The sequence below is a fragment of the Falsiroseomonas stagni DSM 19981 genome (genome assembly GCF_900114315.1).
Lineage (GTDB): Bacteria > Pseudomonadota > Alphaproteobacteria > Acetobacterales > Acetobacteraceae > Falsiroseomonas > Falsiroseomonas stagni.
Genome location: NZ_FOSQ01000011.1, coordinates 1 through 183,428 on the forward strand (window position 1 = coordinate 1; position 183,428 = coordinate 183,428).

Annotated in this window: 169 protein-coding genes and 1 pseudogene; 81 read left to right on the forward strand and 89 right to left on the reverse strand. The window is 71.0% G+C overall.

Annotated elements, in window-relative coordinates; all coding sequences use genetic code 11:
• Window positions 1-213: helix-turn-helix domain-containing protein (locus BM041_RS31525; protein ID WP_245762224.1), on the reverse strand; the 213-nt coding region annotated here is incomplete at its 3' end.
• Window positions 214-512: 299 nt separating this feature from the next.
• Between BM041_RS31525 and BM041_RS22180 the strand changes: the two genes are divergently transcribed.
• The 3 genes from BM041_RS22180 to BM041_RS22190 all read left to right on the forward strand — a co-directional run bounded on the left by BM041_RS22180 (window position 513) and on the right by BM041_RS22190 (window position 2,806).
• The gene (locus BM041_RS22180) at window positions 513-1,760 is read left to right on the forward strand and encodes an NAD(P)/FAD-dependent oxidoreductase (RefSeq protein WP_175534088.1); all 1,248 of its coding nucleotides are present in this window, start codon (window positions 513-515) and stop codon (window positions 1,758-1,760) included.
• A 60-nt stretch (window positions 1,761-1,820) separates the two neighbouring features.
• Entirely contained in the window at window positions 1,821-2,219 is a 399-nt protein-coding gene (locus BM041_RS22185; RefSeq protein ID WP_217648806.1) for a DUF2188 domain-containing protein, read from the forward strand.
• A gap of 167 nt (window positions 2,220-2,386) precedes the next feature.
• Complete coding sequence (locus tag BM041_RS22190) at window positions 2,387-2,806, forward strand: Fic/DOC family protein (protein ID WP_217648807.1); 420 nt, start codon at window positions 2,387-2,389, stop codon at window positions 2,804-2,806.
• 177 nt (window positions 2,807-2,983) lie between these two features.
• Here BM041_RS22190 and BM041_RS22195 read toward each other — a convergent pair whose 3' ends face one another.
• The 15 genes from BM041_RS22195 to ptsP form a co-directional block, all read right to left on the reverse strand.
• On the reverse strand, window positions 2,984-4,285 hold the full coding sequence (locus BM041_RS22195) for a glycosyltransferase family 4 protein (RefSeq protein WP_217648808.1): 1,302 nt from the start codon (window positions 4,283-4,285) through the stop codon (window positions 2,984-2,986).
• Between the two features lie 178 nt (window positions 4,286-4,463).
• Window positions 4,464-5,480 (reverse strand): family 16 glycosylhydrolase, encoded by a 1,017-nt coding sequence (locus BM041_RS22200; protein WP_175534090.1) that lies wholly within the window; start codon window positions 5,478-5,480, stop codon window positions 4,464-4,466.
• Between the two features lie 118 nt (window positions 5,481-5,598).
• Window positions 5,599-6,738: a 2-aminoethylphosphonate--pyruvate transaminase gene (locus BM041_RS22205; protein ID WP_092962104.1), complete on the reverse strand. Its 1,140-nt coding sequence runs from the start codon at window positions 6,736-6,738 to the stop codon at window positions 5,599-5,601.
• 56 nt (window positions 6,739-6,794) lie between these two features.
• A complete protein-coding gene (locus BM041_RS22210) occupies window positions 6,795-8,132 on the reverse strand; it encodes a GDSL-type esterase/lipase family protein (protein ID WP_217648809.1) in 1,338 nt (445 codons plus the stop codon).
• A gap of 78 nt (window positions 8,133-8,210) precedes the next feature.
• The gene (locus tag BM041_RS22215; protein WP_092962252.1) at window positions 8,211-9,212 is read right to left on the reverse strand and encodes an LLM class flavin-dependent oxidoreductase; all 1,002 of its coding nucleotides are present in this window, start codon (window positions 9,210-9,212) and stop codon (window positions 8,211-8,213) included.
• Between the two features lie 20 nt (window positions 9,213-9,232).
• Window positions 9,233-10,135: a polysaccharide deacetylase family protein gene (locus BM041_RS22220; RefSeq protein ID WP_217648810.1), complete on the reverse strand. Its 903-nt coding sequence runs from the start codon at window positions 10,133-10,135 to the stop codon at window positions 9,233-9,235.
• Window positions 10,136-10,168: 33 nt separating this feature from the next.
• Window positions 10,169-11,872, reverse strand: a complete 1,704-nt coding sequence (locus BM041_RS22225; protein ID WP_092962105.1) for a gamma-glutamyltransferase family protein — start codon at window positions 11,870-11,872, stop codon at window positions 10,169-10,171.
• 13 nt (window positions 11,873-11,885) lie between these two features.
• Window positions 11,886-12,866 carry a Bug family tripartite tricarboxylate transporter substrate binding protein gene (locus BM041_RS22230; RefSeq protein ID WP_175534091.1) on the reverse strand — a complete coding sequence of 327 codons (981 nt, stop codon included), beginning with the start codon at window positions 12,864-12,866 and terminating at the stop codon, window positions 11,886-11,888.
• A gap of 365 nt (window positions 12,867-13,231) precedes the next feature.
• The gene (locus tag BM041_RS22235) at window positions 13,232-14,095 is read right to left on the reverse strand and encodes an HpcH/HpaI aldolase/citrate lyase family protein (protein ID WP_092962107.1); all 864 of its coding nucleotides are present in this window, start codon (window positions 14,093-14,095) and stop codon (window positions 13,232-13,234) included.
• The gene (locus tag BM041_RS22240) at window positions 14,092-15,297 is read right to left on the reverse strand and encodes a CaiB/BaiF CoA transferase family protein (protein WP_092962108.1); all 1,206 of its coding nucleotides are present in this window, start codon (window positions 15,295-15,297) and stop codon (window positions 14,092-14,094) included. The genes BM041_RS22235 and BM041_RS22240 overlap by 4 nt, the downstream gene beginning before the upstream one ends.
• A complete protein-coding gene (locus BM041_RS22245) occupies window positions 15,294-16,166 on the reverse strand; it encodes an FAS1-like dehydratase domain-containing protein (RefSeq protein WP_092962109.1) in 873 nt (290 codons plus the stop codon). Before BM041_RS22245 ends, BM041_RS22240 begins: the two co-directional genes overlap by 4 nt.
• Entirely contained in the window at window positions 16,163-17,137 is a 975-nt protein-coding gene (locus BM041_RS22250) for a Bug family tripartite tricarboxylate transporter substrate binding protein (RefSeq protein ID WP_092962110.1), read from the reverse strand. The genes BM041_RS22245 and BM041_RS22250 overlap by 4 nt, the downstream gene beginning before the upstream one ends.
• Before the next feature lie 229 nt (window positions 17,138-17,366).
• Window positions 17,367-19,052: a PTS fructose transporter subunit IIC gene (locus tag BM041_RS22255; protein WP_092962111.1), complete on the reverse strand. Its 1,686-nt coding sequence runs from the start codon at window positions 19,050-19,052 to the stop codon at window positions 17,367-17,369.
• 13 nt (window positions 19,053-19,065) lie between these two features.
• Window positions 19,066-19,992 carry a 1-phosphofructokinase gene (gene pfkB / locus BM041_RS22260; protein WP_092962112.1) on the reverse strand — a complete coding sequence of 309 codons (927 nt, stop codon included), beginning with the start codon at window positions 19,990-19,992 and terminating at the stop codon, window positions 19,066-19,068.
• Complete coding sequence (ptsP, locus tag BM041_RS22265; RefSeq protein ID WP_092962113.1) at window positions 19,992-22,532, reverse strand: phosphoenolpyruvate--protein phosphotransferase; 2,541 nt, start codon at window positions 22,530-22,532, stop codon at window positions 19,992-19,994. The genes pfkB and ptsP overlap by 1 nt, the downstream gene beginning before the upstream one ends.
• Before the next feature lie 144 nt (window positions 22,533-22,676).
• On the opposite strand from ptsP, the gene BM041_RS22270 reads away from it, so the two are divergent.
• Window positions 22,677-23,678 carry a LacI family DNA-binding transcriptional regulator gene (locus tag BM041_RS22270; protein ID WP_092962114.1) on the forward strand — a complete coding sequence of 334 codons (1,002 nt, stop codon included), beginning with the start codon at window positions 22,677-22,679 and terminating at the stop codon, window positions 23,676-23,678.
• Between the two features lie 3 nt (window positions 23,679-23,681).
• Here BM041_RS22270 and BM041_RS22275 read toward each other — a convergent pair whose 3' ends face one another.
• The 9 genes from BM041_RS22275 to BM041_RS22315 all read right to left on the reverse strand — a co-directional run bounded on the left by BM041_RS22275 (window position 23,682) and on the right by BM041_RS22315 (window position 31,470).
• Complete coding sequence (locus BM041_RS22275; protein WP_139226145.1) at window positions 23,682-24,146, reverse strand: DUF6525 family protein; 465 nt, start codon at window positions 24,144-24,146, stop codon at window positions 23,682-23,684.
• A gap of 121 nt (window positions 24,147-24,267) precedes the next feature.
• Window positions 24,268-24,447 carry a hypothetical protein gene (locus BM041_RS22280; RefSeq protein ID WP_092962116.1) on the reverse strand — a complete coding sequence of 60 codons (180 nt, stop codon included), beginning with the start codon at window positions 24,445-24,447 and terminating at the stop codon, window positions 24,268-24,270.
• A gap of 21 nt (window positions 24,448-24,468) precedes the next feature.
• The gene (locus BM041_RS22285) at window positions 24,469-25,233 is read right to left on the reverse strand and encodes an SDR family NAD(P)-dependent oxidoreductase (RefSeq protein WP_092962117.1); all 765 of its coding nucleotides are present in this window, start codon (window positions 25,231-25,233) and stop codon (window positions 24,469-24,471) included.
• Window positions 25,230-26,195: a 3-hydroxyacyl-CoA dehydrogenase family protein gene (locus BM041_RS22290; RefSeq protein WP_092962118.1), complete on the reverse strand. Its 966-nt coding sequence runs from the start codon at window positions 26,193-26,195 to the stop codon at window positions 25,230-25,232. The genes BM041_RS22285 and BM041_RS22290 overlap by 4 nt, the downstream gene beginning before the upstream one ends.
• An 8-nt stretch (window positions 26,196-26,203) precedes the next feature.
• Window positions 26,204-27,883, reverse strand: a complete 1,680-nt coding sequence (locus BM041_RS22295) for a thiamine pyrophosphate-binding protein (RefSeq protein ID WP_092962119.1) — start codon at window positions 27,881-27,883, stop codon at window positions 26,204-26,206.
• Between the two features lie 42 nt (window positions 27,884-27,925).
• Window positions 27,926-28,264, reverse strand: a complete 339-nt coding sequence (gene uraH, locus BM041_RS22300) for a hydroxyisourate hydrolase (protein ID WP_092962120.1) — start codon at window positions 28,262-28,264, stop codon at window positions 27,926-27,928.
• A gap of 1 nt (window position 28,265) precedes the next feature.
• The gene (locus tag BM041_RS22305; RefSeq protein ID WP_092962121.1) at window positions 28,266-29,453 is read right to left on the reverse strand and encodes a urate hydroxylase PuuD; all 1,188 of its coding nucleotides are present in this window, start codon (window positions 29,451-29,453) and stop codon (window positions 28,266-28,268) included.
• Window positions 29,454-29,554: 101 nt separating this feature from the next.
• Window positions 29,555-30,262 carry a class I SAM-dependent methyltransferase gene (locus BM041_RS22310; protein WP_092962122.1) on the reverse strand — a complete coding sequence of 236 codons (708 nt, stop codon included), beginning with the start codon at window positions 30,260-30,262 and terminating at the stop codon, window positions 29,555-29,557.
• Window positions 30,263-30,336: 74 nt separating this feature from the next.
• A complete protein-coding gene (locus tag BM041_RS22315; RefSeq protein ID WP_092962123.1) occupies window positions 30,337-31,470 on the reverse strand; it encodes a hypothetical protein in 1,134 nt (377 codons plus the stop codon).
• A gap of 144 nt (window positions 31,471-31,614) precedes the next feature.
• Between BM041_RS22315 and BM041_RS22320 the strand changes: the two genes are divergently transcribed.
• From BM041_RS22320 to BM041_RS22330, 3 genes are all read left to right on the forward strand, one after another.
• The gene (locus BM041_RS22320) at window positions 31,615-33,330 is read left to right on the forward strand and encodes a hypothetical protein (protein ID WP_092962124.1); all 1,716 of its coding nucleotides are present in this window, start codon (window positions 31,615-31,617) and stop codon (window positions 33,328-33,330) included.
• Between the two features lie 163 nt (window positions 33,331-33,493).
• The gene (locus BM041_RS22325) at window positions 33,494-34,792 is read left to right on the forward strand and encodes a Zn-dependent hydrolase (RefSeq protein WP_092962125.1); all 1,299 of its coding nucleotides are present in this window, start codon (window positions 33,494-33,496) and stop codon (window positions 34,790-34,792) included.
• A 142-nt stretch (window positions 34,793-34,934) separates the two neighbouring features.
• A complete protein-coding gene (locus BM041_RS22330; RefSeq protein ID WP_175534093.1) occupies window positions 34,935-36,380 on the forward strand; it encodes a sensor histidine kinase in 1,446 nt (481 codons plus the stop codon).
• Window positions 36,381-36,389: 9 nt separating this feature from the next.
• On the opposite strand, the gene BM041_RS22335 is transcribed toward BM041_RS22330, so the two are convergent.
• The 3 genes from BM041_RS22335 to BM041_RS22350 all read right to left on the reverse strand — a co-directional run bounded on the left by BM041_RS22335 (window position 36,390) and on the right by BM041_RS22350 (window position 39,392).
• Window positions 36,390-38,090, reverse strand: coding sequence for a calcium-binding protein (locus BM041_RS22335; protein WP_092962127.1), 1,701 nt, complete (start codon window positions 38,088-38,090; stop codon window positions 36,390-36,392).
• A gap of 406 nt (window positions 38,091-38,496) precedes the next feature.
• On the reverse strand, window positions 38,497-39,105 hold the full coding sequence (locus BM041_RS22345) for an HAD family hydrolase (protein ID WP_092962129.1): 609 nt from the start codon (window positions 39,103-39,105) through the stop codon (window positions 38,497-38,499).
• A 14-nt stretch (window positions 39,106-39,119) separates the two neighbouring features.
• A complete protein-coding gene (locus BM041_RS22350) occupies window positions 39,120-39,392 on the reverse strand; it encodes a hypothetical protein (protein ID WP_092962130.1) in 273 nt (90 codons plus the stop codon).
• 243 nt (window positions 39,393-39,635) lie between these two features.
• Between BM041_RS22350 and serA the strand changes: the two genes are divergently transcribed.
• Window positions 39,636-40,883 (forward strand): phosphoglycerate dehydrogenase, encoded by a 1,248-nt coding sequence (gene serA / locus BM041_RS22355; RefSeq protein WP_092962131.1) that lies wholly within the window; start codon window positions 39,636-39,638, stop codon window positions 40,881-40,883.
• 222 nt (window positions 40,884-41,105) lie between these two features.
• On the opposite strand, the gene BM041_RS22360 is transcribed toward serA, so the two are convergent.
• Genes BM041_RS22360 through BM041_RS22370 form a run of 3 tightly spaced genes read right to left on the reverse strand, consistent with a single transcriptional unit; the run spans window position 41,106 to window position 45,077 of the window.
• Window positions 41,106-42,137, reverse strand: coding sequence for an amino acid ABC transporter substrate-binding protein (locus BM041_RS22360; RefSeq protein WP_092962132.1), 1,032 nt, complete (start codon window positions 42,135-42,137; stop codon window positions 41,106-41,108).
• Window positions 42,134-44,047: a TRAP transporter permease gene (locus BM041_RS22365; protein ID WP_092962133.1), complete on the reverse strand. Its 1,914-nt coding sequence runs from the start codon at window positions 44,045-44,047 to the stop codon at window positions 42,134-42,136. The genes BM041_RS22360 and BM041_RS22365 overlap by 4 nt, the downstream gene beginning before the upstream one ends.
• Window positions 44,048-44,075: 28 nt before the next feature.
• Window positions 44,076-45,077, reverse strand: a complete 1,002-nt coding sequence (locus BM041_RS22370; protein WP_175534094.1) for a TAXI family TRAP transporter solute-binding subunit — start codon at window positions 45,075-45,077, stop codon at window positions 44,076-44,078.
• A gap of 105 nt (window positions 45,078-45,182) precedes the next feature.
• On the opposite strand from BM041_RS22370, the gene BM041_RS22375 reads away from it, so the two are divergent.
• Together BM041_RS22375 and BM041_RS22380 are read left to right on the forward strand one after the other, a co-directional pair.
• Window positions 45,183-46,769, forward strand: a complete 1,587-nt coding sequence (locus BM041_RS22375) for an ABC transporter substrate-binding protein (RefSeq protein WP_092962135.1) — start codon at window positions 45,183-45,185, stop codon at window positions 46,767-46,769.
• A 191-nt stretch (window positions 46,770-46,960) separates the two neighbouring features.
• Window positions 46,961-48,682, forward strand: a complete 1,722-nt coding sequence (locus BM041_RS22380) for an ABC transporter ATP-binding protein (protein ID WP_092962254.1) — start codon at window positions 46,961-46,963, stop codon at window positions 48,680-48,682.
• 77 nt (window positions 48,683-48,759) lie between these two features.
• Here BM041_RS22380 and BM041_RS22385 read toward each other — a convergent pair whose 3' ends face one another.
• Window positions 48,760-49,371: a TetR/AcrR family transcriptional regulator gene (locus BM041_RS22385; protein ID WP_217648811.1), complete on the reverse strand. Its 612-nt coding sequence runs from the start codon at window positions 49,369-49,371 to the stop codon at window positions 48,760-48,762.
• 96 nt (window positions 49,372-49,467) lie between these two features.
• Here BM041_RS22385 and BM041_RS22390 point away from each other — a divergent pair, with 96 nt between their 5' ends.
• From BM041_RS22390 to BM041_RS22410, 5 genes are all read left to right on the forward strand, one after another.
• Window positions 49,468-50,610 (forward strand): hypothetical protein, encoded by a 1,143-nt coding sequence (locus tag BM041_RS22390; protein ID WP_092962136.1) that lies wholly within the window; start codon window positions 49,468-49,470, stop codon window positions 50,608-50,610.
• Between the two features lie 50 nt (window positions 50,611-50,660).
• Entirely contained in the window at window positions 50,661-51,479 is an 819-nt protein-coding gene (locus BM041_RS22395; protein ID WP_175534095.1) for a transporter substrate-binding domain-containing protein, read from the forward strand.
• 105 nt (window positions 51,480-51,584) lie between these two features.
• A complete protein-coding gene (locus tag BM041_RS22400) occupies window positions 51,585-52,019 on the forward strand; it encodes a CBS domain-containing protein (RefSeq protein WP_175534096.1) in 435 nt (144 codons plus the stop codon).
• Between the two features lie 126 nt (window positions 52,020-52,145).
• Window positions 52,146-52,589, forward strand: a complete 444-nt coding sequence (locus BM041_RS22405; protein ID WP_092962139.1) for a CBS domain-containing protein — start codon at window positions 52,146-52,148, stop codon at window positions 52,587-52,589.
• Window positions 52,590-52,662: 73 nt separating this feature from the next.
• Window positions 52,663-53,643, forward strand: coding sequence for a Bug family tripartite tricarboxylate transporter substrate binding protein (locus BM041_RS22410; RefSeq protein WP_092962140.1), 981 nt, complete (start codon window positions 52,663-52,665; stop codon window positions 53,641-53,643).
• Window positions 53,644-53,746: 103 nt separating this feature from the next.
• Here BM041_RS22410 and BM041_RS22415 read toward each other — a convergent pair whose 3' ends face one another.
• The 3 genes from BM041_RS22415 to pdxY all read right to left on the reverse strand — a co-directional run bounded on the left by BM041_RS22415 (window position 53,747) and on the right by pdxY (window position 58,469).
• A complete protein-coding gene (locus BM041_RS22415) occupies window positions 53,747-54,310 on the reverse strand; it encodes a DedA family protein (protein WP_092962141.1) in 564 nt (187 codons plus the stop codon).
• 106 nt (window positions 54,311-54,416) lie between these two features.
• Window positions 54,417-57,479 (reverse strand): autotransporter outer membrane beta-barrel domain-containing protein, encoded by a 3,063-nt coding sequence (locus tag BM041_RS22420; RefSeq protein WP_092962142.1) that lies wholly within the window; start codon window positions 57,477-57,479, stop codon window positions 54,417-54,419.
• Window positions 57,480-57,581: 102 nt separating this feature from the next.
• On the reverse strand, window positions 57,582-58,469 hold the full coding sequence (gene pdxY, locus BM041_RS22425) for a pyridoxal kinase PdxY (RefSeq protein WP_456303968.1): 888 nt from the start codon (window positions 58,467-58,469) through the stop codon (window positions 57,582-57,584).
• Window positions 58,470-58,673: 204 nt separating this feature from the next.
• Between pdxY and rpmE the strand changes: the two genes are divergently transcribed.
• Both rpmE and BM041_RS22435 read left to right on the forward strand, forming a co-directional pair.
• Window positions 58,674-58,904, forward strand: a complete 231-nt coding sequence (gene rpmE / locus BM041_RS22430) for a 50S ribosomal protein L31 (RefSeq protein ID WP_092962143.1) — start codon at window positions 58,674-58,676, stop codon at window positions 58,902-58,904.
• A gap of 255 nt (window positions 58,905-59,159) precedes the next feature.
• A complete protein-coding gene (locus BM041_RS22435; RefSeq protein ID WP_092962144.1) occupies window positions 59,160-59,633 on the forward strand; it encodes an Hsp20 family protein in 474 nt (157 codons plus the stop codon).
• A 42-nt stretch (window positions 59,634-59,675) separates the two neighbouring features.
• On the opposite strand, the gene BM041_RS30745 is transcribed toward BM041_RS22435, so the two are convergent.
• Window positions 59,676-59,870 carry a DUF1192 family protein gene (locus BM041_RS30745; protein ID WP_175534097.1) on the reverse strand — a complete coding sequence of 65 codons (195 nt, stop codon included), beginning with the start codon at window positions 59,868-59,870 and terminating at the stop codon, window positions 59,676-59,678.
• Window positions 59,871-60,002: 132 nt separating this feature from the next.
• Here BM041_RS30745 and BM041_RS22445 point away from each other — a divergent pair, with 132 nt between their 5' ends.
• Window positions 60,003-60,575: a cell cycle transcriptional regulator TrcR gene (locus tag BM041_RS22445; RefSeq protein ID WP_092962145.1), complete on the forward strand. Its 573-nt coding sequence runs from the start codon at window positions 60,003-60,005 to the stop codon at window positions 60,573-60,575.
• Window positions 60,576-60,620: 45 nt separating this feature from the next.
• Here BM041_RS22445 and BM041_RS22450 read toward each other — a convergent pair whose 3' ends face one another.
• Window positions 60,621-60,794, reverse strand: a complete 174-nt coding sequence (locus BM041_RS22450; RefSeq protein WP_092962146.1) for a YdcH family protein — start codon at window positions 60,792-60,794, stop codon at window positions 60,621-60,623.
• Between the two features lie 292 nt (window positions 60,795-61,086).
• On the opposite strand from BM041_RS22450, the gene BM041_RS22455 reads away from it, so the two are divergent.
• From BM041_RS22455 to BM041_RS22480, 6 genes are all read left to right on the forward strand, one after another.
• Window positions 61,087-61,287 carry a YdcH family protein gene (locus tag BM041_RS22455; protein WP_092962147.1) on the forward strand — a complete coding sequence of 67 codons (201 nt, stop codon included), beginning with the start codon at window positions 61,087-61,089 and terminating at the stop codon, window positions 61,285-61,287.
• 10 nt (window positions 61,288-61,297) lie between these two features.
• Complete coding sequence (gene purE, locus BM041_RS22460; RefSeq protein ID WP_092962148.1) at window positions 61,298-61,801, forward strand: 5-(carboxyamino)imidazole ribonucleotide mutase; 504 nt, start codon at window positions 61,298-61,300, stop codon at window positions 61,799-61,801.
• The gene (locus tag BM041_RS22465; RefSeq protein ID WP_092962149.1) at window positions 61,798-62,931 is read left to right on the forward strand and encodes a 5-(carboxyamino)imidazole ribonucleotide synthase; all 1,134 of its coding nucleotides are present in this window, start codon (window positions 61,798-61,800) and stop codon (window positions 62,929-62,931) included. The genes purE and BM041_RS22465 overlap by 4 nt, the downstream gene beginning before the upstream one ends.
• Window positions 62,932-63,135: 204 nt before the next feature.
• Window positions 63,136-64,221 (forward strand): OmpA family protein, encoded by a 1,086-nt coding sequence (locus tag BM041_RS22470; RefSeq protein ID WP_092962150.1) that lies wholly within the window; start codon window positions 63,136-63,138, stop codon window positions 64,219-64,221.
• A gap of 104 nt (window positions 64,222-64,325) precedes the next feature.
• Window positions 64,326-64,937 carry a glutathione S-transferase family protein gene (locus BM041_RS22475; RefSeq protein WP_092962151.1) on the forward strand — a complete coding sequence of 204 codons (612 nt, stop codon included), beginning with the start codon at window positions 64,326-64,328 and terminating at the stop codon, window positions 64,935-64,937.
• 183 nt (window positions 64,938-65,120) lie between these two features.
• Window positions 65,121-65,876 (forward strand): DUF1194 domain-containing protein, encoded by a 756-nt coding sequence (locus BM041_RS22480; RefSeq protein WP_245762225.1) that lies wholly within the window; start codon window positions 65,121-65,123, stop codon window positions 65,874-65,876.
• 101 nt (window positions 65,877-65,977) lie between these two features.
• Here BM041_RS22480 and BM041_RS30995 read toward each other — a convergent pair whose 3' ends face one another.
• Genes BM041_RS30995 through BM041_RS22500 form a run of 4 tightly spaced genes read right to left on the reverse strand, consistent with a single transcriptional unit; the run spans window position 65,978 to window position 69,106 of the window.
• Window positions 65,978-66,103 (reverse strand): DUF3072 domain-containing protein, encoded by a 126-nt coding sequence (locus tag BM041_RS30995; protein WP_092962152.1) that lies wholly within the window; start codon window positions 66,101-66,103, stop codon window positions 65,978-65,980.
• Window positions 66,104-66,127: 24 nt separating this feature from the next.
• The gene (locus tag BM041_RS22490) at window positions 66,128-66,760 is read right to left on the reverse strand and encodes an MSMEG_1061 family FMN-dependent PPOX-type flavoprotein (protein ID WP_092962153.1); all 633 of its coding nucleotides are present in this window, start codon (window positions 66,758-66,760) and stop codon (window positions 66,128-66,130) included.
• A gap of 28 nt (window positions 66,761-66,788) precedes the next feature.
• Window positions 66,789-67,517 carry a GntR family transcriptional regulator gene (locus tag BM041_RS22495; RefSeq protein WP_092962154.1) on the reverse strand — a complete coding sequence of 243 codons (729 nt, stop codon included), beginning with the start codon at window positions 67,515-67,517 and terminating at the stop codon, window positions 66,789-66,791.
• Window positions 67,514-69,106 (reverse strand): thiamine pyrophosphate-binding protein, encoded by a 1,593-nt coding sequence (locus tag BM041_RS22500; protein WP_092962155.1) that lies wholly within the window; start codon window positions 69,104-69,106, stop codon window positions 67,514-67,516. The genes BM041_RS22495 and BM041_RS22500 overlap by 4 nt, the downstream gene beginning before the upstream one ends.
• 79 nt (window positions 69,107-69,185) lie before the next feature.
• Here BM041_RS22500 and BM041_RS22505 point away from each other — a divergent pair, with 79 nt between their 5' ends.
• The 10 genes from BM041_RS22505 to chrA all read left to right on the forward strand — a co-directional run bounded on the left by BM041_RS22505 (window position 69,186) and on the right by chrA (window position 77,723).
• The gene (locus tag BM041_RS22505) at window positions 69,186-69,944 is read left to right on the forward strand and encodes a succinate dehydrogenase/fumarate reductase iron-sulfur subunit (RefSeq protein WP_092962156.1); all 759 of its coding nucleotides are present in this window, start codon (window positions 69,186-69,188) and stop codon (window positions 69,942-69,944) included.
• Window positions 69,941-70,273: a succinate dehydrogenase gene (locus BM041_RS22510; RefSeq protein ID WP_092962157.1), complete on the forward strand. Its 333-nt coding sequence runs from the start codon at window positions 69,941-69,943 to the stop codon at window positions 70,271-70,273. Before BM041_RS22505 ends, BM041_RS22510 begins: the two co-directional genes overlap by 4 nt.
• Complete coding sequence (locus tag BM041_RS22515) at window positions 70,270-70,617, forward strand: succinate dehydrogenase (RefSeq protein ID WP_092962158.1); 348 nt, start codon at window positions 70,270-70,272, stop codon at window positions 70,615-70,617. Before BM041_RS22510 ends, BM041_RS22515 begins: the two co-directional genes overlap by 4 nt.
• On the forward strand, window positions 70,614-71,345 hold the full coding sequence (locus BM041_RS22520; RefSeq protein WP_092962159.1) for a sulfite exporter TauE/SafE family protein: 732 nt from the start codon (window positions 70,614-70,616) through the stop codon (window positions 71,343-71,345). Before BM041_RS22515 ends, BM041_RS22520 begins: the two co-directional genes overlap by 4 nt.
• Window positions 71,346-71,358: 13 nt before the next feature.
• Complete coding sequence (locus BM041_RS22525) at window positions 71,359-72,267, forward strand: fumarate hydratase (RefSeq protein WP_245762226.1); 909 nt, start codon at window positions 71,359-71,361, stop codon at window positions 72,265-72,267.
• A 4-nt stretch (window positions 72,268-72,271) separates the two neighbouring features.
• Window positions 72,272-72,880: a fumarate hydratase C-terminal domain-containing protein gene (locus BM041_RS22530; RefSeq protein ID WP_092962160.1), complete on the forward strand. Its 609-nt coding sequence runs from the start codon at window positions 72,272-72,274 to the stop codon at window positions 72,878-72,880.
• A gap of 160 nt (window positions 72,881-73,040) precedes the next feature.
• A complete protein-coding gene (locus tag BM041_RS22535) occupies window positions 73,041-74,777 on the forward strand; it encodes an L-aspartate oxidase (RefSeq protein ID WP_092962161.1) in 1,737 nt (578 codons plus the stop codon).
• Between the two features lie 92 nt (window positions 74,778-74,869).
• Window positions 74,870-75,427 carry a YciE/YciF ferroxidase family protein gene (locus BM041_RS22540; protein WP_092962162.1) on the forward strand — a complete coding sequence of 186 codons (558 nt, stop codon included), beginning with the start codon at window positions 74,870-74,872 and terminating at the stop codon, window positions 75,425-75,427.
• A gap of 149 nt (window positions 75,428-75,576) precedes the next feature.
• Complete coding sequence (locus BM041_RS31530) at window positions 75,577-76,392, forward strand: chromate resistance protein ChrB domain-containing protein (protein WP_092962163.1); 816 nt, start codon at window positions 75,577-75,579, stop codon at window positions 76,390-76,392.
• A complete protein-coding gene (chrA, locus tag BM041_RS22550) occupies window positions 76,392-77,723 on the forward strand; it encodes a chromate efflux transporter (protein WP_139226146.1) in 1,332 nt (443 codons plus the stop codon). The genes BM041_RS31530 and chrA overlap by 1 nt, the downstream gene beginning before the upstream one ends.
• A 6-nt stretch (window positions 77,724-77,729) precedes the next feature.
• On the opposite strand, the gene BM041_RS22555 is transcribed toward chrA, so the two are convergent.
• On the reverse strand, window positions 77,730-78,341 hold the full coding sequence (locus BM041_RS22555) for a histidine phosphatase family protein (protein WP_092962164.1): 612 nt from the start codon (window positions 78,339-78,341) through the stop codon (window positions 77,730-77,732).
• Window positions 78,341-79,453 (reverse strand): Kelch repeat-containing protein, encoded by a 1,113-nt coding sequence (locus BM041_RS22560; protein WP_092962165.1) that lies wholly within the window; start codon window positions 79,451-79,453, stop codon window positions 78,341-78,343. The genes BM041_RS22555 and BM041_RS22560 overlap by 1 nt, the downstream gene beginning before the upstream one ends.
• Window positions 79,454-79,662: 209 nt before the next feature.
• Between BM041_RS22560 and BM041_RS22565 the strand changes: the two genes are divergently transcribed.
• From BM041_RS22565 to BM041_RS22575, 3 genes are all read left to right on the forward strand, one after another.
• A complete protein-coding gene (locus BM041_RS22565; RefSeq protein WP_092962166.1) occupies window positions 79,663-80,001 on the forward strand; it encodes a YMGG-like glycine zipper-containing protein in 339 nt (112 codons plus the stop codon).
• A gap of 99 nt (window positions 80,002-80,100) precedes the next feature.
• Complete coding sequence (locus tag BM041_RS22570) at window positions 80,101-80,928, forward strand: PstS family phosphate ABC transporter substrate-binding protein (RefSeq protein WP_092962167.1); 828 nt, start codon at window positions 80,101-80,103, stop codon at window positions 80,926-80,928.
• Window positions 80,925-82,268, forward strand: coding sequence for a sensor histidine kinase (locus tag BM041_RS22575; RefSeq protein ID WP_092962168.1), 1,344 nt, complete (start codon window positions 80,925-80,927; stop codon window positions 82,266-82,268). The genes BM041_RS22570 and BM041_RS22575 overlap by 4 nt, the downstream gene beginning before the upstream one ends.
• A gap of 6 nt (window positions 82,269-82,274) precedes the next feature.
• Here the strand turns inward: BM041_RS22575 and BM041_RS22580 are convergent, their stop codons facing one another.
• From BM041_RS22580 to msrA, 5 genes are all read right to left on the reverse strand, one after another.
• A complete protein-coding gene (locus BM041_RS22580) occupies window positions 82,275-83,225 on the reverse strand; it encodes a sterol desaturase family protein (RefSeq protein ID WP_092962169.1) in 951 nt (316 codons plus the stop codon).
• Window positions 83,225-84,007, reverse strand: coding sequence for a polysaccharide deacetylase family protein (locus BM041_RS22585; RefSeq protein WP_092962170.1), 783 nt, complete (start codon window positions 84,005-84,007; stop codon window positions 83,225-83,227). Before BM041_RS22585 ends, BM041_RS22580 begins: the two co-directional genes overlap by 1 nt.
• Window positions 84,004-85,113 carry a YncE family protein gene (locus BM041_RS22590; RefSeq protein ID WP_245762227.1) on the reverse strand — a complete coding sequence of 370 codons (1,110 nt, stop codon included), beginning with the start codon at window positions 85,111-85,113 and terminating at the stop codon, window positions 84,004-84,006. Before BM041_RS22590 ends, BM041_RS22585 begins: the two co-directional genes overlap by 4 nt.
• 86 nt (window positions 85,114-85,199) lie before the next feature.
• Window positions 85,200-85,640 carry a peptide-methionine (R)-S-oxide reductase MsrB gene (msrB, locus tag BM041_RS22595; RefSeq protein WP_092962171.1) on the reverse strand — a complete coding sequence of 147 codons (441 nt, stop codon included), beginning with the start codon at window positions 85,638-85,640 and terminating at the stop codon, window positions 85,200-85,202.
• A gap of 113 nt (window positions 85,641-85,753) precedes the next feature.
• Window positions 85,754-86,299 (reverse strand): peptide-methionine (S)-S-oxide reductase MsrA, encoded by a 546-nt coding sequence (gene msrA / locus BM041_RS22600; RefSeq protein WP_092962172.1) that lies wholly within the window; start codon window positions 86,297-86,299, stop codon window positions 85,754-85,756.
• A gap of 93 nt (window positions 86,300-86,392) precedes the next feature.
• On the opposite strand from msrA, the gene BM041_RS22605 reads away from it, so the two are divergent.
• Window positions 86,393-87,433 (forward strand): serine hydrolase domain-containing protein, encoded by a 1,041-nt coding sequence (locus BM041_RS22605; RefSeq protein WP_092962173.1) that lies wholly within the window; start codon window positions 86,393-86,395, stop codon window positions 87,431-87,433.
• A gap of 103 nt (window positions 87,434-87,536) precedes the next feature.
• Here BM041_RS22605 and BM041_RS22610 read toward each other — a convergent pair whose 3' ends face one another.
• From BM041_RS22610 to BM041_RS22620, 3 genes are all read right to left on the reverse strand, one after another.
• Window positions 87,537-88,208, reverse strand: coding sequence for a lipid-binding SYLF domain-containing protein (locus tag BM041_RS22610; RefSeq protein WP_092962174.1), 672 nt, complete (start codon window positions 88,206-88,208; stop codon window positions 87,537-87,539).
• A gap of 74 nt (window positions 88,209-88,282) precedes the next feature.
• Entirely contained in the window at window positions 88,283-89,617 is a 1,335-nt protein-coding gene (locus BM041_RS22615; RefSeq protein ID WP_092962175.1) for an acetyl-CoA hydrolase/transferase family protein, read from the reverse strand.
• 83 nt (window positions 89,618-89,700) lie between these two features.
• The gene (locus BM041_RS22620) at window positions 89,701-91,047 is read right to left on the reverse strand and encodes an RtcB family protein (protein WP_217648812.1); all 1,347 of its coding nucleotides are present in this window, start codon (window positions 91,045-91,047) and stop codon (window positions 89,701-89,703) included.
• 180 nt (window positions 91,048-91,227) lie between these two features.
• Between BM041_RS22620 and BM041_RS22625 the strand changes: the two genes are divergently transcribed.
• From BM041_RS22625 to BM041_RS22635, 3 genes are read left to right on the forward strand one after another with little or no spacing between them, the layout of a single operon-like run.
• Window positions 91,228-92,292 carry an isocitrate/isopropylmalate dehydrogenase family protein gene (locus tag BM041_RS22625; protein ID WP_092962177.1) on the forward strand — a complete coding sequence of 355 codons (1,065 nt, stop codon included), beginning with the start codon at window positions 91,228-91,230 and terminating at the stop codon, window positions 92,290-92,292.
• 1 nt (window position 92,293) lies between these two features.
• Window positions 92,294-93,550 carry a serine hydrolase domain-containing protein gene (locus BM041_RS22630; protein ID WP_139226147.1) on the forward strand — a complete coding sequence of 419 codons (1,257 nt, stop codon included), beginning with the start codon at window positions 92,294-92,296 and terminating at the stop codon, window positions 93,548-93,550.
• 7 nt (window positions 93,551-93,557) lie between these two features.
• Window positions 93,558-93,950: a VOC family protein gene (locus tag BM041_RS22635; protein WP_175534098.1), complete on the forward strand. Its 393-nt coding sequence runs from the start codon at window positions 93,558-93,560 to the stop codon at window positions 93,948-93,950.
• 8 nt (window positions 93,951-93,958) lie between these two features.
• Here BM041_RS22635 and BM041_RS22640 read toward each other — a convergent pair whose 3' ends face one another.
• Entirely contained in the window at window positions 93,959-94,438 is a 480-nt protein-coding gene (locus tag BM041_RS22640) for a GNAT family N-acetyltransferase (RefSeq protein ID WP_175534099.1), read from the reverse strand.
• Window positions 94,435-95,406 carry a transcriptional regulator FtrA gene (gene ftrA, locus BM041_RS22645; protein WP_217648813.1) on the reverse strand — a complete coding sequence of 324 codons (972 nt, stop codon included), beginning with the start codon at window positions 95,404-95,406 and terminating at the stop codon, window positions 94,435-94,437. Before ftrA ends, BM041_RS22640 begins: the two co-directional genes overlap by 4 nt.
• Before the next feature lie 84 nt (window positions 95,407-95,490).
• Between ftrA and BM041_RS22650 the strand changes: the two genes are divergently transcribed.
• The 4 genes from BM041_RS22650 to BM041_RS22665 all read left to right on the forward strand — a co-directional run bounded on the left by BM041_RS22650 (window position 95,491) and on the right by BM041_RS22665 (window position 99,062).
• On the forward strand, window positions 95,491-95,883 hold the full coding sequence (locus tag BM041_RS22650; protein ID WP_092962182.1) for a rhodanese-like domain-containing protein: 393 nt from the start codon (window positions 95,491-95,493) through the stop codon (window positions 95,881-95,883).
• A 61-nt stretch (window positions 95,884-95,944) separates the two neighbouring features.
• Window positions 95,945-96,907 (forward strand): Bug family tripartite tricarboxylate transporter substrate binding protein, encoded by a 963-nt coding sequence (locus BM041_RS22655; protein ID WP_175534100.1) that lies wholly within the window; start codon window positions 95,945-95,947, stop codon window positions 96,905-96,907.
• 42 nt (window positions 96,908-96,949) lie between these two features.
• Window positions 96,950-97,885, forward strand: coding sequence for an N-carbamoyl-D-amino-acid hydrolase (locus tag BM041_RS22660; RefSeq protein ID WP_092962184.1), 936 nt, complete (start codon window positions 96,950-96,952; stop codon window positions 97,883-97,885).
• A gap of 97 nt (window positions 97,886-97,982) precedes the next feature.
• Window positions 97,983-99,062: an asparaginase gene (locus tag BM041_RS22665; RefSeq protein WP_092962185.1), complete on the forward strand. Its 1,080-nt coding sequence runs from the start codon at window positions 97,983-97,985 to the stop codon at window positions 99,060-99,062.
• A gap of 296 nt (window positions 99,063-99,358) precedes the next feature.
• Here the strand turns inward: BM041_RS22665 and cydC are convergent, their stop codons facing one another.
• Together cydC and cydD are read right to left on the reverse strand one after the other, a co-directional pair.
• Window positions 99,359-101,014 carry a thiol reductant ABC exporter subunit CydC gene (cydC, locus tag BM041_RS22670; protein ID WP_092962186.1) on the reverse strand — a complete coding sequence of 552 codons (1,656 nt, stop codon included), beginning with the start codon at window positions 101,012-101,014 and terminating at the stop codon, window positions 99,359-99,361.
• Window positions 101,011-102,687, reverse strand: coding sequence for a thiol reductant ABC exporter subunit CydD (gene cydD, locus BM041_RS22675; protein ID WP_092962187.1), 1,677 nt, complete (start codon window positions 102,685-102,687; stop codon window positions 101,011-101,013). The genes cydC and cydD overlap by 4 nt, the downstream gene beginning before the upstream one ends.
• Before the next feature lie 120 nt (window positions 102,688-102,807).
• On the opposite strand from cydD, the gene BM041_RS22680 reads away from it, so the two are divergent.
• Both BM041_RS22680 and BM041_RS22685 read left to right on the forward strand, forming a co-directional pair.
• Window positions 102,808-103,731 (forward strand): polysaccharide deacetylase family protein, encoded by a 924-nt coding sequence (locus BM041_RS22680; protein WP_092962188.1) that lies wholly within the window; start codon window positions 102,808-102,810, stop codon window positions 103,729-103,731.
• 4 nt (window positions 103,732-103,735) lie between these two features.
• Complete coding sequence (locus BM041_RS22685; protein WP_217648814.1) at window positions 103,736-104,269, forward strand: lipocalin family protein; 534 nt, start codon at window positions 103,736-103,738, stop codon at window positions 104,267-104,269.
• A gap of 10 nt (window positions 104,270-104,279) precedes the next feature.
• Here BM041_RS22685 and BM041_RS22690 read toward each other — a convergent pair whose 3' ends face one another.
• Window positions 104,280-105,281, reverse strand: coding sequence for a class I SAM-dependent methyltransferase (locus BM041_RS22690; RefSeq protein ID WP_217648815.1), 1,002 nt, complete (start codon window positions 105,279-105,281; stop codon window positions 104,280-104,282).
• 182 nt (window positions 105,282-105,463) lie between these two features.
• Between BM041_RS22690 and BM041_RS22695 the strand changes: the two genes are divergently transcribed.
• Both BM041_RS22695 and BM041_RS22700 read left to right on the forward strand, forming a co-directional pair.
• On the forward strand, window positions 105,464-106,126 hold the full coding sequence (locus BM041_RS22695) for a response regulator transcription factor (protein WP_092962191.1): 663 nt from the start codon (window positions 105,464-105,466) through the stop codon (window positions 106,124-106,126).
• Entirely contained in the window at window positions 106,123-107,475 is a 1,353-nt protein-coding gene (locus BM041_RS22700; RefSeq protein ID WP_092962192.1) for a sensor histidine kinase, read from the forward strand. The genes BM041_RS22695 and BM041_RS22700 overlap by 4 nt, the downstream gene beginning before the upstream one ends.
• On the opposite strand, the gene BM041_RS22705 is transcribed toward BM041_RS22700, so the two are convergent.
• From BM041_RS22705 to BM041_RS22720, 4 genes are read right to left on the reverse strand one after another with little or no spacing between them, the layout of a single operon-like run.
• Window positions 107,472-108,311, reverse strand: coding sequence for a GNAT family N-acetyltransferase (locus BM041_RS22705; protein WP_092962193.1), 840 nt, complete (start codon window positions 108,309-108,311; stop codon window positions 107,472-107,474). The two genes, BM041_RS22700 and BM041_RS22705, sit on opposite strands and share 4 nt — an antisense overlap.
• Window positions 108,308-109,063, reverse strand: a complete 756-nt coding sequence (locus tag BM041_RS22710; RefSeq protein WP_092962194.1) for an SDR family NAD(P)-dependent oxidoreductase — start codon at window positions 109,061-109,063, stop codon at window positions 108,308-108,310. Before BM041_RS22710 ends, BM041_RS22705 begins: the two co-directional genes overlap by 4 nt.
• The gene (locus BM041_RS22715; protein ID WP_342713816.1) at window positions 109,060-110,430 is read right to left on the reverse strand and encodes a formimidoylglutamate deiminase; all 1,371 of its coding nucleotides are present in this window, start codon (window positions 110,428-110,430) and stop codon (window positions 109,060-109,062) included. The genes BM041_RS22710 and BM041_RS22715 overlap by 4 nt, the downstream gene beginning before the upstream one ends.
• Window positions 110,431-110,472: 42 nt before the next feature.
• A complete protein-coding gene (locus tag BM041_RS22720) occupies window positions 110,473-111,180 on the reverse strand; it encodes a UTRA domain-containing protein (protein WP_092962195.1) in 708 nt (235 codons plus the stop codon).
• Between the two features lie 67 nt (window positions 111,181-111,247).
• On the opposite strand from BM041_RS22720, the gene hutU reads away from it, so the two are divergent.
• The 5 genes from hutU (at window position 111,248) to BM041_RS22745 (ending at window position 116,493) form a co-directional block, all read left to right on the forward strand.
• Window positions 111,248-112,918, forward strand: coding sequence for a urocanate hydratase (gene hutU / locus BM041_RS22725; RefSeq protein WP_092962196.1), 1,671 nt, complete (start codon window positions 111,248-111,250; stop codon window positions 112,916-112,918).
• Window positions 112,915-114,405 carry a histidine ammonia-lyase gene (gene hutH / locus BM041_RS22730; RefSeq protein WP_092962197.1) on the forward strand — a complete coding sequence of 497 codons (1,491 nt, stop codon included), beginning with the start codon at window positions 112,915-112,917 and terminating at the stop codon, window positions 114,403-114,405. Before hutU ends, hutH begins: the two co-directional genes overlap by 4 nt.
• Window positions 114,402-115,607, forward strand: coding sequence for an imidazolonepropionase (hutI, locus tag BM041_RS22735; protein WP_092962198.1), 1,206 nt, complete (start codon window positions 114,402-114,404; stop codon window positions 115,605-115,607). Before hutH ends, hutI begins: the two co-directional genes overlap by 4 nt.
• Window positions 115,604-116,026 carry a PaaI family thioesterase gene (locus BM041_RS30755; protein WP_092962199.1) on the forward strand — a complete coding sequence of 141 codons (423 nt, stop codon included), beginning with the start codon at window positions 115,604-115,606 and terminating at the stop codon, window positions 116,024-116,026. Before hutI ends, BM041_RS30755 begins: the two co-directional genes overlap by 4 nt.
• 281 nt (window positions 116,027-116,307) lie before the next feature.
• The gene (locus tag BM041_RS22745; protein WP_175534101.1) at window positions 116,308-116,493 is read left to right on the forward strand and encodes a DUF465 domain-containing protein; all 186 of its coding nucleotides are present in this window, start codon (window positions 116,308-116,310) and stop codon (window positions 116,491-116,493) included.
• A 293-nt stretch (window positions 116,494-116,786) separates the two neighbouring features.
• Here BM041_RS22745 and BM041_RS22750 read toward each other — a convergent pair whose 3' ends face one another.
• From BM041_RS22750 to BM041_RS22760, 3 genes are read right to left on the reverse strand one after another with little or no spacing between them, the layout of a single operon-like run.
• A complete protein-coding gene (locus tag BM041_RS22750) occupies window positions 116,787-117,689 on the reverse strand; it encodes a DMT family transporter (RefSeq protein WP_092962201.1) in 903 nt (300 codons plus the stop codon).
• A 40-nt stretch (window positions 117,690-117,729) separates the two neighbouring features.
• Window positions 117,730-118,437: an MOSC domain-containing protein gene (locus tag BM041_RS22755; RefSeq protein ID WP_092962202.1), complete on the reverse strand. Its 708-nt coding sequence runs from the start codon at window positions 118,435-118,437 to the stop codon at window positions 117,730-117,732.
• Window positions 118,434-119,408: a Bug family tripartite tricarboxylate transporter substrate binding protein gene (locus BM041_RS22760; RefSeq protein WP_175534103.1), complete on the reverse strand. Its 975-nt coding sequence runs from the start codon at window positions 119,406-119,408 to the stop codon at window positions 118,434-118,436. The genes BM041_RS22755 and BM041_RS22760 overlap by 4 nt, the downstream gene beginning before the upstream one ends.
• A gap of 84 nt (window positions 119,409-119,492) precedes the next feature.
• On the opposite strand from BM041_RS22760, the gene BM041_RS22765 reads away from it, so the two are divergent.
• From BM041_RS22765 to BM041_RS22785, 5 genes are all read left to right on the forward strand, one after another.
• The gene (locus tag BM041_RS22765; RefSeq protein WP_092962262.1) at window positions 119,493-120,008 is read left to right on the forward strand and encodes an RrF2 family transcriptional regulator; all 516 of its coding nucleotides are present in this window, start codon (window positions 119,493-119,495) and stop codon (window positions 120,006-120,008) included.
• Window positions 120,009-120,179: 171 nt separating this feature from the next.
• Window positions 120,180-121,199: a sulfate ABC transporter substrate-binding protein gene (locus BM041_RS22770; protein ID WP_092962204.1), complete on the forward strand. Its 1,020-nt coding sequence runs from the start codon at window positions 120,180-120,182 to the stop codon at window positions 121,197-121,199.
• Window positions 121,196-122,014, forward strand: coding sequence for a sulfate ABC transporter permease subunit CysT (gene cysT, locus BM041_RS22775; protein ID WP_092962205.1), 819 nt, complete (start codon window positions 121,196-121,198; stop codon window positions 122,012-122,014). The genes BM041_RS22770 and cysT overlap by 4 nt, the downstream gene beginning before the upstream one ends.
• Window positions 122,011-122,841 carry a sulfate ABC transporter permease subunit CysW gene (gene cysW, locus BM041_RS22780; protein ID WP_092962206.1) on the forward strand — a complete coding sequence of 277 codons (831 nt, stop codon included), beginning with the start codon at window positions 122,011-122,013 and terminating at the stop codon, window positions 122,839-122,841. Before cysT ends, cysW begins: the two co-directional genes overlap by 4 nt.
• Window positions 122,838-123,866 (forward strand): sulfate/molybdate ABC transporter ATP-binding protein, encoded by a 1,029-nt coding sequence (locus BM041_RS22785; RefSeq protein WP_092962207.1) that lies wholly within the window; start codon window positions 122,838-122,840, stop codon window positions 123,864-123,866. Before cysW ends, BM041_RS22785 begins: the two co-directional genes overlap by 4 nt.
• Window positions 123,867-123,870: 4 nt before the next feature.
• Here the strand turns inward: BM041_RS22785 and BM041_RS22790 are convergent, their stop codons facing one another.
• The gene (locus BM041_RS22790; RefSeq protein ID WP_092962208.1) at window positions 123,871-124,200 is read right to left on the reverse strand and encodes a hypothetical protein; all 330 of its coding nucleotides are present in this window, start codon (window positions 124,198-124,200) and stop codon (window positions 123,871-123,873) included.
• Window positions 124,201-124,399: 199 nt separating this feature from the next.
• Between BM041_RS22790 and BM041_RS22795 the strand changes: the two genes are divergently transcribed.
• From BM041_RS22795 to BM041_RS22815, 5 genes are all read left to right on the forward strand, one after another.
• Window positions 124,400-125,755: a CmpA/NrtA family ABC transporter substrate-binding protein gene (locus BM041_RS22795; protein ID WP_092962209.1), complete on the forward strand. Its 1,356-nt coding sequence runs from the start codon at window positions 124,400-124,402 to the stop codon at window positions 125,753-125,755.
• Between the two features lie 4 nt (window positions 125,756-125,759).
• Window positions 125,760-126,611, forward strand: coding sequence for a nitrate ABC transporter permease (ntrB, locus tag BM041_RS22800; protein WP_092962210.1), 852 nt, complete (start codon window positions 125,760-125,762; stop codon window positions 126,609-126,611).
• Window positions 126,612-126,628: 17 nt separating this feature from the next.
• The gene (locus tag BM041_RS22805; protein WP_092962211.1) at window positions 126,629-127,468 is read left to right on the forward strand and encodes an ABC transporter ATP-binding protein; all 840 of its coding nucleotides are present in this window, start codon (window positions 126,629-126,631) and stop codon (window positions 127,466-127,468) included.
• 15 nt (window positions 127,469-127,483) lie between these two features.
• Window positions 127,484-127,930 (forward strand): cyanase, encoded by a 447-nt coding sequence (gene cynS, locus BM041_RS22810; protein WP_092962212.1) that lies wholly within the window; start codon window positions 127,484-127,486, stop codon window positions 127,928-127,930.
• A gap of 73 nt (window positions 127,931-128,003) precedes the next feature.
• Complete coding sequence (locus BM041_RS22815; RefSeq protein WP_092962213.1) at window positions 128,004-128,702, forward strand: hypothetical protein; 699 nt, start codon at window positions 128,004-128,006, stop codon at window positions 128,700-128,702.
• Here BM041_RS22815 and glpD read toward each other — a convergent pair whose 3' ends face one another.
• From glpD to BM041_RS22850, 7 genes are all read right to left on the reverse strand, one after another.
• A complete protein-coding gene (glpD, locus tag BM041_RS22820) occupies window positions 128,703-130,181 on the reverse strand; it encodes a glycerol-3-phosphate dehydrogenase (protein ID WP_092962214.1) in 1,479 nt (492 codons plus the stop codon).
• Between the two features lie 5 nt (window positions 130,182-130,186).
• Window positions 130,187-130,984 (reverse strand): phosphonate ABC transporter, permease protein PhnE, encoded by a 798-nt coding sequence (phnE, locus tag BM041_RS22825; RefSeq protein ID WP_245762228.1) that lies wholly within the window; start codon window positions 130,982-130,984, stop codon window positions 130,187-130,189.
• 20 nt (window positions 130,985-131,004) lie between these two features.
• Entirely contained in the window at window positions 131,005-131,790 is a 786-nt protein-coding gene (gene phnE, locus BM041_RS22830) for a phosphonate ABC transporter, permease protein PhnE (RefSeq protein WP_092962216.1), read from the reverse strand.
• Entirely contained in the window at window positions 131,787-132,548 is a 762-nt protein-coding gene (gene phnC, locus BM041_RS22835) for a phosphonate ABC transporter ATP-binding protein (RefSeq protein ID WP_092962217.1), read from the reverse strand. The genes phnE (BM041_RS22830) and phnC overlap by 4 nt, the downstream gene beginning before the upstream one ends.
• 2 nt (window positions 132,549-132,550) lie before the next feature.
• Entirely contained in the window at window positions 132,551-133,636 is a 1,086-nt protein-coding gene (gene phnD, locus BM041_RS22840) for a phosphate/phosphite/phosphonate ABC transporter substrate-binding protein (RefSeq protein ID WP_092962218.1), read from the reverse strand.
• Window positions 133,633-134,490 carry an HAD family hydrolase gene (locus BM041_RS22845; protein ID WP_139226150.1) on the reverse strand — a complete coding sequence of 286 codons (858 nt, stop codon included), beginning with the start codon at window positions 134,488-134,490 and terminating at the stop codon, window positions 133,633-133,635. Before BM041_RS22845 ends, phnD begins: the two co-directional genes overlap by 4 nt.
• 63 nt (window positions 134,491-134,553) lie before the next feature.
• Window positions 134,554-135,336: a DeoR/GlpR family DNA-binding transcription regulator gene (locus tag BM041_RS22850; RefSeq protein WP_092962219.1), complete on the reverse strand. Its 783-nt coding sequence runs from the start codon at window positions 135,334-135,336 to the stop codon at window positions 134,554-134,556.
• Window positions 135,337-135,412: 76 nt separating this feature from the next.
• Here BM041_RS22850 and BM041_RS22855 point away from each other — a divergent pair, with 76 nt between their 5' ends.
• Window positions 135,413-136,306 carry a PfkB family carbohydrate kinase gene (locus tag BM041_RS22855; protein ID WP_092962220.1) on the forward strand — a complete coding sequence of 298 codons (894 nt, stop codon included), beginning with the start codon at window positions 135,413-135,415 and terminating at the stop codon, window positions 136,304-136,306.
• A gap of 48 nt (window positions 136,307-136,354) precedes the next feature.
• Here BM041_RS22855 and BM041_RS22860 read toward each other — a convergent pair whose 3' ends face one another.
• Window positions 136,355-137,329: a Bug family tripartite tricarboxylate transporter substrate binding protein gene (locus BM041_RS22860; RefSeq protein WP_092962221.1), complete on the reverse strand. Its 975-nt coding sequence runs from the start codon at window positions 137,327-137,329 to the stop codon at window positions 136,355-136,357.
• 111 nt (window positions 137,330-137,440) lie between these two features.
• Here BM041_RS22860 and BM041_RS22865 point away from each other — a divergent pair, with 111 nt between their 5' ends.
• Genes BM041_RS22865 through BM041_RS22875 form a run of 3 tightly spaced genes read left to right on the forward strand, consistent with a single transcriptional unit; the run spans window position 137,441 to window position 140,314 of the window.
• On the forward strand, window positions 137,441-138,574 hold the full coding sequence (locus BM041_RS22865) for an NAD(P)/FAD-dependent oxidoreductase (protein WP_245762229.1): 1,134 nt from the start codon (window positions 137,441-137,443) through the stop codon (window positions 138,572-138,574).
• Window positions 138,555-138,854, forward strand: a complete 300-nt coding sequence (locus tag BM041_RS22870; protein WP_092962223.1) for a (2Fe-2S)-binding protein — start codon at window positions 138,555-138,557, stop codon at window positions 138,852-138,854. Before BM041_RS22865 ends, BM041_RS22870 begins: the two co-directional genes overlap by 20 nt.
• Window positions 138,851-140,314 (forward strand): FAD/NAD(P)-dependent oxidoreductase, encoded by a 1,464-nt coding sequence (locus BM041_RS22875; RefSeq protein WP_092962224.1) that lies wholly within the window; start codon window positions 138,851-138,853, stop codon window positions 140,312-140,314. The genes BM041_RS22870 and BM041_RS22875 overlap by 4 nt, the downstream gene beginning before the upstream one ends.
• 7 nt (window positions 140,315-140,321) lie before the next feature.
• Here BM041_RS22875 and BM041_RS22880 read toward each other — a convergent pair whose 3' ends face one another.
• A complete protein-coding gene (locus BM041_RS22880; RefSeq protein WP_092962225.1) occupies window positions 140,322-141,908 on the reverse strand; it encodes an MBL fold metallo-hydrolase RNA specificity domain-containing protein in 1,587 nt (528 codons plus the stop codon).
• Window positions 141,909-141,985: 77 nt separating this feature from the next.
• Here BM041_RS22880 and BM041_RS22885 point away from each other — a divergent pair, with 77 nt between their 5' ends.
• Window positions 141,986-142,747: an LOG family protein gene (locus tag BM041_RS22885; RefSeq protein ID WP_092962226.1), complete on the forward strand. Its 762-nt coding sequence runs from the start codon at window positions 141,986-141,988 to the stop codon at window positions 142,745-142,747.
• Window positions 142,748-142,856: 109 nt separating this feature from the next.
• Here BM041_RS22885 and BM041_RS22890 read toward each other — a convergent pair whose 3' ends face one another.
• From BM041_RS22890 to BM041_RS22900, 3 genes are all read right to left on the reverse strand, one after another.
• The gene (locus BM041_RS22890) at window positions 142,857-143,069 is read right to left on the reverse strand and encodes a hypothetical protein (protein ID WP_092962227.1); all 213 of its coding nucleotides are present in this window, start codon (window positions 143,067-143,069) and stop codon (window positions 142,857-142,859) included.
• Window positions 143,070-143,363: 294 nt separating this feature from the next.
• Window positions 143,364-143,570, reverse strand: coding sequence for a cold-shock protein (locus tag BM041_RS22895; protein ID WP_092962228.1), 207 nt, complete (start codon window positions 143,568-143,570; stop codon window positions 143,364-143,366).
• Window positions 143,571-143,841: 271 nt separating this feature from the next.
• Entirely contained in the window at window positions 143,842-145,050 is a 1,209-nt protein-coding gene (locus BM041_RS22900; RefSeq protein WP_139226151.1) for a hypothetical protein, read from the reverse strand.
• 289 nt (window positions 145,051-145,339) lie between these two features.
• Between BM041_RS22900 and BM041_RS22905 the strand changes: the two genes are divergently transcribed.
• The 10 genes from BM041_RS22905 (at window position 145,340) to BM041_RS22950 (ending at window position 162,925) form a co-directional block, all read left to right on the forward strand.
• Complete coding sequence (locus BM041_RS22905; RefSeq protein WP_092962230.1) at window positions 145,340-150,862, forward strand: glycosyltransferase family 2 protein; 5,523 nt, start codon at window positions 145,340-145,342, stop codon at window positions 150,860-150,862.
• A 417-nt stretch (window positions 150,863-151,279) separates the two neighbouring features.
• A complete protein-coding gene (locus BM041_RS22910; protein WP_139226153.1) occupies window positions 151,280-153,181 on the forward strand; it encodes a DUF6212 domain-containing protein in 1,902 nt (633 codons plus the stop codon).
• A gap of 147 nt (window positions 153,182-153,328) precedes the next feature.
• The gene (locus BM041_RS22915) at window positions 153,329-155,860 is read left to right on the forward strand and encodes a glycosyltransferase (RefSeq protein WP_175534105.1); all 2,532 of its coding nucleotides are present in this window, start codon (window positions 153,329-153,331) and stop codon (window positions 155,858-155,860) included.
• Between the two features lie 63 nt (window positions 155,861-155,923).
• Window positions 155,924-157,528: an ABC transporter substrate-binding protein gene (locus BM041_RS22920; RefSeq protein WP_092962233.1), complete on the forward strand. Its 1,605-nt coding sequence runs from the start codon at window positions 155,924-155,926 to the stop codon at window positions 157,526-157,528.
• Window positions 157,525-158,532 carry an ABC transporter permease gene (locus tag BM041_RS22925; RefSeq protein WP_092962234.1) on the forward strand — a complete coding sequence of 336 codons (1,008 nt, stop codon included), beginning with the start codon at window positions 157,525-157,527 and terminating at the stop codon, window positions 158,530-158,532. The genes BM041_RS22920 and BM041_RS22925 overlap by 4 nt, the downstream gene beginning before the upstream one ends.
• Window positions 158,529-159,377: an ABC transporter permease gene (locus BM041_RS22930; protein ID WP_092962235.1), complete on the forward strand. Its 849-nt coding sequence runs from the start codon at window positions 158,529-158,531 to the stop codon at window positions 159,375-159,377. Before BM041_RS22925 ends, BM041_RS22930 begins: the two co-directional genes overlap by 4 nt.
• Entirely contained in the window at window positions 159,374-160,336 is a 963-nt protein-coding gene (locus tag BM041_RS22935; RefSeq protein WP_092962236.1) for an ABC transporter ATP-binding protein, read from the forward strand. The genes BM041_RS22930 and BM041_RS22935 overlap by 4 nt, the downstream gene beginning before the upstream one ends.
• Window positions 160,333-161,355: an ABC transporter ATP-binding protein gene (locus tag BM041_RS22940; protein ID WP_092962264.1), complete on the forward strand. Its 1,023-nt coding sequence runs from the start codon at window positions 160,333-160,335 to the stop codon at window positions 161,353-161,355. Before BM041_RS22935 ends, BM041_RS22940 begins: the two co-directional genes overlap by 4 nt.
• Window positions 161,352-161,534, forward strand: a complete 183-nt coding sequence (locus tag BM041_RS22945) for a DUF4089 domain-containing protein (RefSeq protein WP_175534106.1) — start codon at window positions 161,352-161,354, stop codon at window positions 161,532-161,534. Before BM041_RS22940 ends, BM041_RS22945 begins: the two co-directional genes overlap by 4 nt.
• Window positions 161,531-162,925 carry an AtzE family amidohydrolase gene (locus tag BM041_RS22950; protein WP_092962238.1) on the forward strand — a complete coding sequence of 465 codons (1,395 nt, stop codon included), beginning with the start codon at window positions 161,531-161,533 and terminating at the stop codon, window positions 162,923-162,925. Before BM041_RS22945 ends, BM041_RS22950 begins: the two co-directional genes overlap by 4 nt.
• Here BM041_RS22950 and BM041_RS22955 read toward each other — a convergent pair.
• The 11 genes from BM041_RS22955 to BM041_RS23005 form a co-directional block, all read right to left on the reverse strand.
• Window positions 162,915-163,778: an NAD-dependent epimerase/dehydratase family protein gene (locus BM041_RS22955; RefSeq protein ID WP_092962239.1), complete on the reverse strand. Its 864-nt coding sequence runs from the start codon at window positions 163,776-163,778 to the stop codon at window positions 162,915-162,917. The two genes, BM041_RS22950 and BM041_RS22955, sit on opposite strands and share 11 nt — an antisense overlap.
• On the reverse strand, window positions 163,771-164,292 hold the full coding sequence (locus BM041_RS22960; protein ID WP_092962240.1) for a dTDP-4-dehydrorhamnose 3,5-epimerase family protein: 522 nt from the start codon (window positions 164,290-164,292) through the stop codon (window positions 163,771-163,773). Before BM041_RS22960 ends, BM041_RS22955 begins: the two co-directional genes overlap by 8 nt.
• Window positions 164,289-165,518, reverse strand: a complete 1,230-nt coding sequence (locus BM041_RS22965) for a class I SAM-dependent methyltransferase (RefSeq protein WP_217648818.1) — start codon at window positions 165,516-165,518, stop codon at window positions 164,289-164,291. The genes BM041_RS22960 and BM041_RS22965 overlap by 4 nt, the downstream gene beginning before the upstream one ends.
• Window positions 165,515-166,555 carry a CDP-glucose 4,6-dehydratase gene (rfbG, locus tag BM041_RS22970; RefSeq protein ID WP_245762230.1) on the reverse strand — a complete coding sequence of 347 codons (1,041 nt, stop codon included), beginning with the start codon at window positions 166,553-166,555 and terminating at the stop codon, window positions 165,515-165,517. The genes BM041_RS22965 and rfbG overlap by 4 nt, the downstream gene beginning before the upstream one ends.
• Window positions 166,552-167,322, reverse strand: coding sequence for a glucose-1-phosphate cytidylyltransferase (rfbF, locus tag BM041_RS22975; protein WP_092962242.1), 771 nt, complete (start codon window positions 167,320-167,322; stop codon window positions 166,552-166,554). Before rfbF ends, rfbG begins: the two co-directional genes overlap by 4 nt.
• On the reverse strand, window positions 167,319-169,664 hold the full coding sequence (locus tag BM041_RS22980; protein WP_175534107.1) for an O-linked N-acetylglucosamine transferase family protein: 2,346 nt from the start codon (window positions 169,662-169,664) through the stop codon (window positions 167,319-167,321). Before BM041_RS22980 ends, rfbF begins: the two co-directional genes overlap by 4 nt.
• 129 nt (window positions 169,665-169,793) lie before the next feature.
• Window positions 169,794-171,383: an ABC transporter ATP-binding protein gene (locus BM041_RS22985; RefSeq protein WP_092962244.1), complete on the reverse strand. Its 1,590-nt coding sequence runs from the start codon at window positions 171,381-171,383 to the stop codon at window positions 169,794-169,796.
• On the reverse strand, window positions 171,380-172,210 hold the full coding sequence (locus BM041_RS22990) for an ABC transporter permease (protein ID WP_092962245.1): 831 nt from the start codon (window positions 172,208-172,210) through the stop codon (window positions 171,380-171,382). Before BM041_RS22990 ends, BM041_RS22985 begins: the two co-directional genes overlap by 4 nt.
• 4 nt (window positions 172,211-172,214) lie before the next feature.
• On the reverse strand, window positions 172,215-173,192 hold the full coding sequence (locus tag BM041_RS22995; RefSeq protein WP_092962246.1) for an ABC transporter permease: 978 nt from the start codon (window positions 173,190-173,192) through the stop codon (window positions 172,215-172,217).
• Window position 173,193: 1 nt separating this feature from the next.
• On the reverse strand, window positions 173,194-174,786 hold the full coding sequence (locus tag BM041_RS23000; protein WP_092962247.1) for an ABC transporter substrate-binding protein: 1,593 nt from the start codon (window positions 174,784-174,786) through the stop codon (window positions 173,194-173,196).
• Between the two features lie 12 nt (window positions 174,787-174,798).
• Window positions 174,799-176,136, reverse strand: coding sequence for an NtaA/DmoA family FMN-dependent monooxygenase (locus tag BM041_RS23005; protein WP_092962248.1), 1,338 nt, complete (start codon window positions 176,134-176,136; stop codon window positions 174,799-174,801).
• 532 nt (window positions 176,137-176,668) lie between these two features.
• Here BM041_RS23005 and BM041_RS23010 point away from each other — a divergent pair.
• On the forward strand, window positions 176,669-177,652 hold the full coding sequence (locus tag BM041_RS23010; protein ID WP_245762231.1) for a tripartite tricarboxylate transporter substrate-binding protein: 984 nt from the start codon (window positions 176,669-176,671) through the stop codon (window positions 177,650-177,652).
• Here the strand turns inward: BM041_RS23010 and BM041_RS32090 are convergent.
• A pseudogene (locus BM041_RS32090) lies at window positions 177,618-177,902 on the reverse strand (IS481 family transposase); the annotation flags it as partial. The gene BM041_RS23010 and the pseudogene BM041_RS32090 sit on opposite strands and share 35 nt — an antisense overlap.
• 5 nt (window positions 177,903-177,907) lie before the next feature.
• Window positions 177,908-178,996 (reverse strand): TIGR03032 family protein, encoded by a 1,089-nt coding sequence (locus BM041_RS23020; RefSeq protein WP_092962249.1) that lies wholly within the window; start codon window positions 178,994-178,996, stop codon window positions 177,908-177,910.
• A gap of 296 nt (window positions 178,997-179,292) precedes the next feature.
• Here BM041_RS23020 and BM041_RS23025 point away from each other — a divergent pair.
• Window positions 179,293-183,428: beta strand repeat-containing protein (locus tag BM041_RS23025; protein ID WP_175534108.1), on the forward strand; the 4,136-nt coding region annotated here is incomplete at its 3' end.

Below are 183,428 nucleotides of genomic sequence, written 5' to 3' on the forward strand. Positions count from 1 at the left end.
ACCGGAAACGCCTTCGGCATTGTAGCGATGAACCCAGTCCCGCAGCGTCTGCCGATCCATCCCGCAGGTCTCTGCCGCAACCGCTCGCGGCACGCCCTCCAGCACCAGTGCCAGGGCCAGCATGCGGCGCGCCGCCGAGGCGTCACGGCTTCCCGCCGCCAGGCGTCGCAACTCCGACGCCGTATGGTCCTTCCGGTCTACCGACACCGCCATGATCCGCCCCTTCCGCCCTCAGGCGCAGCGAATCACACATCGACAGCGCACCAACATCACCATCGAGTCAGCCATTCAGGGCGCTGGTATAAGCCGATTATGCCGATTAGCCGTCTTTAGCACCGTTTTTCGCGAGCCCTTCCGGGCGTGCCGGGCCGGACAGGGGCTGTCCGGGCATAGCTGTGGCAATGGCGGCGAGGAACATACCAGAAACACCAGCCGCGATGCCAGGGAATTCCGGGGGCTTTGCCCCTGCCCTGCCCGGCCCTACCGTCCCGGCATCGCGTGGGGGTGGGTGCATGGCGGGCAAGCGGGTTCTGGTGGTGGGCGCGGGGATCGTGGGGCTGGCGCTCGCCTGGCGGCTGCAACGGCTCGGCGCCGATGTCGCGATCGTGGACCCGGAACCCCCTGGCGAGGGCGGGGCCAGCTTCGGCAATGCGGGGGCGATCTCCACCAGTTCGGTCGTGCCGCTGGCGACACCCGGCGTACTGAAGACGGTGCCGCGGATGCTGCTGGACCCGGCGGCGCCGCTGCACATCCCCGCGGGCTATTGGCTGCGCGCCGCGCCCTGGCTGGCCCGCTTCGTCGCCGCCGCCACGCCGGCCACCGTGACGCGCGTCGGCCAGGCGCTGGACCAGCTGCTGCGCCTGGCCACCGAACAGCACCAGGCCCTGGCGCGGGAGGTGGGGGTGCCGGAGGTGCTGGTCGCCAACGGGCAGCTCTATGTCTACCGGGACGAGAAGCAGCTTTCGAAGGATGCCGGCAGCTGGGCGATGCGCCGCGCCCATGGGGCCGATGTGCGGCAGATCGACCGCCGCGCGATCGAGGCGCTGGAGCCCTCGATCGGCCCCGCCTACCAGATCGGCATCTTCCTGCCGGACCACACGCATTGCGCCTCCCCCGCCCGCTACGCGCGGGCGGTGGCGGAGGCCTTCCGGGAGGCGGGCGGCGAGATCCGGCAGGATCGGGTGCTGGCGCTGACGACGGAGGATGGCCGGGTGACGGGCGCCCAGGGCGAAGTCATGCACCACCGGGCGGAGGAGGTGGTCGTGGCCGCCGGCGCCTGGTCCGCGCGCCTGGTTGCGCCGCTGGGCTACCGCATCCCGCTGGAAACCCAGCGCGGCTACCACGTGAACCTGCCCGACACCGGGCTTGCCCTGCAACGGCCGGTGATCCCGGCGGACCGGAAGGTGTTCATCACGCCGATGGAAGGTGCGCTGCGCGTCGCCGGCACCGTCGAATTCGGCGGGCTGGAGCGGCCGCCGAACGAGGAACGGGCGCGGCTGCTCTATGGCGACCTGGCCGCGGTCTTCCCGCAGGCGCGGCTGGAGGAAGCGGAAGACTTCTGGATGGGCCACCGGCCGTGCCTGCCGGACAGCGTGCCGGTGATCGGGCCGGCGCAGCGGGTGAAGGGGCTGTGGTTCGCGTTTGGCCACGGGCATCTGGGGCTGACCGGATCGGCGCCGACGGCGGAGATGCTGGCCCCGCAGATCATGGGACGGCCGGGGAATCTGGACATGGCGGGGTATGCGGCGGAGAGGTTTTGAGGGGGCGCCGTTTCGGATTTTGCGATGTAATGAACAGGCTTCGCGCGTCAGGCGGGATGGATGGTCGTGATGGAAAATGGCAACAGGGACAGCGTGAGGCGCGGCTATGTGGTGGAGCGCGCCGCCTATGCGCAGGTCGCGGCTGTCGAGGGATTGAGCCTCGGTCAGCCGGCGCGCGACAGGTTCGCGGCGTTTGATGCCAGCGGCGCATCCCCGGCCGAGCACCTGGTGGCCATCATCGCCGCGCACAGCGCGCCAGGCGCCGTTCACGTGGTGCCGCATGCCGGCGGCTGGGCGGTGCGCCCGGCGGAAGGTGGCAGCGGTATCGGCACCTACGGAACCCAGGCAGAGGCGATCGCCCGTGGCCGCCAGGCCGCCGAGGCGCGACGCGGAGAGTTGCTGGTGCATGGCCGCGACGGGCGGTTGCTGCGGCGGACGGTCTTCGGCGCGGGCGCATAGGCCCGGGCCGGGCGATGTATGCGGGGGACGACGCCCTCTATTGCTATCCCGGGACCGCGATCCTGCGGAATCGCCTGGGCTTGACCGATCCAGACCGGCTCCAGGCCTTCGAGACCGAAGCAACGACCTTCCGCGCGGAACAGGGCCTGCCATGAGGCCGCTTCGGCGTGCGGCACTACTGCGCGGTCCATCGGCACCTGTTCCAGGATGTCTACGCCTGGGCCGGCAAGGTGCGCCGCATCCGCACCGGCAAGGACGGCGCCTGGTTCTGCTACCCCGAACACATCCCCGGGCAACTCACCACCACCTTCGGGAAGCTCAAGGCAACGGGCTTCCTGCGCGGGCTTGCGGCGGGGGCGTTTGCCTGCGCCGGCGCGAGCTTCCTGGCGGAGCTCAATGCCATCCATGCATTCCGGGAGGGCAATGGGCGCACGCAGACGCTGTTCTTCGCGATGCTGGCGGAGGCGGCGGGGCATCCCATGGATTTGCGGCGCTTGCAGCCGGACGCGATGCTGGATGCGATGATCCGGAGTTTCTCGGGGGATGAAGCGGCATTGCGGAAGGTGATCGAAGGTCTGATGGCGTGAGGGCGTGCCTGGCCTGGCGACCCCGGCTTTCGTGCCCTACGCGGCAAAGGGCACCGATCTGCCCTGGCCCCGATCAGAGACTGTTCGAGGATGCCGGCGACCGAGGGTCCGCAGGGGATTTCTTGGCCCTGCCATCCGCCGCGCGGCGGATGGCGCAAGAAGACTGAGCACCTTCCCTCATCCGCCCACCCCTTCCCGCACCACCCTGCCCGACCGCGCGCGGCGTGCCGCGCCGATCTCCTCCAGCATCGCCGACAGCCTCCGCACCTTGCTGTCCCAGGAGAAATGGCGCGCCAGGTGCTGCTGGGCGGCCTCGGCCAGGCGCGTCGCCAGGGCGTCCGAACCGCTGACGCGCACCACCGATGCGGCGAAGGAGGCAGCGTCGATGGCGACCTCCATCTCCACCCCCGGCGTCACGCCCAGCCCCTCCGCCCCGATCGGCGTCGCCACCACGGGACAGAAGCGCGCCATGGCGTCCAGCGCCTTGATCTTGGTGCCGCCGCCGAAGCGGTAGGGCACCAGCGCCACCCGCGCATCCCCGTAGAAATCATCGAGGCTCTCGACGAAGCCGCGCACCACCACGCCCGCCGCCACATGCTCCGCGGCGAAGGCCGGGATGCCGGGGCCTGCGATGTGGAGTTCCATCTCCGGCAATTCGCGCCGCACCGCCGGCCAGATGGCGGCCAGCAGCCATTCCAGCGCGTCCCGGTTCGGCGCGTGGTCGAAATTGCCGATGAAGGCGGCGTAGCCGTCCCGGCCGCGGCCCGGCGCGCGGGGGCGGATCTCCGCCGCCACTGGGCTCAGCAGGCAAGGCGTGTCGGGGAAGAAGGACCGCAGCACGCCCTGGTCATTGTCGCTCAGCGCCAGCAGGCCATCGGCGCGGGCGTACCAATGCAGTTCGTAGCGCAGCCAGGCCAGCCAGGCGACGAGGCGCGCCAGGCGCCGCCCCCGCCCCGTCGCGCAGCGCCATTCCCGGAAGCGGGAGACCAGGGCGACGTCCTGCGTATCGATCACCACGGGCAGGTCGCCGCAATCGCCGGCGTATTGCGCCATCTGCGGGAATTGCAGCAGCACGGCGTCGGCATCGGTGGTCGCCGCACGCTCGGCGATGGCGCGGGCCATGGCGGGGCTGGCCATGCCGCGGACCTCCCGCGGCTGGCGCAGCAGCACCTGGGTGAACTGCCCCCCTTTGTCGGCCAGGCCACCGGAGGCCGCCGGCACCGGCAGCAGCGTGACGCTGGCGCAGAGGCGTGACAGCGCGCGCCGCCCGCCCTCCGCATCATGGGGCACCTGGTCGAAGGCGATGAAATGGATCGCGTAGCGCGCCGCCAGGCGTTCGAGCAGTTGGAAGCACAGCACGCCGCCGCCGATGCCGCAGCCCGGGTGATAGGGCCAGGGTGCCGCGATGATGAGCGACCGGCGCGGCGGTGGCGCCGCAGTCGGAACAGGCGCAGGCCGCGCCGTGGTGGTATCGAGCATGGGGTCCACTTTCGTCATGTGCCGGGCCCGGACGATCCCGGCACATCCCGCCGGGCGGCCCCGCCGGATGGCGGGGCTGGACCGGGCCGCCGGCGCAGGCATCGCGCCGGCGCCGCCCGCCTCAACCGGCGGGACAGGGCTGTAAACGCAGCGCAGGGCCGGGGTTCCCCGGCGGGGATCAGACGATCCAGGCGCCCGTCATGTCGGGGGTCACCGGGGTGACGCGGGTGCCATCGGCGTTCCAGCCTTCCGGGATGTACCAATGGCCGGTGACGGCGTGGTTCGCCTCCATCTCGGCGGCCAGGCCCTCCCAATCCACGACGGCGTTGGCCACCGGGGCGGGGGGCGGCACCGAAGTCGGGTCGGGCGTCGTGCCGGATGGCGGCGGGGGTGTCGTGCCGGATGGCGGCGGGGGCGTCGCGGTCGTGGTGCTGCGCGTGCCGTCGGCGTTCCAGCCCTCCGGGATGTACCACTGGCCGGTCAGCAGGTAGTTCGCCTCCACCGCGGCGGCGAGGCCGTTCCAATCCACCACGCCGGCTGCCGGCGCGGGGTCCGTCGGCGCAGGCGGCGGCGGCGCCGTGGCGGGGGTGCTGGAGCCGAGCGGTTCGTACTTCACGTCATGGACGGTCAGCGACGTCTCGGGCTTGTTGTTGTAGAAGGCGAAGACGTGGTTCCAGCCGCCATCGGCAAAGTCCTTCGGCACCGCGACGGTGAAGACCGCCTGCGTCACGCCATCCACCTTCATCGTGATGCGGTCGGGTTCCCAGACCGCCTGGTAGGTATGCGCGACACCAGGGCGGATCGCCGGGTCGTACCAAAGCTGGGAGAAGCGGTCCTGGCCGTTGTCGTCCCAGTGCAGCGCCGCGTATTGCTGGCCGTCGCCGGCCTCCGAGGTCTCCGCGATATCGATCTCCGACAGCGGCCATTCATTCGGCGCGTTCCAGAGCATGATGGCGGAGCCGGGATAGATGCCCTCCAGCATCGCGTTGATCGTGTAGGTGCCGTAGCCATGGCCCATATCGGCCCGCCCCGTCGCCTCCATCATGCCGGAGGTCAGGTAGTATTCCGGCGAATGGAGCGTCACCTGGCCGGGGATGGAGGTGTCCACGTTCCAGGTATCGGGGAAGTTGACGCTGCCCGCATCGAAACTGTCGAAGAAGGGCTGGTAGTAGGCGGGGGTCGTGGTGGCGGACATGGGTGGTCTCCCTGGCTCACGCACAGGAACGGCCAGCGACGCCAAGGTTTCCCCGCCGCCACGCCCGCCGCGCGAATACGGCGCGCTCGCGTCGCTTCGCGCGGGAACCGGTCCGCCGTCAGATCCTTCCCATGCCGGCGACGCCCATCTCCCGCATCGTCGCCTCCAGCGCATCCAGCGCGCGGCCGATATCGTCTTCCGTCACCACGCCGATGCAGGCGATGCGGAAGGTGTTCGCCGCGGCCAGGCGGCCGGGGAAGATGATGAAGCCGCGGCGCTTCATGCCTTCGTACAGCGCCTTGAAGGAATAGGCGGGGTCGAGCGGTTCGTGGAAGGTCGTGACGATGGGGGATGCGACCTCATCCTCCAGCAGCGTGCGAAACCCCATCTGGCGCATGCCATCCACCAGGCGGCGCCAGCTGCGGCGGTAGCGGTCATGCCGGCCGGCGATGCCGCCCTCCCCGGCGTGTTCGCGCAGCGCCTCCGCGAAGCCCAGCAGCAGATGGGTCGCGGGGGTGAAGCGGAACATGCCCGTGCGGTCCATGTGCTGGTTCTGGTCCCAGAGGTCGAGCGTGAGGCTGTGGGCATTGCCCTTCGCCTCCTCCAGCGCGGATTTCTTCGCGATGATCCAGGCGAGGCCCGGCGGCGCCTGGAGCCCCTTGTTGGCGGAACAGATGACGGCATCGAAGGACAGCGCCTTCGCGTCCAGCATGAAGGCGCCGAAGCTCGCCACCGCATCGATCAGCAGGCCCTTGCCGGCGCGGCGGCACACCGCGGCGATGGACTCGATCGGGTTCAGGATGCCGGTCGAGGTCTCGCAATGCACGACCATCACATGGGTGATGCCCGGGTCGGCGGCGATCGCGGCCGCGAACTGCTCGGCCGTCGGCGGCGTGTAGGGGGCGGTGCGGAAGCTGGTGTAGGGGGTGCGGATGCGGCGCGCGATCTCCACCAGGCGGTCGCCATAGACGCCGTTGGTGTGGATCAGCAGCTTGCCGTTGGGGGGCACGAAGGTGCCGATGGCGGCCTCCGTGCCCGAGGTTCCGCTGCCCACCAGCGGAATCGCGGTGTGGGTCCCCTGCGCGTTGCACAGGTCCAGCAGGTATCGCCGCGACCAGGCGATGGTCTCCTGCATCACGGCCTCGCCGGAGGCGTAGTCATGCAGCATGGCGCGCTTGACGCGGGCCGAGAGCGTGACGGGACCGGGGGTGAGCAGCAGGGGCTCGTCCTCGATCCGCGCCTGGTCGATCTGGTCCATGGATGCCCCTTCCGCCGCCCGCGCATGGTGCCATGCCGGGCGGCGGGGGCAACGGGTTACAGGCGCAACGCCGCGATATCGATGTTGCCCGCCATCGCGACATAGCCGGCGCGGTTCGGGTGCAGCTTGTCGCCGGGGCCGCCCGTCGTGCTGTCCGGCACGAATTCCACCTTCATCTGGCCGGTGGCGGAATCGAGGGTCGGGCCATCGAAATCGACGAAGCCGTCGAACACGCCTGACGTCCGGATGAAGCTGTTGAGGGCGCGCCGCTTCTCATCCTGCTCCGCGAAGCCATGCGCGGCGCTGGTGCTGCCGAGGGCGGAAGTGAGGGTGGCGCCGATCACGCGGATGCCGGGCAGCTTCTCCTTCAGCGTCGCCACGCCGCGGCGCATGCCGTCCATCACCGCCTGGGCGGAGGCATTGCCGTTGCGGGAGAAGTCGTTGGTGCCCTCCAGCCAGATCAGATGCGTGACGCCCGACAGGGTGATGACATCGCGATCCAGCCGCGCCAGCGCGGAGGGGCCGCCCGGGAAAGGTGTGGCGGGCGTGTATTGCGCGGGGCCGACCACCTGGTTGCCGCCGATGCCGGCATTCACCACGGCGACGCGGTTCGGCTGGGCGGCGTGCAGGCGGCGCTGCAGCACATCCGGCCAGCGGTCATCGCCATTCATCGTGCTGGCGGTGCCATCCGTGATGCTGTCGCCGAAGCAGACGATCACGGGCGTCGCCGCCGGCATCATCATGTCCACGGCATCGAGGAAGAACCAGGAGGCGGTCGGATGCGGGAAGGCCGCATCCGTCTCCTCCGCGCCGCGCGCGCCGGCGCCCGGCGCGGTGGCGTAGGAGGTCTGGAGCGCCTTGGCGTGCCAGGTCATCGGCCCGCTGCTGCCCGCGACATGGAAGGACACAGCCAGCTTCCGGCCCGCCAGAAGGGGGGATGCCGGATCGGATGCGAAGGGCAGCGCGACGGCGTCGCTCCAGGCATCGTGGCCGGGGGCGATGGTGATGGAAGCCTGGCCGCCGAAGCGCACGGCCTGGCTGGTACCGGGCATCACGGCGGCGCCGCCATGCTGCAACCCCACGAAGACGCCATCCAGCGTCAGCGGCCTGGTGCCGAGCGCGTTGGAGAAGCGGAAGCGCGCCTGCGGCCCCCAGACGGTGGGACGGACGATCATGCGCAGCGACTGGTCGCGCGCGCCCTCGGCCGGCGTCGGGAAGGCGAAGGACTGGTTGGGCTGGGCCGAGGGATTGCCCACGGGATAGGGCCCCTGGACGGAGGCCGCCCAGCTGGTCGCCCAGCGGCCCGGCGCGGCGGTCTGCGCCAGGGCCGGGGTCGCCGCGGCGGCGGCCATCAGGGCGCCCACCGCGCGGCGCGGCATGCGGAATTCAACCATGGTGCTTCCTCCAACGCCGCCAATTTGGCCCCGGCGGCTGGAGAAAGGCTGGCACGCGCTGCCAGCCTGTTCAACGCATCACGCGGCCAGGGAATGAGGCATTTCGCGCGCCACCTCCGCCAGGATGGCGAAGGATCGCAGCCGCGCCTGGTGGTCATGGATCTGCGCCGTCACCATCAACTCATCCGCGCCGGTGCGGGCGATGAACTCGGCCAGGCCGCGTTTCACCGTGTCCGGCCCGCCGACGATGGAGCAGGAGAGCGAATGCGACAGCATCGCCTGCGCCTGTGGGTCCAGCATCAGATCGGCCTTCGGCGGCGGCAGCTTGCCCGGCGTGCCGCGGCGGAGATTGAGGAAAGCCTGCTGCAAGGAGGTGAACAGCAGCCGCGCCTCCGCATCCGTCTCCGCCGCGAAGACGTTCACGCCGAGCATGACATGCGGCTTCGCGAGCCGGTCGGAGGGGCGGAAGCGATCGCGATAGATCGCCACCGCATCCATCATCTGCCCGGGCGCGAAATGGGAGGCGAAGGCGTAGGGAAGGCCGAGCATGGCCGCCAATTGCGCGCCATAGGTGGAGGAGCCGAGGATCCAGGCCTCCACGGCCTCCCCCTCCCCGGGCACGGCGACCAGGCGCTGGCCGGGCTCGGCCGGCTTGAAGTAGTTCAGCAATTCGATGACGTCGCGTGGAAAATCCTCGACATCGCCATCGAGGTTGCGGCGCAGCGCGCGGGCCGCCAACTGGCCCGACCCAGGCGCGCGGCCGAGGCCGAGGTCGATGCGGCCGGGATGCAGCGCGGCCAGCGTGCCGAATTGTTCCGCCACCATCAGCGGCGCGTGGTTCGGCAGCATGATGCCGCCCGCGCCGATGCGGATCGTGCGCGTCGCCGCGCCGACATGGGCCAGCGCCACCGCCGTCGCGGCGCTGGCGATGCCCACCATGTTGTGGTGCTCCGCCATCCAGTAGCGGGTGTAGCCGTGGCGTTCGGCGTGCTGGGCGAGCGAGGCGGAATTGCGCAGCGCATCACCGGCGCGAGCGCCTTCGGGGATCGGGGAGAGGTCGAGGACGGAAAGCTGTGCCATGCGCGGCATATGGGGTGTCGTCAGGCCTCGGGGAAGCGGGAGAGCCAGTGGCGGGCGATGCTGTCGCGCCGCGCGAACCAGGCGCCGCCCTTGTCCCGCATGTGGCGCAGCAGCCGGTCCAGCCCCGCGATGCGGCCGGCGCGGCCGATCATGCGCAGATGCAGCCCGATGGAGAGCATCCGCGGATGCTCCGCGCCTTCCGCCCACAAGGCATCATAGGCATCGACGCAATATTCCGTGAAATGCGCGGCGGTGGTGAAGCGCTGGCTGCCCTGGTGGAAATGCATGTCGTTGGTGTCGAAGCTGTAGGGCAGCACCAGATGCCGCGTGGTGCCGACCCGCGTGAAGAAGGGCAGGTCGTCGCTATAGGCATCGCTGTCATAGAGGAACCCGCCATGGTCCAGCAGCAGGCGGCGGGTATTGGCCGATGGCGCTGACCTGGTGTGCCAGCCCAGCGGCGCCGTGCCGCAGGCGTCGCGGATGGCGGCGACGGCGCGGGCGATGGTGGCGCGCTCATGCGCTTCCTCCATCCCGGCGTGGCGTTCCCAGCGCCAGCCATGGCAGGCGACCTCATGCCCCCGCGCCACGGCATCCTGGGCGAGCCAGGGCGAACGCTCGATCGCGCGGCCGCAGGCATTCAGGGTGGAGGGCGCGCCATGCGCGTCCAGCACCCGCATGATGCGGTGGTAGCCCACGCGCGTGCCGTATTCGAAATGGGTGTCGCGGCAGGGATCGGGGCCGCCCTTCACCTCATCCGTCACCTCATAGACCGCCTCGTTCCGCTCATCGCCATCGATGATGGAGAGTTCCGCCCCTTCCTCGACATTCACGACGAAGGAGACGGCGACACGCGCACCCCCCGGCCAGCGCGGATCCGGCGGGTTGGGGCCATAGCCGAGGAAGTCGCGGGGGTCGGTCAGCAAGGTTCGGGCTCCGGCGAGTCGGGAGGCCCCATCCTATATCGCCATGGCGTAGGCGGGGCGGCGGGGATCGGCGGCGGCGGCGATCAGCCCGCTGGCGGGGTCGGTGCGGATCACCTCCACGCAGCCCGCCAGCGCGGTCCATTCGGGCCAGTCGGCGATGACATGGCCGCGTGCGGCCAGGGCGTCGCGCACCTCCGCCGGGATGCGGGCTTCGAGGGACAGGCGGCCCGGGAAGTAGTCATGCGGGGAGGAGGAGGATGGGAAGGCATAGGTCGCGATGCGCGGTGCCTCCACCGCGGCCTGGGGTTCCATGCCGAAATGCAGGATGTTCAGCAGCACCTGGAGCATGGCCTGCGGCTGCACGTCATTGCCCGGCGACCCGAAGGGCATGATCCCGCCATCCGCCAACTCGACCATCGCCGGATTGGGCGTGAGGCGCGGCCGCTTGCCCGGCGCATAGCCCGCGGGATGGGTCGGGTCCGGCCGGTTCTGGGAGCCTCGGCCGGAGACCATCAGCCCCGTCCCCGGCACCAGCGGCCCGGTCCAGGACCCATCGGACGGCGTAGCGGAAACCGCGTTGCCCCAGCGATCCACGACGCAGACATAGGACGTGCCCGCCTCCACCGGCGGCTCCTCCTCCGCCGAGACCGGCGGGTTGGCATTGGCGCCGACACCGATCAGCCGTTCCGGCATGCCGGGATGCGCGCGGGCCGGATCGATGGCGGCGGCGCGGCGGGCGACATGCGGCGCCGACAGCATCTCGGCGATCGGCACATCGACGAAGCTCGGGTCGCCCACATGATATTCGCGATCCGCGAAGGCGCCCTTCAGCGCCTCCGCGACCACATGCAGATACTCGGGCGAGTTATGCGCCAGGCCGTCCAGCCCGTGGCGTTCCGCGATCAGCAGCGCCTCCAGCAGCGCCGGGCCCTGGCACCATGGGCCGCAGCCCAGCACGCGGTGGCCACGCCAATCGACCGCGAGCGCGGGTTCGATCGGGCTGCGGTAGCGGGCCATGTCCTCCATGGTCAGGAACCCGCCCTCCCGCGCCTGGAAGGTGGTGATCTCCCGCGCCAGGTCGCCCTCGTAGAAGGCGGCGCGGGCGGCTTCCAGCCCGGCATCGCGCCCCCTGCCGATGGCGGCCTTCTCCTCCTCCATCATGTAGGCGATGGAGCGCGCGAGGTCGGCCTGGACGAATTTCTCCCCCACGCGCGGCGCGCGGCCGCCGGGGTGGAAGATCGCGGCATTGTAGTCCCAGCGCGCATAATCGGCCTGGCGCTTGGACAGGCTGGTGGCGAGCAATTCGTAGACGGCGAAGCCTTCCGACGCGAAGCGCCAGGCGAAGCCCGCGATGTCGGAAAAGGACATCGTGCCATGCCGCCGCAGCGCGGTGATCCAGGCATCCGGCGCGGCCGGCACCACCGTCCGCAACACGCCGGGCGGCATCTTCCCGCCATGCTTCTCCCGAAACAGGTCGGGCGGGATGGAGGCCGGCCAGGGGCCGAGGCCCACGATGGTTTCCGTCCGGCCATTCGCCATGCGGATCATGATGGGCGCGACACCCGCGACGCTCACGATATCCGGCTGCAGCACGCCCAGCGCGAAGCCCGCCGCACAGGCGGCATCCACCGCATTGCCGCCATTCTCCAGCACCGAGAAGGCCGCCGCGGTGGCGAGGTAGTGGCCCGCGGAGACGGCATGGCGCGTCCCGGTGATGGTCGGCCTGGTCAACGGCATGGAGGCGGGTCCTTCAATCGGGGCGCGCGCCGGACCGCTTCACCACATCCGTCCAGCGCGCGATCTCCACGGGCAGGAAGGCGGCGAATTCGGGCGCGGAGAGGGAACGCGGGCGCATGCCCGCATGGGTCATGATGTCGCGGAAGCGCGGGGTTTCGGTGATGCGGCGGATCGCCTCCGCCGCTATCGCCAGAACCTCCGGCGGCGTGCCCGCGGGCATGGCGAAGCCGAGCCAGCCGCTGGCCTCGTAGGCGGGGTAGCCGACCTCCGCAAAGGTCGGCACATCGGGCAGCAGCGGGTCCCTGCCCTGCCCCGTCGTCGCCAGCGCGCGGATGGTGCCCGCGCGGATGCCGGGCAGCAGCGCGTTGATGGTGTTGAAGGTCAACTCCACCTGGCCGCCAAGCAGATCCGTGATGGCCTGCGGGCTGCCGCGATAGGGCACATGCGTGATGTCCACCTCCGCCACCAGGCGGAACAACTCGCCCGCCATGTGGGTGGAGGACCCGCTGCCGGCGGAGGCCCAGTTCAAGGCACCCGGCCTGGCCCGCGCCGCCGCCACCACATCCGCCACGCTGCGAAACCGGCTGTCCGCCCGCACGGCCAGCGCGCAATCATTGCTGGCCCCCAGGCCGAGCGGCGCGAAGCTCGTCAGCGGATTGTACTGCACATCCGGGATGATCGCCGGCGCGATGGCCAGCGACGACGAATTCACCACCCCCATCGTGTAGCCATCGCGCGGCGCCTTCGCGAGCGCCTCCGTCCCGATCGTGCCGCCGGCGCCGAAGCGGTTCTCCACCACCACCGGCTGGCCCCAGGCCTCCGACAGCCCCTGCGCGACGGCGCGGCCGAGGATGTCCATCCCCGCCCCCGCCGCCGCCGGCACGATCATGCGCACGGGGCGCGTGGGCCAGGATGGCTGCGCGCGGGCGATGCCCGGCAGGAAAACCGCCGCGAGGATCGCCCGGCGCGATGCGATGGCCCCGATCCGCTGCATGGGCACTGCCTCATCCCTCGACACAACAACCCTAGTCCCGCACCTCCGGCAGCGGCAACCATCGCTGCCGGCATCATGGTGATGCCGGGGTGTGCGCCGGGGTTGCGCCGGTTGCCTCGGGGAAAGGGCTCCGCCCCTTCCCCGAACCCCTTCCCCGCCGAGGGGCAGCGGCCCCTCGGAACCCATAAGATTGGTCGGTGAAGGGAGGGGCACCGAGCGCGCGTCGGACATGAACGCGCGCGATGCCCCTCCCTTCACCTACCAATAACCTCGCGGTCCAGGGTCCCGCTGGACCCTGGCGGGGAGAGGTGCGGAGAGGGGCAGCGCCCCTCTCCGCGGCAACGAGCGCGACCCGCGCCCCGCCTTCACCCCCGCGTCGCGCGGGCCAGCAATCGCTTCGCGCGTTCCACGATGGGCAGGTCGATCATGGCGCCTTCGAAGGCGACGGCGCCGAGGCCCTTTGACAGCGCGTCGTCGAAGGCGGCGATGAGGCGGCGGGCGCGGTCGAGTTCGGCGGGGGTTGCGCCGTAGATCTCGTTGATGATCGGCACATGCGCGGGGTGGATGCAGGAGGCGGTGGCGAAGCCGAGGTTTTTCGCGCGGGTGAGCGCGGCGCGGTAGGCGTCGAGGTCGTCGATCTGGGCGAGGGCGCCGAGGGAGCCCATGGGCAGGATGTTGGCGCTGCGGGCGGCGGCGATGCAGTGCATGGCCCAGACATACATGCTGTCGGCGGAGGGGATGCCGCCGAATTCGGTGGCCAAATCCTCGGCGCCGACGGCGAGGGCCGCCATGCGCGGATCGGCGGCAGCGATGGCGTAGAGGTGGGGAAGCGAGGCGGCGGTCTCGGCCAGCGCCAGGAAACGCGTGCGGCCGATCGGGATGTTGTGGGCGGCTTCGCGCGTGGCGACGACTTCCGACAGCAGGCGGATATGTTCCGGCCCCATCACCTTGGGCAGGATCAGGCCCGTGGCGCCGGCGGCGATGGCGGCGGCGATGTCGGGCAGGGCGAGTTCCAGCGGCCGGTTGATGCGGACGATGACGTCGGCGCCGGATTGGGAGACGCGCGGCGCGGCGGCGGCGAGGGCGTTGCGGGCGGCGTCCTTGGAATCGGGCGGGATGCTGTCTTCCAGGTCGAGGATGATCGCGTCGGCGCCGCGGGTATGCGCCTTGGCGATGAAGCGTTCGGCGGTGGCGGGGACGAAGAGAAGGGAGCGCCAGTTGGGGGTCATGGTGTCGGTGCTTTCGCGGCGCCGGCTTCCATCATCCGGGCGATCTGGGTCGTGTCGTAGCCGAGTTGCGCGAGGAGTTCCCGCGTCTGGGCGCCGAGCTGGGGGGCGGGCAGCTTGTCGTCGCGCATGCCGCCGCTGAAGCGGTTGGGGATGCGGGTGCGGCGGAGTGCGCCTTCGGTCGGGTGGGTTTCGGATTCGAAGAAACCCACATCGGCCAGATGCGGGTCGGCCATCAGGTCCTCGAAGGTGTTGTAGCGGGCGCAGGGGATGTCGCGGGGGCCGAGGATGGCGAGCCATTCATCGGTGGTGCGCTGCGCCATGGCCGCCTTGCGGATGGAGAAGTAGTAGGGCGCGTTGGCGGTGCGGGCGCTGGCGCTGGACAGGCGCGGGTCCTGCTTGAGTTCGGGCTGGCCGATGGCGTCGAAGAATCCGAAGGCCTGGGCATCGGTGTTCGGGCCGATGGTGATGAAGCCGTCCTTCGTCGGCAGGGGGCGGTAGTCCGGGCTCAGCAGGCGGTTGTCGCCGGAGGGGCCGGTGGGCGGGTCGAAGGTGGCGGCGCCCATGTGCTCGCTCATGACGAAGCTTGCCATGTTCTCGAACATCGGCACCTCGATCGCCTCTCCCTTGCCGGTGCGCTCGCGGCGGAACAGGGCGAAGCCGATGCATTGCGCGGCGATCAGGCCGGTGACGTGGTCCGTCATCACCATGGGCACGAAGCGGGGCTCGCCCGTGGCGCGGTGGAAGGTGGCGGCGACGCCGGAGAGCGACTGGATCACCGGGTCATAGGCCGGGCGGTTGGCGTAGCGACCCTCGCTGCCGAAGGCGAGGATGCCAACATGGATGAGGCGCGGGTTGAGCGCGGCGAGCGTCGCGGGATCGAGGCCGAGGCGTTCCAGCGCGTTGGGGCGGACATTGCTGACGAAGACATCCGCCGTCTCCAGCAGCTTCCGCATCGCCGCCATGCCGTCTTCCTGCTTCAGGTCCAGGCAGATGGAGCGCTTGTTGCGGTTGAACTGGATGAACTTGCCGGACATGCCGGGGTTGCGGCTGCCCTGCGCCAGGCGGCGGAGGATGTCACCCTCCGGCGGTTCCACCTTGATGACGTCGGCGCCCTGGTCGGCCAGCATCCGCGTGCAGATCGGCCCCACGACGACGGAGGTGAGGTCGATGACTCGGATGCCCTCCAGCGGCCCGCCGCTCATGCGTCGCACTCCACGACCATCTCGGCGGCCTGGTGGCCATCCTTGTCGGCGACCCAGGCGCGAATGGTGGTGCCCTCGACCGCGCCTTCGAAGCGCGCGGTGTCGCCGACGAACAAGGGGCGCATGAGGCGGGCGGAGAAGGACCGGAGGGGACCGGGCGCGCGCTTCAGCGCGGAATCCAGCAGCAGGTGCATGGTCAACCCGCCATTCATCACCACGCCGGGATAGCCCTCCGCGCTGCGCGTGTAGTCGGCGTCGTAGTGGATGCGATGGGCGTTCCAGGTGATGGCGCCGTAGCGGAAGACCTGCACGGGATCGAGCAGCGTGGAATCCGACCAGGCGGCGCCGGGCGGCGCGGGCATGGGTGCGGTGGTGGTGCTCGCGGCGCCGGGCGGGACGGCTTCCCGGTAGATCGCGTCGAACTCATCCACGACCAGGATCGCGCCGCGCGCCGTGATGGTGTGGCGCATGGTCAGGACCACGATGGTGCCGCTGCGCGCCGCCTTGGGCGCGATGGCGGCGACCTCCACCGTCTTGCTCGCATCATCGCCGACGCGGAGCGCGCCATGGATGCGCACGCGCCGCCCGGCACCCATGCGGCGAGGCAGCGGGATGGGCGGCAGGAACTCGCCCTTCCGCGGATGGCCGTCCGGGCCGATGGCGGAATGCCGCGCCACGTCGCTGAAGAACAGGTTGAACCAGTGGGAGGGGATTTCGCTGCCCTCCTGGAACGCATCCGGGTCCAGGTCGAAGGTGCCGGCGATGCGGCGCACGGCGGCCAGCGCGATGCGCTCCTCCACCACGCGCTTGCGGCCGATCCAGCCGGTCAGTTCCGGCATCGCGGCGGCGACATCCTCGGCGGCGCTCATTCCGCGACGAGCCTCAGGCGGCGGACCAGCGCGGACCAGATTTCGCCCCGCTGGCGCAGGAAGGCGCCGAATTCCTCCGGCGTGTTGGGCGCGGCGGGATCGGCGCCGACGCGGAGGAAACTCTCCCGCACCGAGTCGGTGCGCAGCGCGTCGTTCAGCGCGGCGTTCATGCGGGTGACGACCTCCGGCGGCGTGCGGGCGGGGACGGCGAGGCCGAAGGCGTTCACGGCCTCGTAGCCCGGCAGGGTCTCGGCCACCGTCGGCACATCGGGCCATTGCGGGTTGCGCTGCGTGCCGGTGACGGCCAGCGCGCGGATGGCGGCGTTGCCCTTCACGGGTTCGGCTTCCGGCAGGCCGAGGCTGCGCGCCTGCACGCGGCCTGCCAGCAAGTCCGTCATGCCCTGGGTGGATTGCCGGTAGGGGACGTGCACCATCTCGATCCCCGCCTTCTCCGACAGCAATTCCATGGAGAGATGCGTGGTCGCGCCGACGCCGGAGGAGGCGTAGTTGATCCGGCCGGGATTGGCCTTCGCATAGGCGATGAACTCCGCCAGGTTCCGCACGGGCAGGCTGTTGTGCACCAGGATCACGTTCTGCGCGGTGGTGAAGAGCCCGATCGGCGCGAAGTCGCGCTGCCAGTCATAGCTCAGCGTGCGATAGAGCACCGCGTTCACGCCGCCGAGCGGGCCGGTCGAGCCCACCATCATCGTGTAGCCATCGGCGGGGGCGCGGCTGACGATCTCGGCGGCGAAATTGCCGGCCGCCCCCGGGCGGTTGTCGGCCAGGACGGGGGTGCCGAGGCGCTGGGCGATCGCCTCCCCGATCAGGCGGGAGACGACGTCGGTCTGCCCGCCGCCGCCATAGGGGATGACCAGGCGGATGGGCCGCTCCGGCCAGGCGGCGAGCGCCAGGCGCGGCGCGGCCATTGTGATCGCGGCGCCGAGCGCGGCGCGCCGTCCGATCAGGACCATGCTTCGCTTCCTCCTGTCTTGTTGGAGGAAGCCTAGGCCCAGGACGGCGCGCCGCGCACCCCCCCTGGCGACCGTTTGACGATACCGGACGGGTCGGCTCCGCGGTGCTTTTCCGTCCCTGCCGCGTTGGTCGGCTTGCCGATGCAACCAGCATCGGCCGCGCCGCCCGCCTTGCAGGAACGAAAAATCCCCTACGGATCCTCAGCCGCCGGCATCGTCAAACGGTCGGTCATGCGATCGCAGGCTTCTTCAGAATGCGGAGCATCAGCGCCGTGACGACCGTGCCCGCCACCAGCGCCACGATGTAGCCCAGCAGATGGGACACCGCGTTCGGGATGGGCAGCACGAAGATGCCGCCATGCGGCACGCGAAGCTCCGCGCCCACCATCATGGACAGCGCGCCCGCCACCGCGGAGCCCACGACGAGGGAGGGGATCACCCGCAGCGGGTCCTTGGCGGCGAAGGGGATCGCGCCCTCGCTGATGAAGGCCAGGCCCAGCACGCCGGCGGCCGGCGCGGCTTCCCGTTCCTCCGTGGTGAAACGGTCGCGGAAGAGATACGCGGCCAAGGCGAGGCCGAGCGGCGGCGTCATGCCAGCCGCCATGGCGGCGGCCATGGGCGCATAGACCTCGCTGGCGATGAGGCCCGTGGAGAAGGCGTAGGCCGCCTTGTTCACCGGCCCGCCCATGTCGAAGGCCATCATGGCGCCAATGATGAGGCCGAGCGCGATGGCGCCGCTGCCCTGCATGCCGCGGAGGAATTCCGTCAGCGCGGCCAGCGCGGTGGCCACCGGCCCGCCGGCCACGTAGATCATGAACAGCCCCGTCACCAGCGCGCCGGCGACGGGCAGGATGAGGACGGGCTTCAGCCCCTCCAGCGTCCGGGGCAGTTTCAGGTTGCTGTTGAGCCAGGCGACGAAGTAGCCGGCCACGAAGCCCGCCACGATGCCGCCGAGGAAGCCGGCATTGAGGTGCCCCGCGATCATGCCGCCGATCATGCCGGGCGCGATGCCGGGCCGATCCGCGATGGAATAGGCGATGTAGCCCGCCAGCGCCGGCACCATCAGGGCCAGCGCCGCGCGCCCGCCGATCTGGAACAGCGCGCCGGCGAAGGTGCCCTTGTGCGCGTCGTCGAAGGCGTAGATGCCGCCGAAGGCAAAGGCCAGCGCCACCAGCAGCCCGCCCGCCACCACGAAGGGCAGCATGAAGGACACGCCCGTCATCAGATGCTTGTAGGGGCCGGTCAGCTGCTTCTTGCCGGGCGCGGGGGCGGCCGCGCTGCCGGCCTGGACCGTCGCCTCCGCGAAGGCGCGCGTCACCAGCGCCTTGCCGTCATTGATCGCGGGCTTGGTGCCGGACAGGAACACGCGCTTGCCCCCGAAGCGCGCCAGATCCACCTGCGTATCGGCCGCGATCAGCACGAGGTCGGCCGCCGCGATATCCTCGGCCGTCAGGGTGTTCTGCGCGCCGACGGAGCCCTGCGTCTCCACCTTGATGCCGTGGCCGAGTGCCTTCGCCGCGCCTTCCAGCCCCTCCGCCGCCATGAAGGTGTGGGCGATGCCGGTGGGGCAGGAGGTGATGGCGACGATGCGCTTCGCACCCGACGTGGCGGGCGCGGCAATCGTCGGCGCCAGGGTGCGGTCCAGCACGGCCATGGCGTCGGCCAGCACGTCCTCCACCTTCGCGCGGATCGGCGTCAGCGCGGCCAGCGCCCCGGGCGGCTCGGCATCGCCGACCAGCAGCAGGGCATCGGCCTCCGGCTGCGCCGGCAGCGGGTGCAGCACGCCGCGGGGGGTGCGGATTTCCACCGTCAATTCACGGCCACCCTTCCGGGCGGCCTGGCGCAGCGCTTCCGCCGCCAGCATGGCCTGGACGGGGTTGTCGCCCCCCTCCACCACCGCGATCACGCCGGACATGTCGTTTCCTCCGTCATTCGATGGGTTCGGGGCGGAGCGTGGCGGCAATCGCCTCCACCGCCGCGCGGCCGGGAATCTGGGCGCCGGTCTTCTGCAACTTGCCCGCGGCGAAGGCGGTGGCGCGGCAGGCCAGCGCCGGCAGCGGCAGATTGTCGGCGAGGCCGGCGACGATCCCCGCCACCATCGCATCCCCCGCGCCGACGCTGCTGGTGACGGGCACCGCGGGCGGATGTACGCGCAGCGCGGCATCGGCGGTGACGAACAAGGCGCCCTCCCCGCCCATGGAGACGACGACCAGGCCCACGCCCCGCGCCACCAGGCGGCGCGCGGCGCCGAGCAGCGCGGCGGCGTCGGGCAGCGCATGGCCGACCAGGCCTTCCAACTCGTGCCGGTTCGGCTTGATGGCGTGCGGCATCACGGCGCCGTCCAGCAGCGCCTTCAAGGCCGCGCCGCTGGCATCCGCCACCACGCGCACGCCGCGCGCCACCAGCGTCGCGGTCAGGCGGGCATAGATGTCGGACTGCACCCCACGGGGCAGGCTGCCGCACAGCACGGCGATATCCCGCGCCTGTTCCGCCGCTGCGATGCAGGCGTCCAGCGCGGCGCCATCGGGCGCCAGGCCGGGCAGGTTGATGTCCGTGGTCTCGCCGCTCGACCGGTCCAGCAGCTTGATGTTGGTCCGCGTCTCGCCGGGGATGCGCGTGCAATGGTCCGCGATGCGTTTTTCCGTGAACAGCGCGCGGAAGATCGCGTCATTGTCGGCGCCGAGCAGCCCGGTGGCGGTGACCGCCGCGCCCCAATCCGCCAGGCAGGAGGCGACGTTGATCCCCTTCCCCGCGGCATGGCGTTCCTGGCCCACGGCCGGGTTCACCTGGCCCGGCAGCAATGCCTCCAGCGCCACCGTCACATCGATGGCGGGATTGAGCGTGAGGGTGAGCATCACGCCGCTTCCTGTTCCGCCGGGGCAAGCGTGGCTTCCAGCGCGCGGACCTCATCCGCCGTCGCGCAATCCAGCGCCTGCGCCGACAGCGCCTGCAACTGCGACAGGGTCGCGCCGCGCAGCGCCGACTTCACCGCGGGGATGTCGCGCGGCGTCATGGACAATTCGCGCACGCCGAGGCCCGCCAGCAGCGCGGCGCCGAAGGGGTCGCCGGCCAGGCCGCCGCAGACGCCGGTCCATTTCCCCGCGCGGTCGGCCGCCTGCACCGTCATCGCGATCATGCGCAGCACGGCGGGGTGCAGGCTGTCGGCCTCCGCCGCCAAATCGGGGTTCTGGCGATCCATGGCGAGGACGTATTGCGTCAGGTCGTTGGTCCCGATGGAGAAGAAATCCACGTGCCGCGCCAGCGCATCCGCCTGCACCGCGGCGGCCGGGACTTCCACCATGATGCCGATGGGGATCTCCGGCGCGCCGATCGCGGCGCGGATGCGGTCGCAGGCCGCGCGCAGCGCGATCACCTCCTGCACCGAGGTCACCATGGGGAACATGATGGACAGCGCGCCGCCTTCCTTCGCGGCGCGATACAAGGCGCGCAATTGCGGCTCCATCAGGTCCGGCCGGCGCAGCAGCAGGCGCGCGCCGCGCACGCCGAGGAAGGGGTTCGCCTCCACCGGCAGGCGCAGATGCGGCACCTGCTTGTCGCCGCCGATATCCAGCGCGCGCACGATCAGCGGCTTGCCCTGCACAGCCTCGATCATCGCGCGGTAGGTGGCGAACTGGCTGTCCTCATCCGGCGTCACGCCGGACTCAAGAAACAGGAACTCCGTCCGCATCAGGCCGACGCCCTCCGCGCCCTGCGCCAGGGCGAAGGCGGCCTGGTCCGGCAGGTTGATGTTGGCGGCGACCTCGATCCGCGTGCCGTCGCGCGTCGTCGCGGGTTCCGCGCGGAGCGCCTCCTGGCGCGCGCGGCGTTCGGCCTGGCGGGCGATGAAGGCGCGGGCGGCGGCGAGGTCGGCCTCGGTCGGGTCCAGGTGCAGCCGGCCGCCGGTGCCATCGATGATGGCCTCCGTCCCCGGCTTCAGGTCGAGCAGCCCCGCCCCGCCCGCGACCAGCGCGGGCACGCCGAGCGTGCGCGCCAGGATGGCGGTGTGGGAGGTGGGGCCGCCCGTCGCGGTGGCCAGGCCCACCACCCGATCGGGGTCAAGGCCCGCCGTGTCCGACGGCGAGAGATCCTCCGCCACCAGGATCACCTTCCCCTCCGGCAGGTCGGCAAGGCTGCCGCCGGCGAGCGAGGGGTCGATCTGGCCGAGCACGCGGCGCCCGACATCGCGCAGATCCGCGGCGCGCCCGGCCAGCACGGGGTTGCCGAGGGCCGAGAGGGAGGCGGCGACGCGCCCCACCGCCTGGTGCCAGGACCAGGCGAGGCCATGGCCCTCCACCATCAACTGGCAGGTGGTGGTGATGAGGTCGGGATCGTCGTCCAGCAGCCCGGCCTGGGCCGTGAAGATGGCGGCATCCGCCGCGCCGAGGCGCCGGGCCGTGTCATCCTCCAGCGCCTTCAACTGGGCGCGGGTGGCGCGGATGGCGTGTTCCAGCCGGGCGCCGCCTTCCGCCAGCGACAAAGGCTGGTCGGGGATGGCGGCATCCTGCGCCGCCAGCAGGTGGATGCGGCCGATGGCGAGACCGGGGCTGGCGCCGATGCCGGCCAGGGTGATGACCCGCCCGGTCGGCTCGAACCCCCGCGCGGTGGTGGTGGCGCGGCGGGCGGCCAGGGCGGCGTCGGCCTTCTCCTGCGCGGAGAGGCCCGCGATGGTGGCGCGGAAGCGCGCCAGCGCGGCGGCGGCGTCCCGGCCCTCGGCGGAGATGGTGAGGGCGTCGCCGGGGCGCAGCCCCAGTTGCAGCAGGGCGATCAGGGCGGAAGCATCGGCGGCCCGGACGCCGTGGCGCACCTGGATGCGCGCGCCGGTGGCCCGCGCCGTCTCCACCCAGCGCGTGGCGGGGCGGGCATGAAGGCCCGAGGGGTAGTCCAGCACCCAGTCGACGCGCTCCGCGAAATCCGTCGCGGCGGCGGCGGGGGCTTCCGGCGCCTCGGCACCGAGGGCGGCGATGATGGCGGCCGGGTCCTCCACCGTGAACAGGCGGGCGAGTGCGGCTTCGTCCTGCATCAGCCGCGTCAGCCGGCGGAGGATGGCGATGTGTTCGTCCGACGTCGCGGCGATGCCGACGATCAGATGCGCGCGCTGGCCGGGATTCCATTCGATGCCGTCGCGGACCTGGAGGATGGCGAGGCCGTTGCGGCGGACCAGGTGGCGGTCGGCCGCCAGGCCATGGGGGATGGCGACGCCATGGCCGAGGAAGGTGTTCGCCGCCCTCTCCCGCCCTTCCATGCTGGCGGCATAGCCGGGGTCCACGCAGCCGGCGGCGGCGAGGAGCTGCCCCAGCTGCTGGATGGCGGCGTGCTTGTCGGCGGGGTGGGCATCGAGGCGCACGAGTTCCGGCGCGATGGCCATGGAGGGGCTGACGGACGCGGTCTGGGCCATCTGGACGTTCCTGCCTGACGCTTCGCTGTCGTGAATGAAAACGTTTCCACACCCCCTGTCAAAGGGTTTTTCAAGCCCGGCAACGACGAGGCGGCGGAAAGGCGTTGATGGGCTGGCAGCGTGGCGCCATGCTGGGGCAGGCTCATGAAATCGATCACACCCCCCCCTGCCCCCGTCGGCATCAAGGATGTCGCCCGCGCCGCCGGCGTGGCGCCCGCCACCGTATCCCGTGCGCTCGGCAAGGGGCCGATCAGCGACGCGCTTCGCGAACAGGTGATGCAGGCCGTGCGCGCCACGGGCTACCGCCCCAACCTGGCCGCGCGTCGCCTGCGGTCCCAGGAAACCGGGACGATCGGGCTGATGGTGGCGGACATCGCCAACCCCTTCTTCACCGGTGTCGCCCGCGCCGTGGAACACGCGGCCTTCGAGGCGGGGCTGCGCGTCATCCTCTGCGACTCGGATCGCGATCCGGCGCGGGAGGCCAGCTACCTCCAGCTGATGCAGGCGGAGCGGGTGACAGGCCTCATCATGGCGCCGACGCGCGCCACGGCGCATCGGCTGGCGGGGCTGGACCTGTCCCTGCCCACGGTGCTGATCGACCGCGCCGGCCCGCCCGGCCTGTTCGACAGCGTGCTGCTGGATAATGGGGAGGCCGCTTCCGGCCTGGTGGACCATCTGGTCGCCAACGGCCACCGCCGCATCACCGGCCTGTTCGGGGAGACGAGCGACACCGGCCGCGCGCGGGCGGAGGGCTACGCCACCGCCATGGCCCGCCACGGCCTGGCGCCCGATGCCCGCTTCATCCCGCCCGCGACCCCGCCGGCGGAGGCCGCGCTGGCGGTGCTGCGGGATGGCCCGCCGGGCGCGCTGCTGGCGGCCAATTCACTGCTGCTGCTGGGCGCGCTGCGCGCCACGCGCCAGGCGGGGCTGCGCGTGCCGGGGGACCTCGCGCTCTGCGGCTTCGACAATGAACCCTGGACGGAGCTGGTGGAGCCCGGCCTGACCGTGGTGGAGCAGCCGCTGGAGGAAATCGGCCGCGGCGCCATGCGCCTGCTGTTCGACCGGCTGCGGGACCCGGATGCGCCCGTTCGGAAGCTGATGCTCAGCGGGCGGCAGGTGGTGCGGGGATCGACGGCGGCGCGATAGGCCTCAACGGCGGGACCGGCGGGCGGGAGCGCGCTTGGACTTCGCCTTCGCCTTCGGCCGGGGCCGGGGTGCGGGCTTCGCCTTGCGCGGGGGCGCGGCAGGCTTCGGGCTGGCAACCGGCTTCGCGATGACAACCGGCTTCGGCACCGGGATGCCGTCCGGGCCTTCATAGCGCTGCAAGGTCGCCTCCGCCGCCAGATGCGGATAGGCCCGCGCGCCCTTGGGCCAGGTGCGGGCGAAGGCCGCGACCTCCGCCTGGTCATGCCCGCGGATCGCCTGGACCAGCGCCTCCGCCGCCTGGGCGGGCTTCAGGCGCTGCTGCTTAAGCAGCCGCACATGCCATTCCCGAGCACGCAGCGGACACCAATCCACCAGCGATTCCTGCAGCGCGCGGCGCACCGCCGGGGGCAGTTCCTCATAGGCGCGATAGGCATCGCCCTTCAGCGTGCTGCGGGGCCGGGTGGCCATGCTGTTGTCCATCGGCGCCTTCTAGCGAGGGCGCGCGCGCGGGCAAACCGAAACCCTCGCCCCCCCGCCGCATGGCGGGTGCGACCAGGGATCGGGGCTGGCGGCCTGCCTTGTCCGCCGGTCAGCCCCGCGGCAGCCCGAATTCGATGAGCAGGAGCAGGAACCCGCCAGCGAACAGGATGGCGGCCAGCGTGAGGACCGCCGCCAGGGTGAGCCACCGCCCCTCCCGCCGCAGCCTGGACGCCCAGGTCAGCAGCAGGAAGACCGGATCGCCGCCGGTCTCGCGAAACCAGCGCAGCATGGGGCGGCCGCTACCCGCCGGTCACACCGTCAGCCCGCCATCCACCACCACGGTCTGGCCCGTGACCATCGCGGCACCCGCCAGCAGGAAGACCATCACCTCCGCCAGGTCTTCCGGCGTGCAGCGGCGCTTCAGCAGGGCGTTGTCGATGGACGACGCGCGCTGTTCGTTCGTCCATTCGATCATCCAGGTGCTGTCCACCGCACCCGGCGCCACCGCATTCACCCGGACCTCCGGCGCCAGGCCGCGCGCCAGGTTCTTCGTCAGGCTGATGACGCCGGCCTTGGTGGCGCCATAGGCCATGGAGGAGCCGGGCGAATTGATCCCGGCGATGGAGGCGGTGTTGACGATGGCGCCGCGCGACGCCCGCAGCGCCGGCGCCGCCGCCTTGGCGCAGCGGAAGACGCCGAGCAGGTTCACCTCGATCACGGCCTGCCAGAGTTCCTCCGTCAGCCGGTCCAGCTCCTGCGGCGCGACGGAGGTGCGGGTGCCGGGGGTGCCGGCATTGTTGGCGAGGTAGTCGAGCCGCCCGAGATCGGCGACCGCCTTTTCCACCATCGCCGCCGCGCCCGCCGCATCGGCGACGGAACCGGGGGCGGAGATCACCCGCGCGCCGGTCTCGGCAGCGAGCTTCGCCACCGCCTCCGGCCCGCGCGGGTCATCGGCCAGGTGGTTGATCGCAACCGCGCAGCCGCTGCGCGCCAGCAGAGTCGCGGTGGCGAGCCCGATGCCGGAGGCACCGCCCGTGACCAGCGCGGCGCGGCCCTTGAGGTCGTAGGTGATCATGCGCTTCGTCCCTGTCCCGCCATGGTGCCGATGCGCCGGATGGCGCGCTTGAGTTCCATCAACCGCCGGTCGCGCGCCTCGAACAACGCGGCCGGGTCCTGTCCTCCCCAGTCGTAGAAGCCGGCGCCGGCCATGACGCCGGTCCTGCCTTCCGCGACCAGCGCATCCACCGCCTCGCACTTCCCCCGCACCGGCGGCGGTTCGTACATGCGGTTGGAGAGGCTGGCCTGCATGAAGGGCAGGCCGGTGAAATCGGCCTTGGCCAGCATGCCGAGGATGGGGAGGCGGAGCGCGATGCCCTCGATGATCGCCGTGTCGATCTCCTCCGCCGTCGCGACGCCGTCATCCAGCAGCTTCTGGATCTCCAGCCCGATCGCGGATTGCACGCGGTTGGCGATGTAGCCGGGGACGAATCTGCGCATGACGACGGGCGCCTTGCCCATGGCCAGGCAGAGTTCGCGGGCGAAGGCCACGCAGGCGGGGTCGCATTCGGGCCCGCCGACGATGTCCACCAGATCCACCAGGTAGGGCGGCGTGTACCAGTGCATGATGATCGCGCGCTGCTGGCGCCGCGCGGGGATCAGCGGGAAGGGATCGAGGTAGCTGGTGTTGCTGGCGATGATCGCGTCCATCGGCGCCACCGCGTCGATCTGGTCGAACAGCACGCGCTTGGCGTCCGGCTTCTCGATGATCGCCTCCACGATCAGGTCGGCGCCCTCCACCGTCTCCGCCAGCGTCGGCAGGCGCGTGACCTTGGCGTGCAGCCATTCGGCGTCGCGCTCCGCCGGTGCCTCCCCCGCCTGCACCAGCGTGGCCAGCGCCGTCTCCATCAGCGGGCCCGCCTTGTCGAGCGTCGCCATGGCGCTGTCGGTCAGCCGCACCTCATGCCCGCCCAGCGCATAGACCAGCGCGAGGGCATGCCCCATCGTGCCGGCGCCGATCACCGCGACCTTGATGCCCATGCCGCTTGTCACTCCGTGGGTGTGTAGGGTTCGGGGGCACGCGCCTCGATATCCGTGCGGACGTCGATGACAACCGTCTCCTTCGCCGCCAGGGCGTCGCGCAGGGCGGGGGCGATGTCTTCCGGGCGCTCCACGACGATGCCGCGCAGGCCGAAGCCGCGCGCGATGGCGGCGAAATCGGCGTGGTCGCCGAAGCGCAGCAGCTCCGCCGCCGCCGCCGGGTCGTTCCCCGCGGCGCGGCGGAGATTGGGCCAGCCCTGGCCGAATCCCTGGTTGTTGTTGACGACGCAGACCACCGCGATGCCGAGGCGCTTCGCCGTCTCCAGCTCCGCCAGATGGTAGTGGAAGGCGCCGTCGCCGGACCAGCAGAGCACGGGGCGGTCGGGCGCCGCGCATTTCGCGCCGAGTGCGGCGGGGAAGGCCCAGCCGAGCGAGCCCGCCGCGCGCTGGTAGCCCTGCGTGGTCAGGTCGATCAGCGTGCCGGTCCAGATGCCGGAATAGCCGGTATCGGCGACGAGGATGCCGTCCGCCGGCAGCGCGGCACTGATCTCCGCGCAGAGGCGCGCGGGGTCGATGGGCGTGGCGTCGCTGGATAGCCGCGGCGCGACGGAGGCGCGCCATTCGGCAACCAGCGCCGCCGCTTCCCGCGCGAAGGCATCGTCCCGCGCTTGCCTGCCAAGCTGGTCCAGCAGTTCCACCAGCACCGCGCGCGGGTCGCCCAGCAGCGCGACCGTCGCGGGCAGGCTGCGGTCGAATTCCAGCGGGTCGGCATCGACCTGGATGATCGGCACGCCAGGGCGCGGCAGGCGCCAGCCATGCGTCATCTGGTCGCCGGTATCGCAGCCCACCAGCAGCACCAGGCCCGCCTGTTCCAGCACCTTGTTGGCCGGCGGCGCGGAATAGGACCCGACGACACCCGCCACCCGCGGATGCGCCGTCGGCACCAGCGCCCGCGCGCCGAGCGTCGTCAGCACCGGCGCCTCCAGCGCCTCCGCCAATCCCAGCACTTCCGCCCCGCAGCCCGAGAGCATGGCGCCATCGCCGGCCACGATCACGATGCGGCGCGCGGCCCCCAGGGCGGCGACGGCGGCGGCCACCGCATCGGGGTCCGGCGCGCCGCGGAAGCGCGGCGCGACCAGGGCGGAGAGGTCGGCGGGCGGTTCGGCCACACGTCCCTGTTCCACCACCTCCGCCATCAGCCCGTGCAGGTCGAGATGGACGGGGCGGACGGGCACGGACACCGCCGCCGCCCAGGCCTGGCGCAGCAGCCGCGGCAGATGCGCGGCCTCCGCCACCTCCGCCGAGAATTTCGTGACCGCCTGGAACAGCGGCGCATGCGCCACTTCCTGGTAGGCGTTGCGATGCTGGGCCGCGTGGGGCTTGCGGCCCGTCAGCGCGATGACCGGGCTGCGGGCGAGCCAGGCATCCTGCAACCCCGCCGCCAGATTGGCCGCGCCCACCGACTGCGCCGCCACCACGCCCGGCCGGCCGCTGACGCGGCCATAGGCATCCGCCATGTAGACGGCGGCCTTTTCCGTATGCGCCAGCACCGGCTTCACGCCGAGCCGCGACAGCGCCAGCAGCGTCGGGCGCAGCACGGCATCGACGAAGAAGACATGGCTCTGCCCGGAAGCCGCGAGGCTCCCCGCCAGCCATTCGGCGCCGGTCATCATCGGTCGTTCCCCCATGGCGGCAGCCTGCCCGCCCGGGGCGGGTGGGGCAAGACGGCGTCAGGAACCCCGATAGGTCGCGTAGCTCCAGGGCGTGCAGAGCAGCGGCACGTGGTAGTGCCCCTCCCCCGCCCGCAGCGTCACCACGATCGGCAGCTCGTCGAGAAAACCCTCACCGCCGAAATGCGCGCCGATGTGGAAGCGCAGTTCGTAGGTCCCGGCGACGAAATCAGCGGCATTCATCAGCGGCGAATCGGTGCGGCCATCGGCGTTGGTCAGCGCCTCCGTCACCTTCTCGCGGGCCTCGCCCTGCAGCCGGAACAATTCGACGCGCACGCCCTGGGCTGGCCTGCCGGAGGCGGTATCGAGGATATGGGTCGTCAGCGCGCTGGCCTTCATCTCAGTCGGCTTTCGCGCCGGCGGCGACCCAGGCGAGGATCTTCTGCCGTTCCTCCGTCGTCATCTCCGTCATGTTGCCCGGCGGCATCGCCTCCGTCGCCACCTGCTGGCGCATGGCCTGGGCCCAGCGGCGGATCTGGGCGGGGTCGTCGAAGCGCACGCCCTTGGGCGCAGCGGCAATGCCCTCGAAGGTCGGGCGGGCGGCGTGGCAGGAGGCGCAGTGGGATGCGGTGATGGCCTGGACCTCCGCGAAGCTGGGCACCTCCATGCCCGCGATGTCCGGCCCGCGCTTCGGCATCAGCATGATCGCCAGCACCACGATCACGGCAATGGCCATGGCGGGCAGCATCACCTGGTTCTTGCCGATCTGCCGCAGCACGAAGAACTGGCGCACCAGCGCGCCGGCGAGCGTGATGGCCAGCAGCACCACCCAGTTCCAGTCGCTGCTCCAGGTCATGGGGTAGTGCGGGCTGATCATCAGGAACAGCACGGGCAGCGTCAGGTAGGTGTTGTGGACGCTGCGCTGCTTGCCCCAGCGGCCGTATTTCGGATCGGGCTCCTGCCCCGCCTGCATGGCGGCGACCATCTTCCGCTGCCCGGGGATGATGACCATGGCGACATTCGCCACCATGATCGTTCCCGTCATCGCGCCGATCTGGAGGAAGGCGCCGCGCCCGCTGAAGATGTGGCAGGCGACGAAGGCGGAGACGACCAGCAGCGCGACGCCGAAGATCGACAGGTTGCGCTCATTCTCCGCGAACTTCGACTTGCAGACGAGGTCATAGACCACCCAGCCGCCCACCAGCATCGCCGCGGAGATCGCGACCGCGACGCCGGGCGAGAGGTTCATCACCGCCGGATCGACCAGGTAGGTGGAGGCCTGGCCCCAATAGATCAGCATGAACAGCGAGAAGCCGCTGATCCAGGTCCAGTAGGCTTCCCATTTGAACCAGTGCAGCTTTTCCGGCAACTGGGCCGGGGCGTTCAGGTACTTCTCCTTCCGGTAGAAGCCGCCGCCATGGATGGCCCACTGCTCCCCCTTCACGCGGGGGTTGCCGTCCCGCGGCGGGTCCAACTGGTTGTCGAGGCCGATGAAGTAGAAGCTGGTGCCGATCCAGGCGATGCCGGTGATCAGGTGCAGCCACCGGATGAGCAGGCTGGCCCAGTCGGAGAGGTAGGCGAGGTCCATCGGCATCCCTGGGGCGCGTCGCGGCGCCGTTTTGCCCCCGGCGCGGGTCGGCGCCGTTTTGCGCTGCAACAATCGCGAAACGGGGCCCTGGGGGCAAGGGGCTACCGCACCTCGTGCCAGGGCTCCGCGCGTTCGCCGCGGCGGAACAGGATCATGCTGTCGAAGAAGCTCACGCTTTCCGTCGTGCGGCACAACTCGCTGACCGCATCGCCCGGCCCCCGTTCCGCGGGCGGGATGCCGAGCCGGTCCATGGAGCCCACGCGCCCCGTCCATTCATGCAGGCGCTGGCAGACTCCGAACGCGACGTCGTAGATGGACCTTCCCTGCGGGTCATCGGCGAAGGGCCCGCCCCAGAAGGCGGTGTGGGTGTCCTCGATCAGGTAGGCGCCGGGCAGGCGCATGGCGGGGTAGAGGACATCGAAGGTGTTGATCTGCTGGCGGGCGGTGTGGCCGCCATCATCCAGCACGATGTCGGGCGGCCCCATTTCCGCCAGCGCGGCGCGGAGGAAATCGGGGTCCGCCTGGTCCCCCACGAAGACCTTCGCGCCGGGCAGGCCATGGGCTTCCGTCGCCGGGTCGATATCCATCCCGAAGATGCGCGCCTGCGGGCCGAGGTAGTCCTGCCACATGCGAAGCGACCCGCCGCGCTGCACGCCGATCTCCAGCATCGTCACCGGCCTGCCGCGGAAAGGCGCGAACGCCTGGTGATAGACCTCGAAGTAATGGTGCCATTTGTGGATCGGCGGCTGATCCTGCCTTCCCTGCAGGAACCGCAGATACAGGGGATTGTCGGGCGCGCTGTGGTGCATCCTGCGGGGCCTCCACTCGCCGGCCTGCTGCCGGGGGTCCCGCCCGGCATAGCGGCGGCCCCGCCAACAACAGGTTAAGCCGTGGCCGCGATCAGGTCGGCGGTGGGAACGATGGCGACCGAGGTCCGCCCCTCCACCAGCGTGGTGTAGGTCACGGCCTGGTCCCGGGCGCAGAAGCGGGGATGGGGGTGGCGGTGCAGCTCATCCTCCACCGGTGGCGTCATGCGCGCGAATTCGATGGACCGGCCGGTGTCCCGGTTCAGGAAGCGCAGCAGCCAGGCGGGGCCGCCCTTGTTCTCGCCGATCCGGTGGTCGGCCACGACATAGCGTTCGCAGGCGCTGGCATGGGTGTGCCAGCCGGTGCCGCGCCAGACCAGCTCCGCCGCCCCGCTGGCGATGTCGAAGCGCATCACCCCCTGGCGGAAATCGACGAACCACACGCCGCGCCCATCCGCGCCCCACACCTCATGCCCCGCCTTCCGCCCGGGCGGGCCGACCGGCCCGAAGCTGCCGGACCGGCGGTAGAAGAACATGCGGTGCTCATAGGGCTCGCTGGCGCCGGAGGTCATGTCCACCTCATCCTCCCGCGCCAACAGCACCAGCTCCGGATCGGTGGGCGAGAACTGGCCGTGGTTGAAGTGGAACGGGCTGCAGAACCAGGGCTCATACCCGCCATCGGCCAGGTCGAGCGCGCCGATGAAGCAGCGCGTGCCGATCCGCGAATCGAGCAGCAGCCGCGACCCGTCCGCGCTGATGCTGGGCTGCGTGACCAGGCGCTGGAGGAGGCGGCGATGCGTCATCTCGAAGGGCAGGCAGCCGAGGTGGCGCGGCACCGCTTCGGGATCGGGGCCGCGGCGCCAGAGGTCCCGGTTGTTCGCCCAGACCAGATCCCCCGTCGCCGGGTCCACCGCCGCCCCGCCATCGCTGAACTGGTGGTCCGGCAGCCGCGTGACCGTGCCGCGTTCCAGGTCCACGACGCCCAGCATCCGCCCCGCCTTGGCCGACCCGGCCCAGGGCGTGAACCAGGCGAACCACAGGAAGCGCAGCCCGTCATCGCAGGACGGCTTGCCGAAATAGAGCGTTTGCGAGGAGACCGAGGGCGGCATCCGCAGCAGCCAGCTGTCGATGCCGCTGGCCGGATGGGTCGACCGCGCGAAGATGCCGGGCGCCGCGGCGCGCAGCCGGTCCACTGCCGAAACCATCGTCATGCCGGCCCGCCTCCCCCATCCCCCGGGCTTTCCCGCCCGCGCAGCCCGGGGGCCATTCACCTTGCCGTGCCCGCTTCGCCGCCACTTCGTAACCCCCACGGATTATCCTAGGCTACGCGGCACGTCCAAGCCGGGAGTCCGCCGATGCGCCGCCGCCTCGTCATCATCGCCGTCGCCGGCGCCATCGCCCTGCCGGTCGCGGGTGCCCTCGCCCAGGCGGAGGCGGAGCGCCGCGTGGACCGGGCGATCGAGGTGCTGCGCCAGTCCATCGGGCCCGAGGCGCGCATCACCTGGGGGCTGCGCCAGGTGGATCCCGTCACCGGCCGCACCCGGCTGGGCGATGTCACCATCACCAGCGGACCCCGCCAGGTCACGGTGGCGGAAGTGCTGCTCTCCGACGTCTCCGACACACGGCTCGGCCGCGCGGAGATGCGCGCCCTGCTGATGACGGAGGGCAAGGGGGAGCGGACGGAACTCGCCCGCCTGGTGCTGGGGGGCATCCCCCTTCCCGCCGCGGGGCAGCGGGTGGAGCTGGCACGGCTGGAGATCGGCGTGCTGGAGGCCGATTCGCTGTCGATCCAGAGCGCGGCGGGGAATGTCCGGCTCGGCCGCCTGGCGGTGGAGGGCTATGCCCCCGGCGCGCTCGGCCAGGCGACGGCGGAGGGCTTCGAGTATCTAGACACCAGCCGCGGCGGCCGCAACGGCGCCCGCATCGGCCGCCTGGCCCTGGCCGGCGTGACCATGCCCGCACCCGGCCAGGATTTCGACATCAAGGATGTCACGCTGCGCGGCGCCAGCCTCGAAGGCGCGACGCTGGTGGATGAGGAGAAGAAGATCGACCTCGCCCTCGGCCGGGTCGCGCTGCGGGACTGGGTGCCGGGACGCCTCACCGATCTGGCGGTGGAGGGCGTGACTCTCGGCACGGAATTCGGCGCGATGGGGCCGGGCGTGTTCCGGCTCGGCCGCATCGTGATGCAGGGGATCGATGGCGCGGGGCTCGCCACCGCCTGGTCCACCAACATCCAGCCGCCGGACCCGGCGCCGGGCGTGCCGCAGCTGATCCTGATCGAAGGCATCACGGCGGAGGCCAATGGCGCGCCGCTGGTCAGCCTGGGCCGCATCCAGGCGGATGGCAGCGTGGCGGCCGATGGCGTCGTCGGCGGGTCGCTCGTGGTCGACGGGCTGCGCGTGACCCTGCCACGCGGCAGCGCGCCGCCGCTGGAACAGCTGGGCTACACGGAGATCGCGGGCGGACTGGAGATGCGCGCCACCCTGGCCCGGGCCGGCGGCGTCCTCGCCCTGAGCCCCTGGCGGACCCGGTGGAACGAGGCCGGCACGCTGACGCTCGCCGGTCGCTTCCTCGACATGCCCGCCCCCCTTCCCGGCACGGTGCTCGACCCCGATGCGCAGGCGGCGGCACTGATGAATGCCCGGATGGAGGCGGTGACGCTGTCCTGGCGGGACCAGGGGCTGCTGGGCCGCGCCATCGCCTGGCAGGCCCGCCAGCAGCGGGTGCCGGAAGCGCGGATCCGCGACCAATGGGCGCAGATGGTGATGGCGATGCCGCTGCCGGGTGAGGCGCCGCAACAGCGCCGCCGCGCCGCGCCGCCTTCCCCCGCCAGCAAGGGCGCCCAGGCACCCGCCGCCGGCGGCAAGGCCGGCCCGGCGCCGGCGGCCGATGCGCCCGACCCCTTCGTCGCGGTGCGGGAAGCCGTCGCGCAGTTCATCCGCCAGCCGCGGGAGATCGAATTCACCCTCCGCCCGCCCCGCCCCATGGCGTTCGGGGAGATGGCGGGGCTGATGGCCGCGGGACCGTCGGAGGGCGCGCGGCAGCTGGGGCTGACGGTAAGGCTGCCGTGAGGCGGCCGGACATCGCCCAGCCGGCGTCGAGCCAGGACTGAACCGCCGCGACCGCCGGCGGGCACGCCCCGCTGCCAGGATGCTCCCGCGGCGCCTCACCCCGTTGATCTGACGCCTGTTCCCCGCCAAACAGGGGCGCGCAGGGACAGGGGAGACGCGACGCATGGCCGCATCGGACAGCACATCGGTCGAAGCCGCGCCCAACCTCGTCGCCGCCGTCTCCGAATCCCGGCAATGGGACCGCATCGCGCAGATGGCGCGGCTCGGCGGCTTCACCGATGCCGATGGCCATCACGGCGTGAACCGCGCCGCGCTCACGAAGCTGGACCGCGATTCCCGGCGCCTCCTGCTCTCCTGGGCGCTGCCGCTCGGCCTCAAGCCCTCCGTCGACGTGCTGGGCAACCTGTTCCTGCGGCATGAGGGGACGGAACCCGGCGCCGCCGCGGTCATGGCCGGCAGCCACATGGACAGCCAGCCCAATGGCGGCCGCTTCGACGGCATCTGGGGCGTGCTGGCGGCGCTGGAGGCCGTGCAGGCGATCCGCGAGGCGGGCATGGCGACCAAGCGCCCGATCGAGATCGTGGCCTGGACGAATGAGGAAGGCGGCCGCTTCGCGCCGGGCTGCATGGGCAGCATGGCCTGGTCCGGCCACCGCCCGCCCGATACCTGGAACGACACCAGGGATGGCGACGGCATCCGCTTCGGCGACGAACTCGCCGCGCTGTTGGCCGCGGAAGCGGACATCCCGCGCCGCCCGCTCGGCATCGTGGAGGGGCCGCGCCCCTTCGCCTATGTCGAGCCGCATATCGAACAGGGCCCGCTGCTGGAATCGGAAGGGCTCGATATCGGCGTCGTCACCGGCATCCAGGGCAGCCGCTGGTTCCTGGTGGAGATCGAGGGCAAGACGGACCATGCGGGCACCGCGCCGCTCTCGCTTCGCCGCGACGCGGTGCAGGACATGGTGCGGGTCATCAATGCGCTGAACGCGCTAATGGCGGACCCGACCGACGTGCTGCGCTTCACGGTGGGGCGGATCGAGGTCGGCCCCAATTCCAGCAACACCGTCGCCGACCGCGCGCGCTTCACCATCGATTTCCGCCACCCGGACCCCGCCGTGCTGCTGCCGAAGGGCGACGCGATCGAGGCGACGGTGCAGGCCGCGCTGACCACCTGCCGCGCCACCGTGACGGAACGCTTCCACGCCCTGCCCGCCCGCTTCGACGCCATGGTTCAGGACACGATCGAGGCCGCCGCCCGGTCCCAGGGCCTGACGACGCGGCGCATGCCCTCCGGCGCCTTCCACGATGCGCAGTTCCTGGTGCCGGTCTGCCCGACCGGGATGATCTTCATCCCGAGCCGGGGCGGCGTCAGCCACCACCCCGCCGAATACAGCACGCCCGCCCAGGTCGCGAATGGCGCGCGGGTGCTGGCCCAGGTGCTGGCGACGCTGGCGAACCGCTGAGGTTGCACGGCCGGGGGATCACGCTCCGGCTAAGTTGAATCGTCGCCGCCGGTACCGCCCGTTAAGGATTGCCCCGGGGCCGCCCACGCCCGTGGCCCCGGCCACGCCGGGCGGCGCCGCCGGCAGCCGAGAGAAACCGTGCATGGGCGTTGATGGCAGGGGCGGCACGCCGCCTGGATCGGGCGTGCTGGACCCCGTGGCGGGCGCCGGCGCGCTCGATACGACGCTCCGGCTGATGCGCCACTCCCGCCAGCCGATGTTCGTCGCCTGGGGCCCGGCGCTGACCTTCTTCTACAATGACGCCTATGCGGTCATCCTCGGCCGGCGGCACCCCGAGGCCTATGGCAGGCCCTTCCGGGATGTCTGGCCGGAGATCTGGGACGCCATCCTGCCGCTGATCCGCCAGGCGCTGGCCGGCCAGGCGACCTGGAGCGAGAACCTCCACCTCGTCATGGAACGGCATGGCTACCGGGAGGACACCTGGTGGACCTTCTCCTACAGCCCCGCGCATGACGAGGCCGGCGCGGTCGCCGGCATGTTCTGTTCCTGCATGGAAACCACCGGCCAGGTGCTGGCCGAACGCCGCCTGCGGGAGAATGAGGGGCGCTTCCGCGCCCTGCTGGATGCCGCGCCCGCCATGATGTGGGTGACGGACAGCAGCGGCTACTGCACGCATCTCAGCCGCAGCTGGTACGACTTCACCGGCCAGACGCCGGCCACGGGCCTCGGCACCGGCTGGCTCGACGCGGTGCATGCCGAGGATCGGGGCCCCGCCCGGGCGCATTTCATGCAGGGCATCCGCGACCACGCCTCCTTCCGGCTGGACTACCGGCTGAAGCGCGCCGACGGCGCCTGGCGCTGGGCCATCGATGCCGCGGAACCGCGCCTGGCCGCCAGCGGCGACTATCTCGGCCATGTCGGATCGGTGCTCGACATCACGGAGCGGCGGGAAGCGGAGGAGCGCCAGGCGCTGCTGGCGCGGGAAGTGGACCACCGCGCCAAGAACGTGCTGGCGGTGGTGCAGGCGGTGCTGCGCCTGACCCGCGCGCCGGACCTGCCGAGCTTCGCGCGCGCGGTGGAAGGCCGCGTCGCCGCGCTGGCGCGGGCGCAGACGCTGCTGGCCAAGGATCGCTGGGCGGGTGCCGACCTGCGATCCATGGTGGAGGGCGAGATCGCCCCCTTCCTGGTCGAGCATGGCGAGCGCGAAAGCCGCGCCACGCTGCGCGGCCCCGCCGTGGTGCTGCCCGCCGCGGCCGCGCAGCCGCTGACCATGCTGGTCCACGAACTCGCCACCAACGCCATGAAGCATGGCGCCCTGTCGGTGGAGACCGGGCGCCTGCTGGTAGCCTGGCGGGTGGAGGGGCAGGCGCTGCACCTCGACTGGCTGGAGAGCGGCGGCCCCGCCATCACCGCCCCGCCGCCGCGCAGCGGCTTCGGCACGCGGGTGCTGGACGGGACCGCGCGCGGGCAACTCGGCGGGTCGATCGCGATGGATTGGCGGCCGGAGGGGCTGGCCTGCCACCTGGCCATCCCGCTGGACCGCATCCCCGCCGGCCCGGATGACACGATCCCGGGCCTGGCGGGGTAGCGGCCGCGATCAGAACAGCGCGTCGCCACCGTACCAATACTGGAAGTCGGCATTGGTCAGGGGGGCCACGCCGCCGGTGGCGAAGTTCACCATCACGTCGATATCCGCCGCCGCATCGCCATCCGTATCGGCCAGGATGCGCAGCCCCGCATCCGTGACCACCTGCCAGGCCATGTTGGCGGCGGGCCCGCCAGCCAGGAACTGCACCGTCCCGTCCGGCTGGATCGTGCCGGCTTCGATGACGATGTGATCGGCGCCGCGCTGGAAATCAGTGATGACGCTCTGCGATCCCTTGGCCGAATGGTCGAACTGGAAGAGGTCCGCGCCGATGCCGCCCGTCATCTGGTCCGCGCCCGAGAAGCCGAAGAGGATGTCGTCGCCGGCATTGCCGTGCAGCTGGTCATTGCCCTCGCCGCCATGCAGGTAGTCATTGCCGGCGCCGCCGCCGAGCACGTCGTCGCCCTTCCCGCCGCGAAGCTGATCATCCCCGGCATCACCCAGCAGCGTGTCGTTGCCCGCGCCGCCGAAGACCACGTCGTTGCCGCCGCTTGCGTGGATCTGGTCGTTCCCCTCCTCCCCGTACAGCAGATCGCGCCCGGCACCGCCGAAGACCGTGTCGTTGCCGCCGCCCGCGCGCAGCATCTGGCGGAGTTGCGCGTGGTCGCCGCCGGTGATGACGTTGTCGAGGTCATTGCCCGCGGCGATGATGGGCATGTCCCCGGCATAGACGTCGGCCGGGGTCTCGATCCGCAGGTTCTCGACATTGGCGTAGAGGTCGGCCAGCGTGCCGGCGACACTGCCCTCCTGCATCCAGCTGGGCACGAAGGAGTCGGCGATCTGCACGTTGGTGCTGGCCGTCACGTTGGCGTTGCTGAAATCGACATTGGTGAGGTCGAAGAAGCCGGTGCCCAGCACCACCGTGTCCGTGCCTTCGGCCCTGGCTTCGACCACCTTCTCGACGAAGGCCATGCGGCCCAGCACGGGGGCGCCCCCATTGGCCTCGTAGGATGCAGCTTCGACATAGGCGGAGGCGCCACCGGTGATGTAGTAGGTGTCGTCGCCGGCCCCGCCGACCAGCGTATCCTCCGCCTGGGAGAAGCTGAACCGCGGCGCCGCGTTCAGCGTGTCGTTGCCGGCGCCGCCGACCAGCAGGTCCGCCCAGTGGCCGCCGCTGCCCACCAGCACGTCATCGCCCAGCCCGCCCTTCAGCGTATCGCCGCCAAGCCCGCCACCCACCAGCGTATCGTCGCCGATGCCGCCGGTGATCTGGTTGCGCTCCGCATTGCCGGTGCCGGCGAAGTCGCCGAGGCCGGTATAGACCATGTTCTCCGCATTGTTGTGCAGCGCATAGCTGGAGATGGAGACACGGACGGTGTCGATGCCCTCGTTCTTCGCCTCGATCACCAGGTCACCGGCATTGTCGACGACATAGGTATCGTCGTTGATGCCGCCGGCCATGTTGTCGGCACCCGTGCCGCCATCCAGCCAGTCATTGCCCTCGTCGCCGCGCAGGGTGTCGTTGCCCGCATCGCCGTAGAGCTGGTCGTTCCCTTCATTGCCCTGCACCCAGTCATTGCCGGCACCGCCATACAGCGTGTCCTGGCCCAGGCCGCCGCCCATCGTATCGTCGCCGGCGCCGCCATCCATGTAGTCGGCGAAACCCGTGCCGATCAGGTGGTTCTTCAGCGCATTGCCATTGATGAAAGCCATCGTCGTTCTCCGCTTCGCGATGCCGGACGCTTGCCGGCGATGGCGCGACAATAGGGGAGGCCGGCCGCGGGCCGATGGCGCGGGTGCTGTAACGTGGTTTCAATCCTGTCGCGTCGCGGGCCACCGGCGAAACGCAGAAACAATACTGCGCGGGATCAGGGATCCTTCGCGATCGCCGGCGGCAGAGCCGCGGCGTTCCGTGTCGATCCGGCGATCGACAGCGGGGCGCGCCTTCTGCAGCGCCTCGACCAGCCGGGTGATGCTGGGCCGGGCCCGCGACCTGCCGGTCCGCCAGCGCAGGGTGCCGGTGAATTTGCTGCGCCGGCACCTGGCCCGATGCCCGGGACGCAGGCGGCGGAACCGGAGGCGGCGATCCTGGCCCGCATCGGCGAGATCGCCATGCGATTCAGGCCGGCAGGCCCTCCGCCCGCAAGGCTGCCGCCAGCCCCGCCGCATCCCGGAAGTGATGCGCCCGCATCCCCACCGCGCGCGCGCCGGTCACATTCTTCTCGCTGTCATCGATGAACAGGCAATCGGCCGCCGCCAGGCCGTTGCGGTCGAGCAGCCGGCGATAGATCGCGGGGTCGGGCTTCAGCAGCCGCTCCTCCGCCGACACCACCACATCGATGAAGCGGGCGAGGAAGGGGAAGCGGGCCTGCTCCTCCGCGAATTTCTCGCTGGAGAAATTCGTGATGGCGTAGAGCGGCACGCCCGCCGCGCGCAGCCCCTCCAGGATCGCGACCGTGCCAGGCACCTCTCCCGGCACCATCTCATGCCAGCGGTCGCTATAGGCGGCGATCAGGTCGGCCTGGTCGGGGAACAGGGCGGTGCGCTCCGCCACCGCCTCCGCCCATCGCCGGCCGCGATCCTGTTCCAGGTTCCAGTCCATGGTGCAGATGCGGGACAGGAAATCCGCCCGCGCGGCGGCATCCGGGATCAGCTTGCGATAGAGATGCTCCGGGTCCCACTCGATCAGCACATTGCCGACATCGAAGACCACCACGGACGCCGCCATCACCGGACTCCCTGCTATGCCTGGGGCAGGGTAGTCCCGAAGGGCTCCTCGATCCCAGCCCGGGCGAGGTCCGCCGCCAGCCGGCCTGCGGGGTCATCGCCGCGCCGCACCGCCTCCGCCGCCGACAGCGCATAGAGCAGCAGCGCCGGACCCGCGAGCCCGATGCGCAGCCCGACGCGGCCGGCGCGCGCCAGCGCGTCCCGCGCCCGGGGATCGTCCCCCGCCATCTCGGCCAATGCCTCCAGCCCATCCCCCGCCAGGGGACCCGGCCTGCCGGAATCAACCATGCCGCGACGCGGCCATCACACCACCCCTCCCGTCATCCGCGCCGCCTGGCGGCGCATGAACATCCTGTCAGCCCACGCGAACCCATAGCCGCCGGAATCGGCGGAACCGAGTGACGTAAGGTTACAGGAAATTCACGCGGACCGCACCCCCCCTCCCCGACCCTCCCATGCAACCCTTGCCCCGGCCGGGCATCGGGGGCAGAGAAGCGCCCCCTCTCATCCTCCCCGGATGCCCAGCACGCCATGAACGACCGCATCTCCCTCCCCAAGGACCGCATCCGCATCCTGCTGCTGGAAGGCATCGCGGACAGCGCCGTCGACCTGTTCGGCTCCGCCGACTACGTGACCATCACGCGGGAGAAGAAGGCGCTGGAAGGCCAGGCGCTGATCGAGGCGGTGAAGGGGGTGCATATCCTCGGCATCCGGTCCCGCACCGAGGTGACGGAGGAAGTGCTGGCCGCCGCCGACCGGCTGATCGCCATCGGCTGCTTCTGCATCGGCACCAACCAGGTGGACCTGGCCGCCGCCGCCCGCCGGGGCGTGGCCGTGTTCAACGCCCCCTTCAGCAACACCCGCAGCGTCGCCGAACTCACCTTGGCGGAAGCCGTGATGCTGATGCGCGGAATCGTCGAGAAGTCGAACAGCGCCCACACCGGCGGCTGGGACAAGTCGGCCGCCAATAGCTGGGAGATGCGGGGCAAGACCCTCGGCATCGTCGGCTACGGCAATATCGGCAGCCAGCTTTCCGTCCTGGCGGAAGCCTTCGGCATGCGGGTTCTCTACCACGACCACACCGGCAAGCTGCCGCATGGCAACGCCAGCCCGGCCGCGTCGCTGAAGGACCTGATGACGCAGTCGGACGTGGTGACCATCCATGTGCCGGAAACGCCCGACACCGTCGGCATGATCGGCGCGCGCGAACTGGGCTGGATGAAGCCCAGCGCCATCTTCATCAACAACGCCCGCGGCACGGTCGTGGATGTGGACGCGCTGGCCGATGCGCTGCGGGAAAAGCGCATCCTCGGCGCCGCCGTGGACGTCTTCCCGGTGGAGCCCAAGCGCAACGGCGACCCCTTCACCAGCCCGCTCCAGGGCCTGCCCAACGTGATCCTGACGCCCCATATCGGCGGCAGCACGGCGGAAGCGCAGGACCGGATCGGCCAGGAAGTGGCCCGCAAGCTGGTGGACTACAGCGACACCGGCGCGACCATGGGCTCCGTCAACCTGCCGCAGGTGCAACTGCCCGTCCGCCCCGCCGGCGCCCGCTGGACCCACCTGCACCGGGACGCACCCGGCATGCTGTCCCGCATCAACGAAAGCTTCGGCCGCCGCGGCCTGAACATCACCGCCCAGTACTACCAGACGGATTCCGAACTCGGCTACATCGTGGTCGAAAGCGTCGAAGCCCGTGCGGAAGCGGAAGCGATCCTGGCCGAGCTGCGCGAACTGCCGGGCACCGTGCGGGCGCGCCTGATCTACGAGCGGCGCTGAGGGTGGCCTGCAGGGCGGGCTCCGCCCCCCTGCACCCCCCGCCAGGAGCCAGCGGGCTCCTGGACCTCATGCTTTGCATCGATGGGTGATGGGAGGGGCACGGAACGCCCGCCTGTCCGGCGGCACCGCCATGCCCCTCCCATCACCCATCGATTGAAGGGGGTTCAAAGGGGCCGCTGCCCCTTTGCGGGGGTGCAGGGGGCAGAGCCCCCTGCAAGGCCATCACCTGATCGGCGGCGCGTACATCAGGCCGCCGCGCGTCCACAAATCGTTCACGCCGCGCGGCAGGCCCACGGGCGATCCGGCGCCAAGGTGGCGGTCGAAGATCTCGCCGTAGTTCCCCACGGCCTTGATGGCGTTGTAGGCCCAGCGCCGGTCGAGGCCCATGAAGGGGCCGTGGTCGCCGGAGACGCCGAGCAGGCGGCGCACATCGGGGCGTTCGCTGCGCAGCATCTCGTCCACATTGGCTTGCGTGACGCCGAGTTCCTCGGCCTCGATCAGCGCGAAGATGGTCCAGCGGACGATGTCGAACCACTGGTCGTCGCCCTGGCGGACCGCGACGCCGAGGGGTTCCTTCGAGATGAGCTCGGGCAGGACCATGTGCTCCGCGGGGTTGCGGAGTGCGGTGCGCGTGCCGGCGAGCTGGGAGGCATCGGTGGTGAAGACGTCGCAGCGGCCGGACTGGTAGGCGACGCGGGTTTCGTCGTTGTTCTCGAAGACCAGGGGGCGGACGGTCAGACGGTTGGCGCGCGCCCAGTCCGCCAGGTTGAGTTCGCTGGTGGTGCCGGCGGTGACGCAGAAGGTCGCGCCGTCGAGCTGCGTGGCGCGCGTGACGCCGAGGCTGCGGCGGATCAGGAAGCCCTGCCCGTCGTAGAAGTTCACCGCGGTGAAGTTGAGGCCGTTGGCGGTGTCGCGCGAATGGGTCCAGGTGGTGGTGCGCGGCAGGACATCGATCTGCCCGGCCTGGAGCGCCGTCATGCGGGTGGAGGAGGTGAGCGTGGTGAAGCGCACCTTGTTGCCGTCGCCGAGCACCGCGGCGGCGACCGCGCGGCAGGTATCGGCATCGAGCCCGGCATAGGTGCCGCGGCTGTCCATGACGCCGAAGCCCGGCGCGCCGGGATGGCCGCCGCAATCGACCACGCCCTTGGCGCGTACGGCGGTCAGCGTCGGCCCGGCGGAGACGACGCTTTGCGCGAGGGCCGGCAGCGCCGTGACGGCAAGCAAGCCCAGCGCCGCGACTGTGCTGCGGATCATCCTGTTCCCCCCTGGTTGAGGCGCGCGGTGCGTGCCGCCGCCCATTGGAATCCCGCGATCCCGCCCAGCACGCAGGCCGCGATCAGGAAGCGCGTCGTGTCGTCCAGCACATGGGCGAAGGCGGCGACCAGCCCCGTCGCGGCCATGAGCAGGCGGACCGGCCAGCCCACCGGCGCCAGCAGGAAGCCGGCATAGCTGGCGGTGATCAGCGTCAGCGCCACCACCTGGTTCGATGTCGCCAGGATGATGTCGAAGGCCGATCCGCGGAACATGATGCCGGGGTCGTAGATGAAGGCGAAGCCCACGGTGAAGCCGGCGATGCCGAAGCGGGTCGCGTGCACGCTGGTGATGGTGGGGCTGGCCTTGGCGATCGCCGCCGCCGCGAAGGCCGCCGCCGCCACGGGTGGCGTCGCATCCGCGATCACCGCGAAGTAGAAGACGAAGAGGTGCGCCGCCAGCGGGTCCACGCCGATGCTGCGGCCCAGTTCCAGCACCTGCGGCACGCCGATCGCGGCGGCGATGATGTAGGACGGCGTCGTCGGGATGCCGAGGCCGAGCACCAGCACCGTCAGCGCCAGCAGCACCAGCAGCAGGCCGAGATTGCCATCCGCCAGCCCCTTGATGATGCCGCCGAAGGCCACGACCATCCCCGTCGCCGTCAGGGCGGAGACGACGATGCCCGCGCCGGCGATGGAGACCGCCAGCGGTGCCATGGTCAGCCCCGCCTGGGCCAGGCTCTCCACGATGTCCCGCAGGCTCATCCGCGTGCGCTTCTTCAGCATGGCGACGACGACCATGGCGACGGTGGCGCAGAAGGCGGCGTAGTTGCCCGACCAGCGCTCCATCATCATCCAGACCAGCACGGCGATGGGCAGCACCAGGTGGACATCGGCCAGGACTTCCCGCCAGGCGGGGATGTCCTTCAGCGGCATGCCGGTCATGCCCTGCTTCTTCGCCTCGAAATGCACGGCGGCGAGGATGGCGAAGTAATAGAGAACTGCACCAATAGCCGCGGCGATGACGATATCGCCATAGGGGATGTTGGTGATCTCCGCCATCACGAAGGCGGCCGCGCCCATCACCGGCGGCATCAGCGCGCCGCCGACGGAAGCCGCACTCTCGATCCCGCCCGCGACGGCGGGCTTGTAGCCGATGCGCGTCATCAGCGGGATCGTCATCGCGCCCGTGGTGATGACGTTGGAGACGGAGGACCCGCTCATCGTCCCGAAAAGGCCGGAGGTGATGACGGCGACCTTGGCCGGCCCGCCGGTGTAGCGCCCGGCGGCGGCGGCGCCGAGGTTGCTGAACAGCCGCCCCGTGCCGCTGCCCTGCATGAAGCTGCCGAACAGGATGAAGACGGCGATGGTGGTGGCGACGATGCCGGTCAGCGGGCCATAGACGCCGCCCGCGGTCGGCACCAGCCAGGCGGCTTCGACGATCTCCTGCGGCGTGAAGGGGCGGGCGTTGAAGATGCCCGGCACCAGGTAGCCCCACTGCATGTAGGCGAGGCTGCCCGCCACCATCCAGGCCAGGCCCGGTTCCACCGCGCGCCGCGTCGCTTCCAGCAGCGTGACGATGCAGGTGATGCCGAGCACCATCATCATGGGCGTGAAGGGATCGACGTATTCCATGCGGTCCGCGACCGCCATCCAGTTCCACATCACCCAGGCATGCGGCGCCGCGGCCGCGACCGCCCAGGCCCAGTCGAGCACCGAGGGTCGCCGCGCCGGGGATTTCCCGGGCCGCGCGGGATAGAGCAGGAACAGGATCGGCACGAAGACGAGCAGGTGGAACCCGCGCATCTGGATGGGTTCAGGGAATCCCACCGCGCCGAAATAGAGATGGACCGCGGCAGCCGCCGCGGCCCATGCCCAGCACACCCACTTCAGCGGGCCCGAAAGATCACGCATCCCGGCGTGCGAGGATACCGGCGGCCGTTCAGGCCGCCGGCATCACGCCCGCTTCGCGGAAGGCACGCGCGGCGCCGGGGTGCAGCGGCAGGCCGTTGTACTTCCAGGCCTCCCGCGGGTTGAAGGCGGCGCAGGACGCATGGATCTGCGTCAGCCGCGGCCCGGCATGCTTGATGAGGGTGCGGGTGATGCCATAGGCCACGGGCTCCGGCAGCGAATTATGGACCATGATGACGGTGTCCATCGTCGTCACCATCATGTCCTGCGTCTGGCCAAGGCTCGGATAGGTGTTCGCCGGCAGCAGGCCCTGGTTGTAGGCGAAGGTGTCCTGCAGGTGCTTCCGCACATCCTCCGGCCACGCCACCATCCGCGTGGCGCGGCGGCCCTGGCCGATCTCGGTCAGGATCGCGGCCGGCTTGGCGAGCGCGCAGTACAGGTAGTCCACCTGGCCGTCATTGTAGGCCGCCGCGATATCGGCATAGGACCCGTTGAGGTAGCGGCCACCGGAGTTCCGGATCGCGTCCGGGCTGGTGCCGAGGAAGCGCAGGATGCGCTGCAGCGTCATCTCATCCGTGCTGGAGCGCTGCGGGCAGGCGATCCGCAGGCCGCGCTGGGTCAGGATCTCCCGCATCCCCTCCGGCCCCGCATCGGCGCGGCGGATCAGATTGTGCTCGGTCGGGCTGTAGCCGACGCCCAGTGAGGAGATGTTCTCGTGCTTGGCCGTGTAGGGTTCCTCGCCCCGCGCGGCGGCGGCGGCGAAGGCATCGATGCCGAAGCCGACCTGGGACTGGTTGTTGTTCACGCGGGTGGAATTGGCGAGGCCACCGCCCGGCACGACGCGCAGCCGGATCTGCGGATTCTCCTCCGCGATCAGGGAGGAGAAGCCAGCGGCGATGGTGTACCATCCGCCGCCGACCGACCCCGCCACGAATTCGAAGGTCTGCTGCGCCTGCGCCGTGCGCATGAAGGGGGATGCCAGCGCGGCGGCGGCACCCAGCAGCGCGGCGCGCCGCGGAACGAACAGGGCCATGTCTTGTCTCTCCCAACCTCGACCTGAGGCGGCGATCATGCGCGGCATTGCGCGGGCTGGGCAAGGCCCGGCATCCTTGCGTCTCCGTAAGCTGGGAGTCCCTCCATGCGCCGCCGTACGCTACTGACCACCCTCGCCGCCGCCCCCCTCGCCGCCCGCGCCGCCCCCGCCCTCGCCCAGGGCAGCGCGGCCACCACGCTGCGCTACATGCCGCAGGCGGACGTCACCTCCATCGACCCCATGAGCACGACGAGCTACGGCGTCCGCAACCACGGCCATATGTGCTGGGACACGCTCTACGGCCCGGACGAGAATTTCGTCATCCGCCCGCAGCTGGCCGCCGGCCACACGGTGGAGGATGACGGGCTGCGCTGGACCTTCACGCTGCGGCCCGGCGTGCGCTTCCACGACAACGAACCGGTCCGCGCGCGCGACGCCGTCGCCTCCATCCAGCGCTGGTGGGCGCGGGACACGCTGGGCCAGACGCTGCGGGACCGGACGGACGCGATCACGGCGCTGGACGACCGGCGCTTCGAGATCCGCCTGAAGCAGCGCTTCGGCCCGATGCTGGAAGCACTCGGCAAGCCCAGCTCCTACCCCTGCTTCATCTTCCCCGAACGCTTCGCCACCGTCGATCCGGCCCGCCCCTTCACGGAAGTCGTGGGATCGGGCCCCTATCGCTGGGTGGCCGCCGAACGCCTCTCCGGCGCCCGCGCCGTCTACCAGCGGTTCGAGGGCTATGTCCCGAACCCCGCCGCGCCCAGCCTGCTCGGCGGCGCCAAGATGGCGCATTTCGAACGCGTGGTCTTCAACTGGATCCCCGATGCCGGCACCGCCGCCGCCGCGCTGCAATCCGGCGAGATCGACATGTACGAACAGGTGGCGCCCGATTTGCGCGGCCTGCTGGCACGCCACCGCGACGTGGTGCTGGACCGCGTGGATACCGGCGGCCTGGTCGCGCATCTCCGCTTCAACCAGCTGCACGCGCCCTTCGACGATCCGGCCGTGCGCCGTGCCCTGCTGCATTCCATCAACCAGTCCGACTTCATGACCTCCATCATGGGCAATGACAGGCGCCTCTGGTCCGATGGCATCGGGGCCTTCCCCACCGCATCGCCGCTCGCGAATGACGAGGGGATCGCGGCCATGACATCCCCCCGCAGCGTGGACCGCGCGCGGGAAGCGCTCCGCGCCACGGGCTACGCCAATACGCCCGTCACCGTCCTGCACCCCACCGACGTCACCAACAACAACACCCTGACCACGCTGCTGACGGACGTGATGAAGCGCAGCGGCCTGAACGCCGACAGCGCGACCAGCGACTGGGCCACCGTCCTGCAACGCCGCGCCAACCAGAACCCGCCCGGCCAGGGCGGGTGGAATGCCCTCATCGTCCTGTTCGGCGGCGTGGATTTGGCCAACCCCGGCGTCCACCCGCTGCTGCGCGGCAATGGCCGCCAGGCCTGGTTCGGCTGGCCCACCAGCCCGACCCTCGAAACACTCCGCGACGAATGGCTGGCGGCACCGGACCTCAATGCGCAAAGGCCCATCGCCCGCCGCGTCCAGGCCGCGCTGTGGCAGGACGCGCCCTACATCCCGCTCGGCCAATACTACACCGACGCCGCCTGGCGCCGCGGGCTGACGGGAATCCAGAAGGGGATGACACTGCCGCTGAACATCCGCCGGGGGTGAACGCGCTGTGCGAGAGGGACGCTGTCCCTCTCGCGCTCTCCCTGCCAGGGTCCAGCGGTGCCCCTCCCTCGATCGACCAATCTCAAGGGTGCCAAGGGGCCGCTGCCCCTTGGTGGGTGGGGCTCGGGGAGGGCGACGCCCTCCCCGAAACGCGTTTGCAGACGGCGCACCTCCGGGTGTATCGCCCCCTCATGATCCGACAGTTCGCGCAGTTCTACCGGCCGCATCTGCGGCTGGTCTTCATCGCCTTCGGTTGTGCCGCGGCCTCGGGGTTGCTGGAGCTTGGCTTCCCGATGGCCGTGCGGGCCTTCATCGACCATCTGCTGCCGCGGCAGGACATGCAGGTGGTGGTGCTGGCGATCGCGGGGCTGCTTGCGGTCTATCTGCTCAACGCCGTGCTGATGGCGATCGTCACCTATTGGGGCCATGTGCTCGGCATCGCGATCGAGACGGAGTTGCGCGCCCGCGCCTTCGACCATCTGCTGCGCCTGTCGCACCGTTTCTACGATGAGGAAAAGACCGGCCACCTGGTGGGCCGCGTGACCAAGAACCTGGAGGATATCGGGGAGGTCGCGCATCACGGGCCGGAGGATCTGCTGATCGCCTTGCTGACCTTCGCCGGCGCCTTCGCGCTGATGGTGATGGTCAGCCCGCAGCTCGCCTTGCTGACGGCGCTGATCGTCCCCATCGTCGGCTGGGCCGTCGCGCATTTCGGCGGGCGGATGACGGGCAACTGGCAGGCGCAGTTCCGGCGCGTCGGCGCCTTCAATGCGCGGATCGAGGAAGCGGTCGGCGGCATCCGCGTGGTGAAGGCCTTCGCGAATGAGGCGCATGAGAGGCGCCTGTTTGCCGCGGACAATGCGGGCTACCAGCGCACCAAGCTCGATGCCTATCGCATCATGGCCATCGGCACGACCTTCAACTACCTCGGCATGCGGCTGGTGCAGTTGGTGGTGATGCTCGCGGGCGCGGTGTTCATCGTGGGCGGCAGCCTCACCATCGGCGATTTCGTCGCCTTCCTGCTGCTGGTCGGCGTCTTCTACCGGCCGCTCGAGAAGATCAACGCGGTGATCGAGACCTATCCCAAGGGCATCGCCGGTTTCCGCAGCTACCTCGACCTGATGGCGACGAAGCCGGAGATCGAGGACGCGCTCGATGCCCGTCCCGCCCCCGCGCTTCGCGGCGCGGTGCGGTTCGAGGGTGTGACCTTCGGCTACGACCCTGCGCGCCCCGTGCTGCGCGGCATCGATCTGGCGGTGGAGCCGGGGCAAACCATCGCCCTCGTCGGCCCCTCCGGCGCGGGCAAGACCACGCTGTGTTCCCTGCTGCCGCGCTTCTACGATGTGCAGGGCGGCCGCATCACCATCGACGGCATCGACATCCGGCACATGACGCTGGCCTCGCTCCGCGCGCAGATCGGCCTGGTGCAGCAGGATGTGTTCCTGTTTGCCGGCACGATGCGGGAGAACATCGCCTATGGCCGGCTCGGCGCCTCGGATGAGGAGATCATGCAGGCCGCGCGGCGCGCGCGGCTGGATGCGCTGATCGCGGAGATGCCGGCGGGGCTCGACACGCTGATCGGGGAGCGCGGCGTGAAGCTCTCCGGCGGGCAGAAGCAGCGCATGGCGATCGCGCGCATCTTCCTCATGAACCCGCCGATCCTGATATTGGATGAGGCGACGAGCGCGCTGGATACGGAGACGGAGCGCGCCATCCAGCAGGCGCTGGCGGAGCTGGCGCAGGGCCGCACGACGCTGGTCATCGCCCACCGCCTGGCGACGATCCGTGACGCCGACCGCATCGTCGTCGTCACCACCGACGGCATCGCCGAACAGGGCACGCACCAGGACCTGCTGGCCCGCCCCGGGCCGTATCGGCGCCTGCACGAGGCACAGTTCACCGAAGCGTCCTAGGGTCCAAACCCAGCCATCTGCCGGGCGCCTGGCCGGTCTCTCGCGGCATCCGCCTCGGGTCTGACTGGGTTTGGACCCTAGCCCGGCGCCGCGAGGCCCCGCGCCAGGGCCAGCACCACGGCGGCAAGCTGCGCCCGCAGCGCCGGCAGGGGCGTCGTCTCCAGCTTCTCATCGAGGCCGAGGGAGACGATGCCGTGGACGGCGGCGAAGATGGATCGCGCCATCGCCTCCCGCTCCGCCGGCGTCGCCTGCGGCAGAAGGGCGGTGAGCGGCGCCTCCACATGGCGGAACAGCCGGGCGCGCTGGGCGCGATAATCCGGCGGGACCTCGGCATCCGCGGCCAGCCGGTGTTCGAACAGCGCGGCCCAGCGCGGGCGGTTCGCGGCCGCCCAGTCGAGATAGGCGAGCGAGAGCGCGAGGATGCGCGGGGCCGGCGCCGCCCCCTCCCCGGCCGCCGCCGAGACCGCCGCGTCCAGCAGGTCCAGCGTCCGCGCCTGCACGGCGAAGACCAGCGCATCGAGGTCCGGAAAATGCAGGTAGATCGCGCCGAGGGAGCACCCGGCCTCCTTCGCCAGGTCGCGCGCCTTCAGCGCGGCCAGGCCCCCCTCGGCGATCCGGTGCTCGGCGATATCGGTCAGGGCGGCGCGCAGCGCGGCGTGGCGGTCGGCGGTGGATATGGGGGGGGACATGGGGGGCAGCATAGCGGTTGAACGCCGTTCAGAAAACGATTGAACAACGTTCACGACGATGGCATAGCGAATTGAACGTTGTTCAAGGAACCCGCCATGCACCCGATCCTCACCCCGCCCACCCCCACCCCAAGCGCGAAGCCGGACCTGCTGGACGGGCTGAAGAACCTCGTGACGGCCGTCGCCGGCGTGATCCTGGCCTTCCTGATCCTGGCCCAGGCCGAGTGGTTCGGCCTGCCCTGGCAGGTCGCGCAGGTCATCGGGCTGGGGCTGCTGGCCATCATTCCCGCCACGCTCATGGTCGCGCTGCCGCTGAAGACATTGAAGCTGGGGGCTGGGCGGGATGCGCTGATGCCCTTCGCCATCGTCCATGCGGTGGCGATCATCGTCTCCGTGCCGGCCCTCCTCGGCCCGGGCCTGCCGACGGTGCTGATGACCTTCATGCCGGCCATCGGCGCGCTCCTGCTGGTGGCGCTGAACGCGGCGCTGGCCCTGACGGTCTGGTGGCCCGCCTTCCTGGTGGCGCGGGCCACGGGGCGGCGGCATCCCGCGCTGCTTCTGGCCGCGGCGATCTTCGCAGCCCTGACCATCCCGCCGGGCCTCGCCTCCCGCCTGATGGCGGAGCGGGAGGCCGCGCCACTCCGCGCGGAGGATGTCGCCGGCCGGCTGGAGGGCGAGGCGCCGCGGCGGCTGGAGATCGCCGTGGCGTCGGTGGCGGAGCGGGGCTCGCCGCAGCCCTTCCGGGATGCGCGCTGCGACACGCTGTGCGAGGGCCTGCTGCGCTCCGGCCAGGTGGACCGGCTGCGCATCACCTGGCAGGCGCCGGATGCGCCGCCGCGCAGCGTCACCTATGCCGCCGCCGCGCCCGATACCTGCCGCGCGGGGCGCCCCTGCGTCGCCACGGTGGAGGAGGCGGATTGGGCGCCCTCCCCCCGGCTGTCGGTGACGGAAACCACCCTGCCGGGGCCGCGCGCCGGGGACCGCCGCGGCAGCCGCCTGGTGACGCGCTTCGAGGTCACGCTGCCCGATGCCGGGGGCGACCGGCTGCTGGCGCGTTCCACCATGGTGCGAGCGGCCGTCGTGACCGTGCCGGTGCTGGTGGACTACAACTGGACGGACCACCAGACGGCGGTGGTCGGTGTCTCCCGCATTCATCGGCTGATGAACCCCATCGGGATGCGCGACATCCTCCTCGACACGCTGGGCTACGCCATGCCGCAAGATGAACGGCCTTCCTGACCGCGGCGCGCAGGACCATGCTGCGCGCAACACCACCGGGAGGAACCGCCATGCTCCGACGCAGCCTGCTGGCCGCCGCCGCGCTTCTCGCCACGCGGCCCGCCCTGGCGCAGCCCGCCGATGCCGCGGCGCGGGCGCAGCTTCTCCCCACCGGGCGGCTCCGCGTCGGCATCGGCGTGGGCCCCGCGGCCTCCGCCTTCTGGGCCATGCGCCAGCCCGATGGCACGGCGCGCGGCGTGACGGTGGCGCTGGCACAGGAAGCCGCCAGCCGGCTCGGCGTGCCGCTCGACCTGCTGCTGCTGAATTCTTCCGGTGAGGTGGTGGAGGCCGGCGCCACGGCGACGCCCTCCTGGGACCTCTCCTTCATGCCGGTCGATGCGGAACGGGTGGCCAGGCTCGATTTCGGGCCGGACTACTACCTCTCCACCAGCACCTATCTGGCGCCGGCGGGCAGTCCGCTGACCAGCGTGGAGCAGGCGAACACGCCGGGCATGCGGATCTGGGGTGTCGCCAACACCACGACCATCCGCGCCAGCCAGCGCACCGCGCCGCGCGCCACCATCACCGCCGCCGCCAGCCTGGACCAGGTGATGGCGGCGATCGCGCGGGGGGAGGTCGATGGCGTGGCGCTGGGGCGCGAATCGCTGGACAGCCTGCTGCCCCGCCTGCCCGGCGCGCGCATCCTGGATGGACATTTCCACGCGCTGGGCACCGCCATCGTCGTGCCGCGGGGCCGCCCCCTTGCCCATGCCTGGGCCACCGCCTTCATCGAAAGCGCCAAGGCCGATGGCACGGTGCGGCGCGCGCTGGATGCGATGTCCATCACGGGCCCGGTGGCGCCGGCGGGCAGCCGCACCGCGGGGGCCTGACCGCACGGGGGGGCGGAATCGTGTTGCAACGGGATGACGCGCGGGGATACACCGCGCGCGGTTGAGCAAGGCGACAGCATCGTTCGAAGGGAAGGACCCCGGACCATGTCGATCGCCCATGTTTTGCGTCACAAGGGAAATGCGGTCATCACCGTCCGGCCGGACACACCGGCCGGCGATGCCGCGCGGCTGCTCGCCGGCCACGGGATCGGCGTGCTGCTGGTGCGCGATGATGGCGGCACCATCCTCGGCCTGCTGTCGGAATCCGATATCGTCCGCGCGGTTGCCGCGCGGCCGCGCGGCGTCGCGGGCCTCGACGTCGCCGCGCTGATGCTGCGCGACCCGCTGCTGGTGGGGCCCGAGACCTCGATCCCCGTCGCCATCGACCTGCTGGCGGAAGGCATCCAGCGACACCTGCCGGTGGTGGATGATGGCGGCGTGCTGGTCGGCATCCTCGGCCTGGCGGATCTGGTGCGGCACCGCGCCCCCGCCGATGGCGGCGCCCGGGCGGACCGGCCACCGCGCAGCCGCCTGCACTGAAAGCCGCCTGCCGGGATTTCTTCAGAAATCGACGGCCCCCAACATTGCGAATGCGTGAACCCTACCGATATGCGCCAGGCGGAGGGGAACGCACACTAAGGACCGGCGCAGGGAGCGCTCATCACCATGAACATCGAAGCCGTATTGCGGCTGACGAGCCATGGGGTCATCGCGGTGACGCCGGAAAGTCCGGTGGCGGAAGCAGCGAGGTTGATCGCGGCACACCGCATCGGCGCGGTGGTGGTGCAGGACCGCGGCGGCAACGCCATCGGCCTGCTCTCCGAATTCGACATCGTCCGCATCGTGGCCGAACGCCGTGCCGGCATCCGCGGCCTGGCGGCGGAGGATGCGATGCGCCGCACGCCCATCTCCGTCCTGCCCGATACCAGCGTGGCGGATGCCATCGCGCTGATGGCGGATGGCGATCTGCGCCACCTGCCCGTCTGCACCCCCGAAGGCCGGCTGCTCGGCCTGGTGGGCCTGCGCGACCTGCTGCGCCACCGCCCGGATCCCGCCGCCCATCCCGGTGCCGCCGAGGGTCAGGACAACAGCCGCGCCTATGTGAACTGAACGCGGCGCCACTTTTGCCTGCCCCCGGCGCGCAGCCCGCGCTGGCGGGCCCGCGCTTCCTGGAGACTTCGCGATGATTCAACGCCGCCTGCTGCTCGGCACCCTTGCCGCGCCCTTGCTGGTTCCTGCCCTGGCGCGGGCACAGGGCTCGCCCTGGGTGCCCGACCGCCCGCTGCGGCTGCTGATCGGCTTCCCGCCCGGCGGTGCCTCCGATGCCGCCGTTCGCATCATCCAGCCCAGGCTTTCGGCATTGCTCGGCCAGACCGTCGTGGTGGACAACCGCGCGGGCGCCGGCGGCAACCTGGCGGCGGAAGCCGCTTCCCGCAGCGCGCCGGATGGCACCACCCTCGTCTCCGCCAATATCGGCACCCTGGCGGTGAACCCGGCGCTGGTGCGGCACATGCCCTTCCATCCCGTGAATGATTTGGCGCCGCTGTCGCTGATCTTCAACGCGACCAATGTCCTCGTCGTCCCCGCCTCCCGCCCCTGGCGGAGCGTGGCGGAGCTGGTGGCGGCGGCGAAGGCGCGGCCGGACACGATCACCTACGGCACCGGCGGCGTCGGCTCCCCGGGCCATCTCTGCGGCATCCTGCTGGACAAGATCGCGGGCACGCGCACCGTCTCCGTCCCCTATCGCGGCGGCGGGCCGCAGATGCTCGGGCTGGTGGCCGGGGAGCATGACTTCTCCTTCTCCCCCATGGGCACCGTCACCACCCACATCGCCGCCGGCACCATCCGGGCGCTGGGGGTTTCCACCCGCACCCGCGCGCCCGAACTCCCCGACGTGCCGACGATGATCGAGACCGGCCTGCCGGACTACGAGGTGCTGAACTGGGACGGCATCCTGGTGCCGCGCGCGACGCCGGCGCCGATCCGCCAGCGGCTGGGCGACGTGATCCGCCAGGTGCTGGCGGAGCCGGAGATCGTGTCCGAATTCGCCAAGCGCGGCCTGACGCCCCGCCCGACCAGCGAAGCCGCCTTCGCCGCGCAGCTCGCCTCGGACAGCGAAACCTGGCAGGGCCTGATCCGCGCGGCGGGGATCGAACCGAGCTGAAACGTGAAGGCCCGGGCGTTCATCCCGCCCGGGCCTTCTGTCGTCACCGTCATCATTCCGTCACAACCCGGGATTGCCGCTACTCGCGCCCCGGTTGCGAGTGTCAGGTCGGCTGGACAGCGGCGCGGCGTCGGCGCCACCACCAGCGCGCCAGGAAGAAGCCGACCACCGAGAAGGCGATGCCGCCGATCGCCCAGAAGATGTTCTCCGCCCCCAGCCAGGCGCCGAGGAACCAGCCCGCGGCCACGAAGCTCGCGGCCCAGACGCCGGCACCGATGAAGTTGAGGATCGCGAAGCGGCGATAGGACAGGCCCGCCATGCCGCAGGCCGCCGCCGCGACGTTGCGGATGCCGTAGAGGAAGCGGAAGCTCAGGATGAAGTAGGCGCCGTATCTGTGCAGCAGGACGGAGGCGCGTTCGAAATGCTTGCGCGCCTTGGGCATCCGCTCCAGCAGCCGCGGGCCGAATTTCCAGCCGAGATAGAACCAGCACTGGTCGCCGCAGAAGGATCCGAACCAGGCGGAGAGCATCAGGAGCCAGGGGTCGATGAGCCCGGTCGCCGAACCGACGGCCGCCGCGGCAATGACGAAGGTCTCGCCTTCGAGGAACGCCCAGAGGAACACGCCGAGATAGGCGAGTGAGCCCCAATCCTCCCAGATTTCTGCCAAACCTGCTCTCCCGCTCGTGATGAGCATGACTGATATGCAGGATGATGAAAAGACATCCAGGGACCATTAATGCGGTGTCACATTTAAGACAGGTCGGCGAAGAAGCTCAGAATTCGTAACGCAGCCGCGCCGTTCCGCCGACGCTGGTCACATTGCCGCTGAACTCACCCTCCATCCGGCTGTGCAGGGTGATGCGGTCGGCCAGCGTCACCTCCAGCCCCGCCCCGACCAGCGCCGCGTTCCGGTCCGGCCGCGCGCCATTCGTCACGAAGCCGGTGCTGCGCTCCCCCGCGAAGTTGGACAGCATGCCCGCTTCCCGGTCGAGGTAATGCGCCCAGGCCAGGCGCCCCACCAGCCGCAGGTTCAGCCCCAGCGACCGGCCGAGCAGGTCGCTCCGCCCGACCTCGTATTCGCCCCCCAGCCCGATCTCGGTCCGGGTCGTGGCCTGGGTGGTGGGCTGCACCGTCAGCGCCGCGGCGGTCGCGCCGCCCGAGGCGGTCTCCGAATAGCCCTCGCTCCGTGTCCAATGGCCCTGGTAGGCGAAGGCCGGGATCGGGGTGAAGCCGCCGATCTTCGCCATCTCGTAGGCCGCCTCGATCCGCGTGGACCAGGTCTGCGGCACCGTCTCCGCCCGCGCGGCCCCGTTGAGGTAGCTCATCGACCGGCTGGTATCGGCTTCCATCCGCGTATGGCTGCCGGCGAAGCCCAGGAAGAGCGGCCCGAACCAGTGGGAGCCGAAGAGGCCGCCTTGGAACACCTCCCCGCTCGCCCGCCCCTGCCCGCCATCCAGCGTCGCCTCCCCCTGCCCGCCCGCGAAGGCGAAGCCGAAGGTGGTCCCGGCGCCGAGCCGCATGTCGGTGCCGGCCACGCTGCCGGCATGGCGGGTCTGGCGCGTGGCGGAGCCGGTCGCGCCCTCTCCGGCGGTGCGGCCATAGCCGCCGGTCGCCGCCACCCAGACGGAATAGGGCTGGTCGGAGGACCTTTCCCCCCGCCGCAGCCGGGATCCGTCCAGCATCGCCGCCAGGAATTGCGACGCCGCCTGCTGGGTGATCGCGGCCGGCGCGGTGCCGACTTCCCCGGTCAATTGCCGGGCCGCGGCACGGGTCTCGCCAGCCGGCGCGTTCAGCACGCCGAAAAAGGGGTCGGCCGAGCCGCTCCGCGCATCCAGCGCGTTGGTGACGTTGACGACATTGGTGGGCGTGTCGGGCGCCAGGGTCGGCGTCAGCGACTGGGGTTGCAGCACCAGCGACACGCCATTCGGCGTCAGCGCGATCAGCGGGTTCACGCCCGCGCCGAAGCTGCCGGTGGTGGAGACCGCATCGAAGGCACCCGTCCGCCCGCCCGCGGCATTCACCAGCACGAAGGGCGTGTTGAAGGTGAAGCTGGTCCCGATCGGCACCAGGCGCAGCGTGCCCGCCAGCGCCGCGGTGCCGGAGACGTTGATGCGATCCGCCGCGCCGCCCTGCACCTCCATCACCGTCACCGATCCCGGCTGCAGGACGAGGTTGCCGGCGACGGTCAGCGTGCCGATGGAATTGCCCGGCGCGATGGTGCCCGCCACGGCCGTGGACCCCACCGTCCCCGTGCCGCCCAGCAGCCCGCCCGCCTCCACGCTGACGGGGGAGGCCAGGCTGCCATTCACCACCAGCGTGCCGGACCGGACGGTGGTGGTGCCGGTGTAGGTGCTCGTCCCCGTCAGGGTCAGTTGCGCGCCGCCGGTCAGCAGCAAGCCGCCGCCGGTCCCGTCCTCCGCCCCGCCATCGGTGATGGCGCCGGACAGGGTGCCGCCGCCGCCGATGGTCAGCAGGTTGCCGCCCAGCCGGACGGTGCCCGCGCCGGACAGTCCGGCGACGCTCGTGCCGGGCAGGTTCGCGCCGGAGATGTCGAAGGTCGTGCCCGCGCCGACAGAGACCGCGCTGCCCGCCAGCGACCCGGCGCCGGACAGCAGCAGGGAACCGGCCTGGATCGTGGTCGCGCCGGTGAAGCTGTGCGCCCCGGTCAGCGTCAGCGCGCCGCTGCCCTGTTTCACCAGCCCGCCCGTGCCGCTGACCACGCCGCCATAGGTCACGGCATCGGACCGGTTGAAGCCGAGCGTCGTACCCGCCCCCAGCGCGACATTGCCCGCGATGCTGCCGGTGGTGCCGCCATTCCCGACCGTGAGCGACCCGCCCTGCACCGCGATGCTGCCCGAGGTGGTGCTGGCGCCCGTCAGCACCCGCGCCTCACTGCCCGCGAAGGTCACGTTGCCGCTGCCGGTGATGTCCACCGGCAGCGCGCCGCCCGCGACGGACAGGATGGTCAGCGTGCCGGTGCCGAAGGTCTCGATCGTGCCGCCGGTCGCGGACAGCGTGCCGAGGGTGAAGGCCGCCATGGGGGCCGAATCGCTGCCCATCCGCAGCGCGCTGCCCGCCACCAGGTTCAGCCGGGCGCCATTGCCCGTGGCGCTGTCGAAGACCTGCAACGCGCTGCCGCCCCCGCCCAGCGTGATCGTCGCCGTGCCGAGCGAGCCGTTGGAGCCCACGCTCACCACGCCGCCCGCCGCCATGCCGATGCTGGCATTGCCGAGGCTCGCCGTGCCGGCCGGCCCGGTCATGTTGACGTCGATCGAGGCCGCGTTGGTGACGGTGGCATTGCCGAGGATGGAGGCGCCCAGCAGCACGATCGGCACGCCATTGATGGTCGCGCTGCCGCCGCTGGCGGTGCCGGAGAACTGCACCACCGTCGGCCCGCCCGTGCCGCCGCTGACCGCCGCATTGCCGAGGCTCGCCCCGTTCTGGAGCAGCAGCCGCACCGCGCCGCTGGGATCGGCCGGGCTCAGCAGGATGGTCGGCGCGAAGTCGGAGGCATTGGCGATGCCGGCGCCGTCCAGGGTCAGCGCGACGTCATTGCCGAAGCCGCCATTCAGGGTGATGGCATAGGCCGGCGCACCGGCCTCGAAGGACAGGGTGCCGAAGGCCCGTGAATTGTCGAGGAAGACGCTGGTCGTGCCGGTGGCGCCGAAGGTCGCGGTGCCGGTCGGCACCGAATCGGGGATCCAGTTCCCGCCCGATCCGAGGTCGCCGCTGCCGAAGCCGTTCCAGGTGCCGTCCTGGGCCGCGGCCTCGGCCGCGACAAGGGCGAGGCAGCCCAGCAGTGGCGCGATTCCGCCACCCACGCGCAGCCCTGCCATGATCCGTCCCGCCCCCGATTGCCCGCGCGTTGCTCAAGAATCTTGCGCAAAGGAGAGCTTAATCGTCGCGGCGGCCCGGCGTTAACCAGATTCGACGGGCGGTCAGCAGGCCTCGGCGCGGAAGACCCGGCTCGGCGTCACGAATTCCTCCTGCGCGGCGACCGTCAGGATCTCCCGGCTGCCGGCCTCCGCCGTGCGGCGCAGCAGCCCGTAGATGGAGGAGGCGGCGGCCGACAGCGCGACGGAGGCCTGGCCCCAGCGCAGGCGGTGGAACAGGAACAGCGCCGCGATGGCATCGCCCGCGCCATTGACGTTCACCGGCAGCAGCGGCGTGCGGACGCGCCAGAACTGCCCGCCATCGGCGGCCAGCAGGTCCATGGCGTCGGCGGGCGTATCATCCACCCGCAGGGAGGTCACCAGCACGCAGCGCGGGCCGCGGGCCTGGAGGGCGGCGACCGCCGCCTTCGCCTGGCCGAGCGTGGTGACGCTGGTGCCGGCCATCCATTCCAGCTCGAACTGGTTGGGGGTGATGATGTCGGCCGCCGGGATGGCGCGGTCGCGCATGAATTCGGGGATGCCGGGGCGGACGAAGATGCCGCGCCCGACATCGCCGATCACCGGGTCGCAGCAATACATCGCATCGGGGTTGGCGGCCTTCACGCGGGCGGTGGCGTCCAGGATCGCCTCCCCGATCCCGGCGGCGCCCATGTAGCCGGACAGCACCGCGTCGCAGCGCGGCAGGGCGCCGCGTTCGGCGATTCCCTCCACCAGTTCCTGGATCAGCTCCGCCCCGAAGACGCTGCCGCGCCAGGCGCCGTAGCCCGTGTGGTTGGAGAACTGGACCGTGTTCACCGCCCAGACCTCCGCCCCCAGCCGCTGCAGGGGGAAGACGGCGGAGGCATTGCCGACATGGCCATAGGCCACCCAGGACTGGATGGAGAGGATGTTCAGCGGGCGCCCCGAATCGGAGGGGGAGGTGGCCTGGTTCATGCGCTTCGTCCTGCTTCGCGCCCCCGCTATGGCGTCGCGGGGCGGGCAGGATCAACCCCAACCGCCGCGCAGCGGCGCGCATCGATCCCGGCGGGGCGCCGCCGCGCGCGGAAGGTTGCGCGTCGGCGCGCCCTCCCCTATAGCGCGCCTTCCCTGTGCCTGCCGGTCACCGTCGGCGGGACCTTCTGTATGAGCGGCGGACCGATGAAGCCCGACATCCATCCCGAGTACCACACCATCAACATCATCATGACGGATGGTACGACCTTCACCACCCGGTCGTGCTACGGGAAGGAAGGGGACACGATGCGCCTCGACATCGACCCGAAGTCCCACCCGGCCTGGACCGGCCAGCAGCGCGTGATGGACACGGGCGGCCAGATCGCCAAGTTCAACAAGAAGTTCGCCGGCCTCGGCGTCCGCAAGACGGCCTGAGCAATAGACGGCGGGCCAACCCGCCGTCCTGCCCGCGCATGATGAAGCGCGCTTCCGGCACCGCCGGGGGCGCGTTTTTTCACGTCCGCGCCCCCTCTTGAACGGCGCCAGGCCGTTGCTTAACTCCTGCATCGCTGGCGGTGCCCGATAGGGGCCGACAGCGCGGACCAGGGGTCCAGGTCGCCCGGTATCGGGGACCGTCACGACCCCTCGGATTCGCCGTGCAACGACCTTGCTCCCGCAGGAGGTCTTTCTATGAACACGCTCGATTTCGCTCCCCTCTTCCGCACCGCCATCGGCTTCGACCGCATGGCCCGCCTGGCGGAGACCGCGCGCGCCGCGGCCGAGGGATCCAGCTACCCCCCCTACAACATCGAGAAGACGGGCGAGGACAGCTACGTGCTGACCATGGCCGTCGCCGGCTTCGGGCCGGAGGACATCGATGTGGTGGCGCATGAGAACACGCTCACCGTCTCCGGCAAGGCGCCCCAGGCGCAGGCCGAGAATGGTCGCGTGCTCTATCGCGGCATCGCCGGCCGCGCCTTCGAACGCCGCTTCGTCCTGGCCGACCACATCGTGGTCGAGGGCGCGGATCTGCAGCACGGCCTGCTGCATGTCGCGCTGCGGCGGGAGGTGCCGGAAGCCCTGAAGCCGCGCCGCATCGCGATCCAGGCCGGCGCGCCGAAGGTCATCCAGAACGAGGCCCAGGCGGTCCAGCAGGCCGCCTGACGTCAGCGACCGGGCCGGCGGGACAACCCGCCGGCCTTTCCGCTACCCCTGCGGCCCCAGCTTGAAGAACGCCGAAGCCGCCGCCCTGCTGGCCTCCCGCTTGCCGATCTCGCGCTCCGCGCGGCCGATCTCCTCCCGCAGCGCCTCGATATAGGCGCGCAACTCCTCCACCCCCCAGGCATCGATCACCGGCGGCGTGAAGCGGTTCCGGGGCCGCGGCCCCTCCTCCTCCATCATTCCTGCTCCCCCGTTTCCTCGGGCTTTGACCCGGCCCGGCCCCCTCTCTATATCCGATGCTGACGAGGCGCGGGCGCCCCGGCGCGCGGTTCCGCGTGCCCAGGCGGCGGCCCGACCACCAAAGGGTAGAACATGAAGACGCCCCTGATGCCGAAGGCCACCGCGGTGTGGCTGATCGAGAAGACGTCGCTCTCCTTCGAGCAGATCGCCGATTTCGTCGGCATGCATCCGCTCGAGGTCCAGGCCATCGCCGATGGCGAGGTGGCGCAGGGCATCGTCGGCTACGATCCCGTGGCGAATGACCAGCTGACGCGGGAGGAGATCGTGCGCTGCGAGGCCTCCCCCGGCGCGCGCCTCCAGCTCACGGAACGGTCGATGCCGCTGCCGAAGCAGCGCGGCAAGGGTGCGCGCTACATCCCCGTCGCCAAGCGGACGGAGCGCCCGGACGCCATCGCCTGGCTGCTGCGCAACTATCCCCAGCTCTCGGACCCGCAGATCGTCAAGCTCCTCGCCACCACGAAGGAGACGATCGCGAAGGTGCGGGACAAGACCCATCCCAACACGCCGAACATCAAGCCGCGGGATCCCGTGACGCTCGGCCTCTGCACCCAGACCGCGCTGAACGAGGCGGTGGGCATCGCGATGGAACGCCATGGCGGCGGCCCGATCCCGCCGCCCCTGCCGATGGACGACCAGGCGGCCTGACCAGTAACCCTCCCCCGGTCGTCCGGGGGAGGGTGACGCCCTGCCTTAGTGCAGGCGCGTTCGCAGCTTCTCCATCTCCTCCTTCAGCCGGAGCTTTTCCCGCTTCAGCCGGACGAGCTCGAGGTCGTTCGGCTTCGGCCGACATCCCTCCTCGGCAATCCGTGCCTCCAGCGTCGCGTGCCGCTCCTCGAGGGATCGGATGCGTGCTGCTTCAGCCATGCGCAAGGTTCCTTGTCCGTTGCCACGCGGGGCAAAGGCAGGACGATCCGCGCCACGGTGGGCGCCACGATCCCAAGGATCGAAACCGGGAAGGCGGCACCCAGGCACCGGGGGCGCGCATCCGTCCCTTCTGCGCCCGCGCCTCCCATGTTATGCCGAGCCCCGGCAGGGTCCAGCACTATGTTTGCGATCCGCCGGGTCGAGCGGCACGTTTTTTCGAGGGGCCTTAACCCTTGATCAACCGTTGTTTCGCGGCCCCGATCTGCCTCTTCAACCGGCACCCAGGGGGCGCATGCAGGCCGACCGCGACAGCCTTCTCCGACGCCTGCATGAGCTGCGGAGCGAGCACCGGGACCTCGACACCGTCATCGCCCGGCTCAGCGAGGCCGGGACCGATGCCCTGCAGCTCCAGCGCCTCAAGAAGCGCAAGCTGAAGCTGAAGGACGAGATCGCCTGGCTCGAAGGCCGCCTCGTCCCCGACATCATTGCCTGAGGGTTCGCCCATGACCGAAGCCGTTGCCGACGGGGCCCCGCCCCGTGTCGGCGTCATCATGGGTTCGACCTCGGATTGGGAGACGATGCGCCAGGCGGCGGAGGTGCTCGCCGCGCTCGGCGTCGCGCACGAGACGCGCGTCGTCTCCGCCCATCGCACGCCGTACCGCATGGTGGCCTATGCCAAGGAAGCGGCCGGGCGGGGCATCCAGGTCATCATCGCCGGCGCCGGCGGTGCCGCGCATCTGCCGGGTATGGTCGCGGCCTTCACCACCCTGCCCGTCCTCGGCGTGCCGGTCGAAAGCCACGCGCTGAAGGGCATGGACAGCCTGATGTCCATCGTCCAGATGCCCGGCGGCATCCCGGTCGGCACGCTCGCCATCGGCAAGGCCGGCGCGCTGAATGCCGGGCTGCTGGCCGCCGCCATCCTGGCGCTCGGCGATCCCGCGCTCGGCGCGCGCCTGGCCGCCTGGCGCGCCGCGCGCACCGATGCGGTGCCGGACAGCCCGGCATGACCCGGCCCGTACCAGCCCCCTTGGCCCCCGGCTCCACCATCGGCATCCTGGGTGGCGGGCAATTGGGCCGCATGTCGGCGCTGGCCGCCGCGGCGCTCGGCTATCGCTGCCATGTCTTCGCCCCCGAAGCCGACAGCCCGGGCATGCAGGTCGCCGCCGCCCGCACCGTCGGCGGCTATGACGATGCCGTCGCCCTGGCCGCCTTCGCCGCCGCCGTCGATGTCGTGACCTTCGAATTCGAGAATGTCCCGGCCGCGACGCTCGACGCCCTGGCCCCCCTGGTTCCCTGCCGGCCCGGAGTCGCCGCGCTGCGCATCGGCCAGGACCGGGTGGCGGAGAAGCGCTTTTTCGAGTCGGCCGGCATTCCGGTCGGCCCCTGGCGGGAAATCACCACGCGCGAATCGCTGCATGCCGCGATCGCCGAACTCGGCCTGCCCGCCGTGCTGAAGACCACCCGGCTTGGCTATGATGGCCGCGGCCAGGCGGTGCTGCGGGCGCCCGGGGATGCCGATGCGGCCTTCGACCGGCTGGCGCCGCATCCGCTGATCCTCGAAGCCTTCATCCCCTTCGCCAAGGAGGTCTCCGCCATCGCCGCGCGCGGCGCGGATGGCCAGGTCGTGACCTTCGACGCGGTGGAGAACCGGCACGCCCACCACATCCTCGACCTCTCCTTCGCCCCGGCCCTGGTGCCGGCGGGAGTCGCCGCGGCTGCCCGCGCCCATGTCGCGGCCGTCGCCACGGCGCTGGACCTGATCGGCATCCTGGCGCTGGAGCTGTTCCTGCAGGCCGACGGCACGTTGTTGGCCAATGAGATGGCGCCCCGCCCCCACAATTCCGGCCACTGGACCATGGATGCCTGCGCCCATGGGCAGTTCGAGCTGCATATCCGCGCCGTGGCTGGCCTGCCCCTGCCCGATCCCGGCCGGCACCACGATGCCGTGATGAAGAACCTGGTCGGCCCCGATTCCTTCGCCGCCTGGCCGGCCCTGGCCGCCATGCCGGACGTGGCGCTGCACCTCTATGGCAAGGCGGAGGCCCGGCCGGGCCGCAAGCTCGGCCACGCCAACCGCCTGTTGCCGATCGGCAGCCTCGCCGAGGCGCAGGATCCCGCCGATCTCTCGCCCCTGTGACCGTTTTGCCATAATGGCGTGTGGCCGATCTGCCACACACCCGCCCGGCACACCAAGGAATATGCTGCATCCGCGCTGACATCGCCGATCAGGCAATGTTAGTCTGGTTCCCATGCAGCCGCCTTGGACGGGGGCATCGGCGGTCACACGTCGATGAGGTGGTCCGGTCGGGTGCGACGCACCTGTGATCAAGGAGTTGATCGAATGACCTTCCGCAAGGCCCTGCTGGCCGCCACCATGCTGGCGCTGCCGCTCGCCGCCCAGGCGCAGCCTGTGACCGGCTTCTACATCGGTGCCGGCGCCGGCGTGAACCTGCTCCAGGAATCCGACGTCGCCATCAAGGGCCCGGCCGCAACCGGCCTGACCAGCCCGCAGCGCAGCGGCTCGGTCGAATTCAACTACGGCTATGTCGGCGTCCTGAGCCTCGGCTACGGCTACGGCAACGGCCTCCGCGCCGAACTCGAAGGCAGCTACCGCGAGAACGAGGTCGACGGCGCCAGCGGCTTCCGCGTGCTCGGCACGCCGCTCCGCAGCGACGGCAAGGCCCGCTCCTACGGCGTGATGGCCAATGTCTTCTACGATTTCGACCTGGGCGCCGGTTCCTTCATCCAGCCCTATGTCGGCGCGGGCCTCGGCTTCCAGTGGCATGAGTATTCGGGCGTTCGCGCCCGCAACACCGCCGGCACCGGCTTCACCATCGATGGCGACCAGGGCCGCTTCGCCTACCAGGCGATCGTGGGCGCCGCCTTCCCGGTGAACGCGAATCTGTCCATCACGGCGGAATACCGCTTCATGGCCACGCAGCCCGCCGAGATCGACGTGCGCAGCAGCGCCGGCGCCCGCGGCACGGCCGATGTGGACAACATGAACCACAGCCTGCTGATCGGCCTGCGCTACGCCTTCGGCGCCGCCCCGGCCCCGGCCCCTGTTGTCGCGCCGACCCCGGCCGCCGCCCCGGCCCCGGCCCGCACCTTCCTGGTGTTCTTCGACTTCGACCGCGCCGACCTGACGGACCGCGCCCGCCAGATCATCGGTGAGGCCGCGACCAACAGCCGCACCGGCACGACGCGGATCGAGGTTTCCGGCCACGCCGACCGTTCCGGCACGCCGCAGTACAACCAGCGCCTGTCCGAGCGCCGCGCCGCCGCCGTGGCCGCGGAGCTGGAGCGCCGTGGCGTGGCGCGCTCCGCCATGACCATCCAGGCCTTCGGCGAGAGCCGCCCGCTGGTCCCGACGGCCGACGGTGTGCGCGAGCCGCAGAACCGCCGCGTCGAGATCGTCCTGCGCTGATCCAGCGCCGGACCTTCACGGCCCGACACGGAAAGGGGGTGCCGCAGGGCGCCCCCTTTTTCGTTGCACCACACTACCAAGAAATCACCTGAGGAAACCGCCGCATGATCCTGATCGGCCGCAATCTTTCCCCCTTCGTCCGCCGCGTCGGCGCCAGCCTGGCCGTCCTCGGCATCCCCTATGAGCAGCGCCACTACGGCACGGTGGACCAGCGGGCGGAGATCCTCTCCCTCAACCCGCTCGGCCGCGTGCCGGCCCTGGTGATGGATGACGGGGAGGTGCTGGTGGACAGCATCGCCATCCTGGACGCGATCGACGATCTGGTCGGGTCCGATCGCGCTTTGGTGCCCGCCACCGGCGCGCCCCGCCGCGCGGCCATGCGGGCGCTGGCGCTGGCCGTCGGCGCGACGGAAAAGCTGGTCGCCGCTTACCAGGAGACGAAGCGCCGCCCGGCGGAGTTCGTCTGGGCGGATGCCGCGGCGAAGCTGCTGGATCAGGCGGCGGGTGGCTTCACCGCGCTCGACATGCTGGCGCAGGGCCAGCCATGGCTGTGCGGGGAAGCGATGACCCAGGCCGACATCACCGTGACCGCCGCGCTGGATTTCGCGGATGCGGTGATGCCGGACTTCACCGCCGGCCGATTCCCCGCCCTCTCGGCGCTGCGGGATCGCGCCAATGCCGTCCCGGCCATCGGCGATACGCGCTGGAAAGGGTAAGGTTTTCTGCCATTGCCCATGCGGTGTGCAGGCCCGTTCGCCATCGCGCCCCGCATGGGCAATATCCCGGCATGTGATGAAAAACGCCGCAAATACGATGTTGCGGTGCAGCAAATTCGTCCCTAATTAACGGGCGGAGGGTACGTGCAAGACCGGCCACCACGATGGTGAAGGAAACCGCACGTGAGCACCTCCCCGCTCCTGAGCAGAAGACTTGTCCTGGGCAGCGCCCTGGCAGCCCCGCTCATCCTCCGCACCGGCGCCGCCCGCGCGCAGGAACCCGTCGATGTCGAACTGGTCCTCGCCGTCGATGTCAGCCGTTCGGTCGATGAGGTCGAACAGGAACTCCAGTTCAACGGCTACGCCGCCGCCTTCCGCGACCCCAAGCTGCTGGAAGGCATCGCCGGCGGGCCCCTCGGCCAGATCGCGGTGACCATGTTCACCTGGTCCGACTGGCACATCCAGGAGATGATGGTCCCCTGGATGAAGATCGATGGCCCCGCCGCCGGCGAACGCTTCGCCGCCGCGGTGGACGCCGCCCCCCGCCGCACCTGGCTCTACACCTCCATCTCCGGCGCCATGGACTACGCCGCCAACCTCTTCGGCCGCGGCTATGAAGGCACGCGCAAGGTCGTGGACATCTCCGGCGACGGCGTGAACAATTCCGGCCGGCCAGTCGCCGATGCGCGCGCCGACGCGCTGGAGAAGGGCATCGTCCTGAACGGCCTGGCCGTGCTGGACCGCACCCCCACCCCCTGGGCCGCCGGCCTGCCCCCGCTCGATGACTACTACCGCACGGAAGTCATCGGGGGCCCTGGCGCCTTCCTGATGGTGGCGGAGGGCTTCGACGCCTTCGAGACGGCGGTGAAGCGCAAGATCATCCGGGAGATCGCCAGCGCACCGCCGCCAGGGCCGCTGGTGGAGCGCGCCTTCGCGTGAGGAACGCCGGCTATCCCATTGTTCGTACGGTAAATCAGGGGGAGCGCTGCTCCCCCTGAAACCCCCTCGCCAGGGTCCAACGGGACCCTGGACCGCGAGGGTTAACGGCCACGGCCGGTCTTTTCCTGCAACGCATCGATGCGCCTGGAGGCATCAGCCTTGCTGAGGCCGGGGTCGGCTGCCGCGCCATGGGGTGGTCCTCCGTCCTGTGTTGCCAGAACCTTCACCCCACCAGCCGGTTCCCACCGCCCTCAGTACAGGCTGCCCGTCAGGCGCCCCGGCGCTTCCGCGTCATAGACCTTCCCATCCACCGCGCCTCCCGTCGCCGATTCCAGCAACTCACCCGCCGTCGGCAGGCTCGCCGGGCGCCTCGTCTCGCCCCAGAGCTTCGACCGCAGCAAGGCACGGGCGCACTGGAAGAACACCTCCTCGACCATCACGCGCAGCACCGTCGCCGGCTCCTTCCCCTGATGCGCCAGGCGCGCCCGCAGCGCCGGGTCGGTGCTGATGACCGCCTTGCCACCGACGCGCAGCGTCTCCCCCGACCCCGGCACCAGGAACAGCAGCGCCACATTCGGGTCGCTGACGATGTCGCGCAGCGCGTCGAGGCGGTTGTTGCCGCGGCGATCGGGCAGGAGGAGTTCGGTCGGCGACGCCACCTGCACGAAGCCCGGCCCATCGCCCCGCGGCGTGCCATGCACCCGCCCATCGGCGTTGCGGGTGGAGAGGATGCAGAAGGGGCTGCCCGCGATGAAGGCGGCGCTCGGCGCATCCAGGTCGCGGCGCACCTTGATGACGGAGTTGTGGTTCGGCGGCCCGTAGAGCGCTTCCAGCGCCTCCAGGCTCGTCACGGCGTGCGGATCGGTCAGGGGCGCTTCGGGCATGGGCGCCATCCTGCCCCCGCCCGGCGCCTCAGTCGAGATTGGCGATGTAGCGATGCGCCGCCGTGTCCAGCAGCGTGACGCGGCGCTCCACCGGGCGGTCCTGCAGGTCGAAGGCGATGCGGGCGATCTCCAGCAGGGGCGCGCCCTCCTCCAGCCCCAGCAGCCCGGCATCGTCCGGCGCGGCGGCGATGGCGGCCAGGCGTTCCTCCGCCCGCGCGATCGTCACGCCATGGTCGCGCTGGTACAGGACGTAGAGTTCATCCGTCATCTCCCGGCCCACCGGCAGGGCGAAGCCCGGGAAGCGCGCTTCGGGCAGCCAGATTCGTTCCAGGATGCAGGCGGCGCCGGCGATCAGCCGTGCGCGCTTCACGCGATGCAGGGCCGCGCCCGCCGCCAGGCCGAGTGGCTGGGCTTCCTCCGCGCTGGCCGCGACCGTCGCGCATTCCAGCACATGGCTGGTCGGCGCGCGGCGCTGCCCGTCCAGCGCGGTGATGCGGAAGAAATGGAACAGCGCGCGTTCGGAGGTATGGGCGGCGACGAAGGTGCCCCTGCCCTGCCGCCGCTCGATCAGCCGCCGCCGTTCCAGCCCCCCCAGCGCCTTCCGCACCGTGCCCGGGGAGACGCCGAGTTCCGCGGCCAGATCGGGCTCCGGCGGGATCATGCTGCCCGGCGCCCAGAATCCCTCCGCGATCCGGCGCATCAGGATCGCTTCCGTCTGCGCGTAGAGGGGGCGGGAATCAGGGCGCAGCGCGTTCATCGCTTCAGCGTCGGCGCCGGCTGCCCGTCCAGCACCACATTCACCACGGCCGGCTTGCCGGAGGCGATGGCCCGGTCGATGGCCGGCCCGATCTCCGCCACTTCCGTCACCTGTTCCCCATGCCCGCCGAGGGCCACCGCCACCAGATCGTAGCGGGTGCCAGGGGCAAGTTCGCAGCCATGGGCGCGGTTGGCGCCATAGTCCCGGATCTGGATCTGGTGTTCGGCATTCCAGCGGCTGTCATTGCCGACCACGGCGACGAAGGGCAGGCCGTGGCGGGCGGCCGTGTCGATCTCCGCCATGTGGAAGCCGAAGGACCCATCGCCCATCAGCGCGATGACGGGTGCGGGGCGCGCGGCGCGGGCGCCAATCCCAAACGGAATCCCGACGCCGATGGCGCCGGCCACGCCGTTCACGGCGCGGGTCGCGGCCTTCACCATCGCCATGCCCCACTGCCCGATCTCGCCCCCGTCGCAGATGAAGGTGGCGCCGTGGCGGGCGACCGCGTCGTTCACGGCGGCGCAGAGCGTCGCGGACCGGATCGGCCCAGCCGCCTGCGGCGTGGACCACTCGGCGGGCCGCCAGGTGATCGCTTCCCGCACCGTGGCCGCCCATTCCGCATGGCCGGGCTTCACGGCGGCCGTCAGCGCGGTGATGGCGCTGGTCGGGTCGGCGATGGCGGCCAGGACCAGCCTCTCCCCCAGCAGCGCCTGGGCGCGGCCGACCAGCGCGGCCTCCGGCTCCAGCAGGATGAAGCGGCAATCCGCCGGCATCGGCTTGCCGAAGCCCAGCGTGAAGTCGAGCGGCTTGCCGATCAGCACCACCAGATCCGCCTGGCCCAGAACCTCCCGCAGCAGGCCGAGCGTCGGGTCCGCCAGGCCGCGCGGCGATTGCATGGGCAGGACCGGCAGGCCGGATGCCGCCTCCAGCGCCCGCTGCAGCGCGAAGCCGGCGGGGGTGCAGAGGGCGGGCGGCGCCACCAGCACCGGCCTGGCCGCCCCCGCGATGGCCTGCGCGACCAGCCCCGCCGTGGTGGGCGACAGCTTCATCGGCGTGATGGCGGGGGTGGGCACGGGCGCATCCACCGCCTCCGCCTCCAGCACATCGGTGGGCAGGGACAAATGCACGGGGCCGGGGCGCCCGGACATCGCGAGGGAGACGGCCTTGGCCACATCCGCCGCCATGCCGGCGGCCGTCTGCGCCGCCCAGGCCGCCTTGGCCGCCGGCGCCGCCATCGCCACCTGGTCCAGTTCCTGGAAGGCGCCGAGGCCGATCTGGTTCAGCGGCGCATGGCCCGACAGCAGCAGAACCGGGACCTCCCCCTGCCAGGCGGTGCAGAGCGCGGCGGCGGCATTGGCATGGCCCTGCCCCCCCGTCACCAGCGCGACACCCACCTGCCCCGTCAGCCGCGCCCAAGCATCGGCCATGTGCACCGCGGCCGCTTCGTGGCGGGTGTGCACGATCTCGATCCCCGATCCCACCAGCGCGTCATAGACCGGCATGATGTGGTTGCCGGAGAGGGAGAAGATCCGCCCCACCCCCGCCGCCTGGAGGCCCTTCACCAGGATGTCGGCGCCGCGCAATGTCATGGATGATACGCTCCGGATCAGGGTCTTGTGTCTGATACAAGACCATGCAAGCCTCTGATCATGCAAGGGGAGGACGGCGTTGAGCGAGGCATCGCCCAGACTTCGCGTCCGCGTCTGGCGCGGTAACGCCGAAGGCGGCGCGCTGGCGGAATACGCGGTGCCGGCGCGGGCCAACCAGACGGTGCTGGACGTCGTCACCCACATCCAGCGGGAGGTCGATCCCACCCTCGCCTATCGCTTCGCCTGCCGCGTCGGCATGTGCGGGTCCTGCGCCATGGTGGTGAATGGCCGCCCGCGCTGGACCTGCCGCACCCATGTCAGCCGTGTCGCGAAGGATGGCGCGCTGGAATTGCGGCCGCTGGCCAACCTGCCGGTGATCCGCGACCTGGCCACCGACATGGCCCCCTTCTTCGACAAATGGGCCAAGGCCCGCGGCAGCTTCCAGCCCAAGGACGCGCCCGATGGCGCGGTGCCGGAGGAATTCGCCCCGGGGGATTTCGCCGTGGGGGATTTCGCCGTGGTCCCCCCGGCTTCGAAGCAGCGGGAGGCCGCGGATGCCGGGATCGAGTGCATCGGCTGCGGCGTCTGCTACGCCGGCTGCGACATCGTCGCCTGGAACCCGGACTACCTCGGCCCCGCCGCGCTGAACCGGGCCTGGACGCTGGTGAATGATGTGCGGGACGGCGGGAAGAAGGACCGGCTGGCGGCGGTGGCCGGCGATGCGGGCTGCCATGCCTGCCATTCCACCCAATCCTGCACCGCCCATTGCCCGAAGGGCATCGACCCTTCCGGCGCCATCGCCGGGCTCAAGCGGGGCATCTTCTGGGGCGTGCGATGAACGGCGTGCAGCTCTGGGCCGTGCAGCGCGGCACGGCGATGATCCTGGCGGTGGCGGTGGTCGTGCACCTCGTCACCATCCTGGTCGCGGTGCGGGGCGGGCTTTCGGCGGCCGAGATCATCGGCCGCACGCAAGGCAGCTGGGCCTGGCTCGGCTTCTACAGCGTCTTCGCGCTGGCGGCGGGGCTGCATGGCGCGATCGGGCTGCGCGCCATCGCGGCGGAATGGGCGGGCTGGCGCGGGCGGGGCTTCGACCTGGCCTGGGTGGCGATCGGCCTGCTGACGGCGGCCTTCGGCATCCGCGCCGCCTTCGGGCTGTTTGGCGCATGAGTCGCTGGCGCGGCCGCGGCCACCCCGCCTGGATCGCCTTCCTGGTCCATCGCCTGTCCGGCCTGGCGCTGGCGCTGTTCCTGCCCCTGCATTTCTGGGCGCTGGGCCATGCCATCCGGGGGGAGGCCGCGCTGGACGGCTTTCTCCGATGGACCGACAACCCGGTGCTGAAGGCCGCCGAGACGGTCCTTGTGGTGCTGCTGGCCGCGCATCTCGCGGGCGGGCTCAGGGTGCTGGCGCTGGAATTCCTGGGCTGGCGGGCGCAGCAGAAGACGATGGTCGCGGCCTCCGCCGGCATCGCCTTCGCCACGGGGCTGCTGTTCCTGCTGAACCTCGGCGCATGAACACGGCGATGCTGGTGATGGTGGGCGCCTGCTTCGTGGCGGCCTTCGCCTCCGGCATGGCCGGCTTCGCCTTCAACCTGATCGCCGCCGGTATCCTGTTCCACTGGCTGCCGCCGCAGGAGACGGCGCCGGTGCTGGTGGTGGGGTCCTTCCTGATCCAACTCGGCACCATCCGCGCCGTGCTGCCCGCCATGCGCTGGGCGGTGCTGCGGCCCTATGTCGTGGGCGGCGTGCTGGGCACGCCACTCGGCATCCTGGTGCTGAAGGTGACCAGCGCGCAGGCCATCACGGCGGGCGTCGGCGCGCTGCTGGTAGTCTATGCCGGCTACACCCTGGCCCGCATCGCCCTGAAGCGCGCGCCGCATGCCTTCACCACCGGCCCCCTGCCCGATGCCGGCATCGGCTTCGCCGGCGGCGTGCTGGGCGGCATCGGCGGCTTCTCCGGCGCGCTGCCGGCGATGTGGGGGGACCTCAAGGGGCTCCGGAAGGATGAGGCCCGCGCCATCTTCCAGCCCTTCATCATCGCCATGCAGGCGCTGGCCACGATCGGCCTTCTGGCCGGTGGCTTCTTCACCGCCGACAGCGCCATCATGCTGCTGGCCTGCCTGCCCGCGCTGGCCGCCGGCGCCTGGCTCGGCGTCCGTGCCTATGGCCTGATCCCGCCGGAGGGGTTTCGCCTGGTGTTGCTGGTGCTGCTGCTGCTCTCCGGCCTGTCGCTGGTGGTGTGAGGGAGGAAGAACGATGACGCTGATGACGAGGCAGGGTGTGGAACCGCTCCGCATCGCGCCGGAGGCGATCGAGGAAGCGGCCAAGCTGCTCTACATCCGCGCGCTGAAGATCCTCCCCGACGACATCAAGGCGGGCTTCTCCACCCTGGTCGCGACGGAGACGGACGGGACCGCGCAATCCATCCTGGCCACGATGGTCGAGAATATCGGCGTGGCGGAGCGGACGGAGAACCTGCTCTGCCAGGACACCGGCATCCCCATCTTCAATGTCGAGATCGGCCGCAACGTCGAACTCGATGGCTGGGCGCTGAAGCAGGCGATCCGCCGCGGGACGGAACGCGCCACGCGCGAACACCCGCTGCGCAGCTCCGTCGTCCACCCCATCACCCGCCAGAACGAGCATACGAGCTGCGGCACGCATGTTCCCGTGATCAACATCGACTTCGTGGAGGAGGAGCGCGTGCTGCGCCTGGCCATGATCCCGAAGGGATCGGGCAGCGAGAACGGCTCCTTCCTCCAGATGCTGATCCCGGCGGATGGGCTCGCCGGCGTGAAGCGCTTCGTCATCGATGCCGCGATGAAGGCCGGCGGCAAGGTCTGCCCGCCGACCATCATGGGCATCGGCATCGGCGGCACCAGCGATCTCTGCATGCACCTGGCCAAGGTCGCCGCGACGCGGCCGCTCGGTTCGCGCTGCGCGGATGAGCAGGGCGCGGCGCTGGAGGTTTCGCTGGCCGATGCGGTGAACAGCCTCGGCATCGGCCCCCAGGGCCTGGGCGGCGACAGCACCGCCTTCGCCGTGCATGTGGAGGTCGCGGCGACCCACATCACGATGAACCCCGTCGCCGTCAACATCCAGTGCCACAGCGCGCGCCGCGCCTCCGCCACCTTCACGCCGGATGGCGTGAGCATCGGGTTCTGACGCCATGGCGCATCACACGCTGCACATGCCCTGCACCGAGGCCGATATCCGCAAGCTGCGGATCGGCGACCACGTCACGCTTCAGGACACGCTGTTCGGCATCCGCGACGCCACGCAGATCCACATGTTCGACCATGGCCGCCGCACGCGCTTCGACCTGCGCGGCCATGCCGTGATCCACACGGCGCCCAATGTCCGCAAGGTGGACAAGCGCGCCACGAATGACAGCGGCTATGAGGCCGTCTGCATCGGCACCACCACGTCGGACCGCATGGAACGCTTCACCCGCCCCCTGATGGAGCGCGAGGGCGTGCGCATCATCATCGGCAAGGGCGGCCTGCGTGAATCGTCACAACAGGCTTTCGCCGATCTCGGCGGCGTCTACCTCGCCATCATCGGCGGCACCGCGGCGCTGGAGACAACCTGGATCGAGGCGATCGAGGATGTTGACCTCGACGATCTGAACCCTGAAAGCCTCTGGCGCTTCCGAATCCGTGACTTCGGCCCCCTGCTGGTGGCCATGGACAGCCATGGCGGAAGCCTCTTCGCTGAGGTCCAGCAGAAGGTCCAGGACCGGCGCGCCGCCGCGCTGGCCCGATTGGGGGTTACATGATCGCCATCGTCGTCGTTGCCGTGGGTGTCCTGATCGCCGTTCTCGTCGGCGCGTCCGACGGAAGTTCCCAGCCCCTGCCGCAGAACCCGCCCGTGACGCAGGAGGCCCCCGTTCAAACTGATTGCGGCTGCGGCGTGCCGTCATCCCCGAGAGGGCCGCGATGACGCGCATCCGCCACCACACCACGGACATCCTCGTCCTCGGCTCCGGCGGCGCCGGCCTGCTGGGCGCGCTGCACGCCAAGGCGGGCGCGCCGGACCTCAAGGTGACGGTCGCGGTGAAGGGGCTTCTGGGAAAGTCCGGCTGCACCCGCATGGTCCAGGGTGGCTACAACGTCGCCCTCGCCGCGGCGGACTCGGCCGAGCGTCATTTCATGGACACGCTCGATGGCGGCAAATGGCTGAATGACCAGGACCTCGCCTGGACTCTGGTCACGGTCGCGCAACAGCGTATCCGCGAACTCGAAAACCGCTGGGGCTGCTTCTTCGATCGCAACGCGGACGGCACGATCCACCAGAAGGCCTTCGCCGGCCAGACCTTCGACCGCACCGTCCACAAGGGCGATTTGACCGGCATCGAGATCATCAACCGCCTGGCCGAACAGACCTGGGCGCGCGGGATCGAGCGGCTGGAGGAACACCGCGCCCTCGCCCTGATCCCGTCCAAGGACGGCGCCCGTATCAGCGGCGTGCTGCTGCTGGATATCCGTTCCGGTGACTATGTTTTCGCGAAGGCCAAGGCCGTGCTGCTCGGCACCGGCGGCGGCCCGACCATGTACACCTACCACACCCCCTCCGGCGACAAATCCTGCGACGGCATGGCGATGGCGCTGCGCGCCGGCCTCAGGCTGCGGGACATGGAGATGGTGCAGTTCCATCCGACCGGCGTCCTCGCCGGCCCCGGCACGCGCATGACCGGCACGATCATCGAGGAAGGGCTGCGCGGCTCCGGCGGTTTTCTGCTCGGCGGTGACGGCAGCCGCTTCATGCACAAGTATGACCCGCGTGGCGAACGAGCCACCCGCGACATCGTGAGCCGCGCGATGTACCGGGAGATGCTCTCGAAAAACACGAACGAGCATGGTGGCCTCTACATCGCCATGGCGCATCTCGGCCCCGATCGCGTGCGGCGCGAATTCAAGGGCATGGTGGAACGCTGCGCCGATATGGGGTTCGACCTGGCCGGCGGGCAGGTGCCGGTGGTGCCGACCGCGCATTACATGATGGGCGGCCTCATCTTCCGCCCCGATGGCAGCACGGATCTCCCGGGCCTCTTCGCGGCCGGGGAGGATACCGGCGGCGTCCACGGCGCGAACCGCCTGGGTGGCAATGGCGTCGCCAACTCCACCGTCTTCGGCGGCATCGCCGGCGACAGCATGGCGCGCTTTGTGCCCCGCCACGGCGCCTTCGAAGACCCCTGCCCCACCGCGCTCGATGCCGCCATCGCGCTCGCCGAAGCCCCCTTCGCCAGGCCCGCCCGCAGCCTCACGCCGCTGCGCGACGCGCTGCACAAGCTGATGTGGGACAAGGCCGGCATCCTCCGCGACGAAGCCGGGCTGAACGAAGCCGCCAGCGGCCTCGATGCGCTCGAAGCCGATCTCGACACGACCGGCATCGCCGATGGCGCGCGGGGCTTCGACCTGGCCTGGCAGGAATGGCTCAACCTCCGCTCTCTGCTGCTGGTCAGCCGCGCCATCGTCACCGCGGCGCAGGCCCGCCGGGAAAGCCGCGGCGCCCATTTCCGGGAGGATTTCCCGCAGACCGACAGCGACAGCGCCGGCCTCAGCGCCACCATCACGACGCTGCGCGCGGATAACCGCATCGCGCTGGACTGGCAGCCCGTCTCCTTCAGCCGCATCCGCCCCGGGGAGAGCCTGCTGCCCGCCGCCGCCGAATAGTCACGCCCGTCACGGCAACCGGCGCGGACCCCGCCCCGTTCCTCTGCCACGGCCGCCAATTGGGCGGCGCGGGTGACGGAGGAATTCAAGCCATGGACGACATTTCCAAGCTGATGATCGACCAGCTCAAGGACGCCTACAGCGCCGAACGTCAGGCGCTGCGGGCCATGCCGAAGATGCTGAAGAACGCGACGCACCCCGCACTCAAGCAGTGCATCCAGATGCATATGGAACAGACCGAGGGCCAGGTGGAGCGCATCGAGCAGGCGCTCGAGATGATCGGCGGCAAGCCCGGCCGGAAGGTGTGCGAGGCGATGCGCGGCCTGGTCGAGGAAGCGACCCATGAGATGGAGGAGAATGACCGCGGGGAGATGATGGACGTCCTCATCATCGCCGCCGGCCAGCGGATCGAGCATTACGAGATCGCGGCCTATGGGACGATGGTCTCCCTCGCCAAGGCCGCCGGGCAGCCGAAGCTGGCCGAGCTTCTCGCCCAGACCCTGGCGGAGGAGAAGGCGACCGACGAGAAGCTGACGCAGGTCGCGGAAGCCGAGGTCAACCCCGCCTTCATCCAATCCGCCAAGGGCGAGCCGGCGGAGGACACGACCGCGAACGAGAACCGCCGCGGCGGCCGTCGCAAGGCGTCCTGATGAAACCCCCGCCGGGTGCGCCCGGCGGGGCCTTCCGCCGCTTGACAGGCTCGCCCCGCCGTCGCCAACAATGGCGCATGGGGGCCGTCGCGATCGCCTCGTGAGGCGCCAGCCCAAGCATCGCGTCCACTCACCCCGGATGGACGCCCATGCCTTCCCACACTTCGATCACGGTGCAGCAACTCGCCCGGCAGGTCGGGCTGCCCGGCGCGCCGGTCATCCTCGATGTCCGGACGCCGGATGACGTGGCCGATGACCCGCGCCTGCTGCCCGCCAGCGACCGGCGATCCCATGCCGACGTCGCCAACTGGGCCGCGGCATTCGATGACCACGACGTGGTCGTGGTCTGCCAGCGCGGCCTTAAGCTCAGCGAGGGTGTCGCCGCCTGGCTGCGGCATGAGGGCGCGCGGGCGGAGGTGCTGGAAGGCGGCTTCGTCGCCTGGCGCGACGCCCGCATGCCCCTGGTGGAACCCGCCGCCATCCCGCCGCGGGATGCACAGGGCCGCACGGTCTGGGTGACGCGCGCGCGCCCCAAGGTGGACCGCATCGCCTGCCCCTGGCTGATCCGCCGCTTCGTCGATCCCTCCGCCGTCTTCCTCTTCGTCGCGGCATCGCAGGTGGAGGCGGTGGCGGAACGCTTCGGCGCCACCCCCTTCGACATCGAGGGCGTCTTCTGGACCCATCGCGGCGATGGCTGCACCTTCGACACGATGCTGGAGGAGTTCGGCCTGCGCACGCCCACGCTCGAACGGCTCGCGCTGCTGGTGCGCGGCGCCGATACGTCGCGCCCCGACCTCGCGCCCCAGGCGGCCGGGCTGCTCGCCGCCTCGCTCGGCCTGTCGCGCCTGCACCGGGACGATTTGGCGCAGCTGGACGCCGGCATCGCGCTCTACGACGCCTTCCACCTCTGGTGCCGCGACGCGACGGAGGAGGTGCATGACTGGTCCGCACCGGGGCCCCGCTGATGGACACGCAACAGAGCCCCGCCTTCCCCACGCTGAAGGAAGCCGCCCCCGTCTGGTGGCGCATCGGGCTGCTCAGCTTCGGCGGCCCCGCCGCGCAGATCGCGCTGATGCACCGGGAGGTGGTGGAACAGCGCCACTGGATCTCCGATGCGCGGTTCCTGCACGCGCTGAATTTCTGCATGCTGCTGCCGGGGCCGGAGGCGCAGCAGCTTGCCACCTATCTCGGCTGGCTGATGCATGGCGTGAAGGGCGGGCTGCTGGCCGGCCTCGCCTTCATCCTGCCCGGTGTGGCGGTGATGCTGGCGCTGACCATCCTCTACGCCACGCTGGGCGATGTGCCGCTCGTGGGCGCGCTGTTCTTCGGCCTGAAATGCGCCGTGCTGGTGCTGGTGGTGGAAGCCCTGATCCGCGTCGCGCGGCGCGCGCTGAAGGGGGGCATCGCCTGGGGCATGGCGCTGGCGGCCTTCGTCGCGTTGTTCGCCTTCGATGTCCCCTTCCCCGCGGTCGTGCTGGTGGCGGCCCTCGTCGGCTATGCGCTGCCGCAGGCTTTCGCCGGCGGTGGCCATGGCGCGGCCAAGGCGGGGCCGCCGGCGCTGCTGGATGCGCTGATCGCGGCCGATCCCGGCCGCATCCCGGCCATGACGGCCGCCGCCCGCCGCGCCGGGCTGGTGGCGCTGGCGCTCTGGGTCTGGCCGGTGGCGATGCTGATGGGCGCCGGCACCTTCGGCGACATCGCCTGGTTCTTCTCCAAGATGGCGGTGGTCACCTTCGGCGGCGCCTATGCCGTGCTGGCCTATGTCGCGCAGGAAGCGGTGGAGTTCCATGGCTGGCTGTCCGCCGCCGACATGCTGGCCGGCCTCGGCCTGGCGGAGACGACGCCCGGGCCGCTGATCCTGGTCCTGCAATTCGTGGGCTTCCTGGCGGCCTTCCGGGATGGCGGCATCCTGGGCGGCACGCTGGGCGCCCTTCTCACGGTCTGGGTCACCTTCACCCCCTGCTTCGCCTTCATCTTCCTCGGCGCCCCCTTCGTGGAGACGCTGCACGCCAATCCACGCCTCAAGGGCGCGCTGGCGGGGGTGACGGCGGCGGTGGTGGGCGTGATCGCCAACCTGGCGCTCTGGTTCTCGCTGCGCGTCATCTTCGCGCAGGTGGAGAAGCTGGCGATCGGCCCGATGGTGCTGGACGTGCCGGACCCGCTGTCGCTGGTGCCCGATGCGGCGGCGCTGAGCGCGCTGGCGGCGGTGTGCCTGTTCGTCCTGAAGCTCGGCGTGGTGCGGACGCTGGCGGTGACCGCCGCGGCGGGCTTCGCGGCCCGCACGCTACTGGGCTGAACGCCGTCAGGCGGCGGGAAGGCTTTCCGCCGCCAGGATGCCCATCAGCCGCCCGGCATCCTGGCCCGGCGCGAAGACCGCCAGGCTGCCCTCGGGATACTCGGCCTGCGCCAGCCCGCGGCCGAGCACCATGCCGAGCGGCACGATATGCCCCACCAGGATGTCCGTGGCACCAGCGGCGGAGGGCCTGCCCGTCCGCGCCCTGAGCCAGGCGATCTGGCGGGCGAGTTGCGCGGCATCGGGCGTGTAGTCATCCGCGGTCAGCAGCGGCTCCACCACCGCGGCCGCACCGAAGGCGAGTTCCGCCGTATCCCGCGCCCGGAAGACCGGGCTCGTCAGCACCTGCCCCAGCGGCACGCCGAGGGCGGCCAGCGCGCGCCCGGTGCGGCGCGACTGTTCCCGCCCCGCCTCGTTGAGGTTCCGCTGCCCGGCGCGGTTGGAGAGGTCCCCCGTGTCCACCTGGCTGCGATCCGTGATGCCGTGCCGCATGACGACAACGACACCCCCGGCGCGCAGCGCCGCGATCAGCGCGCGCGCGGCCTCCCCCTGCGCGGTGGCGGCGAAGCCGGGCCGCGCCAGCAGGAGGGCGGGCGCGGCGAGGAGGAAACGGCGGCGCATCAGCCCAGCGTGAAGGCTTCGTGCACCGCCGTCTTGATGCCGCCGCCGACGATCGGGCCGCCGCCGGCGACGTAGATGAAGTCCCCGATCGTCACCGCGCCCATGCCGTGGCGGGGCGTCGGCATCGGGGCGTGGTGCTGCCAGGTGTCGGAGGCCGGGTCGTAGCTTTCCATCTGGCCATGCACCTGGCCGGTCAGCTCCCGGTTCACGAAGACGCCGCTTTCGCCGCCCATGGCGAAGAAGCGGCCGCGATAGACCACCAGGCCATGGCCGGAACGCGGCGTCGGCAGGGGTGACCGCGTGGTCCACTGGTCCGCCGCCGGGTCGTACACATGGTGCAGGCCGGTATTGTATTCGAAGGTGTTGAAGCGGCCGCCGACGATGTGGATCAGGCCGTTATGGACGACGACGCCCGCATGGTCCCGCGCGCCGGGCAGGGCCTTGCGGCGCTCCCAGCGATCCGCCTGCGGGTCATAGACCTCATGCCAGCCGACCGAGGCGCGTTCCGTGTCGGGGTTCGACGCGCCACCGATGTGGTGGATCTTCCCCCCCACCGCCGCCAGCGCGCCGGCGCCGCGCGGGCGCGGCATGTCCGCGATGCGGTCCCAGCGATCGGCGGCCACGTCATAGGCGAAGGCCAGCACATCCGCCTGGCGGTTCTGCGCGGTGAAGCCGCCGAAGGCGTAGATCTTCCCCGCGCTGGCGACGACGCCGACATGGTTGGCGCCGCGCGGCAGGCGGGCCTTCTCCACCCAGCTGTTCGCCGCCGGGTCGAAGACGTGGTGGTAGCTGTTGTCCACCCGCTGCTCGGCATAGCCGCCGATGACATGCAGCTTGTTGTCCCATTCCGCGGCCCAGGCCATTTCCGTGCGCGGCAGCGGCAGCGTCGCGCGCTCCACCCAGCGGCCGGGGGGGCCGACGGGGGCGGGGCTGTCCACGAAGCGCTGCGCATATTGCGCGGGGGTCAGCGTGACGGGGCCGGCGCCCCGCAGCGGCGCCATCCGGTCCGACGGGATGGGCAGGCCGTGATGCGGCGCCGCCTGCTGCGCCCGCGCGGCCCCCGCACCCCCCAGAAGCGCCGCCGCGCCGCCCAGAATCGTCCTGCGGTTCATGTCCCGATCCCCCTGATAATGAATCCCAGATAGCGAAAGGGTGACATCCCTGAAAGGGGGAAATCCGGCCTGCCGGCGCGAGTCCTGGTGGCGCCCGCCGGGGCGAACAGCCGGGCATGGAACCATCGCCCGCGGCGAACGATAGGTCCCGTTGGATGGCCCGGCCCCGGCGACCGGGCGGCGGGCCGCCCCGTACCAGGAGCCGATGAATGCCTCGCCTTGCCCTGATCCTCGCGCCGCTGTTGGCGCTGGCCGCCTGTTCCGATCCCGATGACCGCGACCAGCGGGCGCTGGCGGGTGCCGCCATCGGCACCGGCGCCGGTGCGCTGATCGGCTCCGTCACCGGCAGCGCCGGGCGCGGCGCGCTGATCGGCGGCGCCCTCGGCACCCTGGCCGGGGCGCTCACCCCGCCGCCGCAGCCCGAGGCCATCCCCGGGGAGCCGCGCCTCGCCCAGCCCTACGATCCTCGCCATGGCGGCTGGCATGACCAATACGGCCAATGGCACTATGGACAGCCGCCGCAGGGCTACCAGCCGAACTACAAGTAGCGTCCCGGCCAGCAGCCACATCACCGATCCTTTCACCGCCGTGCTAACTGGGCGGCTACCGTTGCGCGCTCTATTGTGTGGCGGAGGATCCCGGTTCCCATGCGCCTGCCTCGTCGTGCCGTGCCGGGCCTGGTGGCCAGCGCCCTGGCCACGCCCATCCTTGCCCCGCGGGCGGAGGAAGCGGTCCTGCGCGCGGGCGGCACCGGCATGGTGCTCGCCGCCATGCGCCGCCTCGGCGCGCTCTACGCGGCGCTGCATCCCGGGCGCGGGTTGGACCTCCTGCCCAGCCTCGGCACCGGCGGCGGCATCCGCGCCCTGCTGGCCCGCGCCATCGACCTCGGCCTTCTCGCCCGCCCCCTGCTGCCGGAGGAAGCGGCCCGTGGCCTGCGCGCGCGCGCCTTTGCCCGGACCGCGATCGCCATCGTCACCGGCGGCGGCACGGCCAGCGCGACCATCACCCAGGACCAGTTCGCCGCCATCCTGCGCGGGGAGGTGACGAACTGGCCGGAGGGCAACCGCCTCCGCCTGGTGCGGCGGGAGGCGTCGGACGCGGACTGGCAGTTGCTGACGGCCCTGTCGCCGGAGATGGCGCGCAGTGTCGCCATCGCGCATCGGCGCCCCGGCCTCGTCACCGTCGGCACGGACCAGGAGAATGCGGAAGCGCTGCAGGCCATGGCCGGCTCGATCGGTATGATGTCCATCGGCCAGCTGCGGGCGGAGGCGCTGCGCCTGCGCCCCCTGGCGCTGGATGGCGTGGTGCCCGACCTGGCGGCGGTGGAAGCGGGGCGCTACCCGCTCTCCCGCACATTGCACATCGCCTGGGCCGCGGACGCAGCCCCGGGCGTGGCCCCCTTTCTCGATTTCCTCGCCGGGGATGATGCGCGCACGACGCTGATGAACCTCGGCTACGGTCCGCCGCCGCCGTGACCGGCCTGGATACCGGGCGGATCGACCCGCGCATCGTGCGGGTCATCACGGCGCTCGCCCTCACCGTCTCCATCCTCATCATGGTGGCGCTGCCGGCGGCCTATTTCATCGCCGCGCGCGTCTCCATCACCGCCACCCTCCAGGCACGCGCCGGGTCGGCGGCGAATGTCATGACCGAATTCGTCACCCGCAATCCGGACCACTGGGTCTATGAGAATGCGCGGATCACCGGACGCCTGGTCCCCTTCACCGAGGCCGTCGCCCCGAAGCACTGGCGCATCCTGGACCGGACGGGCGCGCAGGTCGCCACCCTCGGGACGCCCGCCACGAAGCCGGCCATCACGGTCAGCCAGCCCATCTACGATTCCGGCGTGGTCGCCGGGGCGGTGGAGGTCTCCCGTTCCATCAGCGATGTCCTGGCCTGGACCGTCTTCCTGGCCGTGATCGGCACCGCCCTGGCCGGCGGCTCCTTCCTGCTGCTGCGGACGCTGCCCCTGCGGCTGCTGGCGGAATCGATGGAGCGCCTGGAACGGCTGCAGGCGCTGGAACGGGAACGGGTGGCGCAGCTGGCCCAGGCCTCCAAGCTCGCCCAGCTCGGCGAACTGGCAACCGGCATGGCGCATGAGCTGAACCAGCCGCTGACCGCCATCACCCTGGCCGCCCAGAACGCCATGAAGCAGCTGGAACGCGGGGCGCTGGACGCGCCCAGCCTGGCCGCCCGGCTGGACCGCATCCTGCAGATGGCGCGGCGCGCCTCCACCGTCATCGACCACATGCGCATCTTCGGCCGCATGGATGGCGAGGCGAGCGCCCCCATCACCCTGGCCGCGGCGGTGCGGGGCGCGCGGGACCTGCTGGCCTTCAAGCTGGAACGCCACCGCGTGCGGGTGGTGGACACCCTGCCGCCGGACCTGCCGCCGGTGGTCGGCCAGGCGGTACCGCTGGAACAGGTGCTGGTGAACCTCATCGCCAATGCCTGCGACGCCTATGGGGAGCCTCCGGCGGATGCCGATGCGCCGCCCCGCCTCATCGCCATCGCCGCCGCCGCCACCGAGGGATGGGTCTGCCTGACGGTGCGCGACGAAGCCGGCGGCATCCCGCCCGACATCCTGCCGCGCATCTTCGCGCCCTTCTTCACCACCAAGCCGGTGGGACAGGGCACGGGGCTCGGCCTGTCGATCAGCTACGGCATCATCAACGACATGGGCGGCACGCTGGCGGCCGAGTCCGCCAACGGCAGCACCACCTTTGTCATCACCCTGCCGGCTGGGCCGCGGGACAACCGGCCGGCGGGGCCGGTGAGTGACTTGCCGGCTCCGCCGGCGGGGCCGGCGGGCTGACCCGCCTCAGGCGTCCCGCCCCCGCAGCGCGCGCAGCAGGCGCTTCGTCCCGTCCACCTGCTGCCGCAGCCAGCCGCCGGAGGCCAGGCTTTCGGGCGCCGTCGGATCGCCCGTGCTCGGATAGCGCCCACGGTCGAAATCCGCCGTCCCGAAGATCCAGTCCCAGACGGGCAGCAACACCGCGTAGTTCTTCCCCGTCGCGCCGGCGGACAGCAGCCCGTGATGCAGCCGGTGGAAGCGTGGCGAGACCAGCAGCCTTTCCCCCACCCGCCCGAAATCAAGCCGCACATTGGCGTGGGACAGGCTCTCCCCCAGCCGCAGCACCAGCAGGATGATGGGGAACTGGCCCGGCGGCACGCCGATCGCCACCGCGATCACGCCGAACCAGGCGGCGGCGATGACATCGTCGATCACGTGGTTCCGGTCATCCGTCCAGAAGGTCATCTGCTTCTGCGCGTGGTGCACGGAATGCAGCGCCCACCACCAGCCGAAGGTATGCTGGAAGCGGTGGCGCCAGTATTCGCCGAAATCCAGGATGACGATGTAGATCAGCAGCGCCAGCAGCGGATATTCGCGCAGCGTCGGGAAGGTGCTTTCCAGCGTCGGCGGCACCCAGCCGCTATCAGCGATCAGGCCCTCGATCCGCACCTGCACGGCGGCGAACAGCACGAAGGCCAGCAGCGGCAGGATGCCGAGCCGCGCCAGCAGCGTGTAGACGACGTCGGTCCAGACCGCGCTGCCATCCTCCCACCGCTCCACCGGCCGCCAGGCCTCCAGCGGCCGGCAGACCAGGTAGACCACGCCGATGCCGAGCAGCCCGAAGACGAAGAAATCCAGCCAGTGGAAGGCTTCCTCCGCCCAGTCCATCAGGCCGAGCGCATACATCGCGGGCTGCACCGCTTCCTCGAACAGCCAGCCCGTGAACAGGCCGTAGGTATCGGCCATCCAGTCGAACATCACGCTCTTCCCTCGGCCGGCAGCGCCTCGAAGCAGAGGCCGCGTGCCATCAGGCCGGTGATCAATTCTTCCAGGATGCCGGCGAAGGGTTCCCGCCGGCTGCGCACGCCCCAATGCATCACCAGCACCTCCCCCGGCTGCACCGCGGCCAGGTTGCGGCGCAGCAGGGCGGCGTTGGGGTGGGCGGCGCTGTCCAACTCATCGCCGAGGAAGCCGTTCCGCGTCCAGCCCTGGTGGCGCAGCCCGCAGGCGGCGGCCATGCGCACCGCATTGGGCGTGGTGATGCCGCCCGGCGCGCGCCACAGCGGCAGCACGCGGGCTTCCGGCGCGAAGCGACGCAGCGCCTCGATCGGCCGGGCGAGTTCGGCGCAGAGACCCTGCTGGTCCAGCACCTCCTGCCCCTCGTTCCGCCGGGACCGGAAGGTGGTGCGCCCCGGCCCGGGGTCGCCCGCGAAGTACCAGTGCCGCCAGGTATGGCTGGCGAAGGCATGGCCTTCCGCGACGCGGGCCCGCCAGAAGGGCGCCCAGGCATCGGACAGCGTGGTGTCGCCGCGGAAGGTCGGTTCGTTGGCGATGAACAGCGTGGTGGTCACGGCGTGGCGGCGGAGGATGGCGGCGATCGCCTCCGCCTCCCGGCTCCAGCCCGTATCGATGGTCAGGTAGACCGGCCCGCGGCAGCCCTGCGGCGCGCGCTGCGCCAGGGCCGGCGCGGCCAGCAGCAACCCGCCGCCCGCCAGGAATGCCCGTCGCGCGAAGGCGCGTTGCGACGCATCGGGCGTCACGGCGTGCGGCGCAGCGCCGCGGGGATGGCCGGCGCCGGCGGGATGCTGCCGGGCATGATGCCGGCGGGCGGCGGCGCCCCGGCATGGGGGCGGCGCGGCAGCGGCGCCGCCAGCGGACGGGTGCCGGAGGTCGCGCCCGCCATGCTCAGCGCGAAATCGCCGCCGATCCCGTCCCGCCGCGGCTTGAAGAAGATGCCATGCGGGGACCGGCCGACGCGCACCGTCTCCCAGGTCTCGCCCCGCGGATCGAGCACGGCGACCCGGCCGATCCAGCGCAGCGTCATCCAGACCCGGCCCTCGGGATCGAAGGTCAGGCAGTCCGGCCCGCCGGGGATCGCCCAGGTCCGGCGCACCGCCAGCGTCTCGGGATCGATTTCCGCCAGGCGGCTGTCCACGCGGCTGGTGGCGTAGAGGCTGCGGCCATCGGGCGAGGGGAAGATGGTGTGAGCGCCGCGGCCGAGCGTGAAGGCGTGCCGCACCTCCCGCGTCACCGGGTCGAGCGTCACGAAATGGTCGCTGCCCATGATGCCGATGATCAGCCTGCCGCGGTGCCAGATGATGCCCGCGGGCTCCGGCCCCACTTCCTGGGTCCAGAGATGGGTGCGCGTGCCCATGTCGAAGGCCGCGACCGCGCGGTCCCCCTGCATGGTCACGAAGACGGTGCGGCTGTCCGGGGTGAAGGCCACATGGCTCGGCTTGTCGCCCGGGCGGAAGCGATGGACCAGTTCGAGCGTCGCGGCGTCCAGGATATCCACCTGGTCACGCCGCAGGCTGGCGACCACCAGGTACTTCCCGTCCGGGCTGTATTCCAGGTGGTAGGGGTTGGAGATGCGGGCGCGGCGCAGGACCTCCCCCGTCTCCGGCTTCACGAAGAAGACCTCGTTCCCCCCGCTATCCGCGATGACGAGTTCGGACCCGTCCGGCGTCAGCACCAGGTGGTGCGGTTCGCGCAGCACGGGAATCCGCCGCACTTCCTGCCGCGTCACGGCATCGAGCACGGTGATCGAGGCCTCCCCGGAATTGAGGACATAGACCAGGTCGGCCCGCGCCGCCGGCGCCAGGGCCAGCAGGATCGGCAGAACCAGGGAAGGAAGGCGCCAGCGCAATGGAAGGGACTTTCGGGTGGCCGTGTACGCCCCCAAAATCGGGGCCGGCCACCCGAATGTCCAGCGGGCGTGAGGCTAAACTAAGGTCATTCCGCCGCGGGGTTTCCGGCCGGCACGAAGGCCAGGCTGACGCCGTTCATGCAGTAGCGTTCCCCGGTGGGCGGCGGCCCGTCCGGGAAGACATGGCCGAGATGCCCGCCGCAATTGGCGCAATGCACCTCCGTCCGCGTCATGAAAAAGCTGCGGTCGGTCGTGGTGGCGATGCCGCCGGGCAGTGGGCGGAAAAAGCTCGGCCAGCCCGTGCCCGATTCGAACTTGGTGCCGGCATCGAACAATTCATGCCCGCAGGCGGCGCAGGCGAAGATGCCGGGCCGCTTCTCCCCGTTCAGCGGGCTGGTGCCGGGCCGTTCCGTGCCATGGCCGCGCAGCACGCGGAACGCCTCCGGGGAGAGGATTTCCCGCCATTCGGCATCGGTCTTCTCCACCGGGAAGGACCCGGCCGGCTTGGTCTTGCCGAAGATGGACATGCTTCTTCTCCCTCAGAGCCTGTGAAAAAATCGAGCTTGAGCATTGATTCCCGTTGAAATCATTGGGATTTTTCCTCGGATTCCGGCGCTTTCGGGCATTAATTCACAAGCTCTCAGGCGGCCGCGGATTTCAGGCGGTCGGCGAAGGTCTTGCGGAACTTCGCGACCTTCGGCGCCACCACCACCCGGCAATAGCCGGACCAGGGGTTGCGCGCGAAGTAGTCCTGGTGCTCGGCCTCGCCGGGCCAGTAGTGCTGGAAGGGCACCACCTCCGTCACCACCGGGCCGGGATAGAGCTTCGCGGCCTCGATCTCCGCGATCACCGTGCGCGCCGTCGCCTCCTGCTCGGGCGAATGGAACAGGATGATGCTGCGGTATTGCGGGCCGACGTCGTTGCCCTGGCGGTCCTTGGTGGTGGGGTCGTGCAGGGTGAAGAACATCCGCAGCAGGTCGGCGTAGGAGATGACGGCCGGGTCGAAGACGACCTGCACCACCTCCGCATGGCCGGTCTTCTTGCCGCAGACTTCCTCGTATGTCGGGTTGGCGACATGGCCGCCCGAATAGCCGGAATGGACGCTGGCGACGCCGGTGAGGTGCCGCAGCGCCCCCTCGATGCACCAGAAGCAGCCGCCACCGAGCGTCGCGGTTTCCGTGGGCATGGTCTCTCTCCTCATGTTGCGGGCGGATGTGGGCACTTCGCCGCGCCATGTCAGGGGGTTCCGCTATGCGTCGCGCGGGGGCACCCTGCGCGGATGACCGAACCGTCCCTGTCCGATGCCGTCGCTTTCGCCGAGGCCCACGAATCCCCCTTTCCCCGCGATCTGCTCGCGCATCTGGAGGGCAGCCATTTCGACCCGCCGCCGCACAACGCCGTCATCGGCCCCGTCTTCCCCCGCGGCGCCCCCAACGGCCTGATCGAGCAGGGCGGCCGCCGCCTGGCCACCTGGGGCGATCCCCGCCAGGCGGACATGACCTTCAGCGTGGCGAAATCCTATCTCAGCCTGCTGGCCGGCATCGCCCATGGCGACGGCCTGCTGCCCGACCTGGATGAGCCGGTGCGCCGCCGCGTCCATGATGGCGGCTTCGAGAGCGACCAGAACGCGAACATCACCTGGCGGCATCTGCTGACCAATACCTCGGAATGGGAGGGCGAGCTGTTCGGCAAATCCGACCAGATCGACCGTGGCCGCGACCTGGCGCGGGAGGGTGCCGGGCCGAAGGGCATCGCGCGCCCCTTGCAGGCGCCGGGCAGCTACTGGGAATACAACGACGTCCGCGTGAACCGCCTGTCCCTGTGCCTGCTGCACCTGTTCCGCCGCCCACTCCCGGAGATTTTCGCGGAGCGCATCATGGACCCGATCGGCGGCAGCCGGGACTGGGTGTGGTACCCCTATGACAATGCCTGGGTGGAGATCGATGGCCGCCGCCTCCCCTCCGTCCCCGGCGGCACGCATTGGGGCGGCGGCATGCGGATCGGCGCCGAGGACCAGGCCCTGGTCGGCCGCCTGGTGCTGAATGACGGGGTCTGGGGTGGGCGCCGCATCCTGCCGGAGGGCTGGGTGAAGCAGTCGCTCGCCCCCTGCCCCCTCAACCCCAGCTACGGCTTCCTCTGGTGGCTGAACGGCGCGGGGCGCTGGCCCGGCGCGCCGGCGGACAGCGTCTTCGCCATGGGTGCCGGCGGCAACGTCACCTGGATGTGGCCCGGCGCCGATGTGGTCGCCGTGCTGCGCTGGGTGAACCCGGAGAAGGTGGGCGCTTTCTGCGCGATGGTGGCGAGGGCCCTGGCCCGCTGAGCGAACTCCCTCCCCCGCGCTTGCGGGGGCTTGCGGCAATGCCGCAAGGCCGAAGGCTGGTAGGGGTGGGGGATTTCGCGCCGACAGCCGGTGCGAACCGCTCCTAATCAGGCCTGATGCGCGTGATCTTGGTCCCTTCCAGGCTCAGCGTCGCCATCAGCCCCTGCTGCCCGAAGGTCACGGAATAGACGGACTGGCTCATGGTGGAGGAGGTCAGGCTCCCCGCCATGCCGGCATCCAGCGCGACCACGGAGGGTCCGGTCCCGATCTCCCACCCCTCCGTCCGGCGGAAGAAGCTGAAGGCGGCGTCCGTCATGAAGAACATCGCCAGCCCATAGGCCTGCGCGCCGATCTGCAGGCCGAAGCTGGCGCCCGCGAAATTGTAGTAGCCGAGATGGGACCAGGGCTCCGGCGCCGGAGTCTCCACCCGCGTCGGCGGCGGCACCGGCACGGGCGGCGCTAGTGGCGTGCCCGGCGGCTGCGGTCGCGGCAGCGGCGCGGGCACGCGTTCGACCCGCCCATGCGGCGTGCCGCCGGCATAGAGCACGCCATTGCCGTATTGCCCGCCGATCGCGAAGCCCGCCCGGATGATGCGCGGGAAGACCAGGATCGCCCGCGCATTCTCCGACAGCACCCGCGTCGCCTCCCCCTCCCGCATCCGCCGCAGCGCGGGGGCGGCCAGGTCATCGATCTCCCGCCGCGTCACCGCATGGGCAGGCAGCGGCGCGAAGGGCAGCGCGGCGAGGGGCAGGAGGTGACGGCGGCGGATGGGCACGGGCTGGTATCCTTGCGGCTGGCGTCCATTCTCGTGCCGAAGCTTGGCGGTGCCGTGGCGCGTTTCCTCACGAATCAGAGATAGTGTGGGGGCACCAGCCCCTTCGCCCGCGCCTCCCGCGCCAGCCCCTCCCGGTAATCCGGATGCGCCAGGCCGATGATTGCCTTCGCCCGCTCCGCCACCGACCGCCCCTTGAGGTTCGCGATCCCGTATTCCGTCACGACATACATCATGTCCGACCGCGGCGTGGTGACGACGTTCCCCGCCGTCAGTTCCAGCACGATGCGGCTCCGCCGCTCGCCCCGCTTCTCATAGGTCGAGGCCAGGCAGATGAAGGACTTCCCGCCCTTCGAGGCATAGGCCCCGCGGACGAACTGCAACTGTCCGCCGGTGCCGCTGATGTGCCGGTGGCCATCGCTTTCGGAACTGGCCTGGCCCTGGAGGTCGATCTGCGTGGTGTTGTTGATGGCGATCGCCCGCGGGTTGCGCGCGATCACATCCGGCATGTTGGTGAAGTCCACGGGATGGCAGATGAATTCAGCATTGTCCGTGATGGTGTCGTAGAGCTTCTTCGTCCCCAGCGCGAAGCTGTAGGCGATGCGGCCGGGGTCCGTGACCTTCCGCGCGCCTGTCACCAGCCCCGCGCGATACAGATCCACCAGGCCATCGTTCAGCATCTCGCTATGGATGCCGAGGTTGCGCACATTCGCTTCCAGCAGCAGCGAACACACGGCATTGGGCATGCCCCCGATGCCGATCTGGAGGCAGGCGCCATCCTCCACTTCCTGCGCGATCAGCCGCGCCACGGCGCGGTCCACATCGGTGGGCGTCGTGCTCGGCAGTTCCGGCGTCGGCGTCGCATCGCCCTCGATCAGGTAGTCCACCTCCGTCGCATGCACCCGCACGTCGCTGCCATGCACGCGGGGCAGGCTCGGCGTGATCTCCAGCACGATGATCCTCGCGCGCTCCATCACCGCGCAATGCCACAGGCTGGTCGGGCCGAGGTTGTAGAACCCATCGGCATCCGGCGGCGTCGCCTTGATGACGGCGATGTCCACCCGGTCGATGAACCGCCGGTAGTAGTCCGGGATTTCCCCCAGATTGCAGGGGATGTAGTGCGTCCGCCCCGCATCATGCTGGCGGCGGTCATAGCCGGAGAAATGCCAGTTGAAGATGGTGAAGACCCGGCCCTCGGGATCGGCCTCCAGCACCGCGCGCGGGCGCATCGACAGGCAGTTGCGGATGGTGATGTCGCGGAGTTCGCCGACGCGCTGCGCCAGCGCCCGGTCGAAGGCATCGGGCTGGCTGAAGGTGATGCCGTAATCCAGCACGTCGCCGGGCTTCACCAGCAGGGCGGCATCCTCGGCGGTGATCATCCGGGCGCCGCCCGGGTTGCGCGATTGCGGCATCGTGGTCCTCCTGATGCCGAAACTACGCCGTGCCTTCGCGTCACGCCAAGGGCGGCGGGGTCTCCCCCGCCGCCCCGCGCGCCTCAGTCCTTGAAGGGGTCGAACTCCCCCTCCCCGGCCATGGCCACCGCGAAGGGCCGCAGGCGATGGCGCACCACCACCGTGCCCTCGTGATGCGCCAGCACCTCGGGCAGGCGGCGATAGGCCATCGGGCTTTCGTCCAGCTCCCCGCCGGAGAGCAGCACGCCGCGATCCTTCAACCAGGTTTCCATCTGCGCCTGGGTGAAGCGCCGCTTCGCCTCCTTCCGGCCGAAAAGCCGCCCCGCGCCGTGGATGGTGGAATAGAGCGCGCGGCGCGATGCCTCGCTCTCCACCCCCTCCACGATCACGGCGTCATCGCCCATGGACCCGCCGACGAAGCCCCGCTGGCCCGGGAAGGCCGGCGTCGCGCCCTTCCGCACCACCCAGAGCGACCGGCCGCCATGCTCCTCCCGCCAGGCGTAGTTGTGGTGGTTGTGGACGCTGTCCGTGACCGCGCCGCCGATGATCCGGCGCACGCGTTCCACCACCCATTCCCGCCCGGCATAGGCATAGCGCCCGGCCAGCTCCATCGCGGCGAGGTAGCGGACGCCAAGCTCCCCATCCTCCGCCACCACGGTCGGCGGCACATGGATGCCATCCTTCCCGCCGGCGAGCTTGAGGTAATGCGTCGCGCTGGTATGGCCGAGGCCGCGGCTGCCGAAATGCACCCCGATCCAGACGAAGCCCTCCTCGTCCCGCATCAGGTCCACATAATGGTTGCCGCCGCCCACGGTGCCGAGCTGCGCGGCCGCCTTCTGGCGATAGTCGCGCATGCCCGATGCCTCCCACGCCGCGTCATCGTCCAGCAGGGCGTGCTCCACCCGCTCCCCATTCGCGCGGCCGACGCCGAAGCTGATGGCGCCGCGGATGTCGGACAGGATCTGCGGCACGCGCTGCTCGATCGCCGCGAAGGGCGTGTCGAGCCGCACGGCCATGTTGCCGCAGCCGATGTCGAAGCCGACGCCGGAGATGCTGACCTGCCCTTCATAGGCGATCACGCCGCCCACGGGCTGCGCGTAGCCGAGATGCCCATCCGCGCAGAGCACGCCCGCCACCGCATGGCCAACACGCAGGCAGTTGCGCATCTGTCCGATGGTCGCCTCCTCATGATCCCCGAAGATCGACAGCGGAGAATCGCGGAAGCGCGCCGGCTGCTCGGCGATGTTCAGCGCGGCTTCGGCGATGCGCGCCTGGTTCAGGCGCGCGCGCGCGGCGTCGCGGAACAGCGTCCAGGCCGGCATGGTCTTGCCGGGCTTCAGCGGGTTCTCCACGCGGGCTTCGGGGTCCTGCCCGGCTTCGAGAGCCAGGGCGCGGGCGCGTTCCTCCAACGGATCGGGACGGCGGGTCACGTTACTCATTCCTTCGAGGTGATCGCAGGCCAGACCGTTCCGGCCTGCTGCTGCCGCACCAGCGGTGCGGGGCGCGCGCTCTACACGCGATGCGTCGCCCGATGCAACGAAAATCCGCGCCTGCATTCACAGCGCCGCGGAACCGCCCTAGCCTTGTCGTAACCACCACAGGGAAACGCCATGCCCCGCTTCATCGTGCTGCCCGGCGACGGCATCGGGCCGGAGATCACGGACGCCACCCTCCATGTGCTCCGCGCCGCCGATGCGCGCTTCGGCCTAGGCCTGACCTACGACTTCCACGAGATCGGCCTGAAGACGCTGGCGAGCCAGGGCACCACGCTGCCCGCTTCCGTCATGGAGGCCGCGAAGACCTGCGATGGCGTGATCCTCGGCCCCATCAGCCATCTCGACTACCCCACGAAGGACAAGGGTGGCGTCAACGTCTCCGCCGCCTTCCGTGTCGGCATGGACCTCTACGCCAATGTCCGCCCCGCGCGCACGCGCCCGGGCCTCGGCCGCGGCCACCAGCCGCTGGACCTCGTCATCATGCGGGAGGCGACGGAAGGCTTCTACCCCGACCGCAACATGTTCCAGGGCAGCGGCGAATTCATGCCGACGCCGGATGTCGCGATCTCCATGCGCAAGCTGACGCGCCACGCCTGCATCCGCATCGCGGAACGCGCCTTCGAACTGGCCCGCATCCGCCGCCGCAAGGTGACCGCGGTGCACAAGGCCAATACCTTCATCGTGACGGACGGCTTCTGGCTGCGCTGCGTGCGGGAGGTCGCGGCGCGCTTCCCTGATGTGGTGCTGGACGAGATCATCGTCGATGCCTGCGCCGCCATCCTGGTGCGCGACCCCCAGCGCTTCGACGTGCTGGTGGCCACCAACTTCCACGCCGACATCCTCTCCGACCTCGCCTCCGAATTGTCGGGGGGCCTCGGCCTCGCGGGTTCCACCAACGAGAATGAGGTCCTCTGTTGCGCCCAGGCCCAGCATGGCAGCGCGCCGGACATCGCCGGGCAGGACAAGGCCAACCCCGTCTCCCTGATCCTCTCCGCCGCGATGCTCCTCGAATGGCATGAGAAGCGGCGCGGCAACGCGGCCGCCGGCGCCGCCGCGCGCGCGATCAACGATGCGGTGGATGCGCTGCTGGCGGACCCCGCCACGCGCACGGTGGACCTCGGCGGCCCGATGGGCACGCGGGCCTTCGGCCAGGCGCTGGCCGCCAGGCTGGAGGGCTGAGATGCGGCGCCGCGCCCTCCTCGCTTTGCCCGCGCTGCTCCTCACGCGCTGCACCGGCGCGGCGAATGGCGGCACGCCCTTCACCTTCGCCAACGGCATCGGCACGCGCGCCGGCGGGCCGAACCTGGCCTTCTACGCCCAGGCCGATGGCGGCTTCACCCGCGCCACCGCCCGCAACTGGGTGCAGCCTGCGACCGTGGTGGATGGCCTGTCGCGCAACGACGACATCTTCCCCGCCACCCCGATCCCCGCCGGCACGCCCGCGCCCTGGCGCCGCGCCGCATCGGAGCCCGCCATCGGCTATGAAGGCGCCGCCGTGCTGGGCGGCGGGCGCTACGACATCGACGGCTACCTCGACCGCAATCCCGCCACCGGCCTGCTGATCGCGAAGGGCGACACGATCCTGGTGGAGCGCTACCAGTATGCCCGCACACCCTCGCATCGCTTCGCCAGCTTCTCCATGGCCAAGACGGTGACGGCGCTGCTGGTCGGCATCGCGCAGGCGGAAGGCGCGATCGGCAGCCTGGATGCGCCGGCCTCCGCCCATGTGCCGGGCCTGGCGGGCACCGAATACGGCGCGACGCCGCTCCGCCACCTGCTGACCATGTCGTCGGGCGTGCAGTTCCGGGAGGAGTATGACGGCAACGACGACAACGCGATCCTCGGCCGCAACACGCTGTTCCGCGCCAGCGCCGGCGGCCCCGCCGCGCTCGCCCCCTTCAACACCCGCATCGCCGCGCCCGGCGCGCGCTTCTACTACGCCTCCTCCGAGACCTATGTGCTGGCCCTCGTCCTCCGCGCCGCCCTCGGAAGGGCGCTATCCGCCGTGCTGGCGGAGCGCGTCTGGGCGCCGATGGGCGCGGAGGCGACTGCGAGCTGGCTGACCGACGCCGCCGGCACGGAGCTCGGCTACATGGGGGTGAATGCCGTGCTGCGGGACTATGCGCGGCTCGGCCTGCTGATGGCCCGCGGCGGCGCCACGCCATCCGGCCGCCAGGCGGTGCCGGAGGCCTGGGTCGCCGCCATGACCCGCGCCCATGTGGCGCAGGCCACGCGCTTCTACGGCTATGGCTACCAGACCTGGATCTTCCCGGACCGCGAGAGCTTCGCCCTCCAGGGCGTGCGCGGCCAAGTGATCTTCGTGCATCCCCGCAGCCAGTTGGTCATGGCGCATACCGCGGTGCGACCCTCATCGCGCGACCAGGGCGGCGCGGATGCGGTGGCGTTGTGGAACGGGGTGCGGCGGGCGGTGGGGTGAGAATGCGATGAGTCCAGGCGGCATCGCCAAGCTGGACTACGCCGTCATCCCTTGCAGCCGCATGGAGCAGACGCGCGCCTTCTATACCGACATCATGGGTTTAGAGGTGGCGGAGGACCGGCAGGACTGGGTGAGCTTCCGCCTCGGCTCCACGCTGCTCACGCTGAGGCCGCGCGGCGCCTGGTCCGTCTGTGACGATGGCCCCCTGCCCCGCGGAACGGCGGCGGTGCAATTGGCCTTCCGCGTGCCGCTCGATGCCATCGACGCCTGGCACATGACGTTGGTCGAACGCGGCGTGCCGATCCTGCGTCCACCGACGGACCTGCCGCATTGGCGCCACCGCACGCTGTTCCTGCGCGATCCCGAGGACAACATCATCGAACTCTACGCGGAGTACTGAGGCGCCGGTCATCGCCGCTTGCCCAGTGGACGGGTCAGCACCTGGCGACCATCGCCAAGGAAGCCCTGCCGCGCATAGAAGGCGTGCAGCCCGTGCCGCGCTTCCCCGTCCCGCGTCACCACGACGGAGAGCGACGAACAGCCAAGCCCGGCACAGCGGCGCTCCGCGGCATCGAGGAGCGCCTGCGCGACGCCGCGCCGCCGGCTCTCCGGCGCGACATAGAGATCACCGATCTCGCCCAGCCGGCCCCATTCGACATAGAGCGCGGTGGTGACGGTGACGACGCCAACGGGCGCCGCGTCGAGAGTCGCGAGACCGATCCAGTGATGCTGATCGGCGGCAATCAGCGCGGCATTCTGCCGCACCCGATCGGGCGGCGTGGCGAAGCCTTCTTCGCGGAAGAAGCGCACGAGCAAGGCCACCGCCGCGTCCAGCGTTGCCGGCGTCACACTTGCGACGTGAAGGCCGGAATTGGCTTCCTCCCTCACGCGGCCCGCCTTCCAAACCGCCCCCGCCACGCCGTCGGGCTCGTTCCCGTCCTGGCCCGGAAATGCAGCCGCAGCGTCGCCGCCGTGCCGAAGCCAGCCTGCATCGCCACATCCTCCATCGGCAGGTCGCTCGTCTCCAGCAATTCCTGCGCGCGCGCCACGCGTTCCGCCAGCAGCCAGGCGCCGGGCGCCATCCCCGTCGCCTCCACGAAGCGGCGATGCAGGCTGCGGAGGCTCAGCGCGCCTTCCGCCGCCATCCGCTCCAGCGGCCAGTCCTGCCCGATCGTCGCGCGCATCGCATCCAGCAGCGGCGCCAGCCTTGTGCCAGGGCGCGGCGGCACCGGGCGGGGGATGAACTGCGCCTGCCCGCCCTCCCGCTGCGGTGGCACCACAAGCCGCCGCGCCACGCTGTTCGCGGCCTCCGCGCCGAAATCGCGGCGCACGAGATGCAGGCACAGGTCGAGCCCCGCCGCGCTGCCCGCCGCCGTCAGCACCTGGCCGCCATCGACATAGAGCACCGCGGGATCGACGCGCAGCGCCGGAAACCGCGCCGCCAGCGCTTCCGCGTAGCGCCAATGGGTGGTGCAGCGCTGGCCATCCAGCAGCCCCGCCGCGGCCAGCACGACGATCCCCGAACACAGCGACATCACCCGCGCGCCGGCCGCATGCGCCCCGCGCAGCGCGTCGCAGACCGCGTCGGGCACCGGCGCCTCGATCCCCCGCCAGCCCGGCACCACCACGGTCCCCGCCTGCGCCAGCAGGTCGAGCCCCGCCTCCGCCGTCACGGTCACGCCGCCCGCCGCCCGCAGCGGCCCGGCGCGCTCCCCCGCCACGGTGAAGCGGTACCAGCCCGGCCCCATCTCCGGCCGGTCCAGGCCGAAGACCTCCACCGCCAGGCCGAATTCGAAGGTGCAGAGCCCGTCATAGGCCAGCGCGACGACGAGCCTGTTGTGCAGACCACTTGGCATGATCCTGACGATACATGGCATCCAGGCCAGTCGTCACCCGGACCGTGCAGCGCCACCCTGCCGCCGCCAACCCCGGAGGCCCCGATGCCCAACCCCGTCACCGAAACCCCCGCCGCCCCCAGCGCGGAGGCAGCCCGCCACTTCGCCGCCAAGCTGGGCTTCGAGACCGATTGCGACGATGTCCACACCGCGATGAAGGCCGCCGATCCCGGCTTCGTCCTGCTCGATGTCCGCGGCCCCAACGCCTTCGCCCGCGGCCATGTTCCCGGCGCGCTGAACCTGCCGCGGCGGGAGATGACGGCCGAACGGATGCAAGCCTGGCCCGCCGACACCCTCTTCGTCGTCTATTGCGCCGGCCCGCACTGCAACGGCGCGGACAAGGCGGCGGCGGCGCTGGCCGCGCTCGGCCGGCCGGTGAAGATGATGATCGGCGGCTGGACGGGCTGGCTGGATGAGGGGTTCGCGGCCGCGCGCTGACCGCTGGCGCGCGGCGTCCCGAAAGGTTATGCGCGGCCCCAACAACCCACGGAGGCCGTCCATGCTGCGCCGCGCGCTGCTCGCCACCCCCCTGCTGCTGCCCGCCATCGCGCAGGCGCAGGACAATTGGCCGAACCGCCCCATCACCCTGGTCGTCCCCTGGGCGCCGGGCGGGTCCAACGACGTCACCGCGCGGCTCGTCGCGCCGATGCTGGCGGAACGGCTCGGCCAGTCCGTGGTGGTGGAAAACCGCGCCGGCGGCGGCGGCTCCATCGGCATGGGCCAGGTCGTGCGCGCGCGGCCGGATGGCTACACGCTGCTGATCTCCTCCGCCTCCAACCACGTCTTCCACCCCCTCGTCTCCCCGGACCTGGGCTATGATGTGCGGCAGGTGCTGACCGGCATCGCCATGATGGTGGATGTGCCGAACGTGCTGGCGGTGAACCCCGCCACCGGCATCACCACGGTCGCCGAACTGCTCGCGCGCATCCGTGCGACGCCCGGCGGCCTGTCCTTCGGCTCCTCCGGCACCGCCTCCTCCAACCACCTGGCGGGGGAGCTGTTCAGGATGCTCAACAACGTCGAGATGGTCCATGTGCCCTATCGCGGAGGCGGGCCCGTCGCGACCGACCTCATCGCCGGCACCATCCCCATGGCCTTCATGAATCTGCCGACCGTGATCGGCCCGGCGCAGTCCGGGCGCCTTCGCATCATCGGCGTCGGCACCAGCGAAAGGGTGCGCTTCCGCCCGGACATCCCGACCATCGCGGAACAGGGCGTGCCGGGCTATGCGGTGCGGAGCTGGACCGGCCTGTTCGGCCCGCGCGGCCTGCCGCGCCCCATCGTGGACCGCCTGGCGGAGGAGATGCGCCGCATCCTCGACGCCGATGCCATGAAGCAGCGCCTGGTGGATCTGGCCAGCGAGCCGATCTGGATGGATCCCGCCCGCACCGATGCCTTCGTGCGGGAGGAATTCGACCGCTGGGGCCCCGTCGTCCGCGCCGCCAAGGTGACGGCCGACTGAACCCGGTGCAGGCTGGCGCATCCGCATCGGAGAGCGCCAGCCTTGCCCCGCATCGTGACCATGGCCGCCGCGCAGCTCGGCCCCATTCCCCGCAGCGAAACCCGCGCGCAGGTCGTCGAACGCCTGCTGGTGCTGATGCGCGACGCCGCCGCGCGCGGCGCCGACATCATCGTCTATCCCGAAGCCGCGCTGACCGCCTTCTTCCCGCATTGGTGGATCGAGGATGAGGCGGAGCTCGATTCATGGTTCGAGACGGCGATGCCGTCCAACGAGACCGCGCCCCTCTTCGCCGAGGCGAAGCGCCTGAAGATCGGCTTCCACCTCGGCTACTGCGAACTCGCGCACGAACAGGGCCGCAAGCGCCGCTTCAACACGGCGATCCTGGTCGACAAATCCGGCGCCATCATCGGCAAGTATCGAAAAATCCACCTGCCCGGGCATGCCGGGCACGAACCCTGGCGCCCCTTCCAGAACCTGGAGAAGCGCTATTTCGAGATCGGCGACCTCGGCTGGCGCGCCTGGCGCACCATGGGCGGCGTGATGGGCCTGATGATCTGCAACGACCGCCGCTGGCCCGAAGCCTGGCGCGTGCTCGGCCTGCAAGGGACGGAGATGGTGATGCTGGGCTACAACACGCCCCAGCACGACCCCGCCATGCCGCAGACGGACCCGCTGCAGGATTTCCACAACCACCTCTCCATGCAGGCGGGCTGCTACGCCAACGGCACCTGGGCGGTCTGCGTGGCCAAGGCCGGCGTGGAGGAAGGCATCATGCAGATCGGCGGGTCCTGCATCATCGCCCCCTCCGGCCAGATCGTCGCGCAGGCGCTGGGCCGGGGGGATGAGCTGGTGATGGCGGCCTGCGACCTCGATGCCTGCACGCCCTACAAGGAAACGATGTTCAACTTCGCCCGCCACCGGCGACCCGAACATTATGGGATGATCGTCGAAAGAACGGGTTCCTTGCCGCCAGACTGAAAATCATCCTGTTCGGCGTGCCCGGTTTTGTGGCACTCCTGCCGTCGCGGTGGACGTTCCGCCGCCGGTGCATGCCGACTCAAGGAAACCTCCCCCAATGACAGATGCAACGGACTTCGTTGAGCTTGCGCGGATATGGCGCGGGCCGGCGGTTGAAAGCGTGCACAGCGGCGCGGTTGTCGTCACCAACATCGACGGCCGCCTGGTCGGCTGCTGGGGCGATGCCGGGACCGTCACCTTCCCGCGCTCCTCGCTCAAGCCCTTCCAGGCCATCGGCCTGATCGAAAGCGGCGCGGCGGATGCGCTGGGTCTCAGCGACGAACACATCGCCATGGCCTGCGCCTCCCACGGCGCGGAACCCTTCCAGGTGGCGCTGGTCGAGGATTGGCTGGGCCGCCTCGGGCTGGATGAATCCGCCCTCGTCTGCGATCCGGCGCTGCCGCGCGCGCAGGGCGACATCGTCGCCGCCTGCCAGGCCGGCGGCCCCCGCCGCATCTTCCACAACTGCTCCGGCAAGCATTGCGGCTTCCTGTCGGTGGCCAGGCAGCTCGGCGCCGGGCTGGACTACGCCAACCCCGCCAACCCCGCGCAGCTTCTCTACATGGACGTGCTGAGCGAATATCTCGGCCGGGACGCCCGCAAGCTGCCGATGGGCTACGACCATTGCGGCCTGCCCGCCGCCGCCGTGCCGATGCGGGACATGGCGACCGCCATGGCGCGCCTGGCCGTCGGCTGGTCCGCCAACAGCGCCCGCCGCGCCGCCGCCAAGCGCGTGGTCCGCGCCATGACGAACCACCCCGACCACCTCTCCGGCATGGATGCCGCCACCTCCCGCCTCGTCCGCGCCGCCAAGGGCAAGGTCGTGCTGAAGGGCGGGGCGGAGGGCTACCTGCTCGCCGCCGCGCCGGAACGCGGCCTCGGCTTCGCGATCAAGGTCGCGGACGGCGGCAGCCGCGTGAAGTGGGGCGTCCTGGCCCGCATGCTCGGCCATTTCGGCGTGATGCCGGAAGCGGAGGCCGAGGCGCTGATCCAGCTGGTGGAACCGCCGGTTCCCAACAGCAACGGCGCCGGCGGCAACCGCACGGAAATCGTTCTGGAAACCCCCGTGCCGACCACCCCCACCGAAGCCAGCCTGGCCTTCTGGATGGGCGGCGTGAAGGAAGCGCTCTTCCCGTAAGGGACAGGGCGCGAGGCCCGCACCCCCCCGGCCGTCCCCGTTGGGGAGCGAGGGCCGGACGGCGGGGGCGCGGGCCGTGTCGCGCTGGTGGCTCGCCAGGGGGCGTTGCCCCCCGGCACCCCCCACCAGAGGCCAGCGGGCCTCTGGACTCCAAGTTGATGGGAATAGGGGAGAGGGGCTTGCGCCACCGCTGAACAGGCGGGCGTTCCGGCCCCTCTCCCCTATTCCCATGAAGGGGGTTCAAAGGGGCCGCTGCCCCTTTGCGGGGAGCGCGAGGGGCAGCGCCCCTCGCCGGGCTACCCCATCGCCGGCAGCGCACGCCCCGCCGCCAGCCTCAGAATCCGGTGCGGGCGTTCGACGCCGATCAGGCGGTGTACGATCAGGATCACGCTGCGGCCCTGGGTGGCTTCGCCCAGTGTTTCCAGGAAGGCGCGTTCGGTTTCCGCGTCGAGTCCCGCGGCCGGTTCGTCCAGGATCAGCACGGGCGCGTCGGTGAGCAACGCGCGGGCAAGCGCCAGGCGCCGCGCCTGCCCGCCGGAGAAGCGGGCACCAGCTTCCCCGCAGCGCGTGGCGAGTCCCTCGGGCAGGCCGCGCACCATCTCCCCGATCCCGGCGCGGTCCAGCGCCTGCCAGAGGTCCGCTTCCGGCGCGTCCGGGCGGGCGAGGCGGAGGTTGTCCTCGATGCTGTCGTCGAACAGCCGCGCATCCTGCGTCAGGCAGGCGATGCGGGACCGGACACTGTCGGCGGATAGCGTCGCGATATCCACGCCCCCCAGCGTGATCCGCCCGCCCTGCGGCGCGGCGAGCTTCAGCAGGAGCGAGGTCAGGGTCGACTTGCCGATGCCGGAGGGCCCGAGCAGCGCCACCCGCGCGCCTTCCGGCACATCGAGGTCGAGGCCGTCGAAGACCGGCGGCCGGTCCGGCGCCCAGGCGAAGGACAGGCCCTCCACCTTGATGGCATGGCCCTTGGGGAGGGCGGCGGGTGACGTGGGTTCGGCGACGGGCGCCGCCTGGTCCGCGGCCTCGAACAGCCGTCGCGCGCTGGCGCCGGCCGCGGCCAGGGCGGCGCCGGCGCGGGGCAGCAGGCCGAAGGCTTCCGCCGCGGCGGTGGCGAGGAACAGGCCCAGCACCGCCGCCGCCACGCCCGTATCCCCCGCCGCCAGGCCATAGGCCAGCGCGCCGAGCATCGCGGCCTGGGTCAGCAGCATCCCCGCAGCCCCGCCATAGGCCGCGCGGCGGGACAGGGCGCGCTGCGCCGCGGCCAGGGCCGTGCCTTCCTGGTGGGCGCGGGCCGCGGCGCGCCCTTCGGCGCCGGCGGCCAGCGTATCCTCGATGCCGGTCAGGGGATCGACCACGGCGGCGCGCAGCGATCCCTGCGCCACCGCCACCCGTTCCCCGGCCGCGGCCGCGCCGGGCGCCAGCAGCGGCGGCAGCAGCAAGGCGAGGGCGAGTGGCACGCAGACCAGCGCCGCCAGCGGCAGCGACACCGCCCCCAGCACCACGGTGATGGCCAGCACCGCCGCCAGCGCCGCCACGCCCGGCACGATGGCGCCGAGATAGACGCGGTCCAGCGCATCGATGTCGGAGACCAGCCGCCCCAGCAGATCCCCGGCCCGCCGGAAGCCGAGCCCCGCCGGCAGGCGTTCCGCCAGGCGCCGGAAGAACCACACCCGCGTATCCGCCAGCGCCCGGAAGGTCGCGGCATGGGTGACGAGGCGTTCGAGATAGCGGAACACCGGCCGCAGGATCACCACGGGCCGCAGCCAGAAGAAGGCCGCCGCGCTGCCGGCGAAGATCGCGGCGGGCGTCACGCCTTCCGCCACGCCGCGCCCCGCCAGCGCCAGCAGCGCCAGCCCCGCCAGCGACGCCGCGCAGGCCATGGACAGCCCAGCCACCAGCCACCAGCCGCGGCTGCGCCACAGCCCGAGCACCCGCAACAGATCGGCGTTCATTCGCCCGCCATCCTCGTGCCCACGGCGCGCCCGGCCTCGATCTCCAGCACCCGTCCCAGCGTGCGCTGCGCGACGCGGGAATGGGTGGCGATGATGGCGGTGCGCCCGGCACACAGGCGCCGGATGCTGTCCAGCACCTCGGCCTCCGTCCCCGGGTCCAGATGCGCCGTCGGTTCATCCAGCAGCACCAGCGGCGTGTCGCGCAGGAAGGCGCGGGCGACGGCCACGCGCTGCGCCTGCCCGCCGGAGAGGCCGAAGCCGCCCTCCCCCACCATCGTATCCAGCCCCTGCGTCAGGCCGCGGGCGAAATCCATCACCCGCGCCGCCTCCGCCGCCGCCTCCACCTCCGCCGGCGTGGCATCGGGGCGGGCCAAGGCGATGTTCTCCCGCAGCGTGCCGCGGAACAGATGCGCGCGCTGGCCGACATAGGCGCAGAGCCGCCGCAATTCGGCGGGGGCGAGCAGCGTCGCATCCTGCCCGTTGAAGGCGATGCGCCCGGAATCCGGCCGCCGGAAGCCCATCAGCAGCCGCAGGACGGAGGATTTGCCCGCGCCCGACGGCCCGGCCAGCACCAGCGTCTCCCCGGGCATCACGCGGAAACTGAGCCCGTCCAGCGCCGGCGGGCGGGCGGGGTCGTAGGTCAGCTTCACATCCTGGAAGGTGACGACCAGCTTGTTCGGCACTTCCTCCAGCCGGTAGCCGGGCGACGCGCCATCGTCTTCCAGCAGCGGCGCCAGTTCGGCGGCGGCACCGCGCGCCGCCAGGCGTTCGTGATAGGCCTGGGAGAAGGCGCGCAAAGGCGCGAAGAAGGCCGGCACCAGCAGCAGGCAGAAGATCGCCCCGGCGGGGTCCGGATGCGTCAGGCCGAGCACCGCCCCGTGCCGGATCGCCAGGCACGCGATCGCCGCCGCGGCCAGCGCCTCCAGCGACGCGGAGGACAGGAACGCCACCCGCAGCACCCGCATGGTCCGCCCGCGGAGTTCATCCGCTGCGACGCGCAGCGAAGTCGCCTCCGCCTCCTGCTGCCGGAACAGCACCAGCGTCGGCAGCCCGCGCATCCGGTCGAGGAAGCGGCCCGAAAGCCGGTCCAGCGCGGAGAACTGCTTCCGGCTGGCCTGCGCCGCGCCGATGCCCGTGACCGCCATCGCGACCGGCACCAGGAGCCCCGCCACCAGCAGGATCGCGCCCGATGTCGCATCGACGGAAAAGGCGGCGGCCGCCACCAGCGCCGGCCCCGCCATGGCGAGCATCGCCGCCGGCAGCCAGCGCGTGAGAAAACCTTCCAGCGCCTCGATCCGGTCCACCACCAGGGCGGCGCGTTCGCCGACCGGGCGCTGGTCCTCCGCCCCCGTCGCCAGCAGCCGCGCGAAGGCCTGGTTGCGCAGGCGGGTCTTGGCAGCTTCCCCCGCCGCGATCAGGGCGCGTTCCTGGGCGATGCCGATCGCGGCCGAGAGCAGCGCCAGCGCGCCGGCCGCCGCCAGTTCGGCCCAGCCCGCATCGCCGATTCCCAGTAGCCGCGCGATCAGCAGCGCGATCAGCCAGGCCTGGCCGATCCCCACCGCGACCTGGCCGATGCCCAGCACCAGCGGCACCGCGAGATGCGACCGCGCCGCGCGCGCTTCCCGCCGCAGCAGCGCCCCGGCCGCCCCCTCACCCTGTCTGACCCGTCCCATTGTCGCGGACCATAGGCCAGTCGCGGGAAACGGTCATCCCACCCGCGCCCGCGTTTTCTCGGGGTTGCCGGTTCCGGCGAAATGACCCACCTCCGCGGCGACCGATCGCCGGAGTGCCCGATGCTGCCCCCCCCGCCGCTGCCGACGCATGGACGCTACGACTATGCCGCCTGGCGCGGCCGCACCCCCTATGCCTGGCCGAATGGCGGGAAGCTGGCGGTCTATCTCGGCGTCAACCTGGAGCATTTCGCCTTCGGGGAGGGCCTGGGCGCCGAACTGGCCCCCGGCGGCCCGCAGCCGGACGTGCTCAACTTCGCCTGGCGGGACTACGGCAACCGCGTCGGCGCCTGGCGGCTGCTGGAAACGCTGGATGAACTGAACCTGCCCGCCACCCTGCTGCTGAACAGCGCGATGTATGACTACGCGCCGGATCTGGTCGCCGCCCACCGCGCCCGGGGCGATGAGATGGCGGGCCATGGCCGCACCAATTCCGAACGCCAGTCGGTGCTGCCGGAAGCCGAGGAAGCGCGCCTCATCGCCGACTCGACAGCCGCCATCCTGGCCGCCGAGGGCACGGCCCCGCGCGGCTGGCTCAGCCCCTGGATCGCGGAGAGCCGCACGACGCCGGACCTGCTGGCCGAGGCCGGCTATCGCTACACCATGAACTGGTGCGCCGATGACGCGCCGGTCTGGATGCGGACGCGCGGCGCCCCCCTGCTGGCCATGCCCTACCCGCAGGAGGTGAACGACATCCCCGCCATCGTCGGCCGCAAGGATGGCGGCGACGCCTTCGCGGCCATGATCCTCGACGACTTCCATGAGCGCCTGCGCCAGGTGCGGGACGGCCTCCCCCAGGTGATGGGCATCGCGCTGCACCCCTACATCATCGGCCAGCCCCACCGGATGCGGCACCTGCGGCGGGCCCTTTCCGAAATTGCGCAGCACCGCGACCAGGTCTGGATCACCACCGCCGGCGCCATTTTCGATCATGTGGCCAATCTGCCGCCCGGGATCGTTCCCGGCGATCCGCGCGTTGAGGAATGAAACCGTGGGAGTCCCGCCCGTGATCCGCCGCCTGCTGCTCGCCCTGCCCCTGCTGCTCGCCGCCTGCGCGACACCGCCGGCGGAGCCGCCCCCCGCGACGGTCGCGCAGGTGGACCTGGCCCGCTACGCCGGCACCTGGCACGAGATCGCCCGCTTCCCCAACCGCTTCCAGGATGGCGGCGGCCGCGCCTGCACCAACACCACCGCGACCTACACGGCGCGGCCGGACGGCACGATCGGCGTGGTCAATCGCTGCCGCGATGCGCGCGGCGAGGAAGTCGCCGCGACGGCCAGCGCCTATGCCGTGGACGCCAGCGGCAACGCGAAGCTGCGGGTGACCTTCTTCTGGCCCTTCTACGGCGACTACTGGGTGATCGGGCTGGACCCGGACTACCGCTGGGCCGTGGTGGGCGCGCCGGGGCGGAATTTCCTGTGGGTGCTGTCGCGGACGGCGGCGATGATCGAGGCGGATTACACGGCGGCGGTTGAGGTGGCGCGGGGACAGGGATTTGAGGTGGAGAGGTTGAGGCGCGAATAGCGCCGCCCCCTCACCCCGCCACCCCGTCCCGCCCCCGCGGCGACGGCAGCGCGCCGTCCAGCAGCGCATCGGCCATGGCGCGCACGGAGTCATGCCGCCCGCAGACCAGGCGTTCCCCGATGTTCCGCCGCAGCCGGTCCACCCGCCGCCGGATCGGCGCGCCGGACAGCAGGTAGCGCAGCGGGCTGCCGGTGGTCGCGACCTGCACGGCCAGCCGTTCCGCCAGCGCGGCATCGGCGCCGAGCGGCGGCGAATCGTCCTCATGGCGGCGGCGCAGCACCATGGACGTGCCCTCCCGCTCCGCCGCCGTCAGCGTGGCGAAGCCCGCCTGCCAGGCGACCAGCGCCAGGGTCTGCGGCGTGAAGTTCCAGATATGCGCGCCGTGAAAGGTATTCGCCGCCTGCTTGCGCACGCCCAGCAGGTTCGGCACCTCGATGAACAGCAGCCCGCCCGGCGCCAGCCATCCCTCGATCCGCGCCAGCGCATCCCAGGGATCGGCCAGGTGTTCCAGCACATGGTTCAGCGTGACGAGGTCGAGGCTCCCGGGCGCGACCGCCGCCTCCTCCATCCCGCCGGTCTGCACCGCCACGCCATAGGTCCGGCGCGCGAAATCGCCATAGCCGAGATTGGGTTCGATCCCCCGCGCCTCGAAGCCCGCGCGCTCCATGACATAGGTGAACTCGCCGGAGGATGCGCCCACATCCAGCACCCGCGCCCCCGGCTTCAGCAGCGGCGCCAGCCGGCCCGCCCGCGCGATGGCGCCGCGCAGCGCCCGCAGCGCGTGCTTGCGCTTCGGCTCCCATCCCCCCTTGTAGGCGACGCGGTAGCGCGTGGCGTAGAAGGCGGCGACGGCGGCGGGATCGGGCAGCGGATGGTGGCTGACCAGGCCGCAGCCCCGGCAGACCACCGTGGTCAGGGGCTCCAGCCCCCGCCCGCGCGTCGCCAGCACCTGGCGTTCCGTGCCGCCGCACAGCCGGCAGGGGCTTGCCGGGATGCGCGCGCCGATCTTCATGGATGGGTAAGACATGCGCGGCGGGGTAGCAGCGCGGCGCCCCGCGTCGCTGACGCGCCTTGTCAGCGTGGCGTCAGCGACGCCCGGATACGAGGTGTCAGGAACGCTCGTCTACGGCAGGCGGGGCGTCGCCGTGCCACACAAGGCCCGGGCGCGAAGCAGGGGGAAGGCAAGGCGGCACGATGCGGGTTCTGGTGGTGGAGGATGAGGCCGGCATCGCGCAGGACCTGCTGCGCGCCCTGGCGGCCGCCGGCTTCGCGGCGGAACACTCGGCGGATGGCGCGGCCGCCTGGCAGCGCGGCGGGGTGGAGCCCTTCGACGCCGCCATCCTCGACCTCGGCCTGCCCGGCATGGACGGGCTTTCCCTGATCCGCCGCTGGCGGGCGGAAGGCGTCGCCTTTCCCATCCTGGTCCTGTCCGCCCGCGGCGCCTGGGCCACCCGGGTGGAGGCGATCGACGCGGGCGCCGACGACTACATCGTCAAGCCCTTCGCGATGGAGGAGCTGCTCGCCCGGCTGCGCGCGGTGCTGCGCCGCTCCGCCGGCCGCGCCACCAACACGCTGCGCGCCGGCGACCTGGTGCTGGACCTGCGGGCGCGGCGCCTGACAAGCGGCGGGGAACAGGTGGAGTTGACGCCCCTCGAATTCCGGCTGCTCGCCTACCTCATGCACCACCCCGGCCGCGCCGTGCACCAGACGGAACTGACCGAGCATTTGTATGCGGAGGAAGCGGAGCGTGGCGACAATGCGGTGGAGGCGCTGGTCGCCCGCCTGCGCCGGAAGGTCGGCACCACCGCCATCCGCACCCGGCGCGGCCATGGCTATGTGATCGGCGACGGGCCGTGACGCGATCGCTGCGCGCGCGCTTCGCCATCGTCGCGGTGGTGACGGCGCTGGCCGCCGCCGGCGCGGTCGGTGGTGCCGTGCAGGGCCTGTTCGAACGGCATGTGGAGCGGGAGATGCTGGCGGAGCTGGATGCGGATCTCCGCTTCCTCGTCCGCGTCCTGGCGGCGCAGGACGGCAGCGCGACGCTCACGGTGCAGCCGCTGCCCGATCCCCGCTTCCAGGAACCGCTGTCCGGCCTCTACTGGCAGGTCCGGCATGACGAGACCGGCACGGTGCTGCGATCCCCGTCCCTGGCGGGGTTCGAGATCCCGCTGCCCGCGGATTCGCTGCGCGCCGGCGACCGGCACCGCCACATCGTCATCGGGCCGGAGCGCGGCAAGATGATCGTGCTGGAACGGCGCGTGGCGAACGGCGCCGGCGCGCCGGCCGGCTACCGTGTCGCCGTGGCGATGGACCGCAAGGTGATGGAAGCCGCCAACCGGGCCTTCGTGATGGACCTGCTGCCGGTGCTGGCCAGCATCGGCGCCGGGCTGATGGCCGCCTTCGCCCTGCAGGGGGCCATCGCGCTCTGGCCCGTCCAGCGCGCCCGGCAGGCGCTGCGGGATCTGCGGGCCGGGCGGCGGGACCGGCTGGGCGGCGCCCTGCCGGCGGAGCTGGAGGGGCTGGCCGCCGATTTCGACGGGATGCTGGATGCGCAGCGCCACAGCACCCGCCTGGCGCGCGAACGCGCGGCGGACCTGGCGCATGGGCTGCGCACGCCGCTCGCCCTGCTGGGCGCCCGGACGCGGGAGTTGCGCGAGCGGGGAGAGGCCGAGGCCGCCGCGGCGATCGAGGCGGTGACCGCGGGCATCGATGCGCGGATCACCCGCGAACTGGCCCGCGCCCATATCCGCGGCCCCGGCCCCCGCAGCGGCCCGACGCCGCTGGCCCCCGCCGTCGCGCGCATCGCCGGCGCGCTGGCCCGGATGCCGGCCGGCGGCGACCTGGCCTGGCGGCAGGCGATCCCGCCCGCCCTGCTGGCCCCGGTGGATGAGGGCGACCTGACGGAGCTGCTCGGCGCGCTGCTGGAGAATGCGGCGCATTGGGCGCGGAGCGAGGTGTGCATCACCGCCACGGCGGAGCCGGGCGCCGTGGTGCTGCTGATCGAGGATGACGGCCCCGGCATCCCCGCGCAGCACCGCGCCGCCGCGCTGGCACGGGGCGTCAGGCTCGACCCCGATCGCAGCGGCACGGGCCTCGGCCTGGCCATCGCCGATGACATCATCCGCGCCTATGGCGGCGCATTGCGGCTGGAGGAAGCGGCGCAGGGAGGCTTGCGCGTGCGGATCTCCCTGCCTTCCCAGAACTAGCCCAGTTCGAAGGTGGTCACCCCGAACAGCCGGTCCATCCGCACCGCCGGCGCCGGGCCGGTGTACATGCGCGCCGTCTCGAAGACAGGCTTGAGGCCCAGCCCCTCCGCCAGCGCCACCGCGTCACGCTGCGGCTCCGCCACGTCCAGGAACACCGCGTCACCCGCTGGCACGCGCGCGATCAGCGCCGCCAGCAGCCGTTCCGCGACGCCCCGATCCTCCGCGACCAGGGGCCCGATCTTGTGCCCCTCCCGCGCCGGGCGGATCACCCCGAAGCCCGCCACAGCGCCACCCCGCAGCACCGCCAGCGCGACATGCCCCGGCGCCGTCAGCCAGGATCGGAGGAACGCCTCGCGCGTCGCCGGGAACACGGACCGGTCCAGCGCGGCCAGCGCCGCGAAGGGCACGGCGGCGGCCTCCACCACATCCGGCGCGGAGGCCGTGACGCCGACGGGCACGCCGCCGAACCGGATGTTGTTCCAGGCCAGGGAAAAGCCGGATTTCCGGTAATTCGCCTGCTGCGCCACCACGCCATCCAGCCCGACCAGGCGGCCCGAAAGCCGGTCCATCGCCGCCTGCCACACATGGATGCCGAGGCCCTGGCCCCGCACTTCCGGCCGCGCGATGTAGAAGCCGATGAAGCCGAAATCCGCGCCATACCGCGTGGCGGCGATGACGGAAGCGAGCCGCCCCCCCTCCTCCACCGCCAGGAACAACCCGGGATCCTGCGCCAGGAAGCAGGCCAGGTCCGACAGCCCCGGATTCCACCCCTCCGCCGCCGCCCATTCGACGGCGGTCGCGGCTTCCGCCGGCGTCAGCGTGCGGACCGTGCTCAATGCATGACATCCCCGCCATTGGGGGAAATCGTCGCGCCGACGAAGAAATCCCCACCGGGCGAGGAGGCCAGCAGCAGCGCCGCCGCCGCGATCTCCGCCGGCTTGCCGACGCGCCCGATCGGCAGCCCCGCGCCGGTGCGTTCCGCCCAGCCCTCGCCGAGTTGCGCCGTAAGGTCAGTCGTCACCGGCCCCGGCGCGATGGCATTGACGAGAATCCCCTTCGGCGCGCCCTCCCGCGACAGGGCGCGGACGAAGCCGACCAGCGCGGCCTTGGCGGTGACATAGGGCACGATCCCGATGCCGCCCTTGAAGGCCAGCTGCGACGCCGTGACGATGATCCGCCCGCGCCCGCGCGCCGCCATCCCGTCCCACACCGCCTTGGCGCTGACCCAGGCCGCCTTCACATGCACGGCGATGACGCGGTCGAAATGCTCGTCGGGCAGCGTCTCGAACGGCCCGCGGAGGTTCATCCCCGCATTGCTGCACAGCACGTCGCAGGGCCCGAGCGCCGCTTCCGCATCGCGGATGAAGCCACGCAGCCCGTCACTGTCCGCGACGTCGACCGATCGATGAAAGGCCCGCCGCCCGAGCGCCGCGATCCCGCCCGCGACCTCCGCCGCGCCGGCTTCGTCATCGAGGTGGCAGAAGGCGATATCCGCGCCTTCGCGCGCGAAGAGCAGCGCCATCTCCCGCCCGATGCCCCTGCTGCCGCCGGTGATGATCGCGACCTGCCCCGCCAGTTGACCACTCATGCCAGCAATCTCCGCATTGTCCGCGCAAACTGCTCCCCGATCGGCATGGCGTCCACATGCCGCCCGGCTTCCACCACCACGCGCCCGCCGCAGACCACCGTCCGCACCGGGTTGCCCTGCCCGCTGAACACCCAGGCATCCAGCAGCCCATCGCCCTGGCGCCCCACCAGCGTCGGATGCGCCGTGTCGAGTTCCACCAGGTCAGCCCGCATCCCCGGCGCGATGGCGCCGATCTTCCGCCCGCTCGCCTGCGCGCCGCCGGCCAGCGCGCCCTCCAGCAGCGTCCGCCCGGGATGCGGGTTGGCCGCGCCCGTCGCCACCGCCCGCGCATGGTCGCGCAGCCGCTGGCTCGTCTCCAGCTGGCGGAGTTCGTCGCGCGGCGCCGTCCCCACATGGCTGTCCGTCCCGATCCCGAACCGCCCGCCCGCCGCGAGGAACTTCGTCAGCGCAAACGTTCCATCCCCCAGCGACGCCTCGGTCGAGGGACAAAGCCCCGCCACCGCCCCCGTCTTCGCCAGTTCTTCCACTTCCCCGTCATCCATGTGCGTCGCATGGATCAGCACCCAGCGTTCATCCACCGGCAGGCTGTCGAGGATCCAGCGCACCGGCCGCTTGCCCGTGACGGCGATGCATTCCTCCACCTCCTTCGGCTGTTCGGCCGCATGGATGTGGATGGGCCCGTCATAGCCCGCGATCTTGCGGATCATCGCCGGCGTGCAGGCGCGCAGGCTGTGCGGCGCCAGCCCGACCGTCATCTGCGGATCATCGCCCGCTTCCTCCCGCGCCCCCTCCACGATCCGCGCGAAACCGTCGAGGTCATTGAGGAAGCGCCGCTGCCCCGCATGGGGCTCCAGCCCGAAGATGCCGCCATGGCGGTACAGGGAAGGCAGCATCGTCATGCCGATCCCCGTGCGCCGAGCCGCCGCGACATGCCGCTTCGCCATCTCGGCGGGGTCGTCATAGGGCGTGCCATCGGGCTGGTGGTGCAGATAGTGGAATTCGCAGATTCCCGTGAATCCGTGCTCCAGCAATTCCGCGTAGAGCTGCGCGGCGACGGCTTCCGCATCCTCCGGCGTGAACAGCCCGACGAAGCGGTACATCGTCTCCCGCCAGGTCCAGAAACTGTCGCGCCCCTCCGGGCTGCGCCGTTCCGCGCCGCCGGCCATGGCGCGCTGGAAGGCGTGGGAATGCAGGTTCGGCACCCCCGGCACGACATGGCCGTGCAGCCGCCGCGCCGTGCCCTGCGGCCCCGCGAAGCCTGGCGTCACGGCGGTGATCCAGCCCGCGCCATCGACCTCGACCATCACATCCCGCGCCCAGCCACCCGGCAGCAGCGCGTCGGTCGCGATGAAGCGCCGCGTCATCATGGAAGCATCCCCCCTGAACCCATCCCGCATGGCCGATTCACGTCAACCGCGCAACGGGCCGCGCGAGGACCGCACCGTCACCTCATGCCGGTCCCCCGGCCAGGTGATGCGCGCCGCCGTCACCGGCTGGTCGCCCCGCCAGGTCCGGCGTTCCATCACCAGGCAGGGCGCGCCCGCCGCCATCCCCAGCATGGCCGCCATCCCGGTATCGGCGGCCGCCGCGCGGATGCGATGCTCGGCTTCCGTCCAGGGCACGCGTTCCAGCAGCCAGGTGCCGGGCGGCGCCTCGACAAAACTCTCCCCCGCCGCTTCCGGCACGGCATCCAGGCTGACCAGCCTGTCCTCCATCGCCGCCGGCACGCCTTGGCTGTCATGCCGCACCAGCAGCGCCAGCACCCGCGCCCCCTTCGGCAGAGCCCCCAGCCGCGCGCGATCCGCCCCGCTCGCCACCCGCACCGCCCGCTTCAGCACCGCATGGGCGTGGCCCGGCAGCGTCTCCCGCATGTCGGGCACGCCCAGCAGTTTTTCCTCGGATGGCGGCGCCGCCACGAAGCTGCCCGCCTTCCGCCGCCGCACCACCAGCCCCGCCGCCACCAGGTCGGACAGGGCGCGGCTGACGGTCATCCGCGCCACGCCATGCTCCGCCACCAGCTCCTGCTCCGACGGCACCCGATCCCCGGGCTTCAGCACGCCCGAGAGGATCAGCCCCTCGATCTGCTCACGGATGGCGGTATGGCGGGGTCTGGGCATGGCGCATTATGTCTAGACATAATCCGAGGCATCGGCAATGCTGTTCCCACGATCACGGAGCCCCGCCATGGCCGACCCGCGCCGCCGCAACGCCCCCGCCATCCGCGCCCCGCGCGGCCTCGACCTCTCCTGCCGTCACTGGACGACGGAGGCGGCGATGCGGATGCTGATGAACAACCTCGACGATGAGGTGGCGGAGAAGCCGGGCGATTTGGTCGTCTATGGCGGCATCGGCCGCGCCGCCCGCGACTGGGACAGCTATGAGCGCATCATCCACACGCTGAAGCGTCTCAACGACGACGAAACCCTGCTGGTGCAATCGGGAAAACCCGTCGGCGTCTTCCGTACCCATAGCGACGCGCCCCGCGTGCTGATCGCCAATTCCAACCTGGTCCCCCGCTGGGCCAGCTGGGAACATTTCAACGAACTCGATCGCAAGGGCCTGATGATGTACGGCCAGATGACGGCCGGTTCCTGGATCTACATCGGCAGCCAGGGCATCGTTCAGGGCACCTATGAGACCTTCGTCGAGGCCGGCCGCCAGCATTTCGGCGGCAGCCTCAGGGGCAAATGGATCCTGACGGCCGGCCTCGGCGGCATGGGCGGCGCGCAGCCGCTGGCCGGCGTCTTCGCCGGAGCCTCGGTCCTCGCCGTCGAATGCCAGCCGTCACGCATCGAGAAGCGCCTGGAAACCCGCTACCTCGACCACCGCGCGGAAAGCCTGGACGAAGCGCTGGCGATGATCCGCACGGCCTGCGCGGAGGGCCGCGCGATCAGCGTCGGCCTGCTCGGCAACGCCGCCGCCATCTTTCCCGAACTCGTCGCCCGCGGCGTGGTGCCGGATATCGTGACTGACCAGACCAGCGCGCACGACCCCGCCAATGGCTACCTCCCCGCCGGCTGGACGCTGGAGAAATGGGAGGCGATGCGGGAGAGCGATCCCACCGCCGTCGCCGCGGCGGCGAAGAAGTCGATGGTCGGCCATGTCCAGGCCATGCTGGACTTCAAGCGGATGGGCTCCGTCGTCATGGATTACGGCAACAACATCCGCCAGATGGCGAAGGAGGAAGGCCTCGCCAACGCCTTCGATTTTCCTGGTTTCGTCCCCGCCTATATCCGGCCCCTGTTCTGCCGCGGCGTCGGCCCCTTCCGCTGGGCCGCGCTGTCCGGCGACCCGGAGGATATCCGCCGGACGGATGCCAAGGTGAAGGAACTGATCCCCGACGACCAGCACCTCCACAACTGGCTCGACATGGCGCAGAAGCGCATCGCCTTCCAGGGGCTGCCCGCCCGCATCTGCTGGGTCGGCCTCGGCCAGCGGGACCGCCTCGGCCTCGCCTTCAACGAGATGGTCGCGAAGGGGGAAATCGGCCCCATCGTCATCGGCCGCGACCACCTCGATTCCGGCAGCGTGGCCTCCCCGAACCGGGAGACGGAGGCGATGCGCGACGGATCGGATGCCGTCAGCGACTGGCCCTTGCTCAACGCGCTGCTGAACACGGCGTCCGGCGCCACCTGGGTGTCATTGCATCACGGCGGCGGCGTCGGCATGGGATTCTCGCAACATGCCGGCATGGTCATCGTCGCCGATGGTACCGAAGCCGCCGCCCGCCGCCTCGCCCGCGTGCTGTGGAACGACCCCGCCACGGGCGTGATGCGCCACGCCGATGCGGGCTACGACATCGCGATCGACTGCGCGCGCGAACAGGGGCTCGATCTGCCGATGGTGACGCGATGACGACCCAACTCGCCACGCTGCGCGCCATCGCCGGCGGCGCGCAGCCTGAACTCCCCCAGGATTGGCGCATCGTCACGCAAGCCTCCGCCGATGCGCTGGCGCGGCGGCTGCAGACCGGGGAGGCGCTGTACGGCGTCAACACCGGCTTCGGGAAGCTCGCCTCCACCCGCATCGCGCCGGACCGGCTGCGGCAATTGCAGTTGAACCTGCTGCGCAGCCACGCCGCCGGCACCGGCGCCTTCCTGCCCGCCCCCATCGTCCGCCTGGTGCTGGCGCTGAAGGCCATGTCGCTGTCGCGCGGCGCCTCCGGCGTGCGCCCCGTGGTGGTGGACAGCCTGCTGGCGCTGCTCTGCCACGATGTCCTGCCCGCCATCCCCGCCAAGGGCTCCGTCGGCGCCTCCGGGGACCTCGCGCCACTGGCCCACATGTCGCTCGTTCTGATCGGCGAAGGCGAGGCGTTCCAGGGCGACCAGGTGCTGGACGGCACCCAGGCGCTGGCCATGGCCAATATCGCGCCGCTGGAACTCGGCCCGAAGGAAGGGCTCGCGCTGCTGAACGGCACGCAGGTCTCGACCGCCATCGCGCTGGCCGGCCTGTTTGCCGCGCAGGACCTGCTGCGCACCGCGCTGATGGCGGGTGCCATGTCGGTGGATGCCGCGCGCGGTTCCGACACGCCCTTCGATGCCCGCATCCATGCGCTCCGCAACCAGCCCGGCCAGATCCGCTGCGCCGCCACGCTGCGCGCCCTGATGGCGGGCAGCGCCATCCGCGACAGCCACCGCGAAGGCGACAGCCGAGTGCAGGACCCCTATTGCCTGCGCTGCCAGCCCCAGGTCGCCGGCGCCTGCCTCGACCTGCTGGACAACGCCGCCGCCGTCCTCGTCCGCGAGGCCAACGCCGTCACCGACAACCCGCTGGTGACCGCGGAGGGCGATGTGCTGTCGGGTGGCAATTTCCATGCGGAGCCTGTGGCCTTCGCCGCCGACACCATCGCCCTCGCCATCGCGGAGATCGGCGCCATCAGCGAACGCCGCATCGCACTCCTGGTGGACCCCGTCCTGTCCGGCCTGCCCGCTTTCCTGGTGGCGGAGGGCGGCATCAATTCCGGCTTCATGATCGCCCAGGTCACGGCCGCCGCGATGGTGGCGGAAAACCGCGCGCTGGCCACGCCCCGCAGCGTGGACAGCCTGCCCACCAGCGCCAACCAGGAAGACCATGTCAGCATGGCGACCAACGCCGCGCTGCGCCTGGCGGAGATGGCCGACAACCTCGCCACCATCCTCTCCATCGAGTTGCTCTGCGCGGCGCAGGGCCTCGATTTCCACGCGCCCTTGCGCTCCTCCGCCGCCATCGAGCAGGCGAAGGGATTGGTGCGCGGCGTGGCGGCGCCCTGGGATGCCGATCGCTTCATGGCGCCCGACATGGCGGCGGTGAAGCGCCTGGTGCAGCATGGCGCCTTCGCGTCGCTGGTGGACCTTCCCGCATGAGCTTCGACCGCGTCTGGACCGATGCGCATGTCGCCACGATGGTTGCCAGGGATGGCGATCCGCTCGGCATCATCGAGGATGGCGCCATCGCCGCGAAGGATGGCCGCATCGCCTGGGTCGGCCGCCGCCGCGACCTGCCCGATGGTGCCGCCATCACGACCCGCTGCGACGGCGCCTGGATCCTGCCCGGCCTGATCGACTGCCACACCCATCTGGTCTTCGCCGGCGACCGCGCCCGCGAATTCGAACTCCGCCTTGAAGGCGCCAGCTACGAAGCCATCGCCAAGGCCGGCGGCGGCATCCTCTCCACCGTCAGGGCGACGCGCGCGGCGACGGAGGAGGAACTGGTCGCCTCCGCCCTCCCCCGCCTCGACGAATTGCTGGCGCAGGGAGTCACGACGGTCGAGATCAAGTCGGGCTACGGCCTCGACCTGGGGACGGAGGCCCAGATGCTTCGCGCCGCGCGACGCATGGCCGCGCAGCGGCCCGTCTCGGTGCTGACGAGCCTGCTGGCCGCCCATGCCGTGCCCCCGGAATACCCGGGCCGCCGCGCCGATTTCGCCCGCCATGTCGCGAAGGACATCCTCCCCGCCATCGCGGCGGAGGGGCTGGCCGACGCGGTGGACGCCTTCACCGACAGCGTCATCGGCTTCGACGCCGAGGAAACATCCTGGGTCTTCGACGCCGCGAAGGCCGCCGGCCTACCCGTGAAGCTCCACGCCGACCAGTTGCGGGATGATGGCGGCGCGGCGCTTTCCGCCCGCTACGGCGCGCTCTCCGCCGACCACATCGAATATGCGAATGCCGAGGGCATCGCCGCCATGGCGAAGGCCGGCACCGTCGGCGTGCTGCTGCCCGGCGCCTACTATTTCATTCGTGAAACCCACCCGCCGGACATCGCCGCGATGCGCGCCGCGGGGCTGCGCATGGCGCTGGCGACCGATTGCAACCCGGGCTCCTGCCCCTCCCCCAACCTCCTGCTGATGCTCAACCTCGGCTGCACCCTGTTCCGGCTGACGGTGGCGGAGGCGCTGGCGGGCGTCACCACCCATGCCGCCGCCGCGCTCGGCCTCTCCGATCGCGGCGCGCTGGCGCCGGGGCTGCGCTGCGACCTGGCGCTCTTCGCCATCAGCCGGCCGGCGGAGCTCTGCTACTGGCTGGGTCGGAATCCCTGTATCGGCCGCGTTGTGGTGGGCCAGTGAGTCCCGCCGAACTGACGGAGCGCGTCCGTACCGGCGTGCCGCTGGCCGGCGCCTGGGGGGTGGAGGTGCTGGAAGCCGCGGAGGGGCGCGCCTTGCTCCGCCTGCCGCAGCGCGACGATCTGCTGCGCCCCGGCGGCACCGTCTCCGGCCCCGCCTTGATGGGGCTGGCGGATGTCGCGATGTGGGCCGCGCTGCTGACCCTGACGGAGGGGCGGGATGAGAGCCTGACCGCCAGCCTCTCCATCACCTTCCTCCGCGCGCCACCCCCCGGCGCGGTGCTGGCGGAGGCGCGCGTGATCAAGAAGGGGCGGACGCTGTCCTACGGGGAAGTCACCCTGCGGGCGGAGGGTTCGGCCGATCCCTGCGCCCATGTGACGACAAGCTGGGCGGCGGTTCCCCGGCTTTCGGGACGCGGATGAATCCCTGGTCAACGCGCTGCGGTGCGGTAGCCAACCCGTTGCGATAAAACACCAAGCCGTGTCGCATTACAGGCTTGAAATCGTCACAAGCCGGGTCCAGCCTTTGATGTGAGGCCCGGGCCCCTCTGGCGGTCTGCCCCCCCGGCACCCGCGATGTCGGGCCTCCCACTGAGCCGCCGCGCCCCCGCGCAGCGACGGAACAAGGAGGTCTGGGGATTATGGACGGGAGCTTACCGCCCGGCGGCCTGTTGCCAGGAGGCACCCTGCAAGGGGGAAGCCTGATGGCTCGCTTGGTGGATCGCCTGGCGGACCTGGAACGGCGTATCGCGGCGGAACGGTCCCGCGGCGTCCCGGACGAGGCCGCGATCCGCCGCCTGAGCCGCGAAAAGCTGCTGGCACGGGACCGGATGGCCGCGCTGATGGGCTGCGCCATGCCCCGCTGGGCGCGGCAGGACCCGGAGCCCTAGCCCCAGTCGATGAACCGTCGGGATTGGCTGGTGGTCGGCGGGCTCTTCGCCGCCGCCACCGTCGCGGGCTGGCCGCAGATCCGGGATTGGCCCGTCATGCGCTACCTCCGCGGGGAATGCGCATGGCGCCGCGGCTGCGGCGCACCGCGGAATTAGCTCGCCAGGCGATCATGTTCTGGTTATGTTTCCGACACCATTACCCCCGACCATCGCCGGCGGCTCCCGCGAAAACGGTGCTAAACCCGCATAAACGGCATAATCGGCTTAAACGGGTTAGCGACTAAAAAGCCACATTACCGCCCGACGCTGCGGCGCCCCGTGAACAGCACCGCGGCCAGCATCGCCGCGACCGCCAGCGCCACCCCGGCCAGCTTCAGCAGCCCCAGGCTCTCCCCCAGCAGGGTGACACTGAGGATGATGGCCGCCACCGGCATCATGGTGGAGACGCAGGCCGCGCGCGTCGCGCCCAGGTATTCCGTGGCCTTGGCATAGAGGCTGATGGCGATGACGGAGGACATGATCCCCTGCCCGCCCATCTGCAGCGCCGCATCCTGCCAGCGCAGGTCGGGCACCGCGCCGAAGCCCAGCAGCACCCAGGGGGGAATGACCACCAGGGCGGAAATCCCGCAGATCGCCGCCGTCGCCGGCAGCGCGGGAATGGACCAGCGGCGCAGCAGCACGGTGAAGCCGCCCCAGATCGCGCCCGCGAAGAACAACAGGATATCGCCCCGCCAGGCCCCGGGATGGTCCCCCTGCAACCCGTCCCACCCCAGCAGGACCAGGCCCAGCGCCAGCGCCACCAGCGCCGCCACCCGCCCCGGCGTCGGCACCTCCTTCAGCGCCGGAATCGCCAGCAAAGCCCCGGAAACGGCCGCGGTGATGGGGGCGATGGTGCCGCCATGGGTGGCCGGCGCGAAGACCACGCCGCCGCCGAACAGCAGGGAATTGCCGAAGCCCCCGCAGCACGCCAGCACCAGCAGCCGCCAGGGTCCCAGCTTCGCCAGCACATGCCGCCCGCGCCACGCGAAGGGCGCCAGGATCAGCGCCGCCGTGGAGAAACGAAGGACCGACAGATCGAGCGGCGAGAACCCCGCCAGCGTCCCCGCCCGCGCCACCACCGCCTGGCTGCCCCAGGTGATGGCGGCGGTGAGGCCGAAGAAAAGCCCGAGGGCAAGGTGGCGTCGGGCTGCTGTCACGCCCCGAGGCTACCCCGTGGCGCCCGGTCTTCCCAGGGGCTCAGTCCAGCAGCGTCACCGCATCACCCATGCGGATGGCGCCGCAGGCGGCCGTGGCCGCGTAGAGGCCAACGCAATTGTCGAAATGGTGGATCACGGTCTTCTGGACGGAGGGATCGCGCGCCGCCGTGTCCGGATCGACCTGCACCATGGCGCAGCGGGGAATGCCCTCATTCACCAGCAGCGCCGCGCCGCCGCCGAAGGCCAGCCGCCGACCCTTCAGCGCTTCCTCCAGCTCGCTCGTCTCGATCAGGATGTTCAGCCGGAAGCGCCGCGGATCGAGCCTCGATCCATGCATCGCATCCACCAGGCCGAGGCCCCCCGTGGTGCCGATGGAGACGGGCATGGTGTCGAACACGCCGCGCCCCACCTGCATCAGCCCGATGGGCTGGCCGGCGGCCTCCGCCAGCCGCGCCAGCAGCGCGGGGTCGTGCAGGTCCATCTCCGCGCCCTCCGGAATCCGCACCGTCACGGCGCTGGTCCGGGGGTCGTCGGGGTCCGCGTAGCGGGGCTGGTGCAGCACCATGGCCGCCAGGTTCCGCGCCGTCAGCCAGGGCAAGCGGCCGCGCTCCTCCAGCCGGTGGAAGGCGTATTGCCGGTCGCCCAGGATGCCGGGCCAGCGCAGCTCCAGCGCGTCCCGCGCCTCGCCGCCCATCGACTTGACGGGAAAGCGGCGGAGGTCGCGGACATGGCCGATGAGGCGGCTCATTCCGGCGTGATCCCGGCGCGGCGGATCACGGGTTCCCAGCGCGCCCGTTCCTCCTGCGTCGCGCTCGCGGTGGCGGCGGCACCGAGGAAATCGGGCTCGAACCCCCGGTCGCGCAGGCGTTGCGCGAAGGCCGGGTCGGCGACGCTGTCCCGCACCGCGCCCTCCAGCGCCGCGACCACCGCCGGCGGCGTCGCGGCGGGGGCGTAGAGGCCGTACCAGAGTTCGGCGATGAAGCCCGGCAGCGCCTCCCCGACCGTCGGCACCTCCGGCCAGCCCGGCAGGCGGGCGCGGGTGGTGACGGCCAGCGCGCGCATCCGTCCGTCCCGGACCAGCGCCTCCACCGACCCGGCGGAGGTGAAGAGCATCTGCACCTCGCCGCTCACCACCGCGGCGATGGCGGGGCCGCCGCCGCGATAGGGCACGCCGGTGATGCGCGTGCCTGCCATCTCGTTGAACAGTTCGAAGGCCAGATGCTGGCTGGTGCCGGCGCCGGGCACCGCGCAGTTCAGCGCGCCGGGCCTGGCCTTGGCGTCGGCGATCAGGCCGGCGACGTCGCGGGCCGGAAGATCCTTGTGCACCACCAGCATCATGGGCGTGGAGGCCGGGCGCGCCACCGCGGCAAAATCGCGCCGGCTGTCATAGCCGGGGCTGCGGAACAGCACCTCGTTCACCGCCAGGCTGCTGCCGGTGAAGAGCACCGCATAGCCATCGGGGGCCGATTGCGCGATGGCGACAGCGGCGATGTTGCCGCCGGCGCCGCCCCGGTTCTCCACCACCACCGGCTGGCCCAGCGCCTCCTGCATCCGCTGCGCCAGCAGCCGGCCCAGGATGTCCGTGCCGCCCCCCGGCGGGAAGGCGACGACCAGGCGCACGGGGCGCGTCGGGAACCTCTCCTGCGCCGAGGCCGGCGCCACGGCCACAGCGAGGCCCGCCGCCAGGGCGCCTCGGCGCGTGATCCAGGTCTCGGACATGATTCTTCCTCCCCATGGCCGATTTCGGAGCATGAACCCGCCCTTGGGCTTGGCCGCGCCCGGGGTGGCATCGTATGAGAAGACATGCTGACGCAGAAGGCCAAGTACGGTCTGAAGGCGCTGTCCGTGCTGGCGGAAGCCGGCGCGGCCGCCCCGTCCCGCCGCGCCACCATGCCCATCCATGAAATCGCGGAGCGTGCCCGCGCGCCGCGGAAATTCCTGGAGGCCATCCTGCTCGACCTGCGGCGGCACGGCTTCGTGGACAGCCTGCGCGGCAAGTCCGGCGGCTATGCGCTGGCGCGCCCCGCCACGCAGATCGCGCTGTCCGACCTGATCCGCGCCATCGACGGGCCGCTCGCCCCCATCCCCTGCGCCAGCCTGACGGCCTACCGCCCCTGCATCGATTGCGTGGAACCCGCGGATTGCGCCATCCGCCGCGTGATGCGCCAGGTCCGCGACGCGACGGCGGAGATCCTGGACGGCACCATGCTGGCCGACATCGCCGCGCCTGCCCCGCGCCCGGCCATCACCGCCCTGCTGGACGTGGTCGCCGAAAGGGCATGCCAAAAGGACTTGATAGAATTCCCATCATCCCGATAGGATTTCGGCGACCCCGGTGATCCCGGGCCACCGACCCTGACGGAGGATGCCGTGCCCCTGCTGCCCGCACCCCCCTGTCGGCCTTGTTGTCGCCGCGCCGAGCCCCTGGCCCGCGTGCCCTGAACCCGCGCCCCGCGCGGATCGACGACATCTCTGACGGAGTGACCCCCGATGCCAAGGAATGGCCTCGCGCTGCCTCGCCGCGCCCTGCTGGCGGCTGCGCCCTTCATTGCGACCGGCGCCCAGGCGCAGGCGCCCCTCACGCTGCTCAACGTCTCCTACGACCCGACGCGGGAGCTGTACCGCGACTACAACGCGGTCTTCGCCCGCAACTGGCAGGCCCAGTCGGGCCAGGCGGTGCGCATCAACACCTCCCATGGCGGGTCGGGGCGGCAGGCGCGCTCCGTCATCGATGGGCTGGCGGCGGATGTGGTGACGCTGGCGCTGGCCTATGATGTGGACGCGATCGCGGAGCGTGGCCTGCTGGCGCGCGACTGGATCGGCCGCCTGCCGAACAACAGCGCGCCCTACACCAGCACCATCGTCTTCCTGACCCGCAAGGGGAACCCGAAGAACATCCGGGACTGGGGGGATCTGCTGAAGCCCGGCGTGTCCATCATCACGCCCAATCCCAAGACCTCCGGCGGCGCGCGCTGGAACTACCTGGCGTTCTGGGCCTGGGCGCTGCGCCAGCCCGGCGGCAGCGCCGCGACGGCGGAAGAAGCGACGGCGCGGCTGTTCCGCCAGGTGCCGGTGCTGGATACCGGCGCGCGCGGGTCGCTGACCACCTTCGCACAGCGCGCCCAGGGCGATGTCTTCCTGTCCTGGGAGAACGAGGCCCATCTGGCGCTGGCGGAATTCGGCGCCGACAAATTCGACATCGTCTATCCCCCCTTCTCCATCCTGGCGGAGCCGAACGTCGCCGTGGTGGACCAGGTGGTGGACCGCCGCGGCACCCGCGCGGTGGCGGAGGCCTATCTGCGCGGCCTCTACACCGATGAAGGCCAGGCCATCGCCGCGCGCCACTACTACCGCCCGCGCAACCCGGCCGTGCTGGCCGCGAACGCATCCCGCTTCCCGGCGATCGACCTCGTCACCATCGACGACGTCTTCGGCGGATGGACGGCGGCGCAGCGCACCCATTTCAACGATGGCGGCGTCTTCGACCGGATCTACCGGCCGGGACGATGAGGGTCAGGGCCATCCCGGGCTTCGGCCTCTCCATCGGCGTCGCGCTGACCTGGGTCTCCCTGATCGTGCTGGTGCCGCTGCTGGCGCTGGCGGTGAAGCCTTGGGAGTTGGGCGTGGCCGGCGTGATCCGGTCCCTGTCGGAGGATCGGGTCCTGGCCTCGCTCGCGCTCAGCTTCGGCACGGCGGCGCTGGCGGGGCTGGCCAGCCTGCCGATCGGGCTGCTGCTGGCCTATGCCATCGTGCGGCTGCGCTTTCTGGGGCGGCGCATCCTGGATGGCATGGTGGACCTGCCCTTCGCGCTGCCGACGGCGGTGGCGGGCATCGCGCTGACGGCGCTCTTCGCCCCGAATGGCTGGCTCGGCGCGCCACTCCAGGCCTGGTTCGGCTGGAAGGTGGCCTTCACGCCGGCGGGCATCGTCGTGGCCCTGGTCTTCGTGGCCCTGCCCTTCATCGTGCGAACGGTGGAGCCGGTGCTGCGGGACCTCGGCCGGGATGCGGAGGAAGCGGCGGCGACGCTCGGCGCCACGCGGCCGCAGGCGCTGGCGCGGGTGGTGCTGCCGGCGCTGGCGCCCGCGCTGGTCTCGGGCTTCGGCCTCGGCTTCGCGCGCGCGGTCGGGGAATATGGCAGCGTGATCTTCATCGCCGGCAACATGCCGATGGTCAGCGAGATCGCGCCGCTGCTCATCGTCATCCGCCTTGAACAATTCGACTATGCCGGCGCCGCGGCGGTGGGCCTCGCCATGCTGCTGCTGGCCTTCGCCGTGCTGCTGGGCCTGTCGCTGGTGCAGCGCGGGCTGCGGCGGGGCCGGGCATGAGCGCGCGTTTCCGCAGCGCGGCGGAGGATGCGCCCTGGGCGCGGGCGCTGCTCGCGCTGGCCGCCGTCACCATCGGCATCCTCATCCTCGCCCTGCCGCTCGCCGCCGTGTTCACCGAGGCGCTGCGCCGCGGCTGGGGCGTGCTCCGGGCGGCGCTGGCGGAGGAGGACACGATGGCCGCCATCCGGCTGACGCTGGTGGTCGCCGCCATCGCCGTGCCCATCAACACCATCGGCGGCCTGGCGGCCTGCTGGGCCATCGCGAAGCACGACTTTCCCGGCAGGCGCCTGCTGGTGGTGCTGGTGGAGCTGCCCTTCAGCGTCTCCCCGGTCATCTCCGGGCTGGTCTTCGTGCTGATCTTCGGCGCGCAGGGATGGCTCGGCCCCTGGCTGCAGGCGCGGGACGTGCAGATCATCTTCGCCCTGCCGGGCCTGGTGCTGGCGACCATCTTCGTCACCTTCCCCTTCGTCGCCCGCACCGTGCTGCCGTTGATGCAGGAACAGGGGCGGGAGGAGGAGGAGGCCGCGGCGACGCTCGGCGCTTCCGGCTGGCAGATCTTCCGCCGCGTGACGCTGCCCAACATCCGCTGGGCGCTGCTGTCCGGCGTGCTTCTCTGCAACGCGCGCGCCATGGGGGAATTCGGCGCGGTCTCCGTCGTTTCAGGCCATGTCAGGGGAATGACCAACACGATGCCGCTGCATGTCGAGATCCTCTACAACGAATACCAGTTCGCCGGCGCCTTCGCGGTGGCGGCCCTGCTGGCGCTGCTGGGCCTGGTGACGCTGGCCGCCAAGACGGTGCTGGAACGACGGGGCCGCCGCGCGTGACGGTGGAGGCCGAGCGAATCACCCGCCGCTTCGGCGATGCCGCGGCGCTGGATGGCGTGGACCTGGCGGTGCGGGAGGGGGAGCTGGTGGCGCTCCTCGGCCCCTCCGGTTCCGGCAAGACCACGCTGCTGCGCGTCATCGCGGGGCTGGAGGGCACGGATGCCGGCCGGCTTCGCATCGCGGGCCAGGACATGGCGGGCGTCCCGGCGCGGGAGCGCGGCATCGGCGTGGTCTTCCAGCACTACGCCCTGTTCCGCCACATGAAGGTCGCGGACAACATCGCCTTCGGGCTCGATGTCCGCCCCCGCGCCACGCGCCCCGATCGCGCCGCCATCGCCGATCGCGTCGCCGCGCTGCTCGACCTGGTGCAGATCCCCGAACTCGCGCAGCGCTACCCCGACCAGCTCTCCGGCGGCCAGCGGCAGCGCGTGGCGCTGGCCCGCGCGCTGGCGATCGAGCCGCGACTGCTGCTGCTGGACGAACCCTTCGGCGCGCTGGATGCGCTGGTGCGGCGCGACGTGCGGCGCTGGGTGCGGGGCCTGCAGGAACGGCTCGGCATCACGACCATCCTGGTGACGCATGACCAGGAGGAAGCGATGGAGATGGCGGACCGCGTGGCGGTGATGGAACGCGGCCGCATCGTGCAGTTCGATGCGCCGGCCGCCCTGCTGGAACACCCTGCCACGCCCTTCGTCGCCGGCTTCATCGGCGATGCCGCGCAGCTGCCCTGCCGGATCGCCGGCGGGGTCGCGCATTTCGACCCGCTGCCCATTGCCCCCCTGCCGGTATCCCTGGCCGACGGCCCCGGCACCGCCTTCCTGCGCCCCGCGGAACTGCTGGCGGAACCCGGCGGCAGCGCCGTGGTGCGCCTGCTGCGGCCGCAGGGCGGAGGCGAGCTTCACCTGGTGGTGGAGGCCGCCGGGCAGGTGCTGGATGCCCGCGCCGCGCCGGGCACGCGCCTGGCGCGAGGGGACGCCTGCCATCTGGTGCCGCGCGGCGGGCGGGTGTTCCCGGGCGCCACCTGACGGGTCAGGAAACCGGCGGCCCGCAGCGGCGCCACACCGGCTCGATCGGGCCATTCGCCGCCTGCACGCGGACGGCATTGTCACCCATCAGGCGCAGATCGACCCGGCCGCCGGCGCCGGGCTCCCCGGCCGGGGCGGTGTAGCTGAAGCCGTGGCGGTCATAGTCCCCCGACATCCGCGCGCCGCCGGGGGAGAGCAGGTTCGGCCCCTGGATGGTCAGGCGCAGCCCGCCATCGCTGCACCAATGCCCATCGATGGCATCGGCCCGCGCCACACCGGGCGCCACCGCCACGCCGCCGAGCAGCGCGAGAAGGGGAAGGGTGATTCGGGCCATCGCCGTGCCTCCTGGATCGCGGGGAGGCTAGCGCGGCTTCGCGGCGCGATGCCAGCGCGGCAATGCATGCAATGCGCCCCCATTGCCCAGATCTTAGGCACATACTAGGCGCGCCGGCGGGATGCGCCCGCGGAAAGCCGCCAGGGCCGCGCGCGGCATGACGGTTGCAACCGGCGGTGCAACCCAGGGAGCCTCCACCATGCGCCGACTGACCGCCAATCCGCTCGACCCGAAGACGCGCCTGAACCGCTGCGGCTGCGGCCAGCATGGCAGCGCGATGGAGTGTGCGGGCGCCGCACCCTCCACCGAGCAGGCGATGGCGGAGGTCGCGGAGAATACGGTGCTGCGCGCAACCTTCCGCCACGGCCCGACGCGGCGCGCGCTGGTGGAACGCTTCGGCGCAGCGACGGTGCTGGCGGCGCTGGCTTCCGTCTTCCCGCTGGATGCGGCGAAGGAGGCGATGGCACAGCCCGCCGGGCCGCCGGAGAAGCGGGACCTCAAGGTCGGCTTCATCCCCATCACCTGCGCGACGCCCATCATCATGGCGCATCCCATGGGCTTCTATCAGCGCCACGGGCTGAACGTGGAAGTCATCCGCGCCGCCGGCTGGGCCGTGATCCGCGACCGCGCCATCGCGCGGGAATTCGACGCCGCCCACATGCTGAGCCCGATGCCGCTGGCGATGTCACTCGGCGTCGGCGTGGCGCAGCCCATTCCCTTCGCCGTCGCGGCGATCGAGAACGTCAACGGCCAGGCCATCACGCTGGCGACGAAGCACCGGGAGAAGCGGAACCCCCGCGACTGGAAGGGATTCCGGTTCGGCGTGCCCTTCGACTTCTCGATGCACAACTACCTGCTGCGCCACTACCTCGCGGAGAACGGCATCGACCCTGATCGCGATGTGCAGATCCGCGCGGTGCCGCCGCCGGAGATGGTCGCCAACCTCCGCGCCGACAACATCGATGGGTTCCTGGGCCCGGATCCCTTCAACCAGCGCGCGGTCTTCGACGGCGTGGGCTTCATCCACCTGCTGACGAAGGAGCTGTGGGACGGCCACCCCTGCTGCGCCTTCGCCGTGCCGCGCGCCATGATCACGGAAACGCCCAACACCTTCGCCGCCCTGATGCGCGCGATCGTGGAAGCCACCGCCTATTCCGCGAAGACGGAAAACCGGCGGGAGGTCGCGACCGCGATCAGCGGTGCCAACTACCTGAATCAGCCGGAGACGGTGGTGAACCAGGTGCTGACCGGCACCTATGCCGACGGCCTCGGCCAGGTGCGCCGCGTGCCGGACCGCATCGGCTTCGATCCCTTCCCCTGGCATTCCATGGCGATCTGGATGCTGACGCAGATGCGCCGCTGGGGGCAGCTGCGGCAGGATGTGGACTACGCGCAGGTGGCGAACCAGGTGTTCCTGGCGCTCGATGCCGGCCGCGCGATGCGCGAACTCGGCCTGCCGGTCCCCGCCAGCCCCATGCGGACGGAAACCATCATGGGCCGCAGCTTCGACCCCGCCAGCCCCGCCGCCTGGACCGAGCGCGCGATCCGCGCCTGATCCCATGCAGCAACAGGTCCCGTTCTGGCGTGCGGCAGCGCTGTCGCTGCTGATCCTCGCCGTCTTCCTGGGGGGGTGGGAGGCGGCGATCCGCGCCGCCACCACGGCATCCGGCCCGCCGGTGGACCCCGAATACGCGGCGCTGATGGGCCAGGCCGCGGCGCAGGGCGGCCAGACCGCCATGCCGGCGCCAAGCGACATCGCGAAGCGGCTGTTCGAGCTGCTGCGCGACCCCTTCTATGTCCGCGGCCCGAATGACCAGGGGATCGGCGTGCAGATCGCCTATTCCCTGCTGCGCGTCGGCGCCGGCTTTCTCCTGGCGGCCGCGATCGCCATTCCGCTGGGGTTTCTCATCGGCATGTCGCCGCTGCTGAACGCGGCGTTGAACCCCTTCATCCAGGTGCTGCGGCCGGTCTCGCCGCTCGCCTGGATGCCGTTGGCGCTCTACTCCATCAAGGACAGCTCGATCAGCGCCGTCTTCGTCATCTTCATCTGCTCCATCTGGCCGATGCTGCTGAACACGGCCTTCGGCGTGGCCAGCGTCCGGCGCGAATGGATGAATGTGGGGCGGACGCTGGAAGCGGGGCCGTGGCGCACCGCGACGCACATCATCCTGCCCGCGGCCGCGCCGACCATCGTGACGGGGATGCGCATCTCCATCGGCATCGCCTGGCTGGTGATCGTGGCGGCGGAGATGCTCGTGGGCGGCACGGGGATCGGCTACTGGGTCTGGAACCAGTGGAACAACCTCTCCATCGCGGACATCGTCATCGCCATCCTGATGATCGGGCTGGTGGGGCTGGCGCTGGACCGGCTGCTGGGCCTGCTGGCCCGCGCCGTGGCCTGGGCGGAATGAGCATGCCCCCCTCTTCGATGATCGAACGCCCTGACGTCCAGGTGGAGGGCATCGCACGCCGCTTCGGCGGCACGGCGGTGTTCGAGGATGTGTGGTTCAACGTCGGCAAGGGAGAATTCGTCTGCCTGGTCGGCCATTCCGGCTGCGGCAAGACGACGATCCTGAACATCCTCGCGGGCCTCGACGCGCCGGATGACGGCAGCATCATCGTCAGCGGGAAGGAGATCACCGGGCCGTCGCTGGACCGCGCAGTGATCTTCCAGTCCCACGCGCTGATGCCCTGGATGACGGCGGCGCAGAATGTCGGCTTCGCGCTGTCCTGCCGCAACCCGCATTGGAACCGGCGGATGTGCGAGGATGCGGCGCGGGAGGCGCTGGGCCGCGTCGGCCTCTCCCACGCCGCGGACCGCAAGCCCGCGCAGCTGTCGGGCGGCATGAAGCAGCGCGTCGGCATCGCCCGCGCGCTGGCCATCCAGCCCAGGATCCTGCTGATGGACGAACCCTTCTCCGCCCTCGATGCGCTGACGCGCGGCGCGTTGCAGGAGGAGGTGTCGAGGCTGGTGACCGATTCCGGGCAGACCGGATTCATGATCACGCATGACGTGGATGAGGCGATCCTGCTCGCCGACCGCATCCTGCTGATGTCGAATGGCCCCGGCGCGCGCATCGCGGAGGTGGTGGTGAACACCCTGCCCCGCCCCCGCACCCGCGCCAGCCTGCACCACATGCCCGGCTACCACGCGCTGCGCGACCATGTGCTGGACTTCCTCATCACCCGGTCGCGCGAGTTCGTGGCAACCAACCCGCCCGCCGGATGGTCCGCGCGCGCGGTGCCGGAATCGCGACCCGTTGCCTGAACCAGGGAGAGCCCCGTGAACGACGCCAAGGCCGAGCTCGGCAAGAAGATCCTCAAGATCAAGAAGGCGAAGGGCCTGAAATGGGCCGACATCGCCAACCGCATCGCCATGTCCCCGGTCTGGACCTGCGCGCTGTGCATGGGGCAGATGAGCGCCGAGCCGCACCATGCCGCCGGCATCGCCGATATCCTGGAGCTGGATGAGGAGGATGCCGCGACGCTCTGCGAGATTCCGTATCGCGGCGCCCAGCCCATGCCGCCGACCGACCCGCTGATCTACCGCTTCTACGAACTCGTGCTGGTCTACGGCACAAGCTGGAAGGAGATGATCCATGAGGAGTTCGGCGACGGCATCATGTCCGCCATCGACTACGACATGATCCTGGAACGCCAGCCGGACCAGAAGGGGGATCGCGTGAAGATCACGATGACGGGCAAGTTCCTGAGCTACAAGCGCTACTGATCGCCGCAACCATTGCGTGTGGTCGCGTGGCGTCGGATGCTGCCCGTCCAACTCGGAGGGAGGCAACGGCGCCATGGACTACGCGTCCTTCCTGCGCAGCCAGTGGCAGGATCTGGTGGATGCCTGGCTCGGCCTGGATGACCGGCTGGGCATGAACACCGCCTGGATCGCGCTGCCGGACCTGACCTGGGTGGCGAAGCTGGCGGAGCCCGGCTTCCCCGGTGGTGCCGGCCGCTGGTCCCCCCTGCCCGGCACCCCACCGACCGAGGCGCTGATGCGCCACGACGGCAAGGCGCGCCCGCAGCTCTGGGTGAAGCCGCAGGACAAGGAGGAAGGCGATGGGCGCTACGCCGCCTACTGGGCCGCCTTCGTGAAGCAGTTGGGCCATGCCGCGCCGGCATCCGAGGTGGCGGGCCAGAAGCTCGCCGTGGACCATCTCTTCCCGGAAACGGCGGCGGCGCGGCGGGGCTGGCTGCTGGTGCGGACCATGCCGGTGGACCGACGGTCCAACAGCCTGCTGGGCAGCACGACGGAGAAGGTGGACGCCAATCGCGGCGGGGTGCACCGCCCCCGCAAGGCGACGGCCCTGACCATCGCCAAGGTCACGGGCTTCCAGGGCAGCTTCGCGCGCCGCCACGACCCGAAGGCGATCGCGGCGGCGCTGCTGGCGCATCTGCGCGCCTGCGGCCTGGTGGTGCCGGATGGCGTGCTGCTGCCGGATGACGAGGAAGGCGGGATGATCGCGGGGCTGATCGGCTTCTATCGCCGCTGACTACGCGCCCATCGCCACCGCGACGGCATCACGCTCCGTCGCCGTCATGTGCAGGCCGAGGCGCGAGCGGCGCCACAGCACGTCCTCCGCCGTGCGGGCCCATTCCTCCCGCACCAGCCAGTCGATCTCCCGCTGCGTCAGGCCCGCGCCGTAGTCCCGGCCCAGCGCCTGCCAGCCCTCCGCATCGCCGATCAGCGCGGGCACTTCGCTGCCATAGGCGCGCAGCAGGCGGGCGCGGGTGTCGGCGGGCAGCCAGGGATAACGCACCGCGAGGTCCGCCTCCATCGCGGCCAGGTCGCGGCCGCCGAAATCGCCGCCGGGCAAGGGTGCCGTATCGGTCCAGGACTTCGCATCGCGGCCGAGCGCCTGCGCCACCTTCTCCACCGCTTCCTCCGCCAGGCGGCGATAGGTGGTGATCTTGCCGCCATAGATCGACAGCAGCGGCGCCGCTTCCGTGTCCAGCTTCAGCACATAGTCCCGCGTGACGGCGGAGGGATTGTCCGCGCCGTCATCGTACAGCGGCCGCACCCCGGCATAGGACCAGACGATGTCCGCCGGCGTCACGGGCTTGCGGAACTGGCGCGTGACGGCGGCGCAGAGATACTCGGCCTCCTCCGCAGTGCAATGCGCCGTCGCGGCATCGCCCTCATGCGGCACATCGGTGGTGCCGATGAGGGAGAAGCGGCCCTGGTAGGGAATGACGAAGACGACGCGCCGGTCATCATTCTGCAGGATATAGGCCTGCGTGCCCTCATACAGCGCGGGGACGACGATGTGGCTGCCGCGGATCAGGCGCACGCTGCCGGCGGGCTTGGCATGCGCGGCATCCTGCGCCGACAGCACCCAGGGGCCGGCGGCGTTCACCATGGCGCGGGCGCGCACGGCGCTGTCGCTGCCATCGGCGCCGCGCAGGCGGGCGGTCCAGCCCTCCGCATCACGCTCCGCCCCCGCGAAGGCGGTGCGGACGCGGATATCGGCGCCACGGCGCGCGGCGTCCTTCGCGTTCAGCACGACCAGGCGGCTGTCCTCCACCCAGCAATCGGAATAGGCGAAGCCGGCGGCGATGCTCTCCGACAGCGGCGTGCCATAGGCGTGACGGTGGAAATCCAGGCTCTCCGCCGGCGGCAGGCTGACGCGGCGCGCCAGATGGTCATACAGGAACAGCCCCGTGCGGATCAGCCAGCGCGGCCGCATCTCCGGCCGGTGCGGCAGCACGAAGCGCATGGGCCAGACGATGTGGGGCGCGATCTTCAGCATCACCTCGCGCTCCGCCAGCGCTTCCCGCACCAGGCGGAACTCATAGTGTTCGAGGTAGCGGAGACCGCCATGGATCAGCTTGGAGGAGTTGGAGGAGGTGGCGCCCGCGAGGTCGCCCCGCTCCACCAGGCAGACGGAGAGGCCGCGGCCCACGGCATCGCGCGCGATGCCGACACCGTTGATGCCGCCGCCGATGACGAGAAGGTCGAAGGGTTCAGCCATGGTTGTCAGATCAGCCTGGCGCGGATGCGCGTGACGACGATTTCCGCGATCACCACCACCGCGAGGATGGCGAGCAGCACGGTCGCGACGCGGTCCCACTGGAAGAAGTTGATGGCGTCGTCGAGTACGACGCCGATTCCACCGGCACCGACCAGGCCGAGCACGGCGGATTCACGGACATTGATGTCCCAGCGGAACAGCGCGATGCCCCAGAAGGCCGGCTGCACCTGCGGCCAGACGCCCTTGAGCATGATGCTGCCCCAGGGCGCGCCGGCCGCCGTCAGTGCCTCCAGCGGGCCGGGCGAGGTTTCCTCCAGCGCCTCCGCCAGCAGCTTGCCGACGAAGCCGATGCTGCGGAAGGCGATGGCGAAGGTGCCGGCGGCGGGGCCCGGGCCGAAGACGGCGACGAAGATCAGCGCCCAGACCAGGGAATTCACGGAACGGGAGGACACCAGGATCAGCTGCGCCGTCACGTTCAGCACGGGAATGCGGCAGATGTTCCGCGCCGCCATCAGCGCGATCGGGATCGCGAGGAACAGCGACAGGATGGTGCCGAGCGTCGCGATGTGCAGCGTCTCCACCAGCGCCGCATGGACATGCGGGTAGTAATGCGCGGCATCGGGCGGCCACATGCGGACCAGCAGGTCCGCCATCTGTTCCGGTGCGTCGGCCAGGAATTCCGGGATGATGTCGATGCTGCGCACCGCCCAGACCGTGGCGGCAACGACCGCGAGCCAGACCAGCCAGCGGCCGATCGCTTCCGCCGGCGTCAGGTAGGTCCATTCCCGCATCAGGGGCTTCATGCCAGGGGCCATGGTATTGTTCATCGAAGCGCCGCCCGGATACGGCCGGAGACAAGCTCCGCCACGAAGATCAATGCAATGATGGACAGCAGGATGGCGCAGACGAAGTCGTAGTCGAAGCGCTTGAAGGCGGCGAAGAGCGTGCCGCCGATGCCACCCGCGCCGACGATGCCGACCAGCGTCGAGTTCCGGAGATTGCTGTCCAGCTGGTAGAGCGAGAAGCCGATGAAGCGCGACGCCACCTGCGGCAGCACGCCATAGAGCAGCACGGCGCCAGGCCCCGCGCCGGTGGCGCGGATGGCTTCCACCTGCTTCATGCTGATCTCCTCCACCGCTTCCGCGAACAGCTTGGCGACGAAGCCCATGGAGGCGACGGTCAGCGCCGCCACGCCTGCCAGCGCCCCGAAGCCGAGCGCCTTCACGAACAGGATCGCGACGATGACGTAGTGCAGGCTGCGGCACACCGCGATGACGCCGCGGATGGGCGCGCTGATCCAGGCTGGCGCCAAATTGCGCGCCGCCATCAGGCCGAGGGGCAGGGAGATGATGATGCCGAGCACCGTGGACAGCACCGCGATCTGCAGGCTCTCCAGCATGCCTTCCAGCAGCAATTCCCAGCGCGCGAAATTCGGCGGCACCATGCGCGCCAGGAAGCGCCCGGCCTCCCCGAAGCCGACCGAGAGCCGTGCCCAGGAGATGTCGAGCTGCCCGATGGCGTAGAGGCTGTAGAGCGCGACGGCGATCAGGCCGATGCGCGCCGTCCAGCTGGGCTTGAAGGCCTCCCGCGCCGCGACGGTCGCGCTCACAGCCAATCCTCGCCGCCATAGATCTGGCGCAGGTGGTGGGGCTGGAGGTCGCCGGGCGGACCATCGAAGACCACGCGGCCGCCTTCCATGCCGACGATCCGGTTCGCGAAGCGCTTCGCGAGTTCGACATTGTGGATGTTGATGACGACAGGGACATTCGCGGCCTGCGTCAGGCGCGCCAGCAGTTCCATGATCTCCACCGCCGTCTTGGGGTCGAGCGAACTGGTCGGCTCATCCGCCAGCAGCAGCGCGGGGCGCTGCATCAGCGCGCGCGCGATGCCGACGCGCTGGCGCTGGCCGCCGGAGAGCGCATCGGCGCGCCGCGTCGCATGGTCCGGCAGCCCGACCGCGTCCAGCAATTCGAAGGCCAGCGCGATGTCCTCGGCCGGATATTTCCGCAGCCAGGCGCGCCACAGCGGCACATAGCCGAGGCGGCCGGAAAGCACGTTCTCCATCACCGTCAGGCGTTCGACCAGATTGTATTCCTGGAACACCATGCCGATGCGCCGCCGCGCCAGGCGCAGCTGCCCGCCGCTGATGCCGGTGAGCGGTGCGCCATCCAGCGTGATCTCGCCCCGTGTCGGCTCCACCAGCCGGTTGATGCAGCGGATCAGCGTGGATTTGCCGGTGCCGGAGGGGCCGATGATGGCGGTGATCCCCTCCGGCGCCAGATCGAGGTCGATGCCGCGCAGCACGGGCTTGCCGGGCACGTATTCCTTGACGAGGCCCTTGATGACGAGCCCTTGCCGCGCGGACATGGTTACTGCACCCGCGGCGCGGCGGCCGGCGCCTGCTGCTGCTGCTGCTGCTGCTGCTGCTGGCGCTGCTGGTTGCGGCGCTGCTCGGCTTCCAGTTCACGGCGGCTTTCGGCATCGAAGGCGGCGCGGTTGTAGGGGGCGTTCACCGCATCGGCCACGGCGCGAACGGGTGCCCAATGCTCGGCGTAGTTGGCCGGCCAGAAGCGGTCATTGCCGCCCATGTCGCGGCGCATCGCCTCCGGGAAGCGATAGTCGTAGAAGCACTGGCGGATGCGCTGCGCGAGTTCGGGGCGGAGGTCATGCGCCAGCGCGAAGCTGCTGGTGGGGAACGGGTCGCTTTCCCAGATCACCCGGAAATTCTCCCGCCGCACCTGGCCGCGGCCGATCATGCGGTTGTAGACGTCGGACGCCACCGGCGCGGCATCGTAGTCGCCCGCATTCACGCCCATCACGCTGCGGTCATGGCCGCCGGAATAGACCACGCGGTAATCGGTGTCCGGCGTCAGGCCGAGCCCCGGGAAGAAGGCGCGCGGCGCCAAATTGCCGGAGTTCGACGTGGCGGAGGTATGCGCGACGCGCCGGCCCTTGAGGTCCGCCAGCGTCTGGATGTTGCTGTCGGCGCGCACGATGGTGACGACGCGATAGCTCTCGAAGGATTCCGGCCCGCCCTTGATGGCGAAGGGCACGGCGCCGGCCAGGTTCACGGCGAAGGCGGTGGGACCGGTGGAGAAGCCCGCGATGTGCAGGCGGCCGGAGCGCATCGCCTCCACCTGCGCGGCGTTGGACGTCACCTGGAAATAGACGGTGCGCTTGCCCGTGCAGCTGGTGAGGTATTCGAGCAGCGGCCGGAACTGGGTGGCGTAGAGGGCCGGGTCCTCGACCGGCGTATAGGCGAAGACGAGGGTGGAGGGATCGCGCAGGCGCGATGCTTCCCGCGGCGCGTCCGCGACCATGTCGCGGTTCTCGTCGCAATAGGCATCGTCGAGCGAACCGCGGAAGCCGCAGGCGGCGGTCTGGGCGGAGGCGGTCCAGGGCATGGACGCCATCAGCGCGACCGCGAAGCCCGCGGCGGGGGCGAATTTCTTCATGGACGGGGGTTCCTCTCCGGGTTGTTGCGGGCCGCGATCACGGCCTCGGTGAATTCGACGAAGCCGGCGCCGCCCTCGGCGCTGGCGATATAGGCGGGGGGCGTGGCCATGTCCGGCAGGAAGGGCGCGACATTCGCGACGCCCACGGAAAGCGGGATCCGGCCGAACATGGGCGCATCGTTCGGGCTGTCGCCGAGGAAGGCAACCCGGTCCAGCACCTCGTCCACGGGCTGCCACAGCGTGGCGAAGAGGTTCTCGACCCCCGCCCGCTTGTCCCAGTCGCCCATCCAGGCGTTGACATGGATGGAGGAGACCTTCGCGGCCGCGCCGCCTGCCTGGAAGATCGCGGCGATGCGCGCCGCGGCGCCGGGAGCCAGCGGGCCGACATCCTCGGCGAAATCCACGGCCACGTCGAACAGGCGGAAGGGCTGGTCGGCCGCGATGGCGCTGCCCGGCACCGCCCGCAGCGCCTGCGCGGCCAGGGCATCGAGCGTCGCACGGCGGGCCAGGCGATCACCCTCCGGCTGGGCCTGCCAGCGGCGCATGCGACGGCCGGCCTGGTCCAGCGAATACCAGAGCGCGCCATTCTCCCCCACCACGGCGGCGACAGGCCAGAAGCGCGCGATCATGTCGCACCAGCCGGCGGGGCGGCCGGTCACGGGCACCACCTGGATGCCGGCATCGCGCAGCCTCTCCAGCGCGGCATAGGCGCTGGCGTCGAGGCGCCCCTGGGTGGTGATGGTGTCGTCGATATCGGCCAGCACCCAGCGCAGCCCGGCCAGCGCCCGGGGCGGGGCCTGGTGGAGCGGGACCGGGGCGGGGCACGGCGTCTCGGACAGGGTGGGCGCTTTCATGACGTTTTCATGACTGTGGCAGGTACGATATTGAATGTGGAGGGTCAAATAGAATGCGGCCGATCACGGCCCCGCGACCGTCACCGCCACCCCGGCCTCCGCCAAAGCGCGGGCCAGGGCGCCTTCGGGCGCGCGATCGGTGACGAGGTCGGTCAACTCCGCCATGGGGCAGATGCGTTCCAGCACCTCCCGCCCGAATTTTTCCGAATCCGCCAGCAGGATGCGGCGGGTGGCGCGGGCGAGCATGGCGCGCTTCACCCAGGCGGCCCGGCTGTTGGCATCGCAGGGCCCCTCCGCCGTCAGGCCCGTGGCGCCGACGAACGCCACGTCGGCGTTGAAGCGGGCGAGGAAGGCGCCGGTCTCCGGCCCATAGACGCCCTGCTCCGCGGCGCTGACATCGCCGGGGCAGAGGATCACCCGCGCGCTCTCCGCCAGATCCTGGGCGGCCCGCAGGCTGTTGGTCAGCACCGTCACCGCCATGCCGCGCGCCGCCAGCGCCCGGGCGGCATGGCCGGTGGTGCTGCCGGCATCCAGCATCACCACGGCACCCGGCGCCAGCATGGCGGCCGCCGCGGCGCCGATCCGCGCGCGCTCCGCCACCGCCATCGTCTCCCGCGACGACAATTCGGGCTGCAACCCCGCATGGACCACGCTGGCGCCGCCATAGGTGCGGCGGACGGCGCCCTGGCTGGTGAGTTCCTCGATGTCCCGGCGCACCGTCTCCGCCGCCACGCCGAACTGGAGCGCGAGCGCGGAAATCCGCACCGTGGGGTCGGTGGCCAGGGCGGCGAGGATGCTGCGGTGGCGCTCCGCCTTGGACGGGGCGCCGCTGGGGCGGCGGGGCATATGTGGAAGGTGCCACATTCGCGTGCCGCCGCCAACCGATCTTCCGGGACCGGGGGTGCGGTGCCATCGTCACGCCATGACCGCCCCCCGCATCGCCTGCATCGGCATGGCCGCGCTCGACCGCACCTACCGCATGCCGCGCCTGCCGCCGGCGCCGGGGAAGTACATCGCGTCGGGCTACAGCGATGTCGGCGGCGGCATGGCGGCCACGGCCTCCGTCGCGGTCGCCAGGCTCGGGGGCGATGCGCTCTGGGTCGGGCGCACGGGCGACGATCCCGCGGGGGAATGGCTGCGCGCGGGGCTGGCGGCGCGCGGCGTGCGGCACCTGCCGGAACTGGTGGCGCCCGGCGGCATCACGCCCAATTCCGCCGTGCTGGTGGACCCGGAGGGAGAGCGCATCCTGGCCGTCTTCCCCGGCGCCGGCCTGGTGGAGCAGCCGCGCTTCGCGCTGGATGGCGTCGCCGCCGTCATGGCCGATCCCCGCTGGGCGGATGGCGCCGCCCATGCCTTCACGCTCGCCCGCGCCATGGGCATCCCCCGCGTGCTGGATGGGGAGGTCGGCGCCGGCCAGATCCTGCACCGCCTGGCGCCGATGGCGGACCACATCCTGTTCTCCGAGCGCGGCCTCCGGGAGTTCACCGGCATCGACGATCCCGCGGCGGCGCTCGCCGCCGTCGCCGCGCGCTTCGATGCCGTGCTGGCCGTCACGCTCGGCGCCGCGGGCAGCCTGTGGTGGCGCGACGGTGACGCGCATCCCCTGCCCGCCCCCGTGGTCCAGGCGGTGGATACGACGGGCTGCGGCGATGTCTTCCACGGCGCCTATGCGCTGGCGATCGCGGAGGGTGCTTCGGTCGACCATGCCGCGCGCTTCGCCACCGCGGCGGCCGCGCTGAAGGCCGAAGCCGGCAGCGGCTGGGATGCCGCGCCGGGCCGCGCGGCGGTGGAGGCGCTGCTGGCGCGCGGCTGGTAGCGGCCGCCGGGCGTGGCGGCCGAAGGCCGGCGCCTTCGCGCCCCGGTGTCAGTCCACCGTGATGCCCATGCCCGGGATCAGCCGCGCCCAGCGCTCCCGTTCCGTCCGCAGCATGGTGGCGGCCTGTTCCGCGGTGCCGCCCACGGGCTCCGCCCCCAGGCTCCGCATCCAGGCCACGGCTTCGGGGGTGCGGATGGCGCGGTTGAGTTCGCCGTTCAGCCGCGCCACCACCGCCGGCGGCAGGCCCTTCGGCCCGACCACGACCTGCCAGGACGACACCGTCAGTTCCGGCAGGCCGAGTTCGGCGAAGGTCGGCACATCCGGCAGCGCGGCGCTGCGCGTCGCCGTCGTCACCGCGATGGCGCGCACGCGCCCGTCCCGCGCCAGCGGGATGGTGGTTGTGACATTGTCCACGAACAGCTTGATCTCGCCGCCCATGATCGCCGTCAGCGCCGCGGCCGAACCGCGATAGGTGATGTGCTGCAGGTTGAGCCCCAGCGCGCGGGACATCAGCGCGCCGGTCAGGTGGTTGGACGATCCCGGCCCGACGGAGGCGTAGGGTTCCTCCGGCCGGCGCCGCAGCCATTCCACGAAGGCCGGCCAGGCCTGGGGCACGTCCATGCCGGCCACGATGACGTTGGGCTGGTCCCAGACATGAATCAGCGGCGTGAAATCCTCCGCCGCGTTGTAGGGCAGGCGCCCTGGCGTCAGCGCCGGATTCACCGCCAGCGGCCCCATGGGGGACAACGAGATGGTCAGGCCATCCGGCTGCGCCTTGGCCGCCGCGTCCAGCGCCAGCTGCGCGCCAGCGCCCGGGCGGTTTTCCACCACCACCGTCTGGCCCAGCGCCTGCGTCAGGCTGTCCGCCAGGCGCCGCGCCAGCAGATCCGCCGCGCCGCCGGGCGGGAAGCCGACCAGCAGGCGCATGGGCCGGGCCGGCTGCCAGGCCGCCTGGGCGGAGGCCCCGCTTGTGATCGCCACCGCCGGCAGCAGCCCTGCCATCGCCCGTCGCGTGATCCGCATCGTCCCATCCCCTGCCTGCCTGTGGGATACAGGCTACACACACCCGGGAAGCGTCGTGAAGGCGTGCCGTGTGGCTGCCGCTTCCCGATCTCCGCCCCTATGCTCCGCGCCGTGCTGCAAGGGGGATGGCCGATGGAGGCCGATGTCACCGTCATCGGCGGTGGGCTGGTGGGGTCCTGCATGGCCTATGGCCTGGCGCGCCTCGGCGCGCGCGTGCTGGTGCTGGATGAGGGTGACGTGGCCCGCCGCGCCTCCCGCGCCAATTTCGCGCTGGTCTGGGTGCAGTCCAAGGGCATGGGCATGCCGCAATATTCGGCCTGGTCCCACGGATCCTCCGAACGCTGGGCGGATTTCGCGGCCCTGCTGGCGGAGGAGACGGGGATCGACGTGGTGCACCAGCGCCCCGGCGGCTTCGCGCTGTGCCTCTCTGACGATGAAATGGAGGCGCGCACGCGCTTCATCCAGCGCCTCCAGGCCCAGCCCGGCGCCCCGCGGATCCCCTATGAGGTGCTGGACCACGCCGGCGTGAAGCGGATGCTGCCGGATATCGGGCCGGACGTGGTGGGCGCGATCTATTCGCCGGCCGACGGGCATGTGAACTCCCTGAAGCTGTTCCGCGCGCTGCATGTCGCGAACGGCAAGCGCGGCGTCGCCTATCGTCCCGAATGCGTCGTCGATGCCATCGAGTCCCGCGATGGCGGCTTCCGCATCCGCGGCAACTGGGGCGAGGCCCGCAGCGCGCGCATCGTGCTGGCGGCCGGCCTCGGCAATGCGCGGCTGGCGCCGATGGTCGGGCTGGATGCGCCGGTCATCCCTTCCAAGGGCCAGGTGCTCATCACGGAAAAGGTCGCGCCCTTCCTGCACTACCCCATGGGCACCATCCGCCAGACCGACGAGGGCGGCGTGATGATGGGCGACAGCCAGGAGGATGCGGGCTTCGACACCGTGGTGACGAACCCCGTCATCTCTGTCATGGCGGAACGCGCCATGCGCAGTTTTCCCCTGTTGCGTGACCTCAATGTCGTCCGCACCTGGTCGGCGTCGCGGGTCATGTCGCCGGATGGCTTCCCGATCTATGCGCAGTCGCGGACCGCGCCCGGCGCCTTCGTCGTCACCTGCCATTCCGGCGTCACGCTCGCCGCCGCCCATGCGCTGACCCTTGCGCCGCAGGTGCAGGCCGGCGCCCTGGCGGATGAGCTTTCCTGTTTCAGCGGCGCGAGGTTCCATGTTCCGCAGGCTGCCTGACCATAACGCGGAGACGATCCGCTTCACCTTCGATGGCGCGCCCCTGGCGGCGCGGCGCGGCGATACCGTCGCCGCCGCGCTGCTGGCCAACGGCATCGCGACCTGCCGCGCCACGCCAGCGAAGGGCACAGCGCGCGGGCCCTATTGCCTGATGGGCGTCTGCTTCGAATGCCTTGTCACCATCGACGGCACCGGCAACCGCCAGGGCTGCCTGGTGGCGCTGGAGGAGGGGATGCGCATCGAAACCCAGGCCGGCGCACGGCGCGCGGTGGCGCCATGAACCGCATCGACGCCGCCGCCGCCCTCGCCCCCCGCTACGACCTGGTGGTGATAGGCGCCGGTCCCGCCGGGCAATCCGCCGCCATCACGGCCGCGGCGCTCGGCATCACGACGCTGGTGGTGGATGAGAACCTGGCGCCGGGTGGGCAGATCCATCGCGGCATCACCACGACGCCGGTGACGGACCGCGCCGTGCTGGGCGAGGATTACTGGCGCGGCCTGCCGATCGCGGAGCGGTTCCTGGCGAGCGGCGCGGACTACGCGCCCGCGGCCAAGCTGTTCAGCCTGCTGCCCTCGGGTGACGAGCCCGGTCGCCATGCGGAGATCGAGCTCGGCGTGTCCATCGCCGGCCAGGCGCGGCCGGTCTTCGCGGGCCAGGTCATCGTCGCGACGGGCGCCATGGAACGCCCCTTCCCCATCCCCGGCTGGACGCTGCCCGGGGTGCTGACGGCGGGCGCCGCGCAGATCGCGCTGAAGGCGCATGGGCTGGTGCCGGAAGGGCGCGTGGTGCTGGCGGGCACGGGGCCGCTGCTGCTGCTGGTGGCGGCCCAGCTTCGCGCCGCCGGCGCCACCATCGCGGCGGTGCTGGATACGACACCCAGCGCCAATCGCGCCGGCGCGGCGCGGCATCTGCTGGACTTCCTGCGCTCCCCCTACCTCGCCAAGGGCCTCGCCCTGCTGGCCAGGGCGCGCGGCGGGCCGCGGCGCATCGCGGGCGTGACCGCCATGCGGGCGGAGGGCGAGGATCGGCTGCGCGCCGTCACCTTCACCGCAGGCGGCGGCGAACAGCGGATCGAGGCCGATGTGCTGCTGCTGCACCAGGGCGTGGTGCCCAACACCACCATCTCCAACGCCATCGGCTGCGACCACCACTGGGATCCGCTGCAGTTCTGCTGGGTGCCGAAGCGCGATTCCTGGCTGGCCAGCAGCATCGAGGACGTCGCCATCGCCGGCGATGGCGGCGGCATCGCGGGCGCCGACTGCGCCGCCGAAAGCGGGACGCTGGCCGCCATCGGCGCCGCGCATCGCCTGGGCCGGATCGACCAGGCGACGCGCGATGCGATGGCGGCCCCCGTGCGCGCGGCACTGGAAAAACTCGGCCGCGGGCGCGCCTTCCTCGATGCGCTCTACCGCCCGGCGGAGGGCTTCCGCATCCCCGCCGGCAACGACACCATCATCTGCCGCTGCGAGGAGATCACGGCCGGCCAGGTGCGGGACGCCGTGGCGGGCGGCGCCACCGGCCCGAACCAGCTCAAGGCGTTTCTCCGCTGCGGCATGGGCCCGTGCCAGGGGCGCCTCTGCAACCTCACGGTGACGGAGATCGTGGCGGCGGAGCGCGGCATCTCGCCGGAACAGGCCGGCACCTATCGCCTGCGGCCGCCCTTCAAGCCGGTGACGGTGGCGGAGATCGCCTCCCTCCCCCAGACCAACGCCGCGGTGAAGGCGGTGGTGCGCTACTGAGGGATCGTCATCCCTCCAGCGCCCGCCGCAGCCGGTCCAGCAGGCCGGCGCGGGTGGTGTCGTCCGGCGCGCGCTCGATCGCTTCCTCGATGCCCAGCAGCAGGGCGGCGCGGGCATTGTGCCAGTCCGGCCGGCCGACGCCGGCGGCATCCCCCCGGCGGCCCCGCCCGGGCTGCCTGACGGGGGCCGCGCCGGGTTCCAGCGCGAAGACCTCATCCAGCACGGGGCGGATGACGCGGTCGGGGGTGACGATGCCGCGGCCCTCGACCCGCTTCGCCAGGCCCTCGATCGCCTCCTCCTCCCCATGCACCAGGAAGACGCCGCCGGAGACGGGGGCGCGCGCCTCGATCCAGCGGCCAAGTTCCGGGCCATCGGCATGGCCGGAATAGCCCTGGATGGTGGCGATGCGCGCCTGCACGCCGAAGCCCTCACCCTGGATGCGCACCCGCGGCGCGCCATCCTGCAATAGCCGGCCGAGCGTGCCGCTGGCCTGGAAGCCGACCAGCGCCACCAGCGCCCGGGCATCGTCCAGATGCTGCTTGAGGTGATGGCGGATGCGCCCGGCCTCGCACATGCCGCTGCCCGCCAGGACGATGCCGAAGCCCTCCGCGCGGGCGAGTTCGCGGCTTTCATTGGCGTCCTGCACATGGCGCACCAGGGGCGATGCGAGGGCGTCGCGCATCGCCTCGCCCTCCGTCATCTCCGCCGCGTGGCGGCTGAACAGCCGCGTGGCGCGGGAAGCAAGCGGGCTGTCGATGTTGATCATCGCGCGCGGCACCTGGCCTTCCTGCATCAGCCGCACCAGGTCGAAGACCACTTCCTGCGCGCGTTCCACGGCGAAGGACGGGATCAGCACCGGGCCCTGGCGTTCGGCGGCCCAGCGGACGAGCTTCGCCAGTTCGGCGCGCCGCGCCTCCGGCGTCACCGTCGGCCGGTCCTCATCGCCATAGGTCGATTCGCAGATCACGTGATCCACGCCGCCAGGCCCCTCCGCGCCGGGTTGCAGGCCGCCCGCATCCGGGCCGATATCGCCGGACACGATGACGCGCATCGGGCGCGGGCCGGCGAACTCGATCTCGATGGAGGCGGAGCCGAGCATGTGCCCGGCATTCCACCAGCGCGCGCGGATGCCCTTGCCCGGTTTCAACCAGGCGCCGGTCTCGATCGGGCTGAAGGCGCCGATCGCGCGTTCGGCGTCGGCCGCGGTGTAGATCGGCTCCACCGGCGCGGCCTGGAAACGCCGGCGGTTGCGGCGGTTCAGCTGCTCCACCTCCGTCTCCTGGATATGGCCGCTGTCGGGCAGCATGACGGAACAGAGGTCGGTGGTGGCGGGCGTCGCGTGGATGCGGCCGCGAAAGCCCTGCTTCACCAGCTTCGGCAGCAGGCCCGAATGGTCGATATGCGCGTGGGTCAGCAGCACGAAGTCGATTCCCCTGGCGTCGAAGGGGAAGGGTTCGTGGTTCAGCGCCTTCAGCGTCTTGGGGCCCTGGAACATGCCGCAATCCACCAGGAAACGCGTGCCGCCATGGTCGAACAGCAGGCAGGACCCTGTGACGGTGCGCGCGGCACCGCAGAAGGCCAGCGAGACAGGCATCGCATCCTCCGTGCCGCCCGTTTCCCGGCGACTTCCTGGCGCGCATCATGGGCACCGCATGAGGGGGGAGGCAACCGATGCCACGCCGGCCAGCCAGCGGCGCGAAGACGCAGGGCGCCGCCTATCGCCTGGCGCTGTTCGACCGCGAATTCCTGCTCAGCCCCGCCATGCGCGGCGTGCGGCTGCAGGTGGAATGCACCAAGGCGGATGAGGCGCTGCGCGCCTGGGGCGTGCGGTCCACCATCGTCGTCTTCGGCGGGTCGAGGGTGCGGGAGAATGGGCCGGGCGACCAGCCGCGCTGGTATGCCGAGGCCCGCGAATTCGGCCGCATCGCCAGCGAGCGTGGCGGCGCGCTGCATCCGGTGGCGGGGCTGCGGGACCATGTGATCGCGACGGGCGGCGGACCCGGCATCATGGAAGCCGCCTGCCGTGGCGCGCATGACGTCGGCGCGCCCGCCATCGGCTTCAACATCCGCCTGCCGCAGGAACAGGCGCCCAACCCCTACACCACGCCGGCGCTGACCTTCCAGTTCCACTACTTCGCCATCCGCAAGCTGCACCTGGCGATGCGGGCGCGGGCGCTGGTGGTGTTCCCCGGCGGCTTCGGCACGCTGGACGAGCTGTTCGAACTGCTGACGCTGCGCCAGACGGGACGGCTCGGCCCCGTGCCGATCATCCTGGTGGATGAGGGCTACTGGCGCGGCCTGATCCGGTGGGAGTCGCTGGAGGAGGCCGGCATGATCGCGCCCGGGGAGCTGGCGCTGCTGCGCTTCGTGGGGGATGCGGCGGAAGCCTGGCAGGCGATCGAGGCGGCGCTGCCGCTGCACCTGTCACGCTGAGCCCGGCGCCCGCGGAAGAGCGGCACCCCGCCCGCGCGACGCGGGCGGGGTGCCGGCTCAGCCGAACGGGCCGCTTGCGCGGCTCAGCCGAACGGGCCGCTTGCGCGGCTCAGCCGAACGGGCCGCTTGCGCGGCCACGCATCTGGCTCTCGCGCACGATGCGTTCATGGCCGTCGCGGGAGTTCTTGACGCGGTATTCCCGGTCCATCTGGTCGTTCGGCAATTGCCGGACGACGGTGTAGGTGCCGGCGGGGGCGGAGCCGTCATAGCGGCCGGGCACGAATTCGATGGTCTGGCCGACCGTGAAGGTATGGCGTGCCATGGGCTATCCTCGCGGAGCGCGCAGCCCCCGGACAGGCGGGGGCGGAAGGGCTGGCGGTCCGCGCGCCAGGCGATCCTTCGTCAGAGCGGGCCTGGTTCAGACCAGGCCGGTGTCGGGCCAGGCCCGTATCGGACCAGGCGGGCGGCCAGGACGGGCCGCGCAGGGGAGCCGTGGCCCCAGGGGCCTGCCAGGGGCCCCTCAAAGCGAAACGGCGGGCGCTCGTCGCGCCCGCCGCCTCAAATGCACCGCAGGGGGCACTACCCGGGATGGCCGAGGCCACCCCGGACAGCGACCTCAGGCCGCGCGCAGGTTGGTCGCGGAGGTCTTGCCCTCGCGGCCCTGCTGGATCTCGTAGGAGAGCTTGTCGCCCTCGCGCGGCTCCTGCAGGCCGGAGCGCTGGACGTCGGAGATGTGGAGGAACACGTCCTTGGAGCCGTCATCCGGCTGGATGAAGCCATAGCCCTTGGTCGCGTTGAACCACTTAACGGTGCCGGTCGCCATGAGGATATCCCCTTCATGTCTGTGTCCCGACGAGCGAACGTCGCCCGCCGGATCGAGCTTTGAGGGGAAACGAAACCCGGGCTCGGCGCTCGGTAACGAGCAAGGAGAGCAGGCCGAACCAAACAAGGCTGACCCCCAGACTATGGTCTTTTCCAGTCTCCACCGCAACCCATAACTGCATCGATCGCAAGCTTCGGTGGTCACGCTGCCGCGCTTTCGGCGCGGAAACGGTCGATGCACACGACACGCCCGCGGCGCCCGCGCATGCGGGTCAGGCGTAGCGGACCAGCTTCTCCAGCCACCGCGCGGCGAGTTCCGGCTTCCGGTCCCGCACCGCCCTGTGCCAGCCCCAGAGCGACGCCATCAGCATCATGTTGTAGCCCGTGGCCTGCGGCGGCAGGGCACGGGCCCAGCCGATGCGGTCGACCTCCGGCTCGGGCAGGACGTCATGCGTCGCGTAGAAGCGCCAGCCCGTGCCGATCGGCGCCAGCGCCCAGTTGTCCCACTCGACGATCGTCACGCCACCATTGGCGCCGACCAGGATGTTCCCGCAATGCATGTCGTCGTGGAAGACGAACAGCGGCATGGCATCCAGCAGCGCGACGATGTGGTCGAAGCGGCGCGCCAGGATCAGCGCGACATCATCGATCGAATAGGCCCGCAGCTGCGCCTCCACCCCCGCCGGCAGCGTCCGGGCGATCAGCGCCTTGAGACGGTCGACGAAGACCGGGACGAGGCTCGGCCCCTTGGCCAGGCCCGGCGGCGGCACCTTCGCCCAGTAGCGGTAGAGAAGTTCGTCATGCGTCGTCATCCAGCGGTCGATCGGCAGCGGCGTGCCGTCGAAGAAGGCCTGGAAGGTGGAGATGAAGGGCCCGTCCTCCAGCGTGCCGAGATGTCGCGGCGCCATCAGCCAATCCGCGTTCATGTTGGCGAACAGCAGGCCCTCGGCATGGGTGCGGCGCTTGTCGCGCCTGTCGGACCGCATCACCTTCTCCACCACCTCCACCGCCGCGGCGCCGTCGGCGAAGGTGATGGCGTGACGGAACAGCGCCATGTCGAACAGCCCCGGCCGCATCCGCGTGGTGGCCAGCGCCGCCACGGGATGCCCGGTCACCCCGCCGAGGAAGGGGGCGAGGCGTTCCATGGCGGGCGTGGCCTCGAACCGCGCGACGAAGGCGTCCTCCAGCGCCGCACGCTCCGCCGTCTGCCCGGCGATCCATGCCTGGTCAGCGTGGCCGGCCTCGACCAGCAGCTCATAGGCCAACCGCGCCGTCTTCCAGCGGGAGCCGCCGGACAGTTCCTCCGCCACCGCGACCAGCGGCGCCGCATCGCCCAGGGTTGAGTCGGTCCGGCCTTCTTCCACCGGGCGGCCCAGCACCGGCGCCAGCCGGGCCGCCGCCGCGGCGCGATCGCCGCCACGCAGCAGGGCCAGCGCCTCGGCCAGCGCGGCATCAAGCCCATCGCCCAACGTCGTTGTCATCCCCCGCTTTGCGCCGTGCCGCGGCTGGCTGGAGGCGATGCATCAAGCGGCATGCCGTAGCGTCCCATCCCGGCGCTCCTGCCATGCCAGGGCGCATTTGTTGATACGGTCTCGCGTAAATGTGACACAGTCTTTACGGCCCGCCAAACCGACCCTAGAACGAGTCCGCCGTGCGCAACGCCGCGGCACCAGGCGATGCGGCTGTTCGGCATGGGACCTGCCCAGGGGTGACGACTGCAAGATGGAGCCGGCGCTGCGTCGGCGGCGTCCCGATCGAGGTGGCGGGCGGATGATGATGATCTACCGCTGCGTCTGCTACCCGCGGACCGGCAACTGGGACAGCCTGAACCTCGACCTCGACGAGAAGAACATCCTCTTCCACGTCTCCGTGCGGCCGGACCGGCGGCAGATCGTGGTCAACGAACTGGTGGACGGCGCCTGGGGGGTGGAGCGCACCCTGCCGGTCGACCTCTCGACGACCGAGGTGCTGCCCCTGCTGGTGATCTGCACCACCGCCCACATCCACCTGCTGGTGGGCGGGGAGGTGCGGGCCACCATCGCCGTGCAGTGGCCGCAGGGCCGGCAGGTTTCCGTCCGCACCAGCATGGCCTGGTTCGCCAGCCCCGGCTTCGGCCCCTTCGGCGACCCCGGCGCCGCCACCCGGCAGGGCTGGCTGCCGGGCGAAGGGATCGGCGTCGAGGCGCTGCGCGGCTTCGTACCGGCGACGGACTGGCAGGGCGGGCCCGTCGCCATCACCATCGGCGCCGAACGCTTCACCGCCCAGGCCATGCCGGCGGCCTCCGCCCCCGGCCTGCCGCCCGGCTTCGTGGTGCCGCTGGACCCCGCGGCGCGGGCAGCCCTGTCGCAGGCGGAAGCCAATTCGCGCCTCGCCACGCGCGTCGCGGTCGATTTCGGCCCTGGCGATGCGGGGACCGCGGGCGCGACCGTCATCGCGCAGGGCTGGGTGAACCCGCCCGGGATCGTCGAAGGCGTCGCGGAAGGGCGGATCACCGGCTGGCTGCGCGGGCGCGGCGCCCTCCCGCGGCTGGAGGTGCTGCTGGAGGGCGCGCCGGTGCAGGCGCAGGTGACGCTGGGCGCGGAGCCGCGCTTCCCGCCGGACTGCCTGCTCGGCGCACGCCGCAGCCGGGACGGCGGCGGCGATGGCTACGCCCCGGAACGCCGCAGCGCCTTCACCATCGACCTGCCGGCGGAGGTCGTCGCTCGCGCCCGCGCCAGCGGCGTCCCGCTGCAGGTGATGGGCGATGGCGCCAAGCTCATCGGCGGCAGCCTGGCGCTCGGCGCCCGCAAGCCGGCGGAGGAGGCCGCGCCCGCCGCGACCCCGGCGGCGGAGGCGGTGGAGGAGACGGTCGCCTCCGGCCGGATGGGCGGCTCGGTCCAGGTGCTGCGCATGGATGTCCCGCCCGCGAGCGGCGAGGATGTCTGGCTGGACCTGGTGGCGCCGGATGGCGACATCCCGCTCCACCTGCGCTACCGCGCGGCGGAGAACTGGATCGTCACCAACCATTGCGCGGATGGGGAATGGGGGTCGGAGACGGTGCTCGGCCGCCTGCCATCCTCCTGGTACCGCCTCGTGGTGGATGTGGAGATCGGCGCGGGGCGCTGCCTCATCGCCGTCAACCACACCCCCTGGGGCGAGGTGACGAGCGCCCTGCTGGGCAGCGAGGAGTTGACCGTCCGCGGGCCGCACCAGCGCTTCGCCCGCGCCGCGCCGCGCCGCGCGCCGCCGCCACCCTCCCCCGTGCCGCCGGCCGGGGCGGTGGACCGGGTGCTGCGCGATACCGTGCTTGGCTGGGCGGTGGATGCCGGGCCGGATGCGGCGCTGGAGATCGATATCGGCGAGGGGCCGGTGCGCGTGGTGCCGCGCTGGGTGGAACTGCCGGGGCTGGCGGCCAGGCTCGGCCGGCCCGGCGCGCGGATCGGCTTCGAGGCCCCGCTGCCCGAGGCGCTGCGCGGACGGCTCGGCCGCCATCTGCGCCTGGCGCGGCTGTCGCTGGATGGCCGGCCGCTCAGCCTGCCCCCGTCCTGGACCAGCGCGGTGACGGAAGTCGATGGCTTCGTCCTGCGCGGGGAGGTGGTGGGCACGCCGGCGGGGCGGGCCCCGTCGATCGGCCTGACGGTCGGCGGCCGGGCGCGGGATGTCGCGACGGTGGTCTGGGCCGAAACCCCCCTGCCCGGCCTGCGCGCCAGCAGCGGCAGCCAGGCCCGCCATGGCTTCGAGATCGAGCTGCCCGGCACGATCTGGACCGATATCGGGGATGCGCGCGACGCCAGCCTCGAGATGACGGTGGATGGGCGGGTGATCGAGCCGGGACGGCTGCTGTTCACCCGCGCCATGGCGCAGCACGCGCTGGTCCGGGCGGCGCAGCTCGGCGATGGCTCGGCCGCCGCGCAATGCAACGCGCTGCTGGCCGCGGAACACCTGGCCTTCGGGCGCTTCCTGCCCGACCTGCCGCCGGAAGCGGCGCGGTTCCATGCGGAATTCACCCGCCGGATGAAGCTGGACGGCTTCGTGGCGCGCAACGCCGCCGCGCCGCGCCAGCCCTCCCGCGGCGCGGGCCGGGCGCCGGAGCCGACGGCGGAGGAAACGCAGCGCATCGCCGTCTGGCGCGCCCTGCGCGCGGTCAATGCAAGGCTGTCCAGCGACGGGGAGCCGATCTTCTATCACGCCCGGCTGGTCGAAGCCGCGCACCGGCTGGAAGGGGAGGCGCGGGAGCATTTCTGGTTCGGCCTGGTGCCGCCGCTCTGCGCCACCGACGAATTGCCGCTGCTCGACCGCGCGGTGCCGCTATCCACCTGGTTCCACCAGGAGGAACGGCCGGATGCCTGGGCGCTGAGTTCCGCCATCGCGCTGCTGGCCGCGGCCGGGGAGGCCAGGCGGGCGACCGATGCGCTCTACCGGCTGGCGGGCAGCATGCAGGGCTGGATCAACACCGCCTGCATCGGCTTCGCGCTGCGTCACCTCGAAGGCCGGGCGGCGGAGGGCCTTCTGGCGGAAGCGGAGCTGGAGCGGTTCCGCTACGCCTTCCTGGCGCTGCTCGACGCCTTCAAGGGCGAATGGTTCTCCCGCCTGCATGACCGGCACCTGGTGGAGGCGCTGGTCCTGCTGCTGGACCGGCGCCATTTGATGCCGGACTACCTGGCGCAGGACATGACGCGCGCGGCGCTGCGGCACTACGGCCTCTCCCCGTCCTTCTGGGCGCGCTGGAGCGCCGGGCCGGCGCGGCGGGAGGGCGGGCAGGACAGCCAGCTTGCCGTCGCGTGGCGGCGCTTCCGCCAGCTGGAAGCGGCCCTCGGCGATCCGGCGCGGGTGGACCAGCGGCTCGGCACCCTGCATGGCGGGCTGCAGTTCTTCCGCAGCCATGGCAACCCGGAAGCGGTGACCTGGATGCGGGAGCTGGCCGCGCATGCGCTGCGCCCGGGCAGCGCCGCCAACCCCGGCACGCTGGGGCGGCTGCTGGCGGATATGGTCGCGCTGGATGCGCGGGATGCCGTGCGGATCGCGGCCATGCCGGGCCTGCCCTTGCCGGGGGGGCTGTCGGGCCTCGGCATCGCGCCGGACGGGCTGCGGGACCTGCTGCGGGAGATGCGCGCCCAGCCGCGCGGCATGACGGAGCAGGCGCAGCGCGCGCTGTGCCGGATGCTGGTGGCGCCGGAGATGCCGCCGGCGGCGGCGGAGGTGCGCGACCTGGCGGCGATGCTGGCGGAGCCGCGCTACCTCCATGTCGGCGCGGATATGCTGAGCCTGATGGCGGTGCGCCAGGCGGCGGCGCAGCACCCCGGCGCCGCCCCGGCCGGGCGCGCGCTGGTGCGCCGCTTCGCCGCATCGGTGACGCGCGCGGTGGAGGAAGGCGGCGCGCCGCACCTGCCCGCGCCGCTGCTGGCCGGCATGGCCCGCCTGCTGCAGGTGCTGGAGAACCAGCGCCTGCCGGAGATGGCGGAAGCGGTGATGGCGCTACAGGCGCTGCGGGATGCGATCCACCTGCGCTACCGCCACCACCACGACCAGGCGCTGACGCCGGTGGCGAAGCCGGCCATCGCCTTCGATCCCGCCGCCCTGGCGGGGGACGTGCTGGTCTGCGTCTATTCCTGCAACAAGTACCTGGACACCCGCGTGGCCGCGATCCGGGAGACCTGGATGCAGGACCTGGCCGCGATCGGGGCGCGCTGCATCATCATCGTGGGCGATGGCGACGATACGCTGGATGGCGACGTGCTGCGCCTTGCCGTGTCCGACAGCTACGAGGACCTGCCCCAGAAGACGCTGCGCATGGTGGAATGGGTGCATGCCAACACCGATGCGCAATACCTCATCAAGATCGATGACGATTGCTACCTGAGTACGGAGAACTACTTCGGCACGCTGGACTACCGCGCGCACCACTATCACGGCCGGCTCCTGGAACGCGCGATCGGCGGCACGGACCGCGTCTGGCACCACCTGAAGTCCAGCAGCGAACGCGCGCGCGGCATCGACCGTTCGCCCGAACCCTCGCGCTACTGCGATGGCGGCGGCGTCTACAGCCTGTCCCGCTTCGCCATGGGCCGGCTGGCCGCCGCCGCCGCGCGGCGGGACGGCCAGCGGCTGATCGCCCGGTCCTTCATGGAGGACAAGATGGTCGGCGACCTGCTGGCCATGGAGGAGATCTTCCCCGACAACACCGACTACGAAAGCTACCAGCGCCGCCGCACCTTCGGCACGGCGCATCCCATCGGCATCTATGAGAACACCTTCTTCCCGAGCGCGCTCGGCACGGCCAAGGTCGCGCATCTCGACCTCGACCGCGACCAGGCGCGCGCCCATGCGCTGCGCGGGCAGCTCGACCTCAGCCCGAAGAAGATCTGGCCGAGCTTCGCCCCCGTGGGCACCGACCACACCCATCACCAGTTGGAACTGCTCAGCGGGGCGGAGGTCCTGGCGCGGACGCAGGCGGAGCCGATCGGCGTGGTGCTGGCCGCGCGCAACGAGATGACGATGCTGCCGCATCTGCTGGACCACTACCGGTCGATCGGCGTGCGGGCCTTCTACGCGGTGGACAACGCCTCGGATGACGGGTCACGCGAATGGCTGCTCGCCCAGCCCGATGTCGTCGTCTATTCGGCGGCGGGCGAATACCGCACCTCCCATTATGGCGTGACCTGGCAGCAGACCGTGCTGGCGCATCATTTCGTCAGCCGCTGGGCGGTTGTGGCGGATGCGGATGAATTCCTGATCTACCCGGGCTGGCGCCACCGCAGCCTTGCGGATCTGGTGGCCGCGGTGGAAGCCGAACGCGCCAATGCCGTGCCGCTGTGGATGGTGGACCTGTACCCCGCCGGCCCGCTGGAGGAGGCGGACTTCACCGCCCGCCCGCCCTTCGAGGCCGCGACCTGGCTGGACCGCGAACCGGTGCAGGCCTATCGCCTGACCAGCTGCTTCTACAGCAACCGGTGCCAGCAGGTCTCGGCGCTGCGCCACCGCCTGCTGCCGGACAGCGAGCCGAATGGCTTCGTGGCGGAGAAGGTGGCGCTGTTCCGCTACCAGCCCTGGATCCGCGTCAGCGAAGGCATCCACAGCGCGGCGAATATCCGCCTGTCCCGGCAACCCGCGGTCTTCGCGCACTTCAAGTACCACGCCGGCTTCCGCCGGAAGATCCTGGAGGAGATCAGCCGCGGCCAGCACTACAACGGCGCCGCGGAATACAAGCGCTACGCCGCGATGGTGGCGGAAAGCGCCGGCGCCTTCGGGCGAGAGGGGCTGTCGGTCCAGCTGGGCGCGGATGGCTTCCTGCCGCCGGAATCCCGCCGCGGCTGATTCGTCTGTACCGAAAATAAGATTCGTGGATCACTTCGCCGTGATATCGCGATGCAAGGCGGCCTGTGGCGCTGCTGGATGGTGCGGTTGCGACCGGAAGAAGCAGGCCTTTACAGGATGATAACACCAGATCGGGGGCAGCCGGGGCGGAGGCGCCCTTGCGGCTGGCGCCAGAGAATGCATCTCTGCCGAACCATGCGGCGAGGCTGAATGGTCCCTTTTCGGATCAGTCTTAAAAAAAATACTTTTCACCATTAATCATAGCGCCTAGCGTCCTGCCGGCTGTCACGAGTTTGTCAGAAATCCATGTTGATCGCCCAGCATCCCCCCAGTGGTGACCAGGCGCCGCTTGCCTCCTCCGGGGCAGGGGCCGCGGGGCCTCGGGCGCCTGCCCTGCCGCCTTCCCTGGTGGCGGCGATGCGCGAGCCGGTGCTGCTGATCGCCGCCATCGAATGGAGCCTGGCGCGGGACGTCCTGGCGGTGCCGGTGCCCGTCCTGGCCATCGAACATGACGCCACCCTGGGCCTTCTGCTGCATGCCGAAGGCAGCCGCTTCCCGCTTCCCGCCATGCCGCCGCTCTGCGTCGCCGCCATCGCCTTCACCGAGGAAGGGGAAGCCGCGCTGCGGACCGCCATCGATCACGCCCCGGGCGGCGACACCGTGCCCCCCGTCGCGCGCATGCAGCCCGGGGATGCGATGGGGCTCGCCACCGCCGTCGTCTCCGGCACCACCGCGGTGCTGCGGCGGCAGGCGGCGCTGCTCGCGGGTTCGCTGCGCAGCCTCGGCCAGATGCGCGCGGCGCATGACGATCACCAGGGGCGGCTCGCGCAGTTGGAAGCCTATGTCGCCCGCGACAACCGCCAGGATTTCGACGAGGTCTTCGCCGAGGAACCGGCGGGCGGGGAGGATGCGGCCATCCGGCTCGGCCGCGGTGCCAATATCGGCGCGCTCGCCCAGTTGCTGCCCATCGCCAGCCGCGGCGTCAGCGCCATCGGGCTGCACCTGGATGCCGCGCCGGAATCGCCCACCGCCGTCCTCGTGGTGCGGCTGACGAGCCTGGAAGATGGGCAGGACCGCGCCACCTGGCGCCTGCCTGCCGATCGGCTGAAGGCGGGCTGGCAGGTGCTGGGGCTGGAACGCGCCCTCACCGGCCTGTCCCGCACGCTGCGGCTGACGGTGGAGGTGCCGGAAGGCACGCTGGCGCTCTCCCTCGGCGGCAACCAGCCCCTGCCCGCCTTCCGCGTCAGCGGTGAGGATGGCGCGCCCCTGGCCCCGCGCAGCCTGGCCTTCCGCGTCTGGACCGGCCTGCCCGGCGTGATGCCGCCCGTGACCGGCATCGACCATGCCGAGGGCAGCGAGGATCTCGGCCAGGGGTGGGAGGAAGTGCCCGTCCTGCCGGAAACGATCGAATTGTCCCGCGATGGCGCCAGCGCCACGCGCCGCGCCCTGGATGATGACAGCCTGCCCTGCGACCCCGCCCGCGCCGGCGTCACGCTGGGCCGCATGGCCGGCGCGCTGCCGGCCGGCACGCTGGTCGCACAGGCCACCGGCCGCCTGGTGGGGGAGGTGACGGAGCCGGTCGAATTCGCCCTCGCCGCCGCGACGACGACGGCGGCGGCGCTCGACCTCTCCCGCCAGGACGGCGCCGCCATCGGGTGGTCCGGCTGGATCATGGCGGATGAGGACGGCCTGGCGCCGCTGCGGCTGTTCCAGGCGGAGGGCACGGGCCCGCGGGATCTCTTCGTGCTGACGCGCCGGATGCCGGGCGCGCCGGGCACGCCGCCCCGCGCGCGCATCGGCGGCCTTCGCGCGACCGTCGCCGCCGCGCAGGCCGGCCAGGCCGCCGACCGCCCCGCCCTTCCCGACCCCCTCGCCCCCCTGGCGGAGGAAGCGGATGAGACGGAGCTCCCGCAGGCCTTCCTGGCCGCGCGGGATTTCCGCGGCACCGGCTTCCACGCGCTGGAAGGCGCCGGGGACCGGACCTGGCGCTGGCTGGGCGCGGATGTGAACCTCAAGCTCGACAACGTCTCCCGCCACGCCACGCGGATCGAGGTGCTGATCGCCGCCACGGCGCCGGGGCTGACGGAAGGCGCCATCACCTGTTCGGTCAATGGCGTGCCGACGCGCGCCAATTTCGCCCGGACGGCGGGGGACGGGTCCGGCGAGGCCGGGCTGACGGCCCTGATCCCCCTGCCCCAGGCGGCGCGGCGGCGGGACCGCAGCGTGATGCTGGACCTCGCCTTCGGGCGCGCGCACCAGCCGCCGGGGGACAGCCGCGTGCTCTCCGTCGCCTGCACGGGGCTGCGCATCTCCGCCTGAGAGCTTGTGAATTAATGCCCGAAAGCGCCGGAATCCGAGGAAAAAGCCCGATGATTTCAACGGGCAATAATGCTCAAGCTCGACTCTTTCACAGGCTCTGAACCGGGCCTTGCATTCGCCGCCGCCACGCGGCACGCCATGGCGGGCATGATCCCCCCGGCCATCGCCATCATCGTCCCGGTCTTCAAGCATCCGGGCCTGCTGCCGGAAGCCCTGGATGCGGCGCTGGCGCAGCGCGGCGGCGTCTCCGTCGCCATCGTCATCGTCGATGACGGCTGCCCCTATGAGGAAACGCGCACCATCGGCAGCGCCTATGCGATGGCGGAGGACCGCGTCACCTACCTGCGCAAGCGCAATGGCGGCCTGTCCTCGGCCCGCAATTTCGGCATCGACTACGCGCTGCGCGCCTGGCCGGGGCTGGAGGCGATCTACTTCCTGGATGCCGACAACCGGCTGACGCCGACGGCGATGGCCAATGCCATCGGCCTGCTGCGCCAGGCCGGCGTGGACTGGGTCTATCCCAGCATCGACAAGTTCGGGATCGAATGGTCCGGCAACTACCAGGCCCCCTATTCGCGCCTCGCCCATGTCACCTTCGACAACATCTGCGAGGCCGGCAGCCTGGTGCATCGCCGCGTCTTCGATGCCGGCATCCGGTTCGATGAGACGATGAAGGCGGGCTACGAGGATTGGGAATTCTGGATGCAGGCCCTGGCCAAGGGCTTCCGCGGCCGGTGCCACCCCAGCTTCGGCCTGGAGTACCGCCAGCGCGCGGAAAGCATGCTGCGCGACAGCAACCGCCAGCGCGCCGGCATCCTGGCCTACATGCGGGAGAAGCACCGCGACCTCTTCTCCCTGCGGAACCTGCTGGCATGGGAGCATGAGGAAGCGCCGCGCTTCGCGCTGTTCACCGAGGCATCCGGCGACGTGCTGTGGCTCAGCGACGTCGATGCCCCGCCCCGCCGCCTGACGCTGGACCAGCACGCGGAATCCTTCGCGGCGGAGGAGGTGGAGCCGGAGACGCTCGGCACGCCGCCCTACGCCATCTGGCTGCCCGCGGCGGCGGTCGCGGCGCTGCGGCGCGCGGGGCTCTTCGCCAACCTGCTCTGGCACCTGCAGCGCCTCTGCGCCACGCATCAGGCGGTGGCGATCCATCTGGAGGCGGATCCCGGGGGCATGGCGCTGGAGGTCGCGGCCGACGCGCCGGCCTCCGCCCCGATCGGCTTCGCCGCCGGCCAGGCCGCGCTGCGGGAGGCGCTGGGCGCCGAGACCCCGGGCGGCTGGCTGGCCGCGGTGGCGGAGGATGCGGACAGCCCGGACCTGGCCCGGCTGCTGCTGCGCTTCCCCTGCGCGGAGGATGCGCTGCTGGTCGGCGCCCATGCGCCCAACCCCGTCGCCACCGCGGCGCGGCTGCGGCAGGATCATGATCCCGCCCGCCGCCGCCGCTGGATCTGGCGCAAGGCCGGCGCCACCCCGGCCATCCGCAGCTATGCCGACTACCTGGCCGCCGCCATCGGCGCGGATCACGTCATGCCGCGGCGCCGGGGCGCGGGCGGGCGGCATGTCGGCTTCGCCGTGCCGGGGGGCATCGCGGATGGCGTCGGTCGCGTCGCCGCCGCGCTGGCCACGGCGCTGAAGCGCGCGGGCTGCGTGACCCACCTGTTCGTGCTGGAACAGCCCGGCCTCGTGCTCGGCGACGGGCTGCGCGATGCCTTCGACAGCGTCTCCTTCCTCGGCCGCGCGCTGCCGAAGGAAGGCCCGCACGACTTCCTCGGCCAGCGCATCGCCCTGGCGGGCGACCTCGATGGCGCGGCGCCCGCGCTGCTCGGCCTGATGACGGAGCTGGACGTGCTGGTCTGCAGCCATGTGCCGGCGCTCTCCGCCGTGCTGGGCGACCTCCGCAAGCAGGGCGCGAAGGTGGTGGGGCACCTGCATGCGCTGGAGCAATCCGCCCTCGGCCGCGGCACGGGCCACCCCTACCTCGCCTTGGCGTTCGAGCATGTGCACGACCTGCTGCTCGCGCCCTCGCCGGCGCTGATCGACTGGCTGCGCGGCGCGGGGGTGCCGGAGGCGAAGCTCTGCCTGCTGCCGCCGGCCGCGACGCTCGCCATCTCGGCGGAGGAGCGGGACCGGCTGGTCACGCTGCGCCGCAGCCGGCGGCCCGGGATGCTGCGCGTGGGCCTGCTGCTCGGCCCCTCCGCCAGCCCCGCGGTGCGGGAGGCGCGGCTGCGCCTGGTGGCGCTGACGCGGCAGGCGGGGCTGCCGATCGACTGGATCGCGGTGGGGGAGGCGCTGGACGGCCGGCTGCGGCGGCGCCTCGCGCCGCTCGGCGTGAGCATGGCGGAGACGCTGGCCGATGCGGTGGCCTGGGCGGATCTGCTGCTGCTGCCGGAAGTGGCGGAAGCGACGCCGATGGCGGTGCGGGATGCCCAGCTTCTGGGCTGCGTGCCCGTCCTGCCGGCCAGCAGCCCCGCCGCCCCGCTGGTCGAAGGCGGCAGCGGGCTGGTGGTGGCGGATGAGGCCGCGGCGCTGCCCCTGCTGCGGGACCTCGCCATCGATCCTGGCCGCCTGTCACGGCTTTCCGCGGCGGCGGCGGCGGAAGGATCGGCCGCGCCGGGCTGGTCCGCCGCCACCGACGCCTTCCGGCAGCAGATGGCGCGCTGGTTCCCCGCCGGCTGAATCTTACGGTGGCGCAACCCTTGCTGCTCCGGCCTGGCAGTCATGCCCCAGCGGAGAGCAGCGATGGATCGCCGAGACTTCCTCAAGGCCGTGCCGGCCGCCGCGCTGGGGGTGGCCGCCCCCGCCATCCGCAGCGCGCAGGCGCAGGCCCCGACGCGTAACGAGACGCTGCTGCTGGTGCAGGAATACGGGCCGAACAGCCTGGACATGCAGGGGCTCGGCTCCTCCCAGCCCGTCAACGGCGTGGCGCTGAACTGCTACGACCGCCTCGTCAGCTTCAAGCGCCAGCGCGTCGACGACGTCACCACCAGCTTCGACATCAATGCGCTGGAGCCGGAACTGGCCGAGAGCTGGCAGGAAGCCAGCGATGGCATGAGCGTGACCTTCAAGCTGCGCGCCGATGCCCGCTTCCATAGCGGGCGATCCGTCACCGCGCGGGACGTGAAATGGTCGCTCGACCGCGCCGTCTCCATCGGCGGCTTCGCCACCACGCAGATGAATGCCGGCAGCCTGGAGAAGCCGGACCAGTTCGTCGCGGTGGATGACAAGACCTTCCGCATCGACTTCCTGCGGCGGGACAAGCTGACCATGCCGAATCTGGCGGTCACGATTCCCTTCGTCTTCGACAGCGAACTCGCCATCCGCAACAGCGGCGGCGACGTCTGGGCGAAGGAATACCTGAAGAACAACATCGCCGGCGGCGGTGCCTACAAGGTGGAGGCCTGGCGGCCGGGCACCGAGACCATCTATGTCCGCAACGATGACTGGAAGTCGGGCCCCCTGCCCCGGCTGCGCCGCATCATCGCGCGCGACATCCCTTCCCCCTCCACCCGCCGCGCGCTTCTGGAGCGTGGCGATGCCGATATCAGCTACGGCCTGCCGCCGAAGGACTTTTCCGATCTGGCCGCGGCGGGGCGCATCCGCGTCTCCGCCGTGCCGGTACCGAATGCGATCTGGTATGTCGCGCTGAACAGCGCGAACCCGCCCTTCAACAACGTGAAGCTGCGCCAGGCCGTGGCCTGGGCGATGCCCTATGAGCAGATCATGCAGGCATCGCTGTTCGGGCGAGGCGTGCCGATGTTCGGCGGGCCTTCGACGCCGGCGCGCCTCACCTGGCCGGTCCCCTTCCCCTATGCCAGCAACATCGCCCGCGCCCGCGCGCTGATGGCGGAATCCGGCGTCGGTCCCTTCACCACCTCCCTGCTCTTCGACGCCGGTTCGGGCACGATCGCGGAGCCGATGGCGGTGCTGGTGAAGGAGGCGCTGGCGCCGCTGGGCATCACGGTGGAGTTGAACAAGATCCCCGGCGCCAATTTCCGCGGCGAGCTGAACAAGAAGACCGCGCCGATGGCGATCTACCGCTTCGGCGGCTGGCTGGACTGGCCGGACTACTTCTTCTTCTGGAACTATCACGGCAACAACTCGATCTTCAACATCCCGAGCTATCAGAACCCGGCGATGGATCGCCTGATCGACGCGGCCCGCTTCACGCAAGACCCCGCGGTCTATGCGCAGAATGTGCGCGGCTTCCTGGAGCTTGGCATGCACGACGTGCCCTTCATCCCCATCGCGCAGCCCTTCCACGACGTCGCGATGCAGCGGAGCATCGGCGGCTACCAGTTCTGGCCGTGCCGGGAGCCTGACTTCCGCTACCTGACCAAGGGATGAGGGGGGTATTGTGGCGGCTGGCGGGGTCGTTGCCCGCCCTCGTCGCCGTCATCATCGTGACCTTCGTGCTGACGCGCGTGCTGCCCGGCGACACCGCGACCTACTTCGCCGGGCCCACCGCCAGCGCGGAATCCATCGCCCAGATCCGCGCCGCCCTCGGCCTCGACCGCCCGCTGCCGGAGCAGTTCTGGAGCTATGTGCAGGCGCTTGCCCGCGGCGACCTCGGCATGTCCCTGACCACGGGGCAGCCGGTGCTGGTCGATATCATGAACCGCCTGCCGGCCTCCGCGGAGTTGACCCTGTTCGGGCTGCTGATCGCGATGGGCATCGCCATCCCGCTCGGCGTGCTGGCCGCGGTGAAGCAGGGGTCGCTGGCGGATCATCTCTGCCGGGTCGTGGTGACGGCGGGGGTTTCGCTGCCCGTCTTCTTCACGGGGCTGCTGCTGGTCTATGTCTTCTACTACCTGCTGGGCTGGTCGCCGGCGCCGGTCGGGCGGCTGGATGCCTTCGCCTCCGCGCCGCCTTTCATCACCGGCTTCTACCTGGTGGATGCCGCCCTCGCGCGGGACTGGGAGACCTGGCACAGCGCGCTGGCGCAGATCATCCTGCCGGCCTGCACGCTGGGGCTTTTCGCGCTGGCCCCGATCGCGCGCATCACCCGCGCCTCGATGCTGGCGGTGCTGGGGGCGGAGTTCATCCGCACGGCCCGGGCCTCGGGCCTCTCGTCCCGCACCATCATCCTGACCTACGCCTTGCGCAACGCGCTGCTGCCGGTGGTGACGACGCTCGGCATGGTCTTCTCCTTCCTGCTCGGCGCCAATGTGCTGGTCGAGAAGGTCTTCGCCTGGCCCGGCATCGGCAGCTATGCGGTGGAGGCGCTGATCGCGAGCGATGGCGCGCCGGTGCAGGGTTTCGTCCTGACCATGGCGATCCTCTACGTCCTGCTGAACCTGACCATCGACCTGGTGAACCGGGCGCTGGACCCACGGGCCCGACACTCATGAGCAGCTCGACGCTCCGCCACGCGCGCCACGTCGTCAGCGAGAATCCCGTGACGGGCATCGCGCTGGCGCTGTTCACCTTCTTCGTCCTGGCCGCGATCCTCGGCCCGTCGCTGGCGCCCTATGACCCGCTGGCGAGCAACACGATGCGGGCGCTGCAACCGCCCTCCGCGCAGCACTGGTTCGGCACGGACCAGATCGGGCGGGACATCTTCTCCCGCGTCCTGGTCGCGACGCGCCTCGACCTCGGCATCGCGGCCGCTTCCGTCGCGCTGGTCTTCGCCATGGGCGGCTTCGCGGGGCTGGCGTCCGGCTTCTTCGGGGGATGGGTGGACCAGCTGGTCGGCCGCATCGCCGACACCATCATGGCGTTTCCGCTCTTCGTCCTCGCCATGGCGATCGTCGCGGCACTCGGCAACACGGTGCCGAACATCGTGCTGGCGACGGCCATCATCAATTTCCCGCTCTATGTCCGCGTCGCGAGGGCCGAGACGGTGCAGCGGCGGGAAGCGGGCTTCGTGGACGCCGCGCGCATCGCGGGCCATCGCGATATCGGCGTGCTGCTCGGCCAGGTGGCGCCCAACATCATGCCGATCATGGTGGTGCAGATGTCGCTCACCATGGGCTACGCCATCCTGAACGCCGCGGGGCTTTCCTTCATCGGCCTCGGCGTGCGGGCGCCCACGCCGGAATGGGGGATCATGGTGGCGGAGGGCGCGGCCTTCATCGTCTCCGGCGAATGGTGGGTCGCGCTCTTCCCCGGCGCCACGCTGATGACGGCGGTGTTCTGCTTCAATCTTCTCGGCGATGGGGTGCGGGATATCGTCGACCCGAGGCGCAGGACATGAGCGCGGTGCTCGACGTCTCCGACTTCTCCGTCGAATTCCGCACGCGCTCCGGCATCGTCCGCGCGCTGGACCGCGTGGCCTTCACGGTGGGACGCGGGGAGACGATGGCCCTGGTCGGCGAATCCGGCTCCGGCAAATCCGTCACCGCCTATGCGCTGCTCGGGCTGCTCGACGCCGCGGGGAAGATCACCCAGGGCCGCGCTGTGCTGGAAGGCGTGGACCTCACCGCCGCCTCACCCGGCGAATTGGCAAGGATCCGTGGCAAGCGCGCCGCGATGATCTTCCAAAACCCGCGCGCCGCCCTGAACCCGATCCGCCCCATCGGCCAGCAGATCGCCGATGTGCTGCGCCGCCATGCCGGCCTGTCGAAGCGGGACGCGATGGCGGGCGCCATCGACATGCTCCGGCAGGTCGGCATCCCCGATCCCGCCCGCCGCGCCTCCGCCTATCCCTTCGAACTCTCCGGCGGCATGTGCCAGCGCGTGATGATCGCCATCGCGGTGGCCACGCGCCCCGCCCTGCTGATCGCGGATGAGCCGACCACGGGCCTCGATGTCACGACCCAGGCCGTGGTCATGGATATCGTCGCGAAGCTGGCTTCGGAGACGGGGATGGCCACCATCCTCATCACCCATGATCTGGCCCTGGCGGCGGAGCGCAGCGCGCGGATCGCGGTGATGCATGCCGGGCACATCGTGGAGGATGCGGCCACGAAGACGCTGCTGGCCAACCCGCGCCACCCCTATACGCGCCGCCTGCTGGCCGCGACGCCGACGGCGGCCGGCGCGCTGTCCGCGCTCCGCTCCATCCCCGGCAACCTGCCCGATCTGCGGCGTGACGACCTGCCGCCCTGCCGCTTCGCCGCGCGCTGCGACCGCCGCCTGCCCGGCTGCGATGCCGGGCTGGTATGGCGGGACATCGCGCCGGCGCAACGCATCGCCTGCTGGAACCCCACATGATCGGCAACGACCCCACCCCGCCGGGCGCCGCGGGCAGCACGCTGCTGGATGTGGCGGAACTGTCGAAGCGCTTTCCACTCCGCCGCGGCGGCTTCTTCGGCGGCGGCCACACGCCGATGGTCCATGCCGTGGACGATGTGTCCTTCACGCTGGCGCGGGGAGAGACGCTGGGCCTCGTCGGCGAATCCGGCTGCGGGAAATCCACGCTGGTGCGCCTCATCACCCGCCTGACGGACCCCAGCAGCGGCTCCATCCGCTTCGGCCAGCGGGAACTCGCCGCCCTGCCCGCCAAGGCTTTCGCGCGGGACGCCGACCGCGCGCGCATCCAGATCGTCTTCCAGGATGCCGGGGAGAGCATCAACCCGCGCTTCACCGCCGCCGACGCCATCGCCGACCCGCTGCGCAAGCTGAAGGGCGTGACGGGCGCCGACCTCAAGGCGAAGGTCGAGGAAGCGGCCGCGCTCTGCGGCCTGCCGCTGGAATTGCTGGACCGCTTCCCGCACCAGCTCTCCGGCGGCCAGCGCGCCCGCGTCGGCATCGCCCGCGCCATCGCCACGCGCCCCGATCTGCTGGTGCTGGACGAACCGACGGCGGCGCTCGACGTCTCCGTCCAGGTCACGATCCTGCAATTGCTGGTGACACTGCGGGAGACGCTGGGCATGTCCTACGTCTTCGTCAGCCACGACCTCAATGTGGTGCGCCTGCTCTGCGACCGCGTGGTGGTGATGTATCTCGGCCGCATCGTGGAGGTCGGGCCCGCGTCGCAGGTCTTCGCCAATCCGCTGCACCCCTACACGCGCGGCCTGGTGGCGGCGGTGCCGCGGCTCGATGGGTTGCGGGACGATGCGCTGCGGCTCGCCGGCGATCCGCGCAGCCCGATCGACCCGGACCCGAATGCCTGCCGCTTCCACGGACGCTGCCCCATCGGCACCGATCGATGTGGTACGGAGATGCCGGCGCTGCGCCGCTTCGCCGGCGGGCGCCAGGCCGCCTGCCACTACGCCGAGGAACCGCCATGACGGAAGAACAGGCCGAAGCCTTCATGAACGCCGCCGCCGCGGCGCTCGACTTGCCGGTGGACCCCGCGCATCGCCCCGGCGTCATCGCCAACCTTCGGCTCGCCGCGCGCATGGCCTCGCTGGTGGAGGGCAAGGCCCTGACGGTGCACCAGGAACCCGCGCCGGTGTTCCGCCCATGAAGGCCGCCGCCATCGCCCAGGCCATCCGCCGCGGCCAGCGCCGCGCGATCGACGTCACGGAAGAAGCGCTGGCCGACATCGCCGCGCGGGACGGCCGCTTCAACGCCTTCACGGAGGTCACCGCCGCCCGTGCGCGGGCGGAGGCGCTGGCGGTGGACCAGACCATCGCCGCGGGGCGCGATCCCGGCCCGCTCGCGGGCGTGCCCTATGCCGTGAAGAATCTCTTCGACCTCGAAGGCATCGCGACGCTCGCGGGTTCGAAGATCGAGCGTGATGCGAAGCCGGCGGCGCGCGACGGCTTCCTGGTGCGGAAGATGGCCGCCGCCGGCGCGGTCTGCACCGGCGCGCTGAACATGGACGAATACGCCTACGGCTTCACGACGGAGAACGCGCATGAGGGTGCCTGCCGCAACCCGCATGACGTGACGCGGATCGCGGGCGGGTCCTCCGGCGGGTCGGCCGCGGCGGTGGCGGCGGGGCTGGTGCCGATTACGCTCGGCAGCGACACCAACGGATCGATCCGCGTCCCCTCCTCCCTCTGCGGCATCTTCGGCTTGAAGCCCACCTATGGGCGGCTGTCACGCGCGGGCAGCTATCCCTTCGTCGCCTCGCTCGACCACCTCGGCCCCTTCGCGGGGGATTTGACGGATCTCGCGCTGGCCTATGACGTGCTGCAGGGCTTCGACCCGGAGGACCCCGCCCAGACCCGCCAGCCGCTGGAGCCCGTGACGCCGCGCCTCTCCGCGGGGATCGAGGGGCTGCGCTTCGCCGTCGCCGATGGCCATTTCGCGCGCAACGGCCATGCGGAAGCCTTCGCGGCGGTGGAGGCGATCGCCCGCGTCGCCGGCGCCACGCGCCGCCTGGTGGTGCCGGATGCCGCGCGGGGCCGGGCCGCCGCCTTCCTCATCACCATGGCGGAGGGCGGGAACCTCCACATGGCGGATCTCCGCACCCGCGCGCAGGATTTCGATCCCGGCACGCGGGACCGCTTCCTGGCCGGCGCCATGCTGCCCGCGCATTGGATCACCCAGGCGCAGCGGCTGCGGGCGGATTACCGGGCCTCGGTCCTCAAGCTCTTCGCGGAGACCGACATCCTGATCGCCCCCGCCACGCCCTTCGCCGCCACCCCCATCGGCCAGGCGAATATCGAGCTGGAGGGAGAGCTGGTGCCGATCCGCCCCAACCTCGGCATCTTCACCCAGCCCATCTCCTGCATCGGGCTGCCGGTGCTGGCCGTGCCGCTGGCGGACCCGACCGTGGCCGGCACGCCCAACGGCCTGCCGATCGGCGTGCAGCTGATCGCGGCGCCGTGGCGGGAGGATGTGCTGTTCCGCGCGGCGGCGGCGCTGGAACGGGCGGGCGTGGTCTCCGCCCCGCCCGTCAGGGCCTGACCAGCCGCGCCAGGGCTTCGTCGGTGGCGGGCGGCGCGGTGAAGCCGACCTCCCGCCGCAGCCGCGTGGTGTCGGCGACCATGCGCGGCACCTCCCCCGGGCGATCGGGCAGCGCGCCCATGCGCAGCAGGTCGGGGCGGCCCGCCAGGCGGGCGATCGTCTCCGCGATGTCGCGGATCGACCGTCCCTCCCCCGCGCCGATATTCACCGCGCCGGTGACGTCGCTGGCCGCCAGCGCAGCCACCGCATCGGCCACGAACCAGGTACTGGCGAAATCCCGGATCGGGCGGCCGGAGGCGCAGCGCGCTTCCCGCCCCTGCCCCAGCGCCAGCGCGACGGAGGGCACCAGCCGGTCCGGATGCTCGCCGGGACCGAACAGGTGGAACAGCCGCGCCCAGGCCACGGAAAGCCCCTGCATGGCCATCAGCCGCGCCGCCAGGGCAGCCTTGGCGATGCCATAGGGGGTGGCGGGGGCGATGGGGCGGCTCTCCGGCCACAGCGCGTCATCCGGCTCCGTCGCGTATTCCGCGCAGGACCCGATGCCGATGAAACGGCGCCCCCCGGCTTCGGCGAAGCGCCGCGCCAGCGCCGTGGAGGCGTCCAGCCAGTCGGTATTCTGCGGCGCGGTCCAGAAGCGGCCATGCTCGACATACCAGGCGGCGTGGACGATCACCCCGGGCTTCACATCCCGCAGCAGCGCGGCCTGCTCGGCCTCGTCCAGCAGGTTCGCGCGCAGGGCCCCGGCGGCGCGCCAGGCGGTGGCATGCACCTCGAACCCCAGCGCGGCCAGCGCGGCCGGCAGCGGGCGGCCGACGAAGCCGCTGGCGCCGGTCACCAGCACCCGCTCAGCCATGCGGCGGCCAGTCCCGGTCACGGTCGCTGATCACCGCCGGCGCCGCGGGCCAGGGGATGGCGAAGGCGGGATCATCCCAGCGCGCCCCGCGCGCGAGGTCCGGCGCATAGGGGGCGTCGATCAGGTATTCGACCACGGCGTCATCCGTCAGCGTGATGAAGCCATGCGCGCAGCCACGGGGAATGAAGAAGGCATTGCCCTGCTCGGCGGAGAGCACCACCGCCCCGTGCCGCAACCCGCCGCCGGGCCGAAGGTCGAGTGCCACGTCGAAGACCGCGCCGCGGATGCAGCGCACCAGCTTCTGCTCCGCCGCCGGCGCGTCCTGCCAGTGCATCCCCCGCAGCGTGTGGCGATGCGTGTTCTCCGACAGGCTCGCCTGGGTCGGCACGAAGTCCAGCCCCGCCCCGGCGAAGCGGTCCGCGCACCAGCTTCGCAGGAAGGCGCCACGGGCGTCGCGCGCCCGGTCGGCCAGCACTTCCACCACGCCGGCGATGGCGGTGGGCCGGAACCTCACGGCAGTTCGGTGATGCGCGGCACGGCGGTCACCAGCCGCCCCGCGAAGCCGCCGCGGCGCAGGCTGGCCGCAATCTCCGGCGCGATGTTCCAGGGCAGGACGAGGATGTCGTCGAGCCCCATGGCCAGCAGCGCCTCCGGCGTCACCACCGGGATGTGGCTGCCGGGCAGCAGCCGGCCCTGCTTGGCCGTGCTGCGATCCGCGACGGCCAGGATGGCGGGCGCCTTCACCCCCGCCGCGTTCAGCAGCGTGTTGCCCTTGGCCGCCGCGCCATAGGCGCCGATCCGCCGCCCCTCGCCCGCCGCCAACCAGGCCCGCAGCCCGTCCAGCACCTGCCGCACCCGCGCCTCGAACCCCTCGTAGAAGGCATCGGTGTGGAGGCCGCGCGCCGCCTCGTCCGCCCGCAGCGCCAGCACGGCGGGGGACGCCTCGGCCGGCGCCTTGCGCGCCATGACGCGCAGCGACCCGCCATGCGTCGGCAGGCGTTCCACATCCACCACCGCCAGGCCGTGGCGCGCCAGCAGCGCCTCCATGCTCAGCAGGGACCAGTAGGCGTAGTGCTCGTGGTAGATCGTGTCGAACTGCACGCCATCCACCAGGGTGACGAGGTGCGGGCATTCGATGGAGATCATGCCCCGCGACCCCGCCAGGATCGCCATCCCCGCGACGAAGTCGTTCACATCCGGCACATGCGCCAGCACATTGTTGGCGACGATCAGGTCCGCATGGCCACGCCGGGCCACCAGGTCGCGCGCACTGTCAGCGCCGAAGAAGAACACCTCCGTCGGCACTCCCGCCTCTTTCGCCATGGCCGCGACATTGGCGGCGGGCTCCACGCCCAGACAGGGGATGCCGGCGGCGACGAAGTTGCGCAGCAGGTAGCCGTCATTGCTCGCGACCTCCACCACGAAGCTGCCGGCGCCCAGCGACAGCCTCTGCGTCATGCCCGTGCAGAAGCGCGCGGCATGGTCGAGCCAGGAGGAGGAGGCGGAGGAGAAATAGGCATAGTCGGAAAAGATGCCGACCGCATCGACGATGGTGTCGAGTTGCACGAGCCGGCAGCCCTCGCACACCATGGCGCGCAGCGGGAAGACCGGTTCCGGCGCATCGGCGCGGTCCGGCGGCACGTAGGAATTGGCGACCGCCATGGTGCCAAGGTCACAGAACACGGCGCCAAGCCGCGCGCCACAGGCGCGGCAGGCGGTGATGCGCGTCGCGCCGGTCATGCCATCACCACCGCGCGGATCGCCGCATCGGTCGCGTCCACCATGCCCTCCCCGCGCTGCCAGGCCGCGTACCAGGCGGCGGTCTCCGCGATGGCGCGCGGCGTATCCAGGCGCGGCGCCCAGCCGAGCGCGCGTTCCGCCAGCGAGGAATCCAGCGCCAGCCGCTTCGATTCCTCCATCACCGGGCCTTCCACCGCCTGCCAGTCCACCCGCATGCCCGCCGCCGCTTCCCAATGCCCCAGCAATCCGCGCACCGACAATTCGCCATCCCTCGGACCGAAATTCATCGCCGCCGGCGCATCGCCCATCGCCAGGCGTTCCGCCAGCATCAGGTAGCCCCGCAGCACATCCAGCACATGCTGGAAGGGGCGCGTCGCATCCGGCCGGCGCAGCATCAGCGTCTGCCCCGCGACCATGGCGCGCACGAGGTCAGGCACCAGCCGCTCCGTCCCGAAATCCCCGCCGCCGATGACATTGCCCGCCCGCGCGGTGGCGATCGGTGGCAATTCGTGCCCGAAGCTGGCGCGCCAGGAGGCGACGGCCAGTTCCGCCGCGGCCTTGGACGCGCTGTAGGGATCGGCGCCGCCCAGCCGGTCACCCTCCGCGAAGGCGCGGCCAGCGCCATCATTCGCATAGACCTTGTCGGAGGTGACGATGACGGCGGCGCGCAGCCCCGGCAGGCCGCGCATCGCATCCAGCACCGCGACGGTGCCGCCGAGATTGGTCGCGAAGGTACCCGCGGGGTCGCGGTAGCCATCGCCGACGAAGGCCTGCGCGGCCAGGTGCAGCACGACCTCCGGCCGCGCCGCGCGCAGCAGCCGCGCCACCGTGGCGCCGTCGCGGATATCGACGCGGTGATCGGCTTCCAGCACCGATCCCACCGCCAGCGCCGCGAAGGCGGAGGGGCCGGGGCGCGGGTCCAGCGCGACGCCCGTCACCGTCGCGCCCATGCCGTGCAGCGCGCGGCACAGCCATGAACCCTTGAAGCCCGTATGGCCGGTGACAACCACGCGCCGGCCGCGCCAGAAATCGGTCACCAGATTCTCCAGGGCGCCCGGCCGGATGCCCAGAGGCGTTCCAGCAGGTCGCGGTCACGCATCGTGTCCATGGGCTGCCAGAAGCCCGGATGGTCATAGGCCGCCAACTGCCCGTCCTGCGCCAGGCCGCGCAGCGGTTCCTGTTCGAAGACCGTGGCATCGCCCTCGATCCGGTCGATCACACGCGGCGACAGCACGAAGAAGCCGCCATTGATCGTGGCGCCATCCCCTGCCGGCTTTTCCATGAAGGCCGTCACGCGCGTACCCCGGCGTTCCAGCGCGCCGAAGCGGCCGGGCGGCGCCACGGCGGTGACGGTGGCGTCACGCCCCTCCGCGCGGTGGAAGGCGACCAGCGCGCCGATATCCACATCGCCGACGCCGTCGCCATAGGTCAGGCAGAAGGCTTCCTCCTCCCGCAGCAGATGCGCCACGCGCTTCAGCCGCCCGCCGGTCTGCGTCTCCTCCCCCGTATCGACCAGCGTCACGCGCCAGTGCATCTCCGCCGGGCGCAGCACATCGATGTGCCCGGTGGCGAGGTCGATGGCGATGTCGCTGGCGTGCAGCCGATAGTTCAGGAAGAATTCCTTGATCTGCCAGCCCTTGTAGCCGAGGCAGATGATGAAGTCGGTCACGCCATGCGCGGCATAGACCTGCATGATGTGCCACAGGATCGGCCGGCCGCCGATCTCCACCATCGGCTTCGGCCGCGTGGTGGTTTCCTCCGCCAGCCGCGTGCCGCGGCCGCCGGCCAGGATCACCGCCTTCATCGGGAAGCGACCTCCGCGGCCTTGGCGTAGAACAGGTCCACGAAGCGCTGCTGCTGGCCGAGCGGGTTGCGCCGGATCATCGGGCGCAGCCCGTGGCGCAATTCCCGCCGCCGCGCGCGGTCCCGCGCCAGCGCCTCGGCCTTCGCCACATACTCCTCGACGCTGAAGGCCGCGAGGTCGCCGACACCGGCATTGCTGAGGTTGGAATAGGCGAGCCGTTCCGGGAATCCCGCGCCCACCAGGCTGATGGTCGGCACGCCCATCCACAGCGCCTCGCACGTCGTGGTGCCGCCGACATGCGGCAGGCTGTCGAGCGCGATGTCCAACGTGTTGTAGTAGGGCAAATGCTTGCCGCGCACGCCGACGAAATCCAGCCGCGTCGGGTCGACGTTCCGCCGCGCGAAGGCGATCCGCGCATTATCCATGAAGGCCATGCCGGAGGCTTCGGGCCGCACGAAGAGGAAGCGCGAACCGGGCACCGCCCGCAGCACCGCCGCCCAGGCATCCAGGCACGCCGTGGTGAATTTATACGGGTTGTTGGCCGTGCCGAAGGTGATGCAGTTGTTGCGCTCCTCCGGCAGCCCATCATGGATCGGCTGGTCGTTGAAGCCGAGCCGCCCCAGCACCACCCAGCTTTCCGGCATCTCGAAGGGCTGCTCGATCAGCAGGCGCGGGTCTTCCGGCTTGATGTAGGGATCGACCAGCACGTAGTCGATCTGCTCCAGCCCCGCGGAATGGGGATAGGCCAGCCAGCTCGCGCCGATGCGCGCCGGGCGATGGGCCATCACCTCCAGCTTGTTCATCGCCGTGCTGCCGCCGAGTTCGAACAGGATGTCGAGCCCATCCTGCGCGATGCCCTCCGCCACCTGCGCATCGGGCTTGCGGGGCCACCAGCGGAAGCCCGCCGCGCGGCGCTCCATGATCTCCTGCACCCGGTCGCGCTCGCCCTCGTAGAAGGAATAGCAGAAGACCTCGACCTTGTCGGGATCGTGCAGTTCGATGAGGGGCAGCGCGAAGTAGCTGACGGGATGGTTGCGCAGGTCGCTCGACATGAAGCCGATGCGCAGCTTCCGGCCGGTGGCGATCGCCGGCATGGCCGGCAGCGTGACGGGCGCGATCTTCGCCGAGGCGCGGCGCCCCCAGGCGCGGTGCCATTCGACGATATCGATCCGGTCCTGCAGCGTCTCCACCTGGCCGAGTTCGTAATGCACGGCGGAATGGCGGCCTTCCGCCAGCCAATGCGGCAGCAACGCACGCACCGGGCCGGTGGCGGCCAGCCGATCCTCATCCATCACGCGCTGGAACACGGTGCGCAGCCCGCGCGCCAGCCGCGCCATGCGGTCGGGGTGCTTTTCCAGCAGCCCGCAGCCGATGCGATAGGCTTCCTCGAGATGCGCGACCTCATCGTCGTAGCGGCTGCGGCTGAGGCTTTCCATCAGCGCCTCCGCCGCTTCCCAGGAATGCGGGTTGGCGGCCACGGCGCGTTTCAGCGCCTCATTCGCCGCGCGGCGGTTGCCGTCGCCATGCAGCCGCGCCAGGGCAAGGTTGGCGTTCAGATCGCCCGGATTGGCGGCAATCGCGCGTTCCAGCGTGGCCATCGCATCCGCCGTGCGGCCGAGCTGCAATTGCAGCCGACCGGCCAGCACATCCGCCGCCTGGTCGCCGGGCCGCGCGGCGCGGGCGCGTTCGATCACCGCGAGCGCGCGCTCCGGCTCCTTCATCTCGACCAGCATGGAGGCCAGCAGCGCGGCCGCGTCGCGGTCCCGCGGTTCCAGGGCGAAGGCCTTCTCCAGGCTGGCGCGCGCACCGGCATGGTCGCCCAACGCGCGCAGACAGCGGCCATGCAGGCGCCAGAGCTCGGCGTTGCGCGGCTCGATCTTCAGCCCGCCCGCGAAGGAAGCGGCCGCGCCGGCATAGTCGCCCTTCAGTTCCAGCGTGTTGCCGATGTTCTGCCAGGGGGAGAGGCTGCGCGGCTCCAGCTTCCGCGCGGCCTCCAGCATCGCCAGCGCCTCATCCAGCCGCCCCGCGCGCTTCAGCAGCACGCCGAGCAGGTTGGCGAGGGCGAAATCCTTGGGCTTGCGCGCCTGCACCGGCGCCACCACCGCCACCGCCTCCCCATGCCTTGCCAGGGCGCTGAGCGAGAGGGCGTAGGGCGTCGCCAGGGCGGCGGCGGAGGCCCCGGCGGCCAGCGCCTGGGCGAAGGCCCCCACCGCCTCCGCATGGCGGTTCCCCTGCGCCAGCAGCCCCGCCAGTTGCTGCCAGGCCATGGCATTGCCGGGCTGGTCCCGCAGCCGGGCGCGCAGCGCGGCCTCGGCCGCCTGCGGGTCCGGCGTGGCAGGCATCGGTTTCGGCCGGGGAACGGGACGCTGCATGGGCGGGCAGTAATGACCAAGCGAAGGAGGCACCGACCACCGGCGCCCCTACCGGTCGTTGCCTATCACGTTTCCTTGTCGGCACCCAGATGGGGGGCCCTACCGCCCCCCGGCCCAGCCCCGCCCCGGCACCGCCGCCAGCAATTCCCGCGAATAGGGATGCGTCGGCGCGGTCAGCAGCGTCTCCGCCGGGCCTTCCTCCACCACCTCGCCCCGCTGCATGATCGCGACGCGGTCGCAGACCTGCGCGGCCACGCGCAGATCATGCGTGATGAAGACCATGGAGAGGCCGAGCTTCCGGCGCAGCGAGGCCAGCAGGTCCAGCACCTGCGCCTGTACGGAAAGATCGAGCGCCGAGACCGGTTCATCCGCCACCAGCACATCCGGCTCCAGCGCCAGCGCGCGGGCCAGGCCGATGCGCTGGCGCTGCCCGCCGCTGAATTCATGCGGGAAGCGGTCGATCGCGGCGGGGTCGAGGCCCACCAGGCGGAACAGATCCTCCGCCCGGTCCTTCAGGTCCGGGCCCCGGATGCCGCGCATCGCGATACCCTGCGTCACCAGGTCGCCGACGCGCCGGCGCGGATTGAGCGAGGTGAAGGGGTCCTGGAACACCATCTGGATGCGCCCCGTCTGCGCCCGCCAGGCGCTGCCGCTGAGCCGCGTGATATCCGTGTCCAGTACGCGGATCGCGCCCTGCTCAGGCTCCACCAGCTTCACCAGGCAGCGCGCCAGGGTGGATTTTCCCGACCCGCTCTCCCCCACCACGCCCAGCGTGGTGCCGCGGCGGAGCGTGAGCGAGACATCCTTCAGCGCGGCGACCGTGCGGCCGCGGCGGCGATAGGTCTTGTGCACGCCTTCCACGCTGAGCACCGGCGCGGCCGTGCTGGGCTGGTAGGGCGGCGGGCGCAGCGCGGGCATGGCGGCGATCAGCGCCTGGCTGTAGGGATGCCGCGGGCGGTTCAGGATGGTCGCGGCCTCCCCCTGTTCCACCACCTCCCCCTGCCGCATCACCGCGATGCGCGTCGCCACTTCCGCCACCACGCCGAAATCATGGGTGATGAACATCACCCCCATGCCGCGCCGCGCCTGCAAATCCCGGATCAGCCCCAGGATCTGCGCCTGCGTCGTGACATCCAGTGCGGTGGTGGGTTCATCCGCGATCAGCAAGGCGGGTTCCAGCGCCATCGCCATCGCGATCACGCAGCGCTGCCGCTGGCCGCCGGAGAGTTCATGCGGATAGGCGCGCGCGATCTGCCGCGGCTCCGGCAGGCGCATCGTCTCCAGCAGATCCAGCACGCGGTCCGCGATCTCCGCCCGGCCGAGGCTGGTGTGGATGCGGAAGGTCTCCGCGACCTGGGACCCCACGGTGTGCAGCGGGTTCAGCGCCGTCATCGGGTCCTGGAACACCATGCCGATGCGCTTGCCGCTGATGCGGCGAAGATCGGGCAGCGAGAGTTGCAGCAGGTCCTGCCCCTCGAACAGGATGCGCCCGCCGCTGGCCCGGACTCCCGGCGGCAGCAGGCCAAGGATGGCGGCGGCCGTCAGCGACTTGCCCGACCCGCTCTCGCCGACGACGCAGAAGACCTCACCGCGATCGATGGTGAAGGAGACATCCTTCGCGGCATGGGCGCGATCCGCGCCGCGCGGCAGGGCGATGGAGAGATTCTCGATGGACAGCAGCGCGGTCATCGCCGGCCGAGCCTCGGGTTCAGCAGGTCGTTCACCCCCTGCCCCACCAGCGAGATGGCGAGGACCGTGACGATGATGGCCAGCCCAGGCAGCGCCGCCACATACCAGGCGCTGCGCAGCACCCGCCGCCCATCACCGATGAGGTTGCCCCAGGAGGCGATGTTCGGGTCGGAGAGTCCAAGGAAGGCCAGCGCGCTTTCCTGCAATATCGCCAGCGCCATCACCACGCTGACATAGACGATGACGGGCGGCAGGGCGCTGGGCAGGATTTCCAGGAAGATGATGCGGGCATGGGGCATGCCGAGCGTGCGGCAGCTCAGCACGAAGTCGCGCGACCGCAGGGTCAGGAACTCCGCCCGCGTCAGGCGCGCCGGCGCGGTCCAGGAAACGGCGCCGATGACCAGCGCCAGCGTCGTCACCTCCGACCCGAAGATGACCACCAGCATCAGCAGCAGGATGAAGCTCGGCACGGTCTGGAAGGCTTCCGTCAGCCGCATCAGCGCGGCATCGACGGCGCCACCGAAATAGCCCGAGACGGCGCCGACCAGGATGCCGATGCCGATCGCGATGCCCGTGGCCACGACGCCCACCAGCAGCGAGACCCGCGCGCCATGGAAGATCTGCGCGGCGATGTCGCGCCCGACGGAATCGGTCCCGAGCGGCAGCCCTTCCTCCGTGAAGGGCGGCGTCAGCGGTGCGCCGGCCAGGGAGAGCGGGTCCTCCGGGAACAGCCATCCCGCGCTGGCCGCCATGGCGATGACGACCAGCAGCAGCACCAGCCCGATGACGGCGGCGGTGGAGGAGGCGTAGCGGCGAAGTGCGCCCATGCGGTCAGGCCCCCACATCGATGCGGGGGTCGAGCCGCGCATAGATGATGTCGATCACCAGATTCACCGCGATGACGAGGACGGAGGACATCACGGTGATGCCGAGCAGCATGTTGAGGTCCCGCTGCACCACAGCTTCCTGCGCCAGGCGCCCGAGGCCAGGCAGCGAGAAGACGCTTTCCACCACCACCGCGCCGCCGAGCATGGAGGAGGCATGCAACCCCGCGATGGTCACCATGGGCAGCAGCGCGTTGCGCAGCGCATGGCGGAACAGCACGGCCCGTTCCTGCAATCCCTTGGCGCGGGCGGTGCGCATGAAGTCGAGCGTCATCACCTCCACCATCGCGGTGCGCATGACCCGCAGATAGACCGCGAAGAAGATCAGCCCGAGGGTGAGCGCCGGCATCACCAGGTGCTTCGCCATGTCCAGCAGATGCGCGATGCCCGTATGCCCGGCGCGGAGGTCGGAGATGCCGCCCGCCGGCAGCCAACCCAGCGTGACGGCGAAGAGCACGATGGCCATCAGCCCGAACCAGAAGCTCGGCATCGAATAGACGAGCATACCGAGGACGGAGATGATGGTGTCCGGCCAGCGATGGACATAGCGCGCGGCGATGACGCCGACGACGCAGCCGGCCGTGAAGGCCATGGCCATCGACGTCACCATCAGCACCACCGTCACCGGCAGGCGTTCCAGGATCAGGTCGATGACCGGCTTGCCATAGGCGATGGACAGCCCGAGATCGAGCGTCGCCAGCCGCCCGACGTAGCCCGTGAACTGCCCGACCACGCTGCCATCCAGCCCGTAATAGCTGCGCAGCAGCTTGCTCAGCGTGTCGTCGCTGGTCCCCATCTGGCCGATCAGCGCATCCACCGCATCGCCCGGCGCCAGTTGCAGCAGGAAGAACAGCACCGCCAGGATGATGCCGAGGCAGGGAATGCTCAGCGACAGCCGGCGCAGCACCAGGCGGAGGATGCGCATCTCAGGCGGCGATCCACAGATCGGACCAGTGGCTGCCGGTCCAGCGCGGGTTGTTGTGGTCGTTGCGGAGCTTGACCGCGGTGACGGAGGTATAGACCTGCTCGATCGCCAGCCACATCGGCAGTTCCTGCATCACCATCTCCCCCAATTCGCGATACAGGGCGCGGCGGCGATCCGGGTCCACGGCCTCCGCGGCGCCATCGATCAGCGCGTCCATCGGTGCCGACTCCCAGCCCCACTGGTTGCTCCATGGCACGCCGCGCGGCTGGCCGGATCGCAGGAAGACGGTGGTGCTGATCTGCGGGTCGTTGCGGAAGCCGATGGTCTCCCCCGTCAGGTCGAAATTCCAGTCACGCATCACGTTGGCGAGGTAGCCGGCGCTGTCATAGGTGGTGATGGACAGGCGGACGCCGATGCGGGCGAGGGATTGCTGCACGAAGGTCGCGAAGCGCACGGCGTCGTCGCCATTGGTGCTGGTCATGCGCAGCGTCAGGCGGATGCCGCCCTGGCCGCGGCGGAACCCGGCCTCATCCAGCAGCGCCTCCGCGCGGCGGGGATCGAAGGGGTAGTCGGTGAGGTCCGGGAAATAGAAGGCGGAGAAGCTGGGTTGCAGCCCGAGCCCTCGCCGGCCGAGGCCGAGCAGGAAGCTGCGGACGTAGAAATTCACGTCGATGGCGTGGGCGAAGGCGCGGCGAACGCGCACATCCTGCAGCTCCGGCTTGCGGTGGTTGAAGCAGAGCGTGTTGCCGATGGAATTGGCCTCGTTCCCCTTCTGGGAGACGCGGAACCGCGCCTCCCGCCCCAGCCGCACCAGGTCGGTGCGCGGCAGGCTGGAGAAGATGCTCATGTCCACCGCGCCGGATTCGACCGCCGCCGCCGCCGCCGCGGGGTCCGCGATGAAGCGCGTGATGATGCGGTCGAGATAGGGCTTTCCCGCATCCCAGTAGTCCGGGTTGCGTTCCACGATCACATGCTGGCCGGCGGTGTAGTTGACAAACCTGAAGGGGCCCGTGCCGATCGGCGCCATGTTCACGGGGTTGGCGAGGAAATCCGTGCCCTCATACAAGTGCCGCGGCGCGACATAGGACAGTTCCGTCCCAGCATAGAGCATCAGGCGCAGCGGCATCGGCTTGCTGAAGCGGAAGATCGCCGTCAGCGGATCGGGCGTATCCACCGCCACCAGGTTGCGGAATACGATGGTCCCGTAGTTCTGTACGCGGCGCCACATCTCCATGGCGCTGAACTGCACATCGGCCGAGGTGAAGGGCCGCCCATCATGCCACTTCACCCCATCGCGCAGCCGGAAGGTGATGGCCAGGCCATCGGGTGTGCCTTCCCAGGACGTCGCCAGGCGGCCCTGGGGCTGGCCCTCGCTGTCCAAATCCACCAGCGGCTCCACCACCTTCGCCGCCAAATTGGTGATGCTGAAATTACCGCGGAGCGCGGGCATCAGGAAGCGCGGGTCGGTCGCGACCTGCACCGTCACGGTGCCGCCGCGCCGCGGTGTGTCCTGCGCCTCGGCCGCGCCGCCATGATACGCCAGGGCCGCGCCGCCCAGCAGGGCCGCGCGACGGGGAAAGCGGAGCTCGGTCATGATATCCGTCCTTCAGGCCAGCAGGTTGTCGCGAAGGGTCTTGCCCTCGTAGCGCGTGCGCAGCCGCCCGCGGCGTTGCAGTTCGGGCACCAGGAAATCCACCAGGCTCAAGGTGTCCCGCGGCGTCGCCTGGGGGTGGGAGACCATGAAGCCGCCGCGCTGGCCGGCGCCGTCGAATTCGCCTTCCAGGTAGTCCGCGACCTGGCGGGCATCGCCGGCGAAGGTGCGGTCATAGCCCGTCGCGCTGCGCAGCCCGTGCTGGAAGAATTCCTCGGGTGTCATTTCCAGATCCTCCCCATGCGCCAGCACCAGCTGGTGCAACAGGCCCATGGGGGAAGCGCCGGTCGCCGCGATCGCCTTGTTCAGCTCCGCCGGCTTGAACCGTGATGGCAGCTGGGAGAAATCGTAGCCGATGTTGTGGGAGAGGTAGGCGCCCACACCCTCCGGCGGGATCATCGTCAGCAGATTCTCCTTCCGCGCGCGCGCCTCGCTCTCCGTCTCCGCCACGATCAGCGGCGTGGAGAACAGGATGCCGACCTTGGACGGGTCCCTGCCCTGCTTCACCAGCGCCGCATCTAGCGCCGCGCGGTGCTTCTGCTTCTGCGCCAGCGGTGGGCCCGCGGCGAAGACGTGCTCGGCGAAATAGGCGCTGGCCTGGATGCCGCGCGGCGATCCGCCGGCCTGGATCAGCACCGGCTCGATCTGCGGGGACGGCACCACCGAAAGCGGCCCGCGCACCTTGAAGAAGCGGCCATCGTGATGGATGGGGCGGACCTTGGCGGGGTCCGCCACCACGCCGCTGTCGCGGTCCCACTGGAAGGCATCGGCATCGATGCTGCGCCACAAACCCTTGCAGACGTCGATGAACTCTTCCATCCGCTCATAGCGGGCATTGTGTTCCATCAGCTCGTCGAAGCCGTAATTCGCGGCATCGGCGCGGCGGGTGGAGGTGATGACATTGAAGGCGATGCGCCCGCCCGTGACGTGGTCGAGCGAATTTAGCAGCCGCGCCACATAGAAGGGATGCATGAAGGTGGAGGCGTAGGTGAGGCCGAAGCCGATATGCTTCGTGGCGCGCGCCATCAGCGCGATGTAGGGCGACATGTCCTGGCGCGGCCAGCCGATGCCCCAGCGCACGGCATCATCCTCCGACCCCTTCCAGGTGCTGGGAATGCCGGTGCCGTCGCCGAAGAACAGCATGTCGATGCAGCCGCGTTCCGCGATGCGGGCGATGTCCTCGAACACCGCGGGATCGGGATAGAGGCTGTTCACCCAGGACCCGGCGCTGCGCCATCGTCCATCGAGATGCGTCATGGACAGGTCGAGGGCGAGGTGCATGCGTGGCGCCATGCGGAACCTTTCCTGTGCGCGGGGCCACGGGCCCCTGACACGGGGATGAACAGCAAGGGCCGTGCCAGGGAAGCGCACGACGCCGCTTCGCAAGGTTGCCGCTGGCGTCGACGATCATTGGCATCGCGGCGATGCCGGGTGCGGTGCAACAAAAGCGTGCAAGGATGGAAGGCTGGCGGCGGCAGAAAGCCGTTTCGAAGTCACCACAAACAGGCGACGGCCCGTTGCCGATAACGCAACGCTGGCCCTGCGGCGCGCATCGGATGCGGCGTGCGTCGGCGCGGGGGTGACGGCATCCCGGTATCGTGCCGCCGCCACCGGATGGGCACGGCGGCGATGCCTGCCGGATCGCTGAGGCCCGCCGCGTTCCAGGCCTCGCGCGCCGCATCATGGCTGGGCGGGCGGGCGGCGGGCCGCCCAGCGCGCAGGCAGGTGGGCACGGCCATCCCCTTCATTGCCACCCCGTCGCGCGGCACGGCCCTTGCAGAAGCTGGTTTCGGAATCGAATCACCGGGAACAGGAGACCGCAACCGTGCTCAGCCTCACCAGACAGGCCCTGCTTGGCCTTGGTCTTGCTGCCGCCTTCGTCCAAGCCTCGGCGGCGCAGGTCGCCTTTCCGCAGCGCCCGGTCACCATGATCGTGGGCTTCGCCGCGGGTGGCCCTTCCGACGTGGTCGCGCGCCTTGTCGCCGCCCCGATGGGCGCCGATCTCGGCCAACCCGTGGTGGTGGAGAACATCCCCGGCGCCGGCGGCACGATCGGCCATGCGAGACTCCTCCAGGCTCGGCCCGATGGGCATGTGATCATGCTGGGCGGTCTCGGCCAGGCGACGGTGCCGACGCTGTACCGGCGCCTGCCCTTCGATCCCGTGGGTTCGGTCAAGCCGATCGGGCTGATCAACGAGGTCCCGATGACCATCGTCGCGCGCCGGACCTTCCCCGCCTCCAGCCTGGCGGAATTCGTCGCGGTGGCGCGGCGCGAGGGAGAGCGGCTGAACATCGGCAATGCCGGCGTCGGCTCCACCAGCCATCTCTGCGGGTTGCTGCTGATGTCGGCGCTCGGCACGCCGATGACCACCGTGCCCTACCGGGGCAGCGCGCTCGTGTTGAACGACCTCGTCTCTGGCACGCTGGATGTCGGCTGCGACCAGACGACCAATACGGCGGAGCAGATCCGCTCCGGCACCATCCGCGCTCTCGCCGTCTCGACCGCCGAACGGGTCGCCGCGCTGCCGGACCTGCCGACAGCCGCGGAAGCGGGGCTGGCGGAGATGCGGATGTCGGGCTGGACCATGCTGTATGCGCATGCCGGCACGCCGCAGCCGGTGCTGGAGCGACTGAACCGCGCGCTGCTCGCTGCCCTGCGCGACGAGGGGCTGGTCCGCCGCTTTGCCGATCTCGGCACCGCGCCGGTGGCCGCGGATCGCGCCACGCCCGAAGCCGGCCGCGCGTTCTGGGACGCGGAGATCGCCCGTTGGCGGCCGCTGATCCTTGCCTCCAACCAGTTCGCCGACTGAAGGTCGTTCCCCTCGATCGCGAGGGACGATCCCTCAGGCAGACGTGGATGTGGACTTGGCCGATCGCAGTCTCGATGAAGCGCTGGCGCCTTGATGCCTTCTCCCCGGCCTGCGGCAGGCGGGAGATGCCATGCCGCAGGAGGCAGCGGTGAAGCGCGCTGCGGGAGGGCGTCGGGATGGCCTCGCGCAGCCAGCCCAGGACGTCATCGATGGGCAGCAGGGTGCGACGACGGAACTCGACGACGATGGCCCGGTTCAGGCCTGGGCCGCCGTTTCCACGCTGATGGCGCGCTCGATGTCCGTCCCGATGAACCCGATCGCCTCGGCCTGGCGCACGCCTGGCAAGGCGGCCACGTCGTACAACTCGTCGATCGTGTGCTCGAAGCGCAGCCAATGGGCGGTCTCGCCGGTGATGGTGTCCACCACCAGCAGGCCGCAGCGTGCCGCCGAGTCCTTGGCTTGCAGCAGGCCGTCCAGCGGCAGCCCTTCGAAGGTGTGATTGCGGCGCGGCCGGGACAGCCCGACCACCACCCAGCGCCCGACGAAGGCCATGCCGCGCGCATAGCCCGGGCAGAAGGCCACCGGCGTGAAGCGCCCATCGCCGGGATCGACAACACCCAATTCGCCCCGGCCCGAATTCAGCACCCACAGCCGGCCCCCGTGCAAGCGTGGCGAGTGCGGCATGGACAGGCCCGACGCCACAACCTCACCGCTGGTGACGTCCAGCACCACGCCGCCATCGACGCGACGTTCGCGCCAGCCATCGGCGACATCGCTGCGGCTGATCGCGGTGACGTAGGCAGGCCGGGTTCCGTCCATGGCCAGGCCGTTCAGGTGGCAACGATCCTCGGGGGCCAGGGCGCTGATGAAGGGCGGGCGCCAGAGCGGGCGGAAGCTCGCCGTATCGCTGACGGTGGCGAGGCAGCTGAAGGCGGTGTTGACGAAGATCGGCCCGGGCGCGGCCATGCCTTGCATCTGCCCGATGCCGATGTCGTGGATGTCGAGGCGACCAGTGACGCGGGCCTCGCGCGGGATGAAGCGGCGGTCGGCCCCCTGGGCGGTGGCCATGCCGGGCGGCACGTCGTTGTGGAAGCGCCAGAGCATGGCCTTGCCGCTGGCCCAGAGCGTGTCGCCATCGGTCCACAGACCCTGGCACTGCTCCAGCAGGCGCTCATGGGCACGCAGCGTGCCGTCGGGGCGCAGCCCGAGGAAGATCAGCCGGCCGGCCTGATAGGTCGTCAGCGCGAGGCTGGTGCGGTTCTCCGCCAGCCATCCCGGCAGTCCCGGGGAGGCGATCAGCACCTGGCCAGGCGGGGCAGGTTCGGCGGCTTCATTCGTGGTCATGCCTGTGTCTCTCGTTTGGCGGGATGGCGGAATCCCGCGTCGGCCCGCGGCGCTAAAGTCTGCTGACCGGTTCTGGGCGCAAGGAGGCGGCGCAAAGAGAAAAGAACACAAATGTGAACTCGGTATTCAAAGATGCGATTAAATGAGCACAACAAATTCAATGTCTGCCATCATGCGCGCATAGAAGTATGTTGTGAGATTTGAAATAAATTCCGAACCTCGCCAAAATCAAAAAGCTGTTCTGATACGCTCACCTGATATCTGGCGGAGTGCCGACCTTGCCAACCCTGGCGACGATGACCGACTTTGCCTTCGATGTGTTCTTCGCCCGGAACGGGCTGAGCACCACGCCGCAGTTGCTGGACACCTCGGTGGCCTTGACGGCGCCCACCAGCAGCTTCGTCGGTGGCGGACTGACGGTCTCGGGCCTGTTGGCGGAGGACCGCATCTCGGTCCTGCATGAAGGTGACGCGGCTGGGCAGATCGGCTTTGCCGGCGGCACCGTCAGCTATGGCGGCACGGCCATCGGTACCGCATCAGGCGGCAGCGGCGCCACCTTCACCGTTGTGTTCAGCGCCGCAGTGACGGCCGCCGCGGTCGAGGCGCTGATCGAGCACCTGACCTACGCCAATGTCAGCAGCACGCCCACGGCCAAGCGCAGCCTGACGATCGACGTCACCGACAGCGCGGGCGATCATGTCTTGGCCTTGCCCCCGAGGCCGGTCTTTACCCCGCTGACCGGGAGCGATAATCCGGTTGGCAGCATCCCTCCCTACGAAGGCAGTGCAAGTCGCCTAAGCGCGCCAAACCTCGTGGACCTGGACGGCGACGGCGACCTTGACCTCGTCCTGGGGCGATACGATGGCACGCTGCGGGCCTGGCAGAACACAGGGAGCAGCGCTGCGCCGAGCTTCACGGCGCTGACTGGCGCAGCCAATCCCTTCGGTGGCATCGACGTCGGATTCGTCAGCGCGCCGACCTTCGTGGATCTGGACGGCGACGGCCTGCTCGATCTCGTCTCGGGCAACCGGGTTGGAACGTTGTTGGCATGGCGCAACGTCGGCACCAGCGCTGCGCCGAGCTTCACCGCCCTGACCGACAGCGCCAATCCCTTCAATGGTATCGATGTCTCCTTTGCAAGCGGGCCGGCCTTTACGGACCTGGACGGGGACGGCTTGCTCGACCTCGTCCTGGGTCATCAGGATGGCACGCTGCTGGCGTGGCGGAACACCGGCACCAGCGCTGCGCCAGTCTTCACGGCGCTGACCGGTACAGCCAACCCCTTCGATGGGATCGACGTCGGAACCTTGAGCGCGCCGGCCTTCGTGGATCTGGATGGCGACGGCCTGCTCGATCTCGTCTCGGGCGAATACGACGGCGCGCTGCTGGCGTGGCGGAACACCGGCACCAGCGCTACGCCGAACTTCACGGCCCTGACCGGCAGCGCCAATCCCTTCACTGGCGTCGGCAGCGAGATTGGGTGGCAAATCGAGATAGGGTCGGCCAGGAGGCTGGCCTTTGGGGATCTTAATGGCGACGGCCGGCCTGACCTCATCACGGGCGATTACGACGGCAGCCTGCGGGCATTTCGAAATACCGCCCCCCCTCCAGGCGCTCCCGTCACCGTGACGGTGAACACCCCTCCGAACGTCAACTCGAGCGACTCCGCATCCGTCGCCGAGAACTTCACCGGCACCGTATACTGGGCATCGGCCTGGGACGTTAACAGAAACCCGGTCACCTGGACGCTCGGCGGCCAGGATGCGGCCCTGTTCAGCATCAATGGCGCAACCGGCGAAGTCAGCTTCCTCGCCACGCCGGATTACGAGGCCCCGCAGGACGCTGGTGCCGATAATATCTACAACATCAGTGTCATTGCCGCGGATGGCTTCGACAGCGGCAGCGCCGACGTCGCCATCACCATCACCAATGTGCTGGAACGCCCGACCTTGGGCAGCGTCAGTTCCGGCGTGACCTTCGCCGAGAATACGGTGAACGCCACGCCGCAGTTGCTCGACGCCTCGGTCACCTTGTCCGCGCCCGACAGCAGCTTGGGCGGTGGCGGGCTGACGGTCTCGGGCCTGTTGGCGGAGGACCGCATCTCGGTCCTGCATCAGGGCGACGCGGCGGGGCAGATCGGCTTTGCCAGCGGCATCATCAGCTTCGGCGGCACGGCCATCGGCACCGCGACGGGCGGCAGCGGCAGCACCTTCACCGTGGTGTTCAACCAGGCGGCCACGGCCCCCGCGGTGCAGGCGCTGATCCAGCACCTGACCTATGCCAATGTCAGCGACACACCCACCGCCACGCGCAGCCTCAAGATCGACGTCACCGATAGCGCGGGCGTTCATTTCGGACCGCCCGGGATCGAGCCTTTCACGGCCCTGCCCGGGAGCAGCAATCCCTTCAATGGCATCGACGTCGGATCTTACAGCTCGCCAGCCTTCGTGGATCTGGACGGCGACGGCGATCTCGACCTCGTTTCGGGCAATTACGATGGCTATCTGCTGGCGTGGGAGAACATCGGGACCAGCGCAGCGCCAAGCTTCACGGAACTGCAGGGCACCGACAATCCCTTCGATGGGTTCTATGTAGACGGCTACCGCAGCATGCCGGTCTTCGTTGATCTCGATGGCGACGGCGATCTCGACCTCGTCTCGGGCAATGTCTACGGCAATCTGCTGGCTTGGGAGAATGTCGGGACCAGCCAGGCGCCGAGCTTCACGGCGCTGACCGGCACCAGCAATCCCTTCGATGGCATGGACGTGGGAGACCGCAGCACGCCGGCCTTCGTGGATCTGGACGGCGACGGCGACCTCGACCTCGTCTCGGGCGAATACTATGGCACGCTACTGGCCTGGGAGAACACCGGGATCAGCGTAGCGCCAAGCTTCACGGCACTGACCGGCACCGACAATCCCTTTGATGGCATCGCCATTGGATACGCCACCGCGCCGGCCTTCGTGGATCTGGATGGCGACGGCGATCTCGACCTCGTCTCGGGCGTGAGCGGCGGCACCTTCCTGGCGTGGCGCAACACCGGCAGTGGCTACACCGCGCTGACCGGCAACGCCAATCCCTTCAACGGCACCGGCGTCGGATCCTACAGCTCCTACAGCAAGCCGAGCTTCGTGGATCTGGACGGCGACGGCCGCCTCGATCTCGTCTCGGGCGTGGCGGATGGCTCGCTGCATACGTGGCGGAACACGCCCGCTGATACCTTCATCACCGTGAGTGTCACGGCGGAGGCAGAGGGTCAGAACAATGCGCCGGCCATCACCTCCGGCACCACCGCATCCTTCGCCGAGAACGCCATCGGCACGGTGTACCAGGCAACCGCCACGGACGCGGAGAGCAACCCGCTCACCTGGTCGCTGGGTGGCGCGGATGCCAACCGGTTCGACATCAGCACAACGGGCGCGGTGACCTTCAAGGCGGCGCCGAATTTCGAGGCCCCGACCGATGCGGGCGGCGACAACGTCTACAACATCACGGTCACGGCCAATGACGGGACGCAGGACAGCCCGGCACAGGCCGTCGCCATCACGGTGACGAACGTGGTCGAGCAACCCGCGCTCACCGGCGTCGGCACGACAGCATCCTTCGCCGAGAACACCGTCAACGCGGCGGCGCAACTGCTCGACGCCGATGTGGTGTTCACGGCGGGGGAGAGCCTGGTCGGCGGCAGGTTGGTGGTGGCCGGCCTGCTGGCGGAGGACCGGGTCTCGGTCCTGACCCAGGGCAGTGGCGCGGGCCAGATCGGCTTCGATGGCACCACGGTCAGCTATGGCGGGGTGGCCTTCGGCACCGCCACGGGCGGCCTGGGTGCTGACTTCACCATCACCTTCAATGCCAGCGTGACCAGCCCGGCGGTGGATGCGCTGATCCAGCGGCTGAGCTACGCCAATATCAGCGACACCCCGACCGCGACGCGGGCGCTGACGCTGAATGTGGTGGACGGCACCGGCGCCGGCCTCGTCGGCATCAGCAGCCTCACCGCGCTGACCGGCGCCGCCAATCCCTTCAACGGCTTCGATGTCGGGGCCTACAGCACGCCGAGCTTCGTGGATCTGGACGGCGATGGCCGGCTCGATCTCGTCGCGGGAGCGGAGAACGGCACGTTCCTGGCGTGGCGCAACACCGGCAGCGGCTTCACCGCGCTGACCGGCAGCGCCAGTCCCTTCAACGGCTTGAATACCGGGGGCGCCAGCACGCCGAGCTTCGTGGACCTGGACGGCGACGGCCTGCTCGACCTCGTCTCGGGCACGGACACCGGCACATCATTCCTGGCGTTGCGGAACACCGGCAGCGGCTTCAGCTCCCTGGTCGGCAGCGCCAATCCCTTCAGCAGCTTCAATGTCGGGTACAACACGACGCCGAGCTTCGTGGATCTGGACGGCGACGGCCGGCTCGACCTCGTCTCGGGCGAGAA

Coding starts and splice junctions, on each gene's coding strand:
- BM041_RS22330 (WP_175534093.1), top strand. CDS start 34,935: ATGGGCGTTGATGGCAGGGGCGGCACGCCGCCTGGATCGGGCGTGCTG.
- cydD (WP_092962187.1), bottom strand. CDS start 102,687: ATGGGACGGGTCAGACAGGGTGAGGGGGCGGCCGGGGCGCTGCTGCGG.
- BM041_RS22495 (WP_092962154.1), bottom strand. CDS start 67,517: ATGAACGCGCTGCGCCCTGATTCCCGCCCCCTCTACGCGCAGACGGAA.
- BM041_RS22470 (WP_092962150.1), top strand. CDS start 63,136: ATGACCTTCCGCAAGGCCCTGCTGGCCGCCACCATGCTGGCGCTGCCG.
- BM041_RS22845 (WP_139226150.1), bottom strand. CDS start 134,490: ATGAAAGCGCCCACCCTGTCCGAGACGCCGTGCCCCGCCCCGGTCCCG.
- BM041_RS22615 (WP_092962175.1), bottom strand. CDS start 89,617: ATGCCGCAATCGCGCAACCCGGGCGGCGCCCGGATGATCACCGCCGAG.
- BM041_RS22910 (WP_139226153.1), top strand. CDS start 151,280: ATGCGCGAGCCGGTGCTGCTGATCGCCGCCATCGAATGGAGCCTGGCG.
- msrA (WP_092962172.1), bottom strand. CDS start 86,299: ATGCCCACGGAAACCGCGACGCTCGGTGGCGGCTGCTTCTGGTGCATC.
- BM041_RS22915 (WP_175534105.1), top strand. CDS start 153,329: ATGATCCCCCCGGCCATCGCCATCATCGTCCCGGTCTTCAAGCATCCG.
- BM041_RS22270 (WP_092962114.1), top strand. CDS start 22,677: ATGAAATCGATCACACCCCCCCCTGCCCCCGTCGGCATCAAGGATGTC.
- BM041_RS22925 (WP_092962234.1), top strand. CDS start 157,525: ATGAGGGGGGTATTGTGGCGGCTGGCGGGGTCGTTGCCCGCCCTCGTC.
- rfbF (WP_092962242.1), bottom strand. CDS start 167,322: ATGAAGGCGGTGATCCTGGCCGGCGGCCGCGGCACGCGGCTGGCGGAG.
- BM041_RS22325 (WP_092962125.1), top strand. CDS start 33,494: ATGGCCGCATCGGACAGCACATCGGTCGAAGCCGCGCCCAACCTCGTC.
- BM041_RS22375 (WP_092962135.1), top strand. CDS start 45,183: ATGCGCCGCCGTACGCTACTGACCACCCTCGCCGCCGCCCCCCTCGCC.
- chrA (WP_139226146.1), top strand. CDS start 76,392: ATGGACACGCAACAGAGCCCCGCCTTCCCCACGCTGAAGGAAGCCGCC.
- BM041_RS22935 (WP_092962236.1), top strand. CDS start 159,374: ATGAGCGCGGTGCTCGACGTCTCCGACTTCTCCGTCGAATTCCGCACG.
- BM041_RS22530 (WP_092962160.1), top strand. CDS start 72,272: ATGGCGCATCACACGCTGCACATGCCCTGCACCGAGGCCGATATCCGC.
- BM041_RS22180 (WP_175534088.1), top strand. CDS start 513: ATGGCGGGCAAGCGGGTTCTGGTGGTGGGCGCGGGGATCGTGGGGCTG.
- BM041_RS22455 (WP_092962147.1), top strand. CDS start 61,087: ATGCAGGCCGACCGCGACAGCCTTCTCCGACGCCTGCATGAGCTGCGG.
- BM041_RS22745 (WP_175534101.1), top strand. CDS start 116,308: ATGGCTCGCTTGGTGGATCGCCTGGCGGACCTGGAACGGCGTATCGCG.
- BM041_RS22990 (WP_092962245.1), bottom strand. CDS start 172,210: ATGGGCGCACTTCGCCGCTACGCCTCCTCCACCGCCGCCGTCATCGGG.
- BM041_RS22475 (WP_092962151.1), top strand. CDS start 64,326: ATGATCCTGATCGGCCGCAATCTTTCCCCCTTCGTCCGCCGCGTCGGC.
- BM041_RS22385 (WP_217648811.1), bottom strand. CDS start 49,371: ATGTCCCCCCCCATATCCACCGCCGACCGCCACGCCGCGCTGCGCGCC.
- BM041_RS22540 (WP_092962162.1), top strand. CDS start 74,870: ATGGACGACATTTCCAAGCTGATGATCGACCAGCTCAAGGACGCCTAC.
- ptsP (WP_092962113.1), bottom strand. CDS start 22,532: ATGGCCCAGACCGCGTCCGTCAGCCCCTCCATGGCCATCGCGCCGGAA.
- BM041_RS22985 (WP_092962244.1), bottom strand. CDS start 171,383: ATGACCGCGCTGCTGTCCATCGAGAATCTCTCCATCGCCCTGCCGCGC.
- BM041_RS22200 (WP_175534090.1), bottom strand. CDS start 5,480: ATGTCCGCCACCACGACCCCCGCCTACTACCAGCCCTTCTTCGACAGT.
- BM041_RS22555 (WP_092962164.1), bottom strand. CDS start 78,341: ATGCGCCGCCGTTTCCTCCTCGCCGCGCCCGCCCTCCTGCTGGCGCGG.
- BM041_RS22930 (WP_092962235.1), top strand. CDS start 158,529: ATGAGCAGCTCGACGCTCCGCCACGCGCGCCACGTCGTCAGCGAGAAT.
- ntrB (WP_092962210.1), top strand. CDS start 125,760: ATGCAGCAACAGGTCCCGTTCTGGCGTGCGGCAGCGCTGTCGCTGCTG.
- BM041_RS22570 (WP_092962167.1), top strand. CDS start 80,101: ATGCGCCTGCCTCGTCGTGCCGTGCCGGGCCTGGTGGCCAGCGCCCTG.
- BM041_RS22255 (WP_092962111.1), bottom strand. CDS start 19,052: ATGTCCGGCGTGATCGCGGTGGTGGAGGGGGGCGACAACCCCGTCCAG.
- BM041_RS22230 (WP_175534091.1), bottom strand. CDS start 12,866: ATGCAGCGGATCGGGGCCATCGCATCGCGCCGGGCGATCCTCGCGGCG.
- hutU (WP_092962196.1), top strand. CDS start 111,248: ATGGCCGACCCGCGCCGCCGCAACGCCCCCGCCATCCGCGCCCCGCGC.
- BM041_RS22225 (WP_092962105.1), bottom strand. CDS start 11,872: ATGCCGTTGACCAGGCCGACCATCACCGGGACGCGCCATGCCGTCTCC.
- BM041_RS22275 (WP_139226145.1), bottom strand. CDS start 24,146: ATGGCCACCCGGCCCCGCAGCACGCTGAAGGGCGATGCCTATCGCGCC.
- BM041_RS22850 (WP_092962219.1), bottom strand. CDS start 135,336: ATGCCCCGCCGCCCCAGCGGCGCCCCGTCCAAGGCGGAGCGCCACCGC.
- BM041_RS22760 (WP_175534103.1), bottom strand. CDS start 119,408: ATGTCCGAGACCTGGATCACGCGCCGAGGCGCCCTGGCGGCGGGCCTC.
- BM041_RS22420 (WP_092962142.1), bottom strand. CDS start 57,479: ATGGCAGGGCTGCGCGTGGGTGGCGGAATCGCGCCACTGCTGGGCTGC.
- BM041_RS22795 (WP_092962209.1), top strand. CDS start 124,400: ATGCGCCGACTGACCGCCAATCCGCTCGACCCGAAGACGCGCCTGAAC.
- BM041_RS22185 (WP_217648806.1), top strand. CDS start 1,821: ATGGTCGTGATGGAAAATGGCAACAGGGACAGCGTGAGGCGCGGCTAT.
- BM041_RS22235 (WP_092962107.1), bottom strand. CDS start 14,095: ATGACCCCCAACTGGCGCTCCCTTCTCTTCGTCCCCGCCACCGCCGAA.
- pdxY (WP_456303968.1), bottom strand. CDS start 58,469: ATGAACCAGGCCACCTCCCCCTCCGATTCGGGGCGCCCGCTGAACATC.
- BM041_RS22465 (WP_092962149.1), top strand. CDS start 61,798: ATGACCCGGCCCGTACCAGCCCCCTTGGCCCCCGGCTCCACCATCGGC.
- BM041_RS22790 (WP_092962208.1), bottom strand. CDS start 124,200: ATGGCCCGAATCACCCTTCCCCTTCTCGCGCTGCTCGGCGGCGTGGCG.
- hutI (WP_092962198.1), top strand. CDS start 114,402: ATGAGCTTCGACCGCGTCTGGACCGATGCGCATGTCGCCACGATGGTT.
- BM041_RS22770 (WP_092962204.1), top strand. CDS start 120,180: ATGCCAAGGAATGGCCTCGCGCTGCCTCGCCGCGCCCTGCTGGCGGCT.
- BM041_RS22405 (WP_092962139.1), top strand. CDS start 52,146: ATGAACATCGAAGCCGTATTGCGGCTGACGAGCCATGGGGTCATCGCG.
- BM041_RS22815 (WP_092962213.1), top strand. CDS start 128,004: ATGGACTACGCGTCCTTCCTGCGCAGCCAGTGGCAGGATCTGGTGGAT.
- BM041_RS22390 (WP_092962136.1), top strand. CDS start 49,468: ATGCACCCGATCCTCACCCCGCCCACCCCCACCCCAAGCGCGAAGCCG.
- BM041_RS22920 (WP_092962233.1), top strand. CDS start 155,924: ATGGATCGCCGAGACTTCCTCAAGGCCGTGCCGGCCGCCGCGCTGGGG.
- BM041_RS23005 (WP_092962248.1), bottom strand. CDS start 176,136: ATGGCGCCACGCATGCACCTCGCCCTCGACCTGTCCATGACGCATCTC.
- BM041_RS22650 (WP_092962182.1), top strand. CDS start 95,491: ATGCCCAACCCCGTCACCGAAACCCCCGCCGCCCCCAGCGCGGAGGCA.
- cydC (WP_092962186.1), bottom strand. CDS start 101,014: ATGAACGCCGATCTGTTGCGGGTGCTCGGGCTGTGGCGCAGCCGCGGC.
- BM041_RS22625 (WP_092962177.1), top strand. CDS start 91,228: ATGCCCCGCTTCATCGTGCTGCCCGGCGACGGCATCGGGCCGGAGATC.
- BM041_RS22215 (WP_092962252.1), bottom strand. CDS start 9,212: ATGGCACAGCTTTCCGTCCTCGACCTCTCCCCGATCCCCGAAGGCGCT.
- uraH (WP_092962120.1), bottom strand. CDS start 28,264: ATGAAGGCCAGCGCGCTGACGACCCATATCCTCGATACCGCCTCCGGC.
- BM041_RS22630 (WP_139226147.1), top strand. CDS start 92,294: ATGCGGCGCCGCGCCCTCCTCGCTTTGCCCGCGCTGCTCCTCACGCGC.
- hutH (WP_092962197.1), top strand. CDS start 112,915: ATGACGACCCAACTCGCCACGCTGCGCGCCATCGCCGGCGGCGCGCAG.
- BM041_RS22295 (WP_092962119.1), bottom strand. CDS start 27,883: ATGGGGGAACGACCGATGATGACCGGCGCCGAATGGCTGGCGGGGAGC.
- BM041_RS22665 (WP_092962185.1), top strand. CDS start 97,983: ATGACAGATGCAACGGACTTCGTTGAGCTTGCGCGGATATGGCGCGGG.
- BM041_RS22900 (WP_139226151.1), bottom strand. CDS start 145,050: ATGACAACGACGTTGGGCGATGGGCTTGATGCCGCGCTGGCCGAGGCG.
- phnC (WP_092962217.1), bottom strand. CDS start 132,548: ATGTCCGCGCGGCAAGGGCTCGTCATCAAGGGCCTCGTCAAGGAATAC.
- BM041_RS22805 (WP_092962211.1), top strand. CDS start 126,629: ATGATCGAACGCCCTGACGTCCAGGTGGAGGGCATCGCACGCCGCTTC.
- BM041_RS22875 (WP_092962224.1), top strand. CDS start 138,851: ATGAACCGCATCGACGCCGCCGCCGCCCTCGCCCCCCGCTACGACCTG.
- BM041_RS22310 (WP_092962122.1), bottom strand. CDS start 30,262: ATGCACCACAGCGCGCCCGACAATCCCCTGTATCTGCGGTTCCTGCAG.
- BM041_RS22720 (WP_092962195.1), bottom strand. CDS start 111,180: ATGCCCAGACCCCGCCATACCGCCATCCGTGAGCAGATCGAGGGGCTG.
- BM041_RS22350 (WP_092962130.1), bottom strand. CDS start 39,392: ATGGTTGATTCCGGCAGGCCGGGTCCCCTGGCGGGGGATGGGCTGGAG.
- BM041_RS22435 (WP_092962144.1), top strand. CDS start 59,160: ATGAACACGCTCGATTTCGCTCCCCTCTTCCGCACCGCCATCGGCTTC.
- BM041_RS22250 (WP_092962110.1), bottom strand. CDS start 17,137: ATGGTCCTGATCGGACGGCGCGCCGCGCTCGGCGCCGCGATCACAATG.
- BM041_RS22765 (WP_092962262.1), top strand. CDS start 119,493: ATGCTGACGCAGAAGGCCAAGTACGGTCTGAAGGCGCTGTCCGTGCTG.
- pfkB (WP_092962112.1), bottom strand. CDS start 19,992: ATGCTCACCCTCACGCTCAATCCCGCCATCGATGTGACGGTGGCGCTG.
- BM041_RS22605 (WP_092962173.1), top strand. CDS start 86,393: ATGACCGAACCGTCCCTGTCCGATGCCGTCGCTTTCGCCGAGGCCCAC.
- BM041_RS22445 (WP_092962145.1), top strand. CDS start 60,003: ATGAAGACGCCCCTGATGCCGAAGGCCACCGCGGTGTGGCTGATCGAG.
- BM041_RS22710 (WP_092962194.1), bottom strand. CDS start 109,063: ATGAGTGGTCAACTGGCGGGGCAGGTCGCGATCATCACCGGCGGCAGC.
- msrB (WP_092962171.1), bottom strand. CDS start 85,640: ATGTCCATCTTCGGCAAGACCAAGCCGGCCGGGTCCTTCCCGGTGGAG.
- BM041_RS22195 (WP_217648808.1), bottom strand. CDS start 4,285: ATGCTCGATACCACCACGGCGCGGCCTGCGCCTGTTCCGACTGCGGCG.
- BM041_RS22370 (WP_175534094.1), bottom strand. CDS start 45,077: ATGGCCCTGTTCGTTCCGCGGCGCGCCGCGCTGCTGGGTGCCGCCGCC.
- BM041_RS22635 (WP_175534098.1), top strand. CDS start 93,558: ATGAGTCCAGGCGGCATCGCCAAGCTGGACTACGCCGTCATCCCTTGC.
- BM041_RS22560 (WP_092962165.1), bottom strand. CDS start 79,453: ATGAACCGCAGGACGATTCTGGGCGGCGCGGCGGCGCTTCTGGGGGGT.
- BM041_RS22580 (WP_092962169.1), bottom strand. CDS start 83,225: ATGTTCGACTGGATGGCCGATACCTACGGCCTGTTCACGGGCTGGCTG.
- BM041_RS22755 (WP_092962202.1), bottom strand. CDS start 118,437: ATGAGCCGCCTCATCGGCCATGTCCGCGACCTCCGCCGCTTTCCCGTC.
- BM041_RS22240 (WP_092962108.1), bottom strand. CDS start 15,297: ATGAGCGGCGGGCCGCTGGAGGGCATCCGAGTCATCGACCTCACCTCC.
- BM041_RS22565 (WP_092962166.1), top strand. CDS start 79,663: ATGCCTCGCCTTGCCCTGATCCTCGCGCCGCTGTTGGCGCTGGCCGCC.
- BM041_RS22515 (WP_092962158.1), top strand. CDS start 70,270: ATGAGTCGCTGGCGCGGCCGCGGCCACCCCGCCTGGATCGCCTTCCTG.
- BM041_RS22860 (WP_092962221.1), bottom strand. CDS start 137,329: ATGCGGATCACGCGACGGGCGATGGCAGGGCTGCTGCCGGCGGTGGCG.
- BM041_RS22500 (WP_092962155.1), bottom strand. CDS start 69,106: ATGACATTGCGCGGCGCCGACATCCTGGTGAAGGGCCTCCAGGCGGCG.
- BM041_RS22680 (WP_092962188.1), top strand. CDS start 102,808: ATGCTGCCCCCCCCGCCGCTGCCGACGCATGGACGCTACGACTATGCC.
- BM041_RS22205 (WP_092962104.1), bottom strand. CDS start 6,738: ATGGACCAGATCGACCAGGCGCGGATCGAGGACGAGCCCCTGCTGCTC.
- BM041_RS22695 (WP_092962191.1), top strand. CDS start 105,464: ATGCGGGTTCTGGTGGTGGAGGATGAGGCCGGCATCGCGCAGGACCTG.
- BM041_RS22690 (WP_217648815.1), bottom strand. CDS start 105,281: ATGAAGATCGGCGCGCGCATCCCGGCAAGCCCCTGCCGGCTGTGCGGC.
- BM041_RS22890 (WP_092962227.1), bottom strand. CDS start 143,069: ATGGCACGCCATACCTTCACGGTCGGCCAGACCATCGAATTCGTGCCC.
- BM041_RS22210 (WP_217648809.1), bottom strand. CDS start 8,132: ATGGTTGAATTCCGCATGCCGCGCCGCGCGGTGGGCGCCCTGATGGCC.
- BM041_RS22655 (WP_175534100.1), top strand. CDS start 95,945: ATGCTGCGCCGCGCGCTGCTCGCCACCCCCCTGCTGCTGCCCGCCATC.
- BM041_RS22285 (WP_092962117.1), bottom strand. CDS start 25,233: ATGATCACCTACGACCTCAAGGGCCGCGCCGCGCTGGTCACGGGCGGT.
- BM041_RS22395 (WP_175534095.1), top strand. CDS start 50,661: ATGCTCCGACGCAGCCTGCTGGCCGCCGCCGCGCTTCTCGCCACGCGG.
- BM041_RS22965 (WP_217648818.1), bottom strand. CDS start 165,518: ATGACCGGCGCGACGCGCATCACCGCCTGCCGCGCCTGTGGCGCGCGG.
- BM041_RS22290 (WP_092962118.1), bottom strand. CDS start 26,195: ATGGGCATCAAGGTCGCGGTGATCGGCGCCGGCACGATGGGGCATGCC.
- phnE (WP_245762228.1), bottom strand. CDS start 130,984: ATGAAGCCCCTGATGCGGGAATGGACCTACCTGACGCCGGCGGAAGCG.
- rpmE (WP_092962143.1), top strand. CDS start 58,674: ATGAAGCCCGACATCCATCCCGAGTACCACACCATCAACATCATCATG.
- BM041_RS30745 (WP_175534097.1), bottom strand. CDS start 59,870: ATGATGGAGGAGGAGGGGCCGCGGCCCCGGAACCGCTTCACGCCGCCG.
- BM041_RS22360 (WP_092962132.1), bottom strand. CDS start 42,137: ATGATCCGCAGCACAGTCGCGGCGCTGGGCTTGCTTGCCGTCACGGCG.
- BM041_RS22535 (WP_092962161.1), top strand. CDS start 73,041: ATGACGCGCATCCGCCACCACACCACGGACATCCTCGTCCTCGGCTCC.
- BM041_RS22895 (WP_092962228.1), bottom strand. CDS start 143,570: ATGGCGACCGGCACCGTTAAGTGGTTCAACGCGACCAAGGGCTATGGC.
- BM041_RS22715 (WP_342713816.1), bottom strand. CDS start 110,430: ATGATGACGCGGCGCTTCATCGCGACCGACGCGCTGCTGCCGGGTGGC.
- BM041_RS23020 (WP_092962249.1), bottom strand. CDS start 178,996: ATGACCACGAATGAAGCCGCCGAACCTGCCCCGCCTGGCCAGGTGCTG.
- BM041_RS22870 (WP_092962223.1), top strand. CDS start 138,555: ATGTTCCGCAGGCTGCCTGACCATAACGCGGAGACGATCCGCTTCACC.
- BM041_RS22450 (WP_092962146.1), bottom strand. CDS start 60,794: ATGGCTGAAGCAGCACGCATCCGATCCCTCGAGGAGCGGCACGCGACG.
- BM041_RS22510 (WP_092962157.1), top strand. CDS start 69,941: ATGAACGGCGTGCAGCTCTGGGCCGTGCAGCGCGGCACGGCGATGATC.
- cysT (WP_092962205.1), top strand. CDS start 121,196: ATGAGGGTCAGGGCCATCCCGGGCTTCGGCCTCTCCATCGGCGTCGCG.
- BM041_RS22365 (WP_092962133.1), bottom strand. CDS start 44,047: ATGCGTGATCTTTCGGGCCCGCTGAAGTGGGTGTGCTGGGCATGGGCC.
- BM041_RS22880 (WP_092962225.1), bottom strand. CDS start 141,908: ATGCCTGTCTCGCTGGCCTTCTGCGGTGCCGCGCGCACCGTCACAGGG.
- BM041_RS22980 (WP_175534107.1), bottom strand. CDS start 169,664: ATGCCTGCCACGCCGGACCCGCAGGCGGCCGAGGCCGCGCTGCGCGCC.
- BM041_RS22940 (WP_092962264.1), top strand. CDS start 160,333: ATGATCGGCAACGACCCCACCCCGCCGGGCGCCGCGGGCAGCACGCTG.
- BM041_RS22410 (WP_092962140.1), top strand. CDS start 52,663: ATGATTCAACGCCGCCTGCTGCTCGGCACCCTTGCCGCGCCCTTGCTG.
- BM041_RS22280 (WP_092962116.1), bottom strand. CDS start 24,447: ATGCTGCGCTGGTTTCGCGAGACCGGCGGCGATCCGGTCTTCCTGCTG.
- BM041_RS22320 (WP_092962124.1), top strand. CDS start 31,615: ATGCGCCGCCGCCTCGTCATCATCGCCGTCGCCGGCGCCATCGCCCTG.
- BM041_RS22345 (WP_092962129.1), bottom strand. CDS start 39,105: ATGGCGGCGTCCGTGGTGGTCTTCGATGTCGGCAATGTGCTGATCGAG.
- BM041_RS22950 (WP_092962238.1), top strand. CDS start 161,531: ATGAAGGCCGCCGCCATCGCCCAGGCCATCCGCCGCGGCCAGCGCCGC.
- BM041_RS22245 (WP_092962109.1), bottom strand. CDS start 16,166: ATGAGCGCCGCCGAGGATGTCGCCGCCGCGATGCCGGAACTGACCGGC.
- BM041_RS23000 (WP_092962247.1), bottom strand. CDS start 174,786: ATGACCGAGCTCCGCTTTCCCCGTCGCGCGGCCCTGCTGGGCGGCGCG.
- phnD (WP_092962218.1), bottom strand. CDS start 133,636: ATGAAGAAATTCGCCCCCGCCGCGGGCTTCGCGGTCGCGCTGATGGCG.
- BM041_RS31530 (WP_092962163.1), top strand. CDS start 75,577: ATGCCTTCCCACACTTCGATCACGGTGCAGCAACTCGCCCGGCAGGTC.
- BM041_RS22335 (WP_092962127.1), bottom strand. CDS start 38,090: ATGGCTTTCATCAATGGCAATGCGCTGAAGAACCACCTGATCGGCACG.
- BM041_RS22855 (WP_092962220.1), top strand. CDS start 135,413: ATGACCGCCCCCCGCATCGCCTGCATCGGCATGGCCGCGCTCGACCGC.
- BM041_RS22315 (WP_092962123.1), bottom strand. CDS start 31,470: ATGACGATGGTTTCGGCAGTGGACCGGCTGCGCGCCGCGGCGCCCGGC.
- BM041_RS22955 (WP_092962239.1), bottom strand. CDS start 163,778: ATGGCTGAGCGGGTGCTGGTGACCGGCGCCAGCGGCTTCGTCGGCCGC.
- BM041_RS22400 (WP_175534096.1), top strand. CDS start 51,585: ATGTCGATCGCCCATGTTTTGCGTCACAAGGGAAATGCGGTCATCACC.
- BM041_RS22905 (WP_092962230.1), top strand. CDS start 145,340: ATGATGATGATCTACCGCTGCGTCTGCTACCCGCGGACCGGCAACTGG.
- BM041_RS22885 (WP_092962226.1), top strand. CDS start 141,986: ATGCCACGCCGGCCAGCCAGCGGCGCGAAGACGCAGGGCGCCGCCTAT.
- glpD (WP_092962214.1), bottom strand. CDS start 130,181: ATGGCTGAACCCTTCGACCTTCTCGTCATCGGCGGCGGCATCAACGGT.
- BM041_RS22305 (WP_092962121.1), bottom strand. CDS start 29,453: ATGGACCTCGCCTACCTCTCCGACTGGGCCAGCCTGCTCATCCGGTGG.
- BM041_RS22490 (WP_092962153.1), bottom strand. CDS start 66,760: ATGCCCGAAGCGCCCCTGACCGATCCGCACGCCGTGACGAGCCTGGAG.
- cysW (WP_092962206.1), top strand. CDS start 122,011: ATGAGCGCGCGTTTCCGCAGCGCGGCGGAGGATGCGCCCTGGGCGCGG.
- ftrA (WP_217648813.1), bottom strand. CDS start 95,406: ATGCCAAGTGGTCTGCACAACAGGCTCGTCGTCGCGCTGGCCTATGAC.
- serA (WP_092962131.1), top strand. CDS start 39,636: ATGAACGACCGCATCTCCCTCCCCAAGGACCGCATCCGCATCCTGCTG.
- BM041_RS22945 (WP_175534106.1), top strand. CDS start 161,352: ATGACGGAAGAACAGGCCGAAGCCTTCATGAACGCCGCCGCCGCGGCG.
- BM041_RS22520 (WP_092962159.1), top strand. CDS start 70,614: ATGAACACGGCGATGCTGGTGATGGTGGGCGCCTGCTTCGTGGCGGCC.
- purE (WP_092962148.1), top strand. CDS start 61,298: ATGACCGAAGCCGTTGCCGACGGGGCCCCGCCCCGTGTCGGCGTCATC.
- BM041_RS22525 (WP_245762226.1), top strand. CDS start 71,359: ATGACGCTGATGACGAGGCAGGGTGTGGAACCGCTCCGCATCGCGCCG.
- BM041_RS22380 (WP_092962254.1), top strand. CDS start 46,961: ATGATCCGACAGTTCGCGCAGTTCTACCGGCCGCATCTGCGGCTGGTC.
- BM041_RS22995 (WP_092962246.1), bottom strand. CDS start 173,192: ATGCGCATCCTCCGCCTGGTGCTGCGCCGGCTGTCGCTGAGCATTCCC.